At 63.1% G+C, this 230,686-nt stretch carries 194 protein-coding genes (1 of these 194 cut by a window edge); 71 read left to right on the forward strand and 123 right to left on the reverse strand.

From position 1 onward, the window contains the following. Positions 1-237 precede the first annotated feature (237 nt). From AWB76_RS05735 to AWB76_RS05755, 5 genes are all read left to right on the forward strand, one after another. The gene (locus tag AWB76_RS05735; protein ID WP_061159162.1) at positions 238-489 is read left to right on the forward strand and encodes an acyl carrier protein; all 252 of its coding nucleotides are present in this window, start codon (positions 238-240) and stop codon (positions 487-489) included. Continuing rightward, positions 486-1,739: an acyl-CoA dehydrogenase family protein gene (locus AWB76_RS05740; RefSeq protein ID WP_061159163.1), complete on the forward strand. Its 1,254-nt coding sequence runs from the start codon at positions 486-488 to the stop codon at positions 1,737-1,739. The genes AWB76_RS05735 and AWB76_RS05740 overlap by 4 nt, the downstream gene beginning before the upstream one ends. 3 nt (positions 1,740-1,742) lie before the next feature. Beyond that, positions 1,743-2,810 (forward strand): amino acid--[acyl-carrier-protein] ligase, encoded by a 1,068-nt coding sequence (locus AWB76_RS05745; RefSeq protein ID WP_061159164.1) that lies wholly within the window; start codon positions 1,743-1,745, stop codon positions 2,808-2,810. Next, positions 2,807-3,811, forward strand: coding sequence for a DUF1839 family protein (locus AWB76_RS05750; protein ID WP_061159165.1), 1,005 nt, complete (start codon positions 2,807-2,809; stop codon positions 3,809-3,811). Before AWB76_RS05745 ends, AWB76_RS05750 begins: the two co-directional genes overlap by 4 nt. 69 nt (positions 3,812-3,880) lie before the next feature. Then, positions 3,881-6,346 carry a glycosyl hydrolase 2 galactose-binding domain-containing protein gene (locus tag AWB76_RS05755; protein WP_061159166.1) on the forward strand — a complete coding sequence of 822 codons (2,466 nt, stop codon included), beginning with the start codon at positions 3,881-3,883 and terminating at the stop codon, positions 6,344-6,346. 12 nt (positions 6,347-6,358) lie between these two features. Here AWB76_RS05755 and AWB76_RS05760 read toward each other — a convergent pair whose 3' ends face one another. The 4 genes from AWB76_RS05760 to AWB76_RS05775 are packed head-to-tail and all read right to left on the reverse strand — an operon-like array spanning position 6,359 to position 11,417. Beyond that, positions 6,359-7,297, reverse strand: a complete 939-nt coding sequence (locus AWB76_RS05760) for a Gfo/Idh/MocA family protein (RefSeq protein WP_061159167.1) — start codon at positions 7,295-7,297, stop codon at positions 6,359-6,361. Between the two features lie 48 nt (positions 7,298-7,345). After that, on the reverse strand, positions 7,346-8,275 hold the full coding sequence (locus AWB76_RS05765; RefSeq protein ID WP_061159168.1) for a dihydrodipicolinate synthase family protein: 930 nt from the start codon (positions 8,273-8,275) through the stop codon (positions 7,346-7,348). Between the two features lie 39 nt (positions 8,276-8,314). Further along, positions 8,315-9,661, reverse strand: coding sequence for an MFS transporter (locus AWB76_RS05770; protein WP_061159169.1), 1,347 nt, complete (start codon positions 9,659-9,661; stop codon positions 8,315-8,317). A gap of 22 nt (positions 9,662-9,683) precedes the next feature. Then, on the reverse strand, positions 9,684-11,417 hold the full coding sequence (locus AWB76_RS05775; protein ID WP_061159418.1) for an IlvD/Edd family dehydratase: 1,734 nt from the start codon (positions 11,415-11,417) through the stop codon (positions 9,684-9,686). Between the two features lie 117 nt (positions 11,418-11,534). Between AWB76_RS05775 and AWB76_RS05780 the strand changes: the two genes are divergently transcribed. After that, positions 11,535-12,512: a LysR substrate-binding domain-containing protein gene (locus AWB76_RS05780; protein ID WP_061159170.1), complete on the forward strand. Its 978-nt coding sequence runs from the start codon at positions 11,535-11,537 to the stop codon at positions 12,510-12,512. Here the strand turns inward: AWB76_RS05780 and AWB76_RS05785 are convergent. After that, positions 12,476-16,012 carry an indolepyruvate ferredoxin oxidoreductase family protein gene (locus tag AWB76_RS05785; RefSeq protein ID WP_061159171.1) on the reverse strand — a complete coding sequence of 1,179 codons (3,537 nt, stop codon included), beginning with the start codon at positions 16,010-16,012 and terminating at the stop codon, positions 12,476-12,478. The two genes, AWB76_RS05780 and AWB76_RS05785, sit on opposite strands and share 37 nt — an antisense overlap. Positions 16,013-16,117: 105 nt before the next feature. Here AWB76_RS05785 and AWB76_RS05790 point away from each other — a divergent pair, with 105 nt between their 5' ends. Then, positions 16,118-17,023, forward strand: coding sequence for a LysR family transcriptional regulator (locus AWB76_RS05790; protein ID WP_061159172.1), 906 nt, complete (start codon positions 16,118-16,120; stop codon positions 17,021-17,023). Between the two features lie 4 nt (positions 17,024-17,027). Here the strand turns inward: AWB76_RS05790 and AWB76_RS05795 are convergent, their stop codons facing one another. From AWB76_RS05795 to ampC, 4 genes are all read right to left on the reverse strand, one after another. Then, positions 17,028-18,470 (reverse strand): MFS transporter, encoded by a 1,443-nt coding sequence (locus tag AWB76_RS05795; protein ID WP_061159173.1) that lies wholly within the window; start codon positions 18,468-18,470, stop codon positions 17,028-17,030. 54 nt (positions 18,471-18,524) lie between these two features. After that, on the reverse strand, positions 18,525-20,486 hold the full coding sequence (locus AWB76_RS05800; RefSeq protein ID WP_061159174.1) for an aconitase family protein: 1,962 nt from the start codon (positions 20,484-20,486) through the stop codon (positions 18,525-18,527). A gap of 93 nt (positions 20,487-20,579) precedes the next feature. Beyond that, positions 20,580-21,470, reverse strand: coding sequence for a LysR family transcriptional regulator (locus tag AWB76_RS05805; protein ID WP_061159175.1), 891 nt, complete (start codon positions 21,468-21,470; stop codon positions 20,580-20,582). 11 nt (positions 21,471-21,481) lie between these two features. Continuing rightward, the gene (gene ampC / locus AWB76_RS05810) at positions 21,482-22,645 is read right to left on the reverse strand and encodes a class C beta-lactamase (RefSeq protein ID WP_061159176.1); all 1,164 of its coding nucleotides are present in this window, start codon (positions 22,643-22,645) and stop codon (positions 21,482-21,484) included. 108 nt (positions 22,646-22,753) lie between these two features. On the opposite strand from ampC, the gene AWB76_RS05815 reads away from it, so the two are divergent. Then, the gene (locus AWB76_RS05815) at positions 22,754-23,644 is read left to right on the forward strand and encodes a LysR substrate-binding domain-containing protein (protein ID WP_061159177.1); all 891 of its coding nucleotides are present in this window, start codon (positions 22,754-22,756) and stop codon (positions 23,642-23,644) included. On the opposite strand, the gene AWB76_RS05820 is transcribed toward AWB76_RS05815, so the two are convergent. Further along, the gene (locus tag AWB76_RS05820) at positions 23,641-24,402 is read right to left on the reverse strand and encodes a YoaK family protein (protein ID WP_061159419.1); all 762 of its coding nucleotides are present in this window, start codon (positions 24,400-24,402) and stop codon (positions 23,641-23,643) included. The two genes, AWB76_RS05815 and AWB76_RS05820, sit on opposite strands and share 4 nt — an antisense overlap. Before the next feature lie 141 nt (positions 24,403-24,543). Here AWB76_RS05820 and AWB76_RS05825 point away from each other — a divergent pair, with 141 nt between their 5' ends. The 6 genes from AWB76_RS05825 (at position 24,544) to AWB76_RS05850 (ending at position 30,656) form a co-directional block, all read left to right on the forward strand. Then, positions 24,544-25,056, forward strand: coding sequence for a MarR family winged helix-turn-helix transcriptional regulator (locus AWB76_RS05825; RefSeq protein WP_061159178.1), 513 nt, complete (start codon positions 24,544-24,546; stop codon positions 25,054-25,056). 4 nt (positions 25,057-25,060) lie between these two features. Continuing rightward, entirely contained in the window at positions 25,061-27,163 is a 2,103-nt protein-coding gene (locus AWB76_RS05830) for an FUSC family protein (protein ID WP_061159179.1), read from the forward strand. Positions 27,164-27,197: 34 nt separating this feature from the next. Beyond that, the gene (locus AWB76_RS05835; RefSeq protein ID WP_061159180.1) at positions 27,198-27,407 is read left to right on the forward strand and encodes a DUF1656 domain-containing protein; all 210 of its coding nucleotides are present in this window, start codon (positions 27,198-27,200) and stop codon (positions 27,405-27,407) included. After that, positions 27,404-28,369 carry an efflux RND transporter periplasmic adaptor subunit gene (locus tag AWB76_RS05840; protein WP_061159181.1) on the forward strand — a complete coding sequence of 322 codons (966 nt, stop codon included), beginning with the start codon at positions 27,404-27,406 and terminating at the stop codon, positions 28,367-28,369. Before AWB76_RS05835 ends, AWB76_RS05840 begins: the two co-directional genes overlap by 4 nt. Positions 28,370-28,383: 14 nt before the next feature. Next, positions 28,384-29,829: an efflux transporter outer membrane subunit gene (locus AWB76_RS05845; RefSeq protein WP_374729910.1), complete on the forward strand. Its 1,446-nt coding sequence runs from the start codon at positions 28,384-28,386 to the stop codon at positions 29,827-29,829. A gap of 224 nt (positions 29,830-30,053) precedes the next feature. After that, positions 30,054-30,656: a phosphatase PAP2 family protein gene (locus AWB76_RS05850; RefSeq protein ID WP_061159183.1), complete on the forward strand. Its 603-nt coding sequence runs from the start codon at positions 30,054-30,056 to the stop codon at positions 30,654-30,656. 18 nt (positions 30,657-30,674) lie between these two features. Here AWB76_RS05850 and AWB76_RS05855 read toward each other — a convergent pair whose 3' ends face one another. Continuing rightward, on the reverse strand, positions 30,675-31,496 hold the full coding sequence (locus AWB76_RS05855) for an alpha/beta fold hydrolase (RefSeq protein ID WP_061159420.1): 822 nt from the start codon (positions 31,494-31,496) through the stop codon (positions 30,675-30,677). Positions 31,497-31,761: 265 nt separating this feature from the next. Here AWB76_RS05855 and AWB76_RS05860 point away from each other — a divergent pair, with 265 nt between their 5' ends. Then, positions 31,762-32,478: a PP2C family protein-serine/threonine phosphatase gene (locus tag AWB76_RS05860; protein ID WP_061159184.1), complete on the forward strand. Its 717-nt coding sequence runs from the start codon at positions 31,762-31,764 to the stop codon at positions 32,476-32,478. Here the strand turns inward: AWB76_RS05860 and AWB76_RS05865 are convergent. Next, the gene (locus AWB76_RS05865) at positions 32,471-32,665 is read right to left on the reverse strand and encodes an EAL domain-containing protein (protein ID WP_061159185.1); all 195 of its coding nucleotides are present in this window, start codon (positions 32,663-32,665) and stop codon (positions 32,471-32,473) included. The genes AWB76_RS05860 and AWB76_RS05865 overlap by 8 nt on opposite strands. A gap of 300 nt (positions 32,666-32,965) precedes the next feature. Here AWB76_RS05865 and AWB76_RS05870 point away from each other — a divergent pair, with 300 nt between their 5' ends. After that, positions 32,966-33,736: a hypothetical protein gene (locus tag AWB76_RS05870; protein ID WP_061159186.1), complete on the forward strand. Its 771-nt coding sequence runs from the start codon at positions 32,966-32,968 to the stop codon at positions 33,734-33,736. A 4-nt stretch (positions 33,737-33,740) separates the two neighbouring features. On the opposite strand, the gene AWB76_RS05875 is transcribed toward AWB76_RS05870, so the two are convergent. The 4 genes from AWB76_RS05875 to AWB76_RS05890 form a co-directional block, all read right to left on the reverse strand. Then, positions 33,741-35,855 carry a S8/S53 family peptidase gene (locus tag AWB76_RS05875; protein WP_061159187.1) on the reverse strand — a complete coding sequence of 705 codons (2,115 nt, stop codon included), beginning with the start codon at positions 35,853-35,855 and terminating at the stop codon, positions 33,741-33,743. Between the two features lie 9 nt (positions 35,856-35,864). Beyond that, positions 35,865-37,139, reverse strand: coding sequence for a phosphatase PAP2 family protein (locus AWB76_RS05880; protein WP_074171292.1), 1,275 nt, complete (start codon positions 37,137-37,139; stop codon positions 35,865-35,867). Between the two features lie 58 nt (positions 37,140-37,197). Further along, the gene (locus tag AWB76_RS05885) at positions 37,198-38,997 is read right to left on the reverse strand and encodes an adenylate/guanylate cyclase domain-containing protein (protein ID WP_061159189.1); all 1,800 of its coding nucleotides are present in this window, start codon (positions 38,995-38,997) and stop codon (positions 37,198-37,200) included. Between the two features lie 262 nt (positions 38,998-39,259). After that, positions 39,260-40,270, reverse strand: a complete 1,011-nt coding sequence (locus AWB76_RS05890; RefSeq protein WP_061159421.1) for a LuxR C-terminal-related transcriptional regulator — start codon at positions 40,268-40,270, stop codon at positions 39,260-39,262. Positions 40,271-40,433: 163 nt separating this feature from the next. Here AWB76_RS05890 and AWB76_RS05895 point away from each other — a divergent pair, with 163 nt between their 5' ends. After that, positions 40,434-42,077 (forward strand): ABC transporter substrate-binding protein, encoded by a 1,644-nt coding sequence (locus AWB76_RS05895; protein WP_061159190.1) that lies wholly within the window; start codon positions 40,434-40,436, stop codon positions 42,075-42,077. Position 42,078: 1 nt separating this feature from the next. Here the strand turns inward: AWB76_RS05895 and AWB76_RS05900 are convergent, their stop codons facing one another. Together AWB76_RS05900 and AWB76_RS05905 are read right to left on the reverse strand one after the other, a co-directional pair. Then, entirely contained in the window at positions 42,079-42,456 is a 378-nt protein-coding gene (locus tag AWB76_RS05900) for a DUF3331 domain-containing protein (protein WP_061159191.1), read from the reverse strand. 10 nt (positions 42,457-42,466) lie between these two features. Beyond that, complete coding sequence (locus AWB76_RS05905; protein ID WP_061159192.1) at positions 42,467-43,381, reverse strand: helix-turn-helix domain-containing protein; 915 nt, start codon at positions 43,379-43,381, stop codon at positions 42,467-42,469. Between the two features lie 420 nt (positions 43,382-43,801). Here AWB76_RS05905 and AWB76_RS05910 point away from each other — a divergent pair, with 420 nt between their 5' ends. The 3 genes from AWB76_RS05910 (at position 43,802) to AWB76_RS05920 (ending at position 46,526) form a co-directional block, all read left to right on the forward strand. Beyond that, entirely contained in the window at positions 43,802-44,149 is a 348-nt protein-coding gene (locus AWB76_RS05910; protein WP_061159193.1) for a DUF4148 domain-containing protein, read from the forward strand. Positions 44,150-44,178: 29 nt separating this feature from the next. Continuing rightward, entirely contained in the window at positions 44,179-44,964 is a 786-nt protein-coding gene (locus AWB76_RS05915; RefSeq protein WP_061159194.1) for an alpha/beta fold hydrolase, read from the forward strand. 149 nt (positions 44,965-45,113) lie between these two features. Further along, positions 45,114-46,526, forward strand: a complete 1,413-nt coding sequence (locus AWB76_RS05920) for an HdeD family acid-resistance protein (RefSeq protein ID WP_061159195.1) — start codon at positions 45,114-45,116, stop codon at positions 46,524-46,526. 21 nt (positions 46,527-46,547) lie between these two features. Here the strand turns inward: AWB76_RS05920 and AWB76_RS05925 are convergent, their stop codons facing one another. From AWB76_RS05925 to AWB76_RS05950, 6 genes are all read right to left on the reverse strand, one after another. Further along, positions 46,548-47,804: an NYN domain-containing protein gene (locus tag AWB76_RS05925; RefSeq protein WP_074171293.1), complete on the reverse strand. Its 1,257-nt coding sequence runs from the start codon at positions 47,802-47,804 to the stop codon at positions 46,548-46,550. Positions 47,805-47,883: 79 nt separating this feature from the next. Beyond that, positions 47,884-48,279 (reverse strand): hypothetical protein, encoded by a 396-nt coding sequence (locus AWB76_RS05930; RefSeq protein WP_061159197.1) that lies wholly within the window; start codon positions 48,277-48,279, stop codon positions 47,884-47,886. 13 nt (positions 48,280-48,292) lie between these two features. Then, positions 48,293-49,993, reverse strand: a complete 1,701-nt coding sequence (locus AWB76_RS05935; protein ID WP_061159422.1) for a DNA-binding protein — start codon at positions 49,991-49,993, stop codon at positions 48,293-48,295. A gap of 271 nt (positions 49,994-50,264) precedes the next feature. Beyond that, complete coding sequence (locus tag AWB76_RS05940; protein WP_061159198.1) at positions 50,265-50,573, reverse strand: DUF4148 domain-containing protein; 309 nt, start codon at positions 50,571-50,573, stop codon at positions 50,265-50,267. A 254-nt stretch (positions 50,574-50,827) separates the two neighbouring features. Continuing rightward, the gene (locus tag AWB76_RS05945) at positions 50,828-52,105 is read right to left on the reverse strand and encodes an MFS transporter (protein WP_061159199.1); all 1,278 of its coding nucleotides are present in this window, start codon (positions 52,103-52,105) and stop codon (positions 50,828-50,830) included. 32 nt (positions 52,106-52,137) lie between these two features. Further along, on the reverse strand, positions 52,138-53,556 hold the full coding sequence (locus AWB76_RS05950; RefSeq protein WP_061159200.1) for a M20 family metallopeptidase: 1,419 nt from the start codon (positions 53,554-53,556) through the stop codon (positions 52,138-52,140). Positions 53,557-53,673: 117 nt separating this feature from the next. Here AWB76_RS05950 and AWB76_RS05955 point away from each other — a divergent pair, with 117 nt between their 5' ends. After that, a complete protein-coding gene (locus tag AWB76_RS05955) occupies positions 53,674-54,609 on the forward strand; it encodes a LysR family transcriptional regulator (protein WP_061159201.1) in 936 nt (311 codons plus the stop codon). Positions 54,610-54,613: 4 nt separating this feature from the next. Here the strand turns inward: AWB76_RS05955 and AWB76_RS05960 are convergent, their stop codons facing one another. From AWB76_RS05960 to AWB76_RS05975, 4 genes are read right to left on the reverse strand one after another with little or no spacing between them, the layout of a single operon-like run. Next, a complete protein-coding gene (locus AWB76_RS05960) occupies positions 54,614-54,994 on the reverse strand; it encodes a VOC family protein (protein ID WP_061159202.1) in 381 nt (126 codons plus the stop codon). A gap of 59 nt (positions 54,995-55,053) precedes the next feature. After that, complete coding sequence (locus AWB76_RS05965) at positions 55,054-56,310, reverse strand: DUF3734 domain-containing protein (RefSeq protein WP_061159203.1); 1,257 nt, start codon at positions 56,308-56,310, stop codon at positions 55,054-55,056. A 15-nt stretch (positions 56,311-56,325) separates the two neighbouring features. Continuing rightward, complete coding sequence (locus tag AWB76_RS05970) at positions 56,326-57,108, reverse strand: 3-hydroxybutyrate dehydrogenase (protein WP_061159204.1); 783 nt, start codon at positions 57,106-57,108, stop codon at positions 56,326-56,328. 21 nt (positions 57,109-57,129) lie between these two features. Continuing rightward, positions 57,130-57,909, reverse strand: a complete 780-nt coding sequence (locus tag AWB76_RS05975) for an acetoacetate decarboxylase (RefSeq protein ID WP_074171294.1) — start codon at positions 57,907-57,909, stop codon at positions 57,130-57,132. Positions 57,910-58,212: 303 nt separating this feature from the next. Here AWB76_RS05975 and AWB76_RS05980 point away from each other — a divergent pair, with 303 nt between their 5' ends. Continuing rightward, positions 58,213-58,392, forward strand: coding sequence for a hypothetical protein (locus AWB76_RS05980; RefSeq protein ID WP_061159205.1), 180 nt, complete (start codon positions 58,213-58,215; stop codon positions 58,390-58,392). Between the two features lie 60 nt (positions 58,393-58,452). On the opposite strand, the gene AWB76_RS05985 is transcribed toward AWB76_RS05980, so the two are convergent. The 5 genes from AWB76_RS05985 to AWB76_RS06005 all read right to left on the reverse strand — a co-directional run bounded on the left by AWB76_RS05985 (position 58,453) and on the right by AWB76_RS06005 (position 63,239). Beyond that, positions 58,453-60,585: a hybrid sensor histidine kinase/response regulator gene (locus AWB76_RS05985; protein ID WP_061159206.1), complete on the reverse strand. Its 2,133-nt coding sequence runs from the start codon at positions 60,583-60,585 to the stop codon at positions 58,453-58,455. 212 nt (positions 60,586-60,797) lie between these two features. Further along, a complete protein-coding gene (locus tag AWB76_RS05990) occupies positions 60,798-61,361 on the reverse strand; it encodes a hypothetical protein (protein ID WP_061159207.1) in 564 nt (187 codons plus the stop codon). A 2-nt stretch (positions 61,362-61,363) separates the two neighbouring features. Beyond that, a complete protein-coding gene (locus tag AWB76_RS05995; RefSeq protein ID WP_061159208.1) occupies positions 61,364-62,224 on the reverse strand; it encodes an oxidoreductase in 861 nt (286 codons plus the stop codon). A 92-nt stretch (positions 62,225-62,316) separates the two neighbouring features. Then, positions 62,317-62,556, reverse strand: coding sequence for a hypothetical protein (locus AWB76_RS06000; protein ID WP_244173237.1), 240 nt, complete (start codon positions 62,554-62,556; stop codon positions 62,317-62,319). 65 nt (positions 62,557-62,621) lie between these two features. After that, positions 62,622-63,239, reverse strand: coding sequence for a hypothetical protein (locus AWB76_RS06005; protein ID WP_061159210.1), 618 nt, complete (start codon positions 63,237-63,239; stop codon positions 62,622-62,624). A 482-nt stretch (positions 63,240-63,721) separates the two neighbouring features. On the opposite strand from AWB76_RS06005, the gene AWB76_RS06010 reads away from it, so the two are divergent. Then, the gene (locus AWB76_RS06010; RefSeq protein ID WP_061159211.1) at positions 63,722-64,876 is read left to right on the forward strand and encodes a porin; all 1,155 of its coding nucleotides are present in this window, start codon (positions 63,722-63,724) and stop codon (positions 64,874-64,876) included. Positions 64,877-65,014: 138 nt separating this feature from the next. Here AWB76_RS06010 and AWB76_RS06015 read toward each other — a convergent pair whose 3' ends face one another. The 3 genes from AWB76_RS06015 to AWB76_RS06025 form a co-directional block, all read right to left on the reverse strand. After that, the gene (locus tag AWB76_RS06015; RefSeq protein WP_061159212.1) at positions 65,015-65,521 is read right to left on the reverse strand and encodes a ProQ/FinO family protein; all 507 of its coding nucleotides are present in this window, start codon (positions 65,519-65,521) and stop codon (positions 65,015-65,017) included. A gap of 125 nt (positions 65,522-65,646) precedes the next feature. Further along, positions 65,647-65,913 carry a hypothetical protein gene (locus AWB76_RS06020; RefSeq protein WP_157696067.1) on the reverse strand — a complete coding sequence of 89 codons (267 nt, stop codon included), beginning with the start codon at positions 65,911-65,913 and terminating at the stop codon, positions 65,647-65,649. 153 nt (positions 65,914-66,066) lie between these two features. Next, a complete protein-coding gene (locus AWB76_RS06025) occupies positions 66,067-66,681 on the reverse strand; it encodes a TetR/AcrR family transcriptional regulator (RefSeq protein ID WP_061159214.1) in 615 nt (204 codons plus the stop codon). Between the two features lie 122 nt (positions 66,682-66,803). On the opposite strand from AWB76_RS06025, the gene AWB76_RS06030 reads away from it, so the two are divergent. Continuing rightward, positions 66,804-67,922: an MBL fold metallo-hydrolase gene (locus AWB76_RS06030; RefSeq protein ID WP_061159215.1), complete on the forward strand. Its 1,119-nt coding sequence runs from the start codon at positions 66,804-66,806 to the stop codon at positions 67,920-67,922. Between the two features lie 32 nt (positions 67,923-67,954). On the opposite strand, the gene AWB76_RS06035 is transcribed toward AWB76_RS06030, so the two are convergent. Together AWB76_RS06035 and AWB76_RS06040 are read right to left on the reverse strand one after the other, a co-directional pair. Beyond that, entirely contained in the window at positions 67,955-68,821 is an 867-nt protein-coding gene (locus tag AWB76_RS06035) for an NmrA family NAD(P)-binding protein (RefSeq protein WP_061159216.1), read from the reverse strand. 127 nt (positions 68,822-68,948) lie between these two features. Then, positions 68,949-69,308 (reverse strand): hypothetical protein, encoded by a 360-nt coding sequence (locus AWB76_RS06040; protein ID WP_061159217.1) that lies wholly within the window; start codon positions 69,306-69,308, stop codon positions 68,949-68,951. 156 nt (positions 69,309-69,464) lie between these two features. Between AWB76_RS06040 and AWB76_RS06045 the strand changes: the two genes are divergently transcribed. Then, complete coding sequence (locus AWB76_RS06045; RefSeq protein ID WP_061159218.1) at positions 69,465-72,206, forward strand: MGH1-like glycoside hydrolase domain-containing protein; 2,742 nt, start codon at positions 69,465-69,467, stop codon at positions 72,204-72,206. Between the two features lie 63 nt (positions 72,207-72,269). On the opposite strand, the gene AWB76_RS06050 is transcribed toward AWB76_RS06045, so the two are convergent. From AWB76_RS06050 to AWB76_RS06085, 8 genes are all read right to left on the reverse strand, one after another. Further along, entirely contained in the window at positions 72,270-73,727 is a 1,458-nt protein-coding gene (locus AWB76_RS06050; RefSeq protein WP_061159219.1) for an NAD-dependent succinate-semialdehyde dehydrogenase, read from the reverse strand. Positions 73,728-73,842: 115 nt separating this feature from the next. Beyond that, positions 73,843-75,504 (reverse strand): cation acetate symporter, encoded by a 1,662-nt coding sequence (locus AWB76_RS06055; protein WP_061159220.1) that lies wholly within the window; start codon positions 75,502-75,504, stop codon positions 73,843-73,845. Next, a complete protein-coding gene (locus AWB76_RS06060) occupies positions 75,501-75,806 on the reverse strand; it encodes a DUF485 domain-containing protein (protein ID WP_061159424.1) in 306 nt (101 codons plus the stop codon). Before AWB76_RS06060 ends, AWB76_RS06055 begins: the two co-directional genes overlap by 4 nt. Positions 75,807-76,059: 253 nt before the next feature. Beyond that, positions 76,060-76,824 (reverse strand): ethanolamine ammonia-lyase subunit EutC, encoded by a 765-nt coding sequence (gene eutC / locus AWB76_RS06065; RefSeq protein WP_061159221.1) that lies wholly within the window; start codon positions 76,822-76,824, stop codon positions 76,060-76,062. Beyond that, the gene (locus tag AWB76_RS06070; protein WP_061159222.1) at positions 76,824-78,203 is read right to left on the reverse strand and encodes an ethanolamine ammonia-lyase subunit EutB; all 1,380 of its coding nucleotides are present in this window, start codon (positions 78,201-78,203) and stop codon (positions 76,824-76,826) included. Before AWB76_RS06070 ends, eutC begins: the two co-directional genes overlap by 1 nt. Continuing rightward, the gene (locus AWB76_RS06075; protein WP_061159425.1) at positions 78,200-79,351 is read right to left on the reverse strand and encodes a branched-chain amino acid ABC transporter substrate-binding protein; all 1,152 of its coding nucleotides are present in this window, start codon (positions 79,349-79,351) and stop codon (positions 78,200-78,202) included. The genes AWB76_RS06070 and AWB76_RS06075 overlap by 4 nt, the downstream gene beginning before the upstream one ends. 94 nt (positions 79,352-79,445) lie before the next feature. Beyond that, positions 79,446-80,678 carry an NAD(P)/FAD-dependent oxidoreductase gene (locus AWB76_RS06080; RefSeq protein WP_061159223.1) on the reverse strand — a complete coding sequence of 411 codons (1,233 nt, stop codon included), beginning with the start codon at positions 80,676-80,678 and terminating at the stop codon, positions 79,446-79,448. Then, a complete protein-coding gene (locus AWB76_RS06085) occupies positions 80,678-82,105 on the reverse strand; it encodes an amino acid permease (protein ID WP_061159224.1) in 1,428 nt (475 codons plus the stop codon). The genes AWB76_RS06080 and AWB76_RS06085 overlap by 1 nt, the downstream gene beginning before the upstream one ends. Before the next feature lie 299 nt (positions 82,106-82,404). Here AWB76_RS06085 and AWB76_RS06090 point away from each other — a divergent pair, with 299 nt between their 5' ends. The 7 genes from AWB76_RS06090 (at position 82,405) to AWB76_RS06120 (ending at position 93,863) form a co-directional block, all read left to right on the forward strand. Continuing rightward, positions 82,405-83,814 (forward strand): aminotransferase-like domain-containing protein, encoded by a 1,410-nt coding sequence (locus AWB76_RS06090; RefSeq protein ID WP_061159225.1) that lies wholly within the window; start codon positions 82,405-82,407, stop codon positions 83,812-83,814. Between the two features lie 567 nt (positions 83,815-84,381). Beyond that, the gene (locus AWB76_RS06095; RefSeq protein ID WP_061159226.1) at positions 84,382-85,644 is read left to right on the forward strand and encodes an efflux RND transporter periplasmic adaptor subunit; all 1,263 of its coding nucleotides are present in this window, start codon (positions 84,382-84,384) and stop codon (positions 85,642-85,644) included. Between the two features lie 49 nt (positions 85,645-85,693). After that, positions 85,694-88,906: an efflux RND transporter permease subunit gene (locus AWB76_RS06100; protein WP_061159227.1), complete on the forward strand. Its 3,213-nt coding sequence runs from the start codon at positions 85,694-85,696 to the stop codon at positions 88,904-88,906. A gap of 1 nt (position 88,907) precedes the next feature. Then, positions 88,908-90,398, forward strand: coding sequence for an efflux transporter outer membrane subunit (locus AWB76_RS06105; RefSeq protein ID WP_061159228.1), 1,491 nt, complete (start codon positions 88,908-88,910; stop codon positions 90,396-90,398). Further along, the gene (locus AWB76_RS06110; RefSeq protein ID WP_061159229.1) at positions 90,395-91,681 is read left to right on the forward strand and encodes a paraquat-inducible protein A; all 1,287 of its coding nucleotides are present in this window, start codon (positions 90,395-90,397) and stop codon (positions 91,679-91,681) included. The genes AWB76_RS06105 and AWB76_RS06110 overlap by 4 nt, the downstream gene beginning before the upstream one ends. After that, positions 91,678-93,279: a PqiB family protein gene (locus AWB76_RS06115; protein ID WP_061159230.1), complete on the forward strand. Its 1,602-nt coding sequence runs from the start codon at positions 91,678-91,680 to the stop codon at positions 93,277-93,279. Before AWB76_RS06110 ends, AWB76_RS06115 begins: the two co-directional genes overlap by 4 nt. Then, complete coding sequence (locus AWB76_RS06120) at positions 93,279-93,863, forward strand: PqiC family protein (protein ID WP_061159231.1); 585 nt, start codon at positions 93,279-93,281, stop codon at positions 93,861-93,863. The genes AWB76_RS06115 and AWB76_RS06120 overlap by 1 nt, the downstream gene beginning before the upstream one ends. 9 nt (positions 93,864-93,872) lie before the next feature. On the opposite strand, the gene AWB76_RS06125 is transcribed toward AWB76_RS06120, so the two are convergent. The 9 genes from AWB76_RS06125 to AWB76_RS06165 all read right to left on the reverse strand — a co-directional run bounded on the left by AWB76_RS06125 (position 93,873) and on the right by AWB76_RS06165 (position 103,464). Further along, positions 93,873-94,874 carry a hypothetical protein gene (locus tag AWB76_RS06125; RefSeq protein WP_061159232.1) on the reverse strand — a complete coding sequence of 334 codons (1,002 nt, stop codon included), beginning with the start codon at positions 94,872-94,874 and terminating at the stop codon, positions 93,873-93,875. Positions 94,875-94,879: 5 nt separating this feature from the next. Beyond that, positions 94,880-95,662, reverse strand: a complete 783-nt coding sequence (gene fabI / locus AWB76_RS06130) for an enoyl-ACP reductase FabI (protein WP_061159233.1) — start codon at positions 95,660-95,662, stop codon at positions 94,880-94,882. Beyond that, the gene (locus AWB76_RS06135) at positions 95,659-96,861 is read right to left on the reverse strand and encodes an acetate/propionate family kinase (protein WP_061159234.1); all 1,203 of its coding nucleotides are present in this window, start codon (positions 96,859-96,861) and stop codon (positions 95,659-95,661) included. The genes fabI and AWB76_RS06135 overlap by 4 nt, the downstream gene beginning before the upstream one ends. A 4-nt stretch (positions 96,862-96,865) precedes the next feature. Beyond that, positions 96,866-97,804 carry a phosphate acetyltransferase gene (locus tag AWB76_RS06140; RefSeq protein ID WP_061159235.1) on the reverse strand — a complete coding sequence of 313 codons (939 nt, stop codon included), beginning with the start codon at positions 97,802-97,804 and terminating at the stop codon, positions 96,866-96,868. Positions 97,805-97,843: 39 nt separating this feature from the next. Beyond that, positions 97,844-100,168, reverse strand: a complete 2,325-nt coding sequence (locus AWB76_RS06145; RefSeq protein WP_061159236.1) for a DUF3141 domain-containing protein — start codon at positions 100,166-100,168, stop codon at positions 97,844-97,846. Between the two features lie 147 nt (positions 100,169-100,315). Then, positions 100,316-102,010: a SulP family inorganic anion transporter gene (locus tag AWB76_RS06150; RefSeq protein ID WP_061159237.1), complete on the reverse strand. Its 1,695-nt coding sequence runs from the start codon at positions 102,008-102,010 to the stop codon at positions 100,316-100,318. 27 nt (positions 102,011-102,037) lie between these two features. Then, on the reverse strand, positions 102,038-102,871 hold the full coding sequence (gene ppk2 / locus AWB76_RS06155; protein WP_061159238.1) for a polyphosphate kinase 2: 834 nt from the start codon (positions 102,869-102,871) through the stop codon (positions 102,038-102,040). A gap of 64 nt (positions 102,872-102,935) precedes the next feature. Beyond that, the gene (locus AWB76_RS06160) at positions 102,936-103,193 is read right to left on the reverse strand and encodes an RNA recognition motif domain-containing protein (RefSeq protein ID WP_061159239.1); all 258 of its coding nucleotides are present in this window, start codon (positions 103,191-103,193) and stop codon (positions 102,936-102,938) included. A 58-nt stretch (positions 103,194-103,251) separates the two neighbouring features. Next, positions 103,252-103,464 carry a DUF2964 family protein gene (locus AWB76_RS06165; protein ID WP_061159426.1) on the reverse strand — a complete coding sequence of 71 codons (213 nt, stop codon included), beginning with the start codon at positions 103,462-103,464 and terminating at the stop codon, positions 103,252-103,254. A 283-nt stretch (positions 103,465-103,747) separates the two neighbouring features. Here AWB76_RS06165 and AWB76_RS06170 point away from each other — a divergent pair, with 283 nt between their 5' ends. Continuing rightward, on the forward strand, positions 103,748-104,674 hold the full coding sequence (locus AWB76_RS06170) for a hypothetical protein (protein WP_244173250.1): 927 nt from the start codon (positions 103,748-103,750) through the stop codon (positions 104,672-104,674). 9 nt (positions 104,675-104,683) lie between these two features. Here AWB76_RS06170 and AWB76_RS06175 read toward each other — a convergent pair whose 3' ends face one another. The 10 genes from AWB76_RS06175 to glgX form a co-directional block, all read right to left on the reverse strand. Beyond that, positions 104,684-105,067: an RT0821/Lpp0805 family surface protein gene (locus tag AWB76_RS06175; protein ID WP_061159241.1), complete on the reverse strand. Its 384-nt coding sequence runs from the start codon at positions 105,065-105,067 to the stop codon at positions 104,684-104,686. Between the two features lie 12 nt (positions 105,068-105,079). Beyond that, positions 105,080-105,592: a hypothetical protein gene (locus tag AWB76_RS06180; protein ID WP_061159242.1), complete on the reverse strand. Its 513-nt coding sequence runs from the start codon at positions 105,590-105,592 to the stop codon at positions 105,080-105,082. A 37-nt stretch (positions 105,593-105,629) separates the two neighbouring features. Next, entirely contained in the window at positions 105,630-106,217 is a 588-nt protein-coding gene (locus AWB76_RS06185) for a hypothetical protein (RefSeq protein ID WP_061159243.1), read from the reverse strand. Between the two features lie 35 nt (positions 106,218-106,252). Beyond that, positions 106,253-106,726: a glycine zipper family protein gene (locus AWB76_RS06190; RefSeq protein WP_061159244.1), complete on the reverse strand. Its 474-nt coding sequence runs from the start codon at positions 106,724-106,726 to the stop codon at positions 106,253-106,255. 54 nt (positions 106,727-106,780) lie between these two features. Next, positions 106,781-107,695: a DUF2950 domain-containing protein gene (locus AWB76_RS06195; RefSeq protein WP_061159427.1), complete on the reverse strand. Its 915-nt coding sequence runs from the start codon at positions 107,693-107,695 to the stop codon at positions 106,781-106,783. A gap of 10 nt (positions 107,696-107,705) precedes the next feature. Then, entirely contained in the window at positions 107,706-108,887 is a 1,182-nt protein-coding gene (locus AWB76_RS06200) for a DUF3300 domain-containing protein (RefSeq protein ID WP_061159245.1), read from the reverse strand. Between the two features lie 229 nt (positions 108,888-109,116). Continuing rightward, positions 109,117-109,788: a VIT1/CCC1 transporter family protein gene (locus AWB76_RS06205; RefSeq protein WP_061159246.1), complete on the reverse strand. Its 672-nt coding sequence runs from the start codon at positions 109,786-109,788 to the stop codon at positions 109,117-109,119. Between the two features lie 10 nt (positions 109,789-109,798). Further along, positions 109,799-110,797: a 2-hydroxyacid dehydrogenase gene (locus AWB76_RS06210; protein ID WP_061159247.1), complete on the reverse strand. Its 999-nt coding sequence runs from the start codon at positions 110,795-110,797 to the stop codon at positions 109,799-109,801. A gap of 41 nt (positions 110,798-110,838) precedes the next feature. Continuing rightward, the gene (locus tag AWB76_RS06215; protein WP_061159248.1) at positions 110,839-112,428 is read right to left on the reverse strand and encodes an aspartate:alanine exchanger family transporter; all 1,590 of its coding nucleotides are present in this window, start codon (positions 112,426-112,428) and stop codon (positions 110,839-110,841) included. 89 nt (positions 112,429-112,517) lie between these two features. Then, positions 112,518-114,614 (reverse strand): glycogen debranching protein GlgX, encoded by a 2,097-nt coding sequence (glgX, locus tag AWB76_RS06220; protein ID WP_061159428.1) that lies wholly within the window; start codon positions 114,612-114,614, stop codon positions 112,518-112,520. 335 nt (positions 114,615-114,949) lie between these two features. On the opposite strand from glgX, the gene AWB76_RS06225 reads away from it, so the two are divergent. From AWB76_RS06225 to AWB76_RS06235, 3 genes are all read left to right on the forward strand, one after another. Further along, positions 114,950-115,960 (forward strand): amino acid ABC transporter substrate-binding protein, encoded by a 1,011-nt coding sequence (locus AWB76_RS06225; protein WP_244173238.1) that lies wholly within the window; start codon positions 114,950-114,952, stop codon positions 115,958-115,960. 16 nt (positions 115,961-115,976) lie between these two features. Next, positions 115,977-117,317: an ArsB/NhaD family transporter gene (locus AWB76_RS06230; RefSeq protein ID WP_061159250.1), complete on the forward strand. Its 1,341-nt coding sequence runs from the start codon at positions 115,977-115,979 to the stop codon at positions 117,315-117,317. A gap of 94 nt (positions 117,318-117,411) precedes the next feature. Continuing rightward, entirely contained in the window at positions 117,412-119,067 is a 1,656-nt protein-coding gene (locus AWB76_RS06235; protein WP_374729913.1) for a SulP family inorganic anion transporter, read from the forward strand. Here AWB76_RS06235 and AWB76_RS06240 read toward each other — a convergent pair. The 3 genes from AWB76_RS06240 to AWB76_RS06250 all read right to left on the reverse strand — a co-directional run bounded on the left by AWB76_RS06240 (position 119,049) and on the right by AWB76_RS06250 (position 124,699). Next, positions 119,049-120,725 carry a fatty acid--CoA ligase gene (locus AWB76_RS06240; protein ID WP_061159252.1) on the reverse strand — a complete coding sequence of 559 codons (1,677 nt, stop codon included), beginning with the start codon at positions 120,723-120,725 and terminating at the stop codon, positions 119,049-119,051. The genes AWB76_RS06235 and AWB76_RS06240 overlap by 19 nt on opposite strands. Positions 120,726-120,738: 13 nt before the next feature. Then, entirely contained in the window at positions 120,739-121,863 is a 1,125-nt protein-coding gene (locus AWB76_RS06245; RefSeq protein ID WP_061159253.1) for a porin, read from the reverse strand. A gap of 160 nt (positions 121,864-122,023) precedes the next feature. Then, the gene (locus AWB76_RS06250; protein ID WP_061159254.1) at positions 122,024-124,699 is read right to left on the reverse strand and encodes a winged helix-turn-helix domain-containing protein; all 2,676 of its coding nucleotides are present in this window, start codon (positions 124,697-124,699) and stop codon (positions 122,024-122,026) included. A gap of 135 nt (positions 124,700-124,834) precedes the next feature. On the opposite strand from AWB76_RS06250, the gene AWB76_RS06255 reads away from it, so the two are divergent. The 6 genes from AWB76_RS06255 (at position 124,835) to AWB76_RS06280 (ending at position 130,542) form a co-directional block, all read left to right on the forward strand. Next, entirely contained in the window at positions 124,835-125,593 is a 759-nt protein-coding gene (locus AWB76_RS06255; RefSeq protein ID WP_061159255.1) for a universal stress protein, read from the forward strand. 30 nt (positions 125,594-125,623) lie between these two features. After that, positions 125,624-126,604: a quinone oxidoreductase family protein gene (locus AWB76_RS06260; RefSeq protein ID WP_061159256.1), complete on the forward strand. Its 981-nt coding sequence runs from the start codon at positions 125,624-125,626 to the stop codon at positions 126,602-126,604. A gap of 9 nt (positions 126,605-126,613) precedes the next feature. Continuing rightward, positions 126,614-127,462, forward strand: coding sequence for a TauD/TfdA dioxygenase family protein (locus AWB76_RS06265; protein ID WP_061159257.1), 849 nt, complete (start codon positions 126,614-126,616; stop codon positions 127,460-127,462). A gap of 67 nt (positions 127,463-127,529) precedes the next feature. Continuing rightward, entirely contained in the window at positions 127,530-128,585 is a 1,056-nt protein-coding gene (locus AWB76_RS06270; RefSeq protein ID WP_061159258.1) for a beta-keto acid cleavage family enzyme, read from the forward strand. 63 nt (positions 128,586-128,648) lie between these two features. Beyond that, positions 128,649-129,953: an MFS transporter gene (locus AWB76_RS06275; RefSeq protein WP_244173251.1), complete on the forward strand. Its 1,305-nt coding sequence runs from the start codon at positions 128,649-128,651 to the stop codon at positions 129,951-129,953. A 19-nt stretch (positions 129,954-129,972) separates the two neighbouring features. Continuing rightward, positions 129,973-130,542 carry an RBBP9/YdeN family alpha/beta hydrolase gene (locus tag AWB76_RS06280; protein ID WP_061159260.1) on the forward strand — a complete coding sequence of 190 codons (570 nt, stop codon included), beginning with the start codon at positions 129,973-129,975 and terminating at the stop codon, positions 130,540-130,542. On the opposite strand, the gene AWB76_RS06285 is transcribed toward AWB76_RS06280, so the two are convergent. Then, on the reverse strand, positions 130,539-131,771 hold the full coding sequence (locus tag AWB76_RS06285) for a Zn-dependent hydrolase (protein WP_061159261.1): 1,233 nt from the start codon (positions 131,769-131,771) through the stop codon (positions 130,539-130,541). The two genes, AWB76_RS06280 and AWB76_RS06285, sit on opposite strands and share 4 nt — an antisense overlap. A 34-nt stretch (positions 131,772-131,805) precedes the next feature. Then, positions 131,806-132,753 (reverse strand): GlxA family transcriptional regulator, encoded by a 948-nt coding sequence (locus AWB76_RS06290; protein ID WP_061159429.1) that lies wholly within the window; start codon positions 132,751-132,753, stop codon positions 131,806-131,808. Between the two features lie 120 nt (positions 132,754-132,873). Between AWB76_RS06290 and AWB76_RS06295 the strand changes: the two genes are divergently transcribed. After that, positions 132,874-133,668, forward strand: coding sequence for an SDR family NAD(P)-dependent oxidoreductase (locus AWB76_RS06295; RefSeq protein WP_061159262.1), 795 nt, complete (start codon positions 132,874-132,876; stop codon positions 133,666-133,668). Positions 133,669-133,740: 72 nt separating this feature from the next. Here the strand turns inward: AWB76_RS06295 and garD are convergent, their stop codons facing one another. Beyond that, a complete protein-coding gene (gene garD, locus AWB76_RS06300) occupies positions 133,741-135,333 on the reverse strand; it encodes a galactarate dehydratase (protein WP_061159263.1) in 1,593 nt (530 codons plus the stop codon). 201 nt (positions 135,334-135,534) lie between these two features. On the opposite strand from garD, the gene kdgD reads away from it, so the two are divergent. Then, positions 135,535-136,452 carry a 5-dehydro-4-deoxyglucarate dehydratase gene (gene kdgD, locus AWB76_RS06305; protein ID WP_061159430.1) on the forward strand — a complete coding sequence of 306 codons (918 nt, stop codon included), beginning with the start codon at positions 135,535-135,537 and terminating at the stop codon, positions 136,450-136,452. Between the two features lie 142 nt (positions 136,453-136,594). Next, positions 136,595-137,947: an MFS transporter gene (locus AWB76_RS06310; protein ID WP_061159264.1), complete on the forward strand. Its 1,353-nt coding sequence runs from the start codon at positions 136,595-136,597 to the stop codon at positions 137,945-137,947. Positions 137,948-138,008: 61 nt separating this feature from the next. Here AWB76_RS06310 and AWB76_RS06315 read toward each other — a convergent pair whose 3' ends face one another. Continuing rightward, on the reverse strand, positions 138,009-138,341 hold the full coding sequence (locus AWB76_RS06315) for a DUF2322 family protein (protein ID WP_061159431.1): 333 nt from the start codon (positions 138,339-138,341) through the stop codon (positions 138,009-138,011). Between the two features lie 70 nt (positions 138,342-138,411). Further along, on the reverse strand, positions 138,412-138,858 hold the full coding sequence (locus tag AWB76_RS06320; RefSeq protein ID WP_061159265.1) for an SRPBCC family protein: 447 nt from the start codon (positions 138,856-138,858) through the stop codon (positions 138,412-138,414). Between the two features lie 121 nt (positions 138,859-138,979). Between AWB76_RS06320 and AWB76_RS40715 the strand changes: the two genes are divergently transcribed. Further along, positions 138,980-139,147: a hypothetical protein gene (locus tag AWB76_RS40715; protein ID WP_157696068.1), complete on the forward strand. Its 168-nt coding sequence runs from the start codon at positions 138,980-138,982 to the stop codon at positions 139,145-139,147. Positions 139,148-139,156: 9 nt separating this feature from the next. Here AWB76_RS40715 and AWB76_RS06325 read toward each other — a convergent pair whose 3' ends face one another. Continuing rightward, positions 139,157-140,986, reverse strand: a complete 1,830-nt coding sequence (locus AWB76_RS06325; RefSeq protein ID WP_208606538.1) for an MEDS domain-containing protein — start codon at positions 140,984-140,986, stop codon at positions 139,157-139,159. Positions 140,987-141,143: 157 nt separating this feature from the next. Between AWB76_RS06325 and AWB76_RS06330 the strand changes: the two genes are divergently transcribed. The 5 genes from AWB76_RS06330 to AWB76_RS06350 all read left to right on the forward strand — a co-directional run bounded on the left by AWB76_RS06330 (position 141,144) and on the right by AWB76_RS06350 (position 145,938). After that, complete coding sequence (locus AWB76_RS06330; RefSeq protein ID WP_061159433.1) at positions 141,144-141,761, forward strand: VC0807 family protein; 618 nt, start codon at positions 141,144-141,146, stop codon at positions 141,759-141,761. Positions 141,762-141,926: 165 nt separating this feature from the next. Next, positions 141,927-142,802 carry a glycine betaine ABC transporter substrate-binding protein gene (locus tag AWB76_RS06335; RefSeq protein WP_061159266.1) on the forward strand — a complete coding sequence of 292 codons (876 nt, stop codon included), beginning with the start codon at positions 141,927-141,929 and terminating at the stop codon, positions 142,800-142,802. Between the two features lie 131 nt (positions 142,803-142,933). After that, positions 142,934-144,295 (forward strand): MFS transporter, encoded by a 1,362-nt coding sequence (locus tag AWB76_RS06340; RefSeq protein ID WP_061159267.1) that lies wholly within the window; start codon positions 142,934-142,936, stop codon positions 144,293-144,295. Positions 144,296-144,308: 13 nt separating this feature from the next. Then, complete coding sequence (locus tag AWB76_RS06345) at positions 144,309-145,295, forward strand: dipeptidase (protein ID WP_061159268.1); 987 nt, start codon at positions 144,309-144,311, stop codon at positions 145,293-145,295. A 79-nt stretch (positions 145,296-145,374) separates the two neighbouring features. Then, entirely contained in the window at positions 145,375-145,938 is a 564-nt protein-coding gene (locus tag AWB76_RS06350) for a PAS and helix-turn-helix domain-containing protein (RefSeq protein WP_061159269.1), read from the forward strand. A 13-nt stretch (positions 145,939-145,951) separates the two neighbouring features. Here AWB76_RS06350 and AWB76_RS06355 read toward each other — a convergent pair whose 3' ends face one another. Next, positions 145,952-147,061, reverse strand: coding sequence for a porin (locus AWB76_RS06355; protein ID WP_061159270.1), 1,110 nt, complete (start codon positions 147,059-147,061; stop codon positions 145,952-145,954). A gap of 202 nt (positions 147,062-147,263) precedes the next feature. Between AWB76_RS06355 and AWB76_RS06360 the strand changes: the two genes are divergently transcribed. Together AWB76_RS06360 and AWB76_RS06365 are read left to right on the forward strand one after the other, a co-directional pair. Continuing rightward, positions 147,264-149,243 (forward strand): glycoside hydrolase family 28 protein, encoded by a 1,980-nt coding sequence (locus tag AWB76_RS06360; protein ID WP_061159271.1) that lies wholly within the window; start codon positions 147,264-147,266, stop codon positions 149,241-149,243. 187 nt (positions 149,244-149,430) lie between these two features. Further along, the gene (locus tag AWB76_RS06365) at positions 149,431-149,634 is read left to right on the forward strand and encodes a hypothetical protein (RefSeq protein ID WP_061159272.1); all 204 of its coding nucleotides are present in this window, start codon (positions 149,431-149,433) and stop codon (positions 149,632-149,634) included. Between the two features lie 224 nt (positions 149,635-149,858). Here AWB76_RS06365 and AWB76_RS06370 read toward each other — a convergent pair whose 3' ends face one another. The 4 genes from AWB76_RS06370 to AWB76_RS06385 form a co-directional block, all read right to left on the reverse strand. Further along, positions 149,859-151,838 (reverse strand): PhoX family protein, encoded by a 1,980-nt coding sequence (locus tag AWB76_RS06370; protein WP_061159273.1) that lies wholly within the window; start codon positions 151,836-151,838, stop codon positions 149,859-149,861. Positions 151,839-152,053: 215 nt separating this feature from the next. After that, a complete protein-coding gene (locus AWB76_RS06375; RefSeq protein WP_061159274.1) occupies positions 152,054-153,085 on the reverse strand; it encodes an alpha/beta fold hydrolase in 1,032 nt (343 codons plus the stop codon). 47 nt (positions 153,086-153,132) lie between these two features. Beyond that, on the reverse strand, positions 153,133-154,638 hold the full coding sequence (locus tag AWB76_RS06380) for a M81 family metallopeptidase (protein ID WP_061159275.1): 1,506 nt from the start codon (positions 154,636-154,638) through the stop codon (positions 153,133-153,135). Positions 154,639-154,669: 31 nt separating this feature from the next. Beyond that, entirely contained in the window at positions 154,670-155,983 is a 1,314-nt protein-coding gene (locus tag AWB76_RS06385; RefSeq protein ID WP_061159276.1) for an MFS transporter, read from the reverse strand. Positions 155,984-156,117: 134 nt separating this feature from the next. Here AWB76_RS06385 and AWB76_RS06390 point away from each other — a divergent pair, with 134 nt between their 5' ends. Then, entirely contained in the window at positions 156,118-157,074 is a 957-nt protein-coding gene (locus AWB76_RS06390; protein ID WP_061159277.1) for a LysR family transcriptional regulator, read from the forward strand. 1 nt (position 157,075) lies between these two features. On the opposite strand, the gene AWB76_RS06395 is transcribed toward AWB76_RS06390, so the two are convergent. From AWB76_RS06395 to AWB76_RS06415, 5 genes are all read right to left on the reverse strand, one after another. Further along, the gene (locus AWB76_RS06395) at positions 157,076-157,744 is read right to left on the reverse strand and encodes a hypothetical protein (protein ID WP_061159278.1); all 669 of its coding nucleotides are present in this window, start codon (positions 157,742-157,744) and stop codon (positions 157,076-157,078) included. Positions 157,745-157,823: 79 nt separating this feature from the next. Further along, entirely contained in the window at positions 157,824-160,100 is a 2,277-nt protein-coding gene (locus tag AWB76_RS06400; RefSeq protein ID WP_061159279.1) for a putative bifunctional diguanylate cyclase/phosphodiesterase, read from the reverse strand. 77 nt (positions 160,101-160,177) lie between these two features. After that, entirely contained in the window at positions 160,178-162,298 is a 2,121-nt protein-coding gene (locus AWB76_RS06405; protein WP_208606539.1) for a hybrid sensor histidine kinase/response regulator, read from the reverse strand. A gap of 131 nt (positions 162,299-162,429) precedes the next feature. Next, complete coding sequence (locus AWB76_RS06410; protein ID WP_061159280.1) at positions 162,430-163,068, reverse strand: Vgb family protein; 639 nt, start codon at positions 163,066-163,068, stop codon at positions 162,430-162,432. A gap of 34 nt (positions 163,069-163,102) precedes the next feature. Next, positions 163,103-164,323 carry a hypothetical protein gene (locus AWB76_RS06415; RefSeq protein WP_061159281.1) on the reverse strand — a complete coding sequence of 407 codons (1,221 nt, stop codon included), beginning with the start codon at positions 164,321-164,323 and terminating at the stop codon, positions 163,103-163,105. A gap of 92 nt (positions 164,324-164,415) precedes the next feature. Here AWB76_RS06415 and AWB76_RS06420 point away from each other — a divergent pair, with 92 nt between their 5' ends. After that, entirely contained in the window at positions 164,416-165,162 is a 747-nt protein-coding gene (locus AWB76_RS06420) for a DUF2182 domain-containing protein (protein ID WP_082864360.1), read from the forward strand. A gap of 3 nt (positions 165,163-165,165) precedes the next feature. Here AWB76_RS06420 and AWB76_RS06425 read toward each other — a convergent pair whose 3' ends face one another. Further along, entirely contained in the window at positions 165,166-166,164 is a 999-nt protein-coding gene (locus tag AWB76_RS06425) for an FUSC family protein (RefSeq protein ID WP_061159282.1), read from the reverse strand. Between the two features lie 156 nt (positions 166,165-166,320). Here AWB76_RS06425 and AWB76_RS06430 point away from each other — a divergent pair, with 156 nt between their 5' ends. From AWB76_RS06430 to AWB76_RS06445, 4 genes are all read left to right on the forward strand, one after another. Further along, complete coding sequence (locus tag AWB76_RS06430) at positions 166,321-167,085, forward strand: COG4705 family protein (protein ID WP_061159436.1); 765 nt, start codon at positions 166,321-166,323, stop codon at positions 167,083-167,085. 19 nt (positions 167,086-167,104) lie between these two features. Continuing rightward, positions 167,105-167,509 (forward strand): hypothetical protein, encoded by a 405-nt coding sequence (locus tag AWB76_RS06435; RefSeq protein ID WP_061159283.1) that lies wholly within the window; start codon positions 167,105-167,107, stop codon positions 167,507-167,509. A gap of 197 nt (positions 167,510-167,706) precedes the next feature. Further along, positions 167,707-169,263: a methyl-accepting chemotaxis protein gene (locus AWB76_RS06440; protein ID WP_061159284.1), complete on the forward strand. Its 1,557-nt coding sequence runs from the start codon at positions 167,707-167,709 to the stop codon at positions 169,261-169,263. Positions 169,264-169,492: 229 nt separating this feature from the next. After that, positions 169,493-170,809, forward strand: coding sequence for an MFS transporter (locus tag AWB76_RS06445; protein WP_061159285.1), 1,317 nt, complete (start codon positions 169,493-169,495; stop codon positions 170,807-170,809). A 669-nt stretch (positions 170,810-171,478) separates the two neighbouring features. Here AWB76_RS06445 and AWB76_RS06450 read toward each other — a convergent pair. After that, positions 171,479-172,402 carry a LysR family transcriptional regulator gene (locus AWB76_RS06450; protein WP_061159286.1) on the reverse strand — a complete coding sequence of 308 codons (924 nt, stop codon included), beginning with the start codon at positions 172,400-172,402 and terminating at the stop codon, positions 171,479-171,481. A 153-nt stretch (positions 172,403-172,555) separates the two neighbouring features. On the opposite strand from AWB76_RS06450, the gene AWB76_RS06455 reads away from it, so the two are divergent. The 5 genes from AWB76_RS06455 to AWB76_RS06475 are packed head-to-tail and all read left to right on the forward strand — an operon-like array spanning position 172,556 to position 178,009. Continuing rightward, positions 172,556-173,731, forward strand: a complete 1,176-nt coding sequence (locus AWB76_RS06455) for an L-rhamnonate dehydratase (protein WP_061159287.1) — start codon at positions 172,556-172,558, stop codon at positions 173,729-173,731. A 46-nt stretch (positions 173,732-173,777) separates the two neighbouring features. Next, the gene (locus AWB76_RS06460) at positions 173,778-175,076 is read left to right on the forward strand and encodes an MFS transporter (RefSeq protein ID WP_061159288.1); all 1,299 of its coding nucleotides are present in this window, start codon (positions 173,778-173,780) and stop codon (positions 175,074-175,076) included. Positions 175,077-175,101: 25 nt separating this feature from the next. Further along, entirely contained in the window at positions 175,102-176,103 is a 1,002-nt protein-coding gene (locus AWB76_RS06465) for a 4-hydroxythreonine-4-phosphate dehydrogenase PdxA (protein WP_061159289.1), read from the forward strand. A gap of 4 nt (positions 176,104-176,107) precedes the next feature. Continuing rightward, a complete protein-coding gene (locus tag AWB76_RS06470; protein WP_061159290.1) occupies positions 176,108-177,064 on the forward strand; it encodes an amidohydrolase family protein in 957 nt (318 codons plus the stop codon). A 24-nt stretch (positions 177,065-177,088) separates the two neighbouring features. Then, on the forward strand, positions 177,089-178,009 hold the full coding sequence (locus tag AWB76_RS06475) for a dihydrodipicolinate synthase family protein (protein WP_061159291.1): 921 nt from the start codon (positions 177,089-177,091) through the stop codon (positions 178,007-178,009). Here the strand turns inward: AWB76_RS06475 and AWB76_RS06480 are convergent, their stop codons facing one another. Further along, the gene (locus tag AWB76_RS06480) at positions 178,010-178,921 is read right to left on the reverse strand and encodes a LysR family transcriptional regulator (RefSeq protein WP_061159292.1); all 912 of its coding nucleotides are present in this window, start codon (positions 178,919-178,921) and stop codon (positions 178,010-178,012) included. It lies immediately after the preceding gene. A 94-nt stretch (positions 178,922-179,015) separates the two neighbouring features. Here AWB76_RS06480 and AWB76_RS06485 point away from each other — a divergent pair, with 94 nt between their 5' ends. After that, positions 179,016-180,116 (forward strand): NADH:flavin oxidoreductase/NADH oxidase, encoded by a 1,101-nt coding sequence (locus AWB76_RS06485; protein ID WP_061159293.1) that lies wholly within the window; start codon positions 179,016-179,018, stop codon positions 180,114-180,116. A 43-nt stretch (positions 180,117-180,159) separates the two neighbouring features. Here the strand turns inward: AWB76_RS06485 and AWB76_RS06490 are convergent, their stop codons facing one another. The 21 genes from AWB76_RS06490 to AWB76_RS06590 all read right to left on the reverse strand — a co-directional run bounded on the left by AWB76_RS06490 (position 180,160) and on the right by AWB76_RS06590 (position 209,286). Next, complete coding sequence (locus AWB76_RS06490; protein ID WP_208606540.1) at positions 180,160-180,846, reverse strand: substrate-binding domain-containing protein; 687 nt, start codon at positions 180,844-180,846, stop codon at positions 180,160-180,162. Positions 180,847-180,851: 5 nt separating this feature from the next. Further along, on the reverse strand, positions 180,852-181,535 hold the full coding sequence (gene ligK / locus AWB76_RS06495) for a 4-carboxy-4-hydroxy-2-oxoadipate aldolase/oxaloacetate decarboxylase (protein WP_061159294.1): 684 nt from the start codon (positions 181,533-181,535) through the stop codon (positions 180,852-180,854). 1 nt (position 181,536) lies between these two features. Continuing rightward, on the reverse strand, positions 181,537-182,562 hold the full coding sequence (locus tag AWB76_RS06500) for an amidohydrolase family protein (protein WP_061159295.1): 1,026 nt from the start codon (positions 182,560-182,562) through the stop codon (positions 181,537-181,539). Between the two features lie 15 nt (positions 182,563-182,577). After that, a complete protein-coding gene (locus tag AWB76_RS06505) occupies positions 182,578-183,927 on the reverse strand; it encodes an MFS transporter (RefSeq protein ID WP_061159296.1) in 1,350 nt (449 codons plus the stop codon). Between the two features lie 24 nt (positions 183,928-183,951). Further along, on the reverse strand, positions 183,952-185,253 hold the full coding sequence (locus tag AWB76_RS06510; protein ID WP_061159297.1) for a gallate dioxygenase: 1,302 nt from the start codon (positions 185,251-185,253) through the stop codon (positions 183,952-183,954). Positions 185,254-185,502: 249 nt separating this feature from the next. Beyond that, positions 185,503-186,816, reverse strand: a complete 1,314-nt coding sequence (locus AWB76_RS06515) for an exopolysaccharide biosynthesis polyprenyl glycosylphosphotransferase (RefSeq protein ID WP_061159298.1) — start codon at positions 186,814-186,816, stop codon at positions 185,503-185,505. 24 nt (positions 186,817-186,840) lie between these two features. Next, positions 186,841-188,331, reverse strand: a complete 1,491-nt coding sequence (locus AWB76_RS06520; protein WP_061159299.1) for a mannose-1-phosphate guanylyltransferase/mannose-6-phosphate isomerase — start codon at positions 188,329-188,331, stop codon at positions 186,841-186,843. A 50-nt stretch (positions 188,332-188,381) separates the two neighbouring features. Then, on the reverse strand, positions 188,382-188,795 hold the full coding sequence (locus tag AWB76_RS06525; RefSeq protein ID WP_157696069.1) for a hypothetical protein: 414 nt from the start codon (positions 188,793-188,795) through the stop codon (positions 188,382-188,384). 128 nt (positions 188,796-188,923) lie between these two features. Further along, positions 188,924-190,597, reverse strand: a complete 1,674-nt coding sequence (locus tag AWB76_RS06530; protein ID WP_061159301.1) for a right-handed parallel beta-helix repeat-containing protein — start codon at positions 190,595-190,597, stop codon at positions 188,924-188,926. 30 nt (positions 190,598-190,627) lie between these two features. Next, complete coding sequence (locus AWB76_RS06535; RefSeq protein WP_061159302.1) at positions 190,628-192,082, reverse strand: oligosaccharide flippase family protein; 1,455 nt, start codon at positions 192,080-192,082, stop codon at positions 190,628-190,630. Between the two features lie 105 nt (positions 192,083-192,187). After that, positions 192,188-193,201 (reverse strand): glycosyltransferase family 4 protein, encoded by a 1,014-nt coding sequence (locus tag AWB76_RS06540; RefSeq protein ID WP_061159303.1) that lies wholly within the window; start codon positions 193,199-193,201, stop codon positions 192,188-192,190. Between the two features lie 50 nt (positions 193,202-193,251). Then, on the reverse strand, positions 193,252-194,466 hold the full coding sequence (locus AWB76_RS06545) for a glycosyltransferase family 4 protein (protein ID WP_061159304.1): 1,215 nt from the start codon (positions 194,464-194,466) through the stop codon (positions 193,252-193,254). A gap of 51 nt (positions 194,467-194,517) precedes the next feature. Beyond that, positions 194,518-196,746, reverse strand: a complete 2,229-nt coding sequence (locus AWB76_RS06550) for a GNVR domain-containing protein (protein WP_061159305.1) — start codon at positions 196,744-196,746, stop codon at positions 194,518-194,520. A 114-nt stretch (positions 196,747-196,860) separates the two neighbouring features. Next, entirely contained in the window at positions 196,861-198,123 is a 1,263-nt protein-coding gene (locus AWB76_RS06555; RefSeq protein WP_061159306.1) for a glycosyltransferase family 4 protein, read from the reverse strand. Positions 198,124-198,161: 38 nt separating this feature from the next. Further along, complete coding sequence (locus AWB76_RS06560; RefSeq protein ID WP_061159307.1) at positions 198,162-199,025, reverse strand: sugar transferase; 864 nt, start codon at positions 199,023-199,025, stop codon at positions 198,162-198,164. A 1,216-nt stretch (positions 199,026-200,241) separates the two neighbouring features. Further along, entirely contained in the window at positions 200,242-201,123 is an 882-nt protein-coding gene (locus tag AWB76_RS06565; RefSeq protein ID WP_061159308.1) for a polysaccharide deacetylase family protein, read from the reverse strand. 30 nt (positions 201,124-201,153) lie between these two features. Further along, positions 201,154-201,756 carry a helix-turn-helix domain-containing protein gene (locus tag AWB76_RS42010; protein ID WP_244173240.1) on the reverse strand — a complete coding sequence of 201 codons (603 nt, stop codon included), beginning with the start codon at positions 201,754-201,756 and terminating at the stop codon, positions 201,154-201,156. 1,014 nt (positions 201,757-202,770) lie between these two features. Beyond that, positions 202,771-203,718 (reverse strand): GlxA family transcriptional regulator, encoded by a 948-nt coding sequence (locus AWB76_RS06575; protein ID WP_061159309.1) that lies wholly within the window; start codon positions 203,716-203,718, stop codon positions 202,771-202,773. 259 nt (positions 203,719-203,977) lie between these two features. Next, the gene (locus AWB76_RS06580; protein WP_082864362.1) at positions 203,978-205,795 is read right to left on the reverse strand and encodes a right-handed parallel beta-helix repeat-containing protein; all 1,818 of its coding nucleotides are present in this window, start codon (positions 205,793-205,795) and stop codon (positions 203,978-203,980) included. 20 nt (positions 205,796-205,815) lie between these two features. Further along, positions 205,816-207,006, reverse strand: coding sequence for a hypothetical protein (locus tag AWB76_RS06585; protein WP_157696070.1), 1,191 nt, complete (start codon positions 207,004-207,006; stop codon positions 205,816-205,818). A 51-nt stretch (positions 207,007-207,057) separates the two neighbouring features. Then, entirely contained in the window at positions 207,058-209,286 is a 2,229-nt protein-coding gene (locus tag AWB76_RS06590) for a GNVR domain-containing protein (RefSeq protein WP_061159312.1), read from the reverse strand. 524 nt (positions 209,287-209,810) lie between these two features. Here AWB76_RS06590 and AWB76_RS06595 point away from each other — a divergent pair. Continuing rightward, positions 209,811-211,364 (forward strand): hypothetical protein, encoded by a 1,554-nt coding sequence (locus AWB76_RS06595; RefSeq protein WP_061159313.1) that lies wholly within the window; start codon positions 209,811-209,813, stop codon positions 211,362-211,364. A 41-nt stretch (positions 211,365-211,405) separates the two neighbouring features. Here AWB76_RS06595 and AWB76_RS06600 read toward each other — a convergent pair whose 3' ends face one another. From AWB76_RS06600 to AWB76_RS06635, 8 genes are all read right to left on the reverse strand, one after another. Next, positions 211,406-212,176 (reverse strand): ABC transporter ATP-binding protein, encoded by a 771-nt coding sequence (locus AWB76_RS06600; protein ID WP_061159314.1) that lies wholly within the window; start codon positions 212,174-212,176, stop codon positions 211,406-211,408. A gap of 14 nt (positions 212,177-212,190) precedes the next feature. Beyond that, positions 212,191-212,973 carry an ABC transporter permease gene (locus tag AWB76_RS06605; RefSeq protein ID WP_061159315.1) on the reverse strand — a complete coding sequence of 261 codons (783 nt, stop codon included), beginning with the start codon at positions 212,971-212,973 and terminating at the stop codon, positions 212,191-212,193. Positions 212,974-212,983: 10 nt separating this feature from the next. Next, a complete protein-coding gene (locus tag AWB76_RS06610; RefSeq protein ID WP_061159316.1) occupies positions 212,984-213,808 on the reverse strand; it encodes an ABC transporter permease in 825 nt (274 codons plus the stop codon). Then, positions 213,809-214,894, reverse strand: a complete 1,086-nt coding sequence (locus AWB76_RS06615) for an ABC transporter substrate-binding protein (RefSeq protein WP_061159317.1) — start codon at positions 214,892-214,894, stop codon at positions 213,809-213,811. A 66-nt stretch (positions 214,895-214,960) separates the two neighbouring features. Further along, positions 214,961-215,899, reverse strand: coding sequence for a TauD/TfdA dioxygenase family protein (locus AWB76_RS06620; RefSeq protein WP_061159318.1), 939 nt, complete (start codon positions 215,897-215,899; stop codon positions 214,961-214,963). 102 nt (positions 215,900-216,001) lie between these two features. After that, complete coding sequence (locus AWB76_RS06625) at positions 216,002-217,087, reverse strand: NAD(P)H-dependent flavin oxidoreductase (RefSeq protein WP_061159319.1); 1,086 nt, start codon at positions 217,085-217,087, stop codon at positions 216,002-216,004. A gap of 29 nt (positions 217,088-217,116) precedes the next feature. Next, the gene (locus AWB76_RS06630; protein ID WP_061159320.1) at positions 217,117-218,031 is read right to left on the reverse strand and encodes a LysR family transcriptional regulator; all 915 of its coding nucleotides are present in this window, start codon (positions 218,029-218,031) and stop codon (positions 217,117-217,119) included. Between the two features lie 196 nt (positions 218,032-218,227). Beyond that, on the reverse strand, positions 218,228-219,739 hold the full coding sequence (locus tag AWB76_RS06635) for a CoA-acylating methylmalonate-semialdehyde dehydrogenase (RefSeq protein ID WP_061159321.1): 1,512 nt from the start codon (positions 219,737-219,739) through the stop codon (positions 218,228-218,230). Positions 219,740-219,851: 112 nt separating this feature from the next. Between AWB76_RS06635 and AWB76_RS06640 the strand changes: the two genes are divergently transcribed. Continuing rightward, the gene (locus AWB76_RS06640; RefSeq protein WP_061159322.1) at positions 219,852-220,796 is read left to right on the forward strand and encodes a LysR family transcriptional regulator; all 945 of its coding nucleotides are present in this window, start codon (positions 219,852-219,854) and stop codon (positions 220,794-220,796) included. Between the two features lie 57 nt (positions 220,797-220,853). Here AWB76_RS06640 and AWB76_RS06645 read toward each other — a convergent pair whose 3' ends face one another. Beyond that, on the reverse strand, positions 220,854-221,156 hold the full coding sequence (locus AWB76_RS06645; RefSeq protein WP_061159323.1) for a DUF4148 domain-containing protein: 303 nt from the start codon (positions 221,154-221,156) through the stop codon (positions 220,854-220,856). Between the two features lie 257 nt (positions 221,157-221,413). Here AWB76_RS06645 and AWB76_RS06650 point away from each other — a divergent pair, with 257 nt between their 5' ends. Beyond that, a complete protein-coding gene (locus AWB76_RS06650) occupies positions 221,414-222,649 on the forward strand; it encodes an NAD(P)/FAD-dependent oxidoreductase (RefSeq protein ID WP_208606541.1) in 1,236 nt (411 codons plus the stop codon). 7 nt (positions 222,650-222,656) lie between these two features. On the opposite strand, the gene AWB76_RS06655 is transcribed toward AWB76_RS06650, so the two are convergent. Continuing rightward, entirely contained in the window at positions 222,657-223,553 is an 897-nt protein-coding gene (locus AWB76_RS06655; protein WP_061159439.1) for a fructose bisphosphate aldolase, read from the reverse strand. Positions 223,554-223,727: 174 nt separating this feature from the next. Further along, complete coding sequence (locus tag AWB76_RS06660; protein ID WP_061159325.1) at positions 223,728-224,132, reverse strand: hypothetical protein; 405 nt, start codon at positions 224,130-224,132, stop codon at positions 223,728-223,730. Between the two features lie 305 nt (positions 224,133-224,437). Here AWB76_RS06660 and dacB point away from each other — a divergent pair, with 305 nt between their 5' ends. Next, complete coding sequence (gene dacB, locus AWB76_RS06665) at positions 224,438-226,090, forward strand: D-alanyl-D-alanine carboxypeptidase/D-alanyl-D-alanine endopeptidase (protein WP_061159440.1); 1,653 nt, start codon at positions 224,438-224,440, stop codon at positions 226,088-226,090. A gap of 12 nt (positions 226,091-226,102) precedes the next feature. Here dacB and AWB76_RS06670 read toward each other — a convergent pair whose 3' ends face one another. Further along, positions 226,103-226,972 (reverse strand): alpha/beta fold hydrolase, encoded by an 870-nt coding sequence (locus AWB76_RS06670; protein ID WP_061159326.1) that lies wholly within the window; start codon positions 226,970-226,972, stop codon positions 226,103-226,105. A gap of 104 nt (positions 226,973-227,076) precedes the next feature. Here AWB76_RS06670 and AWB76_RS06675 point away from each other — a divergent pair, with 104 nt between their 5' ends. Further along, positions 227,077-227,925, forward strand: a complete 849-nt coding sequence (locus AWB76_RS06675) for a LysR substrate-binding domain-containing protein (RefSeq protein WP_061159327.1) — start codon at positions 227,077-227,079, stop codon at positions 227,923-227,925. Here AWB76_RS06675 and AWB76_RS06680 read toward each other — a convergent pair. From AWB76_RS06680 to AWB76_RS06690, 3 genes are all read right to left on the reverse strand, one after another. Next, positions 227,903-228,964: a phytoene/squalene synthase family protein gene (locus AWB76_RS06680; RefSeq protein ID WP_061159328.1), complete on the reverse strand. Its 1,062-nt coding sequence runs from the start codon at positions 228,962-228,964 to the stop codon at positions 227,903-227,905. The genes AWB76_RS06675 and AWB76_RS06680 overlap by 23 nt on opposite strands. A 76-nt stretch (positions 228,965-229,040) precedes the next feature. Beyond that, the gene (locus AWB76_RS06685; protein ID WP_061159329.1) at positions 229,041-229,757 is read right to left on the reverse strand and encodes a DUF899 family protein; all 717 of its coding nucleotides are present in this window, start codon (positions 229,755-229,757) and stop codon (positions 229,041-229,043) included. 30 nt (positions 229,758-229,787) lie between these two features. Continuing rightward, complete coding sequence (locus AWB76_RS06690) at positions 229,788-230,447, reverse strand: glutathione S-transferase family protein (protein WP_061159330.1); 660 nt, start codon at positions 230,445-230,447, stop codon at positions 229,788-229,790. Between the two features lie 202 nt (positions 230,448-230,649). Between AWB76_RS06690 and AWB76_RS06695 the strand changes: the two genes are divergently transcribed. Then, on the forward strand, positions 230,650-230,686 hold the start of the coding sequence (locus tag AWB76_RS06695; protein WP_061159331.1) for a response regulator. 476 nt of this gene lie beyond the right edge of the window; 37 of the gene's 513 nt are visible here — the first part of the coding sequence; it begins with the start codon at positions 230,650-230,652; its stop codon lies beyond the right edge, outside the window.

A 230,686-nucleotide genomic window follows, 5' to 3' on the forward strand; every position in this document is an offset into this window, starting at 1 on the left:
CATCATCGAAGCTCTCCGTGCGCCATCGCACGGACGCACAGGGCCGCAAATTCGTTAAATACGATCAAACAAAAGCTATAAGAAACAGTGCGTGCGAGGGCTCTCGTGGAACGTCTTCACGGGACAACAACAACACCACTGCCGATTCGCACCGGGGTTAGCGACATTCGATAAGAACTCATCGTCGCAATCCGGATTAGTTGCACCAATGGCCGGGTACAAGGGAAAACACAGACAATGAAAACTGAATTGCGCCGCATCCTCGCCGAGTCCGCTCGTCTCGACGTGCCCATCGACACGCTCGCCGACGGCGACGATCTCTACGCCGCCGGTCTTTCCTCGCTTGCCACGGTTCACGTGATGCTGGCGATCGAAGACGAATTCGGCATCGAGATTCCCGATCACATGCTCACGCGCCGGCTCTTTTCGAGCGTCGATTCGCTCGCCTCGGCCGTCGACGAACTGCGTCGCACGCAGGCGGCAGCATGAACGCGCCCGCTCAAGAGCTCGAGATGGCCGAGCTCGCGCAGAGCGCGAGCCCGCGCAGCGAAAGCGAGCTGATCGAAGCCGCCAGACGCGTGGCCGCGGTCGCAGCAAAGCACGCCGATGCGGTTGACCGCGAAGCGCGCTTTCCGGCCGAAGCCATCGCCGCGATGCGCGAAGAGCGTCTTTTCTCCGCGATGATCCCGACGATCTACGGCGGCGACGGCCTGACGCTCACCGGCGTCGCGCGCTTGTGCGAAGCAATGGCGCAAGGCTGTGCGTCCTCCGCGATGATCTATGCGATGCACCAGAGCCAGGTCGTGTGCATCGTCGATCATGGCGTCAATGTGCCTTGGCAGCGCGACTTTCTCGCGCGCATGGTCAACGAACAGTTGCTGCTCGCATCGGCGACGTCGGAAGAGAACATCGGCGGCAACATGCGCACGAGCGCATGCGCGGTCGATCTTGTCGACAACGCGTTTCGCATCGAGAAGCTCGCGCCGACCATTTCGTACGGCAAGTATTCCGACTGCATTCTCGTGACCGCACGCCGTCATCCGGATGCGCCGCCCTCGGATCAGGTGCTGATCGTCGCGCCGCGCGACACGTTCACGCTCGAGCAGCGCGGCACGTGGGACACGCTCGGCATGCGCGGCACGTGCAGCGAAGGACATCGCCTGGTTGCAAGCGGCACCGCCGAGCAGATTCTGCCGACGCCCTTCTCGAAGATCGCCGACGAAAGCATGCTGCCCGTATCGCATACCTTGTGGTCGTCGGTATGGTGCGGCATCGCGAGCGACGCCGCGAACCGCGCGCATCAGTTCTTCCGCAATCAGGCGCGCGGCAAGCCTGCGTTGCCGCCTTCGGCTGCGCGTCTTTCGCAAGTGCTGACGCTCATCAAAATGATGCAGGCACGTCTGCGCGAATCGCTCGCGAATGTCGAAGCGGCGCAAGCCGAACGCGCGGTGCGCAAAGCGAGCCAGAGCAACGACGACGACGCTCCGCTCGCAGCTTCGATCGGCATCAACGCCGATCTGAACATGCTCAAGCTGGCGGTTTCGCAGTCGGCCGTGCATGTCGTGCAGGAAACGCTGATGATCTGCGGCATGGCGGGCTACAAGAACGACACGCCGTTCAGCGTGGGGCGCCATCTGCGTGATCTGCATTCGGCGCCGCTCATGATCAGCAACGATCGCATCGAATTGAACACGGCGAATCTGCTGCTTGCGCAGCGCGCCGCAACGGGGACTCTTTGAAACATGAACATGCCGACGGAACAGGCCGCCATGATGCAGGCCGAAGCACAAGCACAATCACAAGAGACTAAGGCACCGTACGACAAATCGGACCTGACCTTGCGCGATCGCCTGATCGAAGCCGGGATTCTGCTCGATACGGGTGAAGACGGTCTCTATGGCCGCAGCGAAGTTTTCGAAGATGTCGTCGAGCGGCTCAATCAGGCCATCACGATGCTCGGCGCGGATCAGAACGCGGAAGTGCTGCGCTTTCCGCCCGCGATGCGCCGCCGCGATTTCGAGGACAGCGAGTATCTGAAGAGCTTCCCGAATCTCGCCGGCACGATCCATTCGTTCCAGGGGAACGACCGCGGGCATCATCGCCTGCTCGAAGCGCTCGACAAGATCGTGCATATCGGCGAAGAGGAAGAGCGCTCCGATGAATGGATGGATCAGCAAAAGCCGACGCGCCTCGTGCTCACGCCGGCTGCCTGCTATCCGATCTATCCGCTCGTCGCGAAGCGCGGCAATCTCGCTGAAGACGGCGCGACCTTCGATGCCTTCTCGTATTGCTTCCGCCACGAGCCGTCCATCGATCCGGGCCGCATGCAGATGTTCCGGATGCGCGAATACATTCGCGTCGGCAGCCCCGAGCAAGTCATGGCGTTCCGTCAGAAGTGGATCGAGCGCGGCTCGCTGCTCGTGAATCTGCTCGAACTGCCCTTCGAGATCGATCTCGCCAACGATCCGTTCTTCGGTCGCGGCGGCATGATCGTCGCGGACAGCCAGCGCGCGCAGCAACTGAAGTTCGAACTGCTCGTGCCGGTCGCAACGCCGGATCGTCCGACCGCTTGCCTGTCGTTCAACTATCACCAGGATCACTTCGGTGAGCTGTGGCATATCCGTCAGGCCGACGATCAGGTCGCGCATACCGCATGTGTGGGTTTCGGCATGGAGCGCACGACGCTCGCGCTCTTCCGTCATCACGGTCTCGATGTCAACGCGTGGCCCGCGAAAGTGCGTCAGTTGCTGTGGGGCGACAAGGCGCCGCTCATCGAAGAAGGCCTCGCGAACATGGGAAGCCAGGCATGAACGCACGCTCGCCGGCAGACGTCGTGACCGACACGCCCTTGCCCGCGGACACCGCTCACAGCCAGCACGCGCTGCATCGTGAAGAGCGCGTCTGGCTGGAGACGAACTGCTACGTCGATTTGTGGATCGAGCTGCTGCATCACTATGGCTGCGATCCGCATGCGGCGCTCGGTTTCACGGTGACGCAGGCATTCGAGGGCGATCAGTTCACGTTCCCGAAGTTCTCGCTCGACGACATCGCGCGGCTCTACGGCCTGCAGGCACAAGAGCTCGCGATCTACGACACGCTGGAGGCGCACGTGCGCGAGCAGACGCGTCGCGGGCAGATGGTGGTGGTCGAGATGGACTCGTACTATCTGCCCGATACGCGTGCAACCGCGTACCGGCAGACGCATACGAAGACGACCATCGCGATCGATGCCATCGACACGGACGCGAAGCGCATCACGTACTTCCATAACGCGGGCTATTTCGCGTTGTCGGGCGAGGACTACGATGGCGTATTCCGTCTGATGCCCGGTCTCGCAAGCGACGTGCACGCGCTCTTTCCGTACGTCGAATTCGTGAAGCGTGCGCGCGCGCCGCTCGCAGGCGAAGCGATGGTGCAACGCTCGGTCGAGTTGCTCAAGTTGCGCCTCGAAGATCGTCCAGCGGCGAACCCGGTCGCGCAATGGCGTGCGGCGTTTCCCGAGCATTTGCGCGCGATGCTCGAACGCGATCCCGCGTACTATCACCTCTACACGTTCAACGTGATGCGTCAGCTCGGCTCGAACTTCGAGTTGTTGTCGAAGTATCTCGGCTGGCTGAACCGGCATGGCGTGGACGTGTCGAGCGAGATCCAGACGAGCGCGCAGGCGATCGCAAGCGAAGCGATGGTCATGCAGTTCCGTCTCGCGCGTGCCCGCATGCGCTCACGCACGGACTTGTGCGAAGACTGCCTCGATTCGATGCAGGCATCGTATGACAAGGTCATCGAGCCGCTTGCCGCGCGCTTTCTCTGAACGCCAAAGCCGTGCGTCACGCGCGCGGCTTTGGCGTCGTTCTTCGAATCCCATCGATGAGGTCGGTTCATGCACGTCTTGTCCGCGCAGGCGGCGCGGCTTCTATCCGAAGGCTGGCAGTGCGTGAGCACGCCGGCGGGTGCGTGCGCGACGCCCGCATCGCTCGATACCTTCACGCAGTGGATCGACGCGCCCGTGCCCGGCACGATCGCTTCCGCCTTGCGTGCACAAGGCGTGAGTGATGAAGCGCTCGCGCAGCCGTTCGCGCATTCGGATCACTGGTATCGCGTGACGCTCGCGGGCGATGGCAAGCGGCGCTTGCGGTTCAATGGCCTCGCGACTATCGCCGAAGTATGGCTCGACGATCGCAAGCTGCTCGAAACGGATTCGATGTTCGTCGCACATGATCTCGATGTCGATCTGAACGGCGAGCACACGCTTCATCTGTGCTTTCGTTCGATCGCGCCCGCGCTCGCCGCAAAACGCGGACGCGCGCGCTGGCGTCCCAAGCTCGCGCAGCCGGCCACGTTGCGCAACGTGCGCACGACGCTGCTCGGCCATATGTCCGGATGGTGTCCGGCGATTCAACCGGCAGGCCCCTGGCGCGCGATCGAATTGATCGGCGAAACGCGTGCGTGCATCGACGACATCGATTTGCGCACGAGCGTCGATGGCAGCGATGGCGTTATCGATGTCACGGTGCGCTACTTTCATGCACAGGAGCAGATGCCGATCCGCATCGCGTGCGGCGATACGCACGCCACGATGCAATGGCAGGACGCACGCACGCTCACAGGCCGCGTCCGTGTGCCCAAGGTACGTCTGTGGTATCCGCATACGCACGGCGAGCCGTCGCGTTATGCCGTGAAGCTCGGCGATATCGAACTTGGCGAAGTCGGCTTCCGCACGATCGAGGTCGATCGCGGCGCGGACCACAAGGGCTTTCGGCTCGTCGTCAATGGCGTGCCCGTGTTCGCGCGCGGCGCGTGCTGGACATCGGCGGATATCGTCGCGCTCGATGCGCCGCGCGACAAGCTCGACAACATCTTCAAGTTGATCCGCGACGCCGGCCTGAACATCATTCGCGTGAGCGGCATCACGCTCTACGAATCCGACACGTTCTACGAACTCGCCGACAAACACGGCGTGCTCGTGTGGCAGGACTTCGCGTTCGCCAACTTCGATTATCCCGACGACGAAGCCTTTCGCGCGAGCGTGCAACGCGAAGCCGATCAGTTCCTCGCACGCACGCGCCGATTCGCATCGCTTGCCGTGCTGTGTGGCGGAAGCGAAGTGCATCAGCAAGCGGCGATGCTCGGCCTGTCCTTCGATGCGTATCAGCAACGCCTCTTCACCGAACTCTTGCCGAATGCGATCGCAGCGCAACGGCCCGATGTCGCGTATGTCGTGAATTCGCCGAGCGCCGCGCCCGGCGACACGGAATCGATGCCCTTCGGCACGCGCGGCGGCATCACGCATTACTACGGCGTGCCTGCGTATCAACGTTCGTTCGATGATGTGCGTCGCGCGCAAGTGCGTTTCGCTTCCGAGTGCCTCGCGTTCGCCAATGTCCCTGATGATGTGGCGTTACGGTCCATACCGAATCCGCGCGCGCACGAACCGCGCTGGAAAACAGGCGTGCCGCGCGATCCCGGCTCCGCATGGGACTTCGACGATGTGCGCGAGCACTACATGCAATCGCTTTATCGCCTGGACGTGCCGCGTTTGCGTTATGAAAATCCCGAGCGTTATCTGGAACTCTCACGCGCGGTTGTCGCGGACGTGATCGGCGCGGTGTTCTCCGAATGGCGTCGCGAAGGATCGACTTGCGCGGGCGGCATCGTGTGGAATCTGCTCGATGTGCGTCCGGGCGCGGGCTGGGGCGTCATCGACGTGCTCGGTGCGCCGAAGAGCGCGCTGCATGGACTCGCGCGCGTGTCGCAGCCGGTGCAGGCACTGATCCTCGACGAAGGTCTCGACGGTCTCGACGTGCATCTCGTCAACGATACTGCGCGCGTGATTCAAGCGCGCGTCGAACTGACGTGTCTGCGCGAAGGCTCGGTGAAGGTCGCAGGCGGCTCACGCAATGTCATATTGCAGCCGCGCAGCGTGCAGCGTGTGTCGTCGAATGCGTTGATCGGCGCGTTCTTCGATATCGCTTATGCATACCGCTTCGGCCCGCGCGCGCATGATGCGACGCATGTCGTGTTGCGCGATGCGGACTCGGGCGAAGTGTTGTCGGAAGCGTTCCACTTCCCCGATCCGTCGATCGGCGAGCGTCGCGATATCGGCTTGAATGTCAGCGTCGAGAAAGACGATGAAGGCTGGAGTCTCGTCATCGAAACGGCGCAGCTTGCGCGCTGGGTGCATATCGTCGATCCGAACTACTTCGCGCGCATCGACTGGTTTCATCTCGCGCCGGGAAGCGCGCGTCGTATTCCGCTCGTCGCGCGGCACGCGAAGGTAAGCGCCGCGCCCGAGGGCGATGTGTCCGCGATCAATGCGATTCGAAGCGCGACGTATCGCGCTTCGTGACACGATCGAAGATCAGCGGCCGAATGCTTCCGTTTCGACGCGCCGTCCTGTGAGAAACGCATCGGCGACGAGACGCAAGGGACGCACGTCGACATCGCTCGCTTTCGTTTCGATAAGCGCGTGAAAGTGCTCGTATAGCGCGGGATATTCACGCTCCGCGCCGAGTTCGACTTCCTTGCCGGCGATCGACAGGCGCTTGCCGCCTTCGCGCATCGAAAGACGGCCCGCGTCTGTTTCGATATCGATATCCCATTCCTCGACGGGACCGTGACGCCAGTCGAACGCTGCACGCACCGGCGCGCCGTTCGTCGCGATGCAATCGAGATCGGCGGCGATCGGCGTGGACGTATCGCTCGGGACGGTGAGCGTGGCCGCGCGCAACGCGATTTCGTGCGGCAGTATGCGCGTGACGATGGATAGCGCGTTGATGCCCGGATCGAACACACCGAGACCGCCTGGCTCCCAGATCCATTGCTGTCCGGGATGCCAGTGTCGCACGTCTTCCTTCCAGCGCACTTCGACGGAACGGATCGCGCCGGCATCCTTCGATGCGAGCCACGCACGCGCCGGTTCGACCGCGCTCGCCGCGCGCGAATGCCACGACGCGAAGAGCGTGCAGCCGCGTGCACGCGCGATGTCGTGCAACGCTTCGACTTCGCTGACGCTCGCGCCCGGCGGCTTTTCCAGCATGACGTGCTTGCCTGCGTCGAGTGCGGCGAGCGCCTGCGCGTAGCGCACTTGCGGCGGCGCACAGAGCGACACGGCATCGATGGACGGCTCGGCGGCGAGCAGCGCACCAATATCCTGATAGTTGCGCACGCCATCGACGCTTGCGTTGCGGCTCGCGCACGCGACGAGTTCGAATCCGGGCTGCGCCGCGATCGCGGGCAAGTGCTGATCCCGCGCGATCTTGCCGATGCCGACGACGGCGAGCTTATATGCGGCTTTCATGGGATGTCTCCTTATGCGTCCGGGTCTGTCTCAGTGCGTAACGATACCCTATCGCCCCCAGCGCAACACCGTCGCATCCAGTCGCCGCGCAATCGCGATCAACTCATCGCGCGTTTCCTGCCCCATCGCCGGCAACGGATGGCGCGGCGCCTCGCACGCGATCACACCGCCCTCCTTCATCAACGCCTTCGCCGCGAGCAAGCCCGCCTGCCGGTTCTCGTGATTGATGAGCGGCAGCCAGCGCTGATACAGCTCGAATGCTTCGTCCACGCGTCCATTGCGATGCGCCTCGATGATCGGACGGATGCCATCGGGGAAGCCGCCGCCCGTCATCGAGCCGGTCGCGCCCGCGTTCAGATCGGCGAGCAGCGTGATCGCTTCTTCGCCGTCCCACGGACCTTCGATCGCCTCGCCGCCGAGCCTGATCAGCTCGCGCAGCTTGTTCGCCGCGCCCGGCGTTTCGATCTTGAAGTACGACACCTGCTCGATCTCGCGAGCCATGCGCGCGAGGAAAGCCGCCGACAAAGGCGTGCCCGCGGCGGGCGCGTCCTGAATCATGATGGGGATCGTCAACGCATCGGAAAGGCGCGCGTAGAACTCATAGATCGATCCCTCGGGCACGCGAAACGTCGCGCCGTGATACGGCGGCATCGCCATGATCATCGCGGCACCGAGGTCCTGCGCGCGGCGGCTGCGTTCGATGCATACGCGCGTGCCGTAATGCGATGTCGTCACGATCACCGGCACGCGGCCCGCGACGTGTTCGAGGATCGTGCGCGTGAGCGTGTCGCGTTCATCGTCGGCGAGCGAGAACTGCTCGGAGAAATTCGCGAGAATCGCGAGGCCGTCGGAGCCCGCGTCGATCATGAAATCGACCGCGCGTTTCTGACTGTCGAGATCGAGTTCGCCCGATTCGGTGAAGGTCGTCGGCACAACCGGGAAGATGCCGCGATAACGTGGATTGGCGAGACTGGTCATGCTGTCGTCCGATATGAAATGAAATGAGAGCGCATGCGTTCAGCGCGCGCGCGGCCTGTCGAGCACGGCGCGCACGACGAAGGTGGTGAGCACCGCGATCAGCAGCGTCGCCGCGAGAAAGTACAGGCCGGCGGCCAGACTGCCCGTGCGATCCTTGATGACGCCGACGCCCGTCGGCCCGAAATAACCGCCGAGATTGCCGATGGAATTGATCGTCGCGATGCCGACCGCCGCGCTCGCGCCCGTCAGGAACTGACCCGGCAACGCCCAGACAACCGGCTGGATCGAATAGAGCGAGAATGCCGCGAGGCAGATGAACGCGAACTGCCACTGAACGCTGCCCGCCCAGGCGCTCGCGGCCAGCATCACCGCGCCGAAGCTCGTCACCGCGACGATATGCCAGTAACGCTCGCGCTTGCTGTCCGAATGACGCGGCACGATGCACAGGCCGAGCACCGCGAAAAGATACGGGACGGCGGACAGCAGGCCCGTCATCGAATCGGTGACGCCGAAGCCCTTGATGATCGTCGGCAGCCACAGCGACAGGCCGTAGATCGCAAGCGGAAACGGCAGGAACAGCAACGCGAGCAGCAGCACGCGCTTGTCCTTCAGCGCGGCCAGCGGATTGCCGTGCGATTTCAGCGCGAACGTCGCGCGATCCCGCGCAAGCTCGCGTTCGATCCACGCGCGATCGGCCGGTGCGAGCCAGCGCGCCTGCGCGGGCGATTCGGGCAGGATTCGCAATGTAGGCAGCGCGAGCAGTACGGCAGGCAGGCCGCTCACGATGAACAAGGTCTGCCAGTTCGACATGCCGAAGACGCCGTGTGTCGAAAGAATCCAGCCCGCAAGCGGTCCTGTGACGATGCCGGAGACAGGCTGCGCGAGCACCAGCAAACCGATGATGCGCGCCCGCTGACGCAGGGGAAACCACTTCGTCAGGAAGTACAGAATGCCGGGATACAGGCCCGCTTCCGCCGCGCCCAGCAGAAAGCGCAGCGCGTAGAAGCTCATCGGGCCGCGCGTGAGCGCCATCGCCATCGTGATGACGCCCCACGTCGCGAGAATGCGCGCGAACCATACGCGCGCGCCAAAGCGTTCCAGCGCGAGATTGCTCGGCACTTCGCACAGGAAATAGCCGATGAAAAAGAGTCCCGCGCCGAGTCCATAAGCCGCATCGCTCAGGCCGACCGCGGCGTTCATGTGCAGCTTCGCAAAGCCGACGACAGTACGGTCGATATAGGCGACCACATAGATCAGCGCGAGGAACGGCATCAGCTTGCGGATCAGCATACCGACGATGCGCCGCTCCGTGCCGCCGTCCTGTGCCGCCATACCATCTGTCGCGGGCGCGGCGCGATCGAGCGCTGCCGCGGTGTCGTATTTCATACGGTCTCCTGTGTATTTTATTTCAGTGCGAATGTCTCGGCACGGCCGCGCCTCGTTTGCCGACGAGAAAATCGAGGTCGCAACCTTCATCGGCCTGCAGCACGTGATCGACATACAGGCGTTGATAACCGCCTTCGCCATGCTTGCTCGACGGCTCGCGATCGCTCATGCGCCGCGCGAGTTCTTCATCGCTGATGTCGAGATGCAGCGTGCCCGCATCGCAATCGAGTTCGATCCAGTCGCCATCGCGCACGGCCGCAAGCGGCCCGCCCGCCGCCGCTTCGGGCGCGACGTGCAGCACGACCGTGCCGTATGCGGTGCCACTCATGCGCGCATCCGAGATGCGCACCATGTCCTTGACGCCCGCGCGCAGGAGTTTGGGCGGCAAGCCCATATTGCCCACTTCGGCCATGCCCGGATAACCCTTCGGCCCGCAGTTCTTCAACACGAGCACGGAGTTTTTGTCGACATCGAGCGACTCATCGACGATGCGTTCCTTGTAATGCTCCAGGTTTTCGAATACGACCGCGCGGCCGCGATGCTTCAGCAGTTCGGGACTCGCCGCCGATGGCTTGAGAACCGCGCCGCGCGGCGCGAGATTGCCGCGCAGAATGCGAATGCCGCCATCGTCGATCAATGGATTGCTCAGCTTGCGAATCACTTCGTCGTCGGTGATGGGCGCGCTCTTCACGTTCTCCCACAGCGATTTGCCATTCACCGTCAACGCATCGGGATGCGGAATCAGGTTCGCTTCGCCCAGACGCCGCAACACGGCAGGCAAGCCGCCCGCGTAATAGAACTCCTCCATCAGGAAGCGGCCCGACGGCATCAGATCGACGATGGTCGGCGTATCGCGGCCGACGCGCGTCCAGTCCTCCAGTTCGAGCGGCACGCCGATGCGCCCCGCGATCGCCTTCAGGTGAATCACCGCATTGGTCGAGCCGCCGATCGCCGCATTCGTGCGGATCGCGTTTTCGAAAGCTTCGCGCGTGAGAATCTTCGAGAGCGTCAGCCCTTCGAGCGCCATCTCCACGATGCGGATGCCCGACATATGCGCGAGCACGTAGCGGCGCGAATCGACGGCGGGAATCGCGGCGTTGTGCGGCAACGACGTGCCGAGCGCTTCGGCCATGCAGGCCATCGTCGATGCCGTGCCCATCGTGTTGCAGGTGCCCGCCGAACGCGACATGCCCGCTTCCGCCAACAGAAACTGATGCAGATCGATCTCGCCCGCCTTCAGCGACTCATGCAGTTGCCACACGGCCGTGCCCGAGCCGATGTTCTTGCCATCGAGCTTGCCGTTCAACATCGGCCCGCCGGTCACGACTATCGCGGGAACATCGCAGCTTGCCGCGCCCATCAGCAGCGCGGGCGTGGTCTTGTCGCAGCCGGTCAGCAGCACGACCGCGTCGATGGGATTGCCGCGAATCGCTTCCTCGACGTCCATCGCGGCAAGATTGCGCGTGAGCATCGCGGTGGGCCGCAGGTTCGATTCGCCGTTGGAGAACACCGGAAACTCGACGGGAAAGCCGCCCGCCTCGTACACGCCGCGCTTCACGTGCTCCGCGATCTTGCGAAAGTGCGCATTGCACGGCGTGAGTTCCGACCACGTATTGCAGATGCCGATGATCGGCCTGCCGTCGAACTCGTGATCCGGAATGCCCTGATTCTTCATCCAGCTTCGATACATGAAGCCGTTCTTGTCGTTGGTGCCGAACCATTGCGTGGAGCGCAGCTTGGGCTTCGATGCGGACATCCGTTCCATCCCTTTCAATAATCGATATTTGGCGAAGTCTAAAAGTCCACGCGATAATCGACTAATGAAAAGTTGGACGTTATCGATATTCAAATCTGCATTCGTAAAAACCCTTAGATGCTGAATCCAAGTCCCTGGTACGTGCGCAATCGCCTGAAAACACGGCAACTCATGCTCGTCGTGGCGCTCGCGGAAGAAGGCAACGTGCATCGCGCGGCGGCTGTGCTGAACATGACGCAACCCGCTGCGTCGAAACTTTTGCGCGAACTGGAAGAAACGCTCGGTGTCGCGCTGTTTGATCGCGAGCCGCGCGGCGTGCGCCCCACGCTATACGGCGACGCCATCATTCGTCATGCGCGCGCCGTGCTCGGCAGTCTCGATCAGGCACAGGAAGAACTCGTCGCGCTCGCGTCGGGGCGGCTCGGGCATGTGGCGATCGGCGCGATCACGTCGCCGGGCGTGCGGCTCTTGCCTGCCGCCGTCGCCGCCGTGAAGCGCGCGCATGCGGATATCCGCATTTCCGTCGAGATCGATACGAGCAACGTGCTGCTGGAAAAGCTCGCGCAGGAAAAGCTCGATATCGTGATCGGCCGTCTTTCAGCCGAGCACGACAAGGTGCAATTGCGTTATGAGGCGCTTGCCGGCGAGCCGGTGCGCGCCGTCGTGCGGGCGGGGCATCCGTTGTTGAAGGAGAAGGCGCTGTCGTTGAGCGATGTGCGCGATGCCGCGTGGCTCGTGCCGCCTGCGGGCAGCGCGCTGCGGCATCGATTCGACCTGATGTTTCAGCGCGCGAGCCTCGCGCTGCCTGCGAACGTCGTCGAGACCGCGGCGATTCTCTTCGTCACGCAACTGCTGGAACAGAGCGACATGATCGCAGTGCTCGCCGAAGATGTCGCGCTTTACTACGCGCGTCACGGCATCGTCGCGATGCTGCCGTTGCCGATGGATTGCCGCATGGACGACTTCGGCATCGTCACGCGGGCGGACCGGCTGCTCTCGCCCGCGACCGAAGTCATGGCCGATGCGTTGCGCACGATCGCCCGCGATGTGTACGGCGATCAGGCCGTCGCAGCCATCTCCACCGGCGCACGATAAGCCTCGATCAGACGCTCGCGCTTCTTCGCGACAGCCGTCATGTTGCGCTCCTTCACGTGGCCGAAGCCGCGGATTTCGTCGGGCAGCTTCGCGAGCTTCAGCGCGGCGTCGAAGCGGTCCGCATCGAGCGTCGCGACGAATTCATCGACGAGCGCGAGGTAGTCCGCAATCATCCGGCGCTCCGTGCGGCGCTCTTCCGTCTTGCCGAAGATATCGAGCGATGTGCCTCGCAGGCGCTTCATCTTCGCGAGCATCCGAAACGCCGGCAGCATCCACGCGCCGAAGCGCTGCTTCACGAGATGGCCGTGTTCATCGCGCCTGGCGAAAAGCGGCGGCGCGAGATGGAACATCAGCTTGTAATCGCGGCCCGGTTCGCCTTCGAACTGTTCGCGCAGCTTGTCGAGATACGCGGGATCGGCATAAAGACGCGCGACCTCGTATTCATCCTTGTAGGCCATGAGCTTCGCGAGATTCACCGCGACGGCGCGCGTGAGCGGCAGCTTCGCGTTCAGCAGCTTTTCCTTGTCGCGCATGCGCTCGACCACGCTGCGATACGAGCGCGCATACGCTTCGCTCTGATACGCCGTGAGCAAAGCTTCGCGCGTCGCGATCACGTTTTCCAGCGACTCGGGCATCTTCACGATGACCGCGTGCTGCGTGGACTTGAGCAGATCGCCCGCGCCGTTCTGCGCGACGAAACGCCCCCAGTTGAACGCGAGCACGTTCTTCTCGACGGCCACGCCGTTCAGTTCGATCGCGCGCGTGAGGCTCGCGAGCTCGAGCGGCAACCAGCCCTTCTGCCATGCGAAGCCCAATAGCAGCGGATTCGAATAGATCGTGTCGCCGAGCAGTTTCAATGCGAGTGCGTTGGCATCGATGAATTCACAGCCCGCGCCGATGCTCTCGTTGAGCGCCTGCTCCGTTTGCGTTGCCGGAAAGGTCCATTGCGCATGGGTGACGAACTCGGCGGTCGGCGTCGCGCCGCTGTTGATCGCCGCCTGCGTGATGCCGTGACGCGTGCGCGACAGCACGTCGTTCGATGCCGACACGATCGCATCGCAACCGATGACGAGCCGCGCTTCGCCCGTCGCGATACGTGTCGCGTGCAACGCCTGCGGCTGCGGCGCGATCTGCACGTGGCTCAGCACCGCGCCGCCCTTCTGCGCGAGACCGGCCATGTCGAGCACGGTCACGCCCTTGCGTTCGATATGCGCCGCCATGCCGATCAATCCGCCGATCGTCACGACGCCCGTGCCGCCGACGCCCGTCACGAGAATGCCGTAAGGCTTCGACAACGCGGGCAACGAAGGCATGGGCAGCTTATCGAAATCGGGCTTCACGCCGCCGGCCGCTTTGGGCTTGCGAACCTGCGCGCCTTCGGCCGTGACGAAACTCGGGCAAAAGCCCTTCACGCACGAGAAATCCTTGTTGCACGACGACTGATTGATCTTGCGCTTGGTGCCGAGCGGCGTGTCCATCGGCTCGACGGACAGGCAGTTCGATTGCACCGAGCAATCGCCGCAACCTTCGCAAACCGCATCGTTGATGAACGCGCGACGCGCCGGATCGGGATACGTGCCGCGCTTGCGGCGGCGGCGCTTTTCCGTCGCGCAGGTCTGATCGTAGATGAGGATGGTCGTGCCTTGCGTATCGCGCAGCTCGCGCTGAATGCGGTCGAGCTCATCGCGATGATGCACGTTCACGCCCTGCGGCAACGCAACGTTCGCATCGTATTTCTGCGGCTCGTCCGTCACGATGACGATGCGCTTCGCCCCTTCCGCGGACACCTGATGCGCGATCTGCGGCACGGTCAGCACGCCGTCGACGGGCTGACCGCCGGTCATCGCGACGGCATCGTTGTAGAGGATCTTGTACGTGATGTTCGCGTTCGCCGCGATCGCCGCGCGCACCGCAAGCAGGCCCGAATGGAAATACGTGCCGTCGCCGAGATTGACGAACACATGCTTGTCGCCCGAGAAGTGCATCTGGCCGATCCACGCGACGCCCTCGCCGCCCATCTGGCTGAAGGTCTCGGTCTTGCGGTCCATCCACATCGACATGTAATGGCAGCCGATACCCGCGAGCGCGCGCGAACCTTCGGGCACGCGTGTCGACGTGTTGTGCGGACAGCCCGAGCAGAACCACGGCTTGCGCTCGACATCGACGCGCGGCTTGATCGCCTCGCGCTCTTTCGCTTCGATCGTTTCGACGCGCGACAGCATGCGCGCACGCACGTCTTCGGGAAGATCGGCGCGTGCGAGACGACGCGCGATAGCCTTCGCGATCAGTGCAGGCGACAGCTCGTAATGCGCGGGCAGCAGCCAGTCGCCGCGCGGCACGGACCATTCGCCGCCTTCGTTGTCGCGCTCATCGAACTTGCCGTAGATGCGCGGGCGCACGTCCTCGCGCCAGTTGTACAGCTCTTCCTTCAGCGCGTATTCGAGAATCTGCCGCTTCTCTTCGACGACGAGAATCTCTTCGAGACCCGTCGCAAACGCGCGTGCGTCCTGCGCATCGAGCGGCCAAACGCAGCCCACTTTCAGCACGCGCAGGCCGATCTGCGCGCAGGTTTCATCGTCGAGACCGAGATCGACGAGCGCCTGGCGCACATCGAGATAAGCCTTGCCCGCCGTGATGATGCCGAAGCGCGGCTTGTCCGAATCGATCACGACGCGGTTCAGCTTGTTCGCGCGCACATAGGCCAAGGCCGCGTACCACTTCTCGTCGAGCAGACGCGCTTCCTGCGCGAGCGGCGAATCGGGCCAGCGAATATTGAGGCCGCCTTCGGGCATCGCGTAATCGGTTGGCGTGACGATCTCCACGCGGTCCGGATCGAGATCGATCGATGCAGTGGATTCCACCACATCGGTCACGCATTTCATCGCGACCCATAGACCGGAATAGCGGCTCATCGCCCATCCGTGCAGGCCGTAGTCGAGATATTCCTGCACGTTCGACGGATACAGCACCGGAATGCCCGCCGCGATGAACGCATGATCCGACTGATGCGCGACCGACGACGATTTCGCCGCGTGATCGTCGCCCGCGAGCACGAGCACGCCGCCGTGCTTGTCGCTGCCGGCGGAATTCGCGTGCTTGAAGACATCGCCCGTGCGATCGACGCCCGGACCCTTGCCGTACCACATGCCGAACACGCCATCGCGCGTCGCGCCCGGCCACAGATTGATCTGCTGCGTGCCCCAGATCGACGTCGCCGCGAGATCCTCGTTCACCCCCGGCTGAAAGACGATGTCGTTGTCCTTCAGATGCGCCTTCGCCTTCCACAGCGACTGATCGAGCGCGCCGAGCGGCGAGCCGCGATAGCCCGAGATAAAGCCTGCCGTGTTCAGGCCCGCCTTGCGGTCGCGGGCCTTTTGCAGCATCGGCAGACGCACGAGCGCCTGCGTGCCGCTGATATAGACGCGGCCTTTCTCCAGCGTGTATTTATCGTCGAGGGTAACGGTTGCGGCGGCTAGCGCGGCGCGGTCGGGTGCATTCATGTGGGGCGCGTCTCCAGATTCGGGAATTTTGTTTTTTGCCGAGTATAGAAAGCCAATTTGCGATCGTAAAATCACGAATAAACAACTCTGGTATCTGAAAATCAGATGGCCTTCGATCTCACGCTCAGGCAGTTGCGCTACTTCGTCGCCGCCGCGCAAACCGGCCAGTTCTCGATGGCGGCGGCCAACGAGCACGTCTCGCAATCGGCGATCACGAATGCCGTGCTGGCGCTCGAAAGCGCGCTCGGCACGAAGCTGTTCGAGCGATTGCCGCAAGGCGTCGCGCTCACGCCCGATGGCCAGGATTTTCATAATCACGCGCGCCGCGTGCTCGACGCTGCGCGCGACGCGATGCACATGCCGCCGTTTCGCGCGCACGACATGCGCGGCGTCGCGCGAATCGCAGCGTCGTATACGGTGCTCGGGTATTTTTTGCCGGAACTGCTCGCGCGCTTTCGTGCGACGTATCCATTCATCGATTTCGATTTGCGCGACATGGAGCGGCCGCAAATCGAAGAAGCGGTCGCGAACGGCGATGTCGATATCGGCGTCGTGCTGCTATCGAATCTGCAGCGGGCGAATCGCTTCGACAGTCAGGTGCTGATGCGTTCGCGCCGTCAGTTGTGGGTCGCGCCGTCGCATCCGCTTGCGCGGCAGCAATCGGTCGCGCTGAAGGATATCGCCGCGCATCCGTATATTCTGATTACCGTCGATGAAGGCGAACAATCGACGATGCGCTACTGGCACAAGAAGCGCCTCGAACCGAACATCGCGTTTCGCACGAGTTCGATGGAGGCGCTGCGCGGTCTCGTGGCGCACGGCTTCGGCGTCACGGTGCTATCGGATATGGTGTTTCGGCCGTGGTCGCTGGAAGGCAAGCGCATCGAAGCACGGCCCGTCGACGACACCATTCCTCATATGGAAGCGGGGATGATCTGGCGCAAGGGCGCTACGCTGAGCGCCCCGTCGACAGCCGTGCAGCAGTTCCTGATTCACGCGTGCGGCGCTTGAGCCTTCAGTGCGAGATGCTTTCGAGCGAGCGCCCGAGCGTGCGCGGTCCCATCAGGCCGATGGACAGCATCACGAGCAGCATCGCGCCCGCGATGAAGCCGAACACGCCGGTCACACCCGCCTCTTTCAGCACGAACGCGATCACGAACGAACTGAATACCGCCGATAGCCGGCTCCACGAATACACGAAGCCCACTGCACGGGCGCGGATCGCCGTCGGGTAAAGCTCCTGCTGATACGTGTGATACGTGAACGAGATGATGTTGCCCGCGAGCGTCAGCAACACGCCGAGCGCGACGATCATCACCGCCGCCGACGCCTGGCTGAACAGCAAGCCCGCGACGATGTTCACGCCCGCCATGAACACGATCACATGCTTGCGCTCGAAACGATCGGCGATCCAGTAGCCGAGCAACGGTCCGATGGGCGCGGCGAGGCCGATGACGGTCGTATACAGCAGGCTCGACGTGACCGTCACGCCCTGTTTGACGAGCAGAGTCGGCACCCAGTTCGCGAAGCCATAGAAGCCGACCGTCTGGAAGATATGAAAGACGATCAGCATCAGCGTGCGCTTGCGATATGGCGGCTTCCACATGTCGCCGAAGCCGGCCTTTCTCGCGATCGGATCGGACGGACCAGGCGCGGGCAGCGGCTTGCCGTATTGAAGCGCGACCTGGTCTTCGAGACGGCGCAGCACTTCATCGGCCTCGTCGATGCGGCCTTTGCTCGCGAGCCAGCGCGGGCTTTCCGGCAAATTGCGCCGGAAATACCACACGAAAAGCGCGCTCACGCCGCCCGCCAATGCGACCCAGCGCCAGCCATCGAAGCCGAACGGCGCACGCGGCACGAGCAGATACGACAGGAACGCGACCACCGGCACGGCGGAGAAGCCGATCGCCTGGCACACGGCGAACGCCCTGCCGCGCAGATGTTTCGGCGCGAGTTCGGACATGTATGTGCCGATGGTCACAAGCTCCACCCCGATGCCGAGGCCGGAAACGAAGCGCCAAAAGTTGAGCCAGTGCGCCGTGTCCTGAAACGCCATCACGGTATTCGCCGCGACGTACCAGAGCAGCGAATACGTGAAGATCGCGCGACGTCCATAGCGGTCGGCGAGAAAGCCGCACGCGATCGTGCCGATGAACAGCCCGCAGAACAACGCGGCGATGAAGCTCGCAACGCCCGTCGTGCCGAAGAGGCCCGCCGTCGTCGACGTGAGCATGCCGCTCTTCACGAGACCCGGCGCGATATAGCCGGTGAAGAGCAGATCGTAGAGCTCGAAGAAGAAGCCGAGGCTCAAAAGAAAGACCAGCTTCCACACCGCGCGCGTCGCGGGAAGGCGGTCGAGGCGCGCTGAAATGCCCGCCGTATCCGCGATGGCGGGCGCGTCCGTCAACGCGCGGCCGGCGGCGTCGTGCAGACGCGAAGTGCCCTGCATGATGGCCATTGCTTGTCTCCTGTATGTATTTTGATGCCGGATCGATGGCGGCTGAAATGCTGCTTACTTCATGAAGCGCTGCTGCAACTCCGCGAACGATGCGATGCGTCCGGCGAGCGCGCTCGCGGCAACCGTCGGCGGACTGGCGAGCCATACCTTGCCCGGACCCGAACGGCCCGGAAAATTGCGGTTGATCGCGCTGATGGTGACCTGTTGCGCTTGCGTCGATGAACCCGGCCCGCAGTTCGCACACGCACCGCACGATGGCTGCAGCAAGATGGCGCCGACGCGCTCGAACGCATCGACGTAACCTTGCGCGATGCAATAGTCGCGCACGTCCTGCGTGCCGAATTGCAGATAGAGCTTCACGTTGTCCGGCACGCGCAGGCCGCGCGCGGCCGCCCACGAAAGCACGTCGTGATAGTGATCGAAGTCCTCGCGCTTGCCGGCCGTGCACGAACCGCCGTATGCGATATCGATGCCCGGCCTTTCATCGAGCGTCTGAAGCGCGATGCCGTTGCCGGGATCGCCGGGCGCGGCGAGCATCGGCGAGAGGCGCGTGCAATCAATCGCGATGACATCGGCATAACGCGCGCCTGCATCACTTCGCATCCACGGTTCGAGCGTGAAGTCGATGCCGCGCCGTTCCTTCAGGAAGCGCACGGTTTCATCGTCGGGCGCGACAATGCCAGTGAAGCCGCCCAGCTCGGCGGTCATGTTGGTGAGCGTCGTGCGCTCGTCGGTCGAAAGGCTCGCGATGGCCGCGCCCGCGAACTCGAACACCTTGCCGACGCCCGCGCCCGCGCGGATGCGCGCATCCGCGAGCAGATGAAGCACGATGTCCTTCGCGGTGACGCCCGCCGGAATCGGCCCCGACAATTCGATGCGCAACGATTGCGGCACCGTCATGCGCACCGCGCCGGTCACGAATGCATTCGCCATGTCCGTCGTGCCGACGCCGAACGCGACGCAGCCGAGCGCGCCGCTATGCGGCGTATGCGAATCCGTCCCGACGACGACCTGACCCGGCAACGCGTAACGTTCGGCCATCATCGCGTGCGAGATGCCTTCGGAGCCTTCGTCGCGTTCGCTGTTCGCTTCGCTCAGATAGCCGTGATTGCGCACGTCGTAGTCATGCGCGAACGCGCGATGCGCATCCGACAGCTCGCGCACGTTCGGCAGCAAGCCATTCCTGATATGCAACTCGCTGCGATGCGAGTACGACAGATGATCCTCGAACGCGAGCATGCTGCGCGCATCGTGCAGCGTCAGCGGACGGCCGAACGTCGCGTGCAGCATGTGCGCGGCCATGCCGGTGTAGTACTCGTGGATGAAGCGCCAGTCCGCGCGCACGAGGATGCCGTTGCCCGGTTCGAGCGATGCGTTCGTCACATCGGTCGTCAAAGCGTGGCGCGCGAGAATCTTTTCGACGAGCGTGCGCGGCGCATCATCGTGCGATGTTTCGCCGATGCTCACGCGCTGCATATGCAACTGCCCGTAGCGCAGCAGGCCGCCGCTCTTCAGGATCGCCGCCGCGAGCGGATCGCGATCCGCGACGAGTTCGTCGATATCGATCGCCTCGCCACGCCGGATGCGCGCGATCAGGCCGAAGTTTGTCGACGTGAAAAGCCCGAGATTGTCCGCGTTCTGCCGATAAATCCGCTCGAAGCTGCGCGCAATCACGAGCCGGATGCCCGCGTGATATTCGGCGAGCGGGCTATGTTCCCGCGATGAACCTTTGCCGTAGCGATTGCCCGCGACCGTCACCTGAAAGCGGCCCGCGTGCACGGCGCCGTGACCGATCGGACTGCGCCCGCCCGCATGAAAACCGACATACGGACATTGCCCGAGACGCTCGTCGAAACGCGTGAGCACGCTGATCGGCGTGATTTCGTCGGTGGAAACATCGTCGCGCAGTGCGCCCGCTTCATCGAGCGTCAGGTTCTCGCCGGCGAGCTGCCGCTCGACTATCGCGGGGTCGGCGGCGAGAAGCAGGATTCGCCCGCTTACATCCAGATTGGCCATCGCATTCTCCTTCGATGTCAATCTAGACGCAGCCGCGCGCGTGTATGAAGTGTTCGTTCGGCACAGGGGGCATCGCGAGATGCGATGTCCGTGTTAACCCTCGCCGATAAGCGTATCGATCAGCGCCTGCACCGCCTTCAGACGCGACGACTTGCGCGGCGCATGCACGTACAGGCGACGGCCGACGCCCCATGTCTCGCGCAAGGGCACCCGCACGAAATTGCGCGATCCCGCGAATGCCGACGCGGCGCTCGTCGGCACGATACCGATGCCCAAGCCCGCTTCAACCATGCGGCATTGCGCGTCGAAACTGTTGACGGTGACCGTCACGTTGAGCGGCACACGCGCGGCATCGGCGTGTTCCTTCAAGGTCTGATCGAGCGAGCCGCCCGCCTGCAACGCGACGAGCGGAAAGCGCGCCACTTCGGCGAAACTCAGCGCGTCCGCTTGCGCGAGTTCGTGACCGGGCGGCAGCACGACCATCAGCGGATCGTCGACGAAACGCCATGTATCGAGACCCGCGTGCGCCTTCGTGCTCGCCGATATGCCGATATCCGCGCGATCGTCGAGGCACGCGCGAATCACTTCATCGCTGATCTGTTCCGTCAGCGCGATCTCGACGAGCGGATACTGCGTCTTGTACAGCGTCAGACGTTCCGGCAAAAAGCCCACGATCGCCGATGCATTCGCAAAGAGACGCACGACGCCCGCGATCTGGCCGCTCATCGACTGGACTTCGCGCGCCATGCTTTCCAGCTGGCCATGAATGGAGCGCGCGCTGGAATAGGCGTGCTGACCCGCCTCGGTCAGTTGCACGCCCGCAGGTGAGCGAATGAGCAGCGCGACGCCGATAGCCGCTTCGAGATCCGCGATGCGTCTGCTCAACGCCGATGCCGCGATATGGTTGCGATTCGCGGCACGCGCGATCGATCCTTCCTCGACGACCGAGATGAAGAGTTCGAGACTGTAGGGATCGATGCGCATCGCTTCGGTCGTTATCGTCCGCTGGTCAAGGACGTGATGATTGCATAAGCGGCCTTCACGCGCTCTTCGTTCGGGATGTTCCTGTTCGCCAGCATCACGATGCCCACGCGCGCCTTTGGCACGAACGCGATATACGCGCCGAAGCCGTTGGTCGAGCCGGTCTTGTTGATCCACACGTCGTCGCGCGGGCCTTGCGGCGGATCGATGCGCGTGACGGGCGTCGCGTTCAGGATCATCGACGACGCGTTTCCATCGAGCAAAGGCTGCATTGCGGATGGATACGGATACTGTTCCCAGATGAGGTCCTGCGTCATCGGCCCCGCCTGGAAATAGCCCGTGTGCGTGGCGTCGACGGCGCGCTGATACGCCGGATCGATGCGCACCATGTTCATGTTGATCTGCAGAAAGCGCGCCATGTCCGCCGCCGTCGTTCTCACGCCATACGCTTCCGATGCAAGCACGCCGCCTTTCATGCGGATCGGCGTGTCGTCCTTCGTATAGCCTTGCGCGTAATCGCGCTGCTTCGAAGCGGGCACGTCGATATAACTATGTTTCAGGCCCAGCGCCGGGAAGAGGCGCGTTTGCATCAGCGCGTCGAAGTCCTGTTTCATGCTCTTCGCCGTGATGAGGCCGAGCGTGCCGATGCCCGGATTCGCATACGTGCGGATCGTGCCGGGCGGCCCCGCGGGACGCCACGTGCTGAAGTACTGGATGAGTTGCTCGTTGTCGTGAACTTCATCGGGCACTTGCAGCGGCAGGCCGCCCGGCGTGTGCGTGCCGAGATTCAACAGCGTCACCTTGCCGAAGTCGGTGCCGTCGAGTGAAGGCAGATATTTGCTGACGGGGTCGCTCAGGGAAAGATCGCCCTCGATCTGCGCATAGGACGCGAGCGTCGCGGTGAACGTCTTGCTGATCGAGCCGAGTTCGAAAAGCGTGTCGCGCGTGACGGGCTGCTTCGTCGCTTTCGATGCCACGCCGTAGTCGAACACATAAGGCTTGCCGTCCACGACCACGCCGACTGCCATGCCGTGAATGCCGTGCAGCGCCATCAGGGGCTTGATGGTCTTATCGACCGTCGCCTTGACGCTCGCTGCATCGCTTGCCCGCGCGACGCCAGGCATCGCGCCAAAAGAAAAAATGGCAGTCGCCAAAAGACTCAGCGCACGAAACTTCATCGTCTTGATCCTTCGTTCTGGTTTGCATGATTGGAACGAAGCGAAATATCCGCTCTTTTTCGCGTTTCGACAATCGATGATAATTTGCCGCAGGCAATAGAAAATCTTATGCGAGCCATGCGACCTCATCTTCCCCTGAATGCGTTGCGCGCGTTCGAAGCGTCGGCGCGACATTTGAGTTTCACGCGCGCCGCGCTGGAACTGAACGTCACGCAGGCGGCCGTCAGCCAGCAAGTGCGCGCGCTCGAAGCGCGGCTCGGCACGCCGCTCTTCCGGCGCCTGCCGCGCGGCCTGAGCGTCACCGACGAAGGGCGCGCGCTCCTGCCCGTACTGAGCGATGCATTTGGCCGCATCGAAGCGGTACTCAAGCAGTTCGAAGGCGGGCACTTTCATGAAGTGCTGACGGTGGGCGTCGTCGGCACGTTCGCGGTCGGCTGGCTGATGCCGCGGCTCAAGGCATTTCGCGAGACGCATCCGTTCGTCGAATTGCGGCTTTTCACGCACAACAATCTCGTCGATCCGGCCTCGGAAGGGCTCGACTTCGCGATCCGCTTCGGCGCGGGCGTCTGGCCCGCCACGCACAACGCGCTGCTGCTCGATGCGCCGCTCGCCGTGCTGTGCGCGCCCGATATCGCCCGGCGTCTCGAGAAGCCATCCGATCTCGCCAGCGAAGTGCTGCTGCGTTCGTATCGCGCGGACGACTGGACCGAATGGTTCGACGCCGCCGGCATCGACGCATGGACGATGAACGGCCCCGTCTTCGATTCGTCGCGTCTGATGGTGGAAGCCGCCGTGCAGGGCGCGGGCGTCGCCCTCGCGCCGTCGCGCATGTTCGTGCGCGAATTGCAGGCCGGATTGCTGGTACGCCCGTTCGATATCGAAGTGAAAACCGGCAGCTACTGGCTGACGTGGCTCAAATCGCGACGGCTTTCGCACGGCATGACGCTGTTTCGCGACTGGATCGTCGCGCAGGCCGCGAAAGCCGCCGAAGCCGGTTAGCGGCGCGGACGGCGTCTGCCCGCCGCGAAATCGTCCGCGAGCGGCACGGACGAGAACAGCAGCAGCAACGCGGCGAGCGGCACCGTCGTCGCGAAACCGAGATGCGCGAAACCGATCGCGCCCGCAAAACCGCCGAGCATGAACATCGCGAAGAGCGAACTCAAGAGCACGAGACGCGCATGATTCGCGCGCACATAAGCGGCATCGCTGCGCGCGATGCCACGGTTCCAGTACAGACTCTTGCCGATTTCAATGCCGATATCGGTCACGAGCCCCGTCACGTGCGTCGTGCGGATTTCGGCCTTCGAGATTTTCGTGATCATTGCGTTTTGCAGACCCATCACGAAGCAGAGCAGCGCGACGGTCAACGGCACATCCCACACGCGATGCGTTTCCAGATTCGCGCCGAGCATGCCGAATACGAGCAGCAGCGCGGCTTCGAGCAGGAGCGGCGTGGCGAACACGCTATGCGCGCGCCGCTGCCGTCCCCAGTTGATGAGCACCGCGGACGTCGCCGCGCCGCCGACGAACGCGCCGACCGCGCCGATCGCGGAGAACACGAGCGCGATCTGGCCGAGCACGAGGTTATCGGCGATCGACGAAACCAGCCCCGACATATGCGACGTGTATTGTCCGACGGCGAGAAAACCGCCCGCGTTCGCCGCGCCCGCGACGAAGGCGAGCGCGCAGCCGAGGCGCCGGTTGGCGGTATCGGTGCGGCTGGGCGAAGTGAGGCCACGGAGATAGGCAATCGGCATGGCGGCGCGGTCCGGATGATCGAGCCGAAAAGATAGCACGCCAATTTGCGCTTCCAGCCATGCATTGCGTACGCAAACTGAAAGAAAAATCATAAGTCGATAGCATGCTAACGAATAAAGTTCTCGTTATAATCCCGCCGCATGACTCAACTCGATTTTCTGCGCCGCTCCGTGAGCAGCACGCTCGTGCTTGCCGCGCGACGCTGGCGCCGCACGAGCCACGGCGTGCTCGCCTCGTATGGCGTGTCGGAAGCCTGCGCCGTGCCGCTTCTCACGGCCAACCGGCTCGGCGAGGCGGTGCGTCAGGTGACGCTTGCGGAGCATGTGGGCATCGAAGGGCCATCGCTCGTGCGTCTGCTCGATCAGCTTTGCGCGGCCGGCCTCGTGCGGCGTGACGAAGACCCGGAAGACAAGCGCGCCAAAACCATCACGCTCACCGATGAAGGCCGCGCCGTCACCGCGCGCATGGAAGAACGTCTCGTCACGCTGCGCGCGCGCCTGCTGAAAGGCGTGAGCCGCGAAGACCTCGAAACGACGCTGCGCGTACTCAATGCGTTCAGCGCGTCGCCGGACGCGAAGCTGCTCGCCGCGCTCGAAGCCGTCGATGCGTCCGCCGGCAAGGCGTCGCGCTCATCCGGAAAGCGCGGAGCCTAGCATCATGCCCTTTCCTTCCGCGCGCGAGTGGCTCTTCTCCGCCAAGACCTTCGCCGCCGCGATGATCGCGCTCTATATCGGACTGAGGCTCGAATTGCCGCGTCCTTATTGGGCGATGGCCACCGTCTACATCGTGTCGAATCCGTTCGTCGGCGCGACCCGCTCGAAAGCGCTGTATCGCGCGCTCGGCACGATGATCGGCGCGGCGGGCGCGGTGCTGATCGTGCCGCCTTTCGTCGAGTCGCCGATTCTGTTCAGCGTGATCGTCGCATTGTGGACGGGCACCCTGCTCTATCTGTCGATGTTCGATCGCACCGCGCGCAGCTACGTCTTCCTGCTCGCGGGCTACACGCTGCCGCTGATCGCGCTGCCCACCGTGACGAATCCGGCCACCGTGTTCGATCTCGCGATCACACGCACGGAAGAGATTCTGGTCGGCATCATCGTGGCGAGCGTCGTCGGCAGTGTCGTGTTTCCGAGCCGCCTCGCCCCCACGCTGATCGCACGAACGGACGCATGGTTTCGCGACGCCGCCTTCTACGCGAGCGAGACGCTCTCGGGGCATATCGCGGGCGCATCGATCTCGGCGGCGCGGCAACGGCTTGCCTCCACCGTGAACGGCCTCGAACTGCTGTTGAGCCAGTTGACTTACGATCACACGCGGCCCGACATCATCCGCCGCGCGCGGGCATTGCAGGGGCGCATGCAGATCTTCCTGCCGCTGATCTCGTCGATGGCCGATCCTTTGATCGAACTCGTCGCCAAGCACGGACGCCATCCGGAAGGACTCGACGCGTTGCTGAAGGATGTCGCCGCCTGGGTCGGCTCGCCCACGCCGCGCTCGGAGAAGGATGTCGAAAACGAACGCGAGCCCGATGCGCTGCGTGAGCGCATCGCCGCGATGCGCCCTTCCGTCGAAGCGCTGGCGAGCGCGGATGGCGCGCTTCTGTCGAATGCGCTCTGGCGTCTTGGGCAAGTCATCGACGTATGGCAGGACATTCGCGCCCTGCGCGCGGCCATTCTCAACGAGACGAGCGAATGGCGTCCGCACTTTCGCCATTGGCGTCTGGGCGGCACGGCGCGCTTCTTCGATCGCGGCATGATGCTTTTTTCGACGGGCGTCGCGGTGAGCGCGATCATCGTCGCGTCGGCGTTGTGGATCGAATCGGGATGGAACGACGGCGCGTCCGCCGTGGCGCTCGCCGCCGTGTCGTGCTGCTTCTTCGCCGCGCTCGACGAACCCGCGCCGCAGCTATTCAAGTTCTTTCTCGCGACCTGCATCAGCGTGGTGCTCGCCGGGCTCTATGTGTTCGTCGTGCTGCCGAACGTGCATGACTTCGCGATGCTCGTCGTGATCTTTTCGGTGCCGTTCCTCATCATCGGCACGCTGACGCCGAACCCGCGCTTCAGTCTCGTCACCATGCTGGTCGCCGTGAACACGGCCACTTTCATCAGCATTCAGAGCGCGTACGAAGCGAACTTCTTCGTGTTTCTCAACAGCAACCTCGCGGGCGTCGCGGGCCTGTTGTTCGCCTTCCTCTGGACGCTCGTCACGCGTCCGTTCGGCGCGGAGCTGGCAGCCGCACGACTCACGCGCTCGGCGTGGGCCGATATCGTGTTGAGCGCGTCGCAGGCGGAAGTGATCGAAGATCAGCGCAATCTCTATGCGCGCATGCTCGACCGCTTGATGCAGCTCCTGCCGCGTCATGCGGCGACGGACTCGCATCGTCATCCGTCGATCGAAAGCTTCCGCGATTTTCGCGTCGCGCTCAATGCGCTCGATCTGCGCCGCACGCGCCGCAAGCTGCCCGCCGAACTGCAAAGCTCCGTCGACGACGTGCTCGATGCCTTGCGCCGCTACTTCGAGCTGTGCATTGCACGCAACGCACGCCAGCCGGTGCCGGCCGAACTGCTTCGCGGCATCGATGCGACCAGCACGCAGGTCAGCGCGCGCGCCATTGCGCAAGCTCAGGATGCCGTCGCGGAGAAGTGGTTGCGCGACACGCTGCATGCGCTCGTCGGCATGCGTCTGTCGCTGCATCCGCCCGCAACGCAAGAGCAGCCCAAGCCTGCGAACGGCGTGCCGCCGCGCGAGGAGCCGGCATGATCTTCATCCATCGTTTTTCATCGGAACGCCACACATGATCGGCGAAATCGACATTCTCGGCGTCTTCGTGCCCGCCGTGCTCGTGCTGATGTTCATCGCCTATCTCGTGAATCTGGCGATCCGCACCGTGCTTGCGCGCGTCGGCTTTTATCGCTTCGTGTGGCACCGTTCCATTTTCGATCTCGGCATCTACGTTCTGGTGCTGGGAGTTGTCGTCATCGTTTCGCAGCGGCTCATCTCGTGAAAAAAACCTGGTTCTCTCTCGGGCAGATTCTGCTTACGCTCATCGTCGTCGCGATTGCGTGCGTCGTGTTGTGGAAGCTCGTCGACTACTACATGTTCGCGCCGTGGACGCGCGACGGCCACGTACGCGCCGATGTGATCCAGGTCGCGCCCGACGTGTCCGGTCTCATCACCGATGTGAAGGTCGTCGACAACCAGCAAGTCAAGAAAGGCGATGTGCTCTTCGTGATCGATCAGGCGCGTTACGCGCTCGCGCTTCGCAATGCACAGGCCACCGCGCAGCAGCGCCGCGCCACGCTCGATCAGGCGCGCCGTGAAGACGCGCGCAATCGCTCGCTCGGCAATCTCGTCGCGCGTGAAGTGGTCGAGGAAACGCATTCGCGCGTCGAACAGGCGACGGCCGCGCTCGCCGACGCCGAAGTCGCGATCGACACCGCGCGTCTGAATCTGCAGCGCACGGAGATCGTGAGTCCCGTCGATGGCTATCTCAACGATCGCGCGCCGCGTGCCGGCGAATACGTGGCGGCGGGACGCGCGGTGCTTTCGGTCGTCGACATGCATTCGTTCCGCGTCGATGGCTACTTCGAGGAAACGAAGCTCGGCGGCATCGATATCGGCCAGCCCGTCGACATCAAGGTGATGGGCGAGACCAACATTTTGCGCGGCCACGTGCAGAGCATCGTCGCGGCAATCGAGGATCGCGACCGTCAGCAAAGCCCGAGTCTCTTGCCGAACGTGAATCCCGCGTTCAGCTGGGTGCGTCTCGCACAGCGCATTCCCGTGCGCGTGACGCTCGATGAAATTCCCGCCGATTTCCGCATGATCGCGGGCCGCACGGCGACCGTTTCCGTGCGCGGCATCGGGCCGAAGATCGGCAAGCGCGCCGCATCCGAAACGTCGCCGGCATCGGCGCCCGCGCCGACGTCGAGCGTGTCGGCGCCTGCAACGGGCGCATCGCAATGAACGGCGTGCGCATCATGAAAGCGATGGCCATGGCGGCTTCGTCAGCCTTCGCGCTCTTCGGCTGCACGACGCTCGGACCGAACTACACCGTGCCGGATAACGCCGCCGTCAACGCGCCCTATGCGAACGGCGCGATCGACGGCGCGGATCGCGCGCCCGTCACGCAAGGCGAAGTGCCCGCCAAATGGTGGCGTCTGTATGACGATCCGGTTGTCGATCAACTCGTCACGCAGGCGCTGGCATCGAATACGGATTTGCGCGTTGCGGCCGCGAATCTCGCGCGTTCGCGCGCGGAAGTCGAGTTCGCGAATCGGCAAGGCGGATTCTCCGGCAAGACATCGGCGGCGTTTCAGCGCGCGCAGGAATCGGCGGAGCAATATCTGTTGACGGAGAAGCTTCCCGTCGTCAACGAAGGCGCGCTCGATCTCTCCATTTCCTACGAGATCGATCTCTTCGGCAAGCTGAAGCGTGGCGTCGAAGCGGCGAATGCGGACGATGAAGCCGTCGAAGCCGCGCAGGATCTCGCGCGCATCACGGTGGTCGCGGATGTCGTGCGCGCGTATGTCGAATCGTGCTCGGCGGCCGAAGAACTGGACATCGCGCAGAAGTCGCTCAATCTGCAAAAGGAGCGCGTGAAGCTCACGCAACGTCTGCGCGATGCGGGCCGTGGCAATCAGTCGGAAGTCACGCGCGGACAGACGCAGGCCGATACGCTCGCCGCCGACATTCCGCGTTTCGTCGCGCGCAGACGTGTCGCGCAGTATCGGCTCGCGATGTTGCTCGCGCGTGCGGCTTCCGACTTGCCCAAATCCGCGCTCGCCTGCAAGAAGCTGCCGAAGCTGCGCGCGCCGATTCCCGTCGGCGATGGCGCCGCGTTGCTCAAGCGCCGCCCCGATGTGCGTCAGGCCGAGCGGCAGCTTGCGTCATCGACGGCGCGCATCGGTGTCGCGACGGCGGCGCTGTATCCGTCGGTGAGTCTCGGTGCATCGGTGGGATCGGTCGGCATCGCGGAAGATCTGTTCGGCGCGAATACGAACCGCTGGGCGTTCGGGCCGCTCATCAGCTGGAGCTTTCCGATCAACGGGCAACGCGCGCGCGTGCATCAGGCGGAAGCATCGACGAGCGGCGCGCTCGCGCATTTCGACGGCGTCGTGCTGAAGGCGTTGCAGGAAACGCAAAGCAGCCTCGCGACCTATGCATCCGATACCACGCGCGCCGACGCATTGCGCACTGCGTATAAATCCGCGATCGAATCCGCCGATGAAACGAATCGACTGTATCGCGCGGGACGCGAGTCCTTCCTCAACGATCTCGACGCAACGCGCACGCTCACCGGCGTCGCCGCGCAGGTTGCGGCTGCCGAAGGTCAGGTCGCAATCGATCAGGTCAACCTCTTTCGTGCGCTCGGCGGTGGCTGGGAAACCGGCGAAGCCATCGCGCAGAATTCGAAGGGCAAGTAACGCGGGGCCTTCGCGTTTCAGGCTTTTACGGATTTGAAGAATAGCCCTCCTCCGACTACCGAGAGACTTGAAATTTGGGGCAGTGAGGTAGACCCGCAACCGCAATGATTTGCGATAGCGCCACCCCAAGTGATTCAAACGCAAGAATCTTCGCCGCTTCTAAGTCTCGCATAAGGTTCGCCCGCTACGATCGGCCGCATCATCGTAGCCTGCGAACCTGCCGCATGAATTCACTCGAAGCACTCAACCGCGCGTGGTTTCTCTCGATCAACGCGACGCCCGCCACACCGCCGTGGCAAATCGATATCGCGGTCGCCATCGCCAATGAGCTGCTCTATCTGATTCCCGCGCTGCTCGCGTTGCTGTGGCTCTTCGGCGGCCGCCATCGACGCAGCGCGGCCGTGCGCGCGTGCTGTGTCGCGTTTCTCGCGCTCGGCTTGAATCAGTTGATCGGCATGGTCTGGATGCATCCGAGGCCGTTCATGATCGGCCTCGGGCATACCTTCATCGAGCATGCGCCGGATTCGTCGTTCCCGAGCGATCACGCGACCTTGTTCGCCAGCGTCGCGTTGACGTTTCTGCTCGCGCGGATGTGGCGATGCGGCCTTCTCGTCGCCTTTGCGGGCATCGTGATCGCGTGGGCGCGCGTGCGCATCGGCGTGCACTTTCCGCTCGATATGGCGGGCGCAGTCGCCGTGGCCTGCGTGGCGTATGCACTCATCGCGCCGCTCTGGCAACATGCAGGCGACGCGTTGATGCACATTCTGATCGCGCTTTATCGCAGGCTGGCATCGTGGCCGATCCGGCGCGGCTGGCTCGCGCCGTGAGCGTCCCTGTGCATTGCTCTACTTGCGGATGAACGCGAGCAGGCTCTCGTTGACCTCGCCGGCATGCGTCGTGCACATGCCGTGCGGCGCGCCTGGGATGATCGTGAGCGTGCCATCGGGAACGATCTTCGCGGAGAGTTTGCCGGAATCATCGATCGGCACGATCTGATCGGCATCGCCTTGCAGCACGAGCGTCGGCACGGTCATCTTCTTCAGGTCGCCGGTGAAGTCCGTCTCCGAGAACGCCTCGATGCAGTCATACGCGCTCTTGATCGAGCATTGCATGCCCGCGAGCCAGAACCCGTCGATGGTCCCTTGCGACACCTTCGCGCCTTCGCGATTGAAGCCGAAGAACGGCGTCGCGAGATCCCGGAAGAACTGCGAGCGATTGCCGATCACACCACGGCGGATATCGTCGAATACGGAGCGCGGCAGGCCGCCGGGATTCGCTTCGGTCTTGAGCATCAGCGGCGGCACGGCCGAGATCAGCACGGCCTTCTTCACGCGCGTCGTGCCATGACGGCCGATATAGCGCGCCACTTCGCCGCCGCCCGTCGAATGGCCAACGAACACGGCGTCCTTCACGTCGAGATGATCGACGAGTTCCGCGAGATCGTCGGCGTAGCGGCTCATGTCGTTGCCGTCCCACGGCTGGTCCGAACGCCCGTGGCCGCGCCGGTCGTGCGCGATCACGCGATAACCGCGTTCGGCGAGATACATCATTTGCGCATCCCACGCGTCCGCATTGAGCGGCCAGCCGTGAGAGAAAACGACGGGCTGGCCCGAGCCCCAGTCCTTGTAGAACAGCACGGTTCCGTCTTTCAGCGTGAATGTGGCCATGAATACGACTCCTTCGAGAGGCTGGATCAGGCCGCGTCGCTCATGCAGCGCGGCATCTAACGCGGCGAATGTGCCGCGTATGGAAGGAGTATTCATCGCGATCGAAGCTCGTTCTTTTCGATGCGACCGGTGTTTTCGCATAGGCACGGCCGGTTTCAAAAACGCGGACGTCCGTTCGTCTTGATCGCGTGGCCCGCGCAGAACGTGCTGCGCATCGCTCATCAGCCGATGTTCGCCAACCATGACAAGCCTCGAAGGTAGCCCCATGCGATTCGATCTCGCCAGCTTCACCGATCCCGGCGGACGCGGCAGCAACGAAGAACGCGTCGTGCTGATCGACCATCGAACGCTGATTGCGGGAATCGTCGCCGATGGCGCGGGCGAACACGGCGGCGGCGATATCGCGGCGCAACTCGTCGTCGATACCGTGAGCGATGTGCTGCGCGATTGCGCCACGCGCGGCACGAGCGTCGAGACCGAGCAACTGGCCGATGCGATGCTCGCCGCGAATCGCGCGATCGTCGATGCGCAATGCTCAGGCGGCGCACGCTCACGCATGCGCTCGACGATCGCGATCCTGACCATCGATCCGCTCACGAAGCTCGCGAACTGGGCGCACTGCGGCGACACGCGCATCTACTGTTTCCGCGAAGGTCGCATCGCGTTGCAGACGTCCGATCACCGCGCGGCGCCGCATTCCATCGAGGCAAACCGGCGCGCCGCGCTCGGCACGGAAGGCGCGCTCGAAGTCGAAGCCGCCCGCGCGCCGTTTCCGATCGAAGAAGGCGACGTGTTTCTCGCGTGCTGTCACGGCTTTTGCGCGCGGCTGGACGAAGCATCGTTGATCGACACCATCGGCGAAGCCCGCGATGCCGCAAGCTGGCTCGCGGCGCTGGCCGCCCACGCGCGCCGCGCCGTGTCCGCCGACGCCGAGCCTCTCAGCGCGATCGCGGTGTGGGCGGGATCGCCGCGCGCTATGTGACAGGCGCATCGCGCACGCGCCCGGCCGCGATGACCCGCCCCGCCATGCCGTCGATAAACGCCGGAAGCTCCGACGCCTGCATCGGCCGGCTCAACGGGAAGCCCTGCATCTGATCGCAGTCGAGTTCGCCGAGCGTGCGGAACTGCGACTGCGTTTCGACGTCTTCCGCGACGACCACGATCTGCAACGCGCGAGCATCACGACCGCAGCAAGCAACGCGCTGCCGCCCGAAAAACTGGATGGCCGCCCGCGACCGGTCCCGCCCGTCTACGACTTTCGATGTAGACCATCTAGCCGATTTTGCGCGACCCCCGTCCTTACTAATTTGAAAGCGCCGGCTCTCGCGATCGGTGCACATCCGAAGCATCCGGAGCCACGCGCCTGGCAGCGCAGCGGATTCGTCGGAGGGGCCAATGTTCACGCAAGCCGGATTCACAGGAATGCATGCGGCGCGCCGTGCGCCGGGGAATCGCGAAGGAGCATCGTCATGGACGCGCTGACCGACCACAACGCCGTCGGCTTCGGGCTGGAAGCCGCCACGCTCGCCGATCTCTGGCATCGCCGCGCGAGTCTTTCGGAGATCGAGATCGGCCAGATCTACAAGATGGTGCGCACGGCACTGCGCTGCTATTACCCGTCGGAACTGCGCGGACTGCCCGAGGACAAGGAGGAGCTGATCTCGCAGTTCTTCTTCTCGCGCGTGCTGCGGCTCGACTTCGAGCAGCGTCCGTCGCACGCATCGCCGGAAAGCGCGCCGTCCACCGCGCATGCGCTCTGCGCGTACTTTCGACGCTTTCTGATCGACTGCCTGCGCAGCGCGAGCCTGCAGCGCAATCTGTCGATCGAGATCGACGGCGTGCAGGCCGAAGTCGATGCGCGTCCGCACGGCCCCGACGATCCCATCGAGGCGGCGCTCAGCGAATTCGGGCTGAACGAGGCACGCGTGCGGGTGCTGGCGCGCGCGTTCGTCGCGGCGCTCGACGAGCCGGATCGCATCGTCCTCGCGGGCGGTCTGGGGGTCTGCGGCGAGCGCAAAGGCGGGCTGAAAGGCGTCGCCAGCGAACACGACGTGCCGTCGTATCACTATCGCGCGCGCAAGCTCGGCGTGACGATGAAAAAGGACGCGACGCCAGCGAGTTTCGCCACGACGCGGATCGGCCGCTGGATGGAGGAAACGCTCGGCATCGAGGTCGCGCCGGAGAATCGCGACGCGATCCTGATCGTGCTGAATCTGCTGGCGCTCGAAGCGCACGAATGAACGGCTAGCCGTCTTCGATGGCGTTCCGCTGCGGCGGCACGTTGCCCGCGCCGACGTTTCCCTGCGATTTGCGGCGCTTCTGCTCGTCGGGGTCGAGCGGGCGGCCAGCGGTGTCGATGCCGCCGGGAAACGTCTGCGCAGCCGCCTTCTGACGCACGTGCTGGCGAATCGGCTGCGGCGGCCCGAGGGTGTTCTGCTTGGCCGCGAGCGCGGTCATGCGCAGCATTTGCGGCGCCGCCGCGCTGGTGCCTTCGAACGGCACGGCCGAGCCGCTGCGCGTTCCCGCTGCCATCACGCCCTTGCGCACGATCGAGCGATCCGCGACAGCGACGACGTCCGGCCCCGCGCGATAAGGCGGCGTGCCGTTCTGGTCGAAGCCCGTCGACGAATACGGCGCGGTCGCCTCGTCCTCCCGGCGATAACCGCCGACGACGCACGTCTCGAAGCCGGTCGCGATCGAACTGAGCGTGCCCTCGCGACGAATCCAGCTCGGCGGCGACGTGTTGTCGTCGTAGTCCTGAAACGCCGTGTAGCGGTCGAAGCGCACGTAGTTGTCATCGTCGAAACGTGACTGGCGGCCGCGCGGCGGAAAACCAATGGGCGTTTCGTTGCGCTGCACCCAGGCCTGCACTTCGATATCCGCATTGCCGCCGTTCGTCAGTTTGATCGTCCAGTTGCCGTTGGGCGCGGGAACGCGGGCCGGATCGCGCGTCATCGTGGGCGCGATCGCGACGAGAATCATCGGCGCGTGGCCGCGCGCGCCCCGGCCGCGATGCACGACCGTGCACAGGCGCTCGTTGTTCTGCGTCCACGTGCCGACCTTGCCGGGCCCGATCGGCATGCTCGCGTTCGGGTTTGCGTTCGTGTTTCCGTCGTCGAAAGGCGGCTCGATCACCACTTGAATGTTCAGATCATCGCTATCGGGTAGCCAGATTTCGACGAAGCTCGGCGTCAGGCACTCGGGAAGCACACGCCAGCGCAGTGCTTCCGTCGTATTTTTCGCGATCTTCAGCTTGCCGTGACAGCGGTCGAGATTGCTGTTGCCGGCCGGGAGCGTGATCGAGCAGGTGCCCGTCTTCGACAGCTCGTCGAGCGCGCATTCGAGCATCGAACTGCCGTCGTGCGGGCCGGCGAAATAACCGTAACTCATGTTGATATACGCGCGGCAACTCGCCCCGGCGATATTCTGCGTGCGCGTGATGATGTAGCGGAACGCATCGAGCGCCTGCGCGTCGAGCCAGAGGCCGGAGGTGTCGCGCACGGTGCGGCCGGGCTGGCGGAATTGCACGGCGATGAGCGCAGGCACCAAAGCCGGATGCGCCGCGCCCGGCAAGGGGGGATCGAGCCGTTGCTGATCCGCGCCCGCTGCGAGATCCAGCGTCGCGGTGCCGTGCGTCCAGCCGCGCGCGAGCGCCGTGATGCCCGCATCGCGATACAGCGCCTCTTCGTCGATGACCCCGCCGCGCCGCGCCGCGCTCATGCGCTTGACGATGTCCGTCTGGAGAAACTCGCGCCCGTAACCGAGTCCCGGCGCGGAGTTGGACGGATCGTCCTGATTCCAGAAGCAGCGCACGCGCGATACGGCGCCTGCCTTGTCGGCGTAGAAATGCTCGTGCGCGAACGCGATGGCGTCGTCGCACACGCCGACCACCGCGGGGCCGAACGTGCCGTTGGCCGGCAACGTGTTGGCAAGCCCGCCATAGTCCGTGGTCGCCACGGCATCGGTGCGCCGCGGCTCGCCGGCCAGCACCGGCATCGCCAGCGTGAAGCGCTCGATCATGCCGGCGAGCGACGTGTTCAACTCATCGAGGAAGCCGGCCGTCACGAACGCGGTGCAAAAGCGCGTATTGGCGAGCGCGGCGGGCGGCTGACGATACAGCGCCGACATCCACATCCACGGCTTGCGGTAAATCTTGATCGCGAGATCCCGGGCTGTGGTGCCGACCTTCGTTTCGATGGCGATCGGCACGAAACCCTGCGGCCCGTCGCCGAGATCGACGAAATGCGTCGCCGCCGCCCACACGATGTACGGATCGAGACGCTGCACGGCCAGCACCTTGTCCTTCGACTCGGGCAGCAGCCACGCCGCGGTTTCATCGCTCAACCAGACCGGGGCCATGCCGCCTCCTCAAACGCGATTCGCAATCAGGCTCTTGTCGTTCCACTCGCTTTTCGCCTCGTTCCAGAGCCAGGCAAGAATCTTCGAGCCTTCATGGGTCGTTGTCGGCTGGGCCAGCTCGATATGCGGATAAGCAGGCGACACGTTTTTCGGCGCGATCGTCTGCGGCGTGCCGGCCGGGACGGCATTCCACGTAAGCGGTTCTTGATCGTCGAAGTCGTTCGTGCCGATGAAAGCGTCGCCTCTGAATGTGCGCGGCACGAAGTTGCCCCGGTTGTTCTGGTATTTGCAGCGATGCACGAAATACTCCGCGAGCGTCGTGCCGAGCAGATGCCCGGCGGCCGTATCGACCGGAAAATGCACCCCCGCGATCGTCCGGTTGACCGCCACGCGCCGCGCCTGCGCGTACAACTGCGTGCGCAGCACCGCCGACGGCGCCGTGCCAGCCGCGACGGGCAGCGCGGTGTTGCGCAGCTCGGTGAAGAAATCGAGCATCACGCCCGCGATGATGTACGCCTGCGTCGAATGGCCGCTCGGCAGCGAGCCGTGGCCGGGCGTCGGGATTATCGGCTGAACCTGCGGCGAGTAGTCGATCGCGCGGCTGCATGCGAGCGCGTGCTTGAAGCGCATCTCCACGGCGATTGCGAAGCGCACCGCCGTGCCCAGCAATTCGAGCGTTTTCGGCGTGCGCTGCGGACTGAGATAGAGAATCGTGCTCCAGAACGCCACCTGCGGCCCCATCTGCAGCAGGGTTTCGTTTGCCCGCTCGGCGCGCAGGTCGGAGTAGCGATCCATGAAGGTGAGCTGCTCCCGGAATATCTTCTTCGTCGGCCGATACATTTCGACGATGCGCTGCGGCGCATCGAAAGCGGGCAGGCCATTGCTGGTCGCGTTCCTGAAACCGCGATCCCATAGCGTGACGCCAACGGGCGGGTTGCTGGGCGATAAGGTAAAAGCGAGATTCGACACCAGCTCGAAGTCGAACACGCTCGCGCGCACCCAGTCGTCCCAGCGCCACAACTGGCCGTTGTCGTCGATATGGCCGGCATCCTCGTCGGGCCATATCTCGAACTGCGGCCCCTGCCACGGCCCGCAGATGCCATCGCGATGACTGATGAGGCCCATCGTCTGCGATTCGGCATCGCCGAGCGTGTCGCCGCCGCCAACACCGCCAACACCGCCGACTCCGCCCACGCCGCCCACGCCGCCCACGCCGCCCACGCCGCCGACGCCACCCACACCACCTACGCCACCTACGCCACCTACGCCGCCGAGAGTCGTCATTCGTTCACCTCTTTGCCTTCAACGTGATGTCGCCGCGCCGCGCATGCGCCGGCGCGCGCTACTGCAACGGCAGGCCCGCGCGCCGCAGCGCGTCGGACCAGATGCGTCCCGTCTCGAACGCCGCGCTCGGCGAACGCTCGAGAAAGCTGCGTACGGTGAGATGCGGCTCGATCGCGAGCACCTTGCCGATCGTGAGACGCGCATCGTCGACGAGACCGAGTTCCGCCTGTGCGATCGCGAGCGCGCGCAACGTCGACGTATTGTTCGGTCCATTGCGCAACGAGTGCTCCGCAAGCTCGATGACCCGCGCGTACTGGCGCGCCGACAGCGCCGCCGTCGCGCACAGCGATTCGTAGAAGCTTCGTAGCGGATCGAGCGGCGAGAGCGCGAGCGCGTGCCCCGTCGATGCGACCGCCTCCTCGCCCTCGCCCTTGAATGCATGAAGCGTTCCCTTGAGCAGCCATGCGAGCGAATCGTTCGGATTGGCCTCAAGCGCGCGTTCGTAGCAGTCCTCGCCGGCATCGATCTGCTTGAGCAGATTCGTGCGCACGAAGCCTTCGACCGCGAGCGCCATCGACGAACGCGAATCGGCGTCGAGCGCACGGCGCGCACAGGCGAGCGCGGAATGCGCTTCGCCCACGCGGTCGCTCGTCCAGCCGCGGTTGAAGCGCAGCACGTGCCACTTCGCGAGCCATGCATAGGGCGTCGCCTGGCTGCGCGCGCGTTCCGCGAGCACGTCGAGCATCTGGCCGGCGCGTTCGAATTCGTCGCGCACGCCGCGATGCATCAGCGCGATCGAACTCAGCAAGAGCGTCGAGCTTTCGAGCGTCGGCAGCGAATGGCTGCGCGTGCGTTCGAGTTCATGCGTGATGATCCGCGTGCCGACCGACGTATGGATGTGCGCGACGAGCGTGCTTTCCCCCGCGACCACGGCATCGATGCTGTCGGTGAGCGTCTCGCCCCAGACCACGCATTCGAGCTTCGTGTCGGCCAGTTCGACCGTGAGCACGATCTTCCCGCCGTGCGTGCGATACGCGCCCGAGAGCACGTAGCGCGCATCGAGCAGCGCGCCCGCCTGCGCCGCGCTCGCGCCGCGTTCGCGCAACATGGCCGTCGACAGCCGCGAAATCACGCGGAGTTCGTCGCTGCCCGAAAGACCGGTGATGATGTCGTCGGCGAGGATGTCGCCGAGCACGTCGTGATTCGCTTCGAGACAGCGCGACGCGAATGGAATCACCGCGATCGACGGCCGCAGCACCATCGCGCCCGGCGCGTTCGGCGGGATGACCGGACGCGGTCCCGGACCGCCCAGGCGATACGCATGCACGGGCTGCGCGAGATGCCGCAGATGACACTCGCCAAGATCCTCCTCGCATGCGTCGAACACGCCCGCGAGCCGCGCATGCACGCAATCCGACATCACGATTTCGCCGGGACCGGCAAGGTTGTAGAGACGCGCGGCGAGATTCACCCCGCGTCCGTAGACATCGCGCTCGTCCGCGAAAAGCTCGGTTTCGTGCAGACTCTGGCGGAGCATGAGCGGCTCGGCGGCGGCTTCGGCCTCGCCGCGCGCGCCCGCGTTCGACCGGCACGCCGCCTGAATGTCGAGCGCGCAGCGCGCCGCCGGCAATGCGTGTTCGAACAGCATCATGAGGCCGTCGCCCTCGGTGCGAATCAGCCGCCCGTTATGCCTGGGCACGATGCAGTTTTCGATGACCGCGCGCAGATTGCGCCAGCGCGCAGCCGTGCCCGCTTCGTCGGCTTCGGCCAGTCTGCACGATTCGACGAGGTCGGCGAACAGAATGGTGCGCACGACGCGTTGCAATACATTGGCCGTACCGGCGAGTTCCGAATCCATATTCTCAAGACCCGGCCGATGGGCACGCGCGCATCGAAGACGAAACGCTCGATGTCCGGACAGGGATCGAAATAATCGCAACGAAATGGCAGTCGCGGGTCTCGCGCGGCGATTGATGATGATTGGAATGGGCCGCGGCGCCCGGCATCTTTTACTTTTTCCCGATGTTTCGGGTCACGAAATGTCTGCCGCACACATTAACGTAGTCATTGCGTCGGCGAATAGCAAGGCGTCTTTGCGGCGCTGCGTGCGCGATCGAAACCTATGCGTTTCGTTCTTTATCGGCCTGCAGGCGGCTCGCAATCAGCCGCACCAGATAGAGCGCGAATTCGGGATCCTGATAGTAGAGACGAATGGCATCGGCGGCGGAGACCGTGCGCATGTCGCAGTCCGTCTTGCATATGACGGTCGATGTACGCCGGTGCTCCGGCGAAAAAAGCCCGATTTCACCGAGCACCGTGCCCGCGCCCAGCTCGATGCCGAGTTCCGACAGCCGCACCGTGCCCTTCTCGACGTAAAACATCTGGCCGCTCGGCTCGCCTTTGCGAAAGAGGATTTCGCCCGGCCTGAAATGCTGGCTGTCCATCCTCGCGAGCAGGCGCGCGACCGGAAGCTGCCCGTTGATCGCATGATCGACCTGCGTGTCGCGGATCTTCGCCATGCGCGCCGCCACCGCGCTCGCTTCGCCGCGGCTCGATACGTTTAGCGCCTTGAAGATCGTCGTCAGATGCGTCTTGACCGTGGCCTCGGCGACATCGAGTTCGCGCGCGATCATCTTGTTGGAGCGTCCGCGGGCGAGCAATGCGAGCACTTCGATCTGACGCGGCGTCAGATGCAGATCCGGCTCCGGCTCGACGCTTTCGAGCCGCGCGGGCGAAGCGCTCCGCTCCGGCGAAAGCAGCGAGCGCGGCAACGACACGCCGCCCGCGAGCACCAGTCCCACAGCACCAAAAAGAAGCTCCGCCGACGCGGATTTCTCGACGCATCCCGCGACGCCCGCCGCGATGAGTTCATCGACATGCTCGCGCTTCACCATGCTCAACAGAACGATGACGGGTGTGGCCGGGACATGATCGCGAATGGCATCGAGTTCTTCGCGCATGTCGCGCAAGCGGTCGCCGTCCACCACGATGCAATCGGGCTTGCTTTCGTCCTCCGGGCGATCAGCGATCCGGTCGAGCGTCTGCACCTCGGCACCGTGCGCGAAACCGCGCAAGAGCGCCGCGACGCCCTCGCGAAACAGTCCCGCCGGCCCGGTCAGCAGTATCTTCATGCGATGCATGCTATACCGACTTGCGCGCCGGTGCGTAATTGTCGAACGTTCGTCATGCGAAGCGCTCGCATCGCGCGGCGCGGCACTTGAACGCGCGAATTGTAAGAGCCTGCTTCGGTGCCTATACTGCTTTCGCCATCCGGAACGCGACGAGGCTACACAGATGACAGGCAAGAACACGCACGCACGACGCGCGCTGCATTGTCATGCCGGACGCCATGCGCTCGCGTGCGCGGCTTGCCTGATCATACAAACGGCCGCTGCGCAGCAGGCCGTGCTGGACAAGAGTCTCGTGTACTGCTCCGAGGCCAGCCCCGCCGGCTTCGACGAAGCCCAGTTCACGTCGTCCGTCGAAGCGAGCGCGGCGGGCTATACCGTGTACAACCGTCTGCTGGAATTCAATCGGGAAAATGGCGATATCGAAGCCGGCCTCGCGCAATCGTGGGAACGCTCGGCGGATGGCCTGCAGTACACGTTTCATCTGCGCCGTGGCGTGAAGTTCCACACGACAGGCTACTTCACGCCGACGCGCGATTTCAACGCCGACGACGTCGTGTTCACCTTCGAGCGCATGCGCGATCCTCAGCATCCGTTTCGTCGCGCGTATCCCGTGTCTTTTCCGTATTTCCGCGATCTCGGTCTCGCTGCGAACATCGAACGCATCGAGGCACCCGATCCGTACACGGTGCGCTTTTCGCTCGCAAAAATCGACGCACCGTTCCTGCAGAAAATGGCCATGCCGTTCGCGTCGATCCTCTCGCGCGAATATGCCGACAAACTGCTCGCGTCGGGCCGCGCGGGCGACATCAATTGGCTTCCGGTCGGCACCGGTCCTTTCGTGTTCGTCGAGTACATGAAAGACGCGACGATCCGCTTCGCGGGCAATGCGGATTACTGGAAGCCGGGAATCGTCAGACTGAAGTCGCTGACCTTCGACATCACCACCGATCCAATGGTGCGCCTGCAAAAACTCAGGCGGGGCGAATGTCAGGTGATGAGTTATCCGCGTCCCGCCGATGTCGCGTCGATAACGAAAGACCCGCGCCTGCACGCCGTGAATCAGCCCGGCTTCAATCTGGGCTACCTCGCCTACAACACGTCTAAAGCGCCGCTCGACGACGTGACGGTGCGCCGCGCGCTCGATATGTCGATCGACAAACATGCGATCCTGAACGCCGTCTATCAAGGCACCGCGCGCGCCGCGACCAATCCGATGCCGCCGATGCAATGGGGCTACGACTTCGCGATCAAGGACGCGCCCTACGACCCGGCGCGCGCGAAAGCGCTGCTCGCGCAAGCGGGTCATGCGAACGGGCTGAAGCTCAGGCTATGGGCGATGCCCGTGCAGCGGCCGTACAACCCCAACGCGCGCCTCATGGCCGAAATGATTCAGGCGGACTGGGCCAGGATTGGCGTACAGGCCGAGATCGTCACCTATGAAATGGGCGAGTATGTGCGCCGCGCGCGCGCCGGCGAGCACGATGCGCTGCTGATCGGCTGGAGCGGCGATTACGGCGATCCGGACGACTGGCTCGGCGTGCTGCTCGGCTGCGACGCCGTGAAAGGCAGCAACTTCGCGAAGTGGTGCTACAAGCCTTTCGACGATCTCATCAAGGAAGCGCGCGCGACGCTGGATATCGATGCACGCACCGCGCGTTATGAAGAAGCGCAGCGGATCTTCAAGGAACAAGTTCCATTTACGCCGATCGCGCATGCGACCGTTTATCAGCCCGTCGCGCGCAATGTGACGGGCTTCCGGATCGATCGCTTCGGCATGACGCGCTTCTGGGGTGTCGGGATCGAATGACTCAACACGGCGTCGCCTGATCGAGCACGGACGCCAGAATCATCGCGCCCGCGTTGCCCGGAACCGGCCGCGGATTCGGCGCATAGACGCGATCGCCGGGATGGATCTGACCGCCGCTCATCGCACACACGCCAGCGGTGCGCGCACGCATCGCGCGCCACACCTGATCGCCGTAGCAACAGCGCGTCGAGTCGCGCCATTCGATCGTCGCAGTCGTCGTCGACGGACGCTCGATCAGCTTCACGGCGACGCGGCGATCATCGATCTTCGTGACCGGACGCATCGGAGACGGCGGTTCGAAGCCCACGCCTCTGCTCAACGACTTCAATTGAACGACGGTTTGCGTCCACGGATCGAGGGCGATTGCTGCTTGTGCCATGTTGGGCTCCTTAGCGAAGAGTGGCGTGGTCGAGCGAAATCGTCTGCCAGCGCTTCGGCGTCGCACCGACGAGGCGCTTGAAAACGGTCGTGAAATGCGCCTGCGAACGAAAGCCGCAGCACAGCGCGACGTCGAGCATGCTGTGCGTCGACGTGCGCAACAGCGCCTGCGCGCGTTCGATGCGCTTCTGAAGCAGAAATTCATGCGGTCGCATGCCGGTCGCACGGCGGAATTGCGCCGCAAAATGCATGCGAGTGAGGCCGGTGCTCGACGCGATATCCGCGAGACTGATGTTCTGCGCGAGATGTGCATCGACGAATTCGGCGACGCGATCGATGCGCCATTGCGGCAAGGCCGACGGTTCGCGTTCACGGGCAGCGGGCAGCGCGAAATGACGCGCGACGAGCCGCGACACGATCGCGAGACTCACGCTCTCGATGAACATGTTGCCGAGCGCCGCGCCTTCGGTCCTGCACACGGCGAGCGCCTGCCCGAGCCGTTCGAGCGCGGGATCGCGGATCAGCCTCGGGTCGTCGAGAACGATATCGCCCGCATGCGGACGATGAAACCGGTCTTCGTAACACTCCGCCAATGCCCGTTGCGGGACGAACAGATGCAGCACGTCCATCGCTGATTCGAATACGGCGCTCACGCGTGTTGCGGGCGCTGTGATTTGCGCGACGCCTGCGGGCACGCGTCCATGCAGCAGCCTGCGGCCCGCGTGACGAAAGATCAGCGACGTGCACTTCAGATTCAGGCCGATGCAATGAAACGCGCCGTTGCCTTCGTTCGACACCTCCAGCGGCGATTCGCCCGGATGCAGCCAGCGCGACATCGATATCCGATGCGCGTGCAGATCGGACACCGGACTGCGCCATTGGTCTTCCAGATCGATCGGTGGGCGTGTTGGCAGATTGAGCGTCATGACGAGTCCGTGGGTTTAACTGCGTTGACTCGAAGTTAATCAAACGGAACCCGCGCGCCTAGCCGTACATAGGATTGCGTCAACCTATAACAAGGTTTGATACGCACATCGCGAGCCGGTAACACCTTCGTATGAGCACGTAAGACGCAAGCATGAGCCAGCTCATCCGCGTGTTGCATGTGACGCAGCCGAACGGTTCGTTCGACGGCCTGCGCGCCATGCGAACGTTTAGCCGATGCACCGATGGTTGCTGCGGTCTCGCCCCTTCGTAGGTGTAGCCGGGGCGCGCACCCGCCGATACAGTGTCGTCAAGGTCGCGACACGAACACGGACCAACGGCCTTGGAAAGGGAAGCCGAAAAAAGGATTTTATTTCGGATACCAGATTAATTAATTAGTTCAGTTCACTCTGGAGTCGATCATGAAAAAGCACCTCGTCAGCCTCACCCTCGTTGCCGCCACGCTCGCAGCGCCCGCTCTCGCCTTCGCGCAATCGAACGGTCCCGTGACGCGTGCACAGGTCCGCGCCGATCTCGTCGCCGTGGAGCACGCTGGCTATAACCCCGCGCTCGCGAACGATCCGTACTATCCGGCGGACATTCAGGCGGCTGAAGCCAAGATAGCCGCACCGCATGCCGACGCAACGCCATCCTATGGCGGCGTGCGGACTGGCAGCAGCGCGTCGGCATCGGGTGCATCGAAGCATGTCGCGATGAAGAGCGCGTGCGTCGGACCGGTCGACTTCTGCCAGCCGTTCTTCGGCAGCTGATCCATCATTCGCACTAGCGGAGTCTTTCAATGAAGCGAATCTTGCAAGCAGCGCCGATGCTGGCGTTGTCGGCCGGTCTGTTCGTATCGGCGGGCGCAATGGCTCAGGACGCTCACGCGCCTGTCAGAAACATCGTGCTCGTTCATGGCGCGTGGGTCGACGGCTCGGGTTGGAAGCCGGTCTACGACATCCTGAGCCGCGACGGCTACCACGTCACGATGGTGCAGGAACCCCTGACCTCGCTCGAAGCGGACGTCGCGGCGACCAAGCGCGTGCTCGATCTGCAGGACGGGCCGGCGATTCTGGTCGGCCATAGTTACGGCGGCTCGGTCATCACGGAAGCGGGCGTTCATCCGAACGTCGCCGGGCTGGTTTATGTCGCGGCGCATGCGCCGAACGTGGGCGAGGACGAAGGCGCGCTCGGCAAGAAAACGCCCAGCTTCCTCGCGAAGCAGACGGACGCCGTGAAAAAGACAGCGGATGGCTACACGTATCTGAATCCCGCCGTCTTCCCGAAAGACTTCGCCGCGGATTTGCCGCTCAGGCAGGCGGTGTTCGAATCGCGCTCGCAGATCCTGACGGCGGCGCAGGTCTTCACGACGCCGCTCACCGCCGCGGCATGGACGACGAAACCGAGCTGGGGCATCGTCGCGGGCGGCGACAAGATCATCAATCCCGATCTCGAACGCTGGTATTACGCGCGTGCCCACAGTCACACGACAGTCATTCCGGGCGCGAGCCATTCCGTGTACGAATCGAAGCCGCAACAGGTCGCGGCCGTAATCGAAGATGCCGCGAAACATGCGGTGCAGTGAGTAAAACGCGCGGCGCCGGGCAAGCAAGCCTGACGTCGCGCGCATTCTTCTGCGTTTTCGGCACTTGCCGTCGTCCCCGTCAATGCTTTAAATAGTGTGTGGCCGCGCGTGTCCCGCACGAAGCATCGAATGACCAGACGGAGGAAGCGATGGTTCGGCTCGTGATGATCCTTCTCGGCGTCGACTATCTGCGCACGCGCTGGCGCGCGGTGATGACGCTCGGATTGCTCAGTATCGCGCTCGGCGGCGTCATCTTCACCGACGCGCTCGACGGCTCGCTCTACTTTCCCATCGTGCCCTTCGTGCTGATGATGTTGCTCGAAGGCCTCGCCACGCTGGCCGTCGCATGGACCGGCATGGGCGGTCAACGCAAGCTGCGCTATGTGAAAGGCGCGACTTTCAGCCTGTCGGCGCTGCTCGTGCTGTTCGGCGGCGAGCACGGCAATTTCGTGCTGTCGCTGATCTTCGGCACGCTCTTTCTCGTCGATGGCGCCTTGCAGATCATCTCGGCGCGCGTGGTGCGCTTTCGCAAATGGCGGATCGCGATGGCGGGCGGCGTGCTCGAAATCGCCATCGCCATCTTTTTCTATCAGCCTTATCCCGATCACTATGCGGGCACCGTCGCGTACTGCGTTGCGTTCGGACTCTTTTTCGGCGGCTGGAACATGATCCTGCTCGCGGCGCGCGTGCGGCGCATGGCGGCGAATCCCGCCGTGGATGGCCCGAACGATACGGCCACGCAGGACGACACGGCTCCGGCCGCGCCTTCGTTCGCGGGCGCGGTCTGGGACGGGCCGCCCGCGCCCGACGAAGCCGCGTTGACGGTGCATGTGTGGACGCCCGTCGGCAGCGCGAAATCGCAGCCGAGAAGACAGTTGATCGTCGATCGCTATATCGCCGCCGTCGACAGAAACGGCACCATCTCGACCGGCCACGCCGCGCTGGAGTCGCCCGAGGGCGTGTACATCAGCCTGTATCCGGCGGTCGAGATCGACCGTTCGCCGAACGAATTTTCACGCACCTTGCGCGCGACGCGCGAAAACGACGTGCCCGGCCTCTTTCAGCCGGACTACGAAACGGAGTCGAAAGCCTGGTGCGCGTCGACGCACCGGGTGCGCATCCGCAACTACGATCCGGTGCGGCTTGCGCGCTTCTGGCAGGAGTATCGGCGCGACACGACGTACAACCTCACCTACCGCAACTGTTCGAGCTCGGTGGCGCGGGCGCTGGAAGCGGCGATCGAAGGCGCGTCGGCGCGCGTGTGGGGCAAGGGTGGCGGATGGAAACCGCTCGTGCGCATCATGACGACGCCCGAGTTATGGGTCGCCGCGCAAGTACGCAAGCGCGCCGCGACGATGGCCTGGACGCCGGGCCTCACGCTCGACTATGCGCGCGCGCTCAGCATGCTGGCGGACCCGCGTCACTCGGGCTGGGTGAAGATGGCGCGCATCGCGGTCGCGACGATGTATCGCTCGCGGCAGCGCTGGCGCGCCGAAGAGCACGCGGCGGCACGCGCTCAGGAGGAAGCCGCTTCGGCGACGGCTGAGCAGCGCACCGGCTGAAGCGGGCTCGATTCGATCGGCTTACTGATCGCCTGTCTTTTCGGCGGACTTGCGCGCCCGGCTTCCCCGCGATGACGTCTTGCGCGATGGCTTCCCGGCCTTCGCATCGGCAACGGGTTCGGCTGCGATCGGAGCGCTGTCCTGCGGCACGTCGGCAACGCTCTGCTTCGCCGCAGTCTTGCGCGCGCGACGCGGCGTGGCCGGCTTTTTCGGTGCGGGTGTCGGTGCCGCCGCGATTTCCGCCACAGGTTCGACAAACGGCTCGGGCGCGTGCGCTTCGACCGGCGCGGGCGCGAACGTTTCTTCCACGGCCATCACAGGTTCGGGCGCAGCGGCGCGTGCAGGCTTTCTCCCGCCGCGCTTCTCCTTGCGCCGGCCGTTTGCCGCGCCTTCGTGTTCTTTCGCCGGAGCCGGAGCGGAAGCCTGCGACTCGACCGGCCTCACATCCATCGGCGCGACCTGCACGGTTTGAGCGGAGCGAAACACGAACGCGCCGGATTTATCGTCGCGGCCGACTTCCAGCAAGCCGCGCGATTGCGCCTCGTCGAGCAGATTGCCGAACGCGCGAAAGCCGTATTGCGTTTCGCTGAAGCCCGGCTTGCGGCGCTTGATCGCGCTCTTCAGCACCGATGCCCAGATCTTGCCGCTTTCGCCGCGCTCCGATGCGAGCGCCTCGAACGTCTCGACGGTAATCGCGATCGCCTGCGACTTGCGCGACTCCATCTCATGCTTCGGCTGCCGCTCTTCCTCGGGCGCGCGCTTCGTTTCGCGCTGCTCGCGCTTGGCGATGGCGCGTTGCTGCTCGCGCACGAGGTCGTCGTAGAAAATGAATTCGTCGCAATTCGCGACGAGCAGATCGGACGTGGATTGCTTCACGCCCACGCCGATCACCTTCTTCGCGTTCTCGCGCAGCTTCGACACGAGCGGCGAGAAGTCGGAATCTCCGCTGATGATGACGAACGTATCGACATGCGATTTCGTGTAGCAGAGATCGAGCGCATCGACGACGAGGCGGATATCGGCGGAATTCTTGCCCGACTGGCGCACGTGCGGAATTTCGATCATCTCGAAGCTGGCTTCGTGCATCGCCGACTTGAAGCCCTTATAGCGATCCCAGTCGCAATAAGCTTTCTTGACGACGATGCTTCCCTTCAGCAGCAGGCGTTCGAGCACGGGTCTGATGTCGAATTTCTCGTACTTCGCGTCGCGAACGCCGAGCGCGACGTTCTCGAAGTCGCAGAACAACGCCATGCTGACGCTTTCCTGAGGTCCAGCCATATGATTCTCCCGCCCGTGCGGCATGTTTGGAATGCGCACATGATAGCGTGTCGACGCTGACGGGATGAGCGACGCCGGATCAGGCCTTGCCGTAACGCGCGGCGAGCGCGGCGAGATCGCGGCGGACCCAGTCGGCATCGGCGGCGAATGTGCCGTCGGACATGCCGGGTTGACGGAACAGCGTGAGCGCCACTTCAGCGCCCGCGCCGTTCTGATAGACGCGCAACGGAACGTAGACCTCGGCGCCGTCCGGCAGATACACGCGATGATCCATGATCCCGAACGCATTGTGTCCGGTGAAGCGGATCGTCACGTCGCCCTCCGGACCGCGTGCGCGCCAGTGATCGCCCATGTCTTCGAGCGTCGACTGCGTGAGCCCCGACGCCCACGCCGGAAAGACTTCCGGACGCCAGATCGCGTCGTAGAGCTCGCGCCAGTCGCGATCGATCGTCACGGTGAGGGTCTGCGTCTGCATCGTCACGCGAGGATTACGTTTCGATCTTCGACATCACCGCCGTGGCCGGATCGTAGCGATAACCCTTCTGCGCGAGCTGCTGCGCCATCTTGTCGCCGATCAGCTTCTGCTGCGCCTCCCGGAGAACGAGCTCGTGATCGGGCTTCAGACGCTCCAGTTCGACCGCGAGCCGGCGCATGAGCGCGACTTCGCCGGTGCTGCGGGCATCGATGAAAAGAATCTTCTCGTTGGCCACGTCGAGGCGCTGGCGCAAATCCTTCGCGTAGGTGACCCATTGCTCGGCGTTGGCGCGCAGGTCGTCGTACGCTTTGGAATGCGCCTTCGCCTGCGCCGCCACCTGACGCTGCAGCGATGCGAGTTCCGACTCGTCGCCCTGCTCCTTTTCGACGAGACGCTTCGCGAGATCGGTCGCGTTCTTCTCGGCGGTCTCGGCGCGCTCGCGCAACGCGTTGATGTCGTTCGAAGCGCGCGCGAGTTCCGCGCCCTGCTCGGCCTTCTGCTCCATCAGCGCGCTGATCTGCTTGCGGGCTTCTTCCAGCTCGCCGCCGACACGGCCGGCGTGATCGCGTTGCGTCGCAAGCTCCGCGTCGCGCGCAGCCGCGCTTTCACGCTCCGCTGCGAGCGCGGCGCGAGCCTCGTTCAGTTCTGCTTCCAGTGCGGCCACCCGCGCGAGATGTTCGCCCGCCTGCGCCTCGGCAGCCTGCGAACGCGCATGTGCCGCGCTCGCGAGCTTCGACCAGCGCTCGGCTTCCTCCGAATTCTCCTGCGATGCGAGGCTCAGCGCTTCGTGCTGCTGACGCGCCTGATCGCGCTCGCCGGCGACGCGCGCCAGTTCCTCGTCCTTGTCGGCGAGCGATGCGTTCAATTGCTCGTGCCGCTGATGCGCCTCGTCGCGCTCCCCGGCGATGCGCGCCAGTTCCTGATCCTTGTCCGCGAGCGATGCGGTCAACTGCTCGTGCTTCTGACGCGCCTCGTCGCGCTCCCCGGCGATGCGCGCGAGTTCCTCGTCCTTGTCCGCGAGCGATGCGTGCAGTGTTCCGTGTTGCTGACGCGCCTCGTCGCGCTCCTGCGCAATACGGGCGATGTCCTCGTCCCTGGCCGAGAGCGCCGCGTTGAGCGCTTCTTTCGCGCGACGCTCTTCTTCGAGCGACGCGTTCACGGCTTCCAGCTGAGCGTGTTCCGCCGATGCGCGCTGCGCCGCTTCCGCGACGCGCGTCTCGGCGGCCTGCGCGCGCGCCGTGGCCGCGTCGAACTCTTCGCGCAGACGCGCGGCGGATTCCTCCGAGGCCCGCAATGCGCTCATCGTTTCCGCCATCTGCTGACGGCTCTTCGCAGCCTCGTCGCCGGTCTTCTGGAATTCGGCGAGCGCTTCGTCGCGTTCCGTGATCGCGGTCGAAAGCCGCTGGTTCACGGCGGACAGGCGCTGACCGGACATGCGTTCGCTTTCGTCGCGCGAGACGGTCCAAAGCCGCCGCGCGACGTTCACGAGGGTTTCGGCAAGGTCGTCGGGAAGTCCGGTCTGCGCCTGCTGCTGCGGCGCGTCCGGAGAACGCGCCTCGCGCCAGCGCTGCAGGCCGGCGGCAATGGCGACTATGGAGCCGCGTCCGGCTTCGGTCCAAACGGTGACGGGGGAAACCTTACGGCCTTCTTCGGTCAGGCGATCGGCGATCGACGCAATCTGTTCGTCGGTGATGTTGTCTACGTCTGTGGGCATAAGCGCCTCGAAAATCAATGGCGTCGCACTCAAAAAACTGCGATACGTTGTTACATTCGGCTGAATCCGCGCGGGGCGGAAATGGATGATACCCATTTTCGGGCTTCACCATTCCGCAGCAGGCTACATGCCGTCGAAATTGGGATTTTTTCAGCGTGAGTGTATCGCCTGAATGGCCTTGATATTGAGACGTAACGGGTTATTTCCCAAAATGCATCGAGCCCGAACGCGTAATCGGTCCGGGCTGCCGAAAATCGGTGAATCGGCGGGATTACGGCTTCGCGAAAACCGGGCCGAGGCCGATGACGTCCGTATCCGCCGGACGCGCGCCCGACGCGGCACCGCCGCTCGCCGGCGCGCCGTATGCCGTCAGGCCTTTCGCGGCGTCCACGCGCGCCTGAGCGGCCTGAATGTTTTGCGGATATTGCGTCTGGTCGCTGGCGGGGTCGTAGCCGGCCTGTTCCAGTTCGACGAGTTGCGCGCGCACTTCGGCGCGCGTGAGCGGCTGGCTCGATTGAGCGAACGAAAGAGCGGGAAGCGCGACAGCAGCGGCGACGATGAGCGATTGAACGAGTTTCATGACTTACCTCCAGAGTATGTAAATGGAAGGCCGTCTTGGCGATTCGCCGTGTGTTGCGAATCGTTCGGCTTGGAGGTATTTGAACGCGCGGACGTATCTGGCTTGTTTCGCGAGACGCGGATTATGAAACGTCGTGTGTCGGCATTCGGTGCGGATACAGTGCGATACAAAACCGGCTTATCGGTATCGGAAAAAGAAACGATCTGAATCGCGCGCGGGGCGCCCGGCGGCACGCCCCTCGCGCCAGACGGCCGTCAAGCCGCGAAACGCTCCTCGCGCGGATACGCCTTGCCGCGGCTCACCGCCGCGAGCGCCGCGAGGCTGATCACCGCCGTGAACATCATGTAGAAGCTCGGCGCGGCCTTGCTGCCCGTCGCACTCAGCAGCCAGATGATGATCGCGGGCGTGAAGCCGCCGAACACCGTCACGCCGATGTTGTAGCCGATCGACATGCCCGTCGCGCGCGTCGACACCGGAAAGATCTCCGACATCAGCGCCGGCAGCGCGCCAAAATAGATCGCCTTCAGCAGCGCGAGCCACGCGACGAGCGCAAAGAGCGCCGCCACCGACACATGCGACACGACATACGCAAACGCCGGATAACCCGTCACGAAGAGCAGGAGCGCGGCCGTCGACATCTGCTTCACCCGGCCGATCTTGTCCGAAAGATGGCCCGCGAACGGCGTCACCAGCGTCAGCATCAGACCCGCGACGGTGCTCGCGGCGAATCCCGTCGATGCATCCAGATGCAGCTCGCGGATCGCGAACGTCGGCACGTATTGCAATAGATAGTTCACCGCCGTCGATACCGTCAGCGCGCCGATCGAGATCAGCAGCAACGACTTCTGCTGCGTGAAGACATCGCGCACGGGCGTGGACGTGTGCGCCGCCTCGGTGAAATCGGCCGCGTCCTGCAGATAGCGGCGCAGGAACAGACCCGCCGGCCCGATCAGCAAGCCGAAGAAGAACGGAATGCGCCAGCCCCACGCGGCGAGTTCGGCGGCGGGCATCAGCTTGGCGAGCGCGAAACCGAAGATCGACGCGAGCAGCGTCGCGAGCCCTTGCGTCGCGAATTGCCAGCTCGCGAGCAGGCCGCGGCGGTTCGGCGCGTGCTCGATCAGCATCGCCGTGGACGGACCGAACTCGCCGCCCGCCGAAAAGCCCTGAATCAGCCGCGCGATGAACACGCCCGCGGGCGCGATCAGGCCGATCGACGCATACGGCGGAATCACCGCGATGATCGCCGTGCCGATCATCATCAGACCGACCGACATCATCAGCGCGGCCTTGCGCCCGCGCTTGTCCGCGTATGCGCCGAGCACCATGCCGCCGATCGGCCGCACGAAATACGACGCGCCGAACGAGCCGAACGTGAGCAGCATCGACGCCGTCTCGTTCGCGGCCGGGAAGAAGTTCTTCGCGATATACACCGCGAAAAACGCGTAGATCGCGATATCGAACCATTCGAGCGCGTTGCCGACCGAAGTGGCAAGCACGATCTGCGTCAGGCTCAGGGGCTTTTTGTTCATCATGTCAGCGTGTCGTCAATGACGTTCGGTCGATATCAATGCGCGCGGCGCGTGGCGACGATCGCCGCGCCCATCTCGCCCAAGTCCCACCAGAGGCCCGCCATCACGCCGAGCGATTCGCGCATGACGGAACCCAGCACGTGTTCGTTCGGCGCGTGCTGGTTGCAGGCGGGATACGAATGCGGCACCCAGAGCGTCGGCAGGCCGAGCGTCTTCGCGAAGACATCGTTGGGCACGGTGCCGCCCAGGTTCGGCAGCAGCGCGGGCTTCTTGCCGGTCGTCGCGCGCATCGAATCGAGCGCCCAGTGCACCCACGGATCGTCGAGATCGAGGCGCGTGGCCGGCGTGCCGCGCGTCGCCTTGACCGTCACTTCGGCGAAGCCGTGCGCCGCGAAGTGGCGTTCCAGATGCGTCTGCAGATTCTCCCAATCCGTGCCGACGACGAAGCGCAACTGGCACACCGCTTTCGCGAACGGCGGAATGGCGTTGACGGGCGCATCGGCGTTGCCGGATTTCATCGCGAGCACTTCGAGCGCGTTCCAGCCGATCACGCGTTCGGTCGGCGTGAGGCCCGGCTCGCCCCATGTCGGATCGATCTCGGGCGAGCTTTCGTCGCGGCCCAGTTCGATATCGGCGAGGGCTTCGCGCACCGCATCGGAAATCGGCGGCGGCCGCAATCCTTCGACGACGATCGCGCCGTTACGATCGACGAGGCTCGCGATCGCATGCGACAGCACGACGGCCGGATTGCGCAGCACGCCGCCCCAGTTGCCCGAGTGATGACCGCCTTCGCGCAGATTCACCGTCAGTTCGAACGGCACGCCGCCGCGCGAGCCGAGAAAGAGCGTGGGACGTTCCGCCGATACGCGCGGCCCGTCCGACGCGATGAACACATCCGCCGCGAGCGCCTGCTTGTGCGCGGCGCAGACTTCGTCGAGACCCGGCGAGCCGATTTCCTCGCCCGTCTCGAAAATCACCTTCACGTTGTAACCAAGCTTGCCGTCGCGCGCCTCCAGCACCGCCGCGAGCGCCGCGAAATTGACCGAGTGCTGGCCCTTGTTGTCCGCGGTGCCGCGACCGTACCAGCGGTCTTCATCGACGACGATTTCCCACGGCTTCAGGCCCGCGCGCCATTGCTCGTCGTAGCCGCGCACGACGTCGCCGTGACCGTAGGTCAGCACGGTCGGCAAATCACCGGACTCGTGGCGCTCGGCGATCAGGAACGGCGGGCCGCCCGCGACCGGGTTCCCGATGACGCGCGCCGTGAAACCGAGACGCGCGAGCGTGTCGCTGACTTCATCGGTCAGATAGGCGTTCAGCGCGGGGTTCTCGCCGTTCTGGCTCTCGGTGCAAAACGCGACGCGGCGCGTCAGATCGGCGAAAAACGCGCCGGAATCGAATGTCTTGCACGCAATGGCGATGGCGGTTTCGCGAGTGTTTTGCGGTTCTTTCACGACGTCTCCGGAAGTGGTGTCTACCCATACCGGCCAAGTCTAGAAACGTCAAAAATTCGCGACAATTTCAAAATTTGCGACTAGCATTGCCAAAAAGGCAACGCTCGGGGAAGCATCGTGCTGCATGGCATCGCACTCAAGTACTTCGTGGAAGTCGCGCGCTCGGGTTCCCTCGCGGCGGCGTCGGAGACGCTGCACGTCGCGGTATCGGCGATCAGCCGGCAGATCGCAAAGCTGGAGGAACAGGCGGGCACGCCGCTATTCGAGCGCATGCCGCGCGGCATGGTCCTGACCGAAGCGGGCGAACTGCTCGTGCAGCACGCGCGCCGCGCGCTCATGGATGGCGACGCGGTGCTCGCGGAGATATCGGAGCGGCATGCGCTCGGGCTCGGGATCGTGCGCATCGGCTGCACGGAAGGCTTCACGCGCTGCTTTTTGCCGAGCGTGATGGCGTCGCGTTATCGCGAGCATCCGCGCACGCGTTTCGTGATGCGTTCGGGCACGCCGGGGCAAGTCGAGCATTGGGTGGCGAGCGGCGAAGTCGATGTGGGACTCGCGTTTTCGACGTCGACATCGACGGCATTGAGCGTCGAATACAGCGTGAAGGCGCCGGTTTGCGCGCTGCTGCCGCCGACGCATCCGCTGGCCAGCAAGACCAGCATCACGCTCGACGATGTTCTTCAATATCCGACCGCCGTGCTCGATCGCGGGACCACGGTGCGCCAGTTGATCGACTGGTGCTGCTCGGCGCGCGGCGTGTATCTGGAGCCGGTCCTCACGAGCAACAACTCGAGCGCGATGCATCATTTCGCCGCGCTCACCGGCGCGATCACGCTCGGCAGCGCGGTGGCGCTCGAAGGCGATCCGGGTCCGCCGACGCTCGTCGCGACGCCCATCGACGAGCCCTTGCTCAACGAGCGTCTGCTGCAAGTCACCGTGATGCGCGAGCGGCGTCTGCCGCCTGCCGTCGATCAGTTTCTGAAGACGCTGACCGCCGCGTTGCGCGAGAGTCTGGGTGCGCCGGCCGCGCGCGCGACGAGAAAAAAGCGTTAGCGAGTCACTGCGTCGCGATCCACCACGTCGTGCCGGCGCTGTCGCGAAAGCCGCCGCGGAAGTCGTCGTCGGCACGTTTGCGCTCGGGCGCCTGCACGCTCTGCGCGCCGTTTTGAATCGCGCGGTCGTAGATGGCTTGCGCGTCGCGCACGTACACGTGGATGTGCGGACCCTGCGATTGCTGATCGGTCGCGCCGCCGCCGATCATCACGACGCTGTCATCGATGCGCACTTCGGCGTGCATCAGCGAGCCATCGGGACGATCGAAGCGGCGCAGCAGTTCGGCTTCAAATACGCGTTCGAGAAACGCGATGATCTCGTCCGCGTTCGCGCAGACGAGATAAGGACTGACGGAGGGATAAGTCGCGGGTTTCCAGTCGGGCATGACATGCCTCGCAGGCGTGGTGACAAGGCTAGTCAGAGTAGATGAAACCCGCGAGGACTTCAAACGCCTTCGACCACGTCGTCCAGCTTCTGCACCGCCGCCTTCGGCATCTCCGCCGTCGCCTGCGGTGCGGGCTCAAACCGATGCACATCGTGCGTCACGAAGCCCAGATCGTGACTCGGCACCTCGAACCATTCCGGATGCCCGAACGAGCGGCGAATATCTTCCAGCCCGCTCGCCCAGTGCTCGCCCATCGTGTCGTTGCTGAACTCGTAATCCTTGTAGTGCCCTTCGAAGAACTTGTTCTTGTAGATGAGATGCACGACGTTCACCGCGCCGCCATCCGCGACTTTCTGCGCCTCGCGCAACAGCGGATGCGAGCGGCGCACCTTCTCCGGAACATGCTCCAGCAGTTCCTTGATGAGCCGCGCATGCTTCTGGTTGTGCGAAACGAAGTCGGTGATCGCGCGCGTCCGGCTCGAATACTGAATGTCCTTCGTGCGCTCGCTGATATCGAGAAAATCGCCCGGCAACGTGCCGCGCGCGCTCCACAGGTCCACCTGGAACACGAGCGTGTCCTTGTGCTGGCTTTCGCGGAAAATCTCCGTCAACGGCGTATTCGATACGAGCCCGCCGTCCCAGTAGAACTCGCCGTCGATCTCGACAGCCGGAAAGCCCGGCGGCAACGCGCCGGACGCCATGAAGTGCTCGGGCGCGAGGCGCATCTTCGTATTGTCGAAGTACACGAGATTGCCCGTGCGCACATTCACCGCACCCACCGAGACACGCATCGCGCCATCGTTGATGCGATCGAAATCCGCGTACTGCAGCAGCGTCGCGCGCAATGCAGACGTATCGTAAAAGCTGACGTCGCTCGGACGCCTGCTCTTCGTATGCGTCAGCGGCAACTGCACGCGCGGCGAGAAAAAGCCCTTCTGCCCTTCCGTGAGCGCGCGCGCCGCCGCCCACATGCTCGAAAACTTGCGGCCGATATTCGCAAAGCCGAACGCCGCGGGCATGAACGCGCCCACGTGCCCGACGAGATCCGCGGGCTGGCAGATCGTGTTCCAGAAGCCGCGCAGCGCGGCCACGCGGTCTTCGGGCGCATTGCCGGCGATGATCGCCGTATTCAGTGCGCCGATGGAAATGCCCGACGTCCATGTCGGATCGATTCCGACTTCGGCGAGCCCTTCGAACACGCCGGCCTGATACGAACCCAGCGCGCCGCCGCCTTGCAGCACGAGGCAAACGTCATCGTAGTCCGGCAGCGCGACGTGGTTCGCCTGCGTGAGTGTGTTGCGTCGACTGCGGCGCATGGATTCTCCTTATCGTTATTGCATGAACCAGCCGTGACTCACGACGACCGATTGCCCCGTCAGCGCATTCGATTCGAAGCCCGCGAGGAACGCGACCGTATTCGCGACATCGGCGACGGTGGTGAATTCGCCATCGACCGTTTCCTTCAGCATCACGTTCTTCACGACTTCGTCTTCGGAGATGCCGAGCGCCTTCGCCTGCTCGGGAATCTGCTTCTCGACGAGCGGCGTGCGCACGAAACCGGGGCACACGACGTTGGCGCGCACGCCACGCGATCCGCCTTCCTTCGCGACGACGCGCGCGAGCCCGAGCAAGCCATGCTTCGCCGTTACATAGGCCGACTTCAGCTTCGATGCCTCGTGCGAATGCACCGATCCCATATAGATGATCGAGCCGCCCTTGCCCGACGCATACATGTGCTTGATCGCGGCTTTGGTCGTGAGGAACGCGCCGTCGAGATGGATCGCGAGCATCTTCTTCCAGTCGGCGTACGCATACTCTTCGATGGGCGCGACGATCTGAATGCCCGCGTTCGACACCAGCACGTCGATGCCGCCCAGTTTCGCCACCGTCTCTTCGATGCCCGCGTTCACGGCGTCTTCGCTCGTCACGTCCATCGACACGGCGATCGCCTTGCCGCCCGCCGCGACGATGCTGTCCGCGACCTGCTGCGCGTTCGCCAGATTCAGATCGGCGATGACGACCGCCGCGCCATCCGATGCGAGCTTTCTCGCCGTCTGTTCGCCGATGCCGCTCGCTGCGCCCGTCACGAGCGCGACTTTTCCTTGCAGTGCCATTCGATGACTCCTTTGCCGTTGTTATTGATTGACCGCGAGCTTGAGCTCGTCGTGCGGCGCGAGATAGTCATACGCGACTTCGCCGATATCGAGCGTGAGATTCGCGATGACATGCCGCGCGCCGACGACCTTGCGCACCGGCAGCGCCGAGACCGGCGCGAGCGCATGCGCGTGCAGTTCGAGCGCGGCCGGGCCTTCCCATGCGCCGATCACGCTCACGTCGCGCAGAAAGAAGCGCACGAGCTCGCACACGCGCGCGGTGCCGTCGACATGCGGCAGCACTTTCAGCAGATAGTTCGGGGTATCGGCGAGCTTCTTGCGCTCGGCTTCGAGATCGAGCGGACGATACTTGTAGCCCATGGTGCCCGTCGCGATGCGTTGCGTGCCGTAATCGAGCGTGCCGAGCAAGGTGTCCTTGCCATCGACGGAAAGACGCGGCGACGCGAGCTTCTTCGGAAAGCCCCAGATCTCGCGGCCGCCCGCGATCGGACCTTCGTCGTCGAGATACATCGCGTGCGTATAGCTGCCCTTCCTGCCGTCCGGATCGATCACGGAGATCACCTGGCCGCTTTCGGTGTAATCGCCGAAACCGGATGAATCCGGCATGCGGATGAATTCGTAATGCACGAGACCGTTGTCGACTTCGAGCGGCTCCGGAACCACGGCGCGCAGCGCGTCGAGATCGGTTTCGTAGGAGATGATGAAGTACTCGCGATTGAGGAAGCGGAACGGCGGACGCGGGTAGGCGGGATTGTGCACAGGCATGGCGAACGCATTCCTGCGGATGTCGTCTTCTTTCACTGGATCGTTCCTGAGTTGAAAACAGGCACGATAGTAGAGGCAGTTGATGACATTTGTCGCTGACGGCAGGCAGCGGTCGCGCCTCTATCGAAGCAGTGCGAAACGACAAAAAACCCGCTGCGTCAAAGCCTTATGTACGCGCACTGACGAATTGCATTTTTTTGTGCAATATACTGTTGCTTCAGCAGCGCAGACACGGCAGGAACCGAACCGATGCCGCGCGGCTCTCAAACGCGTGAGCGCGATCGAGGCCCACGCATTGCGTTGTCCCTTTTGAAGCCATCTCCTTCAAGCGAGCCTCCGATGAAAACGTCCTTGAAAAAATCTCTCGTGCTTCTGGTGCTGGCGGCATTCGCGGCGCCGACGCTGTCGTTCGCGGCCGCGGATTATCCCGACAACAAGCCGCGGCCCGCTTATCACAAGAAAGGCCAGAAGCATCATCACAAGAAGTCGAGCACGCCGCCCGCCTCGCAGACGCAATAACGCGGCACTGCCCATAGAGGCACGGGCGTCCGTGCCTTTTTCATCGCGCGCCGTGCGATATCAGGCGGCTTCGATCCGTCGCGCCGCGAGGCTCAACATGCCTTCGAGCACTTCGATATCGACCGGCTTCACGAGGTGATCGTCGAAGCCGGCTTCCTTCGTGCGCAGCCGGTCCTCGGCCTGACCCCAGCCCGTCACGGCGACGAGCATGACATCGCGATGACGATGACACGCGCGAATCTGGCGAGCGACCGCATAGCCGTCCATCTCCGGCATGCCGATATCGAGCAGCACGAGCGAAGGCGCGACACGGTCGATGGCCTGCAACGCCTGCGCGCCGCCGTAGAACACCGACGCCTCGCAGCCCAGCAGATTCAGCACCGAACCGAGGCTCTCGGCGGCATCGCGATTGTCGTCGATCACTATGACCTTGAGGCCGCCGTAGCCGCGTGCGTCGGCGTGCTTGCCGTTCTGCGCGATCGCCTCGCCGCTCGCCAGCAGCGGGAGCGAAACGGCAAAGGCGCTGCCCGATCCGGCGCCTTCGCTCTTCACGGAAATCGCACCGCCGTGCAATTCGACGAGATGCCTCGCAAGCGCAAGCCCGACGCCCAGTCCATCGCCTATGGCAGCCGATGGCCGCAGCCGCCCGAAGAGCGTGAAAAGCCGTGCCTGATCGCCCGGCGCGATGCCGATGCCATGATCGACGACGCGCACGACCGCCGCATCGTCTTCGCGGGCGAGCGAGACCTGGATGAGATCCGGCGTCGGTGAATACTTCGCCGCGTTGTTGATGAGATTCGAGAACACTTGCGCGAGCCGCACGCCGTCGCCATCGACGATCATGCGTTCCGGCGCGAAGCACACTTGCAGCGTATGCCCGCCCGCTTCGACCGCGGGACGGCTCAGTTCGAGCGCCGATTTCAGCGCATCGGCGACATCGATGCGATCGCGTTGAAGCTCGAGCGCGCCGCTCGTGACGCGCGCCACTTCCATCAGATCGTCGACGAGACGCACCATGTGATCGACCTGGCGATCGAGCATCGAAAGCACATTGCCGGCCTGATCGGCGTTCTTGCTCACGCGCAGAATCTGCAAACCGTTGCGGATCGGCGCGAGCGGATTGCGCAGCTCGTGCGCAAGCGTTGCGAGGAAGCGGTCCTTCATGCGATCCGCTTCCATGAGGCGCGCCTCGCTTTCGCGCAGCGCGCGCTCGGCGTCCTTGCGCGCGGTGACATCGGTCGCGGCGCCGAACCATTCGGTGACGTGTCCGTTGTTATCGAAGATCGGCACGGCGCGCGACAAGGTCCAGCCGAACGTGCCGTCCGCGCGCAACACGCGATGCTCGAGCTCGAACAAGTTGCGCGATGCCATCGCCGCTTCTATCGCACGCAAAATGACGGGCTGATCGTCGGGATGAATGTACGTGTTGAGCCATTCTTCGCTGTCGGACAAGGTGTCCGCGAGAAAGCCGCGGCCGTCGAGCGCGCGCATGCTGCTCCAGTCCGCGCTCATGCGATACACGGAATACGACGCCGATGTCACCAGCGCCCTGAAGCGCGATTCGCTCATGCGCAGCGCCTCTTCCTGTATCGCGCGTTCGACGAGATCCGCCGCCTGCCGCGCGAGCACATCGAGGAGACGCAATTGCTTCACGTCCGGCTCGCGCACGTCGCGCCAATGCGTGGAGATCATGCCGAGCAGCACGCCGGTGCGCGAATGCAGCGGCGTGGTCTGCACCGCGCGAATCCCGGTCTCGCGAAAGATCAGATAGTCGGTCGTGCCGCGCACCAGTTCGGACGCTTCGATATCGGGAATGATGACGCGATCGCTCGCCGCCCATGCGGCGCCGCAACTCGTTGTCGAATCGGCGTCCACTTCGCGCCAGCGCTCGCAGGCGAGCGGCGTGAAGCCGTGCTGCGCGATCAGTTGCAGCACTTCGCCGCCGTCCTCGCGCCGGCTCAGCAACTGAATGCTCGCGAAGTCCGAGCGCAGCAGTTCCTTTGCCGCGTCGACGGTGCGTTGATAAAAACTGGAGGCGTCCCGATTCACGAGCAGATGCAGACAGAGTTCGTGCAGGATACGGCGCTCGCTCAGATCTGCCTGAAGAAGATCGATGACGTCCTGCTGCGATTCGTCTGGCAGCGGGCGACGCACGATGGCGAGCGACGCCGAATCGGTATTGGGCGGCTTCATGCTGATCGACGACGCAAGCGGTAGGAAGGCAGGCATTTTATAGCGAATATCGCCGCCCCAATTCGCTACGTGCGCCTTAAACACCGGGCGATAGACCGCTCGGCAAAATCAACCGGATGACGCGTCGCGTGATCGGCGTAGAGTACCGCCTGTACGTACTTTTTCGTTCAGAAACAGGCAGTATTTTCCGCAGCGCTCGATGCGTGCGGCAATTATTGCGAAGTCGGTGCGAGTCGCGCGCGCATGGCATCGAGACGCGCGGCGTCGATATGTCCGCGCGTCGCCATTGCTTCGAGCGCCGCCAGCGCCGATGCAGGCCCGCACAGCAATGCGGCTTTCGCGTCGGCATCCAGTTCAAATGCGGCCGCGCGTTTTGCGTCGCGCGCGCGCCGGAGTCTCGCGCACGCGAAGAATGCCAGCACGAAGCCGAAGCCGGGAACGCTGACGCGCCACACGTCTTCATCGGACGATGTCGCGAAGACGATGCAGGGTAGCGACAGCAGCGCCATGACCGATAGCATCGTCCACGCGAAATCGAGGAGCATTCTCTTGCGTTGCGTCGCGTGACCGACTTCATGCGCCACGACGATTTGCAGCAACGGCTCCGGCAGCGCCAGCGTGGCGCGATCGAGTTCGATGCAGTTGAACAAGGCTTCGTAGCACGGCCCGCTCGACGTCGTCACGAAGCGCACGCGCGGCGGCGCGACATGCAGTTGCGCGGCGTCGTCGGCGACGAGCGAGAGGATGCGCTGTTCTTGCGCGCCGAGCCGCTTCATGGTCACTGTCCGGGGTGATCGGTCCACTCGCTGCGCGCCTGCCATGCTTCGATATCCGCGTTGAGCTTCGCGAGTTTGGTGCGCACCAGTTCGAGTCCGGGGCCGCCAAGCACGAGATGTCCCGGCGGCTCGGGCGATGTGACCGCTTCGATGATGACCTGCGCCGCGCGCGCCGGATCGCCCGGCTGCTTGCCGCTGCGCTCCGCGATGGCCGCGCGCCGCGTGCCCGAGGTCTGCGCGTAATCGTCGATCGGATTGCGCGTCTGCTTCAGCGACCGCCCCGCCCAGTCCGTGCGGAACGGGCCCGGTTCGACCGCCGTGACCTTGATGCCGAGCCCTTCGGTTTCGCGCGCGAGCGCTTCGCCCAGCCCTTCGAGCGCAAACTTGGTCGCCGCGTAATAGCCGCTTCCCGGATTGCCGACGAGCCCGCCCACCGACGTGATATTGACGACATGCCCCGAGCGACGCTCACGCATGCGGGGCAGCACGGCCCGGATCATCGCGGCGGCGCCGAAGAAATTCGCTTCGAACATCGCGCGCACTTCGCCGTCTTCGCCCTCTTCCACGGCTGAGAGATAACCGAAGCCGGCGTTGTTCACGAGCACATCGATGTGGCCAAACGCGGCATGGGCAGCGTCGATGGCGGATTTGATTTCATCGGCGCGCGTGACGTCTAGACGCACCGCGATCGCGCGGCCTTGGCTACGTTCGACGATATCGCTCACGCTATCCGGATTGCGCGCCGCCACGACCGCGCGCCAGCCCTTGTCGATGACGGCGGACGCCAGTTCGCGGCCGAAGCCGGTCGAGCATCCGGTAATGAACCAGACTGGCGTAGCGTAATTGCCGTTGGAAGCGGACATTTGCGTTTTTCCATGTAGTGGGGACCTCACTCCATGTTGAAGCAAATTCGACGCGCCTGCTCGAGCGACACTTTGAAAGGACGGCGCGTGATTTATCGCAGCGCCGGCATGCGTATCGCGCGATGATTCCGCGGCTCGAGCAGCACCGCCTGCTCGATGCGCGCCGCGATCTTCTTCCATCCGGCGAGTTCTTCGTCGAGCACAGCAAGCGTCAGAAGAATACGTTCGCGATCGTGTTTGGTAGGCGCAAGCGTCGCGCTTTCACGCATGGACATGAGCGCCGCCTCGCGCTGTGCGATCTGCTTCGCGATTCTTTCCCTCAGGCGTTTCATCGATTCGTCCATTTGCGTAAGCCGGTAAGTTGTCGCCGATGTATGCGCAAACTTCGCGCCCGGCGTCATCCGGCATCGCCCGCACTGATCACGGATTGCATGCTCTTCAAAAGCTTCGCGAGATAGCGAAGCAAGCCGACCGTATCGCCGAATTCGATGAAACCCGGCTTCACGCCATCGCTGAAGAGCAGCGTGCCGTCCAGCGAATGATCGACGATCAGTCCCGCATAGGCGGCGTGCGGCATGTAGTCGTCGCCGGCGAGACTGAACGTATTGCCGTTCACCGCCGCATCGCGCAGACGCATGAGAAATTGCACTTCGGGCGCACGTGATGCCGACAGCCGATGACTATCGAAATACTCGGCGACAGCGAGAATCGCATTCGTGCACGGAACGATCAGCGCAAACGCGATGCGTTTATCGGCCGTATCGAGCGATCGCCACGAGAGCGCGTCTTCTGGCGGAGGATGCTTGGTTGGCGTGCCGTCCTCGCTGTGCGTGTGCGCCTCGGGATTCGAACGTCTTCGCGCCAGCAGCAGCCGCGCCTTTGCGAAGTCGGGCGGCGGCGCGCCGCGCTCGATCCAGTCGGACAGCAGGCTAGCGTACGCATGAAGCGTCGTGACTTGCGCTTCGATGAACGCGACGCCCACTCGGCATGCGTCGGGGTGTTTGTGCTCGCTCATGGCGTCTCCCGTTATTTTTTGAGTTCGGCCCAAAGGCCGATCTGGCTTGCTTGCATGTTGCCGCGCTCTGCGTTGCAATGCGCGCGCCTGCTTGCCGAGACGAAATGGGATAGACCGTTAGTTGCGGCGGCTAGGTGAACGATCAACGACCCGTATGTGACGCTTCTGTGGAAGAAATACTACAACGAGCGTTACGCAAATTTACCAATGCCTGACGAAGCGCTATATTCCTGTCGCTATAGCGTCAGTCACCGCTCGGGTCGTCGAGGCAACGCTACTCGCCTGCTTTCTAGGCAGCGGGACATCTCCCGCTTCTTTCGACGAAATGCCCTGCACATCACGAAGCACTCGACCTTCGCGCGATTTTTCACGCGAAGCCGGGATGGCCGCGCTCGCGCTCAATGCATGCGCTGCGGCATTCCTCAATCGGGCCGCGTCGAGCGGCATCCGCAATCACGCGGACGACACCAAGGAAAAGAAAAATGAAGAAGCACATCGTAGCGGCCGCCGTCATCGGCATGTTCGGCATCGCAGCGCACGCGCAAAGCAGCGTCACGCTGTACGGGATCATCGATGCCGGCATCACGTATGCGAACAAGGTCGCGACCTCGACCGGCCACGACGGCGTCGTGAAATATGGCGACGGCGTCGCGCAAGGCAGCCGCTGGGGCCTGCGTGGCACGGAAGATCTGGGCGGCGGCCTCAAGGCGATCTTCGTGCTCGAAAGCGGCTTCAACAGCGGCGACGGCACGCTCGGCCAAGGCGGCGCATTGTTCGGCCGTCAGGCGTATGTCGGGCTGGCGAAGAAGGAATACGGTTCGCTGACCTTCGGCCGTCAATACTCGTTCTCGACGGACTATCTCGGCGGCAGCTACACGATGGGCAGCCAGACGCCCGCCGGCAACTACGCGTACCACATCAACGATCTGGATCAACTGACCTCGAGCCGCATCAACAACTCGGTCAAGTTCAGCAGCGCGAATTTCTACGGCGTGACGTTCGGCGCGATGTACGGCTTCTCGAACTCGACGAACTTCGCCGGCTCGCCCACGACGGCCACCGGCGCGACGGCAGTGCAAGGGTCATCGAGCGCGTACAGCTTCGGTTTGAACTATGCGCAAGGTCCGTTCGGCATCGGCGCGGCATACACCAACATCCGCTTCCCGAATGGCGCAACGCCGCCCTTCAGCGTGAGCATCGCGAACGTGAACACCGGCGGTTTGCGTGATCTCGAGACGTACGGCATCGGCGCGCGCTACATGATCGCCGCCGCGACGATCTGGGCGAACTGGACGCATACAAAGTTCGAGCCGATCACGGCTGCATCGTCGAACCTGAACAACTATGAAATCGGCGGCAAGTACGCTTTCACGCCGGCTCTGAGCGCCGGCCTCGGCTACACGTTCTCGGACCTCGGCGGCAACTTCGATGGCAAGTGGCATCAGGTCAACGCCGTGGTCGATTACGCGCTGTCGAAGCGCACCGATGTCTACGCAAGCGGCGCGTACCAGAAGGCCTCGGGCAGCAACAACGGCACGCCGGTGCAGGCGGAGATCGGCTCATCGTCGTCGTTCATCGGCAATGCGGGCGCGAACACGCAGTTCGTGACGCGCATCGGTCTGCGTCACAAGTTCTGACCGACGTTTGATTCAGACGAAGCGCGATGCCGGAGCAATCTGGCATCGCGTTTTTTTTGCGTTATTACTTTGGATAGCTAATTATTTCCGCTCGAAAAAAATGTCGCGCGCGGATCAGACTGCGCGCGACGTGTCGCGTTACTTCGTGGATTCGGCAGGCTTCGGCGCGGATGCCGACCGCGCCAGACGATTCGTTTCCAGATACACGGCGCGTTCCGCGTCCGCCGGCGATACTTCGCCCGCTGCGGCACCCGCGAGGTCGATGCGCGGCGCGCCCTGCACGAGGCTGGTCCAGTAGCGGTTGCCACGGCACCAGACCTTGATCGCGCCGCGCAGTTCTTTCTCGTTGAGGCCGAGCTCTTCCGCGTGCTTCATCAGATCCTCGAAAATGCCGACCTTCAGCGGAACCTTAGGCGCGGGATTCTTCGGAAACGCCAAGGGAAAACGCTTTTGCAGCTTTCCGATGGTATGCACAACGGGGTCCACCGGCTTCGATGGCGCCGCGGCGGGTCTGGACGGAGCCGCCGCCTTCGACGCGCCCGCCGGCGCGGGACGCCGCACGCGCGGCGCCTTCTTTTTCGCTGCGTTGCTGGCAGCCTGTTTTGCGAGTTGCTCTTTCAGTCCGGCGAGTTGTTCGAAACCCATCACATCGTGCCCGTAGAAAACGTACCGGGATTTTAACAGCCTCCGGTGACGGCCTCATTGCGCGCGGTGCAGTCGGCCGTTTCGAATGAGCATGGGATCCGAAAAGACCGGCTCTCGGGTTGCACTTATTGTCCGCCTGAATAGACGTTGCAGAAGGGTTGCGGACTGCAATTGTTGGGCGTGCCTGCGGTCCGCTTCGATGCTCCGCCGCTCGCGCTCTGCCCCATCGCGGCGCCGCCGTAGGCTGCATCGGCGGATGGTTCGGCACTCTGCGCGTTCTGTTGGCTGGAAGCGGGAATGGACTGCAAGGTATCGGACGGCTCTTGAGCCTGAGTGAGGTTCACGAGTGAAAACGCGGCCACGAGCGTGGTCGTAACGAGGACGGTCTTCATGACTTTCTCCTTCAACGAAGGCTTACCACTGCCTGACGATAGAGCCGTCAGGTGAATCAGGTGCGCAACAATACGCGCACTCCTACAACATATACCCGCGCGCTTACGAACACTTGAATTTGGCATGAACGTTCGGCTGTTCAGACAGCCTTTCTATGCACGTTCATAGCGCGCGAGGAACATATCGGCGGCCGCTTCCGCCACCTTCTTTTGCTCCTTCTTCGAAAGCGGCGGCTGGCCCATCGTCACTTGCGGCCAGAACGCGAAACCCTTCACGATTCCATGCAGTTGCTGCCCGGCGAAGACCGGGTCCTTGACTGCGAGCCGGTGATCGGCGGCGGCCTGTCTGATCCACGCCGTCACGTCTTCCTCGCGCTCGCCGATGCGCGCCACCATGTCGCGCGCACGCTCCGGCGAATGTATTCCGGCGGCGATCGCCACGCGTGCGAGCGATAGAAACGCCTCGTCGTTCATGAGCCGCAGCTTGCGCGCGAGCAAGGCGAGCAATTGCGCGCGCAGCGGTTCATCGGCGCGATAGACGGGTGCATCGCCCGTTTCGCTTGCATCCCACAGCCGATGCAGGATTGCCGCGAAAAGCGCCTCCTTGCTCTCGAAGTGGTTATAGACCGTGCGCTTGGAAACGCCCGCGCGCGCGGCGATGCGGTCCATGCTGGTCGCCTCGTAGCCCGCCGCGATGAACTCCTCCACGGCCGCGTTCACGATAGCGGCGCGCTTGCGGTCGGTCAGGCGTTGGGGAATGTCGTTCATGTCAGTCGAATGCCGGTTGAATCCATCCCCATATTTTACACCGCGCGGTTTACTTTTTTCTCGGATTTAAACTACACTGTGCAGTCTACTTTCCGCTTCGGGCTCACGCTCGCTCATGCCTCATGACTTCGTTCGCCGATCGCATCAGCCGTGCCCTGGGTCTTGCCGCAGCCAAACGCGGCCGCGCATTGTCGAGCGCGTCGCCGCAACATGACGGCGAGCGTTTTCGCAATGTGAAGCCGCGTCCTGCCGAAGGTCTCGGCAAGACCTTGCGCATCATGTGGAACATCTTGCTCAACAAGCCGCGTAATACGGTGCCGACGCAGACGCCCATCGTCGATACGCTCACGCGCGCGCAACTCGCCGCCGCGCCGGATCGAAGTCTGTTTCGCCTCGGTCACTCGACCCTCCTCTTCAAACTGTGCGGCGAATACTGGCTGACCGATCCCGTGTTCGGCGAACGCGCGTCGCCGTTCAAGCGCGTGGGGCCGAAGCGCTTTCATGCGCCGCCCGTTGCGCTGGACGATCTGCCGCCGTTGCGCGGGGTGATCCTGTCGCACGATCACTACGATCATCTCGATCGCGACACCGTGCTCGCGCTCGCCGCGTCGACGGAGGTTTTCCTCACGCCGTTGGGTGTCGGCGACCGTCTGATCGAATGGGGCATCGATGCATCGAAAGTTCGCCAGCTCGACTGGTGGCAGAGCGCGCAGATCGGCGATCTCGCTTTCACTGCGACACCCGCGCAGCATTTCTCCGGCCGCAGCCTCTTCGATAACAACAGCACGCTGTGGGCGTCGTGGGTCATCGTCGACGATGACATGCGCGTGTTTTTCAGCGGGGACACGGGCTATTTCGACGGTTTCAGGACGATCGGCGAGCGCCTCGGCCCGTTCGACGTGACGCTGATCGAAACGGGCGCATACGATGCGCAATGGCCGTACGTTCATATGCAGCCCGAGGAAACAGTGCAGGCGCATATTGATGTGCGCGGACGCTGGCTCGTGCCGATTCACAACGGCACGTTCGATCTCGCGATGCACGCGTGGCAGGAGCCTTTCGAGCGCGTGACGGGTGTCGCCCTCGCGCGCGGCGTCGCGGTGGCGACGCCGCGCATGGGCGAGCGGCTCGATCTCGAAGCGCCGCATCGTGGCGAGCGCTGGTGGCGCGAAGCGGCCGATTCGCCGAAGCCGGTGTCATCGTGGCGCATGTGCGCTTCGCGGGCCGGCGAAGCGGAGTAATCGCCGCTCATCGCGAAGAGAGCGGCGCCTGATCACGACTGACGCGCGACGAGTTTGCGAATCACATCGACGAGCGGCGTCTTGCCCTTGACGATATCGTCGTGACGCCCTTCGAAGTCGATCCAGCCTTCGTTGAAGCCGTCGAGCATCTGAATGCGCGGCATCGGATGCTGCATGCCCTGACTCACGAACAGCGCTTCCCATGTGTCGCGCGGCACGGCCTGCGCGCGCACCGGCTTGCCGAGCACGACGGCGAATGCTGCGGCGATATCGTTTGGACTCGTGCGCTGCGGCCCTTCCAGCTCGACGATACGTACGCCCGTCCATTCTTGTTGCATGAGCTTCGCCGCGAGTTCGCCGATGTCATCGGTGGCGATCATCGGAATCGCGCGATCGAGCGGATGCAGAAACGATTGCACGACGCCCGTATTGCGCGCCGAATCGACGTCCCACGCGCAGTTCTCCATGAACCAGCCCGGACGCAGAAACGTGACGGGGACCGCTTGCTTGCGCAGCGCGTCTTCGAGCAGCGTGCGTTGGGTCAGAAGATTGGTGTGTATGGACTGCGCGCCGATCGTCGACAGGCACACGATTCTGCGAGGCTTCGCACGCGCGATGCCCGCGATGATCGCATCGATGACTTCACGCGCTTCGGGAAAGCCCGGCGCAGGATCGAATTCCGGCGGCGGAAGAATGAACACGGCTTGCGCGTCTTCGAAGGCGCGGGCGAGCGCATCGGCATCGCTCATGGTGGCGAGTGCGACTTCACAGCCCCGCGCCGACCAAACCGCACCTTTGTTCTCATTTCGCACGACGGCGCGCACGGGCTTTCCCGCTTTCAACAGCGCCTCGGCGAGCGCGCTGCCGACTTGCCCGGTAATTCCAGTGACGACATACATGGTCCGACTCCTTTGCGATTCGTTTGACTTCGACGGATCGCATGTTATGGCTCGAACCTGCGGAAAAAAATGACTCGACGGTTATGGGATTGATGACGCCACGTCATCGGATAGATTGCACTGATGCTCAATGCCCCGGCCCGCTCTGCTCGATGCAACTCAGCACGAGCGTGCTGTTCGCGCCCGCTTCCGGACTCAGCATCGCGGTGTGCATTTCGGTGTCGGTGCAACGCCAGTCGGCCTGGAGATCCTTCTTGCAGGATTGCGTTGCGTCGCTGATGTGCTGCCGGTTCGGCACGTATTCGCAGGTGTCGCGGCCGTCGCACTGACGCGTAAGATCGCGCGTCGCGTTGCCGCTCGCGGCGCCACAGTTCGCGCCGTATGTTCCAGAAATGACCTTGATCGTTCTTGCGTCGACGTTCGACATGCCCGCCAGCATGAGCATTCCCGCTATCGACGCAAGCATCACCGCACGCCGATCGTTCATGGCGCCCTCCTTCACCGGCTATCCTCGATACTACGCGCGCGACGATCCCATCGCATCCTGCACCATCGAATTCGAATACGCCGCTGCGCGATGACGCTTATCATCGGAAAACCGCGCATCGAACGTATCTGAATAAGCAACCGGATCGGAGGTCGCATGCCACCGTTACGCGCAATCCATCTGCTGCAAACGAAGGAAGGCTCGCGTCTGCACGGCGCCGATCTGAGCGAGTGGCGCCGGTGGGGACCCTATCTGAGCGAACGCCAATGGGGCACGGTCCGCGAAGACTACAGCGAATACGGCACCGCATGGGACTACTTTCCGCACGACCATGCGCGCAGCCGTATGTATCGTTGGGGAGAAGACGGCATCGGCGGATTCGGCGACGACCCGCTCGACTGGTGCGTATCGCTCGCGCTGTGGAACGGGCGCGATCCGATCATCAAGGAGCGGCTCTTCGGCCTCACGAACGAGCAAGGCAATCACGGCGAGGATGTGAAGGAGCTGTACTTCTACATTGACGGCACGCCGACGCACTCGTACATGAAGATGTTGTACAAGTATCCGCACGATGCGTATCCGTATCAGCAACTCGTCGACGAGAACAGGCGGCGCGGTCCCGATCAGCCGGAATACGAAGTGCTCGACACCGGCGTCTTCGATGATGACCGCTACTTCGACGTCTGCATCGAATATGCGAAGCACGCGCCGGATGACATCGTGATGCGCGTGTCGATCGAGAATCGCGCGAACGAAGCTGCAACGCTTCACGTGCTGCCGCAGTTCTGGGCCCGCAACCGATGGACGTGGTCGAGCAAATGGGGCAAGCCATCGTTGAAGCTCGAACACGATGCGCGAGAAGGCGCGCGCGTCGTCGCGCACAATCCTTCGCATGGGACGATGTTCGTCACGGCCTCGGCGCAAGCGCCCGTCGAATGGCTCTTCTGTGAAAACGAAACGAACGTTCGTCGCATCTTTGGCATGGAAGGCGCAGGACCATTCAAGGATGGCTTCAACGACTATCTCGTCGAAGGCGACGAACAGGCGATCCGGCGCGATCATGGCACGCGCAGCGCCGCGCATGTGTGTCTGCAACTCGGACCGCACGAACAGTCCGTGATTTATCTGCGCTGGCGCCCTGCATCGGTTTCGAACGATCCGCCGCTCGATCTGGCGCAACTCTTCGCGCGCCGCGAAGCGGAAGCCGACGAGTTCTATGCGACGCTGCAGCACGATATCGACGATGCCGACGCGCGTCTCGTGCAACGTCAGGCGCTCGCCGGCATGCTCTGGACGAAGCAGTATTACCAGTTCGATGTCACGCGCTGGCACGACGGCGATCCGGGCCAGCCGACGCCGCCAAGAGAACGCCGGCATGGCCGCAATGCGGACTGGCGGCATATGTGCAATGGCGACATCGTGTCGATGCCGGACAAATGGGAGTATCCGTGGTACGCGTCGTGGGATCTCGCGTTTCATGCGGTCGCGTTCGCGACCATCGATCCCGACTTCGCGAAGAAGCAGTTATTGCTGCTCGTGAAAGAGCGCTACATGCATCCGAACGGGCAACTGCCCGCGTATGAATGGGCATTCGGCGATGCGAATCCGCCCGTTCACGCATGGGCGACGTGGCGCGTGTACGAGCTCGATCGCGAGATGACGGGCATCGGCGATCACGCGTTTCTCGAAGTGATGTTCCACAAGCTCCTGCTCAACTTCGCATGGTGGGTGAACCGCAAGGACGCCGACGACCGCAACATCTTTCAGGGCGGCTTTCTCGGGCTCGACAACATCGGCATATTCGACCGCTCGCAGCCGCTGCCGACGGGCGGGCGCATCGATCAGGCGGATGGCACCGCATGGATGGCATCGTATGCGCTCGATCTCATGCAGATCGGCCTCGAACTCGCGATGACGAACGACTCGTATGTCGAGATCGCGGTGAAGTTCTTCGAGCACTTTCTGTATATCGCTGAAGCCGTGAGTTGCGGCGAAGTCTGCAACACCGGCCTATGGGATGGCAGCGACGAATTCTTCTACGATGTATTGCATTTGCCGAACGGCGCGCGCGTGCCGATGCGCATTCGATCGATCGTCGGATTGATTCCGCTCTTCGCCGTGCATGTGCTCGAAGAAAGCGTGTACGGCGACCTGCCGGGCCTTCGTGAACGCCTCGTCTGGTTTCTCGATCACAGGCCGAATCTCGCGAAGCTCGTATCGCGCTGGACCGAACCGGGCAAAGGCAACACCACGTTGCTATCGCTGTTGCGCGGGCATCGCATGAAAGCGCTCTTGCGCCGCACACTGGATGAAGCCGAATTCCTGTCCGCGTATGGCGTGCGCGCGCTGTCCCGGGTGCATTGCGACAAGCCCTATATCTTCGATCACGATGGCGTGAATGTCTGCATCCGATATCTGCCCGCGGAATCGGACTCGCGCGTCTTCGGCGGCAATTCGAACTGGCGCGGACCGATCTGGATGCCGGTCAACTATTTGCTGATCGAATCGCTTTACGAGTTTCATCGCTATTACGGCGATGAGTTTCGCGTCGAGCATCCGACGGGCTCGGGCAAGATGCATTCGTTGAGCGAAATCGCCGATGATCTGTCACGACGCATCAGCATGCTCTTTATGAAAGACGCCGAGGGCAAGCGCCCGGTGATGGCCGCCTATCCGAAGCTGCAAGCCGATCCGCGCTCGCAGGATCTCATTCTCTTTCACGAGTACTTTCATGGCGACAATGGGCGCGGTGTCGGCGCTTCGCATCAGACGGGATGGAGCGGGCTCGTCGCATTGCTGCTGCAACCGCGTCTGATGAAGTTATCGCATACGGGGCCGGAAGCGCCTGTGATGACCGTGCGTCTGCATGAGGAGGCCAGCGCCGAGTTGGGACGATGACGCGTCAACGCAAGAATGCGACGCTCACCGGCAGGCGACAGGAAAATCCCGGTGAGCGGAGAATCACCGCTCCAGATTCCCAAAACAAACATACTTCGCCTCCAGATACTCCTCCACGCCCGACGACGCCCCTTCGCGCCCCATCCCCGATTCCTTGATGCCGCCGAACGGCGCGACTTCGTTGAACACAAGGCTATCGTTCACGCCCACGACGCCGCATTCCAGCGCCTCCATCACGCGGAACGCGCGGCTGATATCCGCCGTGTAGAAGTAAGCCGCGAGGCCCGTGCGCGTGTCGTTCGCGAGCGTGATGACGTCGTCCTCGTCCCTGAATGGCAGCACGCTCGCAATCGGCCCGAGCACTTCGTCGCCGCACACGCCCATCGACGGATCGACGCCCGTCAGCACCGTCGGCCGGAAAAAATTCGATCCCGGCGCCACACGCGAGCCGCCCGCCGCGACCGTCGCGCCGAGCTTCACCGCTTCATCGACGAGACTTTCGACGCGCGTCACCGCCGCCTCGCCGATGAGCGGACCGATCTGCGCGCCCTCGTCCAGCCCGTCGCTCACCTTGAGCAACGCGACCTTCGACACGAGCTTCGAGACGAAAGTCTCGTACACGTCCTCATGCACGAAGAAGCGATTCGCGCACATCGCGGCCTGGCCCGAATGACGGAAACGCGCATCGAGCGCGCCTTTCACGGCGAGGTCGATATCGGCATCTTCGAACACGATGAACGGACAGTTCGCGCCCAGTTCCAGCGACATTTTTTTCACCGTGGGCGCGCACAAGGTCATCAATCGCTTGCCTTCCTCGATGGAACCGGTGAACGAAACCTTGCGCACATCGGCGCTCGCCAGCAGCGTGCTTCTGATCGGCTCGCCCTCGCCCGTCAACACGGACAGCACACCGCGCGGCAAGCCCGCATTCTCGCCGAGCACGCACAATGCGAGCGCGGAGAAAGGCGTCTGCGGATCGGGATGATGAATGACCGTGCAGCCCGCCGCGAGCGCAGCGCCGACGCGTCGCGCGACCATCGAAGAGGGAAAGGTCCACGACGTGATCGCGCCGCACACGCCGATCGGCTGATGCAGCACGCGAATACGCTGATTGCGCCGGGGTGCGGGAATGTTGTCGCCGTAGATGCGGCGCGCTTCCTCCGCGAACCAGTCGAGATAGTTCGCGGCCTGCGTGATCTCGGAGCGCGCTTCGTGCAGCGGCTTGCCTTGCTCGCTGCACAGAATGATGGCGAGATCGTCGCGATGATGTTCGACGAGCCGCCCCCACTCGCGCAGCACCGATGCCCGTTCGCGACTGCTCCAGCCACGCCAGTCCTGCAATGCCGCATTCGCGCACTCGATGGCCTCGGCCACCTGTTCCGCCGTGACCTGCGGCACCGAGCCGATGATTTCGCCTGACGAAGGATTGGTGACGGGCACACGCGGCAGCGAAGTATTGTCGACCCACGCGCCGCCGATATACGCCGATTGCTCGAAAAGACTGGGGCACTGCAGTTCCATGGCTCGCTCCAATGCGTTTGGCGCTTCGAGCTTAACGCATTTTTTACTCGCCATTCGGACGCGCGCGGCATCTCCGGTATATGAATACCGCGCGCGTTACAGCACGAACATCACATCAATGGCTCGCGCCCTCCACCGCGCCGATGCCCGTCTCGGAGCGCACGGCCTGCGCTTCGAAGCCGGCCTTGTCCACACGCGCCCGCGCCGACTTGTCCGTCACCGAGAAGAGCCAGATGCCGATGAAGCCGATCGCCATCGAGAACAACGCGGGCGACGCATACGGGAACGGCGCACTCGCGTAGTGGAACACATCGACCCACACGGCTTTCGAGAGGATCGTCATCACGACCGCGGAAAGCAGGCCGAGAAAGCCGCCGACCGCCGCGCCGCGCGTCGTGCAGCCGCGCCACAAGACCGACATGAAGAGCACCGGAAAGTTGGCCGATGCCGCCACCGCGAACGCGAGCGACACCATGAACGCGATGTTCTGCTTCTCGAACACGATGCCGAGCACGACCGCGACGATGCCGAGCACGATCGTGGTCATACGCGACACACGCAGTTCGCTCGCGCTCGATGCTTTGCCCTTCTTGAACACGGTCGCATAGAGATCATGCGACACCGCCGATGCGCCCGCGAGCGTCAAACCCGCGACCACCGCGAGAATCGTCGCGAAGGCAACCGCCGAGATGAAGCCGAGGAACACATTGCCGCCGACCGCACTCGCCAGATGCACCGCCGCCATGTTCGTGCCGCCGAGCAGCTTGCCGCCGGCATCCTTGAACATCGGATTGGTGCTCACCAGCACGATCGCGCCGAAGCCGATGATGAACGTGAGAATGTAGAAGTAACCGATCCACGTCGTCGCCCAGAACACCGACTTGCGCGCTTCCTTCGCGTTCGGCACGGTGAAGAAGCGCATCAGGATATGCGGCAGGCCCGCCGTGCCGAACATCAGCGCGATGCCGAACGAGATCGCCGAAATCGGGTCTTTGATGAAGTTGCCCGGACCCATGATCGATGCCTTCTTCTCGTGCACGTCGACGGCCTTCGCGAACAGCGCCTCGGGGCTGAAGTGGAATTGCCACAGCACCATGAACGCCATGAACGAAGCGCCCGCAAGCAGCAGACAGGCCTTGATAATCTGCACCCAGGTCGTCGCCGTCATGCCGCCGAAGAGCACGTACACCATCATCAGCGCGCCGACGATCACGACTGCGATCCAGTATTCGAGGCCGAACAGCAGCTTGATGAGCTGTCCCGCGCCGACCATCTGCGCGATCAGATAGAACGCGACGACAACGAGCGTGCCCGACGCCGCGAACGCGCGAATCGGCGTCTGCTTGAAGCGATACGCGGCGACATCGGCGAACGTGAAGCGGCCGAGATTGCGCAGACGCTCCGCCATCAGGAACGTGATGATCGGCCAGCCGACGAGAAAGCCGATCGAATAGATCAGACCGTCGTAGCCGTTGCTGTACACCGCCGCCGATATGCCGAGAAACGAGGCCGCCGACATGAAATCGCCCGCGATCGCGAGACCGTTCTGAAAGCCGGTGATGCCGCCGCCCGCCGTGTAGAACTCCGCAGCCGAGCGCGTTTTCTTCGCGGCCCATTTGGTGATGAAGAGCGTCGCGATCACGAACGCGATGAACATGCAGATCGCGGTCCAGTTGGTCGGCTGCTTGACGGCCTGACCGAGATCGCCGCCCGCTGCAAAAGCGCTGGCGGATGCGGCGAAGAGCGCCCCCGCGGCGAAAATTCGTTGCGAGTTCATGCGGCCTCCCGCTTGATCTTGTCGGTGAGTTCGTCGTACGTGCTGTTGGCGTGGCGCACGTAGAGTCCCGTGATGACGACCGTGAAGACGATCACGAACAGGCCGATCGGCATGCCCCACGTCATCACGCCCGCGCCCATCTTCGCGGCGAGCAGATCCTTGTTGAACGCGATGAGCAGCACATAGCCGTAGTAGACGATCAGCACGAGCGCCGTCAACGTCCAGCCGAGCTTCGAGCGCTTGCTCACGAGTTCGCCGTAGGCGGCGCTCGACTTGATTTTTTCCACGATCCTGAGATCCATTTCCGTCTCCTGCATGAGTGTCTCTTCTCCGCGTGCGAGGGCGCCCGCGTTCGGGCCTGCGCGCGAACGATCAGCGATGCGTATAAATGGGGAATCCCCGGACGGGGACGTCATGCGATATTTCCGCGCACCGCTTTCGAGTCGAATTGAGATTCCGATGCGCTGGAGACTAAGGTAAAAGCATCCGCTTACCCGTTTCTTACGCGAGACGTTTTCTTTCGGCGGGGTTTACGCGAAGCATCGAGCGCGTCTATCAGCGCGATAGGCGATCGATCGTTCGCTCGGGCAGCGCCGTTGCGCTGTCGTCCTTCAGGCCGACGCCCGTCAGCTTGCGGGCGCGCGCTTCGTTCAGGAGATAGGCGAGCTTGAACGCGGCCGCGTCGTAAGCAAGTCCTTCAGGACGCACGTTCGATATGCAGTTGCGCTCGGCATCGCTGCGGCCCTGAACGGGATCGTAGGTCACGTAAACACCGAGACTCGCGGGCGAACTCAGCCCGGGCCTTTCGCCGATCAACACGGCGACGATGCGCGCCTTCAATATCGACCCGATGCCGTCACCCAGCGCCACGCGCGCCTGCGTCGCGACGACGACCGGGCCGATGCGCCATCCGTCGAGCCGCGCCATCGTCTTTTCGATGAGCGGTATCGCATGCATCGACGCCGCGTTCGACGACAATCCATCGGCGATGACGAAGACGAGGTCCGCATCTTTCTCATGCGTGTCGAGGCGTGCGGCGCTCTCGTCGCTCAACATGCGGCCGAGATCGGGCCGACGGAGATAGACGTCGCGCGACGCGGCCGCGCTGCACACCGACGCACACGCGAATCGCTTCGAGTCCAACTCGTGCAGCAACGACGCGACATCGAGCGGCCGATGCACGGCGTCGCGCGCCTGCGCATGCGCGAGATTGAACGCGAGCAGGGGCGCGGTCGGCACGCTGCTGCCCGCGCGTCCCAACGCGATGCGCGCATCGGTGAAACGGCGCAATGCTTCCCAGGGGTTCGCGCTGACGCTCATCACGCCCTCATCCAGTCGTTCAATGCGGGCCACTCCGTGCGCGTCTGAAGCATGCCACGCGCATTCGTGATCTGGATCGCGCGCAGCCACTCTTCGAATTCCGGTGCGCGCTTCAGGCCGAGCACGTCGCGCACATAGAGCGCGTCATGAAACGACGTGCTCTGATAATTCAGCATGACATCGTCGGCGCCGGGCACGCCCATGATGAAGTTCACGTTGGCCGCGCCGAGCAGCGTGAGCAGCGTGTCCATGTCGTCCTGATCGGCTTCCGCGTGATTCGTGTAGCACACGTCGCAACCCATCGGCACGCCGAGCAGCTTCGCGCAGAAATGATCTTCGAGTCCCGCGCGAATGATCTGCTTGCCGTCATAGAGATATTCCGGACCGATGAAGCCCACCACGGTATTCACGAGAAACGGCTCGAACTTGCGCGCAACGGCATAGGCGCGCGCTTCGCACGTCTGCTGATCGACGCCATGATGCGCATTCGCCGACAACGCGCTGCCTTGGCCCGTCTCGAAGTACATCAGGTTTTCGCCGACTGTCCCGCGTTGCAGCGACAAGCCCGCTTCATACGCTTCCTGCAACAACGCGAGCGAGATGCCGAACGATTGATTCGCCTTCTGCGTGCCCGCGATCGACTGAAACACCAGATCGACAGGCGCGCCATTTTCGATCGCCGCGAGCGTGTTGGTCACGTGCGTGAGCACGCAGGTTTGCGTCGGCACGTCGTAGCGTTCGCGGAATGCGTCCATCATCGCGAGCAGCTTGCCGATAGCTTGCGGCGAATCGGACGCGGGATTGATGCCGATCATCGCGTCGCCGCAGCCGTACATGAGGCCGTCGATCATCGAAGCGGCGATGCCCTGCACATCGTCCGTCGGATGATTCGGTTGCAGCCGCACCGACATGTGTCCCGGCAATCCCACGGTGTTCCGAAAGCGCGTGACGACCGGCCGCTTCTTCGCCGCGAGAATGAGATCCTGATTGCGCATCAGCTTCGATACGGCAGCGACCATCTCCGGCGTCAGTCCTTGCGACACCGCGACGAGCGCAGCCGTATCGGTGGAATCGGCGAGCAGCCATTCTCGGAACTCGCCGACCGTGAGATGCGACACGGCGGCGAACGCCTCTTGCGAATGCTCGTCGATGATGAGGCGCGTGACTTCATCGTCTTCATACGGAATCAGTGCATCTTCGATGAACGCGCGCAACGGCACCGCCGACAACGCCAGCTTCGCCGCCGCGCGCTCTTCTTCCGTCGCGGCGGCGATGCCCGCGAGTTCGTCGCCGGAACGTCGCGGACTCGCTTTCGCCAGAAGCGTCCTCAGATCGTCGAAACGATACGTGCGAACGCCTACGGTTTCGCTGAAACTCATACGCCGTTCCCGCCGACCGTCTTAAGGCTCTTCCATTGCCCCTGCTCCACTTCGAAGAGCGTATAGGGCGGCTTGATCAGATCGCCGTACGGATCGAACGAAATCTTGCCCGTCACGCCTTCCACATTGACCTTGGCGAGCGCATCGACGACCTTGGCGCGATCCAGCGAGTTCGCGTCGTGGACGGCCTTGATCATCGCGAGCGCGGCGTCGTAAGCGAACGGCGCATATAGTTCGACATCCTGATTGAATCGCGCTTTGTAGCGTTTGCCGAATGCCTGCGCGGAGGGCAATTTGTCGAGCGCGGGGCCGGGTTCGAGATCCTGCGTGCCGTTGCCCGACGTGCCCGCGATCTGCAGGAACGCGTTGCTCTTCAACGCGCCCGCGCCGAAAAGCTGCGTCGTCATGCCGAGCGAGCGCATCTGTTTGACGAGCATCGCGCCTTGTTCGTCGAGACCGCCGAAGAAAAGCAGATCGACGTTCTGGCTCTTCATCGTCGTGAGAATCGCGCGGAAGTCCACGGCCTTGTCGTTCGTGTATTCACGCGCGACGACCTTGCCGTTGGCATCCTTCACGCCTTTCTCGAAGGCATCGGCGAGACCTTGCCCGAACGCGGTGCGATCGTCGATGATGCCGATGCGCTTCGGCTTCATCTGTTCCACGACGAAGCGCCCCGCCACCACGCCGCCCACGCCGTCGTGGCCCATCGTGCGGAATACGTTCTTGAAGCCTTGTTTCGTGAGTTGCGGATTCGTCGATCCGGGCGTGATCATCGCGACATTCGCCTGATGATAGACAGCCGAAGCCGGAATGCTGCATCCCGAGTTGTAATGCCCGATCATGCCGACGATGCCGCTATCCACCGCTTTCTGCGCGACCTGAATCGCGACGCGCGGATCGGCCTGATCGTCATACACTTCCAGTTCGAACTTCACGGGCTTGCCGCCCACGGTCGGATGCTTGGCGTTCTCTTCATCGATCGCGAGTTGCGCGCCGTACTGCAAGTCCTTGCCGACGCGTGCGACCGGTCCCGTCAAAGGCCCGGCGAATCCGATCTTGACGACCTCGGGATCGGCGGCCCACGACATCGGCATATACGCGGCAAGCACGCCGGCGGCAAGGCTCGAAAGCATAAAGCGGCGGGTCATGTTCGTGCTCCACATGGTTGATGTCGCGCCAGTCATGTACGGCCCGCTCGCGGCGCGACACCGCCGGCGGGCCTGATCCGAATGCGCGTCGTGCTCAGTGAAAACGCGACGCGCGATAGCTCGCGAGATCGAGCGGTGGCGCGCGCCGCGCGATCAGATCGGCGACGATGCGTCCGCTCACACCCGCGAGCGTCAAACCCAGATGCTGATGCCCGAACGCATACACGACGCGCTCGCTCGCCTTCGATGCGCCGATGACCGGCACGCCATCGGGCAGCGTCGGGCGAAAGCCGAGCCATTCGCGATCGGGCGCGCCGAGCGCGGGCAACGCGCGCTTCGACGACACGGTGACGAGATCGAGCAGCGCGCGATTGCGTTCCTCGGTGAAGCCCGCGAGCTCGACCGTGCCCGCGACGCGAATGCCATCGCTCATCGGCGTCATGTAGAAGCCGCGTTCGGCCCAGCCGCACGGCCGCGATATCAGGGCCGATGCCGATGCATACCGCACGTGATAACCGCGTTCGGTATCGAGCGGCACGCGATCGCCGCATTGATGCGCGAACTCGCGCGAACGCGCGCCCGTCGCGATGACGACATGATCGAAGCGGTGCGCGCCGCCGTTCATGCGCAGCGCGACGCCTTGCGCGCCCGGCTCGATCGCATCGACTTTCATGCGTTCGAGCCGCGCGCCGCGTGCCGCGAGCCGCTCATAAAAAGCCTGCAGAAAACCGGCGGGATCGCTGAAATGCCAGCTATCGCGAAACAGCACGCCGCGCGCGAAGATCGGCGCGAGCTGTGGTTCGAGCTCGCGGATCGCGCCGCTGTCGAGCACGTCGAAGCCGACGCCGAGTCTTTCGCGCAGTGCGAGCGAATCGCGCGACGCATCGAATGAAGCCGCGCTCGAATAGAGATACAGGCACTCGCGCGGCTTGACGAAGCGCTTCAGGTCGTCATCGTCGAGCAAGGGCGCATAACCTTCCTGCGCACGCGATAACAACGCGGCCAACGCCGTCGCACTCGTTTCGAAATTCGCGCGACGCGAGCTCATCAGAAAGCGCGCGAGCCACGGCGCGAGTTGCGGCAGATAACTCCAGCGCAATCTGAACGGGCTGTCGTTCGACAGCAGAAAGCGCGGGATATCGCGGAACACGGACGGATTGTTCACCGGCACGCATCCGTACGGCGCGAACGTGCCCGCGTTGCCGAACGACGCGCCCTGCGCCACGCCCGACGGATCGAACAGCGTGACGCTGTGACCGTCGCGCGTGAGCCAGGCCGCGCTCGCCATGCCGATGAACCCCGCGCCGATGATCGCTACATTCGACATCAGTCCTGCCCCTTCCATGCGAGCTGATTGTCTTGCGACAGGAAGCCCGTCGCCGCTTCGCTTGCTTCATGACGATGATGACGCTTCGCCGCGACGAAGTACGCCGCCGACGCCACCGCGAGGCTCGCGAGACTCGCCATCAACTGCGGACGCAGTTCGTGGTCCGCGCCCATCGCCGCGAGCACGCCGACGATCGCGAACACGACCGCATACGACAGCCACGGGAAAAGCCACATCTTCAGCGTGAGACGCTCGGGCGCTTCGCGCTGAATGCGGCGGCGGATGCGGATTTGCGCGAGCGCCGTCGCGAGATAGACGAACAGCATCACCGCGCCCGATGCGTTCACGAGGAACAGGAACACGCCCTGCGGCGACACGATCGCCGCGATGATCGCCACATAGCCCACGATGCTCGACAGCACCACCGCGAGACGCGGCACCTTGTTCGGCGTGAGCTTGAGCAGCGACTTCGGCGCATCGCCGCGTTCGGCGAGACGGAACAGAATGCGCGACGACACATACAAGCCCGAGTTCAGCGCGGACAGCACGGCGACGAGCACGATCGCGTTCATGATGTCGGCGGCGTAGGGAATGCGCATCGTCTCCAGTGCGGCGACGAACGGCGAGTGTCCCGTCACGATGCTGCCCCACGGCACGATGCACGCGATCAGGAACAGCGAGCCCACGTAGAACGTGATGACGCGCAGGATGACCGAGCGCGTCATCGCGGCCACGCTTTTCGCGGGATCATCGGATTCCGCCGCGGCGATGGTCGCGATTTCCGCGCCGCCCACCGCGAAGATGACGGTCGGCACGGCGGCGAACACGGACATCGCGCCGAACGGCAGGAAGCCGCGATTGCCGGTGAGATGCGTTACGGCGCTGCCCGTGTGCCCGAAGCCGAGCAGATAGCCCGCGCCAATCGCGATGAACGCGATGATTGCCGCGACCTTGATCGACGCGAACCAGAACTCGAATTCGCCGTACGACTTTACCGAGAGGAGGTTGATAACGGTCATCACGGACAGCAGCACGAGGCCGATGACCCACACCGGCGCGGGTATCCAGCGCTGCAATATCGCGGCGCCGGCGACCGCTTCGACGGCGACGACGATCACCCAGAAATACCAGTAGAGCCAGCCGCTCGTGAAGCCCGCCCAGTTGCCGAGGCCGATGCGCGCGTATTCGGTGAACGAGCCGACGCCCGGCACGGCGAGCGCCATTTCGCCGAGCATGCGCATCACCATCAGCACGACGATGCCGGCGACGAGGTACGACACGCACGCCGCCGGACCGACGGTCGCGAGCGTCGCGCTGCTGCCGACGAACAGCCCCGCGCCGATGATGCCGCCGAGCGCGATCATCGTGACGTGCCGCTGACGCAGCGCCGAGCCTAGCGTGGGTTGAGAGGTTTGAGGCAAGGACATCGATAAATCTCCCGCGGACAAAGATCGGATGATTCGGAAGCGCGGATGACGCAAAACCGTACCGCGCACCAGACAAACTCTGATCTTAGAATCACACAAGATTTTTTTGTGTGCAATTAAAAACGCTATTGTGTGGTGCCGGGATTTTCCCTAAGTGGAGATTGGAGCGTGTCTTGCAGTGCGGCCCGAAGCCGCTGAAAGCCTTATCCAGGCGTTGCGTCGGGCGTAGTCTGGGTTAGAATCGGCAGACTTCCGCACAAATCGCGGACAAAGCAAAGTTTGTATGGAGACAGAGAGTCATGGCTTCCGACAAGGATCAGACGCTGACCGCAAACGGCGAAGCCGACGGCACGACTAAGCGCTCGACCTATATCGAGGTGTCCAGCTCCATCGAAAAGGAAATCCGCAGCGGCATCTATCCGCCGGGCAGCCGTCTGCCGCCGCAGCGGCAACTGGCGAGCGAACTGGGCATCAATGTGTCGACGGTATCGCGCGCGTACAAGGAATTGCAGTTGCGCGGCCTCGTGATCGGCAGCAAGCGGCGCGGCTCGCTCGTGACCGGCGGCGCGATGCCGAGCGTCGAGATGCCGCCTGCGAGCGCGGGCAGCTCGGTCATCGATCTGACGGTCAACCGGCCCGCGACCGGCGAATTCCTCGCGTGCCTCGCGCGCACGATGGGCGAGCTGCCGCGCGATCCGCGCTTCGTGCAGTTGCAGGAATATCAGCCGCCGCAGGGTCCGTCATGGGCGCGCGCGGCCGGCGCGCGCTGGATGAGCGCGCCGGGATTCACGCCGGGCGCGGATCAGGTCGTCGTCACGAGCGGCGCGCAGCACGGCCTGTATGCGGTGCTCAACAGTCTCATCGGCACGGATGGCGTGATCCTCGCGGATCAGCTCACGTATTACGGGCTGAAGGCGCTCGCGCCGGTGTTCCAGTTCGAGATCGTGGGCATTCCGAGCGACCGCGACGGCTTGCTTATCGACGAGGTCGAGCGCGTGTGCAAGCGCGTGCCCGTGAAGGCCATTTTCACGGTGCCGAATCTGCAGAATCCCACCGTCACGACGATGAGCCTGGAACGGCGCATGGCGCTCGTCGATGTGGCGCGGCGGCATGGCGTCGCGATCATCGAGGACGATGTCTACGGCCCGCTCGTCGCGCAACGCCTGCCGACCATCGCGAGTCTGTGCCCGGAGCTGACGTATCACATTTCGGCGACGTCGAAGATCCTCGCGCCCGGCTTGCGGCTCGGCTATCTGCTGAGTCCGCAGGACAATGCGGCGCTTTGTGCGGAGGCCGTGCGGACGACAGCGTGGATGCCCGCGCCGATGTCGATGCTGATCGCGACCGTCTGGATGGAAGACGGCACCGCGCAGCACATCATGAACGCGCAGCTCGCGGAGATTCGCGCGCGGCACGATCTCGCGCGGGAGCTGCTGCCGCAGGAGTTTCTGCAATCCGATCCGGCGTGCATGTTTGTGTGGCTCAAGCTGCCGCTGCCGTGGCGCGCGGACGATTTCGCCGCGAATGCGAAGGCGCGCGGCGTGGTGGTGATGCCGTCGTCGGCGTTCGCGGTGGACCGCTCGGAGATCGAACACGGCGTGCGCATCAATCTCGCCTGCGCGGAAAGCCGGGATCAGCTCGTCAGCGGATTGCGGATGCTCGCCGGGACGCTGAGGGACCGGCCGCGGGCGTTGTTCGGACATTTGTGACCCGCGGGCGCCCGGCAGTCCGGGCGCCTTTACGCGGCGCGAAATCGTCCAACGCAAGACATCGACAGTTGTCTTGATCATTTCAAAATCCGGCACGATCAACCGGCGGATGGTCAAACCATCGCGCGCGCCGTTGCGCTGACGGCCATTCGCGGGCGGCAAGCCGCACCCGCCAAAATTTCAGTAATCGCTACGTATTCCGATCGACTGCGTTCAGTCGAAATGGCATTAAACGCTATGGCGTTTTCATCCGTATTCAGCTATTAGTAGACTCGTCACGCACGTCACACGCTACACGGTGGCGAACCATGAGCATCTCTGGCTATAACTCGACCGCAAAACCGGAGGCAGCTACGACACATCAAAAGCACCAGGCTCGCGCTCGCTGACGTCGCCATCAAGTCCTGTCCCGCGCGATTTCATCGCATGGCGGAGGCACTCCCGGGGAAGCGCACGCTCTCCAGGTACGCATTCGTCGAGACGCACACCGCGAGCATTGTCGCGGCGAGGCGCCCTCTCAGGCGCGCTCGCTCATCAACGATCGGCCATCCCAACGGGGAGGCGCTTATGGCGTTCGTGTCGGAACAGATGCTGGATCGCTGCTCGTTCGCTCAACCGTCGCGCTCCATGCGCGCGCTGCGGCTCGTCGCAGCCGCCACGATCGCGTCGCTCTCGCTGGTCGCTTGCAAGAAGCCGGCTCCGCAAGCACAAAAGCCCGCCGTCGAAGTCACCGCTGTGACCGTCGCCGCGCAATCGACGCCCGTCCAATTCGAATTCACCGCGCAGACGCAAAGCTCGCGCGAAGTCGAAATACGCGCGCGCGTCGACGGCTTCCTCGAAAAGCGGATGTACACCGAAGGCTCGCTCGTCTCGGCCAATCAGGTCATGTTCATCATGGACAAGCGCCCCTTCGAGGCCGCGCTGCAGACCGCCAAGGGTTCGCTCGCGCAACAGCAGGCGCGTCTGCTCGTCACGCAACAGAATCTCGCGCGCGTGAAGCCGCTCGCCGCGATGAACGCGTTGAGCAAGAAGGATCTCGACGACGCCATCGGCAACGAGAAGAGCGCCGAAGCGGCCGTCATCGCCGCGAAAGGCGAAGTGCAGACCGCCGAGCTGAACCTGAGCTACACGACGATCCGCTCGCCGCTCAAGGGCCTCTCCAGCTTCGCGCGCGTGCAGGAAGGCAGCTACGTGACGCCGACGCAGGGCGGCCTGCTCACCTACGTCTACCAGCTCGATCCGATGTGGGTGAACTTCAGCATCTCGGAAAACGAATTGCTGACGTATCGCGAGCAGATCAAGAAAGGCCAGTTGGTGTTTCCGCCCGACAACAAGTTCGATGTAACCGTCATCCAGGCCGATGGCTCCGTCTTTCCGCAGACCGGCCGTATCGATTTCACGAATCCGGCGTTCAGCACGGAGACGGGCACGTTCCTCGTGCGCGCGGTGTTCTCGAATCCGCAGGGCACGCTGCGCCCCGGCCAGTTCGTGAAGGCGCGCGTCGCGGGCGCAGTGCGGCCCAACGCGATTCTCGTGCCGCAGCGCGCCGTGTTGCAGGGCGCGAAAAGCCACTACGTGTGGGTGCTCGACGAGCAGTCGAAGCCGCATCAGCGTGTCGTCGAAGTCGGCGAATGGCACGGCGACGACTGGTTCATCACGAGCGGCCTGAAAGCGGGCGAGCGCGTGATCGTCGACGGCGCGATACGCGTCAGCGCCGATTCGCAGATTCGCGTCGTCTCCGCGCCCGCCGCGGGCGGCGCGCCGGCCTCGGGCGCGCAGGAAGCGTCGCTCGGGGAAGCGAAGAACGCAAGCGGCGGGACTGAAAAGTGAAGTGATTTGATCTGACGACTATCGCCAGCATGTCGCGCGGAAAAGGCCAATGAACATTTCACACTTTTGCATTGACCGCCCGATTTTCGCGTCGGTCATATCGATCGTCATCACGCTGGGCGGCGCGCTGACGATGCTCGCGCTGCCCACCGCGCAATATCCCGACATCACGCCGCCGCAGATCACCGTCTCCGCGACCTATCCGGGCGCGAGCGCCGATGTCGTCGCGAACAACGTCGCCGCGCCGATCGAGCAGCAGGTCAACGGCGCGGACAACATGATCTACATGAGCTCGTCCAGCTCATCGACGGGCAACCTGACGATCAACGCCTACTTCCAGATCGGCACGAACCCGGAGCTCGCTCAGGTCGACGTGCAGAACCGCGTGAACCTCGCGCTGCCGCAACTGCCGCAATCGGTGACGAATCAGGGCGTGCAGGTGCAGAAGAAGTCGCAGGCGTTCATGATGGTGATCGCCATCTATTCGCCCGACGAGCGCTATGACGCGACGTATATTGCGAACTACGCGAACGTCTATGTCCTCGACGCGTTGAAGCGCATTCCCGGCGCGAACCAGTCCGCGATCTTCGGCACGCCCGACTACGCGATGCGCATCTGGCTCAAACCCGACCGCATGGCGCAGCTCGGCATCACCGCCGCCGACGTGCAGCGCGCCGTCGCCAATCAGAACCAGCAGTTCGCGGTCGGCCGCCTCGGGCAATCGCCGACGGGCGCGCCGGTCGAACAATCGTTCGCGGTGACGACGACAGGCCGTCTCACCGAGCCGGCCGAGTTCGAGAACATCATCATTCGCGCGCAATCGGGCGGCGCGGCGATCGTGCGCCTGAAGGACGTCGGGCGCGCCGAACTCGGGCAAAAGGACTATTCGATCCGCAGCCGGTTCCAGGGCAAATCGGCGACGGTGATCGCTGTCTATCAGCAGCCGGGCGCAAACGCGCTCGACGTGTCGAAGCAGGTGCGCGCGACGCTCGCGGAGATGAAAAAGACCTTCCCGCAGGGCATCGACTACCAGATCGCGATGGACACGACAGAGTTCACGCGCGCGTCCATCTCCGACGTCGTGCATACGTTCTTCGAAGCGGTCGTGCTGGTGGTGATCGTCGTGTTCGTGTTCCTGCAGAGCCTGCGCGCCACGCTGATTCCGGTGCTCGCGGTGCCGGTGTCGATCGTCGGCACGTTCATGGGCATGGAGGCGCTCGGCTTCTCCATCAACATGCTGACGCTGTTCGGCATGGTGCTCGCAATCGGGATTGTCGTGGACGACGCGATCGTCGTGATCGAGAACGTCGAGCGCAACATGACCGTGCACAAGCTCGATCCGAAAACCGCCGCCAAGAAAGCGATGGACGAAGTGGCCGGGCCGGTCGTCGCGATCGTGCTCGTGCTGTGCGCGGTGTTCGTGCCGGTCGCGTTCCTCTCCGGCATCACGGGGCAGATGTACAAGCAGTTCGCCATCACCATCGCGATATCGGTGGTGATCTCGGGTATCGTCGCGCTGACCTTGTCGCCGGCCCTCGCCTCCTTGCTGCTGAAACCCGGACATCACGAGAAAAAGGGCTTTTTCCGCTGGTTCGACAACCAATTCGCGCGCATGACGCGGGGCTACACGAGCCTCGTGCGGCTCGTCATCAAGCGCTTCGCGATCGCGCTGCTGCTTTTCGCCGGCATGATCGCGCTCGCGGTCGTGATGATGAAGGACATTCCGACCGCGTTCCTGCCACCCGAGGATCAGGGCTATCTGCTCGGCGCGGTGATCATGCCCGATGCCGCGTCGCTCGACCGCACCGGCGCCGTGTCCGATCGCGTCACCGAATACTTCATGAAGCAGCCGGCGGTCGGCAGCATCACGACGGTCGATGGCTTCTCCATTCTCGACAGCCAGAACAAGAACAATTCGTCCACGTTCTTCGTCGGCTTCAAGAGTTTCGAGGATCGCTATACATCGGCGAATATCCGCACGCAGAACGCGCGCGCCGTGCTCGTCGATGCTTACAAGAATCTGTCGCAGATCAGGCAGGGCATCGTCGTGCCGCTGAATCCGCCATCGATTCCGGGTCTCGGCACCACGGGCGGCACCGAAATGTGGATTCAGAGCAAGGGCGATGCGACCATCGCGCAGTTCGCCGCGGTCGTCGACGATTTCGTCGCGAAGGCGAAAGCGCGGCCCGAGCTGACGGGCGTGACGAACACGTTCAACGCGTCGTCGCAGCAACTGCTCGCCAACGTCGACCGCGACAAGGCCGAAACGCTCGGCGTGCCTGTCGAGGACGTCTACAGCGCCATGCAGACGATGTTCGGCTCGCTCTATGTCTCGCAGTTCAATCGTTCGAGCCGCCTGTGGCAGGTGATCCTGCAAGCGGAGCCGCAGTATCGGCTGAAGCCGGACGACCTCACGCAGATCTTCGTGAAGAGCAAGACCGGCGAGATGGTGCCGCTCAAGGCCGTGGTCAATACGAAGTACGTCACCGGTCCCGATCTCATCACGCGCTTCAACAATTTCCCGGCGGTGAAGATCACGGCGAACGCCGCGCCGGGTTATGCGTCGGGGCAAGTGATCGCGGCGCTGGAAGACATCGCTAAGGATTTGCCGACCGATTACGGCATCGGGTGGAGCGGCGAGGCTTACGAGGCGAAACAGTCGGGCAGCTCGTCGGCGCTCGTGTTCATATTCGGTCTCGTGATGGTCTTCCTGATCCTCGCCGCGCAGTACGAGAAGTGGAGCCTGCCGTTCGGCGTGCTGATGGCGGTGCCGTTCGCGATTTTCGGCGCGCTGCTCGCCATCCTGTTGCGCGGCCTGAACAACGACGTGTACTTCCAGATCGGTCTCACGATGCTCGTCGCGCTCGCGGCGAAGAACGCGATTCTCATCTTCGAGTTCGCCGTGCTGAATCGCGAGTCGGGCGAGTCCATCTACGACGCCGCCATGACCGCCGCCGAAGAACGGTTGCGGCCGATCGTGATGACCTCGCTCGCGTTCATTCTCGGCTGCGTGCCGCTCGCGATCGCGACGGGCGCGTCGGCGAACAGCCGCCATTCGATCGGCACGGGCGTGATCGGCGGGATGCTCGGCGCGACGGTCATCGCCGTGTTCTTCATCCCGATGTTCTTCTGGGGACTGGAAACGATGTCCTCGCGCTCGAAGAAACAGAAAGGCGCCGAAGCAAACGCGGCCGATGCGAAGCAGACGCAAGGCGGCAGTGGCCCGAACGCTTCGCCGTCCGCTCCGGACAAGGGGGAATGACATGAGGCGCGCCAGGCTCATTCTTTCCCTGTCGGGCATCGCCGCGGCGCTGTCCCTCTCCGGCTGCCTGCTCGGCCCGAACTATTCGCGCCAGCCGGTCGATACCCCGGCGACGTATCGCTTCGCCGCGAGCGAAGTGTCCGACACCGCGAACACCGAATGGTGGCAGCAGTTTCAGGACCCGGTGCTCAACGAGCTGATCACGACGGCGCTCGCGAACAACAAGGACGTGAAGATCGCGGCGGCGCGCGTCGATCAGTTCCTGGGCCAGTTCGTCACGACGCGCGCGGCGCTGTTCCCGCAGATATCGGCGGGCGCGACGGCATCGCGGCAACGCGCGTCGGCGGCGGGCCCGCAGCCGCTCAACGGCTTCGGGCCGACTTACAACGACTTCCAGTTGTCGGTTGCCGCGTCGTGGGAACTCGATCTCTTCGGCCGCAACCGGCGGCTGACCGAAGCCGCGCGCGCGCAACTGCTGTCGAGCGAGGAAGGACGGCGCGCGACGATTCTCTCGCTGGTGGCGTCGGTGGCGTCGTCGTATCTGAATCTGCGCAGCCTCGACAAGCAGCTCGAAATCGCCAAGGCGACGACGCAAAGCCGCGCCGAATCGGTGCACGTGTTCACCTTGCGCTTCGAAGGCGGCGAAGTCTCGCAGATGGAACTCGCGCAAAGCCAGTCCGAATACGAAGCCTCGCTCTCGACGATTCCGCAGCTCGAAACGCAGATCGCGCAGCAGGAAGACGCGCTCTCGGTCCTGCTCGGCGCGAATCCCGGGCCGATCGTGCGCGGACGGACGCTCGGCGAGCTGTCGACGCCCGTCATCCCTGCCGGCCTGCCTTCCGACCTGCTGGAGCGTCGTCCCGATCTGCTCCAGGCGGAACAGGATCTGGTCGCGGCGAACGCGCTCATCGGCGCGGCGCGGGCGCTCTACTTCCCGCAGATTTCGCTGACGGGTCTGCTCGGCACCGCGAGCGGCCAGTTCTCGTCGCTTTTCACGGGACCATCGCGCATCTGGTCGTTCGCGGGACAGGTCACGCAGCCCATCTTCACGGCGGGCAATATCTCGGGTCAGGTGCAGTCGGCCGAAGCGCAGCAGCAGGCGGCGCTGCTCACCTACCAGAAGGCGATCCAGGTCGCGTTCCAGGAAGTCGACGACGCGCTCATCGCCTCGCAGAAACTGCATGAGCAGCTCGAAGTGCAGGTTCGCCAGGTCACGGCGCTCGCCACCTATTCGCGTCTCGCGCGGGCGCGCTATGAAGGCGGCTATACGAGTTATATCGAAGTGCTCGACGCCGAGCGCAGCCTGTTCAACGCGCAGCTTTCGGAGACGCAGACACAGGCCGCGGCGCTCGTGTCCTTCGTCACGCTCTACAAGGTGATGGGCGGCGGCTGGGTCATCGCAGCCGACAAGATGACGACGCAGCAACAGTCGGCGACGCCATCCGCCGATTCGGCCAAACCGGGCCAGCCCGCTTCGCAGACAGTGCAATGAACACGGCCACGTCCGATGATCGCGACACGCGCCCGCTGATCGCCTGCCACGAGTGCGATCTGATACAGCGCGAGCGCGACGTGCCGCCCGGCGGCATGCTGCGCTGCTGCCGCTGCCGCGCCGTGCTGTACCGGCGCCGGGCGCGCGGCTTCGATCGCGCGCTCGCGTATGCGCTCGCCGCCTGCGTGCTGTGGCTGATTTCGAACGCATTTCCGATCGTCGGGCTCGCGGTGAACGGCGATCTCGTCGAGACGACGCTGATCGGCGCGGTGCGCGTGCTGTATCGCGACGGCATGTGGCCGCTCGCCGCGCTCATCTTCATCACGACCGTCCTGATGCCCGCGCTGCAGGCGCTCGGCATGGTGTGGCTGCTGCTGCCGCTCTATCTGGACCGCAGTCCGTGGCACGCCGACACCGTGTTTCGCCTGCTGCGCGTCGCGCGCAACTGGGGCATGACCGAAGTGCTGATGCTCGGCCTTCTTGTCGCGGTCGTGAAGCTCGCGCATATCGCGTCGGTGGTGACGGGACCGGCGCTGTGGTCGCTCGCGGCGCTGATGCTGCTGCTCGTCGCGGCGGCATCGTCGTTCGATGAACGCGCGATGTGGCAACGCATCGAAGGCGCGCCGCCCGGCATGCCAGCCGACACGCACCTTCTGGGACGCACGGCGGCGGAAAGCGGCATCTGCGTGTGTCACGATTGCGGCCTTTCCACGCGCGGCATCCTGCATGGCGATCATCTGTGCTGCCCACGCTGCGGCGCGCATCTGCATCTGCGCAAACCGGCGAGCCTCTCGCGCACGTGGGCGTATCTGATTTCGGCGGCGATTCTCTACGTTCCAGCCAATCTGTTGCCGGTGATGAACACGAGCTCGCTCTTCGGCGCGCAGAAGGACACGATCATGAGCGGCGTCGCGTATCTGTGGCAGTCCGGTTCGTGGCCGCTCGCGATCATCGTGTTCATTGCGAGCATCGCCGTGCCGATGCTCAAGATCCTCGCGATCGGCTATCTCGCCACGAGCGCGAATCTGCGCATGACGCAGCAGAATGCGCAACGCGCGCGCATCTATCGCGTCGTCGAACTGGTGGGCCGCTGGTCGATGCTCGATATCTACGTGATCGCCGTGCTCGTCGCGCTCGTGCAGTTCAGCGCGATGGCGACGATCGAGGCCGGCCCGGCGGCGATCGCGTTCGGCGCGGTCGTCGTGCTGACGATGTTCGCGGCGATGTCCTTCGATCCGCGCCTCATCTGGGACTTTGCGCCGCCTCGGCAGGGATCGCGATGAGCACGCCCGACAACACGCCCGACGCCGAAGTCGTGCCGAAAAAGCGCTGGCGCATTCCGTGGGTGTGGGTCGTGCCCGCGATCGCGGTGATCGTCGGCATCTGGCTCGCGGCGCAGGCCGTGCTGGAGAAAGGGCCGACCGTCACGATCAGCTTCAAGACCGGCGAAGGGCTCGAAGCGGGCAAGACGAAGATCAAGTTCAAGGACGTGGACATCGGCCTCGTGAAGACGGTCGCGCTGTCGAAGGACTACACGAGCGTGATCGCCACCGCCGAACTGACGCGCGACGCGAGCAACATGCTCGTCACCGACACGCGTTTCTGGGTCGTGCGTCCGCGCGTGGCGGGCGGCTCGGTGTCGGGCATCAGCACGCTGCTGTCGGGCGCGTATATCGGCATGGATATCGGCCGTTCAAAGGACAGCCGGCGCGACTACACCGGCCTCGAAACGCCGCCGGTCTTCGCGAGCGACGTGCCGGGGCGGCAGTTCGTGCTGAAGGCGGCGGATCTCGGCTCGGTCGATGTCGGCACGCCGGTCTATTTCCGCCGTCTGCAAGTGGGTCAGGTGACCGCGTTCGAGCTGGACAAGGACGGCAGCGGCGTCACGCTGCACGTGTTCGTCAACGCGCCCTACGACCGGTACGTGAATGCCGATTCGCGTTTCTGGCAGGCGGGCGGCATCGACGTGGCGCTCGGCACCGACGGTCTCAAGGTGAACACGCAATCGCTCGTCTCGATTCTGATCGGCGGGCTCGCGTTCGAGACGCCCGCCGTGTCGCTCAGTTGGGCGGAGGCGCCGCGCGATACTACGTTCACGCTGCACGCGACACGCGCCGAGGCGCTGCGCCAGCGGGAAAGCATCGTCGACAAATACGTCTTTCCCTTCGATGGCTCCGTGCGCGGCCTCGCCGTGGGCGCGCCGGTGGAATTCCGCGGCATTCAGATCGGCGAGGTCACGGCCATCTATACGCGCTTCGATCCGGTCACGAAGCGCATCAGCATACCGGTTGAGGTCAATCTTTATCCCGAGCGCTTCACGTCGCGCTTCGAGAGCCTGCCGAAGGGCGGACGGCTCACGACCGACCGCCGCGAACTCGCGGACCAGCTCGTCGCGCACGGGATGCGCGCGCAGTTGCGCACGGGCAGTCTGCTGACGGGCCAGCTGTATGTGTCGATCGACTTCTTCCCCAACGCGAAGAAGGCGACCATCGACTGGAGCCGCACGCCGCCCGAGATGCCGACGACGCCGAGCGGTCTCGACTCGCTGCAGGACTCGATCAACCGGATCATGACGCGCATCGACAAGCTGCCGATCGAGGAGCTGACGGCGAGCGCGCGGCAGACGCTCGACAGCACGACCCGGCTGATGCAGGGCCTCAACACGGAAGTCGTGCCGCAGGCCGCGACAACGCTGGCCGCCGCGCGCGCCGCGCTCGATGCCGCGCATTCCACGCTCATGCCGGATTCCGGCTTGCAGCAGGACACGGCCGAAGCCATCCGCGAGCTGACGCGCACCGCCGCGTCGTTCCGCAGTCTCGCGGATTATTTGCAGCAGCATCCGGAAGCGTTGCTGCGCGGCAAGCCGGAGGACAAGAAGTGATGCGTCCCGTACTCGTCTCTTTCGTTCTCTCGATCGCGATGCTCGCCGGATGCAGCTCGCCCAGCGCGAGCTTCTACCGCTTGAGCGCCGATCCGACGCTCGCCGCGACGAGCACGCGCGCGAGCACGCGGCCGGTGATCGTCGGGCCGGTGACGGTGCCCGATCTCGTCGACCGGCCGCAGATCGTCACGCGCGACACGAACAACGAAGTCTCGCTCAATGAATATGCGCGCTGGGGCGAGCCGCTCAGGAGCAGCATCGCGGATGCGGTCGCGGGCGATCTCGCGTTGCTGCTTGCGTCGGACAAGGTTGCGCCCGCGTCGCGCGCGATCGCCGAGACGAACGCGTGGCGCGTGCGCCTCGATATTCAACAGTTCGAATCCGTTCCTGGCGATGCCGTCGCGATCGATGCACGCTGGACCGTGCGACGTTTCGGCGACGACCATGCGCTCACCGGCAGGTCGCTCGTGCGCGAGCCGGTGAATGGCGGCGATTGGGATGCGTTAGTGGCCGCGCACAGCCGCGCGCTCGCGAGCGTGAGCCGGGATATTGCGGCGGCGATCGTTGGGAGCGGGCTCAACTAGCGTCGGTTGTCACAACACCAGCCGCGCCGCCTCCTCAAACGCGACACCCCCAGGCGGTACATCCCGCCGCGCGATGCGCACGATCTCGACCGCGCGCGTCTGCGGCGGCTGTGTCGGCAGATGCGCGAGCTGAATCGCGATGTCCGCATGCGGTTCATCGCACCGCTCGTCCATCAGCAGGTTCATCTGATTCAGGCACAGCTCGCGACGCGTGACGGAGATAAGCGCCGCCGGCTCCGCGAGCAAATCGACGATCGTCTGCAACTGCGTCTCGATGGAATCGGCGAGCGAGCCGAGCGCGGCAAGCGCGGCTTCGTTCTCCTCGAAGTCGCGCTGAAGCCGCGTGGAATCTCCCGCGAGATCCGTCGATGCGATCAGGCTGCTCATGCCCGCCCCGCGCCGGCCGAGTATCTGCATGCGCGCCGTCAGCAACGCGCGATGTTCCTGCAACGCATCCCGCCGCGCTTCGTTCTGCGCGACGCGCGACATCGCTTCGAGCACGAACTGCTCGACGATCCGCTGCTCCAGTTCCTGCCTGAGCGCTTCGTCCGTGCCGCAGCAAAAACGCATGCGCTTGTCGTCGAAGCCGACCGACGTGCGCGCGACATCCGAGCGCATCGCGCCGCCTTCGACCGCCGACACGAGCACGCGTCGCTCGACAAGCGTCGCGCCCAGCACGGCGAACGCGTGATCGGCGGCGATGTTGTCGTCGAACCAGCCGCGTACCTCGTTCGATTCGCCGATCACGCGCGTGACGTCGTCGGGCGTCGCGAACTTCGCGCGCAGATACGGATCGTCGGCCCATGCCGATGGCGTCGCGTCGCGCGGCGCGGGCAGCGCGCCGACCAGTTCCCGCGCATGATCGAGCGTTTTCCCGACGACGGGCGCGAGCCGCGTTTCATAGCGGTTCGCGAGACGCACCTGAGGCGCGATCCCGACGATACGGCCGAGCGCCTCCTTCACGTCCTCGCGCGAGCTTTCCTTGTCGCGCCCGAAAAGCCAGTTGAACATGCTGCCTATCCCATGATGTGCACGCCGCCATCGACGTAAAGCGTCTCGCCCGACAAGCGCCGCGCGAAAGGCGTCGCGAGAAACGCGCACGTGAAACCGACGTCCATGATGTCGACCAGCTCGCCGAGCGGCGCACGTTGCGCGGCTTCCGTGAGCAGAAGGTCGAAGTCCTTGAGCCCCGATGCCGCGCGCGTCTTGAGCGGCCCCGGCGATATCGCATGCACACGCACGCCCTGCGGACCGAGTTCATACGCGAGATAGCGCGCGCACGCTTCGAGCGCGGCCTTGACCGGGCCCATCACGTTGTAGTTGGGCACCACCTTGTTCGCGCCGTGATAGCTCATCGTGAACATCGTGCCGCCGTCCTTCATCAGCGGCGCCGCGAGCCGCGCCATGCGCACGAACGAGTGGCAGGAGATGTCCATCGCCTTCGCGAAGCCATCGGCCGAGCAGTTCAACAGGCCGCCTTGCAGATCGTCCTTCGGCGCCCATGCGATCGAATGCACGAGAATGTCGAGCGTGCCCCACTCGCTCGCGATGCGCTCGAACACCGCATCGAGCTCATCCTGGCTCGACGCGTTGAGCGGCATGAAGATCGGCGCGTCGAGGTCTTTGGCGAGCGGCTCGACATACGGGCGCGCTTTCTCGTCGGCGTACGTGATGGCGAGATCGGCGCCCAGTTCGCGGAACGCCTTCGCACAACCATAGGCGATCGAATGCTCGTTGGCGATGCCCGTGACGAGCGCCTTCGCGCCCTTCAGAACCGGTTGCGGTACGTTGAGCGTCATGCGGATGCTCCTTCGCGTTTGTCACCGATCAGCGCCAGCGCATGGCGCGCGATCATCAGTTCCTCGTTGGTCGGAATCACCCACGCGCTCACCTTGCTCGACGCCGTGCTGATGCGCGGGCCGCCGCTTCCGTTGGCTTTGGCATCCAGCTCGATGCCCCACCACGCGACCTGCTCGCACACACGCTGACGTATCTCTTTCGAATGCTCGCCGATGCCCGCCGTGAACACGATGGCATCGAGCCCTTGCAGCGCGGCGCTCATCGACCCGAGTTCGCGCGCGATGCGATACACATAGAGATCGATGGCGAAGCGCGCGCGTTCGTCGCTGCTCGCGAGCAACGCGCGCATGTCGCCCGATACGCCGGATACGCCGAGCAACCCCGACTTGCGATACAGCAGGTCTTCGATATCGCGCGCGTTCATGCCGAGTTCGTCGAGCAGATAGAGGATCACGCCCGGATCGAGGTTGCCGCAGCGCGTGCCCATCATGAGACCGTCGACGGCGGTGAAGCCCATCGTGCTCGCGACGCTCTTGCCCGCGTGCATCGCGCACAGGCTCGCGCCGTTGCCCAGATGCGCGACGACCGTGCGTCCGCGCGCGGCATCGGGCGCGATACCCGGCAGCGCACTCGCGATGTATTCATACGAGAGGCCATGAAAGCCATAACGACGCACGCCGTTCTTCGTGATCGATTCGGGCAGCGCGAACGCCTGCGCGAGCGGGTCTTGCGTCGCGTGAAAAGCCGTGTCGAAGCACGCGACTTGCGGCAGGTCCGGATTGCGCTCGGCGATGATGCGTATCGGCTTGAGATTGTGCGGCTGATGCAACGGTGCAAGCGGCGTGAGCTTGTCGAGTTCGTCGACGACTTCAGGAGTGGTCAGCACGGGCTTCGTGAAGCGCGCTCCGCCATGCACGACACGATGCCCCACGCCGATCAGATGATGCCCCGCGCCATGTCCGCGCAGAAACGCGCCGAGATGCGCGATCGCATCGGAATGCTCGAGCTTCACGCCTTCGCCCCACGAATGCTCGCCGATCTTCTCGCCCTTCGCATTGAGCGCGACGAAATGCGGCGAACTGAACAAGCCTTCGACTTGCCCGTGCGTGACGAGCTCGAGCTGTTCGTCTTCGATATCGAACGCGCTGTACTTGATGCTCGACGAACCCGCGTTCAGAACCAGAATGACATCGGCCATGTGTTCACCCTATCACTTGCGCTTCTTCGCGGCGCTTCGACGCCACGAGCACTGCAATCGCGCAAGAAGCGAGCCGCGAATGCAGCGAATCGGCGCGGCTCGTCAGAATGATCGGCACGCGCGCGCCGAGCACGATGCCCGCCGCATCCGCATTCGCGAGAAAGGACAGACTCTTCGCGAGCATGTTGCCCGCTTCGAGATCCGGCACGATCAGCACGTTCGCGCGTCCCGCGACGGGCGAATCGATCTTCTTCGTCTTCGCCGCCTGGAGATCGATCGCGTTGTCGAGCGCAAGCGGACCATCGACGAGCGCACCCGTGATCTGATGACGGTCCACCATCTTGCAGAGCGCGGCCGCTTCCAGCGTGGACGGTACTTTCGGGTTCACCGTTTCCATCGCCGAGAGAATCGCGACGCGCACCTGTTCGAAACGCAGCGCGTGACCGAGGTCGATCGCGTTTTGCAGGATGTCGACTTTATCGGCGAGCGTCGGCGCGATGTTGATCGCGGCGTCGCTGATGATGAGCACGTTCTCGTGATTCGGCACGTTCATGATGAAGCAATGCGATACGCGCCGTTGCGTGCGCAGGCCGCCTTCACGCTTCACGACCGCGGCCATCACTTCGTCGGTATGCAGGCTGCCTTTCATCAGCGCCTCGGCTTTCGCTTCGCGCACGAGTTCCACCGCCGCTTCCGCGGCCGCGTGGCTATGCGGCACATCGATCACCGGAAAGCCCGCGATGTTGAGCTCGCACTCCTCCGCGACTTCGCGAATGCGCTCGCGCGGTCCGACAAGCAGCGGCGAGATCAGGCCCATCTCGTGCGCCTTCACCGCGCCTTCGAGCGATGTCTGGTCGCAAGGATGCACGACGGCCACCGCGAGCGGCGGCAACTCGCGGCAAACCGCGATGAGCCGTTCGTACTTTTCGTTCCGGTTATCCATATCGCCTCCGGTGTGAACCTGAACTGAGCCGCCGGCGCCTCAATGCGCGGGCGCGGAACGTCTTGCCGTGCGCGCCGCCTTCACAGGCAACGCTGCGCGGATGCGCGCGAGCATCTCCTGCTGCACGGGCGTCGGCTCGAAGCCTTGCATGCGGCTATCGGCGTGCAGCTTGTCGATGAGCGTGAGCAGCTTCTTGCGATCGTCGCTGTTTTCGAGCAGATCGGGCAACGCCGCCAGCGCTTCCTCCGGCTCGTAGCGCACGATGATCTCCTGCTCGCCGCGAATGCGCCGCCATTCGTCGCGCGGCATTTGCGGAAAATACTCCGCGTAATCCGCCGCGAGTTCCTGACGCAGCATCATGCGCGCGAGCGGCAACGGCTCGTCGTGACGCATCAACAGACACGCGACGCGCGCAACGGCTTCCGCATAACCGCCATGAGTGACGGACGCGAGCGCTTCCTGAACGAAAGGCAGATCGCGCGGATCGGTCGGATGGTCGTGCGCCTCATGTTCTTGTGCGCGACGCGCCGGCAGCATGTTGCCGTAGACGGAGAAGAACATCGCTTCCGTGGCTGCATCGCGCATCGCGCGATAGAAGTCGAGGCTCGCGCTGATCATGTCGGAGCCGCAATGCTCCGCTCGGCGCAACACGTCGCGTTCGGTGCCGGGTTTGCGCGCGGCTTTCACTGCATCCGCCGCCGGGCCGAGCCATGCGAGCCACGGATTGAGATCGGAGAACATCCAGCGTTGCGCGCGCAAGGGATGAAACGCGCGCAGCATCTTCGCGGTCTCGTCGTTGGCCATCGCCTGCACGAACGGCTGCGCGAACAGTTCATACGCGCGCTGATTGAAATCCGATACCTGTTTCACCGCTTCGAATGGCCGCTCGTCCAGACGCTCGAAGCGGTTGAAGCGCGCGGTCACGTCTTCGAGACGGCGCTCGTGGAAGTTCACGTCGTATTCGGTCTTGCCGTTCTCGCCCGTGCGCTCGGTGATCTCCATTCCGTAAAGCCCCGGCGGAAACGATTCGATCGCTTCCAGCACCGATGCGATCTGCGTGTATTCCTTCTTCGCGACTTTGCCGCTCACGAAGATGCCGAGATGCCCGATGCTCTTGTGCATCAGACCGACGATCACCTGGCCGCGCGCCTTGATTTCGTCGGTGCTGCCGTAGATATCCGCGACCCAGTTGAAGGCCTGTTGCGGCGGCGTGATGTTGTCGCCCATCGACGCGAAGAGAATGATCGGCGACTTGATCGCGCGCAGATCGAACGACGCGCCCGACACGCCGCGCGTTTCGCCCGACCACAGCGTGTTGCCGACGAAAAGATTGCGCGTGATCCATTCGATCTCTTCGCGGTTCATCAGGTAATAGCCGCCCCACCAGCGTTCGAAATCGAGAAAGCGCGGCGGTTCGGTGTCGATCTTGTCGAACAGCGTGTAGTACTTGTCCCAGAAGCTGTTCGCGGGATTGAGGTTCTCGAAGTTCTCGACGAGATACGCGCCGTCGAACTTGCCGTTGCCGAGATCCGCCGTCAGCGACGCGAGCCACGTGCCGCCCAGCATGCCGCCCGAATAGCGCATCGGGTTGTCGCCCTCGCCTTCGCTCCACGCGCCGCTCCAGTACGACATCGGCGCGCCGTTGATGACGAGCGGACCGGTGTCGTCGGGCTGCGAGCTGGCGAGCATCATCGCGGCCCAGCCGCCCTGACAATTGCCGACGATCGCGGGCTTCGGGCTCTCGGGATGCAGCTCGCGCACGTGCTTCACGAACTGCTGCTCGGCCGCGCAGACATCGAGCAGCGTCTGGCCGGGCTGCGGGTCGCGGAAGAACGTGACGAAGTACACCGGATGCCCCGCGCGCAACGCGACGCCCACTTGCGAATCGTCCTTGAATCCGCCGATGCCGGGACCATGTCCCGCACGCGGATCGATGATGAGATAGGGCCGCTTCAACGGATCGATCATCACGCCTTCGGGCGGGACGATACGCAACAGCGCATAGTTCACCGGGCGCGCAAAGGTGCGTCCATCGACCAGCATTTCATGCGCGAAATGCAGCACCGGTTCGAGACCACGCTTCGTCTGCTCGATGAAATTGTTGCCGCGCTGGCGCAGCGTGTCCCAGAAGAGAATCGAGCGCTGCATGAGATCGACCGCGTACGCGTAGCCGTCGAACTGGCCCGTTGCATGCGCGGCCGCATCGCCGGAATGATCCGTGTCGCCGTTGCTGAAAAGACGCGTGCCCGCATCGCGTGCGCGCTCGCTGAATTCCCGCTGCGCGAGCTCCGCGCGCTTCTGAAACACGCGTGTGACCTTGTCCGCGATTTTCTGGCTGCGCGCCAGTTGATCCGCATACGTCATGGCATGACCTCCGCGATGGGAACGTGCAAGGAATACCGCCAGAAGCAGATGTATCGGCCGGTGAGACGATCGCATGCGCCGATGAATTGAATACCATCTTCAGAATTTAAGCGCAATGTGCGACAAGCAAGTGGCAGGACGCCCCAATCAACGATGCGCGGCATCGTCGCCATTGCGCGAAACGATCTCTTCATACTTCATCAGGACATGTTCGAGGTTATAGAACATGCGTGTTTCGCCGAGCACGTCCCCGAGCGGCGAACGCCGCACCGCCGCGAGCACGCCCGGATTCAGACCCGCGAGCCACAACGTGGTTCCGCCCGCGGCGAGGCGCGCTTCGGCTTCGATCATCATCTTGAGCGCGGTGTATTCGAGATCGAAAACGCGGCTCAGATCGAGCACGACGATCTTCGCATCGGAATCGCGCACGAGCGGCCGGATTTTTTCGGCGACACGTTGCGCATTCGCGAAGAAGATCCGGCCTTCGGGACGCAGCAATAACAAGCCGGGAAACGCTTCATCGTCGGGATGACGCGACGAAGCACGCCGGAAGACGTTCGTGCCCGGTATCCGCTTCAAAGCGTACACGGGCGGATTCGACACCTGATGCGCGAGCGCAAAGAGCGACACGACGATCGCGACGACGATGCCCTCCAGCGTGCCCAGCAGCACGACGCCCGCGCACGCGGTCAGCGCCCAGAAAAACTCGGTGCGGCGAATCTTCAGGATCGCGCGGAATTCGGCGGGACTGAACAGCCCGATGGAATAGAACACGACGACGGCGGCGAGCGTCGCGTGCGGCATCATCGCCATGAGGGGCGCGAACAGCAGCATGACCGCCAGCGCGACGAGGGCCGTCACGAGTCCCGCAAGCTGCGTGCGCGCGCCCGCCTGCCGGTTGACGGCCGTCTGGCTCGTTCCGCCCCCCGATACCATCGCGCCGAACAACGCGCCGCCCGCGTTCGCGAGGCCGGTCGCGAGCAGTTCGCGATTCGCATCGGGCGCGGGCTCGTCGTTGCGCGCGAATGCACGCGCGGCCGCGATGCTTTCGGTGAAGCTCATCAACGCGATGCCCATCGCGTCAGGCCAGAGTTTCAACGCGAGCGCGAAATCCGGCTTTGTCCACGACGGCAATCCCGCCGGCACCGCGCCGACCGTTTCCACGCCGTGCGCGCGCAGATTGAACGCTGCCACCGCGGCGATCGCCGCAGCCACGACGAGCAACGGCGCCGGCGCGCGCGGCGTGAAGCGTTCGAACGCGACGAGCGCGGCGAGCGTCAACACGGCGAGCGCGAGCGTGCTGGACGACAGATGCGGCAAACCCGCGACAAACGCACCGACATTGTGAAAGAACGATCCTTTCGGATAGTGCAGGCCGAACAGCTTCGGCAACTGGTCCACGACAATGACGATCGCCACGCCCGCCTTGAAACCGACGAGCACCGGCTCGGAAATGAAGTTCGCGACGAAGCCGAGGCGCAGGATCGCCGCCGCGACCAGCATGATGCCGACGAGCATCGTGAGCGTCGCGTTGGCGACGGCGAGCGCCTGCGGATCGCCGTTCGCGACGGTCACGCCGAGCGCGTTCGCGGCGAGAATCGCGAGCGTGGTCGTCGTGCTGACGGAGAGCGCGCGTGACGAGCCGATGAACGCGTAGACGATCATCGGCAGGCACGCCGTATAGAGGCCGACCTGGACCGGCAGACCCGCGATGGTCGCGTACGCGAGCGCCTTCGGTATGACGACGGCGGCGGCCGTCAGTCCCGCGACGACATCGGCGCGCGCCCACTGCTTCTCGTAATGCAGCAGCCATTCGGGAGCGATGGACGCGCGATTCGACATGGCGATGCCGTGCGCGGACAGTTGCGCTCAGAAGCGCTCGGGCACGTAGCGCAGCGGCCGCTCGCTCTCGCGATACCCTTCCGGCTTCTGGCGCTTGGGCAGCTTCACCTTCTCTCTCGGCACGGCCTTGTACGGGATATTCGCGAGCAGATGGCTGATGAGATTCAGGCGCGCGCGGCGCTTGTCGTCGGAACGCACGACATACCACGGCGCGTTGTCCGTGTCGGTCGCCTCGAACATGTCGTCGCGGGCGCGCGAGTAGTCGTACCAGCGGCTGTACGAACGCAGATCCATCGGCGAAAGCTTCCATATCTTGCGTTCGTCGTGGATGCGCTCTTCGAGACGCCGCGTCTGCTCCTGCTGACCGACTTCGAGCCAGTATTTGAGCAGGATCACGCCCGAATCGATGATCGCACGCTCCACGAGCGGCACGCCTTTCAGGAAGGTTTTCGCCTGTTCCTCGGTGCAGAAGCCCATCACGCGCTCGACGCCCGCGCGGTTGTACCAGCTTCGGTCGAAGAGCATGATCTCGCCGGCGGCGGGAAGATGCGGCAAATAGCGCTGCACGTACATCTGCGTTTTCTCGCGCTCGGTCGGCGCGGGCAGCGCGACCACGCGAAAGATGCGCGGACTCACCCGCTCGGTGATTGCCTTGATCGTGCCGCCCTTGCCGGCGCCGTCGCGTCCCTCGAACAGGATGCAGACTTTGGCGCCCGTGTAGACGGCCCATTCCTGCAGTTTCACGAGTTCGACATGCAGGCGCGCCAGCTCCTTCTCGTACTGCTTGCGGCTCAGGCGCTCATTGACGCTCGCGCCTTCGCGCGCGCTTCTCGGTTCGCTGACAGCCTTCTCTTCTTTCATCGCGGTCTCCCCATGTTGTTCGATGCAACCCGCGCCGACACGTCGAAAGCGCCGAACGGCGCCGTCATTCTTCGCTGCGCTCGGGCATGACCTGCACGACGAGCGTGCGGTCCTTCCAGAACATGTTGTGGATGCGCGGCTGAAACGTGCGCAGCACGTGCGGCTCGATCGAATCGAAGGTGACGACCGCGGCCGGATGCTCGCCGGTGCCTGTCACGCGCTGGATCGAATCGTAGGGTGGAAAGCCGTAGCGGCAGAGAAAATCCCTGATTTCGTCGTCGGTGGTGGACTCTTCCACATTGCCTATCCAGAGATCGCCCATTGCAATTTTCTCCGATGAGTTCTGCGACGTTTCTTCGACTAATACACCAATGGAAGGCTCAGGTCGACCCGTCGCGTTTTCCCGATTTGCGTTGCGCGAGCGGATTCAATGCGACGACGAAAATCACGATGCCAATGCCGAGCGCCCACATGCCGTAGCGGAATTCGGGCTTGAAGTCGTACAGGAGACCGTGGATCGTGAAGTAAAGCCCGGCGAGCCAGATGAACACGCCAATCGAGGCAACCACCATGCGCGGCTCGTTCAGTCTCATCGAAGTCTCCGGATGCATTGCGCGAGATAGCTTCAGTTTAGGAAATCCCGAAGCGCCTTGTGAACACACTCGCACGCAACGCGCTTGGCGAGCGTCCAACGTTAAGCTACATTTTCTGCGTATGACCGTGGGATCGGACAACGGCTCCGCAATGCGATAACCAGCAGCGGAGCAGCCGAATGCAACGTACGACCATTCAGCCGTTCAACGTTCTGGCGCTGCGCACATGCGAAAGCCGATCCTTTCTTCGAGCCGTCTGCGGGTCCGTTTGCGGGTTCTTGCGATGCTCGTCACGCTGGCCGCCGCGCCCGCTGCCGCGCTGGCGCAGGCGTCGCCCGATCGCGCGGTCGTCGGCGCGAACGTGAAGAACTACGCGAACGCCGTGCTCGCGATCATGTCCTACACCGCCGTTCCCGACGTCACGACGAGCTCGCTTTCCATCAACAGCGGCACGAGCGGCAATCCGGGCTTCGGCCAGACGCAGCTCGGCGGCGGTTTCACCATCAGCAGATCGTTTCCGCTCTATCTGGAAGGCACGATTGCATACAGCCGCTACGATCCCACGTTCATCGCGACCGACGGCAACCAGGAGCGTCCCGTGCCCGCGAAATGGAACACGGCCAGCACGACGATCGGCATCGGCTGGGACTTTCCGATCACGGACGAATTGCGTTTGCGGCCGATACTCAACGGCATGATCGGCCGCGTGGCGAGCGATTTGCGCGTCGCGCAGACGGTGTTCAATCACGTCGCGAACACGAACCTCGAGTTCCTCCAGGACGGCGCGCTCAATGCATACGGTGTCGGCGGCTCGCTGATGCTCGATCTGGAACATTATCGCGAGCACTACGAAGTCGATGTCGAACTCCGTGCAACCGATATCTATTTACGCAGCTTCGGCAGTTCGTCCGATGCCGTGCAGGGTTCGGCCGCCGCGCAGCAGTTCAGCCTGTGGGCGCGCTGGCGTGCGCCCACAGGCCTCTCCGCGCTCGACAGGCCCGTTCGCTACGTGCTGGAAACCGCGTACTCGCATTACTTCGGCGACAGCGCGGGCGTGCTCGGCTTCAACGATCTGACATCGCTGGGCGTGGGGCTCGAACTGGACAGCAGCCGGTATCCCGTCGTGATCACACGCACGCGCGCGATGGTGCGCTACGTGTTCGGCCACAACGTGCACGGTGTCTCGTTCGGCTTCGCGGTCAGCTTCTAGCGCTCGACGTCACTGCTTTTTAATTTGCCACGGGCCGTCGCCTTTCTTGCAGGCGGTCGGCGTCCAGGTCTGCGTCTGTCCCTTCGCGATCGCCGTGAGCGTGACCTTGCGGCACGTGCCGCTACCGCTCTTTTCGGTGTCGCGCGGCGTCACGGTGCCTTCGATGTGCACCGGATTTCCGGTGCCTTCGTTGCTCCATCGCACGGATTCGCCATCCTGCTTCGTGTCGAGCGCGTTTTGCGCGGCGCGATTGAGCGCCTGCCGATCAGGCGGCTTCATGTAGCTGATGGGCGTGTCGTTGAGAAAGTTCAGGTTCGCGGCATGCACGCACGCGCCCGACAGCGCGAGCGCGCCGAGCACCCCCCATGCGATTGCGCCCGCTTTTGCGCGCATGATCGTCTCCGTTCAAAGCACGTTGCGCTGGCTCGGATCGTATCTCGGGTCCGGCTGCTTTTGCGTCTGCCTGAGCACGCCCTGCGCATCGAAATAGAAATGGAACAGCATGTGATCGATGTTGTTCTCCATGTATCGATACGTCCACACCTCGCGATCCATGCGCTTGAAGTACGCGGTCTCGAACGGACGGCCGAATGCGACCATCACGTCGTTGCGCGTCCACTTGTTGACCTCGGCTTTATAGAACTCGTTTTCCTGAAGCACTTGCCGAACACTGACCGTGTTGCCCGACGCATCGAGATCGACGGCGGTCGTCGTCGAACCCATCGGCTGCGTGGGCCACATCAGGCGCTTGCCGCCGTTGGGCAAGTCGTAGGTCTCCTTCGGCGGCCCGAGCTTCGCGACGATCGCCTGCTGATCCATGCCCGGCTGCACGCGCTGTTCCGGCTGCGCGCAACCGGCGAGCACGAACGCGGCGACGCACGCGCCGTGCGTCAACGCGAATGCGATGCGTTTTTTCATTGGTCTCTCCCGCGTTTCTCCACGCTTCGCGTGGCGCTTATTTCGTCATGGCGGGTTCCACGGATATGGCGAACGCTTCCGTATAGACCGCTTTCACCTGATCGCCCTTTTTCACGCGCTTCAGGCGTTCGGGGTCCTGCACATGAAGGTCGACCGTCTCGCCACGCGGCCCGCGCAAGGTGACGATTTTTTTGTGAGGATCGACCGCGATCACATCGGCGATGATCGTCACTTCGCGGCCCATCTCGCCACCCGGCTTCGCACCGGCCGGCGCGCGCTCCGACGTGTCGCTCTCGGAGCGTGACGGCTGCGTCTTCTTGTCGAGCAGACTCAGCGTCAGCGATTCTCGATACTGCGCGTTGACGACATCGCCGATGGCGAGCTGATCGAAGTTGCGTGCTTCGTTCGTGACTTCCAGTTCCATCACCTTACCCGCGCGCGTTTTCAGCGTCACGGTGCGGGTCGCCGGATCGATGCCGACGATCGTCGCCGTCACCTTCGCGACGCCCTGCACCGTGGCGCCGTCCGGATTGCGCACGATGCTCACGTCGGTTTCGGGATCGGCTGAATAGGCGCTCGCGGATATCGCAAGGCACGACAAGACAACGAGGCTGACGCGTTTCATGTTCGCGCTCCTTTTTTATCGATATCGCAACCGCGTTACTGGATCGTGTAACCGCGTCCCTGCATGCAGGCCGACCACGCGCGATAGTACGTCTGCATTGCGCCCTGGCTCTGCGCCTGCGCGTTGGCTTCCTGCGTGCGCTTGTTCTGCCGCGCGCGCATGCCGCCCGCCATCGTGCCCGTCGCCGCGCCGATGGCCGCGCCCTTGCCCGCATCGCCCGCAATCGCGCCGATCACCGCGCCGCCCGCCGCACCGCGCGCCGCGCCGCCCACGCGCTCGCCGCCGCCGACGGCCGGTCCGCCTTGCGGTGGCGGCGCCGCCGACGCGGTGGCCGGGTCGATGCCCGTATTGCTCTTCGCCCAGCTATAGCACGCGCCGTCGTCGCTTTGCTGTTTCTGCGCGCTTTGTCCTTTGGCCGGATAAGCGATGGGTTTGCTCTGCGCGATGGCATCGAGCGCGATCACGGCGATCGCGATGGCGCAGCCCGCACGCAATCTCTTTGCATTCATGGCGACTCCTTGCCTGAGTTCAGGCGATTCGATGAGATCCGCGCGCGTTCTGCTTCACGGCTCCTGCACACGGGTCCAGGATGCGTCGGGATCGAATTCCGTCAGCGGCGGTGCGGACGCACCACGGTTCTTTTGATACACGACACCGTTGTTATTGACAATGAAAGTCATCACACCGCTCGCGCCGTATTGCGCGGGATACGCTGCCATCGCGAAGCCTGCCAGCATGCGCCCGTGGATGATATAGCTGAAAGCACCACCCGCCGCATGCTTTCCCTGCTTCGTGAGGATGCGAAAGTAATATCCGTGATAAGCGTCGCCTGGGTTTCGATCCTTGAAATAATTCGCGCTCGCGGCGATCAGCGGGCCGAAGGGACTCAGCTCTTCGCCTTTGGATTCGTCGGCGGGCCAGTAGAGTCCGTCGCGCATTCCCGGCGAGCTGCCGAGCTTGCGCGCGTATTGCAGCACGCCGTCGCCCATGCGGTCCTGCGTCGCGTACTCGCGCTGCGCATCGAGATAGGCGCGCAGCACCTTGATCGCCTCGCGCTCGTTCGCGCCGATGCGCCGGTCCAGCACTTCCCGCTCGCCCTCTTCGGTTGCGAAGCGCCATACGCCGTGTTCGCGCACGAGGGGAATCGGCATCGGCCACGCTTCATCGCCGATGCGCAGAATGCGGCGATCCGCCGACGTCTCTTCCAGCATGTGAAATGCTTCGAATTCCGCGAGCGCATTGGCGCGCAGTTCGCGATTCTCGGCTTCGTCGGGCGTGACGACGAGCCGCTTGTGCGCGCTGCCGAAGATCGCGATCAGCGCGGCGTCGTCGTTCGATTTCAGCGCCTGCTCCAGCGCGCTCACGGCTTCGTCGGGCGTCGCGAACGTCTGCTGCTGTTCCGCCGATGCGACACCTAACGGTGCGAGCAGCATCGCGATGGTTGCAAGCGCTATCAACAAGCGAGTCGGGATGTTCATGTCGCGGCTCCTATCGACGTCCACCGCCACGGCCGCCGCCGCCGCCGAATCCGCGGCCGCCTCCGCCGGAGAAGCCTCCGCCGCCCTGGAAGTTGCGGCCGCCGTGTCCGCCCGACATCGACTGACGGCTCGCCGCTCCGCGCGCGCTGTCCGCCCGCGCGCCCTGCGCGGAGCCGTAGCCGCTGAAGGCATCGCCGCCGCGTCCCTGGAAATTGCCGGTGTTCTGCGCGCGCGGCGTATTCTGCCCGGCCGACCGCGTGCGCGCGCCTGCGCCGGCACCGCCCGCGCCCGCCCGCGATGGCGCATCGCCGACGCGTTGCGTCGACGCCCGCGCGCCCGTGCCCGACACTTGCCCCGGCTTTTTCTCCGATCGCCACGTGCTCGATTGCGAGCCTGTCGTGCCGCGATTCGCCGCGCGATTGCTCAACTCGTTCTTCACCTCGGCGCGATTGACGTTGCCCTCGCGATTGATGTTGATCGTGTTGTTGCCGCCGTTGTAGTTCGTCTCGTAGTGCCCGCCGTGCCACGCGGCGGTGATCGCCGCGCCCCAGATGAGCCCTGTCGCGAACGCCGCGCCGGGCGCATACGGATAGTAGTAAACGGGATAAGGCGCGGGCGCATAGGTATAGACAGGCACCGGACTGCTCACCACGACCGTCGACGGGTTGTATTGCGGCACGTAGATGACTTCCGGATTCGACGGCACGATCTTGATGACTTCCTTCTCCACGACGACCGTCTGCTTGTCGTCGGTCTTGAGATTGCCCACTGATTGCGTCTGCCGGCGAAAGCGCTGCACCGCCTGCAACACCGCGCTCTGATCCGCGACGACCGCTTCACCGAGCGCGACGGTCCAGTCGAGATCGGCGCTCATCTTCTTGACGACTTCCGGGTAATTGAGAAGCGCTTTCACGGGGTCTTGCCACGCTTCGTTCACGGGCAGATTCTTATCCGCCTTTCTGCGTTCGAGAAATCGGTCGGCCTGCACGATCTCGATCGGATAGGTCGATGCCGGCAGAATAATGGCGATGAGGTCGTCGGGATATAACGCTATCGGGCCGACGAGTTTGTCGAGATCGGCCGGATTCATCGACACGTTCGCAACGCCGCTTGCCGCCGGCGCCTGAGCGAAAGCATTCGCACCGCAAGCGAGCGCGGACACGACAAGGAGCAGGCTTATGAATTTACGCATCGTCTCGTACCTGCATCGGGCCGCGAGGCGGCCGATACCGCGCCGCGATAGCCGGCTAGACAGACCACTTCAGAATCAGGAATCGAATGCCGGCTTTAGCCCGATGCGCGCAGGACTCGAAGCCGCGCGATAGAGATTGTCATTCGAAGATATGCGAACCCTTTAGCGATTTCAAGAATCCCGGCATAGGTGTTTATTCGCTGATTTATCGAGCGATTTAGGCTCTTACTTACCCGCCCAAAGCGATGATCGCCATCGTCAGGATGACGCCTAGCGCCGTCATCGAAAGACCTGCTTTCCAGCCGCTCCAGCCCGCATAACCGCCCAATGCGAAGCCGCAGCAGAAGAGCATCGCGAGCGTCAGTACGCGCGAGATGAGCAATGCTGTCGGCACATGTTTGACGAGGACAAAAGGCGCGGCGACAGGAAACGTCGACAACACGATGATGATGAAAATGCCCAGCGCCGCGAGAAAGTCGTCGCGCACGAAGCGCGCGTGCTCGGGCAGCCTGTCGCTCGCGGCGACGCGCTTGCGTATGGATTCGAGATCGGCGTCGGAGATGAAGGGATCGAGCGTCGAGGAGACTCGTTCGCGCAATGCGCGCACGCCCGCCGCCGCGTCGCGCTCGCGTTGAATGGCGAGCGCGAGCGCATGTCTGCGGCCACGATCCGCGATGGTGCGCACGAGATACATGACGGCATCCGCGAGGCCCCAGGCGAGATTGCAGCCGAGCGCCGTATAGAGCATCTTGTGCCCCGCCGCGTCGCCGCCCGTCGCCGCCGATACCGTGCCGACGAAGGTCAGCGCCATGAAGAGGCCAAAGCACATCTCCGACACGCGATCGACGGTATCGAGCACCGGCTCGCGCGCGCGCTTTCCTGACGCAGTCTCGTCGTGCATGAGCGCGCGCTTAGGCGACCTTCACCTCGTTTTCCAACGGCTGATTCTTCTCGAACGCCGTGATGCTCTGAAGCGTGGTCTCGCAGATCGTCGTCAATGCTTCGCGCGTCAGATACGCCTGATGCCCTGTCACGATCACATTGGGAAACGAGACGAGCCGCTGGAAGATATCGTCGGTGATGATTTCGCTGGAGAGATCGCGGAAGAAGAGATCGGCCTCCTGCTCATAGACGTCGATGGCAAGGCCGCCGAGCTGGCCGGTCTTCAGCGCTTCAATCACGGCTTCCGTGTCGATCAGGCCGCCGCGGCTCGTATTGACGAGCAACGCGCCGGGCTTTGCGCGCTTGAGCGTCTCGGAGTTGATGATGTGATACGTCTGCGGCGTCAGCGGACAGAACAGCGCGACGATATCCGCGCGTTCGCCGATCTCGCCCGCGGCGGTCGCATACTTCAGTCCCAGCGCTTCGAACTGCTTCGACGGATACGGATCGTAGCCGAATACATGACAGCCGAAGCCCTGCATGATCTTCGCGAACACGCAGCCGATCTTGCCCGTTCCCACGACCGCGACCGTCTTGCCATACAGATCGAAACCGATGAGTCCGTCGAGCGAGAAGTTCGAATCGCGCGTGCGGTTGTAGGCGCGATGCACCTTGCGATTGATCGCGAGCAGCAGCGCCACCGCGTGCTCCGCCACCGAGTTCGGCGAATAATTGACGACGCGCACGACCTTGATGCCGAGCTTCGCGGCGGCGGCGAGATCGACATTGTTGAAGCCCGTGCAGCGCAGCGCGACGAGCCGCGTGCCGCCCTTGTGCAGCGCTTCGAGCACTTCGGCGTCCGCCTTGTCATTGACAAAGATGCAGACCGCGCCGTAGCCCGCGGCGAGTTCGACCGTGTCCATGTCGAGCGACATGTCGTGATACCTGAGCTTGTGATTTTCCGCCTTGTTGGCCTCGTCGAGATACTGGCGCTCGTAAGGCGTCGAGCTGTAGATCGCCACTTCCATGATGAGCTCCTTGTAACTGTGATGGCATCGTGGGGCAAAGCCTAACCCGCAGCAAGCGATATGGCGATCTGCACGAATAACACCTTGACGATGGTCATCGACGGAAAAATCATCGCGTACATGATGTCGGGCTGATCCGTCGGCGCGATGCGATTGGCGAACGCGAGAATCGCCGGGTTGCCGGTCGCGCCGCAGATCACGCCGATCGACGTATCGAAGGGCAGCTTGAAAATCCACAGGCAGAACACCGCCGTGACGGCCACGAGCACGAGCAGCGTGATCACGCCGTAGATGAGCAGAATCGGCCCGGCGCTGCCCACCGTCGCGACGAACTTCGGCCCGCATGAAATGCCCACTTGCGCGAGGAAAATCGTCAGGCCGAGATTGCGCAGCACGAGATTCGCCGAGAGCGGCATCACCCAGACGAATGGCCCGTTGCGCCGCGCCTTGCCCAGACACAGCGCGACCAGCAGCAGCGCCGCGAGGCCGAGACTGAACGCGCCGAGGCCCGGCATCGGCAATGGAATCGCGCCGACGAGCAAGCCGACCGCCGCACCGATGCCGAGGCAGATGAAGCTCAAATCCGCCGTGCCCTTGATCGAGTCGCCGAAGAACGCGCGCATGGTCGTCTGATGCGCGCGATTCACGAGCAGACCGACGCGATCGCCCGCTTCGAGGATGAGATCGGGCGTCGAGACCATGTCCGCGTCGCCGCGCCGCACGTGGGCGATCGCGCAGTTCACGCCATCGGGAAAACGCAGGTCGCCGAGCGCCATGCCGACGACCGAACGATTCGACGCGAACACGCGTATGTAGTCGAGGTCTTCGCGATGGCTCGCGATGCGTCCCGGCTGCAGCTCGCCGCATAGCGCAGTGGTTTCGTCGAGCAGACGCCGCTCGGTGGCGGTGGCGAGCAGCACGTCATCGGCGCGCAGCGTGAAGTCGGCCGTCGGCAACTGATTGTGATGCGCGCGCCGCACCGCCGCGATCACGACGCCCGAAGGAATGCGGCTCGACAGCTCGGATAGTTTCAGCCCGAAGAAGCTCGCGTTTCTCAGCGCGATTTCCGCCGTCTGGAGCAGCTTCGCGGGCGGCTTTTGAATCTTTACCTTCAGCGCAACGTTCAGCATGTAGATGAACAGGATCGGACCGGCCACGCCGAACGGATACGAAATGCTGTAGGCCACGGCGGCATCGTTGTTTTTCATCGATGCAATCGCGACCTGAAGGCTCGCCGTGCTCGTGCCGCTGCCCGCGAACATGCCGAGCGCATCGGCGAGCTTGATGCCGAAGTGAATGAAGCCGCACGACACGAGACCCGAGACGATCACGCCGACGCACGCCGCGATGTTCGCCTTCACGCCCTCGCGGCTCGTCAGTCCGTGAAAGAACTGCGCGCCGTATTGAATGCCGATGCCATACAGAAACAGCAGCAGCCCGAGCGTGCCGAGCAACGGCGGCGGTGCGGACTTCGGCGCGAACGCACCGATCGCGAGCCCGACGAACAGCACCGCGCCGGAGCCGAGCGCCACGCCCTTGATGTTGATCTCGCCGATCAGATATCCCAGCGCGATGGTCAGAAAGAGCGCGAACAGCGACTGATTCTCGAGGAAGGTCCTGACTGCATCCATGCCGCCTCCTTTGGGTGGACAGAGCAACTCCGCAGTACACGAACATTAAAGGCGGTTTGCGCCGCGCCGTCCAGAACCACCGTGCGCATTCACCGCGATTCGAGCACGACGACGCTGCGCGCCTCGACATGGCACGCACCGCGCTCGATCGCTGCTGTTTCGATATCGGGAACAATGTCGTTCGGCGATTCATCGGATGTATCGACGATGCGCCGCCAGTTTCGATGCTCGAAAAAGGGAAGCTCGACGTCACGCGCGTTGTCGCTCATATTGAGGACGATGTGCAGGAACGGCGCGTCCGCCGCGTGTCCCGCGAGCGTGAACGCGACGAGGCGCGCGCCGGGATCGTGCCACGCGGGCGCATGGAGTCGTTCGCCGTGCCATGCGACATCCGGATGCGTTTGCCCGTTCCCGGGCCGCCCCGTCAGAAAGCGCCGCCGGCGCAGGCTCGCATGGCGCTTGCGCAGCGCGATCATCTCGCGCACGAAGCGCAGCATGGCGAGCGCGTCGCCGGAAGGACGCCAGTCCATCCACGAAAGCGCGTCGTCCTGGCAGAACGCGTTATTGTTGCCGCGCTGGCTGCGCAGGATTTCATCGCCGGCGAGCAGCATCGGCACGCCCTGGCTCAGCAGCAGAATGGCGATGCAGTTGCGCGCCTGCCGAAGACGCATTCCGATGATCGCGGGATCATCCGTCTCGCCTTCCGCGCCGCAGTTCCACGAGAGGTTGTCGTTGCTGCCGTCGCGATTGTCCTCGCCGTTCGCCTCGTTGTGCTTTGCGTGATAGCTGACGAGATCGTTCAGCGTGAAGCCGTCGTGACACGTCACGAAGTTGATGCTGTTCGCGGGCAGCCGGCCGTCGTCCTGATAGATATCCGCGCTGCCCGCGATGCACGTGGCCACTTCGCCGATGAGTCCCGGATCGCCGCGCACGAAGCGGCGGATCGCATCGCGGTAACGTCCGTTCCACTCGGCCCACGCCATGCCCGGAAACGCGCCAACATGATAGAGGCCGCCCGCATCCCAGGCCTCGGCGATCAACGGCACGCGCGCAAGTATCGGCGATGCCTCCATCGCCCAGGGCAAGGGCGGCGTGCGCAGCAGCTCGCCGTTTTCGCCACGCGCGAAGACGCTCGCGAGATCGAAGCGAAAGCCGTCGACGCCGAGATCGCGCACCCAGTACTCGAGACACCGCAGGATGAACGCCGACACCAGCGGATGATTGCAATTGACCGTGTTGCCGCAGCCCGTGTAGTCGCGGTAATGCCGGGCATCGTTCACATCGATCTGATAGAAGGCGTCGTTGGCGAAGATCTTGAAGTGGATGACGGGTCCGTCCTTGCCCGCCTCCGATGTGTGATTGAACACGACGTCGAGCAGCACGCGAATGCCCGCATCGTGCAATGCGTCGACGAAATCGCGGAACTCCTGAGGCGCACGCGCGGGCTCCACGCAATAGCGCGGATGCGGGCTGTAAAAGCTATGCGTGCTGTAGCCCCAGTAGTTGCGCAGCCCGCGCTCGGCGGCGCTGGCGGGAATGTCCTGTTCGTCGAAGGCCATCACGGGCAAGAGTTCGACGTGCGTGATGCCAAGTGCCTTCAAATAAGGGATTTTCTCGATGAGACCCGCGAACGTGCCCGGATGACGCACGCCGCTCGACGCATGCCGCGTGAATCCGCCCACGTGCAGTTCGTAGATGATGGCGTCGTCGAGCGTGCGCACGGCGATGTCGTCGACGGGCCGTTCGAGCGGCTCCGTGACGATGCCCCGAAGCGACGCATATTCCGTGACGCGCGCATCCGCGGACTGCCGGCGATCGTAGAAGCGGTCGCTCACCGCGCGGGCCTGCGGATCGAGCAGTTCCTTGCGGCTCGCGGCTTCGTCGTCCATCTGCGGCACGCCGAGCGGACCAAATGCGCACCACGTATAGCAGCAGCCCAGCGGAAGACCTTCGACAAACACATGCCAGAAGCGATACGTGCGGTTCGCTTCGCTCGTCAGCGCGATGATCTGAAACGGCTCGACGCTTTCTTCCGATGCATACAGCAGCAGTTCGACGCGTGTCGCGCGCCGGCAGAACGTGCAGAAGTTGACGCCGCCCGGCACGACCGCCGCGCCGAGCGGAAAGCGCGAGCCGGGCCGCGTGCGATAGCTTCGCTGAACGTTCGCTTCAGGGTCGGGCAAGATCGATCCTTGCGTCGCGCGTCGTCCGATGGCGCACGCGGCGGCTTCTCGCGTTCGCGGCCGGATCGATTGCAGGAACATCGCTCATGGTCGTATCCGTTTCCAAGGATATGTGAGGCACCGGCGATTGCAAGCGTCGCGATCGGCATTTTCGTCGCGGACATCGCGCCCGGTGGCCGCGGTCCTGCAAAGACGGCTTGAACTGGACCCAGTTTCAGCTACAACTAACTTACCGATGGAGCACGTGAGCGCATGCGACAAGCGCGCCGCATAACGGGATGCGGCGCAACCGAATCGCCGGGCAGAGAACAATGAAGAGGCCAAAACGAAGCTGCATCGTGCTCGCAGGCGCCGCGATGTCGGCGCTGCTGATGATATCGGCTAGCGTGTCCCGCGCCGAATCGACGACGCTCGCGCAGGTCAAGGCACGAGGCGTTCTGCGATGCGGCGTCAGCGACGGCATCGCCGGCTTCTCGCGGCAGGACGCGAGCGGCCGCTGGTCGGGCATCGACGCGGATTTCTGCCGCGCCGTGGCCGCGGCCACGCTGGGCGATCCGGAGAAGGTCGATTTCATTGCGCTCAGGACATCCGCGCGCTTTCCGGCGCTCAGGACCGGCCGGATCGACCTGCTCGCGCGCAGCACCACGTGGACGCTCCTGCGTGAAGGCACGCTCGGGATCCAGTTCGCAGGCGTGCTCTTTTACGACGCGCAGTCCTTCATGGTTTGGACGAAGAACGGCGCGCGCGCGGCGTCGGCGCTCAAGGGCGCGACCGTCTGCGTGCAGCGGGAGACGTCCAGCGAAGCCAATCTCGCCGGTTATTCGCACGCGAACTCGCTCGATCTGAAACCGCTGGCCGTGGGTTCCGTCGCGGAACTGGAGCAGACGTTCCTGTCCGGCCGATGCAGCGCCCTGACAGCGGACGCTTCGCTGCTCGCCGCGCTGCGCAACCGCGCGCCCGACGGCCCCGGCGCCATGACGATCCTGCCGGAACGCATCTCGAAGCAGCCGCACGCGCCGGCCGTGCGCGCGGGCGATGACACCTGGCTCGTCATCGTGCGATGGGTGCTCTTCACGCTGATCGCCGCGGAGGAACTGGACGTGACCCGTCAGAACGCAAGCGGACGCCTGCGCGATCCGCTCATCGCCCGCGCGCTGATTCCGGACGCGAGCGTCACCGCGGCGCTCGGCATCGAGCCCGGCTGGACCATGCGCGCATTGACGAGCGCCGGCAACTACGGAGAACTGTTCGATCGCAATCTCGGCGCCGCAAGCCCGCTCGGGATCGAACGCGGACTCAACAACCTCTACACGCACGGCGGCCTGATGTATGCCCCGCCGATGCAATAGCGCGCGCCGAAACATCATGAGCGAATGGCAGATCTATCTCGTCGTCGGCGTGTTCGCGGCAGTGATCCTCGTGATCGCGTTCGATCTGATCGACATGGCCGTTGCCGCGCTCGTCGGCGCGAGCGTGCTGATCGCGCTTCGCATCATCGACGAGCAGGATCTGATCGCCACCGCACGGACCTCGGCGGGACCGATCAGCCTTCTGTTCGGCGGCATGATCGTCGCGCGCATTCTGTCGACGACCGGCCTGTTCGATCTCGTCGGCGAGCACTATCTGCGGGCCACGGCGGGCAGCGGCAAGCGCTTCCTGCTTCTGCTGATCGTGATCGTCGCGCCGTTGTGCGCGCTCCTTCCCAACGCGACGACCGTGGTCCTGCTCGCGCCGATCATCATTCGCGTGGCGCGCGCGCTCGACTTCGATATCGTGCCGCCGATGATCCTCACCGCGATCCTGAGCAACGCCGCCGGGCTTCTGACGCTCGTGGGCGATCCGGCGACGTTCCTCGTGGGCAGTTCGGTCGGCATGAGTTTCGGGGAATATCTGCGCCGCGCGAGTCTCGGCGGCCTGCTCGCGATCGCCGTGGTGATTCCGCTGCTTCCTGTGCTGATGCGCGACATCTGGCGGAGCACGCGGCCCCTGCCGCCGCGCGCTACGCAGGCAAAACTGCAACGTCCGGTCTACGCCGCGCTGGCGCTCGCCGTGCTCGCCCTCATGATGGTGCTGTTCGTGCTCGGCGAGGAACTGCCGACGCGCATCGTGCCGCCCGTGGTCGCGGTGATCGCCAGCGCGCTCGCGCTGCTCGTCGCCTATGCATTCAGGATCGAACCGACCGACAGAGTGCTGCGCGACGTCGACTGGAAAACGCTCCTGTTCCTCGCCTGCATCTTCTGTCTCGTGCAGGGCATGGCCAAGACGGGACTGCTGCAGGTCATGTCGCTCAAGCTCTATGAAGTGTTCGGCACGCGGCTCACGCTCGTCGCGCTGGCGATGATCTGCGGAATCGGCCTGCTTTCGTCCGTGCTCGCGAACGTGCCGGTCGCGGCCGCGTCCATCGTGATGGTGAAAGGGTATCTGGTCACGGCCGAGCTCGTTCCGGAGGCCGCGCTGTCCGACCAGTTCACGCAATGGCCCGCCGCGGTCATTCCCGTCTTCGTCGGCATGATGTACGGGGCGACGCTCGGCGGCAACGCGACGCTCGTCGGATCGGCGGCGAACATCGTGGCCGCCGGCATCTGCGCCCAGGAAGGCGCGCCGGTCAGCTTCGGCCGGTTCCTGCGCTATGGTCTGCCGCTTACGCTATGCCAGCTCGCGGTCACGGCCATTTACGTGATCGTTCTTGCCAACCTTCTGCGCTGAACGTCTGTTCATGTCATCCGGTCATTCACCTGTTCAACACGAGCGCGCTGGCCGCGTCACGCAAGGCTGGACGCGCCATGTGCCGGGCATCGCGATGCTCAAAAGCTATCGCGCGGGCTGGCTGAGGAACGACATCATCGCGGGACTCGTTTTGACGACGATGCTCGTGCCGGTCGGCGTCGCCTATGCGCAGGCGTCCGGCGTTCCCGGCGTATGCGGGCTGTACGCGACGATCGTTCCGCTCATCGCGTATGCGATCTTCGGCCCGAGCCGCATTCTCGTGCTCGGCCCCGATTCGGCGCTCGCCGCGCCCGTGCTTGCGGTCGTCGCGTTGAGCGCATCGGGCGATCCGGCGCGCGCCATCGCCGTCGCGGGCATGATGGCGATCGTCTCCGGCATCGTATGTATCGTCTTCGGCTTGCTGAAGCTCGGCTTCGTCACCGAGTTGCTGTCCAAGCCGATCCGCTACGGCTATATGAACGGCATCGCGTTCACGGTGCTGATCAGCCAGTTGCCGAAGCTCTTCGCGATATCGATCGACGATCACGGACCGTTGCGCGATATCGTGAATCTCGCGAAAGGCATCGCCGATGGACAAGCCAACTGGTATAGCTTCGCCGTCGGCGCGGCGAGCCTCGCGCTCATTCTTCTGCTCAAGCGCTTCGAGAAAGTGCCGGGCATTCTCATCGCCGTCGTGCTTGCGACGCTATGCGTGAGCGTGTTTCAGCTCGACCGGTTGGGCGTGAAAGTGCTCGGGACGATTCCGCAAGGACTGCCCGCATTCGCCTTGCCGTGGTCGAGCGATGCCGACTTCATGCGCATCGTGCTCGGCGGATGCGCGGTCGCGCTCATCTCGTTCGCCGACACGAGCGTGCTGTCACGCACTTTCGCGGCGCGCGCGAACATGCGTGTCGATCCGAATCAGGAAATGATCGGGCTTGGCGTCGCCAATCTCGCAGCCGGGCTCTTTCAGGGCTTTCCGATCAGCAGCAGTTCATCGCGCACGCCGGTCGCCGAAGCGGCGGGCGCGCGAACGCAAGTGACGGGCATCGTCGGCGCGCTCGCGGTCGCAGCGGTGCTGCTCGCGGGGCCGAATCTGCTGCGTCATCTGCCGAGCAGCGCGCTCGCGGCGGTCGTAATCGCGGCGGCCATCGGCTTGTTCGAATTCAGGGATCTGAAGCGCATTTATCGCATTCAGCAATGGGAATTCTGGCTGTCGATATCCTGCTTCGTCGGCGTCGCGGTATTCGGCGCGATTCCCGGCATCTGCATCGCCGTGGTGATCGCGGTCATCGAATTTCTGTGGGACGGATGGCGGCCGCATTACGCCGTGCTCGGCCGCGTGGAAGGCTTGCGCGGATATCACGACATGAAGCGTTATCCGCACGCCGAACAGATTCCGGGCTTGCTGCTATTTCGCTGGGACGCGCCGCTCTTCTTCGCGAACGCGGAGCTGTTTCAGCAGCGCGTGCTCGAAGCGGTGGCGCAGGCGCCGACGCCCGTGAAGCGCGTCGTCATGACGTCCGAGCCGGTTACGAGCGTCGATGTCACGTCCGCCGACATGCTGCGCGAACTGCATCGCGTGTTGAGCGAACGCGGCATCGCGCTGCATTTTGCCGAGATGAAAGACCCGGTGCGCGACAAGCTCAGGCGCTTCGAACTGACGCCGATCTTCCCCGACACCTGCTTTCATCCGACGATAGGCAGCGCCGTCGATGACTATCTCGCCGCTCAGACGCCCGCTGACTGAACATCGGCGAAGCGCGCCCTGAGCGTCTTCTTGTCGATCTTGCCGACGCTCGTCTTGCTGATCGCATCGACGAAGCGCACGTCGCGCGGCACCGCATAGCGCGAGATGCGTCCCGTTTCCGCGATGTCGCGCAGATAGCGCGAGATCGATTCTTCGGTGACGAGCGTCGTGCCGTCGGCTCGCCGTACGACGAGCGCAAGCGGCCGCTCGCCCCACTTCGCATCGGGCACGCCGATCACCGCGACCTCGGCCACGCCCGGCAACTGCGAGATGAGGCTTTCGACTTCGAGCGACGACACCCATTCGCCGCCCGACTTGATGACGTCCTTCATGCGATCGGTGATGCGCAGATAGCCCGCCGCATCGACATGGCCGATGTCCTGCGTATGCAGCGCGCCGCCGTGCCACAACTGCGCGGAGGCCTCGCGATTCTTCAGATAGCCTTGCGTGAGCCACGGCGCGCGCGCGACGATCTCGCCGCACGTGCGGCCATCGCGCGGCGCTTCGTGCATCGTATCGTCGACGATGCGCAGATCCACCAGCGGAATCGCGCGGCCGGTCGTGCAGCGCAGGCGCACTTGCTCGTCGGCGTCGAGCGTGTCCGCGTGCGGCGGCAGTTGCGCGAGACTCAGCAGAGGCCCGCTCTCCGACATGCCATACCCCGAGAACACATCGATGCCGCGTGCGAGCGCCGCGCGCGCGAGCCCTTCGGTCAGCGCGCCGCCGCCGATCACGACTTTCCATCGACGCAGATCGACGGCTTCGGCATCCGGACACGACAGCAGCATATGCAAAATCGTGCCGACGCAATGCGAGAACGTCACGCCCTCTTCCTCGATCAGACGCATGATGTTCTGCGGCAGATAGCGGCCAGGATAGACCTGCTTCACACCGAGCATCGTCGCGATATAGGGCATGCCCCATGCGTGCACGTGGAACATCGGCGTGAGCGGCATATAGACATCGCCACGATGAAAGCGCTGGCCGCTCGCGGGACTCGCGAGCGCGGCCATGCCTGCGATCGTATGCAGCACGAGCTGGCGATGCGAGAAGTACACGCCCTTCGGCTTGCCGGTCGTGCCGGTCGTATAGAAGGTCGTGGCGCGGGTGTTTTCGTCGAAGTCGTGGAACTCGCGCACGGGTTCGGCCGCCGCGAGCATCGCTTCGTATTCTTGCGCGAACGTGATGCCGTGATCCGGAATCGTCGCGCCCTGATCGTCGATCCAGATGAAGGTGCGCACGGTTTCGAGGCGCGTTCTGATCGCATCGATGACCGGCAGAAAGTCCGTATGCACGATGAGAATCTCCGCGCCCGCATGATTGAGCGTGTAGAGAATCTCGTCCTGCGATAGCCGCACGTTCACCGATTGCAGCACCGCGCCCATCATCGGCACCGCGAAATAGCATTCGAGGTAGCGATGGCTGTCCCAGTCCATCATCGCGACGGTGCTGCCGTGTTTCGCGCCGAGCGCATCGAGCCCGTTCGCGAGACGCGCGACGCGCTCCGCGAGCGTGCGATACGAGAGCCGCACTTCGCCGCGGTACACGATCTCCTGATCCGGCGTGTTCGCGAGCGGCGTGTGCAGCAACTGCTTGATGAGCAGCGGGTACGCATACGCGTCGGGTGCGGCGTGCGCGTCAAAGTGCGGGTGGTGCATCCTTCTCTCCAGCTCAGAAGTTGTGGCGCAGGCCAAGCATGGCCGCGGTCGTCGACTTGCCCGGCGCGGTCGGCTGGCCGTAGACGATCATCTGGTTCATCGTGCCGTTGTTGTTCACGTGGCCGACTTCCGCATACGCGAGCGTGCGCTTGGACAGGTTGTATTCCGCGCCGATCGCGACTTCCAGCGAATGATTCGACGAGTCGTTCTTGTCCTTGATGTAGTAGACGCCGGTCGTCACGTTCAGATCGGGCGCGAAGCGATAGCCGAGGCCGCCCGAGTACATGTCGTAGTTGGCGTGATCCGAATTCGCCGGATTTTTGCCGTTCGCGTACGACAGCGAGAACGAGAAGCCGTGCGTCGTGTACAGGCCGCCGAAGTACATCATGCGGTTGTTGTTGAGACCCGTCGGCACCGAGCCGGGCGCGGGATTCGCGTCGTGGCCGTTGTAGTAGACAGCCGTGAGCGTCAGGCCGAAGTTCGAATACTTCAGCACCGCCGATTCACGCGTGCCGCCCTGAAACTGTCCCGCGACGCCGCCCGGCGCATATTCGAGCGACGCCGACAAACCCGCCCACGTGGGCGACACATAGACGAGCGCGTTGCTGTCATAGAGCGCGCCGATCGAGCCGTTGGTGCTCGTGCCGGGCCATCCCGCCGCCGTGTTCATGCCGAGCCAGGCGGTCAGCACGCTGCCGAAGTATTGCGCGCGGCGCACGTCGGTGTCGTACATGGCCCAGATCATCGGCACGATCTGACGGCCCGCGTTGAAGGTGCCGAACGGGCCGGACACGCCGACCGTCGCGTATTGATTGAACATCGCGGTGGCGCCCGGCGTATCGCTCAGGCCGGACTTGCCGGTGCCCGAATCGAACGAGCCTTGCAGCTTCACGTTGACGAAATAACCGCCGCCGAGATCCTCGGTTGCCTTCAGGCCCCAGATGCTCGAATAGATGCCGCCGTCCTTGAAGCGATACACCTTCCCCGTGTCCGGCGCGTTGTGCGCGAAAGTCGCGGCGGACGTGCTCTGATACAGCAGGCCGGCGTCGAGCACGCCGTAGAGCGTCACGCTGGATTGGGCATGGGCGCCGCCGGCGGCCAGCACGAGCCCTGCGGCAGTGGCAAATCTGAGCTTCATCGAGTCTCCCGAGCTTGTTTTTGAGCGCGCCGCGTACCGTATTGCCGCGACGTCGAGGCAAGAATACGCATCGGGAATGCACGAAACCCCTCTCGCGTGGAGAGGGGTAGGGATTGCGAGAGAGGCGGGAAAACCCTGCTGAAAGCCCTTGAAAAAGGCGCTATTGCACGCCTTCGAGAAGGCCGAGCGCGATGGCGCGGCGCACCGCGTGCTTGCGCGAACTGGCGTCGAGCTTGCCGAAGAGATTCTTGAGATGCCACTTGACGGTGCCCTCGCCGACCGCCGCCGCAAGCGCGATTTCCTTGTTGCTCAGATTGCGCGCGAGCAGTTCGAGAATCTCGCATTCCTTCGGCGTGAGGATCACGCTCGGCAGCGCGCGCGGCCCGCCTTCGCCGGAGCGCGGCGGCACGCGCACCACATGCGGCGGCACGACGGGACGCTCGCCCGGGTCCACCTCGCCGGCTTCGCTCACGCGCCGCGCCCAGTCGGCGAGCGCGGGATGCGCGTCGATCAGCACGCGCCCGAGGTGATACGCGCGCGCGAGGTTCAGCGCTTCGAGAAACGGCGCATGGCCGTCGCCCGTTGCGCGTTCCTGCGCGAACGCCCGCAAGGCCATCAGTTCGATGCGCTGGCGTCCGCGCTTCATCGTCGCGGCGATCTGCTCCGCGCGCGCGAGCGGGTCGATCGCGGCCTGCCAGTCCTGCCGCGCGAGCGCCGCGCTGCCGTGCGCCATCGACTGGAGCAGCTGTACGGATTGCCGCCAGATCGGTCCGCGCGTGGCGATATGTTCATCGACGATTTCGTCGATGCGCGCGATGAGCGCATCGCAGGTTTGCGCGCGATAGCGCCCCGCGTGCGCGCTCACCTGTTCCGCGAGGCTCGTCACGCAAAGACGCGGCAGATTGCGCGCGACGCCCATCGCGTAGAGCATTTCGAGCAGATCGAGCGCGCGATGCTCGTCGCCGCGCAAGGCCGCGATGCGCGCCGCCGTGCGATACGCGAGCACGACCGTCTCCGGCATCGCGGCGCGTTCGAGCACGTCGAGCCGATTCGCGAGCAGCGCACCCGCCTCGTCAATGCGATCGTCCTCGTACGCGATCGATGCGCACGTCGCCGCGAACATGCACGTCAGCGGATGACGCCGCCCGAGGTCCTCTTCGGCGCTCGCGAGCGCGGGCAGCAGCACGCTTTCGGCGAGCTTCACCTGCCCTTCCTGCAGCCACGTGAGGCCGACCATGTGATCGCCCCAGCGCACCACATAGCCGAGTCCCTTGCCGGTCTGCGCCCGGGTCAGCGCCTGCTGCAGACGCCGGGCCTGCGCCGGCTCGCCGAGCAGCATCGCGCGGGCGGCGAGGCGGTTCGCGTGCGCTTGCGCGAGCCACGATTCCCTGGGCGGCGGCGTCTGCGCCCACGGCTCGAAGAGCGCCAGGAAGCGGTCCGGATCGTCGGCGTACCACGCGGCCGCGCTCAGGATCAGCGCGCATTCATAGCGCAGGGCGTCGTCGGCGCCGGGCGATGCCAGCACGCGCTCCACCTGACGCTGCGCCTCGCGATGACGTTCGCCGAGCGCCAGCGCCCACGCGACGGCGAGGCACAGGCGCGGGCGCTGTTCGAGTTCGGCTTCCGGCAGACGTTCCAGCCAGTCCAGCACCGTGCCGAGCTGGCCCTGTTTCACGGCATCGTGCAGCGATTGTTCCGCCAGTTCGTACGCATGTTCGCGATCGCCCGCCGCATGCGCGTGACGTGCCGCCTGTTCGAGCATGCCGCGCGCGCCGAGCCAGTGCGCCGCGCTCCGATGCAGCGCCGCGCGTTCATCGTCGGCGAGTGCGCCGAAGCGCGTCTGCAGCACGTCGCGCACGAGCGGATGCAGACGGCACCAGTCGCTTTCCTCGGCCGTGACGAAGACGGGCGTATCGCGGGTGAGGCGGGCCAGGCGCTGCGGCGCGTCGGCGTTGCCGGTGAGCGCGGCGCACAGGTCCGGATGCAGCACGTCCGCCACGCTGATATCGACGAGAAAGCGCTCATCATCGGACGAAAGCTCGCTCAGCAGCGCCGCGACGAGCGGCTCGCGCAGGCCGCGCGGGCCCGCCGCGAGATTGTCGAGCGCCGCGCGCGGGTCCTGCGCACGCGCCATTGCGGTGAGCGCGAGTTGCAGGCCGAGCGGCCAGCCGCCGGTGATTTCGAAGAGTCGCGCGCAGGCGTCGGCATCCACGCGCGCGCCGAAACGCTGCGTGACGAGCGCGATGGTCTCGTCGACGCGAAAACGCAGCGCCTCCGGCGCGACCAGTTCCGCCTGCCCGTAGGCGAGCAGCTCCGCCGCCGGCTTGTCCAGCCCCTGCCGCCCCGCCGCGACGATGCGCAGATTCTGCGGCGCGTTGTGCATCACGTAGTCGAGCAGTTGCGCGCCGGCTTCCGGCAGACGATCGGCTTCATCGACGATCAGCACGACATCGAGCGAAAGCTGCGCGAGTTCCGCGAGCCAGGCGGTGGCGAGATCGAATGCCCCGGCGGGTGCGCCCGGCGTGTCCGCGATCAGACGCCCGAACGCCGGGCGCGCGCAGGCCGTGCGGATCGCGTAGACGAGCGCGCGGGGAAAGCGCTCGGCGTCGTCGCGATCGTCGGCGAGCAGCCACGCGACCGCCGCGCCGCGCGCCAGAAACTCGCGCCGCCATTGCGCGAGCAGCGACGTCTTGCCGTAGCCCGCGCCCGCCTGCACGAGCACGATCTGGCTGCGGGCGGTGTCGGCGTTCAGGCGCGCGCGCGCGAGCAGGCCGGACGGCGCGCGGGGCGCCATCGTCTTCAAAACGAGTTCGGTGGAGGGGGAATCGCTGGGCATCGGGAATTTTTTAGTTTTTCTAGGATGGTTCGGATTGCGCGCGCGCGTCAAGCCCCTCCCGACGCGAGAGGGGCGCGCGCCCCTCTCGCGCACTACGATGCAATCAACCGTGCAATCGCAAACCGAAGGATCATCATGTACCGACATCTGCTCGTGCCCGTCGAGCGCAGCGACGCCAGCGTCGAGGCGATTGGCCATGCGGCCGAGCTCGCGCGATCGCTCGGCGCGCGCATCACCTTCGTCTGCCGTCATGCGGGCAAAGGCGACGATGCAGCGCAGCATCGGCAAGCGCACGCGCTGCTGGCCCGCGCCGAGGCCGCGGCGCGCGCGCAGGGCGTGCCGGCGACCGTGGTCGCGGGCAACGGCGACGCGTCGTTCGACAGCATCAACCCGCAGGCCGCGCGTGATTACGACCTCGTGTGCATCGCGCAAGGCGGCGCGGTGCCGCCCGTGCCCGGCGTCGCGGTGCTCGTCGCCCCGCGCGACGCCCGTCCGATGGTCACGAAGGCGGTCGCCGCGCTGCTCGCCGTGCATCGCATGCGCTCGGACGCTTACGACGACGCGCTGCGCACGGATCGGCCCGACGCGCGAACGATCGAACGTCTTCGCGAAGCACACCGTGAAGAAACCGCACTGACGATGGCACTGCGCGAGCGCACATCGACGCTCGACGCCGAACTCGACGAACTCGCGCGCCTCGCCGAACGCGAAGCGGCGTCGCTTGAGCGGGTGGCGCAAGCGCTCGCGAGCGGCGCGGTCATCGACGACACCTTGCTTGCGTGCGCACGTTTCGCGTGCGAGCGCATGGGACGCATCGAAGGCGTCGTGCTGCCGGCCGCGCGCCGCTATCTGCGCGATACCGACTGGAACACGCTCGCCGGCAACGTCCGCTGAACGCAACGAACGAAACAGGAGATGAAATCAATGGCACATGCAATCCGCTTTCATGAAACAGGCGGCCCCGAAGTGTTGCGCTGGGAAGAAGTCGAAGTCGGCGAACCCGGCCCGTTCGAAGTCCGGCTGCGTCACGAAGCCGTCGGCCTCAATTTCGCGGACACGTATTTCCGCTCCGGCCTCTATCCGGTGCCGCTGCCTTCGGGCATGGGCGTCGAGGCGGCGGGCGTCGTCGAAAAAGCCGGCGCGAACGTTACGCATCTGAAGGAAGGCGATCGCGTCACCTACACTGGTTTCATCAACACGCTCGGCGCGTACAGCACGGAGCGCATCATCGCCGCCGCGCCGCTCATCAAGCTGCCCGATGCGATCGATTGCACGCGCGCCGCCGCGATGACGATGCGCGGCCTCACCGCCGCGTATCTGATGACGCGCATCCGCCCGTTTCAGCGCGGCGACACGCTGCTGCTGCATGCGGCGGCGGGCGGCGTCGGGCTGATCGTGTCGCAATGGGCGAAGCTGCTCGGCGTCACGGTGATCGGCACGGTATCGAGCGAGGAAAAGGCGCATGTGGCGCGCGAGCATGGCACGACGCACACGATCGACTACAGCCGCGAAGACGTGGCCGCGCGCGTGCGCGAACTGACCGATGGCAAAGGCGTGAACGCGGTATTCGACAGCGTCGGCAAGACGACCTTCAACGCCTCGCTCGATTCGCTCGCGCGGCGCGGTCTGATGGTGTGCGTCGGCACGGCATCCGGCCCGATTCCGCCGTTCGATCCGCAATTGCTCGCGATGAAAGGCTCGCTCTATCTGACGCGCCCGGCGCTCGCGGATTACATCGCCGATCCCGCCGAGAAGAACGCGCTCGCCGCGGAACTGTTCGATCATGTCGCGAACGGGCGCATTCGCATCGAGATCAATCAGCGCTACGCACTGCAAGATGCCCAGGACGCTCATCGCGATCTGGAAGCGCGCAAGACCACGGGTTCGTCCGTGTTCGTCGTCTGAGGAGACATCATGCGTATTCAGCCACTCACTTGCGCGATCGGCGCCGAACTCACGAACGTGAATCTCGCCGATGCCATTCACGACGACGCCCTCTTCGCCGAGATCCGCGCCGCGCTGCTCGCGCATCGCGTGCTCTTTCTGCGCGATCAGGAGATCACGCGCGCCGAGCATGTCGCGTTCGCGCGGCGCTTCGGCGAACTGGAAGATCATCCGGTCGCGGGAAGCGATCCGGAACATCCGGGACTCGTGCGTATCTACAAGTCGCCGGATCAGCCCAATGATCGCTACGAAAACGCGTGGCACACGGATGCGACATGGCGCGTCGCGCCGCCCTTCGGTTGCGTGCTGCGCTGCGTCGAAACGCCGCCCGTCGGTGGCGACACGATGTGGGCGAACATGGTCCTCGCGTATGAGAACCTGCCCGCGCACGTGAAGGAGCAGATCGCGGATCTGCGCGCGCGGCACAGCATCGAGGCGAGCTTCGGCGCGGCCATGCCGATCGAAAAGCGCCTCGCGCTCAAGGCGCAGTTTCCCGATGCCGAACATCCGGTCGTGCGCACGCATCCGGAAACCGGCGAGAAGGTGCTGTTCGTCAACGCGTTCACGACGCACTTCACGAACTATCACACGCCCGAGCGCGTGCGCTTCGGCCAGGACGCGAATCCCGGCGCGGGACAGTTGCTCGCGTATTTGCTGAGCCAGGCCTATATCCCCGAATACCAGGTGCGCTGGCGCTGGTCGAAAAACAGCATGGCGATCTGGGACAACCGCAGCACGCAGCATTACGCGGTGATGGATTACCCGCCGTGCCATCGCAAGATGGAGCGCGCGGGGATCATCGGCGACGTGCCTTTCTGACTTTCGATGCCGGTTCCTTTCCGGCATGACCATTACCTTTAATTCGGATACCTAAACGGAGTTCACCATGCAATTCTTCGATGATTCGCTGCATCCCGAGAATCAGGACAAGGTCGTCATCACCGTCGCGCCGTACGGGCCGGAGTGGATGCCCGCCGACTTCCCCGAAGACATCCCCGTGACGATGGACGAGCACGTGCAAAAGGCCGTCGATTGCTACAACGCGGGCGCAACGGTGCTGCATCTGCATGTGCGCGAAGAAGATGGCAAAGGCAGCAAGCGCCTCTCGAAGTTCAACGAACTGCTCGGCCGTCTGCGCGAAGCCGTGCCCGACATGATCCTGCAAGTGGGCGGCTCGATCTCCTTCGCACCCGAAGACGACGGCGCCGCCGCGAAATGGCTGTCCGACGACACGCGTCACATGCTCGCCGATCTCACGCCGGCGCCGGATCAGGTGACCGTCGCGATCAACACGGTGCAGATGAACATCACCGAACTCATGAACCGCGACGACATCGCCGGGACGTCGCTTGCCGAGCCCGCTTACTGGGAAGCGTATCGCGAGATGACGGTGCCCGCCGGTCCGGGCTGGGTCGACGAGCATCTGCGCCGTCTTCAGAACGCGGGCATCCAGCCGCACTTCCAGCTCACCGGCATGCACTCGCTGGAGACGCTCGAACGCATCATCCGGCGCGGCGCGTATCGCGGGCCGCTGAACGTGACGTGGGTCGGCATCGGCGGCGGCTTCGACGGTCCCAATCCGTACAACTTCATGGAGTTCGTGCGACGCTGCCCGGACGGCTCGTGCATCACGCTCGAATCGCTGATGAAGAACGTGCTGCCGATCAACACGATGGCGATGGCGATGGGCCTGCACCCGCGCTGCGGCATCGAGGACACGATCATCGATCAGCGCGGCAACCGCATGACCTCCGTGCAGCAGATCGAGCAATGCGTGCGTATCGCGCGTGAGCTCGGCCGCGATATCGCGAGCGGCAAGGAAGCGCGCGAGATCTACAAGATCGGCGTGCAGTACGACAGCATCGACGAAACGCTCGCGAGCCTCGGCATGAGCCCGAACCGCCGCGCCGGCCAGTTGAACGTGCCGCTGCGCGCAGCATAAGAATCCGTGCAATAGAACATATCGGCGCACAGCCGAAGGAACACGGAGGAGACGATTTTGGAACTGCATTGCGCAAACCCCGCTGTATCCGATGCCGCCGCGTCCACGATCCCGCGCCGCTATGCGTGGGTCGTGTTCGCGCTGACCTTCGGCTTGCTGCTGTCCGACTACATGTCGCGTCAGGTGCTCAACGCAGTCTTTCCGCTGCTGAAGGCCGCATGGGGCCTGTCCGACACGCAGCTCGGCTCGCTGAGCAGCGTCGTCGCGTTGATGGTGGGACTGCTCACCTTGCCGCTTTCGGTGCTCGCGGATCGCTGGGGACGCGTCAAAAGCCTCGTGCTGATGGCGTTGCTCTGGAGCTTCGCGACGCTGGGCTGTGCGCTCGCGACGCACTACGGCGAAATGCTGGCGGCGCGCGCGATCGTCGGTCTCGGCGAAGCGGCGTATGGAAGCGTGGGCATCGCGCTCATTCTCAGCATCTTTCCGGCGCATCTGCGCTCGACGCTCACCGGCGCGTTCATGGCCGGCGGCGCGTTCGGCTCGGTGCTGGGCATGGCGCTCGGCGGCTATGTCGCCGTGCGCTTCGGCTGGCGCTGGTCGTTCGGCGTGATGGCGCTCTTCGGCATGGTGCTCGTCGCCGTGTACTGGATGACGGTCACGGAAAAGCGCATCGCCTCGAATCAGGCGCGCGAAGTGCGCACGGACGGCACGCGCATCGGGCTTCGCGGGCTCGTCAGTGCGCTCTTTTCATCGGTATCGGTGATTTGCGCGTATATCGGCAGCGGCTTGCAGCTTTTCATCATGGCGGCCGTGCTCGCGTGGATGCCGAGCTATCTGAACCGCTACTACGGCCTCGCGCCCGACAAGGCCGGCGCTGGCGCGGCGGTGTTCGTGCTGATCGGCGGCATCGGCATGGTGGTGTGCGGCATCGCGACGGATCGCCTGAGCCGCGGCGTGCCCGCGCGCAAATGGCTCACCGCGATCGCGTATTGCGCCGTCTCCTTCGTGTTGATCGGGCTGGCGTTCCGTCTGCCTGCGGGACCGCTTCAGCTCGTGCTGCTCGGCGCGGGTTTGCTTGTCGTCGCGGGGACATCGGGGCCGGCCGGTGCGATGGTCGCGAATCTCACGCCATCCGCGATTCACGCGTCGGCATTCGCCACGCTCACGCTCGCGAACAATCTGCTCGGCATGGCGCCGGGGCCGCTCGTGACGGGCTTTCTCGCGGACCGCATCGGCCTGCTGGGCGCGTTGCAGACGATTCCGCTCGTGAGCCTCGGCGCGATGCTCGCCTTCACGCTCGGACGGCTGCGCTACACGCGCGATCTGCGCCGTCTCGATTCGCTGCGCCCACACGCGGCCGCTCAATGATCGATTAGGAATACATAGCATGAACGCATCACCGAATGCCCCGACGATTCTCATGGTTCCGGGTCTGCGCGATCACGTCGAGGATCACTGGCAGACGCACTTCGCCAACGCGCATCCGAATGTGCGCACCGTGCCGCCGCTGCAACGCGACAAGCTCGATCGCAGCGCGCGTGTCGCCGCGCTCGATGCGGCGTTGTCGCAGATCTCGGGGCCGGTCGTGCTCGTCGCGCACAGCGCCGGCGTGATGATCACCGTGCATTGGGCACAGCGTCGGCGTCGCGAGATTCAGGGTGCGCTGCTCGTCACGCCGCCGGATTTCGATTCACCCTTGCCCGAGGGTTACCCGACGCTCGAAGAACTCAGGCTGCACGGATGGCTGCCTACGCCGCGCGAGCGTCTGCCGTTTCCGTGCACGGTCGCGGCGAGCCATGACGATCCGCTCGCGCGGTTCGAACGCGTGGTCGGCATGGCGAACGACTGGGGTGCGCGTCTCGTCGATCTCGGTAAAGTGGGCCACATGAATCCGGCGTCGGGCTTCGGCGTATGGCGCGACGCGGAGCATTACATCGCGGAGATCGTCGAGCGTTAAGCCGACATGCCTTCGAGTATGTTCACCGACGCCTGCGCCGCGACTTCGCAGCCCAGGACGATATGCGCCTCGGCGGTATCCTCGATGAAATCGTGACTGACGCCGCCGATGCTCGGCACGAACAGCATGCACGCCGGCACATGATGCGCGATGACCTGCGCATCGTGCGACGCGCCGCTCGGCATGCGTTCCCACTGACCGGGCGCGAGCGCTTCGGCGGCATCCGCGATATGCGCCTGCAACGCCGCATCCATCACGACGGGCTCTTCAGGCGGCTCGCTGTCCGTCATCGCGACGCGGGTCTTGCCTTCGGCGTTGACGTCGCGGATGAGCGCGGCGAGCGCGGCTTCCATCGCGCGCAAACGCCCGGCGCTGGCGTCGCGGAATTGCAGATACATGTCGGCAGCGCCCGGCACCACGCTGAACGAACCCGGGTCCAGCTCGATGCGCCCGACCGTCCATACGGTGTCGGCATCGGCGATCCGGCGAAACGCTTCGTCCATGCGCGCGATGAACGCGACGAGCGCCGCGCCCGCGTCGCGCCGGATCGACATCGGCGTCGTGCCTGCGTGATTGCGCTGCCCGGTGAAGCGCAGCTTCAGCTCGCGGATGCCGACGATCGTCGTCACCACGCCGATCGACTTGCCGTGCGCCTCCAGCCGCCCGCCCTGCTCGATATGCGGCTCCAGATACGCCTTGTGCCGCGTCTTGTCGATGCGCACGCGCGGCGTGCCGATGAGTCCCGCGTGCTTCAGCGCATCGCCGAGCAGCACGCCTTCGCGATTGCGCGCGCCGCGCACGGCTTCGTCGACGTTTTCTCCGACGAAACTGCGGCTGCCGAGAAATCCTGAGAACGTGCCTTCCTCGTCGATCCACGATGCAACGTCCACCGCGTAGTGACGCGTTTTTTCGCATTCGGCCAGTGCGCGCGCGATTTCCAGGCCGAAAATGACGCCGAGCGCGCCGTCGAGCCAGCCGCCGGTCGGTTGCGTGTCGGTGTGCGAGCCGATCAGCAGCGCCGGACCCGCGTTGCGCGAGCGGCCGAACACGGTGCCGACGCCATCGATCGCCGCATCCAGTCCCGCTTCGTTCATGCGTGCGGCGAGCCAGCGGCGCGCGTCCATATCGACCGATGAAAGCGACAGGCGCACGACGCCCGGCCCCGTTGCGCCGAACGTGCGCAGATGACGGAGGTCGTCGAGCAGGCGGGCGGGATTGATTTTCAGCACGGCTTGTCCTTGTCGTAGTGGTTCATGTCTGAGTTCACACCGATGTCCGCGCCTCGCGCCGCACTTCCTGCGGCGGCACGCCGAAGCCGCGCATGAAGGCCTCGCGCATATGCCGCCGGTCACGGAAACCGGTCTCCTGCGCGATGGTTTCGAGCGAATGGCGGCTCTTCTCGATCATCAGACGCGCCGCTTCGAGCCGCAATCCTTCGATGGCTTTCGCCGGCGACTGGCCTGTTTCGAGCGCGAACACGCGGCTGAATTGCCGCGGGCTCAGATGCGCCTCGCCCGCGAGTTCCTCGACTGTCAACGGCCGGTTCAGATGCTTGCGCGCATAGTTCAGCGCGTTCTGAATGCGATCGGACTTCGGCGCGAGATCGAGCATCTCCGAATGCTGCGACTGCCCGCCCGCGCGACGCTGATGCATCACGAGCTTGTGCGCGACCGAACGCGCGATATCCGCGCCCAGATCCTTCTCGACCATTGCGAGCGCGAGATCGAGGCCGGCCGTCATGCCCGCCGATGTCCAGATCGGACCATCGACGATATAAATGCGGTCCTCCTCGACGCGCACATCAGGAAAACGCTGCTGCATGTCGCGCGCGTAGGCCCAGTGTGTGGTCGCGCGGCGATTCGCGAGCAGGCCCGCCTCGGCCAGCACGAAGCCACCCGTGCAGATGCCCGCGATGCGCCGCGTGCGCGATGCCGCGCGGCGCAGGAACGCGAGCACGTCGGCGGGCGGCGCAATCGTGAGCGGCGTGGTGACGCCCGCGGCGATCCATGTGTCCATCGCGGTGCGCGCGGTGAGCTTGCGCGTGCCGACGCTCATGCCGAGCGACGAGCGCACTTCGCCGCCGCTCGTCGAGAAGTTCTCGACGCTGTAGAACGGCTCGCCGGAGACGTCGTTCGCCATTTCGAAAACCGTCTGCGAGGCGAGCGCCATGATCTGAAAGCCGTCGCTCAATAAATAGCCGATGCGGTGCATGCCGTTTTCCTGTCGTGCGATGTCACGAATCACAACCATATACGTCATTTGCGCCACGGTCAAATTCGCCGAGAATTTCACTCACGCAATCAATCCCTTGTTTTCGGACGGAGTGAAATCATGACGCAGACTTACCTTGGCACCGCGCTCGTCACGGGCGCATCTTCGGGCATCGGCGCGGTTTATGCGGAGCGCCTCGCGCGGCGCGGCTACGACCTCATTCTCGTCGCGCGCAATCGCGACCGGCTCACGGCGCTGGCCGAGCGCATCACGAACGAGACGCATCGCAGCGTCGAAATTCTCGATGCCGATCTGAACGACCGACACGCGCTCGCCGCCATCGAAGCGAAGCTGAAGCAGGACGCGAGCATCACGCTGCTCGTGAACAACGCGGGCATCGGCACGCATACGCCTCTGCTGGACAGCGACGTCGATGCGATGACGCGCATGATCGATCTCAACGTGACCGCGCTCACGCGTCTGACTTACGCGGCAGTGCCGGGGTTCGTCGCGCGCGGCAAGGGTGCGGTCATCAATATCGCGTCGATCGTGAGCATCGCGCCGGAGATCCTCAACGGCGTGTATGGCGGCACCAAGGCGTTCGTGCTCGCGTTCAGTCAGTCGTTGCATCGCGAACTGGCCGGCAAGGGCGTGCGCGTGCAGGCCGTGCTGCCCGGCGCGACGGCCACCGACTTCTGGGAGACAGGCGGTTTGCCTATCGAGAATCTCGATCAGGCGATCGTGATGTCGGCCGGCGATATGGTCGATGCAGCGCTCGTCGGCTTCGATCGCGATGAGCTCGTGACGATTCCTTCGCTGCACGACGGCGCGAAATGGGATGCGTATGAAGCCGCAAGGCAGGCGATGGCGCCCGAGTTGTCGACGAACACGCCGGCTGCGCGGTACGTCGCATAAAGCATGTGACGCGCCAAAAACAACGCCCCGCTCGAAGCGGGGCGTGATGTCTTTCAAATGCCGTCGTTCGACTCAGGTCACCGGCGCCGGATTGAACAGCACGAGCGCGTTATGCAGCTTCAACGCCTCCGCCTTCGTCTGCTTCTTCCCGCTTGCGACATCGAGCATCAGGCGGAACAGTTCCCAGCCCACATCGGCGATCGTCGCCTCGCCCGTCGCGATGGTGCCCGCGTTCACGTCCATCAGATCGTGCCAGCGGCGCGCGAGATCGGAACGCGTCGCGACCTTCAGCACCGGCACTTCGGCGAGGCTGTACGGCGTGCCGCGCCCCGTCGTGAACACGTGCAGGTTGATGCCTGCCGCGAGCTGCAGCGTGCCGCAGATGAAATCGCTCGCGGGCGTCGCCGCGTAGATCAAACCCTTCTGCTTCACCTTCTCGCCCGGCGACAGCACGCCGGAAATCGTCGAGCTGCCCGACTTGACGATGGAACCCATCGCCTTCTCGACGATGTTCGACAGCCCGCCCTTCTTGTTGCCCGGCGTCGTGTTCGCGCTGCGGTCCGCGCCGCCGCGCTTCAGGTAATCGTCGTACCACTGCATTTCGCGGATGATCGCCTGCGCCACTTCGCCGTTCGCCGCGCGCGCCGTCAGCTGCGCGACGCCGTCACGCACTTCCGTCACTTCCGAGAACATCACGGTCGCGCCCGCGCGCACCAGCAGATCGGTCGCGAAGCCGACCGCCGGATTCGCCGTCAGACCGGAAAACGCGTCGCTGCCGCCGCACTGCACGCCGACGACGAGATCCGCCGCCGAACACGTCTCGCGACGGCGATTATTGAGGCGCTTCAGATGCGTCTCGGCCATGCGCATGATCGACTCGATCATCGAGCCGAAACCGACGTGCGCCTCGTCCTGCAAGACGACCGTGCCGCCGTTGTCGTCGTGTGTGTTGTCGCCGATATCGGCCACGTCTTCCGTTTCCGCCGACGCCGACGCGATCGGAATCGTGCCCGGCGGCATCAGGCGTTCCGGCTGCAGCTTCTCGCAGCCGAGCGACACCATCATCACTTCCCCGCCGAAGTTCGGATTCAGCGCGATGTTGCGCACCGTGCGGATCGGCACCATCGCGTCGGGGGCGTCGATCGCCACGCCGCAGCCGTAGGTGTGGCCGAGACTCACGACATCGTCGACATTCGGATACTGCGGCAGCAATTCGGCCTTGATGCGCGTGACCGCGTGCTGCACGACGTCCGCGACGCATTGCACCGTGGTCGTGATCGCAAGGATGTTGCGCGTGCCGACCGAACCGTCCGCGTTGCGATAACCCTCGAACGTGAAGCCTTCGAGCGGCGATTCGTCCGGCGCCTTGATCGTCGCGATGGGCAGATCGTGCAGCTCGGGCGGCGTCGGCATGCGTGTGACGTGCTCGTTGATCCAGCTTCCCTTCGGCAGCGCCTTCGTCGCATAGCCGATCACCACGTTGTAACGGATGACCGCATCGCCTTCCGCGAGATCCTTCAGCGCGACCTTGTGGCCTTGCGGCACGCGCTCGCGCAGCACGAGGCCGTCGGCGAACGTGGCGCCTTCGCCGAGGCCGCCGTCGTTCACGACGATCGCGACGTTGTCGTCCGGGTGGACGCGAATATAGAGAGGGGATTGATTCATTCTGACGAATCCTTGAGCGAACGCGCCGCGCGGCTGCGGCTTGGAGTTATGTCATCCTACAACATAGACCGTCACAATTGCTGAGTATTTACCCGTATCCATTGATTTAATGACCTAAATCGGTTGTCCGACATCAAACCATGTTGTACGATGACCTATAAGCTCGGCAACCGCCGGTCGCTGACCAACGAGACCCACATCATGACGACACCGCAAGAACTGAAGCAAATCGTTTCCGAAGGCCTGCTCTCCTTCCCCGTAACGGACTTCGACCAACAAGGCAATTTCCGCGCGGACACGTACGCGGAACGCCTCGAATGGCTGGCTCCGTACGGTGCTTCGGCTCTGTTCGTCGCGGGCGGCACGGGCGAGTTCTTCTCGCTGACGCAACCCGAATATTCGCAGATCGTGAAGACGGCCACCGAAGTGTGCCGCGGCAAGGTGCCCATCCTCGCCGGCGCGGGCGGCCCGACCCGCACGGCCATCGCGTTCGCGCAGGAAGCCGAGAAGCAAGGCGCGCAAGGCATTCTGCTGATGCCGCACTATCTGACGGAAGCGTCGCAGGAAGGCATCCGCGCGCACGCCGAGGAAGTCTGCCGCGCCGTGCCGAACATGGGCGTCATCATCTACAACCGCGCGAACTCGAAGCTCAACGCCGACATGCTGGAGCAACTCGCGGACAGCTGCCCGAACCTGATCGGCTTCAAGGACGGCGTCGGCGAAATCGAGAACATGGTGACGATCCGCCGCCGCCTGGGCGAGCGCTTCTCGTACCTCGGCGGCCTGCCGACGGCTGAAGTCTACGCAGCGGCCTACAAGGCGCTGGGCGTGCCGGTGTACTCGTCGGCGGTGTTCAACTTCATCCCGAAGACGGCGATGGACTTCTACCGCGCCATCGCCGCCGACGACCACGCGACGGTCGGCAAGCTGATCGACGAATTCTTCCTGCCGTACCTGAAGATCCGCAACCGCCGTGCGGGTTACGCGGTGTCGATCGTCAAGGCGGGCGCGAAGCTCGTCGGCCACGACGCGGGTCCGGTGCGCGCGCCGCTGACCGATCTGACCGAGGAAGAGCTGGAGCAGCTCGACGTGCTGATCAAGAAGCTCGGCGCGCAGTAAGGACACAGGCAGGAGGCAGGAGACAGGCGAAGCGGGGAAGCGCACGGCGTCGAGGGAACGCCGCCGTGCGTCGCTGCGCCGATGAGGGCCGCGCGAGCGGCCCTCCGTGCATCTCGCACGTTCGATACGAAAGGGGAAGTCCATGTCGATGAGCCGCACCGCGAATCCCGCGGACGTCATGAAGCGCACCAAGGTGCGCTATCTCATTCTGTTGCTGATCTTCGTGATCACGACGTTCAACTATGCGGACCGCGCGACCTTGTCGGTGACGGGTTCCGCGATGCGCGCCGAATTCGGTTTCGACGCCATCCGCATGGGCTACATCTTTTCGGCATTCAGCTGGGCGTACGTGCTCTCGCAACTGCCCGCGGGCTGGCTGCTCGACCGCTTCGGCGCGCGTCGCGTGTACGCGGCGAGCATTTTCCTGTGGTCGCTCTTCACGCTGCTGCAAAGCTCGATCGGTCTGCTCGGCAGCGCGGCAACGGCGGTGACCGCCCTCTTCGTGCTGCGCTTCGCGATGGGCGCGGCGGAAGCGCCCGCGTTCCCGGCCAATGCGAAAGTCGTCGCGAGCTGGTTCCCGACGAAGGAGCGCGGCACGGCATCGGCGATCTTCAACTCGGCGCAGTATTTCGCGGCTGTGGTGTTCACGCCGCTGATGGCGTGGCTCACGCATGCGTTCGGCTGGCATCACGTGTATATCGTGATGGGCATCGCGGGTCTGCTGCTCGCGCTCACGTGGCTCTCCGTGATGAAGAATCCGGCGGACCATTCGCGCGTGAACCGGCAGGAACTGGAGTACATCGAGGAAGGCGGCGGGCTCGTGCATGGTCATCAGCGCGCGGGCGGCGCGGTGGGCGCGAAGTCGAACGGCGTGGGCTGGCCGGTCGTGAAGCAGTTGCTGACGAACCGGATGCTGCTAGGCGTCTATCTCGCGCAATACTGCATCAACGTGCTCACATACTTCTTCCTGACGTGGTTCCCGATCTATCTCGTGCAGGCGCGTCACATGACGATTCTGCAGGCGGGCTTCGTCGCGTCGCTGCCGGCGATCTGCGGCTTCACGGGCGGCGTGCTCGGCGGCGTGATCTCCGATGGCCTCATCCGTCGCGGCAAATCGCTGACCGTGGCTCGCAAGGTGCCGATCGTCGGCGGCATGCTGCTGTCGTCGTGTATCATCGGGTGCAACTATGTCGATACCGACTGGATCGTCGTCGCGCTGATGTCGCTCGCGTTCTTCGGCAAGGGCATCGGCGCACTGGGCTGGGCCGTGGTCGCGGATACGTCGCCGAAGGAAGCCATCGGGCTGTCCGGCTCGATCTTCAACATGTTCGGCAATATCGCCGGCATCGTGACGCCGATCGTGATCGGCTATCTCGTCGCGCAGTCGGGCTCGTTCAACGGCGCGCTGGCGTTCGTGGGGATCAACGCACTGATCACGGTCTTCAGCTATCTCGTGATCGTCAAGGACATCAAGCGCGTCGATTTGAAGCTCTGATTCGCTGCAATCGATCAATCGAAAAAGCCCGTTCCGCCATGAGCGAAACGGGCTTTTTACTTTATTGCGCCTGAATCACGTCGATGCGCAGCGCTTCGCCGCCATCGACGATCGCGAGCAGGCGATCCACATTCGGATGCGCGCCCGGGCGATTGCGCGCATCGGCGGTATGTTCGGCGAACACGGCAAGACCATGCTCGGCAGCGTTCGCGTCGAGCGCGCCGAAGGCCTGCTTCAGATAGTTGTACACGGCGAGCGAGCCCTGCTTGCCCGGCTTGTTCTCGATGCTCGCGACCACGCCGCCTTTGCCGTCGACGAGATCGATACGCTCGATGCCGTCGATGGCGGGCAATTGGGCGAGGTTATCCTTGAATACGCTGCTCGGCTGGATCACGAAAAGCACTCCACGTTATGAATTGATATGCGGGGCGCCAATCTTATCCGATCACTTGGCCGATCAGTCGTCAGTCGGGAATCTGCGGTTCCACGAGCCGCGCCAGTTGCTCGAGCGATTCCTGCCAGCCGAGATAGCACATCTCCACCGGAATGACTTCCGGCACGCCTTCCTGAACGATGCTCAACTCGGTGCCGCAGACGACCTGTTTCAGCGTCACGGTGACCTGCATTTCGCCGGGCAGATTCGGATCGTCGAAGCGGTCCGTGTAGCGGATCTTCTCGTGAGGCACGAGTTCGACGTACTCGCCGCCGAACGAGTGGCCATTGCCCGTGCCGAAGTTGCGAAACGACATCTTGTGCGTTCCGCCCGGACGCGCATCCATGTGGTGGACCTGACACGTGAAGCCGTAGGGCGGAAGCCATTTCGCTATCGCATCCGGTTCGAGGAACGCACGATAGAGACGCTCGGGCGTCGTGCGCAATACGCGGTGAAGTCGGATGGTTCCGGTAGCCATACTGTGCTCTCCTTTCGCTTAGAGAAATTGGACACATCTCTACGACGATGCATCGAAGCTTGAATCGACATGCAAAGGGATCGGGAAAACCCTCGGTCTCCTTTATTCCGCGCAATGATACTTGCTCGCCGATTCGAACTTGTGCCATTTCAAGGAATCCGAGACGTTCTCGGATCTCGCGAAACGCATCCTCACGCCCGAACAAACGCACGCGCTGATCGACAAGTGCTGGCACGTGGAGCAAATGGACAGCGCCAGCGAAATCGCAAGATCGGCGCTGCCGCGTTGAGGCTCGCGGCTATCGATCGATCGCGAGCGGCATGCGGAAGGTGAAGGTCGTCGCGTGGTCGGTGGACGTCAGATCGATCGAGCCGCCGTGCGCCCGCGCGATCTCCGCGACGATGAAAAGCCCGAGCCCGAGTCCCGGATGGTCGTCGGGCCCCGCGCCGCGCGTGAACGGCGAGAACACGCCGGCCTTCAGACTGTCGGCGATGGGCGGGCCCGCATTGCTGACCGACAAAACGAAATCGTCGTCCGCCGATATCGTCACGCTGACCGGTTCCGTTTGCGAGCCGTAAATCAGGGCGTTCTTGAGAAGATTCGACAGCAGCCGCGCGACATACACCGGGTCGGCCTCGACCGGATGCGCGAGCGAAATCGCGGTCTCGATCCGGCGACGCGGATAAGCAAGCCGCATTTCCTCGACGGCATGTTGCAGCGCGGGCTCCAGTCCCTCGCGCGTCCGCCGCAGCGTGATGCCGCTGCCGAGCCGCACACGGGTCAGATCAGAGATATCGTCGATGAGCGCGGTCATATGCGTCGCGCTGCGCGAGATCGCATCGGAGATGGCGCGCTCGCGCTCGCCCAGTCCGCTCATGCGCAGGAGCGTCGCGCCGGCGGAAATGGCGGCCATTGGATTGCGCAGATCGTGGCCCAGCACCGCGATGAACTGCTCGCGCAGGCCATTCACGAGGCGCGCGTCGGAGAGATCGGCCTGCGCCTTGGCCAGATGCTTTTCTGCTTCGATGTGATACGCGATGAGATCCGAAAACATGCGGAACATGCCGATCACCGCGGGATCGGTCACCTTCGCGGGTTTCGGATCGATTGCGCAGAGCGTGCCGTAGAAGCTGCCGTCGCGCAGAAAGACCGGCATCGAGATATAGCTCTGGAAGCCGTAGCGCGCGGGCGTGTGGTGATGGCGGTATCGCGCATCCTCGGCGACATGGTCTATCGCCACGACATCGCGCGCCTGGCGCACTTCGTGGCACAGCGTGGTCGCCACGCTCAGTTCGCCGCCGGGCTTGAGGCCGAAACCGATTTCGTCGTGCACGGCAAGGCACACCCAGCGCTGCGGCGTCACACGCGCGATTGCAGCGAAGCCCATGCCCGTCGTGCGGCAGATGACCTGCAAAATCGTGGGCACGGCGGCGATCGCCTGAATGGCATCCACGTCTTCCTGGAAGTCGCCAATCGGCTCGCCGATGCGCGTTTCCTGAGGCAGGCGTGCGATGCCCGGCGCGTTCGCATCGCATAGGGCCGTGCGCGGCTGTGAGCTTCGTGTGTTGCGCAGCACGAGATGATGGCGGTCGAGGACGTCCCGCGTTTCATCGCCGTCGATCGCATCATGACGATAACTGCACATGCAGATCAGACGCCGGCCGCGCACCGCGTCCTGCACTTGCGATTCATAGTCGAGAAACGCGTTCCAGTGCGTCTGGCCCACCCACGCGCAGTTGCCGTTGGTGCGCAGGCCGCGATAGCCCGCCGACACCGCGTCGCGCTCGCGCTGCACGAGTCCCGCGACGAGCGCCGCCGGGCGAAACGGCTCACCGTTTTTGTAGAACGCCGCGCTATCCTGGATCTCGATCTGGCCGCACGCCTCGCGCGATTCGAGATCGGGAACGACCGCGCGCAAGGCCGCGCGCGCTTCGTCGGCGCTAAAGGGCGCGTCCGTCACCCACAGGCAGCGCTCGTTGTTCTCCAGCCCCGCGCGAAAGTAAGGCACGAGCGTATCGTGCAGGTCCGCGCCCGAGCCGAAGAGCTGGCCGATGTGACTTCCCCACGTGATGGAAGGCAGCGCAGGGATGCCGGAAGGGGCATGACTTTGCTCGTCGAGTGCTCGCATGGCATCTGGATGACGTGATCGCGCGCCGGAATCGGGCGGGGAATCGAAAGCGCGGCGCAGTTTCGGTGCGTCACGATTGACTGACGCATTATCCTTCAATGGCATGCCGCATGCACGCGAATCGCTCCTTTTCCCGCGACGCCGCCCGGAGATTGCGATGAAGATCCCCTCCGCACGTTATGGACTCGCGTTCGTCGTCAACGTGGCGCTGCCCGCGCTCGCGTATCGAATCACGCTCGGCCAGTTCGGCGTGGTGGACGCGCTCATCGCTTCGGCTGTTCCGCTCGTCGCGTGGATGGTCTTCGACGTGGTGCGCTTCAGGCACTTCGACGCGTTGAGCGCGATCGTGCTGGCGGGCATCGCCATGTCGCTGATGGTCCTGCTGTCGGGCGCGGCGCGCTGGATGGGCGAAGCGCGCGAGCCTGCGGTGAGCGGCATCATCGGCGTGCTGTTTCTGCTCTCGCTCTTTCTCGAGCGGCCGCTGGTGTACTACCTTGCGCGCTCGACGATGTCGCGCGAAGCGCAAGGCCGCGAAACGGAATTCGACGCACGATGGCAATCGAATCCGGCGCTCGCGAGATCCATCCGGCTGATGACCGTCGTCTGGGGCATCGGTCTCGTCGGCGAAAATCTCGCGCGTCTCTGGATCGCGCTTGCGCTGATCGAACCGGACGCCGGCCGGTTCTCGACGTGGCTCCGATACGCGGTTTATGGCGGACTCACGCTCTGGACCATGCTCTATCGACGCCTGTACATCAAGCGGCAGCAGCCATGAACAAAAAGGTAACGAACGTTGACGGCACTTCAATACGCCCGAATACTGCGCTTGCAGACATCGGCTGGCGCCGCTGCATTCGCGTTCGCCGATAACTGCGCTCATAGATCAGGAGAATCGATCGCGCCCGGTCGTCATCGGAACAACCGATACAAGGAACCTCGAATGAAGAATGCCTTGTCCGTAAGCTTTGTCATGAAGACTGCCGTCGCAGTCTCCGCTGTCTCGATCGCGCTGAGCGCCAACGCCGTCGAGCCGATCAAGATCACGCTAGCCAACTGGGCCGATACGCAAGCGGTCGTCTACACCGCGAAATACGTGCTGGAAACGAAGCTGCAACAGCCCGTCACGCTGACGACCGCGGACCTCGGCATTCAGTTTCAGGGCATCGCGCGCGGCGACGTGGATCTGATGCTCGGCGCCTGGCTTCCAGTCACGCACGCGGCCTATTACGCGCGCTTCAAGAACGATATGGAAGATCTCGGCGTCATCTATTCGGGCGCGAAGATCGGCTGGGCGGTGCCGGATTACGTGCCGGAAAGCGAAGTGGCGGCGATCGGCGATCTGAACAAGCCCGATGTCAAGACCAAGATGAACAGCACGATTCAGGGCATCGAACCGGGTGCGGGAGAGATGGTCGCGTCGGAAAAGGCGATGAAGGAATACGACCTCGCCGGCTATAACCTGATTCGCGCGAGCGAGGCCGGCATGCTGACCGCCGTGTCGCGCGCGTATCAGTCGAAGAGCTGGATCGTCGCGACCGTCTGGAGCCCGCACTGGCTCTGGCAGAAGTACAAGATGCGCTATCTGAAGGACCCGAAAGGCGTGCTGGGCGGCGACGAGCAGATTCATGGCTTCGCCTCCAAGCAGTTCGCGGGGAAATTTCCGCGCGCGAACGTCTTCATCCGCCACTTCAAGCTGACGCTCGCCGATGTCGAATCGATCGAACTCGACGGCAACGCGTCGAACGACTGGAGCGCGGCAGCGAAGAAATTCGTCGACAGCCATCCGGAGAAGGTGCAGGCCTGGCTTCAGCAATAAATGCTGGGCGCTTGGCGGCCGCGCCGGCCGCCAATTACCTAGGTAATTGACACGTATGGACCTAAGTAATTTGAGCACTTACGCTCCTTTCAATTCGGACGCAAACCGACACGCGAAAGGGGTAAAGGACCATGCCAAACCAAGCAGCGCAGGAAGTCGATACCAGGACGCTCAGACGTGTCATCGCCGCGGCATCCATCGGAAATTTCGTCGAATGGTTTGATTTCGCGGCCTATGGCTTTCTCGCGACCATTCTGACTCGCGAGTTCTTCCCGAGCGGCGATCCGACCGTCGGGCTCCTGAAGACGTTCGCGGTTTTCGCGGTGGCTTTCGCATTTCGCCCGCTCGGCGGCCTCTTCTTCGGTGTCAGCGGAGATCGCATCGGCCGCAAACGCACGCTCGCTTTCACCATCCTGATGATGGCCGGCGCCACGACGCTGATCGGGCTGCTGCCGACTTATGCGAGCATCGGTTATTGGGCGCCGCTGCTTCTCACGATCATCCGCTGCGTGCAGGGCTTTTCCGCTGGCGGCGAGTATGCGGGCGCATGCGCCTATGTGATGGAGCATGCGCCGCGCCGCCGTCGCGCGTTCTTCGGCAGCTTCGTTCCGGTGTCCACGTTCTCATCGTTCGCGTGCGCGGCAGTCGTCGCCTATGCGCTCGAATCGTCGTTGTCTTCCATGGCGATGGTCGACTGGGGCTGGCGCGTGCCGTTCCTGATCGCGGCGCCGGTCGGTCTCATCGGCGTCTATCTGCGCGTGAATCTGCATGAGACGCCGGCGTTCAAGGCGCTCGAAGGAAAGAAGGAAGTCGCGCATGCGCCGCTGATGGAAACCTTGCATTCGCAGTCCGGCAACATCCTGAAGCTCGGCGCATTCGTCTCCGTCACGGCGCTATCCTTCTACACGTTCACGACGTACTTCGCGACTTACATGCAGGTCGCCGGACACTTGTCTCGCGGCACTTCGCTGCTCGTGACCGTGCTCGCGCTCTTCTTCGCCGCTGCGCTGTGCCCGCTCGCCGGCTTCTTCTCCGACCTCGTGGGCCGCCGCACGACCATCGCGACGACCTGCATCTTCATCATCGCGTCGGTGTATCCGGCTTTCGCGCTCGGCGGATCGGGCGATCTGTCTCACTCGTTGATCGGCGTTGCGCTTCTCGCCGTGGGCGCCGTGCTGTCGGGCGTCGTGACGGCGCCGCTGCTGTCGGAAGTCTTCGCGACGAAGACGCGATACACCGCATCCGCTATCACCTACAACCTCGCGTACACGATCTTCGGCGGCACGGCGCCGCTCGTCGCGACCTGGCTGATCTCGGAGACGGGCTCGAATCTGTCGCCGGCGTATTACCTGATCGCAGTATCGATCTTCGCGATGATCGGCGGGCTCTCGCTGCGCGAAACGTCGAAGACCGCGCTGGAGGAAGCAGGCTCGGCACACGCGAATGCAGGCAATGGCGCGGCCGTCGAGCGCGCCATCAAACGAACCATCTGAACGGAAATAAGCGATGAGCAGCCTTCACGATTCGAGCATCATCATCGATGGATTGAACATTTCGAAGTTCGAGCGCTCCGTATTCGAGGACATGCGCAAAGGCGGCGTCACCGCCGTGAATTGCACCGTCTCGGTGTGGGAAGACTTTCAGAAAACCATCGATAACATCGCGGAAATGAAGCAGCAGATCCGCGAATACAGCGAGATCCTCACGCTCGTGCGTACGACCGACGACATCCTGCGCGCGAAGAAGGAAAACAAGACCGGCATCATCTTCGGCTTTCAGAACTCGTACGCGTTCGAGGACAACCTCGGGTATATCGAAGTGTTCAAGGAACTGGGCGTGAACGTGGTCCAGCTTTGCTACAACACGCAGAACCTGGTCGGGACGGGTTGCTATGAACCGGACGGCGGTCTGTCGGGTTATGGCAAGGAAGTGATTCACGAGATGAACCGCGTCGGCATCATGGTCGATCTGTCGCACGTCGGCGCGAAGACGTCTTCCGATGCCATCGCCTGCTCGAAGAAGCCGGTGACGTATTCGCACTGCTGCCCGTCGGGTCTCAAGGATCATCCGCGCAACAAGAGCGACGATCAACTGCGCGAGATCGTCGATGCGGGCGGCTTCGTGGGCGTCACGATGTTCTCGCCGTTCCTCAAGAAGGGTCCGGATGCGACCGTCGACGATTACCTCGAAGCAATCGAATACACGATCGATGTGATCGGCGAAGACAACGTCGGTATCGGCACGGACTTCACGCAAGGCTACAGCACCGAGTTCTTCGATTGGATCACGCATGACAAGGGACGTTATCGCCGTCTCACCGACTTCGGCAAGGTCGTGAATCCGGAAGGCATTCGCACGATCGGCGAATTCCCGAATCTCACCGGCGCGATGGAAAAGGCCGGCTGGAGCGAATCGCGCATCAGGAAAGTGATGGGCGAAAACTGGATGCGTTTCTTCGACGAAGTCTGGAACGTGTCCGATTCAAAGTCTTGAGCGAATTGCGCTGTCTGTGCGAAAGTTGCGAATCCCCGGTGCTACCGCAATTTTCGCCAGACGCGACAATCCAGCCAACATGACCGATTCGACGTCCAATCTCGACTACGAAGATCTGTTCAGGCATTTGCCCGTCGCGGTCATCGTTGCGCGCGAGCGGATCATGATGGACTGCAATACGCGAGCGCTGGAACTCTTCCGGGCGAGGCGCAGCGATATCATCGATCAATCGTTTTCCAAGCTCTATCCGGAGCAGAAGGACTTCACCACCACCGGTCACCGTCTCGCTCCGCTGCTCGCCAAACACGCCGTATTCAGCGATGACCGCATCATGCGGCGCATCGACGGCAGCTATTTCTGGGTCACGGTCTGCGGTTTCGGCTATAACCCGAAGCGGCCTTTCGAACTCGCGATCTGGACGTTCACGGATTTGTCGCAGAGTACGAAGCAATCAGACAACGCGAGCATGCTGACCGAACGCGAGCGCGACGTCGCCGCTCTGCTCGTGCATGGCATGACGAGCAAGGAGATCGGCAAGGAACTGAACATCAGCCCGCGCACGGTCGATATTCATCGCGCTAGCCTGCTGCGCAAATACGGCGCGAGGGCGACACAGGATCTCATCGCGCGGCTATTGGCCTGAGCGCGATGCACGATCAGAATACGTGCATCATCCCGATGTATGCGCCCGTCTGCGATTCGCCCGCCATCGGGCTCGTGCTGGGTTCGGCATCGCGCGGCGTCGCGAAGACCGAAAACGTGCCGTTCGCACTGTTGCGCACATAGGCGACGGTGCCATACAGGAAGGTGCGCTTGCTGAAGTTGTACGTCGTGCCGAGTGCGTAGAGCATCGCGTGGCTCGCGGGATCGTGGGCTGCATCGCCCGAACCTTCGCCTACGCGGATATAGAAGCCCGCCGCGGTGAGGGCCCACGCAGGCGTCATCTGATAGGTCGCGCCGAGCCAGTAGTGATCGGCCGTATCGGCGACGCCCACGGGTGAATCCGGCGCGGCGTAGTGCGTGTACGCGGCCTGCACTTTCCATTTGTCGATCTTCAGATTCGCGCCGACAAAATACTCGCGCGACGCCTGAAAGATGTTGTCCAGCTTGCCGTCCTGACTGCGCAGTTCGTCGTAGATGCCGCGCACGTCGAGCATGGGCGAGTGATACGTCAGCATGATGCCGTCGGAGCGGCCGAATTCGCCTTGCGCACCCGAATTGAACGCGCCCGGCTGATTGCCGAACGCATATTGCCCTTGCACGTCGAAGCCATGAAACACGGGGCTGTGATATTCGACGTTATTGCTCGTCTGCTGCCAGTTGCGTCCGCGCACGAGCGACGCCGACGACACCGCCTGCTGCACGAAGGGATCGAATTCCCAGACGCCGTCGCTGTCGATAAAAAGATTACGGCCCGCCTGCAACTGGCCCCACGTCTTCGAGTTCACGCCGACATACGCGCGACGCGACCAAAGGCGTCCGCCGCCGGTGGTGCCGTTCATGATCTGAATCGCGGTTTCCAGGTCGAAGACCGCGCTCAGGCCGCCGCCGAGATCTTCGTTGCCTTTGAGGCCCCACATGCTGGTGCCCCAGTCGCCGCCTTCGGCGCTCCATCGCGAGGAACTGCCGCCCGTGCCGTTCGCGATGTGATTCAGATATTCGATGCCGCCATCGAGACGCCCATACATCGTGACGCTCGTTTGCGCCGCCGCGCCCGATGAAACGAGCGCGAGACACGCTGCCGCTTTCCAGAGACGAGATTTCATGGTCGACTGAACTCCATGCTGTATCCGGTTGAGGAGAAACGTTTGGCTGCACATTAGCATCATCTTGCGAACTCGGCACGGATCGATCGTCGATATGGCTTAAGGGCGAACACCAAGTATCGCTTCATTCATTCGGATGCCTAATATATGAACGATGTCGTACGACGTCCTTGATCGGACATATCTATAAGAGGCTGTAAGAATGAATAAGAACTCTGCCCATTTTGCGCTGGCGCGCACCGGCGTCGCCTGGTTTGCGGCTGTATCGCTCGCGTTGACGCTCAGCGCTTGCGGCGGCTCGGATGCATCGCCGTCCGCGGCGCAGAAGTCAGACGCATCCGCGCCTGTCGAGAACACGACAGCCGTCACGCCGGATACGCCGGCCGCGCCGGCAACATCGGACACGCCGACGACGCCTGATACGCCAGCAACACCGGCAGCGCCGACGACGCCTGACGCACCCACAACGCCGGCAACGCCCGACCAACCCGCATCGGACGCGACGCCCACGGGCTTCCAGGTCGGCACGACAACGTACGACCCCGCGCTGCCGCCCGAGCCGACGCTCCCGCTCGCGCCGCAGATTTGCGCGACGCTGCCCGCCACGCTGACCGCGCAAGCAAACGGCCTTCTCCCCGATAGCGCCGACGCCACCGATACCGCGCCCGATTCCGCGCGCATTCAGGCAGCGCTCGACGCGTGCAAGAACCCATCGAGCACGGGTCTCGCGACGAACAAGGCCGTGCGCCTCGTGCCGGGCGCGAACGGCGCGAACGCGTTCATCGCCGGCGCGCTGACGCTGTCGAGCGGCGTCACGCTCTGGATCGACAAGGGCGTCACGCTGTATGCATCGCGCGATCCGCGTCAGTACGACAAGACCAAGGGCACCGCGAGCTGCGGCATGATCACCGCGAGCGACAACGGCTGTCTCGCGCTCATCAACGCGAGCAAGATTGCGAACGGCGCGGTCGTGGGCGATGGCGTCATCGACGGACGCGGCGGCAGCCCGCTCATCAGCAGCGTGCCGAACGATCCGAACCTGATGAAGCGCCCGGACGGCAGCGGCACGATGAGCTGGTGGGATATCGGCTGGATGGCGAACAAGGTGCTGAATCAGGCGCAGAACAATCCGCGCCTCATCCAGATCAGCAATGGCCGCAATTTCACGCTGTATCGCGTGACGCTGCAGAATGCGCCCAAGTTTCACGTCGTGCCGAGCGGTATCGACGGCTTCACCGCGTGGGGCGTGAAGATCTATACGCCGACGGCCGCCTATGAAGCGATGAAGAACTATCTCGGCATGCCCTACAGCCCGGACACCGCGAAGAACACCGACGGCATCGATCCCGGCAGCTCCGGCCCGATCACGAGCAATGCCGGCAATCCGGGGAAGCTGCTGGGCGACGCAAGCAACATGCTGATCGCATACACGCACATCCGCACCGGCGACGACAACATGGCGATCAAAGGCGGAACCGGCACGGTCAACGGGCGCACGTACAACATCACCGTCGCGCATAGCCACTTCTACACGGGTCACGGCATGTCGATCGGCAGCGAGTCGGCGGGCACGGACAACGGCGCGGCGAACCCGGACGTCACGCCGGTAAACGGCGTGCTGCCGAGCGTGAGCAACGTCAAGGTCTACGACCTCGTCATCGACGGCGCCGACAACGGCCTGCGCATCAAATCCGACTGGAGCCGCAGCGGTCTCATCGCCGGTATCAGCTATTCGAACGTGTGCATCCGCACGCCGGATGCGTCGCCGGACGGCAAGCCGCAAGCGCTGATCTTCTCGCCGTACTACAGCCCGACGAAGAACAACGGCCTCTATCCGAACTTCCAGAACATCGCGCTCGATGGCGTGCGCATCGTGAATGCGTCGAGCTATACGTTCCTGGGCTTCAATTCGGCGAGTCCGATTCTGCAAGGCTCGGGCTGGTCGGGCGGCCCGAGTTCACCGATCGTCAATCCTCTGACGATTTCGCTGAACAACGTCGTTGCGGATATCGCGCCTTCGAGCTTCACGGTCGCGAATGCGCTCGTCAGCATCGGCGAAGGCGGCACGACGCTGCCGTTCGCGACGGGCGGCACCGTGAACGTTACGCGCGCCGCCGCGAATGCTGCCAGCGCCGCGCCGGTCGATTGCAGCAAGGCATTCACGCCGTTTCCGGCGCAATAAACCGGCGCAAGGGCTTCGAATGCCTCTTCGAAGCCCGTTTGAACGCGCCCCGTAAAGAAACGTTTACCGATGCCGATAACCTGAATCAGAAGGAGCCGGACTATCGATCGTTCGGGCCTTTTCAACATCCAAGACGAGAGTCCCGCGCCTAAGTCGCGCGGGCCGACAACATCCGACAGAGAAAGAAATGGTCTTCAGCTACAGGGACATGATGGTTACGCCCGCAGCCGTCCGTCAGGGCAACGCGTTCGCCGCGACGGCGCGCATCCAGGATCTGAACGGCAAGGAGCGTTCCGTGCGCCTGCCGGGCGAATTTCCGAATGTGGAAGAAGCGATCCGCTACGCGATTGCGGCGGGCTTCGAATATATCGATTGCGAAGGACGCTGCTGAACTCCGGCCCGGCGCGCGCCGCCGCGCTTCGATCGGGTAAAACGCCGACGCCGCGACCTTCGTTCGCGGCGTTTCTTTTTTTCAGGGTCCGTCAAGACACCTGTGTAACGCTCCGCGACGCTCCTTAGTCACTTTCCATCTGACCGACAGGGGTTCGCGGGCCTATGGCACGTCGCACTTCGAACCTGCGCGTTGAGGGAAGCGGCAGGCTTCCCCCTGCCTCGTCAGCTCAGCTTGATCGAAGTCGGATCGGCGGTCAGATAGCCCACCGCCGCGCCGTATCGATCCTTGTAATTCGCGCGGATGAGCGGATCGAGCGTGGCCTGCACCTTCGAGTGCAGCGGCGTTTCCCAGTCGCCTGCGTGCTGGAAGTTGCTCATGATGTAGGTCCAGCCGTTGATCTCGTCGACCGCGTGCAGGCCCGTCGATTCCGCGCCCGACGGCGCCGACAGAACGCGCGACAGCGTCTTCGTGTCGACGTTGTAGGCCCATAGGAAGTTGTTGACGTGCCGGCCGCTGTCCTCGCCGATGAACAGCGTGCGCAGCTTCTCCGAGAACTTGAGGTTATCCGGATTCGCGATGCGCTCCGGGTTCCCGATGTTGCCGAGCGCATCGGCGGAAATATCCTCGCCGACGAGCGCGGCGGGCGCGCCCATGTCGACCGGCACCCATTCGCTGTCGATCGCCGCGCCGGTCAGATCGCGCTGGCCGCCCTTCAGGTTGAACGCGTACACGGCGCCCGAATTGATGGTCTTGTCGACCGCGAATTCGGCTGCGTGCGCGTCGCCCTTGACCATCGACTTGACGATCTGCGACATCGCCGAGTAGACGGTCTTGTCCTTTGCGTTGACCGTCGTGCCTTCGAGCTTCGTAAAGCACATGCTCGCGCCGCGCAACGCGGCGTAGCGATGCGTCTCCAGGAACGCGGCGGCCTTCTCCATGCCCGGCTTGATGCGAACCCAGTTGAAGGCGCCGTTGTAGTTGATGCGCGTGTAGCTCGCATCGAGCGTCGGGCCGACGGCCGTGTCGCTGACGACATCCATGATGTCCGCGAGCGTCAGCGTGTTGGCGAGGTCCTCGATTTCATCGCTCGTCGCGTGGCCCAGGTTCATCCACGTGAGATTGGCGGCGCCCGCACCCGCCGATGACGTCATCGCGGACTTCGCGACGTAGAGTGTGCCCGCCGACAAATCCGCTTCCTTGTCGGCGACGAACATGAAGACGCCGCCGTTGGTGGCGTCGTCGCCCATCATCACGGTGCGCTTGTCGGGCATCACCTGGATCAGCTCGTGCGAGATGCGGCCGAGGCAGTAATGCTTCTTGATGGTGCCGGTGCCGTCCTGATTCACGGTGACTTCGGGCACGTGGCCGTAGTGGTACGGACGCGCTTTGGTCTGGTCGCCGTAGAGGTTCTTGCTGTAGGCGAGGAATTGCGCGTCCTTCGAGCCGAGCGCCGCATCCGGCTCGTACTCTTCGCTCGACAGATGCGTGTTCCACGGAGACAGGCTCGCGCCGCAGGTGATCCACAGACCGTTGGCCTTCGATGTATCGACGTTCGCGTAGCTCACGAGCGAGAGCTTGCCGGTGGCCGGGTCCTGGTCGAGCGTGAGCACGGCGATCGGCGACGGCAGGCGGCCGTACATGCTCGCGGCGTTCTGGTCGCGCGTCGTGTACTCGAACTGCACGACGGCGAACACGGCGTTGCCTTTCACGCCCTTGACGGTCGTCTTGTCGAGCTTGATGAGCGACGTGCCGTCCGGGCAGTCCGAGAAGAACTGGCGCTCCTTGCCCGCCACCGAACGGTCGATGATCGGCTTGTTGTCGATATCGAAGTACCCGCCCGCGACGATGGTGCCGCCGGTCGTGTTCGGCACGACATCGCCCGTCACGAAGAACGGCTGATACGCGAGCTTGTACGCGCGGTTGCTGCCGTCGCTGAAGTTCACGGTCATCGTCGAGGCGACGGACGTTTTGGCCATCGCGGCGGGATCGGCGAGCGTCGGCGCGGCCATGCTGCTGAACGTGGCGGTGGTGAAAGCGGCCGTCGACGCAGGCGCGGACGCGGACGGTGCCGCGTTGCTGTCGCTGCCGCCGCATGCGGTGGCGAGCAGCGAAGCGGCGGCCGCGCCGCCGAGCGGCAGCATCGGGGCGCCGGCGAGAATCTTGAGGGCTTTGCGGCGGGAGAGGTCGAGGGGCAGCGCCATGTGTGGTTTCAAGTCCTTGATTGTGGGTTGTGTACCGGCGAGACGAATCCCTCTTTTCAGGCCGTTGCAGCCTGAAGGGCCGGTTGACGCGCTACTTTAGGAAATGAATGTGAAATGCGTTTGACAGGCGCGTGTAATTGTTTCGTGTTTGGGCTGAAAGGGGAATAGTGAGAACGGCGGCGGCGCGCCGAAGCACGCCGACAGCAAAATGGCGATTACATCCGCCCCGCGTCAACCACCGCTTCCGCAAACGCTTTCGGCGCTTCCTGCGGCAAGTTATGTCCGATGCCCCCCTCCACATTCCGATGCTGATACTTCCCCGTGAACTTCTTCGCATACGCCGCGGGGTCTGGATGCGGCGCGCCGTTGGCGTCGCCTTCCATCGTGATGGTGGGCACGCCGATCGCCGGTGCACTTGCAAGCCTCTGCTCAAGCGAATCGTATTGCGCCTCGCCCTGCGTCAACCCGAGCCGCCAGCGATAGTTGTGAATCACCACGGCAACATGATCCGGATTCTCGAACGACTTCGCGGAGCGGTCATACGTCGCGTCATCGAAGTTCCATTTCGGCGATGCGAGTTGCCAGATCAGCTTATTGAAATCGTGACGATTCGCTTCGTAACCCGCCTGGCCGCGCTCGGTCGCGAAATAGAACTGATACCACCACGCGAACTCGGCTTTCGGCGGCAGCGGCGCACGATTCGCCTGCTGACTGCCGATCAGATAGCCGCTCACCGAGACCATCGCCTTCACGCGCTCGGGCCACAGCGCCGCGATGATGTTCGCCGTGCGCGCGCCCCAGTCGAACGCGCCGAGCGTGGCCTTCTCAATCTTCAACGCATCCATCAGCGCGATGATGTCCACCGCGACCACCGCCTGCTGTCCGTTGCGCGGCGTATCGGCGGAGAGAAACCGCGTGGAGCCGTAGCCGCGCAAATACGGCACGATCACGCGATAACCCTGCGCAACGAGCATCGGCGTGACATCGGCGAACGCGTAGATGTCGTACGGCCAGCCATGCAGCAGGATCACCACCGGACCATTCGCCGGACCGGCTTCCGCATAGCCGATGCTGAGGACGCCCGCATCGACCTGGCGAATCTGAGCAAAGCCCGCATTCGACGATGACGCACGCGGCGCGGTCTGCGCCTGCACGAAGTCGCTCAGGCCGAGTTGCATCGCGCCGACACTCGCGATCGCTGTGCCGAGAAAACGTCGGCGCCATGCGTTGACTTGTTCATCCGGCATGTCGTGATTCTCCTTTTGATAAATTCGATGTACTCGACGAACCACACTCACGCAGCCGATGCGCGCAGTTCGGCAAGCGTCGGTCCGAGCGGACGCACGCGCATGCGCGCATCGAGATTGCGCCACGGCAGATCGGCGGGATCGGCGGCCATCGGGCCGGGCGCTTTCGCGACGAGTATGCGGTGCGCGATCGGCTCGAAATCGGCGCGAAAATGCACCGAGCTTTTGTTGACCAGAATCTTCATGCGCTCCGGCTCGATGCCCGCGACACGAAAGAGATTGCGGTCGAACACCTGCATCTTGATGCTGCTCACCGCGATGCGCACACCGCCGATGCGCAGGCACGCGGTCAGCCCCAGCTCGCCCGACATGCCGTTGAGCATCGGGCCGTCGAAACGAAAGCGGCCATCCGACAGATACTCGACTTCGTACTCGCCTTCAAGCGGCGAATCGCCGGGCACATTCGAGCCGCCGCCAAGCGCGAGCCTGATACGCGCGCCCACACCCGCACGATGCGCCGCGTGCGCCGCCTTCTCGTCCCAGATGACGCCCACGGCCGCATCGCGCGCGTCGTGGCGCAGGAGCGCGCGGACCATGCCCATCGTGTTCGAATCGCCACCGACGCCCGGGTTATCCTGCGTATCCGCGATGATCACGGGCTTCGTCGCATCGCCGCTCGCGTCGATCGCTTCGCGGGCGGCTTCATCGGGCGTGAGGAAGGGCACGTCCCAGCGCGCTTCGTCGTTCACGAGCGTGCTCCAGAGTGCATCGACGGCCTTGTCCGCTGCGTCCTGATCGAGCGCGTAGCCCCAGACCGCCGGACCGCATTCATCGAAATCCGATGCCGGAAATCCCGGCGCGAACGACAGCGACACGACATCCTTCTCCAGCCTTTCGAGCATGCCGTACGTGCCGCGCGCCGGTTCCACGAGCGTGCACATACCATTCACCGGAATCAGAAACGGAATGCGGCGCATCGCGCGTTCGAACGGCTTTCCGTGTTCGATTCGCTGCGCCAGCAGATGCGCCGCGCGCAAGCCCGTCTCGGCCATATCGACATGCGGATACGTGCGATACGCGACGAGCGCATCCGCGAGTTCGACCATGCGCGCCGTGACGTTCGCATGCAGATCGAGCGACACGACGAGCGGCATCTCATTGCCGACGATCTTTCGCACACGCGCCAGCAGTTCGCCCTCGCCATCGTCGAGATGTTCGGCGACCATCGCGCCGTGCAGGTCGAGATAGATCGCGTCGAAGCCGCCCGCCTTCACACGATCGACGATCGCGCCCGCGATCCACTCGTACGCATCTTCCGTCACATGCGCCGATGCACTCGCACCCGCCCAGATCACCGGAATCAGTTCGTGATCCTTATCTTTGGCCCATTGAATAAAGCCGCCGATCGGCACGTTCACATCGCGCAGCTTGAGCACATCGTCGGCATGCGCCAGCGGCGGGAAGCCTTCGCCCTGGATGAAGCTTTGATAGCTCGCCTTCGTCGGCGCAAAGGTGTTCGTTTCGTGCTGGAATCCTGCGATCAGAATCTTCATGACTGTCGTCCTTTTCGGTGTCGATCGATGTTCAGGCCGTGCGCGTGCTCGCCGCCGCAGCCTTGCGTTTGTTCGCGAGAACCAGCACGCACGAGAGCGCCGCCATGCACGCCATCACGACGAGGCCGCCGTTCGTGCTGCCGGTGGCGGACTTGACCCAGCCGATCGTCGCCGGGCCCCAGAATCCGCCCGACAAGCCGATCGTGTTGATGAGCGCGATGCCGCCCGCAGCCGCCGGGCCGGAAATCGTTTCGGCGGGAATCGCCCAGAAGACCGTGTAGGCCATCCACATGCAGGCCGTGGCGAGCGTGAGCAGCGTGATCGTCGCGATGAGATTGCCGTTCGCATACGGCGTCATCACGAGCAGCGCGGCGGCGGCGAGCGCGGGCAGCGCGCTGTGATAGCGGCGCTCGCCGAGCGCATCGGAGCGGCGCGCCGCAACGTACATCGCGACAGCGGCAGCGACGTAGGGAATCGCGACATACCAGCCGAGGCGGATCGTGTCGTTCACGCCTTGCTCCTTGATGAGCGTCGGGAGCCAGAAGCTGATGGCGTAGATCGGGAAGATGATGCAGAAATACGCGAGCGCCAGCAGATAGATGCGCGGATTCTTCGCGACTTCCCTGAATGAGTCGATGCGATGCGACGCGCCGCTGTGACTGCCGACTTCCGCCTCGACGAGACGCCGTTCATCGTGCGTGAGCCAGCGTGCATCGGCAGGGCGATTGGCAAGCACACGCCACACAAGCGCACCGAGCGCAATGCACGGCAAGCCTTCGACGAGGAACATCCACTGCCAGCCGGCCAATCCGCCGACGCCCGCCAGCGACGCAATCAGCCACGCCGACAACGGACCGCCCACGACACCGCCGAGCGGCCCCGCGACGAACACGAGCGCGATCGCGCGCGCCATGCGCTTCGGCCCGTACCAGCACGAGAGGTAATAGATCATGCCCGGCGCGAAACCCGCTTCGAAAACGCCGAGCAGGAAGCGCATCGCGTAGAACGCGGGCACGTTGCGCACGAAGAGCATGCATGCCGACGTAATGCCCCACAGCACGAGAATGCGGCTGAACGTAAGACGCGCGCCGATTTTCGGCAGCATCAGATTGCTCGGGATTTCAAACAGCACATAACCGATGAAAAAGATCCCGGCGCCGACGCCGTAGGCCGCATCGGAGAAGCCGAGATCGCTTTGCATCTGAAGTTTCGCGAAACCCACGTTCACGCGATCCAGATACGCGAACATGTAGCAGGCGATGAGCAGCGGCAGCAGCCGCCAGTTGATTCTGCTGTAGAGCGCCGAAACGGCATCGCCGCTGCGCCAGGTCTGAATCGTCGACATCCGCGTCTCCTTGTCTCGTCTTCCCTGATCGGGTAAGCCGATGTTGAGCGCGTGCGACCGTGCTGGCAAGAGCAACTAAGTTCACGTATCGTTGCCCTGGTAGCAACACCATTCATTCGACACGGACGGCGGCCATGCGTGAAATCAATCAGCAGCGTCTGCGCTATTTCCACGAAGTCCTCGCGCACGGCACGATTCGCGGCGCGGCGGATCATCTGAACACGTCGCCGTCTGTGATTACGCGGCAGATCAAGCTGCTGGAAAACGAGCTCGACACGACCTTATTCGAGCGCGAGGCGCGCGGCGTGAAGCCGACCGAAGCAGCGTTTCATCTGCTCGAATTCTGGCGCGGCTATCGTTCGCAGCAGGAAAAGCTCGAAGATCAACTGCATGCGCTGAAGGGCTTGCAGCAAGGACAGATTCGCCTCGCGGTGAGCGAGGGCTATGTCGATACGCTCGTCGACGATGTGCTCGCGCCGTTCTGCGCGCGCTATCCGCGACTCGAAATCGACGTGCAGATGCTCGCCGTCGACGATTTGCTGGAAGAAGTCGCGCAGAGTCGCGCGCATATCGGGCTCGCGTATAACCCGCCGCCGCACGAGCGCATCGCGATTCGCGCGAGTTCGCCGCAGCCGGTCGTGCTGCTCGCGCGGCGCGATCATCCGCTGGCCCTGCGCGGCGGCGCCGCGAAGATTCGCGATCTGCTCGACTATCCGCTCGCGCTGATGCCACCGACGTTCGGCATCGGCCATGTCGTGAAGATGCTCGAAACCACCGACGATTTCGCCATCCGCCCGACGCTCACGACGAATTCGCTGAGTGCGCTGAAGCGCTTCGTGGCTGCGGAAAATTTCATGACGCTGATCGGCGAGTTCGCCGCGTATCGCGAACTCGCGAGCGGCGAGCTGACGACGATCCCGGTCGCGCATCCGCTCTTCGAAAGCGCGCAGGCGAAGCTGCTCGTGAAAGCCGGTCGTCCGCTCGCGGCGGGGCCGCAGGAATTGCTCGACTGGATACTGAGCCGTATGCCGATGTTCGCGCGCGTGCCCGCCGCGCACGTCAAACGAGCGCGCCCCAAAACGCGCCGCTGAGTTACGGCCCGCCGCCCTCGAGCTTGGACTTTTCGGCGGCGATCTGATCCGCGATCTTCGCGGCGAGATCGTCGAGCGAGGACATCGATTCCGCCGTATTGATGACGAAGCGCGCCGCCGCGCCGTAGGGCTTCGGCGCGGCCGCCGATTTCTGCCCTTTCAGCTCGCTGCTCGTGTCGATCTGCGTGAGCGCGGCATCCGGGCTTGCGGCGAGATTGGCGAGCTGCACGGTGACGTGCGTGTTGGGTTTCTTGTCCGACGAACCCGTCGACGGCAACGCCGCGCCGAATCCGCTCGACAGCGTTTCATCGAATTCGCCGCTCACGAGCCAGCCCGATGCCGGCGGCGGCGAATCCGCCGTCACGTGACACGCGGCGATGCCCTTCGCGTTCAGCGCCCCGACGATATCGTCCGCCAGCACCGATGCGTTCACATCGACCTTCATCGAATTGCGCGCCGAACGCAGCCGCGAGCCGAGCAGACGCGAAGAGCCGGCTTCATGGCTCACCGGCGTAAAGTCGCGAACCTGAACGAGCTTGCTCGCGTTCGCATCGCTCGCGGTCGTGGGCGGACACGTCGACGCAGACTGCGCGAATGCAGGCATGCCGAGCGCGCAACCCAGCGCAAAGCCGAGCGCGGCCAGCGAACCGCGCAAGCATGAAGTCTTCATCGGTTCTCTCCGTCGGGAAGCATCGCCGTCACACGATGCAGAGATGATAACGCCGGCCCGCGCGCGAGAAAACGCGCTTTCAGGGCAGCGCGACCGGCTCCGCGACGGTGAGCACGAGCAGATTCGCGAGCGGAACGGGGCGGCTGAGAAGATAGCCCTGCACCTTGTCGCACTGCATGTCGCGCAGCGTATCGAGCTGCTCCTGCGTCTCGACGCCTTCCGCGACCACCGTCACGCCGAGCTTGTGCGCCAGATCGATCACGCCTTCGACGACCGTGCGCACCATCGCGTCGGTCGCGATGTTATCGACGAAGGACTTGTCGAGCTTCAGCACGTCCGGCCGGAAACGCGCGAGATAGCTGAGACTCGAATAGCCCGTGCCGAAATCGTCGATGGCGATACGCACGCCCATCGCGCGAACGTTCGACAGCACGCCCTGCGCATCGTCGACGTTTTCGATCAGCGCGGACTCGGTGATCTCGAGTGTGATGCGGTCCGAATCGATGCAGCCGCGCTTGATCGCGTGCCGCAGCACGGACACGAGGCGCGGATCGCGGAACTGTTTCGGCGACACGTTGAGCGCCACCGAGCATCCCTCCGGCAACGCGAGCGCCAGTTGCGACGCCGCCTGCACAGCCTCGCGAATGACCCAGTGCCCCGCTTCGACGATCAGCGCGCTCTCTTCCAGCACCGGCACGAACGCGCCGGGCGCGAGCAGCCCGAGCTGCGGATGATTCCAGCGCAGCAGCGCCTCGACGCCGACGAGCGCGCCCGAATCGACGCGATACTGCGGCTGGTAATGCAGCACGAACTGATTCTCCTGGATCGCGCCGTGTAGTTCCGCTTCAAGATGCGCGCGCGCGAGATCGTCCTTCTCGCGATCGCCGAACACGCGGAACGTGTTGCGGCCCGCGCGTTTCGCGGCGTACATCGCCATGTCGGCGCTGATGAAGAGCGCTTCGGGCGTGCGTCCGTGCTCGGGATAGAGCGCGACGCCGATCGAGCAGGTCATCGTCATGCTCTTGCATTCGATCTTGATCGGACGATGACACGCGAGCGAGAGCTTGCGGCATGCGCGCGCGATGCTCTCCTGCTCGAAGGTGCCGGGCAGAATCACGGTGAACTCGTCGCCGCCCGGACGCGCGGCCACGGCGCCTTCGGGCAGCGTTTCCTGAATGCGCTTCGCGATCGTGCGCAGGACGGCATCGCCGGCAATATGGCCCGCCGTGTCGTTGATGGACTTGAAGCGGTCGATGTCGATGAACAGATACGCAAAAGGCGCGCCCGCTTCGCAGCGCTTCACGAGCACGTCCATCATCGCGTTGCGGTTGGCGAGACCGGTGAGGCTGTCGGTGTTCGCGAGCCGATGCAGTTCCTGAAGACGCTGGCGCTCGTCGGTGGCATCGACGCACACGCTCACGACGCGCGACACCGCGCCGTCCTCGGTGACCGGATAGATATCCGCGCGCACCCAGCGCGTGCGATCGTGCGGCAGACACAGACGAAAATAGCTTTGCCTCGCGGCGCCCGTATTCACCGCCGTGCGCATCTCGTCGCGCAGCGCGGGCAGATCCTCGGGGTGCACGCTTTGCGACCACGCGGTCTGATCGGCTTCGAGCACGGACATCGGCATTTCCCACATGCGCTCGAACGCGGAACTCACGTGCAGCAGTTCGCGGAAATCGTGCGTCGCGGTCCAGAACACGGCGTCGACGTGATCTTCCATGTCTTTCTGCACGCGCGCGTTGCCGCGCAGTTCTTCGATGAGATTCACTTCCGCCGTGATATCGCGCGACTTGCACAGCACCGCCGTGATCTCGCCGTGCTCGCCGATGACCGGCGCGAACGTCGATGTCCACCACTTCAGCTTGCCGGCCATCGTGCGGCAGGTGCCGGAAAACGACGTCGATTCGCCCGCTTTCGCGCGCTCGAAGGCACGCCGCGCGTCGGGGCCGTCCCAGAGATCGAGCCAGTCGATACCGATGAGATCATCAGCGCACTCCGCTTCGATGAGACGCATGCCGACTTCGGAGATGCACATGATGCGGCCTTCGAGCGAAAGCAGCTTGAGGCAGTCCTCCGCGATGGAAAGCAGGCCGTGCGCGACCTGCCGCGCGACGAATATCTTCCGATTCGCTTCCTGCAGGCGATGCACGACGACCGCCACGCCAAAGACGAGCGCGGCGAGCAGCACGTTCCACGGAAGCGGCACGAAGAAGGTTCCGCACGCGGCGACGAGCACGCCGAGCGGAGCGAGACCCAGCCCATCGAAACGGCGTGCGCATTCGATGTACGGCAGGTTTCTGGCGACGTTTTCGCCAATAGTCCCGAGGAAATCGTTGGCGCCTCTCTGCACCGTTCTGGCCCTGTTCTATTGATAGGTTCGATCGGTGTTTATCGGCTCATAGGGGGAAGTCTTTAGAACAGGGCCGGCTACACCGCGCCCTTCAACGCCCCGGCGATTTCCTTCGCCAGCGCCTCCGCGCGATACGGTTTGCCGAGCAAAGTCACGTTCGGGCGCAGCACGCCGTCGCGCGAAATGAAGTCGCGCGTGTAGCCGGAGACGTAAATCACCGGCACCGGCTGCAACTGCGAAAATGCCCATTCCGCCAGGTCCGCGCACTTCACTTTGCCCGGCATGACGACGTCGGTGAGGATCAGATCGACGTTCACGCCACTTTCGAGCACGCTCATCGCGGCATCGCCATTCGCGGCGCGCAGCACGATGTAATGCATGGCTTCGAGAATCGCGACCGTCGACATGAGCACCGCGGGATCGTCGTCGACGACGAGCACCGTCGCGCCGCCGGTTTGCGCCGTCAGCCTGCCGGCTCGCGGCAGCGTGGTTTCATCGTCGAAGCTGCGCGGGAAGAACATTTCGACGGTCGTGCCTACATCGACGGAACTCGACACCGCGATATGCCCGCCCGACTGCTTGACGAAGCCGAAGACCATCGAGAGGCCGAGTCCCGTGCCGTGGCCTTCGGGCTTCGTCGTGAAGAACGGCTCGAACGCGCGCTCGAGCACGTCGGGCGCCATGCCCGCGCCGGTATCCGATGCCGAGAGCTTCACGTATTCGCCCGGAGGCAGATCCTTGCCTTCGCAAGCGGCCGCATCGAGCATTTCGTTCGAGCATGCGAGCGTGAGCTTGCCGTCGCCGCGCATCGCATCGCGTGCGTTGATCGCGAGATTGAGCAGCGCGTTCTCCAGCTGATTGCGGTCGACGCAGAAATTCCATGCATGCTCGGCAAGCAGCGTGTTGATCGACACCGACGGTCCCACCGCATGCTGCAACAGTTCCCGCATCTCGTCGAACAGGCGCTGCGGATTGATGACGACCGGCGACTGCGGCTGCCGCCGCGCGAACGACAGCAATTGCGAAGCGAGCTTCGCGCCGCGCTGCACGGCTTCCAGCGCGGCGTGCACGCGCTCGGGCACGCGGCTGTCCGTGGGCGGCAAATATTGCAGCAATTGCAGGTTGCCGCTGATCGCCTGCAGCGTGTTGTTGAAGTCGTGCGCGACGCCGCCCGTCATCGCGCCGAGCGCTTCCATCTTCAGGCTCTGACGTAATTGCGCTTCCACCGCGATGCGCGCGGCCACGGCCTCGGAAATCTTGTCTTCGAGACTGCGCGTCAGTTCGCGGAGACTCTCTTCGGCGATCTTGCGATCATGAATGTCGATGATGACGCCCGGAAAGCGCGTCGCCGTGCCGTGCTCGTCGAAGTCGCACCGGCCCGTGGCGAGAATCCACGTCCAGCCCGAATCGCCCGAGCGAATGCGGTATTCGGCGCGAAACAGTTCGCCGTCGCGTACCGTTCGCGTAATGAGCGCGCGCACGCGTTCCACATCGTCGGGATGAATCTTCGCGAAGGCGGCCTGGATCGGCATGCCGCGCGCGACTTCGTCGAACGAAAACAGAAATGTGCGCGCGAAGCGTTCATCGCCTTTCACGCGATCGACCTGAATCTCCCACACGAACGTGCCGAGCACCGCGCCTGAATTGAGCGCGAGTTGCAGGCGCTCGTTGGCTTCGCGAAACGCGCCTTCCGCTTCGGCGCGCGTGCGTTCGAGCAACACGCGTTCGCTCGTGTCGACGACGATCGCGAGCACGCCGACCGGCACGCCTTCGTTCGACGCGACCGGGCTGTAGTGCAGATCGAGCCAGACTTGCGCGTCGCGTCCGTCGCGCGGCAGCGTGAAGGAGATATCGTGATACGAAAGCGACTCGCCGCGCAGGCCCGTGTCCACGACGTTGCGATTGAACTCGGCGGCCTCGGGCCACGCGTCTTCTATCGGCATGCCGAGAATGCGCGGATGGCGTCCGCCCGAGAACTTCGCGTAGGCGTCGTTGTAGAGCAGCGTGCCTTCTTCGCCCCACAGCACGGCCATCGGCAATGCGTTGCGCAGCATGACCTGCACGACGGCGCGCAGCACGTGCGGCCATGTATCGATGGAACCCAGCGGCGTCGCGCTCCAGTCAAAGTCGCGAATGGCGCGCGCTGTTTCGCCGATCCATGAATCGAGCTGACGATGATCGGAGATATTCGAAGTCAAAACCTGCCTTTCTTGTCTGAAGAATCGCGTCCCGACGCGTTCCTGTCGCGCTTATTCCGCGAATCCGACAGCATAAAGGCTAATCGTTTTGTCCTGAAAGCATCGTGTGGATGCGTTGCGCGCGCGCGTCTTTAGCCGCGCTTAGGCTTGCGCACCGCCCGCACCTTGCCCGTGCGCCCGCCGCCGCAAAAGAAGCGGTCGCGCCCGTCCGATTCGAGCCCCGACACGCCCACGCCTTCCGGCATGTCGAGCCGCTCGATGACCTCGCCCGATTGCGGATCGATGTGCCGCAACTCGCTTTCGTCGCCTTCCCATGTGGCGTGCCACAGTTCGCCGTCGATCCACGTCACGCCCGTCACGAAGCGATTCGACTCGATGGTGCGCAAAATCGCGCCGTTATCCGGATCGACCTGATGAATCTTGCGCTCGTTGTATTGCCCGACCCACAGCGTGCCTTCGGCCCATGCGAGACCGGAGTCGGCGCCGCCGCCGGGCGCGGGAATCGTCGACAGCACGCGGCCCGTCTTCGGATCGATCTTCTGGATGCGGTCCTCGGCGATCTGAAACAGATGCTCGCCGTCGAAGGCCGTGCCCGCATGCGCCGCGACGTTCAGCGAGCGCGCTTTCTCGCCGCTCTCGGGATCGAACGCGTTGAGCGTGTCGCCGGCCGCGAACCACACATGCTCGCCGTCATAGGTGACGCCGTGCACGCCGTCGATATCCGGAAAAGGCCCGTATTCGCGGATGATTTCCGCTTTCGCGCGTTTCATGTCGCCGCCCTCTTCATGATGTGATGCCCCTATGCTAATCACTCGCGAGCTCGACGGGGAGTAACAAGGTCGTCGTGAATCCGGGCATCGGCGGCGTGGTCCAGCGGCGCGCGCGCCCGCGTCCGAACGATTGCACCTTGCCGTTCGCGGCGAGCGCATCGAGCGCGCGCTGCACCGTGCGCTGGCTCGCGCCGAGCGCGATCGCGAGCGCGGAGCTGGACCACGATTCGCCATCGGCCAGAAAGGCGAGCAGCGGTGCGTATTCGTCTTCCACGGGCAGCGCGAGCACCGCGACATCGCGCGCGTGACGCGGCTTCAGCACGAAGCCGCGCGGTGTCGCGTCGATGCTCGCGTGCGCGCGCAGCATCGTGCGCAGCCGTCCCATCTCGACGCGCAACCGCGCCCGATGCGTCTCGTCCGCTTCCCGGATGCGAAACGCGCGCAGGATCAGCGCATCGCGCGGCACGTCGCCGGGCCACGCCTGCGCGAGCATGCGCCCGAGCGTGAAGAGCACGGGGCGCGTCGCGAGCGATATCGACGTGCCGTTCTCGCGCACGCAAAGCCGGCACGCATCGACGACGAACGCAGTCGATGCGAACAGTGCCTCCACTTCGTCGAGCCGCAGCAGACGCGCTTCTCCTTGCGCGATGAGCCGCGCCGCCGGTGCATCGAGGATGCGCCATGCGCTGTCGATTTCGGCGGCGAGCGCGGGAATCGCGGCCTCGCGCGCGGCGAGCGTCGCGCGTTCGAGCGCTGCGCGCGCCGCGTTCGTACGGAGACGACGCATCGCGATGCCCGCGTCGATGAGTTCATGCGCGGCCCGCGATGCAGCCGGAAGCGTCGCGTGATCCAGTGCCGCGAGCATGCGTTCGGCATCGTCGATCCGTCCGATGAGCAGCGCGCGGCGCACTTCGAGATAGCGCGCGTGGGCGGCGTTCACGTGATCGCCGTGCGCGTCGAGCGTCGCGCGCGCGTGATCGAGCGCCTTCGCGGGCCATGTGAGATCGCGCGATGCCAGCGCGATTTCCGCCTCCGCGACGATGCAACGCGAACGCGCCAGCGCCTCTTTCGCGCCGAACGCGCGCGCAGCGCCTTTGACGAGCGCACGCGCCCGCGCGAAGTCGCCGAGTTGCGCCATCGCGATGCCGCGCAACGCCAGCGCACTCGCGTCGTCGCGCAGCGCGATGCGATTCAGCGCGCCGAGCGGATCACCCGCCGCGAGCGCGCGCGCCGCCGCCGTGATCAGCGAATCCATGCGAATCCCGACACACTTGTCACTCCTTTGCCGTGCATGCCCGCGACTAATCTAACACCGTACCTGGACGCGCACTGTTAAAGGACGACATCATGGAAGCGCTGGCCGTCATCATCGAAAGCGAGATTGCGCATGGTTCGCGCCGTCGCTTCATCGCGATCGTTGCGCTCGTGTTCATCGCGAGCGTGATCGCGACTTATGCGATGCATGTGTCGATGTCATCGATGACCGAACTCCCGATGCCCGGCGGCTGGATGCTCTCGCCCGTCTTCACGCCGATGTGCGGACGCACATGGCTGCGCGCGGCGGCGGGGTTCATCGGCATGTGGATCGCGATGATGACCGCGATGATGCTGCCATCGTTCGCGCCGGTTCTCTCGCGTGATCGTGGAAGCGTGCGTGCTTCGTGGAGCACGGCGGCGGGCTACGCTTTCGTATGGACGATGACGGGTCTCGCGGCGTTCACGTTCGGCGCGATCCTCACCGCGATCATGATGCGTGCGCCGTCGATTGCGCGTTGCGTGCCGTTCGCGAGCGGCGTGGTCGTACTGATGGCGGGCGCGTTGCAGTGTTCGGCATGGCACGCGCGGATGCTGTCGTGCTGCCGCCATGCGTCGCATCGCGGATGGCGCGGCGGCGTGCGTCACGGCCTGCATTGCGTCGCGTGCTGCGCGGGCCTGACGGCGACGCTCTTCGTGTTCGGCGTGATGGACCTTCGCGCGATGACACTCGTCACGCTGGCGATCAGCGCTGAACGGCTGATGCCATCGTTCGAACGGGTATCGCAAATCACCGGCGTGATGTTGCTGCTGCTCGGCGCGATGCTCATCGTCCGATGACGTTCAACGCGCAAGCCGACGCGACACCGCATGCGCGCCCAGCACGCACACGATGCCGATCACGCCGCCCGCGAGCACGTGCGTGAGCCGCTCGAGGGCATCGGCGGCGGATTGATTCGCCAGCATGATGGCGAGCGCCACGAAGAGGCATCGGAAGAAATACCCGACGACGTAACGCTGAAACGCGACGAGCGTGAGGAAGGTGGCGAGCGTCGCGAGCGTGACGGCGATACCCGAATGCGGCACGACGAATTGCCCGAGCAGAATGCCGATCGGCACGCCCGCGATCACGCCGAGCGCGCGATCCTTCAGCTTCGCGCGCGCCGTATCGACCGATCCCGTCACGATGCTGGCCGCGCCCCAGATCACCCATTGCGCGCGCTCCATGTGGCCGTACACGACCATCAGCGCCGCGATGCCGACGCTCGCGAGCATCGCCGCGAGATCTTCGCCGAAGGGCGCGCGCATGCCGAAGTCATCGAGATTCGACCAGCGTGCCGCGGGCTTGCCGCGCGAGCGGATATACGCCGCCAGAACGGCGGGCGCAAGCGCGATGAACAGATAAGGCAGCGCGGCGGGCGCGGCGCGCAATAGCGCATCGACGGTGCGCCCGCCATGCAGTTCGTTCGCGAGGATGAGCACGGGAATGAAGGTCCAGTTGCCGAGCGCACGCAGTTCTTTTCCACGCGATACAAGCAGGATCACGCGCGCGGCGAGCAGCATGCACGCGACGACGAAAAACGCCGGCACCAATTCGGCCAGCAGCAGCAGATAAGTCCCGCCGATGATCGCAAGCCCGTGCGCGGCGACGCCGGCTGGCCTTAGATCGAGTCTGTCTTGCGCGATCACGGTGGCGATCGCGAGCAATGAAGCCTTCATCCACAGCGCGTTGCCGGTGACGAGTGCGAGCGCGACGAAGGGCAGCAGCGCGGTCGTTGCGCGCAGGAGCGGCCAGAACTTGATCTCGCTGGCGATACGAAGATGCGGTGCGTCGGCGGACATGCGCGTCAGTCGCTTCGTGAGTTCGGATGAAGTGTAGTCGGGTTTTCGCGGCGACGTTACCTAAGCGCCCACTAAGTATCCACGCACAGAGTTCGCGATGACGGCGCGCGATCTTCGCGCGCTCCCGCCGATACGAGGAGGCCTCACATGGCCGCGATGCGCAACAAGGTTCCCGAAGTCACGCTTGCATTCTGGATCATCAAGATCATGTCGACGACGGTCGGCGAAACCGGCGCGGATTTTCTCGCGGTCAACGCGGGACTCGGCGTCGCCGTCACCGATGCGATCACTGCCGCCCTGCTCGCCACGGCACTCGTCATGCAGATGCGCACGCGCCGCCTCGTTCCGTGGCTCTACTGGCTCACCGTGGTGCTCGTCAGCATCGCGGGCACGCAGATCACCGATGCGCTGACCGACAACGCGGGTGTGAGTCTCTACGCGAGCACATCGTGCTTTGCAGTGCTGCTCGCGATCATCTTCGCGATCTGGCACCGCACGGAGCATTCGCTTTCCATACGTTCGATCGACACGCATCGACGCGAACTCTTCTACTGGTGCGCGATTCTCTGCACGTTCGCGCTCGGCACCGCGGCAGGCGATCTCGCCACCGAAGCACTCGGTCTCGGCTTTCCGCTCGGCGTGCTGATCTTCGCGGCGCTCATCGCGGTCACGGGCGCGGCCGCGTTCCTCGGGATGAACCGCGTCGCCGCATTCTGGATCGCGTACATCCTGACACGCCCGCTCGGTGCGTCGCTGGGCGACCTCATGTCGCAGCCGCGCGTCTATGGCGGCATGGGCCTCGGCACCATCTACACCAGCGTCATCTTTCTCGCGATCATCGTCGCGCTCGTCGCTTACGTGACCTATCTCGATCATACGAGCAGGACACAACGTCGACGCGGCGGCTCGCGTCCTGCCTGACCTCATCACGGAGAAAACCATGAAACCTCGTCATATCGCCGGCATGGCGCTTTGCGCGGCCGCTGCCGTCACTGCCTTCACGGGCTCGATTACGCCGGCCGGGTTCGAAGCGATCGGCGCGGCGCATGCCGCATCGAAGATCGGCGACCTTGCGCCGTTTCGCGCGATCGCGACGGATACCGCCGCGCTCGTCGACAAGAACGACCTCGCCGGTGCGAAAGCGCGCATCAAGGATCTCGAAGTGTCGTGGGACGAAGCCGAGCCTTCGCTAAAGCCGCGCGCCGCGAGCGACTGGCATGTCGTCGACAAAGCGATCGATCGTGCGCTCGAAGCATTACGCGCGAAATCTCCCGTTCAAGCTGTTTGTAAGCAATCGCTCGCCGATCTGCTGACAACCATCGACCGAGTCAACGGCAAACCCTGACCCACAACGGAAAAGCCCTGCATACGGGGCTTTTCCCGCATCAGCGACTTGAAATGCCTTTTTAAAAGTTTCCTAAAGGACCTAGGCTCGATGTCGTTATATAGACCAGCCGATGGGTTTCATCGGCTGCGCGGCAGGCGATGCATCGCCGTCCGCCCGCGTACGCGCCCAAGCGATGCAGCCACCTTGAGAGAGCTATGTTTTCGACAATCAAAGGCCGACTGGCCTTGGCCATGACGCTTCTGAGCGTGCTGCTGATCGCAGTCGGCATGGTCGGACTGACCGGGATGAGCCGGTCCAACGCAGAAACGCATGACCTCTTCACGAATGAAATGCCGAGCGCGGTGTCGGTCGGCAACGCGGAAATGTTCATGGCGCGCGAGCGTCTCTCGTTCGACCGCGCCGCATTGAACGTCGGCACGCCCGCCGCCGAAGATGCAATCGGTCGCGGCGCGCTGATGCGCAAGATTTCCGACGACGCCTGGACGACTTACTCCGGCCTGCCCCAAGGCGCCGAAGAAAAAGCGCTCGCCGACAAGTTCAACACGCAGCGTCTCGCGCTGCAGAAACTGATCGACCAAGGTTATGCCGATGTCCGCGCCAAGGATCAGGCGAAGGTCATCGACGACGCGAGCGCGATGCAGGCATCGTTCAACGACTTCGCGAAGACGGGCGTCGCGCTGCGCAAACTGCAGTTCGATCAGGCGAAGGGCTCGTATGACGAAGGCCAGCAGATCTTCGGCATGTTCCGCATGGCCTCGATCATCGCAATTCTGGTTGGCGTCGCCGCCGCGTTCTATACGTGGACGTCGTTGCGCCGTCGCATTTCGCGTCCGCTCGACGCGGCGCTCGCACAGTTCGATGCCATCGCGGCCGGCGACTTGCGCAGTCATGTGAAGGTGACCTCGAACGACGAAATGGGCCAGTTGCTGCGCGGTCTCGCGACCATGCAATCGAGCCTCGTCGATACGGTGCGCACGGTGCGCGGCGGCAGCGAATCGATTGCATCGGCGACCAAGCAGATCGCGGCGGGCAACGTCGATCTTTCTTCGCGCACCGAGGAACAAGCGTCGGCGTTGCAGGAAACGGCGTCGAGCATGGACGAGCTGACCGGCACGGTGAAGCAGAACGCCGACAACGCGCGTCAGGCGAGTCTGCTGGCGGCGAATGCATCGGAGATCGCGGGCAAGGGCAGCCATGTCGTGTCGCAGGTCGTGACGACGATGGGCGAGATCAACCACAGCTCGTCGAAGATCGCGGACATCATCACGATCATCGAAGGCATCGCGTTCCAGACGAACATTCTCGCGTTGAACGCGGCCGTCGAAGCGGCGCGTGCGGGCGAAGAAGGTCGCGGCTTCGCGGTCGTGGCCGGCGAAGTGCGCTCGCTCGCGCAGCGTTCATCGGCGGCGGCGAAGGAGATCAAGGAACTGATCGACAACTCGGTGGAGCGCGTGCAATCGGGCACGGCGCTCGTCGACGAAGCGGGCCGCACGATGACGGAAATCAGCACGGCGGTGCAGCGCGTGACCGACATCATGGGCGAGATCGCGGCGGCATCTGAAGAGCAGAGCAGCGGCATCGAGCAAGTGGCGCGCGCCGTTACGCAGATGGATGAAGTGACGCAGCAGAACGCGGCGCTCGTCGAGGAAGCGGCGGCGGCGGCGCAATCGCTGGAAGATCAGGCGGGCGCGTTGCGCACGGCGGTGGAGACGTTCCGTCTTCACGATGAAGGCATGCGCGCGACGGCCTGAAGGCTTTTGTCGTTCGATGATGCGCGGCTCGCGATCCTTCGGGACGCGAGCCGTTTCTTTTTGCCGAGCCATAACCGCCGGTAATCACCTCATGAGGCGAATTCAATAGACGGCTATCGCTCTTTTCGCGAGACTGCGGGGCGTCGGACCGATATATGGTCCGTCCTCGAAAAAGAGCACGCGCAATGAGTCAGACAGCGCGCAACAAGCCTCGGAGGAGACATAGAAGATGCTGCGTCGACCCAGAGTCACCCGTTCCGTACTCGCGCTGATGTGCGCGATGTCGTTCATCATGTATCTCGATCGCGTGAACCTGTCCGCAGCGGCGGGCCTGATACGCGATGATCTGCATCTCACCAATACCGATATCGGCCTCGTGTTCGGCGCGTTTGCTTATACGTATGCGATCTGCCAGGTGATCGGCGGATGGTTCAGCGACCGTTTCGGCGCGAAGACGACGCTTGTGCTGTGCGCATCGATCTGGATCGTCGCGACCATTGCGACGGGTTTCGCGGGCGGCGTCGTGTCGCTCTTCTGCGCGCGCATGTTGCTCGGCGTCGGCGAAGGCGCGGCGCTGCCGGCGCAGGCGCGCGCGCTCGTCAACTGGTATCCGGCGAGCAAGCGCGGCTTCGTGCAAGGTCTTACGCATTCGTTCTCGCGTCTGGGCAATGCGCTTACGCCGCCTTTGATTGCGTTGCTGGTCGCGTTTGCTTCGTGGCGTGCTTCGTTCGTGCTGGTCGGCGCGCTGACGGCCGTCTGGGTCATCGTGTATGCGTGGTACTTCGCGGATAATCCGCGCAAGCATCGGCATATGACGGCCGAGGAAGAAGCGGAATTGCCGCCGGAGAACAAGGTCGCTGTCGACAAAACGCGCGAGCCGACGCCGTGGGCACGTCTTCTCAAACGCATCTCGCCGACGATGCTCGTCTACTTCTGTTATGGCTGGACCGGCTGGCTCTTTTTCACGTGGCTGCCGACGTTTTTCATGCACGGTCGTGGGCTGGATCTCAAGAGTTCGGCGCTTTTTTCGGCGGGCGTTTTTCTTTCTGGCGTGGTCGGGAATACGGCGGGCGGTGTCATCTCCGATCGCATTCTGAAACGCACCGGCAATGTGGTCGCGGCGCGGCGCAATATGATCATCGTCGCGTTTCTGGGTGCGCTCGTGTTTCTCGCGCCTGTGATGTTTGTTAAATCGCTGCCGGTTATGGCGGCTTCTATGAGTCTCTCGTTCTTCTTTCTGGAAATGACTATCGGGCCGATCTGGGCCGTGCCGATGGACATTACGCCGAAGCATGTCGGGATTGCTAGCGGGCTTGTTAACGCCGGATCGGCTATTGCGGGGATTTTTTCGCCGATCGTGTTTGGGTTTATCGTCGATCGGACTGGGAGTTGGACTTTGCCGTTTGCTGGGTCGCTTGGGTTGCTTGCTGTTGGGATCGTGATGACGTTTTTCATGCGGCCGGATATTGCTTTGGATCAGAGCGATGATTTCGCTTCGGTTTCTGAAGGGGAGTTGGAGCTTGCCGAGCAAAGGGTCTCGCGGTGATTTTTCTTTTTTTTGTTCTTTGCCTTCGCCGGATCCCGTTTTGTTGTTGGTCTATTTGCACTGCCCCTGTGCGGGGCGGCAGTCACTTTCTTTGCTGCTGCAAAGAAAGTAACCAAAGAAAGCAGCTTCTCAGGCCCACGGTCACACGTAGTTTGGGTAGTTCTCTCGTTGAAAGTGGCACTCGCCTAAAGAGTGCCCTCGAAGGACTGACCGGGCTTGGATCGCACACGGTCTGACACGCTAGCCGTTTTAGGGCGCTGGTTCAGCTCGAAAGAGTTCCGGCACAGCGCTACGCGCTGCCGCCGGGTCTGCAAGGGAAACCAACGTGCGGCAGCCGCGGCGAGATGGAAACGTTAGTAGAGAAGCTCACGCAGTCCTGATTGACCGGTCGGCCGCGAAGCGGGCTGGAGCTATTTGGTGCTGAACCAGTTTGTTGTGTGGCGAGTGATGGCAGACCGTGCGCGAGCCAAGCCGGGTAATTGTGATGAGGGCACTCTTTAGGCGAGTGCCACCGAGGACGAGAGAACTACCCAAACTACGTGTGACCGCGGGCCTGAACGAGCTGCTTTCTTTGGTTACTTTCTTTGCAGCAGCAAAGAAAGTGACTGCCGCCCCGCACAGGGGCAGCGCTAATAGACCAACACGAATACGGGATCCGGCAAAAAAGAATCAAGCCCGTCGAATTGCGTCGATGACCAATTGCGTAGCAGGACTAATCCGTCGATTCTTCCTGAGAATCAACCCATAGGGCGCGAGCCGCCCGCGCAACGGCGTGGCCAACGAAGCGATGGTATCGAGCGCAGCATAGTAGTCGGCAACAGAGCTAGGTAAAACCGCGAGCATGTCCGAATCCCGCAACAACGACAACGTAGTAAGAATCGAAGAAGTCTCAACGGTACTCACCGGCGGCGCCACCCGTGACTCCCGAAATGTCTGATCGATGATCTGCCGCATAGGACTCGGATGCGGCTGCACAATCCACGGATACTTCGCCAGATCGGCAAGCTTCGGCTTTCCCACCATCCCCACAGCCGGATGATCCGGCCGCGCAACGATCGCCAGCGCCTCCTCCGACAAAGTCTCAAACGTCAGATCCAGCGCCGAAAAACCATAAGGAATGCGCCCCACCACGATATCAAGCTGATCCTGCTGCAAAGCCTGCACGAGCACATCGCTGGTATCGATCTGCACGCTGATCTGCAAGCGCGGATGCGCTTCCTTCAACCCGACGATCACCTTCGTCAGCAAATCCGGCGCCGGCGCCATCACCGCGCCAATCCGCACCTTGCCGATATCCCCCGCTTCGATCGCCGCCAGTTCCTCGCGCAACTCATCGAGGTCCTCGAACACGACGCGCGCATAGCGCATCACCGCCTCGCCGTAGATCGTCGGCTCCATGCCGCGCGCATGGCGCACGAACAACGACGCGCCGATCGTGTCCTCCAGTTCCTTCAGCGCCTTCGTCGCAGCGGGCTGCGTCATCGCGAGCTCGTCGGCGGCGCTTCTCAGCGATTCGGTTTCGGAGAGCGCCATCATCAGTTGCAGATGACGCAGGCGCAGGCGTTTGCGGATGGTCGTTGCGGGCGCGATCATGCGAGCGATAACTCCAGGAAATAGCCTGATGCAAATAATTCAATAGTCAGTTATCGCGGAGTTTCGCACACTAGCGCTACCCGAAACAGCCGCGCAAACCCTCGCATCGGGCAATACGCGCGGCATCAGTCGAATCACACGGAGACACCGACGATGAAGATCAAGCATGTCCGCGCACGCGTTTTCGAATGGAAAGGCAAGGTCGTCCCGCCGCAAGCGCATTTCTGCACGAACGCCGTCGATATCCTCTACGAACGCGGCGATGCAATGGGCTCGTTCCGCTTCCACGGCTGGCTCGTCGTCGAGATCGAATGCGACGACGGCACCGTCGGCATCGGTAATTGCGCGCTCGCACCGCGCGTCGCGAAGCAGATCGTCGATGAATATCTCGCGCCCATCGCCATCGGCGAAGATCCATTCGATCACGAATACATCTGGCAGAAAATGTATCGGCGCACGCACGCATGGGGCCGCAAGGGCATCGGCATGGCGGCGATCTCGGCGATGGACATCGCGCTGTGGGACATCATGGGCAAGGCCGTGAAGAAGCCCGTGTTCAAACTGCTGGGCGGCCGCACGAAAGAAGAGATCTGGTGCTATGCATCGAAGCTCTATAACAACGACGATCGCGACGCCTTCCTCGCCGAAGCGCAAGGTTATCTCGACCAGGGCTTCACCGCGATGAAGATGCGCTTCGGCTATGGCCCGAAAGACGGTCCAAAAGGCATGGCAAAGAATCTCGAACAGGTACGGCTGTTGCGCGAGCTCGTCGGCGATGAAGTCGACATCATGCTCGAATGCTATATGGGCTGGACGCTCGAATATGCGCGCCGCATGCTGCCGCGTCTCGCCGAATTCAATCCGCGCTGGCTCGAAGAACCCGTGATCGGCGACGACGTCGAGGGCTATCAGGAACTGAAGAAGATGAACATCGTGCCCATCTCCGGCGGCGAGCACGAGTTCACGAGTTATGGCTTCAAGGATCTGCTGGAACGCCGCGCCGTCGACGTCATTCAGTACGACACGAATCGCGTGGGCGGCATCACGGCCGCGCGCAAGATCAATGCAATGGCCGAAGCGTGGTCGGTTCCCGTGATTCCGCACGCGGGTCAGATGCACAACTATCACCTGACGATGTCGAGCACCGCGAGCCCGATGTCCGAGTTCTTCCCGGTGTTCGATGTCGAAGTGGGCAACGAGCTGTTCTATTACATCTTCGAGGGCGAACCGCAGCCGGAAAACGGCTATCTGCAACTCTCCGATGAAACCCCGGGCCTCGGCATCACGCTGTCCGACAAGCATCTGAGCGACTTCAATATCATCGAATGACGATGCGACCGCGGGCCGATGCAGCCCCAGGCGAACGGAGACGAACATGGAAAGCAGAATCGAAGCTCACACGGCGCACGACGCCGCCTCGTCCACACACGCAACGAGCGTGCGCTGGCGCATCTTCGGCGTCGTGTTTCTCATCACGCTGATCAACCTCGTGGACCGCATCTCGCTTTCCATCGCGATGCCCGCCATCGCGAAAGAGTTCGCCCTCTCGCCTACGATGCAAGGGCTCGTGCTGTCGAGCTTCTTCTGGTCGTATGCGCTGCTGCAGATTCCGGGCGGCTGGCTCATCGACAAACTCGGGCCGCGCAAGGTCGTTGCGGGCGCAACCGTCTTATGGGGTCTCTTTCAGACCTTGATGGGCGCGGCCACCGGCGGCGTGTCGATGCTATTTCTGCGCGTGGGTCTCGGCGGTGCGGAAGCGCCGCTCTTTCCCGCGGGCAGCAAGCTCAACGCGCTGTGGCTGTCTCGCAAGGAACGCGCGCGCGGCGCGGTGCTGATGGATGCAGGCTCGCCGCTCGGCGCCGCGATCGGCGGTCTCGCGATCTCGAACCTCATTCTCATGTTCGGCTCGTGGCGCACCGCGTTCGTCGTCGCGGGGCTTGCGACCATCGCATGTGGATGGCTCGCATGGCGCTATCTGCGCGACGATCCCGCGAAGCATCCCGGCGTGAATGGCGCGGAACTCGCGCATATCCACGACGGCGCGCCGCCCGTAGCGGGCACAGCGAGCATGAGCCACGACGATGCACCGCTGCCGCTGCGTTCGACCATCGCCATGTGCGTCGGGCGCATGAGCTGGGCGATGATCTTCTTCGGCCTGCTTACGTGGGGCCCGAGTTATCTGACGCAGGCACGCGGTTTGAGCCTCTCGCAGATCGGCGCGGCGACCTTCTTCATCTTCCTTGCGGGCGCGCTCGGTTCGCTTTCAGGCGGCTTCCTGTGCGATGCCTTGTGCGCGATGAACCTGTCGCGCGGTAAAGTCGTGAAGACGATGATCGCGGTCTCCGGCATCGCAACGCTCGCCGTGTTCGCCACGCTGCCGACGATCACATCGCCTGTCGTCGCTGTTGCGGTGCTGTGCGGCGCGTCGTTCCTGCTGATGTGGGGCAGCCTCTACTGGAGCCTGCCTTCGTTGCTCGCGAGTCCCGGCCGCGTCGGACTGCTCGGTGCGTGCATGAATTGCGCGGGCAGCATCGGCGGCATTTCGATTCCGCTCATCACGGGCTTCATTCTTCAGCGCACCGGCTCCTTCGATGCGGTGCTGCACTTTTACGGCGCGTGCGCGCTCGTGTATATCTTCGGTTCGATCGCCATCGACCTGCGCCGCACGCGCTAATAACCGACCAACGGACCCTACGAACATGAAACCTCGCATCGCAGTGCTTCTCGGCGATCCCGCCGGCATCGGTCCCGAACTCATCGCGCGTCTCATCGCGAAGCCGGAGAATCGCGCGCGCGCCGATCTGCTCATTATCGGCGACAAGCGCGAACTCGATGAAGGCATGAAGATCGCGCAGCAACGCTTCGAGTATCGTGTGATCGAGAACGAAGCCGATGCCGCGCGCGATACCGACGTGCCCTCGCTCATCGATTTCCGTCTCTCCGACGACGCTGCATACGATCGCGCCGTATCGACGGAACGCGGTGGCCGCTACAGTCTCGAAGCCTTCAGACAGGCACTCGCGATGACCCGCGCGAACCGCACGCAAGCCATGCTCTTCGCGCCCGTCAACAAGACGTCGCTGCACATGGCCGGCATGGAGACGAATGACGAGATGGAATGGTTCGCGCGCCAGCTCGACTACAGCGGCGCTTTCTGCGAGTTCAACGTGCTCGATGAACTATGGACCTCGCGCGTGACCTCGCATATCGCGTTGAAGGACGTGAGCGCGAGGCTCACGCCGGAGCGCATCGTCGGCGCGGTGCAATTGATTCATGATGGTCTGAAACGCGCGGGTGTGGAGAAGCCGCGCATCGCGGTGTGCGGCTTCAATCCGCACAACGGCGATAACGGCGCATTCGGACGCGAGGAAATCGATGTGATTGCACCAGCGGTCGTTGCGGCGCAGGAACAAGGTTACGACGCGCAAGGCCCCTTCCCCGCCGACACGATCTTCGTGCGCGCACGCGATCAGAAAGTCTTCGACGGCGTTGTCACGATGTATCACGATCAAGGACAGATCGCGATGAAACTCATGGGTTTCTGGCGCGGCGTCACAGTGCACGGCGGCCTGCCCGTGCCGATCACGACGCCCGCACACGGCACCGCATTCGATATCCACGGCCAGGGCCGGGCGGATGTCGGCGCCACGCAGAAAGCGTTCGATATCGCCGTGCGCATGGCGCAAGATCGCGTGAGCTGACGCCATGATGCAAGAACGCATCGAAGCCTTGCGCGAACGCTTTCTGGAAAGCGGCGACGACGCCGATCTGCCCATCGTCGACGCACATCATCACTTCTGGGACGTGTCGCGCAACTATCATCCGTGGCTGCGCGATCTGCCGCGCATCGCCTTCCGGTATGGCGATTACGCGTCAATCTGCAAGAACTTCCTGCCCGACGATTACTTCGCGCAGGCGGGCAATCATCGCATCGTGAAGACGGTGATGATGGAAGGCGAATGGGACCCGCGCGACGTGCTCGGCGAAGCGCGCTGGGCCACGGCGCTGCACGAACGCACCGGCTTGCCGAATGCGATGGCCGCGCAAATCTGGCTCGATCGCGACGATATCGCCGATGTCATCGACGCATATCGCGAGATGCCGCTCGTGCGCAGCGTGCGCCACAAACCGAAGAGCGTGCCGCGCGCGGAGCATCGCGCGGACTTCGCTGCACCCGGTTCGATGCGTTGCGAGCGCTGGCGGCGCGCCTATGCATTGCTCGCGCAAAGCGGACTGATGTTCGAATTGCAGGCACCGTGGTGGCACTTCGACGAAGCCGCCGAACTCGCGCGCGATTTTCCGCAGATGCAGATCATCGTGAATCATGCGGGTTTGCCTTCGGATCGCAGCGACGAAGCGCTCGCCGCATGGCGCGCCGCGCTCGATGCGCTCGCGCAATGGCCAAACGTATGGCTCAAGATATCGGGTATCGGCGAAGCGGGCGTAAGCTGGAGCGTGGCGCGCAACGGCCGCGTCGTGCGCGATGCGATCGCAAGCTTCGGCGTCGAACGATGTCTGTTCGCGAGCAACTTTCCGGTCGATAGCCTCGTCGTCACGCTCGACGAGCTTTTCACGGGCTTCAAGACGATCGTCGCGGAACGCACGCGCGAAGAACGCCTCGCGCTCTTCTTCGACAATGCGAGCGCGCTGTACCGGATTTAGACCCATTACAGGAGACACATTCAAATGGCTTCACCTGTTTATCGCGGCGTATTTCCCGTCGCTCCGACCATCTTCGACGATCAGGGCCGACTCGATCTCGACGGCCAGAAACGTGCAATCGACTTCATGATCGATGCCGGTTCGCACGGCGTTTGCATACTCGCTAACTTTTCCGAGCAGTTCGCGCTCTCCGATGCGGAGCGCGACACCGTTCAGCGCACGGTGCTCGAACATGTAGCGGACCGCGTGCCGGTGATCGTCACGACCACGCATTTCAGCTCGCGCATTTGCGCCGAGCGCAGCCGCGCCGCGCAGGATGCGGGCGCCGCGATGGTCATGATCATGCCGCCGTATCACGGCGCGACGATTCGCGTGGGCGAGCGCGGCATTCACGAGTTCTATCGCGAGGTATCGGATGCGATCGACATTCCGATCATGATTCAGGACGCGCCCGTCGCGGGCACGCCGCTGTCCGCATCGTTTCTCGCGAAGCTCGCGCGCGATGTCGAGCATGTGTCGTACTTCAAGATCGAAACGGCGCAGGCTGCGTCGAAGCTGCGCGAGCTGATCGAACTCGGCGGCGATGCGATCGTCGGTCCGTGGGATGGCGAAGAAGCGATCACGCTGATGCCCGACTTCGATGCGGGCGCGACCGGCGCGATGACGGGCGGCGGTTATCCCGACGGCATTCGCAAGATTGTCGACGCGTACTTTGCGGGCGATACCGACAAAGCTGCCGAGTTGTATCAGCAATGGCTTCCGCTCATCAACTATGAGAACCGCCAATGCGGTCTCGCGGCATGCAAGACCTTGATGAAGGAAGGCGGCGTGATTCGCTCGGACGCAGTGCGTCATCCGCTCGCGCCGATGCATCCCGCCGTGCGCGAAGGTCTCATGAAAGTCGCGCGCAAGCTCGATCCGCTCGTGCTGCGCTGGGGACATTGATCAGCGCCGGCGCTTCTTCTTCGATTCGGCCTTGATTGCGGGAACGCCGACACGTTCCCGCAAATACTCCACAGTCCGCGCGCAACGTGCGGGCAGCGGCCATTCCGCGCGCCGGATGAGCCACAGCGTATCGACCACGGGCGCGCCGCATTCCACGACGCCGATCGCTTCCGGCTGCCCGAACGCGATGCGCGCATAACGCGGTATCACCGTGAAGCCGAGACCGCGCGCGACGAATTCCAGTATGAGGCTGATCTGATTGCTGAAGCCTTGCCGGCGCAGACTGCCGACGCCCGGATTGCCCGGAAAACGCCGGCTCAACAGGCGGCTCGCCGTCATATGCGCTTCCGGATAGTCGATGAAGCCCAAGCGTTCGAGATCGCTCCACTCGTGCACGTCTTCGTTCGCAGGCACGATGAGTTCAAGCGGCTCCTCGATGAACTTGCTTGCCGCAAGACGCGGATCGTCGGGCTTCAACGCGACGATGCCGAGATCGTAGCGGCTCTCCAGCACGGCTTCGAGCACTTCGGAATCCGGCGCGAAGCGATGACGCATCTTCCATTCAGGACGCTGCTGCTGCAAATCCAGCAGCAGCGGAAACAGCACGAGCCCGATACTGCCCGGCGTGATGAGACCGATCTCGCCGGCTTCGTCCTCGCTATCCGACAGGCGCGACGCGAGACGCTTGCGGGCCAGCTCCATCTCTTCGCAGTAGTCGATCAGCGCCCTGCCCGCCGGCGTGAGTTCGATGCCGCGCGGACGGCGAATCACGAGCAGCCCGAGTTCGTCTTCGAGATGACGGAGGTGCTGGCTCACGGCCGCCTGTGTCAGATCGAGCCGCTCGGCGGCGCGCGTAAAGTTGCCGAGATCGACGAGCGCGAGAAAGGTGCGTAGCCATTGCGGATTGAGCATCACAAAATTTTATCGAATCGATAATCTGCAGATAGTTTTCATTATGACACTGAACGGGTAATCTGAACGCCTTCATCGATTCAGAGAACCCCAGATGTCAGCACTCTTTACTCCGTTCAAACTGAAAGACGTCACGCTGCGCAACCGCATCGCCATTCCGCCGATGTGCCAGTACAGCGCCATCGACGGCTTCGTCAATGACTGGCACTTGAGCCATTACGCAAGTCTCGCGCGCGGCGGCGCGGGCCTCGTGATCGTCGAGGCGACCGGTGTCTCGCCGGAAGGCCGCATCACGCCGGGCTGCACGGGCCTCTGGGACGACGCGCATATCGAAGGCATGAAGAAGATCGCGGAAGCGATCAAGGCGGCGGGCGCGGTGCCCGGCATCCAGATCGCGCATGCGGGCCGCAAGGCGAGCGCGAATCGTCCGTGGGAAGGCGACGATCACATTTCCTCCGACGATGCACGCGGCTGGGACACGCTTGCGCCATCGGCGGTTGCGTTCGGCGGCGGGCTGCCGAAGGTGCCCAAGGCCATGACGCTCGACGACATCGCGCGCGTGAAGGCGGACTTCGCGGCAGCGGCGCGTCGTGCGCGCGAGGCGGGCTTTGAATATCTCGAACTGCACTTCGCGCACGGTTATCTCGCGCAAAGCTTCTTCTCCGTCGATGCGAACCAGCGCGACGATCAATACGGCGGCGATCTCGCCGGACGCAGCCGTTTCCTCGTCGAGACATTCGATGCTGTGCGTGAAGTGTGGCCGCAGAACTTGCCGTTGACGGCGCGTTTCGGCGTCATCGAATACGATGGCCGCGATGAAGCCACGCTGAAGGAGTCCATTGAACTGACGAAGACGCTGCGTCGCAAGGGACTCGATCTGATGAGCGTGAGCGTCGGCTTTTCCACGCCCGATGCGCGCATTCCCTGGGGTCCGGCGTTCCTCGGTCCGATCGCGGAACGTGTGCGTCGTGAAGCGGAGATTCCGGTTGCATCGGCGTGGGGTTTCGATTCGCCGCCGAACGCAGAACACGCTGTCGAGTCGGGTCAACTCGATCTCGTGATGATCGGCCGCGCGCACCTTTCGAATCCGCATTGGCCCTATCAGGCGGCGAAGCAGTTGAAGGTCGAGAAGCCGTCGTGGGCCTTGCCTGCGCCGTATGCGCATTGGCTCGAACGCTACGCCGTTGCGGAATGACGTCGTGAAAAATAAAAAAGCGCGCGACGGTTGCGCGCTTTTTTTATTTGACCGGCTGCATGCCGTGTTTGATTTTCGTGGCGTCCGTATCGCTTGAATCGAGAAATTCAAGGAATGCGCGAGCCTCTTGCGGTGCGGCGGCGTTGACGCCGATCGCACCTTCGAAAACCGTCAGCGTTTGAATATCCGACGGTAACATGCCAAGCACGTCGATGCCTTCGAGACCGATCATCTCGCTCAGTTGCTGAAAGCCCAACTCCACTTCACCCCGCGCGATAAGCGTGCCCACCGCGACACCCGGCGGCGCCTGCACGATGCGCGCTGCGATGCGCTCTGCGACGCCCCAGCGCTCGAACAGACGCGTCAGATAAACACCGCTCGGCCCCGTTGAATACCCGATACTGCGCGCCGCGAGCACGGCTTCACGCACGGCGGCTTCATCGGCGATGAAAGGATGCGGCGCGCCCGACTTCACCGCGATCGCGATGCCCGAACGCGCGATGCGCACGCGGCTCGTTGCATCGACATATCCCGACGCCGCAAGACGATCGATCGCCTCCGATGCGAGCACGATGATGTCGAATGCCTCTCCATCCTCGACACGCTTGAACGCCGCGACGCCGCCCACCGATTCGATCGCGACACGCTGGCCCGACTGCGCTTCGAATATCGCAGCGAGCGCATCGAGCACGTTGCGCGTCGCCATCGAAGAAATACCGGTGATGCTCATGCGCATCAGTCGATATAGCGCAGACCCGCTTTTTCCAGCGGTTCGCGCATTTTGTACATGTCGAGGCCGAGCACGCCGCTTGCGAGCTTCGCGCGCTTCTCTTCTTCGAGCGCCTCGCGCGCCGTGGCGTTATCGAACACCTGTTGCGCCGATGCGGACGGCACGACCACGACGCCATCGTCGTCCGCGACGATCACATCGCCCGGCGTCACCGAGGCGCCCGCGCACACGACCGGAATGTTCACCGAACCGAGCGTCGCCTTCACCGTGCCTTTCGAAGAGATCGCGCGGCTCCATACGGGGAAGTTCATCGCCGTCAGCACGCGCACGTCGCGCACGCCGCCGTCGATGATGAGCGCACGCGCGCCGCGCGCCTTGAAGCTCGTCGCGAGAAGATCGCCGAAGAAGCCGTCGGTATTGTCCGTCGTGCACGCGGCCACGACGATATCGCCCGGCCTGATCTGCTCGGCGGCGACGTGCATCATCCAGTTGTCGCCCGGTTGCAGCAGTACGGTCACAGCGGTGCCGCTCACCTGTGCGCCGGCGAAGATCGGCCGCATGTAGGTCTTCATCAGGCCGACACGGCCCATTGCTTCGTGCACGGTCGCGGAGCCGAGCGCGCCGAGCTTGTCCGCTGCATCCGTATTCGCGCGATCGATGTTGCGATACACCACACCCAGTTCGTACATATCAACGTCCCTTTGCTTTGAGCGCCGCATCGAGGCGCGGATACACGCGGCGTGCGTTGCCTTCGTAAATCTTGTAGCGCGCTTCCGGCTCGATCTGCGCGGCTTCGACATAGCGCTTCGTATCGTCGAAATAATTTCCCGTTTCAGGATCGATGCCGCGCACCGCGCCGATCATTTCACTGGCAAACAAAATATTGTCGACCGGAATCACGCGGGTCAAAAGATCGATGCCCGGCTGATGATAGACGCAGGTATCGAAGAAGACGTTGTCGAGCAAATGCTCCTTCAGCAAAGGCTTTTTCAGCTCATGCGCGAGTCCGCGGAAACGTCCCCAGTGATACGGCACAGCGCCGCCGCCATGCGGAATCACGAACTTGAGCGCCGGGAAATCGCGGAACAGGTCGGACGTGAGGCACTGCATGAACGCGGTCGTGTCGGCGTTCAGGTAATGCGCGCCCGTCGTGTGAAAGCACGCGTTGCAGCTCGTGCTCACGTGAATCATCGCGGGGATGTCGTACTCGACCATCTTCTCGTAGATCGGATACCACGAGCGATCCGAGAGCGGCGGGCCCGTCCAGTGTCCGCCCGATGGATCGGGATTCAGGTTGATCGCGACATTGCCGTATTGCTCGACGCACTTCACGAGCTCGGGAATGCATGTCGAGATATCGACGCCCGGGCTTTGCGGCAACATCGCCGCCGGAACGAAGCTATCCGGAAACAGTTCGCTCACGCGATAGCACAGCTCGTTGCAGATCGCGGCCCACGTGCTGGACACTTCGAAGTCGCCGATATGATGCGCCATGAAACTCGCGCGCGGGCTGAACACGGTGAGATCGAGGCCGCGTTCGCGCATCAGACGCAGTTGATTGCTTTCGATCGATTCGCGCAGTTCGTCGTCGCTGATATGCAACTCCGATACAGCCGGAATCTCCGAAGGATTCTTGATGCCGGCAATCTGCCGGTTGCGCCACGCTTCGAGCGCTTTTGGCGCGGTCGTGTAGTGGCCGTGAATGTCGATGATCATCCGTTACTCCAGGTACTAGTGTGCTGCGGTCGTTTGTGCGTGTGCTTCGTCGGCGCGCGTGCGCTGCGCGACGAGAATCGAAATGGCCGCGAGCGTCGCGGGCACGGCGAGCATCGCGAGGATCGCGCCGAACTCCCAGCCGAGGCCGAGCAGCGCGCCGCCGAATGCCGAACCGAAGATGCTGCCGAAGCGCCCCATGCCGAGCATCCAGCTCACACCGGTTGCACGCGCAACGGTCGGGTAACGTCCCGGTGAGAACGCGTTCAGACCCGTCTGCGCGCCGCTCATGCAAAAGCCCGCTGCGAACACGAGCACCGCGAGCGACGACGACAGTGCGCCGATCCACGCCAGTCCGAGCACGCACACCGCGCCGCCGAGATACGCCGCGCTGATGACAGGCGCCGGACGCGCACGGTCCATGATCCATCCGACGATGATCGCGCCGATCGTGCCGCCGATCTGGAACATCGCTGTGACGTTCGCGGCCGCCGAGACAGTGAGGCCCGCGTCCTTCATGAGCGTCGGCAGCCAGCCGGTCAGCAGATAGATCACGAGCAGGCCCATGAAATACGTGACCCACAGCGCCGCCGTCATCAGGCCATAGCCATGCGAGAACAATACGCCGATGGGCCGCTTCGTCGGCAGCGGCGGCTCGTTCGATACGAACGTCTCGCTACCGTCGAACCGTGCGCCGCATACGCGGCCGAGCACCTTGCCGATGCGTTGCGACGTCGCGCCACGCACCGCGAGCAGACGCGCGGATTCAGGCAGCAGCCAGATTTGCAGCGGAATCAGCACGAGCGGCAACGCGCCGCCGAAGATCAGCACCGAGCGCCAGCCGTGCGCCGGAATGAGCCCGCCCGCGACGAAGCCGATCAGCGCGGAGCCGAGATTGAAGCCCGTGAACATGATCGTGATGAGCAGCGCGCGCTTGCGCTGCGGCGCGTACTCGGAGAGCAGCGTCGTCGTGTTGGGCATCGCGGCGCCGAGGCCGATGCCCGTCAGCACGCGCAAAAACGCCATGCCGGAAGGCGAATTCGTGAATGCGGTCGCGATAGTGAACACGCCGAAGAGAAACACCGAGGTGATCAGCACCCACTTGCGCCCGAGACGATCCGATGCCGGTCCCGCCGCCAATGCGCCGATCACGAGACCGATCGGCGCCGCGCTCATCACGAGACCGAACGCGGGCCGCGAGATATGCCAGTCCGCGATGATCGAAGGCGCAACGAATCCCATGATCGCCACGTCCATGCCGTCCGCCATCACGATAAGAAAGCACAGCACGACCAGCAGCCACTGGTAGGCGGAAATCGGACGTTCGTCGATGAAGCCCTTGATGTCGATCGTTTTGCCGCTTGTCATGGTCGTCTCCTGTCCCCTTCGTATTTAGTTTTTCGCCTTTTCCGCTTTATCCCAGTCGAGCTTGCCCGCGCCTTTGCCCGCGACGGAATACAACGCGCCGGGCGCATTGCGGGTCTTTTGAAACGCTTCGAGCGTTTCGCCGCGCATCGCGGCATAGATATGCAGATTCGACACACCCGTCACCGCGCCGAGCTTTTCGAGCATGAAGAAGATCACGCCGTAGTGAAGCAATCCGCGCCAGTCGCGCCGGCGAATGAGATCGCGCTCCTGTTCGCTGAGTCCCGCTGCTTCGAAACTCGCTTCTTCATTCGCCTTGAATGCCTCGCGATGCGCGGGCTCGACCATGCGATGCAGGTAATCGTTGATGCGATAAGCACGCACCGCCGTCTCGATGGAGAACGGGTACGTGCCTTCGAGCTTCTCGACATCGGTGAGTTGAACGGCCATCTTCTGACGATGACGCTCGACGATCGCGGGCCTCGTCTCGCTGCCCTCGCCTTCGTAGATTGCCGTGGCGATGCCCGCCATCGACGGCAGGTAATAGCTGCGATGCTTGCACACGACGTTCGACGACAACGCGCCGCGCATCGTCAGCCACATGATCACTTCGGCGCCTTCGTAGCCGCCGAGCGCCGCATATTCGGCGATGGTCATGTCCGCGAGTTGCTCGGGATCGCGCTCGAAGAGATCGAGAAAGCGCGCATCCCATTCCGTGTTGTTGAAGCCCGAACGCTCGCCATGCACCTGATGCGAAAGACCGCCCGTCGCGAGAATCGCGACCTTGATGTCTTCCGGATAACTTTCGATCGCGCGGCGCAGCGCTTGCCCGAGCTTGTAGAAGCGCCGCGCGCTCGGCACCGGCAATTGCAGCACGCCCATTTGCAGCGGCACGAGCTTGACCGGCCATTCGGGCTTGTGCGGGCAGAGCATCGAAAGCGGCGAGAAGCAGCCGTGATCGAGCGCCTTGTTCTGGAAGAACGACATGTCGAATTCATCGCTCATCAGCGATGTGCCGATATGCGCGGCGAGCGCCGGATGACCTTTGATCGGCGGAAGATCGCGCGCGCCGCCGCCTTCGTCCGCGACGCGCCATTCCGGTCCGACGCCCAGCGCGAAGGCCGAATAGTGGTCAAAAAAGAACGACGTGACGTGATCGTTGTAGATGGTGACGACGACATCGGGCTGCTTTTCCGCGAGCCAGTTCGCGAGCGGCGCGAAGTTCTCGAAGATCGGCGCCCAGACGGGATCGTCGCGCTTGTTCTTGTCGAACGCGAAACCGATGGTCGGTGTGTGCGAGGCGGCGATGCCTCCGATGATCCGTGCCATGTGCGCTACTCCTTCAGAATGCGTGGCCGAGCGGGCTTGCTTTAGGGAAACCGAAGCCGCAGGGTAGCGAGGAAGCGCACGTGACGGGTATTACGTGTTAACCAGTATTTTCCCTTTCTGAATAGGGTTTCCGCGAGCCGGAAGGCTGCTGTGGCGCGGCGTGCGAGACACCGCACAGAGGTTGCTCCGTCGATATACCGATAAACAAAACTGATGGCTCGTGAAGCAGGACGCAAGATTGGCCGCCGTTCAGCAATTGTTCGCGCTGCGCAAGCCGTTGAGAAAGGTCACGGCGATGATTCGCATGTCGAGTCCGAACGACCAGTTCGCCAGATAGTACAGATCGTGCGCCACGCGCGCTTCCATCTTCTCGATCCGGTCCGCTTCCTCGCGCAATCCGTTGACCTGAGCCCAGCCCGTGATGCCCGGTTTGATGCGGTAATGATGAACATGGCCTGACGCAGCTTGCTGATAAAGCTCGTCGTGCTCGGGCGCGTGCGGTCGCGGGCCGACCAACGACATGTCGCCGCGCAGTACGTTGAAGAATTGCGGCAACTCGTCGAGGCCCGTGCGGCGCAGCAGCGCGCCCACGCGCGTCGGCTGATCGAGGTGCATCGAACGAAACTTGTAGAGGGTGAAGACGCGCCCGTCCGCGCCTTTGCGTCTCTGCTTGAAAAGAACGGGGCCGCGCGAACCGAGTTTCAGCACGATTGCGATGCCAACCAGCAGCGGTGCGATGGCGATGAGCGCGAATAGCGCGAAGACGCGATCGAAAATATCTTTCCGCAGCAGCGCGCCATGCGAAAACGGCGACGCCACGAGATCGATCGCGGGCACGCCGAGGACTTCACTCACGCCGCTTTCGAAAAGCGCGAGGTTGCGCATGTCGGGAATGAAGCGCACGTTGACGAGATCATCGCGAAACGCGTTCACGAAGCGCAGGATGACGTGATCCTGCGACATCGGCAATGCGAGCCACACTTCATTGGCATACTGCTCGCGGACTTCGTTCACGAACGCATCGACGTCGTCGAAGACCGGTACGTGCGATGCAATCGGCGAGTCGGGCACTGCATTGAACAGCGCGATCGCGCGAATGCCCGAATGACTCGCGCGCTCGATTCGCATCATGACGGCTTCGCAGTGCCGGCCGCAACCGACGATCGCCACGCGATGAACGTTCATGCCGGGGCCGCGCATACGGAAGAGACGTCCCGCAATGAGCGCCGCGCCAGAGATCATCGTCCAGTGCGTGATCCACAGGCGCGACACGTCATCGAGCCGATAAAGCAGGAACATCAGCACGAGCACGCAGGCCTGCACGGCGAGCCATGCGAGCGTCACGCGGCTCGCCAGCAAGAACCTGCCGCGCCCGTGCCGTGACGCGTACACGCCGAAGCCCGGAAAGAGCAGGAGCGAGAACACGGCAGCGAACGCGGCGAACGGCAGACAGGAGCCTGCTTCAGCGATGTGTCCGAGCGTGATCCGCGATGCGGCGGCCGCGCCCGATACCACCACGGCGACATCGAAAAGCCGCGCCGGCAGTCCTTCTCCATCGCGCATGTCGTGACCCTGCCTTGAATGGCGTCAACTGCGGCCGTAGCAATCGTCGAGGCGCACGATATCGTCCTCGCCGAGATACGCGCCTGATTGAACCTCGATGATCTCGAGCTGCACCTTGCCCGGATTTTCCAGCCGATGCCGCACGCCGAGCGGAATAAACGTGGATTCGTTCTCGGAGAGCAGGAACTGATCGTCGCCTCGCGTCACGAGCGCCGTGCCGCGCACGACGACCCAATGCTCCGCGCGATGATGATGCAACTGCAACGACAACCGTCCGCCCGGCTCGACGACGATACGCTTCACCTGATAGCGCGCGCCGTGCTCGATCGAATCGAAGTAACCCCACGGCCGCCGCACCTTCCGATGCGTCTCGGCTTCCGGCGCATGCTCCTCGCGGATGCGTGCGACCAGCCGCTTGATGTCCTGCGCGTGCGAACGGTCGGCGACGAGAACGGCATCATCCGTATCGATGACGACGATATTGGCCGTGCCGACACAGGCAACGAGCCGCCCTCCTTCGGACCGCGCGTAGCTCGACGTTGCGCCTTCGAACACGACGCGTCCGCTCGCCACGTTGCCGAGCGTGTCCTTTTCCATCGCTTCCCACACGGCATCCCATGAACCGAGGTCCGACCATCCGGCCGCAAGCTGCACGACAACGCCCTTGCACGGAGCGTCAGCGCCGCCGATGTGCTCCATCACCGTGTAGTCGATGGAGTCCGACGGCACCCGCGCAAACTGATTCGGGCATGGACGAATGAGGTGCCCGTCCGACTTGCCCTCTTTGAGTGCCGCAGTGCAGGCGGCGTGCATCTCGCCGTTCAACTGGCGCAGCGCGTCGAGCCACACGCTCGCACGCACGATGAAGATTCCGCTGTTCCACCAATATCGTTGCGCGGCGACGTATTGCGCGGCGAGTTCGGCTGCGGGCTTCTCGACGAAGCGCTCGATCATATGCGCACCGTGATCGAGCGCCTCGCCGATGCGGATATAACCGAAGCCCGTATCCGGCCGCGTCGGTGCAACACCGAGCGTGACAATCATGCCGCGTTGCGCATAGCCGGCAGCGATGGCGATCGCGTCGTGCAGCGCGTGCACATCCGCAATGGAATGATCGGAGGGCATCGCCACCATGATCGCGTCGTCGTCATCGGCGATGATGGCCAGCGCGGCAAGCGTGAGCGCGGGCGCCGTGTCCCGGCGCGCAGGCTCGACGATGATCGTTGCCCCGACGCCACACAGCCGCACCTGCTGCTCCGTCGTGAAACGATGCTCCTCGCCGCACACGATGATCGGCTGGGCGTCGATATCGAAATCGCCCTTGAATCCGCTCATTCGAGCAACCGTCGCCTGGAGCAACGAATCATGTCCGATCACGCCGATCAACTGCTTCGGAAACTGCTCGCGCGACATCGGCCATAGCCGCGTGCCCGATCCGCCCGCGAGAATCACCGGGACGATCCGACGGCAAGACGAGATAGCAATTGCGTCTTCAGAACTCGCTGCGTATTCCATGACTGTGCTCCTTGGTTCTCGCATTTGTTTCATGCAAGCGGAGAATCGTTTCAGTTGATGCTTTCCTCGGCTGAACCGCCGCAATCCTCGCAAATGATCGCCAGATACTCCGTCTGGAGCGTGTCCCAGGTGACGTCATCGAGCGGTTCGGAAAGCGTCGCCAGATAAGCATGATGAAAAGCGGTCCTGTCCACAGGCGTCTGGCAGACGGAACATTTCGCGATCCGGTTCGGTCCGGGACGAGTGACCGGTATCTTTTCGCGGGCCATGACCCAGTCGACGCGGGATTCGAGGCATGCGCGCGAGCAATAACATTCGAGGCCGCGCAGGTTGAGGCTTTCCACGTAAGGCACCCGTTCTTCGAAGTGCAAGCGACATCGCTCATGGACGATCTCGTACACGCCCCCGTAGAAAACCCTGCGGCAATGAAAACATTCGAATTGATCTGACGGCACGGTTTCCACGGCGAATCCCATTTTATTAGTTAACCTTATTGCATTGCTGCACCGGAAAAGGCTGCCGGGCCGGACGTCAACCGGCAGAATGTCGGCAACCGCCGCACGCCGCGTCGACGCGGCACCGCACTTCACGTCTAGTTCGAAATGCCTTGATTGCTCTGCAGGACAGTGACGCTGATCTTGGCGCCGTGATCTTCTTTCTTGTAGACGCCGCTTCCGAACGTATTTCCCTGAATCGTGAAATAGCTCGTCCTTTCCGGATTCGCGCTCCAGTTGTCCGTCACGAGATCGACCGGAAAACCGGCCGTCCGATTCTCGACAGCCTGAAACTGCGAGTCCGAATTCGGATCGTCCGACCAGAGATAGAGGGCGGCCGAATCCGGCGGTTGAGTGACTTTCGATTCGATGACGTTCCTCGCCGCAAGTCCGAGTCCATTGTCATAGATTGATCCGATCTCGAGCGCGTTCATGGTGTCGGTTGCGGCACGCGTGAAGGTCAGTTGATTGTCCGTGACGGTCACATATCGAAGCGTGTTATCGCTGAACTCGACTCGGGTATCCGTGAGCTGGTTATTCAGGAATTCGAGTGTTTGCACGCCGCCGTAAGCCGTGTCGATGACACCGATCGCCTGGTCCGTGACGAACGTATTCCCGTTTATCGTCATGGAGCGATTGCTCGTTCCTTGCGAATCGTTGTACACGCGCACGTGCGGATAGTCCGCACGATTCTGATGCGATGTATTCCCGACGAAAGACACGTTATCGTTCCACCAAAAGCACGCGAAATTTCCGTTGGTGCAATTGCGCACACTGTTCTGACTCGCGCTGCTGTTGGTGCAGCCTTCGAAATCGATGCCGACGTCCGAAGCCGTGTCGACATGACAGCCGACGATCTTCACGTTGGTCCCCATCGATCCCCACACGCCCGCAACGCAGTTCGAAACCTGGACATTGGTGACCGTTCCATCCGCGCACTTGCGAGCGTTGACCAGCGCGCCATCCGCATTGGGACTCGAATCGCCGCCCCACCACTGCACGCCGTATGGCGCATTCGAGAATTTGCAGTCCGTCACTGACCATCCGACGCAATACTGAAACAGCACCGCCGCTCGCGGATCAGCGCTATTGGCGATATTCGTCGCGGTGCAGCCCGTGACGTGAACGTCGGAACTGACGTTGAAAGCCGCATTCGACAAGTCGCCCGACACGCTTTCGTAGGTCTGGCCGTCCGACGCGAAGAACATGGCGATAGCCATTCGATCCGCGCTGATCTGCTCGAGATTGACATTGACCACGCGCGTGCCGGCAAAGACGTAACCGCCCATCGAACCGCTGGCGTCGACGACAGAAAACCCTTGCAAACGAATGGCGCTGGAATACTGAGCGGCAAACATGGCGAAGCGCTCCGCGGAATTCTGCCGTGTCCAGGTCAGGATCGTGCCCGCTCCGGCGCCTTGCAGTTCAGTGTTGCTTCGCACGGTCAGTGCATCCGAGATCCGGAAACGGCCCACCGGCAGACGGACTTTCGTACTCGCGTTAAGCGCGGCCTGGATCGCGCAACCGTCGATCTCCTGATCGAGCGCCGTCACGAACGGATAGACCGAGCGCGCCTGATCGAGCGTCGTGTAGCGCGTGGAGAGCGGATGCGATGCCCCGTCCGCGATCGCGCCGAGTTGTGTGGGATCGACCCAGCCGTCCGCGGTGCTCACCTGTGCGCCCGCGCGCTGCGAAGCCGGCACGGCAGCCATGACGGCTGCGGCACCGGACTTGGCCAGGGTGAACAACGTTTCGCGCTTGCGCCTGTCCATGCTGCTCCCGCATCGAACTCGATTGGAACATCAGAAATATAGTCGTAACAACAAGGATCGTCCCATGTTCCGCAACGCGGGGGACATGGCCAACGACCATGCCATGTCCGCGAGGATCAAGACTGCGCCAGCGACGTAGGTCATCAGCGTGATGTCGAAAGCGCTGATCAGCCACAGGCAAACAAGCAACAAGACGACGTGTGCGAACATGCTCCGCAGCGCCAGCCGGAATGATGTGCGCGATAACTTCAAGAGAATCACGTAATCGAGCGAGACTCTGAAGACGTTCGCAACGGCCGCGCCCATCAACCCGAACTGTTGAATGGCGATCCAGAGCACGGCCACATAGACAGGGAGTTGCAGCATGCTGGTCCGAGCCGCCTTTCCCACGCTGACATGCGACTGGACCAGAATGCGCACGACGTCTGCCTGTCCGGCGATCCACATCGTGATGATGAGTATGCGCGCGAAAGGCGTCGCCACCGACGCGACTTCGTTTCCTACCCAGACATGCAGAAACGGCCCGACGGCGAGCATGGCGGCGAGCACGATCGGCGTGAGCACTGAGGCGAGAAACTGACTCGACTCCTGCATGAGCGTGGCGGCCGATGCGGAGTCGACCGCCGACAACCGCGGAAACAGCACCCGCTCGACCGCAAAGGCCAGGATGTTGAGGCGCGTGACGAGATTCTTCGGCACCGAATACAGCGCAACGAGCCGCGCGCCGAGCGTGGATGCGATCAGCACACGATCGATCGATTCCGAGACCATCGATGTGACCGTGCCGACGAACATCCATCCTCCGAAGTCGAACAGGCTCTTCACGACCTCGCGCCGCGGACCCATCACGCGCGAGACGCCCAGCATACGCGACGACTGCCACGCGAGTCGGGCAGCCGTCAGCAGCCGCATGAGAATAGCGGCGGCCAGCACGTTCTGGAACGTCGGGCCGATGACGAATGCGACACCGAGGGGAACGAGCTGAAACAGGACCGTGCCGAGCGTCTGCGTCGTGTTGAATACGCCGAATCGCTCGACGCCGGTTAGCGCTGCACCGAAGGCGCACGTGACATTCGCGACCGGGACCGCGAGCGCGAGCCAGGGCAATCCCATCGTCACTTCGTGTCGCAAGCCGCTTTCGATGCTCATGCAGCAGGATACGTAGAACAGCCCGCTCGCATAGACTGCGGCGCCCACCAATACGCCGATCATCAGGTTCGCCCAGACCACGCTCCAGAGCACCTCCACGGAGGCACGCGAATCGCCTGCCGAATGCGCCTTGCTGATGCGGTTCTGCGCCGCCACGCTCATCGTGAAACCGAGAATGCCGAAGTAGTCGATAAGAATCCATACGAGCGCCACGACGCCATAACGTTCGAGCCCGAGCGCATGGATATAAGCGGGCACCGTAGCGAGAGAGACGAACGCCGGTATGATGAGACCGGCGAAATTGATGACGATGTTCTTGACGAAGACTTTGTCCATTGGCGTGAGTTCGGCTATCGGTTATCGCTTGTCGTTACTCCGCCGCTTTCGAATGCATGCCGCGCGCATTCGCCATGTTCATGAGTCTCGCGAAGGATGGCACGGCTATCTTCCGGCCTCTGCACGATCATTCAATTCCGTGAGCACGGCCTCGATCTTCCGCGCGACATCTTCCCATTTGAAGTCTCGCGCGCGATCGATGCCCTTTTCGCCCATCACCCGGCGCAATTCGTCGTCGCCCGAAATGCGCCGGATAGCCTGCGCAATTTGCGGCGACGACAACGGATCGACCATGATCGCGACATCTCGCGCGATCTCCGGCATAGCCGTGCAATTCGATGTGATGACAGGCGTTCCACACGCCATGCTCTCTACGATGGGTAATCCAAATCCCTCATAAAGCGAGGGAAATATCAGAGCCTGTGCGCCCCGATACAGCGCCGCGAGTTCTTCCTCCGACAGGCGTCCCATGAATCTGACTCGATCCTTCGCCTTGAGCTCGTCGATATACGCAAGGATATCGGCGGAGGGAGAGCCCACGAAAAGCAGTTTGACGCGCTCTCCAAGGTTCGCTTCGACAAAGCCTTGAATCGTTTTTCTGTTGTTCTTGTGCCCCTTTCCGTTGGAAATGCCGAGGAAGTATGCGTCGCCGCCTTCAGCCTCGAAACGCGGACCGTCCTTTTGGAAAGCGTCCGACACGCCATTGCCCACGACTCTGATCTTCGTCGCGTTGATTCCCGTGAATTCCGCGAGCCGCTTCTTCGAGAATTCGGAGACGGTCAGTACCGCGCTGGCGCGACGGCAAACCGTCTTCAGAATCACCTCGCAATAGAGCTTCTTCAAAAACCAGAAGGAACACGGCACATCCACGTGAATCAGGTCATGCACGACCAGAACGCCTCGTCCCCGGTAAAACAAAGGATAGCTATACCCCGGCGAAAAAAAGATGGTCTTCGTTCGCGGGGAGAGCTTCATGCTGAGATATAGCCAGTCGAACGGAGAAGCGGGATTGCCGCGCAGCTCGGCTTGCGTGAGCCGCAGACAGTTCGACACCTCCGTAGCAAACCGGCCGATTCCGTGCATGCCCTTCCATCGGCCGTCAAAGATCACACCTTCCATGGCTGCTCCTCGCTTTCATCGCATCGGCCCGTACCGTTCGCTTGCAGGCGTCAATCGCCTCGTGAGGCGATGAGCTCCGAATTCAGACGGATGTATTTGTCGACCCATCCTCCGACGTTCAGATAGTCGTTCGCGGACTCCTTCACCGCGCGCCGCATGCCATCGAGATCTTCCTCGCCTTGCAGGAAGCGCGTCATGATCGCGCTGAGTTCACCCCGATTACCCGGTTCGAAGAGACGACCATTGCGCCCATCCGTGATCATCTCCGGGATACCGCCTCGTCTCGCGCCAATCACGGGCAAACCGAAGGCAAACGCCTCCGGCACGACAGTCGGGAGCGTGTCCTGACATACGCTCGGCACGACCAGAGCATCGATGCCGGGAAAGAAATCTGCTTGCTTTTGATAGCCGAGAAATCGAACGCGCGGATTCGCGAAGCGACGCTTGAGTTCTTCCTCATATTCCGCCTGGCCTCGTCCGGCAATCCATAGCTCCGCGTTCGTGTCGCTCAATGACAGAAACTCTTCGATCAAGATCGCCACACCCTTCACACGGTTGACACTTCCTATGTAACCGAACACGAACTTCCGCTGCTCGCCTGTCCCTCTTGGGAAAGGCTCGATATCCGCCACGTTCAGGTTTCGCGCGTTGTGAATCGCCAGGCGGCGCTTCGCCTGAGTGAAGTAGCCCGCCGATAGATGTCGATCCAGTACGAACTGGCTGACGCCCACCACGGCATCCGCATTGTTTGATATCGACCTGTGCGCGACACGAAGCACTCTGCAGCTGATGCACTGCGTCACGCAGTTGCGTTCGTTGCGGCACATGTTCGAGTTCGGGCAGATGAAATTCGCGCTGTGCAGCACCTGCACCGTCGGAATGCCGAGCGACTTCCCGACCGCGAGCACGCCCGCCGACCACCCCTCGGTTACGTGAACGTTCATTGCATCGGGACGTTCCTCTTTCAATATTCCTCTTGCAATCGCCAACATGCGCAGGTTCACGGAATCCATGGCATGCCAGATCATCTTCTTCCATAATTTCCGGGGGCTTTTGCTCCCGTGCCAATAGATGTTCCTGATCGGGACACGAATGACGGAGACGCCGTTCAACACATCGCGCTCGATACATCCGCCCTCTTTCGTGGTCAGCACCAGCACGTCATGGCCCCGGTCTCGGACGCCTTCGGCCAACTCTTGCAAGACGATCTCCGCACCACCGACGATTGCCGGCGGATAAAGCCCGCTAACGAACGCTATCTTCATGTTGGCCGCCTATGGATGTATCGTGTTGATCTCGAGAGACGGCGCCGGCGCTCAGGCCTTTCTGGTGATATTCAGTTCGTAACTCTCCGCGGAGTAACGATATCTTCCATAGCCGTAGCTGCGGCGTCCCGATCTGAGCTTCATACCGTTCACGACGACACCGTGCACGGACAGGCCAATCCGTTCGAGCCTGCGAATCGACTCTCGCAATTCACCGACACCCGTCACGCCCTGTTGTGCCACGAGGAAGGTCGTGGCCGCGAGACTAGCCAGTTGCAACGCGGCGTCGGTCGGGAGAATAGGGGCGGCATCGAGCAGCACGACGTCGTATCCGGCGCCCAGGCGCTCGATGATCGAATGCGCTTGCGGGCGCGCAAACAAGTCGCTCGGACTAGGGAACTGCGTGCCGGAGGAAACGAAGTCGACACCGGCGCACGCGTCACGGTGAATCACGTTTTCCGGCGTGCAAGCGCCGTACAGCAAATCGGACAAACCCAGGCCAGCGGGCAGCGCGAAATGACGGTGCAGGTCGCCTCGGTGCAGATCGGCGTCGACCAGCAGAACGCGCTTTCCTGCGGCGCCCAGGATCGCGGCGAGATTCACCGTGATGAACGATTTTCCAATGCCCGGCGTAGGCCCGGTGATGAGCACCACGTGATTCCGCGCGTCGGTCAAGGTGTGATCGAGCGCTGTCCGGAATCCGCGAATGCTTTCGATAGCGGGATCGATCACTGAAGACGTCGCCAGCAGGCCGCCTTTCGACTTCGGCGCGCGAATCGCCTTCGTCAGACGAGCTTCGTAGGGGCTATAGGGCACCGTTGCATAAACGGGCAGCCCGACATTCTCTTCAATCTCGGACGGCTCGTTGACTGCATCGAAAAGCTGCTTGCGCGTCAATGCAATGATGACGCCGGAGATCAGCCCGAAGAACAACGCGATGCCCATCAAAAGCATCGGCTTCGGCCAGAAGGGTTGATCCGGGACCACCGCGGAATCCACGAGCCTTGCATTACCCAGCTTTCCGGCCTTGACCACGCGAAGCTGTTCATAGGTATTCAGCAGCGAGGTATAGAGCGTGCTATTGACCTGAACATCGCGCTGCAACCGCAACATGTCCTGCTCCATGGGCGGCAGCATGCGCGATTGAGTGCTCAGCGAGTCCAGTTCCTTCTGCGCTACCCGCAACTGCGAATCGACCCCACGCACGGCCGGATGATCGCTTCGGTACAGCGCGAGCAGGTCGTTGCGTTTTTGTTCGAGTTCGACGCGCGTTTTTTGAAGTTCGACGGTGCGCTTCAGCAGGCTCGCCGCTTCGTCGCCGAGATTCACCGTTCCGTGTGCCGCGCGGAATTCATTGAAGCGCGCCTCGGCCACTTCGACTCTCTGCTTAAGATCCGGAAGCTGCGTTTCGAGGAAACGGATCGAGCGTGCCGCCTCACCCGACTTGCGTTCGATTTCCTGCTCGACATACGCATTCGCAACGGCATTGAGGATAGCTGCGGCCCGGATAGGATCGACATCGTCGAGCGACGCCTTGATGATGTTCGAATCCTTTCCTTTGTCGCTGATGGATAGCTTCTTGCGCAATGCCTCGATCGCCGCCACGGGCGAATCTCGCGTGAGATCGAATGTCGCTCCGGGATTTCCGTCCATCGCATCGACGCGCAATACGATCGGTCCGAGCGGCGTCGTGGCTTCCGTGGTTTGCCCTATCACGCCCTGAAAGCGGAAATCGCGATAGGACGCCTCGTATCGCCTGGCATCGAGTTTTTTCAGCCTGAACTTGCGGCCATAGAACTGCGGCGGCGTCTCGAATGCGCCGATATCGATGCGCTCCGTGCCCCATACATAGCCGCGCGGACCAGGCGTCGACAGCGTATCGCTCCAGCTCGCGATCTGCCGCCCGATGACCGGGAAATAACGGGGCGTCGCCACGACACCCAGATTGAGCTTGTCCACGGCCTGTGCAACGACGAGGCGCGAGCCGAGCACTTCCATCTCGCCCGGAGAATCCGGCTTGCTGTCGAACATCGATGAAACGTCGCTGAGTATGTTCTTCGGGCCGTTCGCGCTATCCGTCTTCTGAAATTGAATGAGGATATCGGCACGATAAACCGGCGTAGCCAGCAGCAGATATGCGGAAGCTATCAGCAGCGCCGATCCCGTCGCGGCGGCGATCAGCTTCTTGCTGTCATATAACCCATCGAGATGCAGCCCGATATGCGAAGACTGTTTTCCGCCTCCGCCGGCCAGACCGATAACGTCGATTGCCTTTTTCATGCTTTCCCCATCGCGCGCAACATTTGTCTGGTAACCGGCGGCGAAAACCTGGAATGTCAGGCTTCTGATCCATCCAGGCAGTATCGAATTCTTATGACGTGCAATTTCGATCGTTCAACCGCGAAAGCCGCGCATGCCGTCGGCAGCATCTTCCAACGTCATCTCGACCACGCACTCGTCCGATCGACCATGAATGATCCCTGCGGCTCGCGTGCCCGCGACACCTCCAGCATTTCTCGACGCGTTGAACTGCGCCCAACACGCATCGACGTACGAGCGAAACTCGTCTTTGAACCTTGTCGTGGAGAACTTTTCGGCATGGGCACGGCACACGGCCGGCGATATGCCATTCGGCAACTGCTCGAAACGATTGACAGCATCGACGACCGATTCCACCGTCTGATGGTCGAACCAGATACCCGTCCGCCGCCGCTCATCGCCGCTATGCACGACGGTCTCACGAGATCCGCCCTTGCCATACGCAATCACCGGCGTTCCACACGCCTGCGCTTCGACCGGCGTGATTCCGAAGTCCTCTTCGGCTGCGAAAACGAATGCGCGCGCGGACTGCATGTAGCGCTTAAGTTCCGGCAGCGGTTGATATCCGAGAATCTTGACGTTCGGCCCGGCCAACCTTTTTACTTTGTTCATCTCCGGGCCGTCGCCGATCACGATCAGTTGTTTGTCCGGCATGGACGAGAACGCTTCGACGACAAGATCGACCCGTTTATACGGAACCAATCGCGACGCAATGAGATAGAAATCTTTCTTTTCCGCGCACAGTTCGAATGTGTGAACATCGACCGGTGGATAGATAACAACGGACTCCCGGCCATAGACTTTCTTGATACGTCTGCCGATAAAGCCCGAGTTCGCGACGAAATGATCCACGCCCGCCGCCGTGCGATAGTCCCAGATGCGCAACTTATGCAGCATCCATCTTGCGATCAGGCTTTTCAGTCCCTTCGTGAGACCTGACTCCCGAAGGTATTGGTGTTGAAGATCCCATGCATAACGCATAGGCGAGTGCACATAGCTGATATGCAGTTGATCGGGGCCGGTCAGCACGCCCTTGCTCACGGCGTGCGCACTCGAAATGACGATGTCATAGCCGGAGAAGTCCCATTGCTCGACTGCCATTGGCATCAAGGGCAGATAGCGCTGATAGGAACGCAGCGCTCCCGGCAATTTCTGAATGAACGATGTGGTGATCTTCTTGCCGCGAAGAAACGCCGCACGTTCGACCGTTTCCGGATTCGCGACGACGAAGAACACGTCGGCATGCGGAAAGACCTCGAGCATCTGTTCGACGACTTGCTCCGAGCCGGCCACAGTGGAGAACCACTCGTGAACGATCGCTATCTTTCTGTTGTTCATAGAATCGACCCGGTTCAGGAACAATTTTCGACCAACGTTCAGTACGCCCCATCCTTCTCGAAGACCACTTTGAAAGTTCGCAGGAGAATGGTGACGTCGAGCAAAAGCGAACGATCCTTTACATAGGAAACATCGAGCGAGACCCTCGTCGCGTAGTCGATGTTATTTCGTCCGCTGACCTGCCATAGTCCTGTCATCCCTGGCTTGACCATCAAATAGAAGCGCGCGTCGGCACCATACCGAAGCAACTCCTTTTGAACGATGGGCCGCGGCCCGACCAGACTCATGTCACCGCGAAGTACATTCCAAAGTTGCGGAAGTTCATCGAGACTGGTTCGACGCAGAATCCGGCCAACAGGCGTGATACGGATATCGTCCTTAAGCTTGAAGTCGCGGTTCCATTCCTCTCTGGCCCGAGGATCCTTGGCGAGGAGTTCTGAAAGCACCGCGTCCGCATCCTTGACCATCGAACGAAACTTGAGGCACTTGAACGTTCGGCCGCCGCGCCCAATACGCTCGTGCGAAAAGATAGCGACACCGCCGTCCTTCGATACGATCCCGGCGAGCGCGATCAGGACCGGAAGCAGAACGACCAGCAAGGTCAACGATGCGCTGATGTCGATGGCTCGCTTTGTGAAGTCGCCGAACATGGAGCTCCGGTTCATGGAATCGACATCGCTGTCGTCGAAGGCTATGACGTGAGATCCCGCAGCCTGGCGGGAGACATCCGGAGCAAGGTAATCGTTATCGCCTGCGTACCCGGCCAGATCGCTCACGCCAGAACCCGACGAGCGCCGAACCGACGAATCCGAAGCGTTCACGCCGGTACGACTCTCGTGGGACGCTTCGAGCGGATTCGGTTGCTTTGACACTGATTGCCATACCTTGTCGACTAAGGCCATCGCTGTCCCCGGTTCGAAGTCACATGACGATTACATCAGCGTTCCGTGCTCAAGTTCATGAATGAAGCGCATGTTGCGCGCTTTTGATGTCAGCAGAGCGTGCCTTCGCCGCGCATTTCCCTAGCCCATGATGCGCGCACGGACTACGGTCCGATCAATACAGGCTATATGTATTCCTAACGTTCAGATGCAAATAGAATTGCCAACTGTTATCCCGGTATCGCTCGACGTCCCGGCATGACTTGAACGGAACCCGACGTCAGACGGTGAATGCGCGATTCGCCGCCAGTGCACGGCCGATACCGGCCAAGTGAAGGAGGCAACTTTGAAATGCGATCGATCGCACTAATGTGTACGCGTGGGAATCAGACTATTCGCGCTCATGCGCCCAGCACCGGCAGTTTCTTCAGTGCACCGTTGCCCTAGCATACTTTATGGACGAAAATTTTCCTGCCAACTCCTTGTTCAATCCTGCCAACCATCTCGACTCCGATCGTATGGAAGGATGGCGCGGAAGGGCTTCAGCAAAGCAGCGGCGGGGTCGAATTTTCGCATATCGATCTTCGTACCTATATCGCGTGTCATCGCACCGTTTTCTATTTGTTCTCTGGTAGCAATTGCACCTCGTTGGCGTATGTTCTATTTATCGTCTTGGTCTCTGGGCGTCCTTGATCGCGCGACGCATAATGCACAAACAAATACGCCTAGCAACACGCCGAAAATAAAGCATAAGACATGGGTAAAGATGCTCATCATTAATGATCTCTCTGCTCGATGAAATGTCAGAATATTTCATCGTAATTCTAGGGCGGCACCATCGCCCTCACCGGTCAATTGTCAGGACGCAGCGGCCGTGGCGCTTCAGGGAGGCGCTGCTGAAAGCGCAAGACTCCGCTCGCCTGATCCGGCGAAGCAACAGTTGAGCGATTCTCCGGGTGCTGTACGTTAGCGCGAATGCTGCGCCGCCGTTACCCCAACGAAGGAGGTACCCGCCAGTGCGTTGCCGTTTGGAGTCGACGCTTAATTTGGCGCGCCGTAGATTATAAGGCTTGAGTCTTACGGCTCGAGGGCTGACCGGCAGGGCGAAGGACATGAACCGCGCCGCGACAGGGGTTCACGGTTCGGCAGAGACACGCGAAGTTGGCGTTCCTCACAACATCGTTGGAACGAATGCGCGCGCGTCGTCGGGCGCGCATTGTGGCTACAGGGCATTCATTTAAAACTGCGGCGAGTATCCGGAAAGATTTCGAGCGTGCCGCAAGTATCGCAGGAAAACCGGAATGCCCGTCAATTGTGCGGCGAACCATGAAAGCGAAGCGTCATCGTCTATTACGATGGTTTTGAGGCGATACGGATCGCTGCGGCCATCGTTCCATCCAAGATCGCACGTACGGGCTGTCTTATAGCCCGCGTCTTTGACGAATCGGACCTCACGATCGGTGTAATTGCCATTCGGATAGGCAAAATGCTCGCAGCTTATGCCGAGCATGCTTTCGATTTCCGACTTGCAGACGGAAATTTCCTGCTCGCACTCGCTATCGTCACAACGCGTCAGGATCGGATGAAAGCGGGTATGCGCCTGGAAATCCACGAACGGTCGCATTTGTTCGAGTTGTACTGCTGTCAGGCCCGTCGCGTCCTCCGCAATGCACTCGGCTGAGCCATATTTTTCGAGCTCGGCCAGGCGCTCGCGATTGCTCAAGCGCTTGAGTCGCTCGATGCCGGCCTGTTTCGCAGCGGGCAGCAGCCACCAGTGCACAGCAGGCCGACCGACCAATTGGCTGCAGAGAAAGATGGTCGGACGTACGTTGTGTTTGATGAAGACAGGCAGGAGATCCGCGTTCCCCGCAGCGCCGTCATCGAATGTAATGGCGGCCCGAGGGCGTCCATTTCCCTGCGAGGCGACCTGACTCAGCGGGATAACATCGCACAGCGTCTTCACGTACGTCAGATGCTTATCCAGTGTCTCCGGTTTCGGATCGTGATAGAGGAGAACGGCAACGCGATCGCGCCATAGAAGGCGACGCGATGCAACGTCGAACCCAAAAGTCTTGATGCCGCGCGCCAATACTTCTTGCAGGACTATTCTGGAATTCATGTCCGTCCTCTCATCCCTCGAAAAATGTCGCTAGCCTATGCTTTCTTCTCGTTTGCGGGCACGGTATTCGGCAGGTGACATGGAGAACTGCTTCCTGAATAACTTCGATAACCTCTCTCCACTGCTCAGGCCGGTTCGGCGGGCTATCTTGTCAATGGGTAGTTCGCTGTTCGTCAGCAATTCGCAGCTAAGTTTAATGCGCGCGTTCAATAAATATTGTGACGGCGTGAGCCCCATTTGACGCTTGAAATGACGAGAGAAGTTTCTTCCGCTCATTGCGGCGGTCTGGGCCGCGTCAATGACAGAGACGGGCCTTTCGCAATTCCTTTCCAGCCAGCGCGCAGATTCCTGTGCCTTCTCGGCGGCGCTCGGCGTCGCAATCTCGCTCAACATGATCGACATGTGCTGGTTGTCGAGTAGGCGTTCTGCGGCCAACGATGCAACGTCGTAACCGAGATCCCGTTTCAGCAGGCCCAGCGCATACATCAATGCATGGCTGCGCTCTTCGCGAGGCCGGACGGGATAGTCATGCGTGAACAGATCGCGCCCTTGCGACGCGCATGTATTGCATGACAGGCCGGCCGCTGTCAAAAGCGCATGTCCGCTACCCAGCGCGCTGATGACAGCACTCATGGATGGCGCGGTCCTCAACAACTCGATGAGTCCGTCGTCCGCCAGCGCGTCTGCTACCCCGGCTCCGCCAGCGACGTATAGCGCGTCGCACGCGCGGGATCGCCGCCCGTCTAGGCGCTCGGTACATACACAGATGGACGACGAGCAAGCGACTATCCCTCCACGAGCCGACAGAAGAACAATGCTATAGGTCAAGGGCAATCCTTCGATCGACGCCTGCAATTCGTTCGCGATGTGCAGCGTTTCTATCAGTGTGCCCGCTCCTACGAGAGAGAATCCGTCATATAAGACAATGCCGATTTGTTTGATGACTGGCTGATCGAAGGTTCGGGATCTGCTGCTCCCGTTTTCGTCGGAATGGGGCATCGTGCGTGACATAGCCATTGGTTCCTCTCAAGTTCGTTGTGGTACCAGCTGCGTCCATCGCATTCTGTGGCCTTTTTTTCTTTTCGCACATTGAAGAGCGAAAACTCGTCCGAGGGTTTGTCTGATACTGCCTGCTCAAATTGCGGGAGACCGTGGGCAAACGCACATTCCAGCGGGCGTGAATTCCGCAGACGAGCAACGTTGCATCGGACTCGCAGATGTGACTATTCTGTATGACGTATGAACGTACGTTCACGGCCTCAGCGCGCGGAACCGATCATCCCATCGAGCGGATTTGTGGTTCTGAACCACCAGGGCAATGAAGCGGGTCGTCTACCGGCGATCGTTACTGCATCGGATGCCGTACACGATTTGATCATCAAGAACAGTAGACACGCCGTGACATTTAATTCGGCACGCTAATAACTTGAAATAAAGATGAAAGTTAGGGGCTTTCACGTAGGAAAGCCTAGGTCGAAACCACGACATTTGCCAGATCAAGAGGAGAGAATGTGGCGTAGCGCACGGTTCTTTCTACCGCACATTCATGCTATTTGGAGAAGACTTCCAGAAAGGTTATCTCCGAAACGATAACCTCTTTCATTTAGGCTCAAAGAATCGCATGCGCGTACGGGTTGTCTTGAGACGTCATTCCCTGTTGCGACTCTGTGCGCGAAACTCAGATGGCGACATCGAAAGTTCTTTGCGAAACAGCTTCGACAGCCGCTCTCCGTTGCTGAGACCCGCGCGGCGAGCAATCTTGTCGACCGGAAGATCAGTGCTTTTCAACAGCTTGCACGTGAGGTCTAGCCGCGCGCGCAGAAGATACTGCAAAGGGGTGATGCCAATTTCCCGCTTGAAGAGACGCAGAAAGTTACGCTCGCTCATCGAAGACATTCGCGCGGCATCGACGATAGATATCGGCTTCGCACAGTTCTGCGTGATCCAGCGGGCCGAAGCACATACCTTCTCTCTCAACGTCGCGGTATGCATTTCTTCGAGATCGCTCTCCAGCGAGATATCTGCGCTCGAACCCAGACGATGCGCAACACGCGCTGCGATTTCCGATCCGAGGTCCTTCTTCAGAAGGGTGAGAGAACTCATCAAAGCTTGATCGCTATCATGCTTCAGAGATTGCGAGTCGCGTTGTTGCACGCCAGCGGCAGATAACAGAATGTGGCCATTCCCGATTGCAATGATGCTGTCACTCTTCGCGCTGAGCCTGCGAAGCAATTCGACGAAGGCGTCATCGGCCAATGCACGCGCAACGCCGCTTCCGCCCGCGACGAAAAGCGTATCGAGGCTATCGACGTCGTCTCCGTCCCACGGCTGCGTCCAGACGGACATCGCTGACGAACAGGAAACCGTACCGCCGCTCGCCGATATGAGATTCACCCGATACGTGAACGCATGCTTCGAATCTTCTGATTGCAATTCGTTCGCGGTGTGAAGTGCCTCAGCCAGAATGCCGGCCGCCAGCAATGAAAAACCATCGTACAAAACGATTCCGATACGCTTGATCGCCCTGGAAGGCTGCGAACGAACGTCGTCGCCAGATAGCGCTGCACTTTCGCGGACGGGACGTGAGGTCGACATCACGTGTCCTCCAGTTTGATTCTTGAATCTTCGTATGGAACGCGTGTATTGGCCATCAAGCTTATGAACGCATGCGTCGAGTTGATCTCACTTTCAGAATACAGGCAAGAAAAAATTTCGTCGACAGCTGATCAAATAGTCATCCATATGAAAAAACTCCCGATCTATTTTATTCTCCTGACTTGTTGATCCCTCGGGGGTGGTCGAAAGTCGATAACTTTTAGGATTGGATTCGTGCAGTGACCGGCGACCGCATCCCTCATCGGGACGAAGTCAGATCGAGCGTCAGATAACCTGTCACCGACTGCGCGGCGATGCCAGTGAGCCTGATTGTCGTGCCCGAAAACGTGGCGTGGCAGCTCGCGTTCGCGCCGACGCCAGAGCCCATACCCGAGCCATCGTTCGAGGTGATTGCCGCGCCCGCGGGACGGGCCAGCTTGTAGGTGCTTCCTTGCGCGCCGGCCGACCAGACCTGCAACGTAATGTTCGCGTGAGTCGACGAGCCACCCAAGGCCGTCAATGTCGACAGGTCCAGGCTCGCAGTGTGGACGCCAGAAAACGAGACCCGCAAGCGCTGACCGCGATATAGCGGATAGCCATTTGCAGTCACATGAACGCCCCCGTTCGGCTGCCATGCGTCAGAGAACGCATTGTCATGGACGATCGCTGGTACGCCGGAATTGTAGGGGTCGTGCTCGAATGCATATGCGCCGCAATTGTGGCAGGCATTGCCTGCAATGATCGGACTCGTGGCGATCGGCGAATCCGTGTAGTAGCGCAACGCATAGCCCTTGGTTTTTGTCACGTCGTATTCAAACGAGTTGTTCACGAATGCGCCGCCATCGGGATTCTTCCACTCGCCTTCGTGAATCTCCGCTCCCGGCAGTCCGTGCAGGTGATTCTCTTTGATGACTGCACCCTGCGCACGATTGAATGTAAACATCGTCTCGTCGCTGGTGAAGTCGTTGTGAACGATCTCGAATCCTGTCCGCACTCCTGCGCCCTGATCGTTCGCCCACAACGCCGCACGTCCCGTTGCATGAATCGTGTTGTTGCTGAACACGATTCCTTTTTGTCCGTCGGTCGAGCTGGACAGCATGATTGCGCCCGCCTCCGTGCTTGTTGGTGAAACTGCCTTTGCAGCACCCGATAGGTAAGCAGGCGTGCGATAGGCCGTATTGTTGACGAAGACCACGTTGCGCGGAATACGCCCCGATCCGGTTCCGTTCCGGAAGTAACTTAGCTCTCCGAAGTTCGCGTTACGTACGGTGTTTCCGATAAGGATCACATCCACTCCGCCTTCCGCGTCGAGTCCCACATCACCGCAATTCGATATCGTATTTCCGTTGACGATCAGATCTTCGCTATCGGCCTCGAAGAAGCCGCCGTCTGAAGCCGTATCGATCACGTTGTCCGAATACTGGCCGTGAGTGACCTGCCATATTTCCATGCCATGCATCGTGTCAACAATGCGATTGTTATAGACATACTGATGGCTCGATCCCGTCTGCAAGATCCCTTGCGCACTGCTTCCGCAATTCCAGATGTCATTGCCGCCGATAAAGTTATTCGCAGAGTGCCAGACGCCGATGCCGCAGCCGTTGAAGCCGCCCGCATCGATTTGCAGATTGAATACCCCGGCGTTGTCTCCATTGATCAGCACAATCTGACGTTGATCGGCGCTGCCCCAAGGTTCATAGAGTGGAACATTGGCGGTCAATTGAATGATCGTGCTTTCCGGTCCGTCGCCGGTGACGAACGTATTGGCCGGCACGAGAAGATAAGACGAAACCCTATAAATTCCGGCCTTCAGGCGGACGTTGCCGCCTGCGGCAAAGCATCGGTTGAGAGCTTTCGTCGCATCGGTCGCGCCGGTATTATCCGCCGCGAATCGTGCATGGCAATCGACGCTCGAATCGAATTTCTTCGCGACCTTCCTTGCGATCGCATGTGCCGAAGCCGATAGATAAGCGGCCGTGCCGTCGACAGTCGATTTTCGAACGGCACCTTCCTGCGCAACGGTGAGATTGCTGCACATGAGGGCCGCAATCGGGAACCAGTGCCATAGTCGTTTCATGGCCGCGTCGACCCCGACCGTCAGCGGGACGCCTCGTCTTCCTGCACCTTTTTGAGCATGAAGAGACAAAGGAGCAACATGAAGATGAAATTTATCGGGAACACGGTCGGAAACGGCAGATTTGCCGAGGCGACCACGAAGTAGATCGAAAACAATAGTGCAGCGAAGAGCACGCGTTTCGACCTCTGACTATTCGTCTCGCGAAGCGCATTGTAGAGACGCCACATGAAGGCTGAAAACATGGCCAGCAGCGCCGCCGTCCAGATCAATCCGTAGTTATTCAATGAGGTAACCCACCAGGATTCTGAAATCGAGTAGCCATCCGCGCCCAGAATCCAGACGGAGAAGTCGGCGAGATTGGCCACTTTGAACGAAGCGAAATGGGCGTCAGAGCTCGCCTCTTTCGACGTGAGGACCACATCCAGCAACTCACTTCCGTCGGGTCTGAAGTCGCCGAACAGAACGGGCATTAGCAACGGGAGACAAGCGATCATGAGAATAAGCACAGTTGCCTTGAAATGATTCATCAATCCCCATAGCAGGATCAGAAATACAAGAAAGGCAATTGCAGTCAAGGACTGCGAGAAGACGATCGATAAGATTACACCCAGGATGCACAACCGATTTACCAATGTTCTCGGCGAGCAGAACGCGTAGCCCAGAAGGAGAAACAACAAGGCTCCGAAACCGTTCGGATCATCGAGGAAACTGCCGAAACGGACAGACAAGGTATCTTCGTACGCAAGAGCCGGAAGCCGGCCAATCGAGTAGAACAGGATAATCTGAATGAGGTTGACTAGCAGAGAGAGATACAGCGTGAACTTCATGAAAGCGTCGATCGAACTCATGGTCACGGCGCGCACCGATAAAGAAACAAAAAAAGCGACGGCTGCAACGAAGGCGAACGCGAGATGCTTTGGTTCTCCATCAAAGGTAAGGTGAATGAAGGGGCACACCAGCAACGCAAGATACAGGGCTATGAAACCCAATTTCCTTCGCGGAATGTACAGCCCGCCGGCCGCGACCGCGATGACGGCGCAGGCGGCTGCCAGAAGCAGATATTTCGCCGCCTGCAGGAACGGCGGCGTGTCGGAGTAGGTCGGGCTCGTCTGAGCGGAGTTGATCTGCAACGGATAGCGATACGACGAATACAGGAGGGCAATCAACACGGTTGCCCAGAAAATGGAGTTCACTATTTTCGATCTGGCCATGGCTGAATTCATTACTTTGAGATTTTCGCGCAAGTGATCGGATAGAATTTCTTATCGCACTACTTCTGTCTCGTGCCCTTTATAGGTGTAGTTCGAATAGCGGTAACGTCCGTAGTCGTAGCTGTATCGGCCAGGCCGCAGGCGCTGTCCATTGACGATGACGCCACGAACCGTCACTCCGAGCTTCGCAAATCGCCGTATTGATTCGCGCAGTTCGCCGAGTCCGGTCATGCCTTGCCGCGCGACGAGCAATGTGGTGCCCGACAGCGACGCCAATTGCGAAGCGTCCGGCACGGAAAGCACTGGCGGCGCATCCAGAAGTACAACGTCATACGCCGCAGACAGTTGGCTCGCCAGCGCTTGCAGGTTGTGAGTCGAGAGCACATCGCTCGGATTCGACACGACGCTTCCAACGGGGAGAAAATCGACGCCCGCCAGCGCAGTCGATCGAATCAAATCGTCGGCGCATGACGCGCCTTGTATGAGATCGGAGAGGCCCGGTCCTCGTTCACCGCCCACATGACGATGCAAAAGACCCCGTCGCATATCAGCGTCGACGAGCAGCACGCGCTTTCCCGCGGCACCCATGATTGCGGCAAGGTTCAGCGCGATGAACGACATGCCGACACCCGGCGTCGGACCGCTGATGAGCACCATGCGGTTACGCGCGTTGAGCATCGCGAACTCCAGAGTCGCTCGCAGGCCGCGCAGGCTTTCTATCGCGTGGTCCGCTTTCGATTCCTGCGCGAGAATCACACTTTCCGTTCCAGCGCGGCGGCGGCGCGCGAGCTTCTCCTCGAGTCGACTGTATGGGACGCTCGCGTAGACCGGAAGCCCGGTGCGTAGCTCGACCTCGTGGGGGTCGTCGATCGCGTCGAACATGAGCAGGCGCGCCAGCGACGTCATGATGCCGACAAACAGGCCAAGCACTAACGATGCCGCGATGATACGCAACGGTCTGGGGCGAACGCGGTCCTCGGGCACGGCGGGGCTATCGATGAGACGGACATTGCCCGCCTTTCCTGCCTTGACGAGCTTGAGTTCTTCGAGCGTACTCGACAACGTGGCGTAGAGCCCGGCGCCCACGGTCACGTCGCGCTGAAGTCGAAGGACATCTTGCTCCAGCGGGGGCAGCAGGCGTGTCGCGCGGCCGACGTCGTCCGCCTCGCGCTGCGCGACCTGTATCTGCGCATCGACCGAACGTACCGCCGGATGGTCTTCGGTGAAGCGGGAAAGCAATTCCTGGCGCTTCTTTTCGAGGTCCGTGAGCTTGGTCTGAGCCGAGATCGAGCGCTGAAGCAAGCTCGTCGCCTCCTCACCGAGATTCACCGTGCCGTGCGCCGCACGATAAGTGTTCAAGCGCGTTTCCGAAGCGTCCAGACGCTCCTTCAGATCCGGCAATTGCAGTTGAAGAAATTGGAGCGAACGTTCGGCTTCCGCCGATTTACGCCGCATATTCTGGCTGACGTACTCCGCCCCGATAGCCCCGAGGATCGCGCTGATCTTTTGTGGATCGGTGCCCGTCAACGACACGCTGATGACGTTCGAACCTTTGTCCGTCTCCTCGATCGTCAATTCCTTGCGCAGCTTCTCCGTGGTGATGACAGGCGACAAGCGCCTCAACACGAACGTCGCGCCAGTCTCCGCGTCGATACTGTCGACAAGCAGTTTGACCGGACCGTGGATAGTCGTTGCCTGCAATACGTCGCCAATCGCGCCGCTTAGTTTGATGTCGCGATAACTTAAGTCGAAGGCTCGACCCGGACATTTCGTCAGCACGAATGTTCGCCCGTATAACTCTCGCGGTACATCGAACTGCGAGACTTCGATTCGTTCCTTGCTCCACGCATAGCCGAACGGACCCGGTGTCGACATTGCATCCGAATGCTCCGCGATCCAGCGTCCGATCACGGGGACATAGCGCGGCGATGCTTCGATATACAGATGCATCTTGTCTACGACCTGGCTCACCACCGAGCGCGAGCCGATCACCTGAGTCTCGCTCAAGGCGGCGGTCTTGACGTCGAACATCGACGACACATCGCCCAATGCATTCCTTGATGTCGCCGTATCGGCGCTTTGTTCGACCTGCACGAGCATGTCCGTGCTATAGACAGGCTGGGCCAGAAACGCATACGCAACACCGAAGGCGAGCACGATCGCGGTAATCACTCCGATCAGCTTCCGGTTGTCGTAGATGGTGTCGAGATAACTTGCGAATCTCGCTGGCGGGTCTTCGTCGGGATAGCTTTTTTCGAACGACGTGCTGTCTCGGTTCATGTTCGTTCTCCGATGATCCCTGAAGTCGAAAGTCCCGACCCAATACTTCGTAACGCTTATTTCGGATCATTCGAAGCCGATCCGGGCAGCGCGACCATAAGCTTTTTTCTGTCCTGTGTCGCGTAACGAGGCACCGAAATCTGAAGAGCCCCCGCGTTCCAGCGCACTTCCCGCTCTGGCCGGTTTCGGGGTTTGACGTCGAAGAATTTCATCTGATTGTTAGCATGCTTCGCTATGGACAACATGCAGGCGGTCGCGCCGCGGAGTGCAGATTAACAGTGCACTTTATCTTCGTGTAGCAAATTTTTCGACGGCGTGTGTGCGAGGACGCATACTCCGGAAAGCATGCGGGCCGCATTCGCGGATGGGCGAAAATGACCAATATGTTGTCCAGCGTCGCAAAGTGACGCGGTCTATGATCGGTTCGCCAGCTTGCGCCAATTTCGTGTTCGACGTGGCTTCGCGGCCATCCGGACCTTGCCTCATACCATGATCCTGCGAGCTGGCATCGCACAGGGACCATCATGGATATCACTTACCGGCAAACTGCTCCGGCTACGCTCACGCTAGCGCTGTGCATCGCGGTGATGCTGCCGCTTTTCTGGCTGGCGTATCTATATGCGGTCCCGACTGAGGATGCCGTCATCCTCTTCGAATATGCAAGGAATCTTGCGCAAACCGGAGTGATCAGCTATGGCCACTCGGGAATTCCCGTAGAAGGGGCCACCGACTTTCTTTGGATGCTGGTCATCGCCGGCCTGAAAAAAGCCGGGGTTCCAGAATTCCTTTCTGCTCTCGCGCTGAACTTCGCGGGCGCATTGATCATCTTGTCGCAATTGAAAGACAGTGCGCGGCGGATCATTGCATTGATCGGCCTGCTATTCACGCCATATTTATATGCGGCCCTTCAGGGATTCAGCCCGCTGCTCTTCTGCGCAGTCTATGTTCTTTGCATCGTGACGAGCCTGCGCCCCTATGCATCCTTTTACGCGCTGGTTTTGCTGCTGTGTCTGATTCGCCCCGATGGCGTGGTATGGGGTGCCGGACTTGTGCTCCTGCGTTTCGTGGAAGGACGCGGCCGCCATGAACTCGGCAAGGAGCTTCGCAACTTCCTGCTCTATTTGTGTTTGCCCGGGTTGATCTACTTCGCCTGGCGCGCGTGGTATTTCTCAGAGTTGCTGCCTCTGCCCTTTCTCGTCAAATCAGCAGGCGACCGCAATCTGATTCTCTTCTATGGCTATTCAGGGTTGTATGTTCTGTCGGCATTCGCACCGATTATCCCGGCCTGCCTGATGAGCGAGGACCGAGTGCGTCTGCTGCGGCGTCTCGCGTGGTACTTCTTCTTGCCCTGCGTGTTTTATAGCTGGATGAGACTCGAGCAGAACGCCGGCAACCGCTTCCTCGCTCCGATGTTCTTCGGCACGCTGTTCATGCTGAGCCGCGAAACGAAGCTCCGTCCAATGGTCGTATTCACGATCCTGTCGGTGCTGTGCGGAATCAAGATCACCGTGCAGACGGCGGAGACCGTCGCGGAATCGCGGTCGGAAGCGTACTACTACGTCTCGCAGGACCTCGCCCGGCTCAATGGCAAGATGCTCGTGACCGAAGCGGGGCGCCTTGCTTATCACACCAACTGGATCACGCACGATGCGTGGGGACTCAACACGCCGCAGTATGCCCACAAGCTTATCGACTATGCGCAAATCGACGCCGGTTCCTATGATCTAATCGACGCGCACTGCAAATTTTCATTCCTCACCAATCCCATTCCGTTAGCGGCCAATCCGCCGCGCTCCTGGGATAATCTTTGCCATGCGATGATCGACTATGTGACGGACAAGCAATACAAAGTCTTTCTGGTCCCTCTTCTGACGAACGGAATCGCCTGTTCGAACTCTCGCTTATGCGCGTTTTCGTCCGATGCATCGACGAGGCGTCCCGGTTGTCAGCGCTTCGATATCTTCGCTTTATCGCCTTCTTATGCGCACTTCGAGGAAGTGTCCCGCTTGCTGAAGAACCGTGGAGCGATCGACTATTCACCCACGCTGAAGTTTGAAGGCGACGAGATATGTAGTTGACGCTCGTGCCATTCGAGAGCGGCCGTCATCGAAGCCCAGCCTCAGGCCGCTTCTGTAAAGAACCCTTCGACGATATCGTCGCGCAGTCTGGCCACTTTGCGATCACCGACCTTGCGCGGCCTCGGCAGCGCGACGTCCACCACTTCGCCGATACGCCCCGGCCGCGCCTGCATCACGACGATCCGGTCCGATAAAAGGACCGCTTCTTCAACGTCGTGCGTGACGAGCACCATCGTGATCCGTTCATGCTCCCAAATCCGCTGCAATTCGAGTTGCAATCGGCTGCGCGTCAGCGCATCGAGCGCGCCGAACGGCTCGTCGAGCAGCAGGAGACGCGGACGGTTCACGAGCCCGCGCGCAATCGCCACACGCTGCGCCATGCCGCCCGATAACTGATGCGGATAATGCCCCTCGTATCCCTTCAATCCCACAAGCTCGACATGCTCCGACACCGCCCGCGCCTTCTCCGCCTTCGATAGCGGCGCATTACGCAACGCCACCGCGACGTTCTGTTCGACATCGAGCCACGGAAAGAGCCGATGATCCTGAAACACGATGCCGCGCGACAGATCGGTCGTCACGACACGCTCGCCGCCGAAGTCGATCTCGCCGTCGTAATCGCCATCGAGACCCGCGATGAGCCGCAGCAATGTCGACTTGCCGCATCCGCTCGCCCCGACAATGCTAACGAACTCGCCGCTCGCAATCGACAGATCGATGCGATCGAGCACCGGCGGCGCTGCATCGCCATTGAAGCGCTTCGTCACATGCCGCAGCGTCAGACCGCTGTCCTGTTCTACGTATGTCGTCATTTTCTGGTTTCTCCTCAAGCCGTGCGCGACGCACCGAACCAGCGCCGCTGCACGCCGCGCGCAAACGCATTCAGCGCCCACCCCGTCAAACCAACCACGATCACGCCGAACACGACGAGATCCATGCGAAACTGCTCGCTGCCATCGACGAGCGTATTGCCGATGCCGCTGCCCGCGACGAGCAGATACTCCGCGCCGAGCGTCGCGAGCCACGAATAGATGAGCGCGAGATAGACGCCCGTGAAAATCGACGGCAATGCCGCAGGCAACACGACATACGCCAGCGTCTGCAACCTGCCATAGCGATACGCACGCGCCACGTCGAGCCAGTTCGCGGGCACGGCGCGAATGCCGTCGCTCGTATGCATGACCACGGGCACGAGCGCGGCAAGCGACAGGAACACGACCTTGGCGACATCGCCAAGACCGAACCATACGGATATCAACGGTATCCACGCGAATAGCGATACTTGCTTGAACGTGTTGAAGCTCGGTGCAATCGCACGATTCGCGAGCTTCGATACGCCGAGCAACGCGCCGAGCGCGAGACCGAGACTCGTGCCGATCGCGAAGCCCGTCAATTCGCGCGCAAGCGATGCCGACAACGCCCGCGCGAGCGCCCCGCTTCTAACCTGCTCGATGGCCGTATCCCATACCTGCGCGGGCGAAACCATCACGCCGTGCCCCACTTGCGCATCGCGCGACGCGAACCACCAGAGCGCGAGCGCGCCTATCGGCAGCACGATGCCGCGCCACGATCCTTTGACCGTTCCCGCTTCCCAATCCACAGTCGACATACGTTGATCCTCAGTTGGCCCGGCCGCGTTGCAGCTTGCGCTCGAACGCGTTGAGCAAGCGATCCGCCGCATACCCGATTGCGCCAACGATCAGCACCGCCGCGAGCACGAGATCGAGCTGAAAGAGCTGACGTCCGTAGACGATCAGATAGCCCAGCCCTTCCGACGATGCGACCAGCTCCACGACGACAAGCGTCAGCCACGCCTTCGTGAACGCGAGCCGCACGCCCGTGCCGATGACGGGAATCGCGGCTGGCAACGTCACACGCGTAATGACTTGCCAGCGCGAATAGCGATACACCGACGCGACTTCCTGCAACGCGCGCGGCGTGTTGCGAAAGCCTTGCAACGTGGAGAGCGTGACGGGAACGAGCGCCGCATGCCCAATCAACAGATACTTTAAAGGCTCGCCGATACCGACGACGATCATCAGAAACGGCAGCCAGCCGAGCACGGGCACTTGCACGATCGCGTTGAAGCTCGGCAGCACGTAGGCTTCCAACGTACGGGACAACCCGAGCAACCCGCCGAGCGCGATGCCGAGCACCACGCCGCCGCCGAACCCGACCGCCGCGCGCGTCACGCTCGCCGACAGATGCGTCCACAATTCGCCGCTCTTCACGAGCGCGGCGAGCGTTTCGAACACAAGCGATGGCGGCGGCAATACTTGCGCAGAAATCCATCCATAGTGCGAACCAAGCAACCACAGCAACGTGCACACGATGGGCACGATCCACGGCAACGCGGTCCAGCCGATCGTGCGCAACGTGTCCTTCGACGAAGGCCCGCGCGCACGATTCGCAGGCAGAAATACGCGAGTCAGCGCATTGGCCATTTATCGATTCTCCGCAAGACGTTCACCGGTCGGCTTGCCGGACGCATCGAGCCGCGGCCAGTACGCTTCGAGCTTCAGCGACTTCAACGCCTGGTCGAGATACTTCGGTTCGAACCATCCGTTCACGCTGACGGGCTGGCGAATCAGGTTCAGACGCAGCGCGTCGTCGGCGACGGCCTGATAGCGCGCAACCAGAAACGGATCGATGAGCGGAGACATGCGGTCCTTCATCGGCTGATTGGCATACTCGGAAGACCACGATTCGACCGGCACGCCGCTCTTCGCCCACAGCGCAAAGAGCGCATTGCGATTGGCTTCATCGGACGACCATTGCGCCGCCTGAACCACTGCCGTCACGACCTTCTGCACCGTGTCGGGATGCGCGCGCTCGAAGTCTTCGAGCACGAGCAGATGCGCCTGACGCGTGAGCTGCACGCCGTCGTCGCGCGATGCATAGACGATCTTCGCGAGCCCCTGACGTTGCAGCTTGAAGAGCGAGTAGTCGAGGAACACGGCATCGACGCCCTTCGAGGCCAGCGCGGCTTGCGAGGCGGCCGTATCGAGATTGATCACGCGCAGATCGCGTTCGGTGAGGCCGTTTTGCTTCAGCACGTTATCGGCGACGAGCTGCAGATTCGTGCCGCGAAATAGGCCGACGCGCTTGCCCTTCAGATCCTTGACGCTCTTGATATCGGAATCGGGCGGCACGGCGAGATAGACGCCCGTACGCACGTTCGACGCCAACAGCAGATGCGTCTTCAATCCATTCGCGCGGCCGAGCACGGACGGCAGATCGCCCTGATACGCAAAGTCGAGCTGCTTGTTCGCGAGTGCTTCGTTGACAGCCGGGCCCGCGCCCTTGAAGAATATCCAGTCGACCTTGATGTGGTCGGGCTGCAACGCATCCTCGACACGATGCTGCAATAACGCGGTGGCCGCAGGAGAACCGCCGAATACCGGCGGATCGCCGGTGCCCTGCTGCGCGACGCCGATACGCACCACGGCCGGATCGGCGGCATGCGCGGGACCGATAAGCGCGGCGAGCAGCGTCGCCGCGCCGGCGAAGAGCTTGAGTCGTAGTGTCATCGTGCAATGAGAGAGAGTGGATCGCCGGCGATGTCATCGCCGGTGCATGCAGCATTGGAAAGCGCGTCAGACGGTGCGCGTTTCCTGTTTGACGATGCGGCTCCTGCGCCCGTCGATGCCCACGGGGACATCGCCATGCACGGTCGCGCGGCGCACGACGCGATGCGCATCGCTGTAATCGGCCACTGCATAGTGCTGGGTCGCGCGGTTATCCCAGATCGCGACATCGCCTTGTGTCCAGCGCCAGCGCACGGTGTTTTCCAGCCGCGTGACGTGATCGTGGAAGAGTTCGATGAGCCGATCCGAATCGCGCTGCGACAGACCGATGAAGCGTTGCACGAAGTGCCCTAAAACAAGCGTCCGCTCGCCCGTTTCGGGATGCACGCGCACGACCGGATGCTCCGTCTCATAGAGCGTCGACGTGAACTGCTTGCGATACTCGCGCTCGGATTCCGTATCGGGCACGTTGCGTGTCGCGGCATAGTCGTAGGTGTTCGAATGCAGCGCCCAGAGCTTGTCGGCGAGATCGCGCAGCGCTTCCGGCAGATTCGCATACGCGGCGGCCGTATTGGCCCACACCGTGTCGCCGCCGGCGGGCGGAATCACCACGCCGCGCAGAATCGAAATCTTCGGATAGGCATCGACGAAGGTCACGTCCGTATGCCATGAGTTCGCGCGCGTGCCGTGCTTCGAATCGAGTTCGAGCAGGCGGCTGCCGGTCGAAAGCGAAGGCACCGTCGGATGCGCGACGGTCTCGCCGAAGCGCGCGGCGAAGGCTTCCTGCGCGGCGTCGTCGAGATGCGACTGTCCGCGGAAGAACAGCACCTTGTGTTGCAGCAATGCCTGATTGATCGCGCCGATGGACTTGTCGTCGAGATCGGCGGAAAGCGTCACGCCGCGCACTTCCGCACCGATGCGCCCGCCGATGGGGCGCACCTGAAACGGTTCATTCGACGTGGCGGGTTCGAGCGTGGATTCGGCGGCGAGCGTGGGGAGTGCGGACATCGAAAATCTCCGTGGGTTATGCGTCTGTCGGATGCTGGCCGCATTGAATGCGACGGAAACATTGAAGCATCGACAGGACGCTTAACCAACGAAGCGTTTCGACTATGCATATCGCTGCAGGGCCGCGATGCTTTCCCGCAGTTCCGCCTGCAATCGCGCCATCAGTTCGGCAGCGGGCAATTCACGCGCGAGCGCGGCGGCCTGTCCCGCCCATTGCGCGCCATAACCGAATTCGTTCTTTGCTTTTGCCGCCGCGTGCAATGCCTTGCCTGCATCGTAGGTGACGGGATAGGCCGGAATCGCAGGCGCTTCGTCGTCTCGCCCCAGTTCGGTGAACTTGTTCACGAGGCTGCGCGCCTGGCGTCCCGAGATCGCCGATGTGAACGTCGTATGTTCGGCTGCATCGCTCAGAATTGCGCGCCGATATCCCGCATCGATCGATGTCTCCGTGCACGGCACGAACGCGGTGCCGAGCTGCGCCGCCTGCGCGCCGAGCGCGAGCGCCGCCGCAATGCCCGCGCCGTCCATGATGCCGCCCGCCGCGATCACGGGCACATCGAACTTGCTCGCGATAAGACGCGTGAGTGCAAACGTGCCGAGGTTATCGTCGTCGGATTGAGGATCGAAGATGCCGCGATGCCCGCCCGCCTCGATGCCCTGCGCGACGATCGCATCCATGCCCGCCGCCGCCACTTGGTCCGCTTCGCGCAGATTGGTTGCGGACGCGATCAGCGTGATGCCGGCCTTGCGCAACGCATCGATATAGTCCTTCGACGGCAAGCCGAAGTGAAAACTCACGATCGCCGGCTTCTCTTCGACGAACACCGCGAGCATCGCTTCATCGACGACAAAGCTCGTATAGATCTCGCTCAACTTCGCGGGCGGCGTCGCGCCGTATTGCGCGAACACGGGCGCGAGCCAGTCGGTCCATGCTTGCTCGACGGCGGCATCGGCGCGCGCGGGCGCATGACAGAACACATTGATGTTGAACGGCTTGCTCGTGAGTTCACGCGTCTCGCGAATCACCTTGCGCGCGCCTTCCGCGTTCATTGCGCCGACGCCGAGCGAGCCGAGTCCGCCCGCGTTCGATACCGCCGCCGCGAGCGCGGGCGTGCTCACGCCTGCCATCGGCGCCTGAATGATCGGCGTGTCGATGCCGAGTCGCGAAGTCAATGCGTTCTTGCTCATGAATGTGCATCCTCTAAACGTTGCATGATTCAGCGCGTGCCGAGCTTCTCGACGACGAAGTCCACGAAAGCCCGCACGCGCGACGACAAGTGTCTGCCATGCGGATACAGCAGGATGAACGGCCTGCTGCATCCGCCGTAATCGCGCAGCACTTCGGTCAGCGTGCCCGCGCGCAATTCTTCCTCGACGGTGAAGCGGTAGATCTGGAAAAGGCCCGCGCCGTGACACGCGAGCGGAATGCCGGCGAGCGCATCGCCCGACGTGCCATAGCCGCCTTGCGTCGTGATTTCCAGCGGTTCGCCGTTCTGCATGAAGAGCCACGGCACAGGCCGTCCGGTGCTCGGCATCTCGAACTGGATGCATTCGTGCGCGAGCAGATCCTCGATGGTTTTCGGCACGCCCGCGCGCTTCAGATAAGCGGGCGACGCCACCACGACGAGTTCCGCGTCTTCGAGCTTGCGCGCGATCAGACCGGAATCGCGCGGTGCGCGGCCGCGTATCGCGAGATCGAAGCCTTCATCCGCGAAGTCGATGTTGCGGTTGCTCAGATGCGCTTCGACGGTGACATCGGGATAACGCTTTCTGAATTCGGCGAGCAACGGCAGCATGCGATAGTGACCGTAAGGCGTCGGCATGCTGATGCGCAGCACGCCTTTGGGCGTCGTCTGCTGACCGGTGGCTTCGCGTTCCGCTTCGGCAAGACGATTGAGTGCATCGCGACATTGCTCGAAGTAGCGACGGCCTGCATCGGTCAGTCGAATCTGGCGCGTGGTGCGCACGAAAAGCCGCACGTCCAGGCGTTTTTCGAGCCGCGCGACGGAACGGCTCACGGCGGCGGGCGTGACGCTCGCAGCGGTGGCCGCGAGCGTGAAGCTGCCGAGTTCGGCCGCAAGACAGAAGAGTTCGATGCTGCCGAGAAGAAGGTCGTCGAATTGCCGCTGCATTGTCGATGGACTTCGCGTCGTTGTCGGTGCATCTTCGCCGCTTGCCGCCGCAGGGTCAACCGACACCGCTTCAATTGAGTTGTGACGCGCGGGAACAGATCGGCGATGCAAGCCCGCAAAACAATCGCCCGCTTCTTCCGTGCAGGAAAAAGCGGGCGATATTCATGCGCTCGATGCACAGATGACGATCGATGCCTTACTTCGCGGTCGGCATCGCAAACTCGGCGCCCTTCTCCGTGCTTTCGGGCCAGCGCTGCATGATCGACTTCTGCTTCGTGTAGAAGCGCACGCCTTCTTCGCCATACGCGTGCATGTCGCCGAAGAGGCTGCGTTTCCAGCCGCCGAAACCGTGCCATGCCATCGGCACCGGAATCGGCACGTTGATGCCGACCATGCCCACTTCGATGCGCCGGCCAAATTCGCGCGCAATATGGCCATCGCTCGTATAGCATGCGACGCCGTTGCCGAACTCATGTTCGTTGACGAGATCGACCGCTTCGCTGAAGTCCTTCACGCGCACGCAGGCGAGCACCGGACCGAAGATTTCTTCCTTGTAGATGCGCATCTCCGGCGTGACGTGATCGAACAGCGTGCCGCCCGTGAAGAAGCCGTCTTCGTGGCCCGGCACCTTGAGGCCGCGGCCATCGACGACGAGTTTCGCGCCTTCTTCCACGCCCAGCGCGATATAGCCTTCGATGCGCTCCAGCGCCTGACGCGTGACGATCGGGCCCATTTCGGCATCGGCTTCCATGCCGTTCCTGATCTTGAGTTCCTGCGCGCGCTGCGCGAGACGCGGCACGATCTTGTCGGCGACATCGCCCACGAGCACGGCCACCGAGATCGCCATGCAGCGCTCGCCCGCGGAGCCGTAGCCCGCGCCGATCAGCGCATCGACAGCCTGATCGATATCCGCGTCGGGCATCACGACCATGTGATTTTTCGCGCCGCCCAGCGCCTGCACGCGCTTGCCGTGCTTCGCGCCGGTTTCGTAGATGTAGTTCGCGATCGGCGTCGAGCCGACGAAGCTGATCGCCTTCACTTGCGGATGCGTGAGCAGCGCATCGACGACGACCTTGTCGCCCTGCACGACGTTGAAGATGCCATCGGGCAGACCGGCTTGCTTGAGCAGATCGGCCATGAACAGCGACGCCGACGGATCGCGCTCGCTCGGCTTCAGGATGAACGCGTTGCCCGCCGCGATCGCGACCGGGAACATCCAGCACGGCACCATGCACGGAAAGTTGAACGGCGTAATGCCCGCGACGACGCCGAGCGGCTGGCGCGTCGTCCAGTTGTCCATGCCGGTCGAAACCTGCTCGGTGTAATCGCCCTTCAGCAGTTGCGGAATGCCGCATGCAAATTCGATCACGTCGATGCCGCGCGACACTTCGCCCTGCGCATCCGAGAACACCTTGCCGTGCTCGGCAGTGATGATCGCGGCGAGTTCGTCGCGATGCTTGTTCATCAGTTCGAGGAATTTCAGCATGACGCGCGCGCGGCGGATCGGCGGCGTGTCGCGCCAGGCCGGGAACGCGGCTTTCGCGCTCGCGACGGCGGCATCGACATCGGCGGCTTCGCCCAGCACGAGCTTGCGCGGGCGCTCGCCCGTCGCGGGATTGAACACCGGCTGCGTGCGCGTGGCCGAGCCATGCGTGCGCTCGCCGTGAATGTAATGGACCACGTCGGCGGTATCGTTGAACGCTTGCATGCTGTCTCCTCTCACGGACTGGTTTGGCGATTGACACAGTGTAGGAAGGGATGCGTCCCGTGCAAAGACGTTATGATTGAACTCATTGTTTATATCGGCAAACAATCGGCTGATGGACGAGCAAAAGATCGAAGGTCTCTGGACCCATTTGCACTGGCTCACCGTGCTCGCGGAGCAAGGCAGCTACACGGCGGCGGCCGCGCGCCTGAACGTGTCGAAAGCGGCGATGAGCCAGCGCATCGCCGAACTGGAGCGCGCGGCGGGCGTGCCGCTCGTCACGCGCACGACGCGCAGCGTGCGTTTCACCGAAGCGGGCCGCAGGCTCGTCGACGACACGCGCGGACAGTACGAACGCATCGCATCGAGTTTTCTTTCCGTGAAGGAATCGGCGGGCGTCGCGCGCGGATTGATCCGCGTGACCGCGCCGATGGCGTTTTCGCGGCAGCAGCTCGTGCCGCGCATGTCGGGATTTCTGCATGCGCATCCTGACGTGCGCGTGCAACTGGAGGCATCGGACCGATTAAGCTCGATCGCGACCGAAGGCTTCGATCTTGCGGTGCGACACAGCGCGCAAGTGCCGGATACGCACGTCGCGTGGAAGCTGTGCGACACGCATTCGGTGATCGTCGCGACGCGCGCCTATCTGAAGCGGCGCGGCACGCCCCTGACGCCCAACGATCTCGTTACGCACGATTGCCTCGTCTATCCGCGTCCGCAGGCATCGAGCATCTGGTCGTTTCAACGAAAAGGCGGGCGCAAAAGCAGCTCGACCGGCCCTTATACGCTCGCCGTCAACGGGCCTTTTGCCGCGAACAACAGCGAAGTGCTGCGCGATGCAGCGCTCGACGATCTCGGCATCGCGCTGCTGCCGGATTTCACCGCGCAGGCTGCGGTGCAGGCCGGAAAGCTCGTCGTCTTGTTGCCGGAGTGGCGTCCGGTCGGCGCTTTCGCCGATCAGCTTTTCGTCGTGCGGCCTTACGCGCCGCATGTGCCGCGCGCGGTCGCGCTATTCATCGGATATTTACGCGAGACGTTCGCGGGCGGCTTTCCGCTTTAGAACGGCAAAACGCGCCCGGTGAAACACGCGGGCGCGTTGTGCACGACTACTTCCTGCTTAGTGATGCGCGAATGTCGGGAACACGTCGGCTTGAGTCGCATTCACGCGAGCGCCCGATTGCGCCGAACCGTCCGCCACGCCGCCGTATCCGTTTTGCGCGGAGACGCGTGCTTCAGCGGCTTGAATGTCGGCGGGATACTTCGAGTCGCTGACGACGCCCGGGTTATAGCCGGCCTTTTCCAGTTGCACGATTTGTTCGCGGACTTCGGCGCGCGTCAAAGGCTGATTCGATTGCGCGAACGATGCGACAGGAGCGGCAAAGGCCAAGGCAACCGCTGCGATACCGATGAACTTGTTCATGATGCTTTCCTCCGTACAGAAGTTTTCGAGTGGCCGCTCACGCTGCGGTATTTGCTCGTTCGCGACCGTTGAACATAGTTTAGGTATCGCAGGCCCTAGGGTAAATACTTAAACGGCGAAATCACTTTTGGCGAAAAGCCGACTAATTCGGCCGCGCGCAACGGGAACCAATGCCCTTCGAATCGCCTATAACCAATGACAGGCGGCTGCCGCGTGCGGCTCATAGCACGAACGATCGTTTATTAAGGGGAATGACCTTGACACGAATCCTGGTGATCGGCGCAGGTTTCGCCGGTCTGTGGAGCGCGCTGTCGGCAGCGCGCAAGCTGAACGAACTCGGTCGCGCCGATGAAGCCGAAGTCGCCATCGTCAATCCGGTGCCCTTTCATAGCGTGCGGGTGCGCAATTACGAGCAACCGCTCGATCCGACGCTCGTGCAGCTCGACACCGTGCTCGGCCCGGCGGGCGTGCGGCTCATTCAGGCGAAGGCGACCGCGCTCGACAGCGCGAATCGCCGCGTGACGATCGAGCAGGACGGCGCATCCGAAACGCTCGACTACGAACGGATGATTCTCGCGGCGGGCAGCGTGCTCGTGCGTCCGCCGATTCCCGGCCTCGAACACTTTTCATTCGATGTCGATACCTACGCGGGCGCGTGCAAGCTGCAGGCGCATCTGCTGACGCTGCCCGCGCTCCCCGACACGCCTGCCCGCTATACGGTGGTCGTGGTCGGCGCGGGGCTGACGGGGATCGAGCTGGCGGCGGAGTTGCCCGCGCGCTTGCGCGAGATCGTCGCGGAGGGTGATCGCGACAAGGTGCGCGTCGTGATCGCGGATCGCTCGCCGACGATCGCGCAATCGATGGGCGGCGCGCAGCACGTCATCGAAGGCGCGTTAAAAACGCTCAATGTCGAGATGCGCCCGAACGTCACGCTCGAATCGCTCGATAGCCAGAGCGTCACGCTCCACGACGGCCACCGCAGCGAGCGTATCGAAGCAGCGACGGTCGTCTGGTGCGGCGGCATGCACGCGAACGCGCTCGCGGCGCAATTGCCGGTCACGCTCGATCCGCTCGGACGCGTGCCCGTCGATACGTTCCTGCGCGCGGAAGGCGTGCCGGGCGTGTTCGCGGCGGGCGATTGCGCGCGGATATTGATCGACGGCACGCGGCCGTCGGTGATGTCGTGCCAGCATGGCCGGCCGATGGGACGTTACGCGGGCAACAACGCCGTCTGCGATCTCTTCGGGCTGGAGATGCTGCCGCTATCGATCGACTGGTACACGACCATCTGCGATCTCGGGCCGTGGGGCGCGGTGTACACCGAAGGATGGGACAGGAAGCTCGTCTCGGAAGGCGAGACGGCGAAGGCGACGAAGCGCACCATCAACGGCGAGCGCATCTATCCGCCAAGAAGCGGCACGCGCGAGGACATCTTCCGGGCGGCGGCGCCCGTCGTGCAAACGCCGCCGCCTACCGAACGCGCGGACAAGTGACGAAGGCTTAGGCCTTCTTCACGGAGGCTTCGTAGATCTCGTCGATCGACTGTTCGAGCGTCTTGTCGAACTCGCTGTCGCTCATGTCCTTCTTCAGCTCGTTGATGAGCGCGCGCGAGAAGCTTGCGATCATGCCGTGGTTGAGCGCGAGCTTCTTGCACGCGTCGCTACGCGTATAGCCGCCCGACAGCGCGACGACCCGCACGACACGCGGATGCTCGATCAGCGGACGATAGAAATCCGCTTCGTCGGGGATGGTCAGCTTGATCATCACGTTGCTCGATTCCGGCAGCGCGTCGAGGCCCTTCAGCAGTTCGTCGCGCAGAAGCTTTTCCGCGCCCTTCTTGTCCGGGCTCTTGATCGAGACTTCGGGTTCGAGAATCGGCACGAGACCGTGCTTGATGATCTGCGCGCCCACTTCGAACTGTTGCTTCGCAACAGCGGCAATGCCCTTCTCGTCGGCCTGATGAATCACCGAGCGCATCTTCGTGCCGAAGATGCCGAGCTTCGCGGCACGCGCCAGAAGATCGTCGAGACCGGGAATCGGCTTCATGATCTGCACGCCGTCGGCTTCGGCTTCGAGGCCTTTGTCGACCTTCAGGAACGGCACCACGCCACGGTCTTCCCACAGGAACGTGGGAACGGGCTTGCCTTCGGCTTCACCGTCCATCGTGCGCTCGAACAGGATCGCGCCGATCACCTTCTTGCCCGTGAACGACGGCGCCGTGATGATGCGCACGCGCATTTCATGCATCAGCTTGAACATTTCGGCGTCGCCGTTATAGGCGTCGTCCGCAATGCCGTATTGCCGCAGCGCGCCGGGCGTCGAGCCGCCGCTCTGATCCAGAGCAGCGATGAAACCATCCTTCTCAGCCATTTGCGCGAGCATTTTTTCGTTAGCCACGAACATTTCCTCCTCGAAGTTCAAACACCAGACTTGTGCGCGCACAGTCCGGGCTTATGGTTCAGCTTCTGCAAGTGTAAAGGTTTTGACGGGCGCTCAAGTCGTGCAAATCCGCCATTTGCGCGCAAATGGGGCGATGCCGTGCGCTGACGCACTACCCGCGACAAGAAAACTTCAGGAAGGGGCGGAGTTGAGGTCGCCCGCGTTGCCGGATCGCCAGACGATGCCGAGCGCGCGACGCAGAAGCGACGGCGCGCGTTCGAAGTCCGCGGCCTTCGGCAATTGCGCATGATCGTTCGATGTGTCCGGCGCAGCTTCGAGCACTTCGAGCACTTCGGGCGCTGGAATGGGCGCGGGTGGCGCGAGTTTCTCGCGCGCGTCGGCGCAACGTTGATTGAGCACGCGGCGCATGTCAGGGCCGTCGATCAGCGCTTGCGCGGTCGCCATGCCGCGCTCGAATTGCAGCGCATAGGCGATATCGGTGAAATCTTCGTAGCGGCCGCTGTCGGCCAGCTCGTGCGCCAGTTCGAGCGTGCGCTGGCGTTTCCATGCATCGAGATCGTCGTGGGCCGTGCTCAAGATGTCCTCTTCTTCGCGATGAGGTGCTGAAGATGTTAGCCCGCGCCAAACGTTTTTCCGTTGTCGCGTCACAACAAGCAGACGAAAAGCGTTCGTGAAATCACACAAAAAGCGCTTGCCTAAAGCATTCGAATCGCGATAGCTCACGCTTGACAAGGCGCGCGCAAGGTATTTAATTCACTCACCCGCCTCCATCGAAAGTGGTGCGCGGCCGCCGACATCTCCTGTCTGCGCAGTGAAGCAGTTTCGACGTATTGGATGTTCGCTCCATGTGGAGCGCGATGTGCCTTTATCGGAGCCGCGTCATGAACCCGCTTTCAGGAAGTCCGGCACGCGTTGCCGCGCTCGTCGTCCCTTGCGCGCTCGCCGCGTTCATCGCCGGTTGCGGCGGTTCGGATTCCAGCGATACGTCCGTCCCCGATTCCATCACGCAGGTCATGAAAAAGCCCATGTATCAGGGCGCGACGTGGGCGCTGCGCGTCGTCGACGTGAATTCGGGCGATCTCATCTACGACATGAATTCGAACGCGCAGGTGTATGTCGCGTCGGTGCGCAAAGTGTTCTCGCTCGGCGCGGCGCTCGATCAGTACGGCGCGCAGCATCAGTTTCAGACGCCGGTGTATCGCATGGGTACCGTCGATGCAACCGGCACGCTCAACGGCAATCTCGTGCTCGTCGCGAGCGGCGATCTCTCGATGGGCGGGCGCACCAATGCCGACGGCACGCTCGCCTGGACCAACTTCGACCACAACGAAGCGAACAATCTCGGCAATGCGCAGATCACCGCGCCCGATCCGCTCGCGGGCTACAACTCGCTCGCGGCGCAGGTCGCGGCGTCGGGCATCAGGAAGATCAACGGCGAAGTCGTGATCGACGACCGTCTTTTCGATCCCTTCGACTTTCGCGGCGAATTCCAGTTGCGCTCGATCTTCGTGAATGACGATGTGGTCGACACGATCATCTCGCAAGGCAGCGCAGGCTCGGCGACGCCGGTGGATTACCGGCCGAAGTCATCGGCGTTCACGGTGCAGTCCACGCTGATGACGGCGGCCGCCGGCACCGCCGCGAAGATCACGGTCACGCCGACCGACCCGACCTGCTTCGGCTCGCTCGCCTGCACCGGCACACTGAGCGGCTCGATTCCGGCTGATTACGTGCCGCCGATCGTGCCGAGCTTCCCGGTCATCCGCACGTTCCGCATCACCGCGCCGCAGAACTACGCGCGCACGGTGCTCATCGAGGCGCTCGCGCGCGCGGGCGTGACGGTCACGGCGTCCGCGGTCGCGAACAATCCGCAGCAGTTGCTGCCCGCGAAGAACGCGTATTCCGCCGATACCCGCGTCGCGCAGCTCACGTCGCAGCCGTACAGCGAATATTCGAAGTGGATTCTGAAGGTGAGCTACAACATCGGCGCGGACACGAGCCTCATGCTCTTCGCCGTCGCGAACAACGGTTCGACCACGCTCCAGTCCGCGCTCGCGGCGGAGAACGCAAAGCTTTCGAGCGCGCCGTTCAATGTGCCGATGACCCAGACGCATTTCATCGACGGCAGCGGCGGCGGCGAAACGACGGCGACGCCTGTCGCGGTCATCGCGATGTTGCGCGCGATGAACGGCCGTCCGGCTTTCCCGGCGTATCTGGATTCGCTGCCGTTCCTCGGCGTCGACGGCTCGCTCGCGAGCACGACCGACTTCGAAAGCGACGCGACGCTCGCGGGCGCGAAAGGCAAGGTCTACGCGAAGACGGGGACGTATGTGACGGGCACCGAGAACCCCGACGGCACCGCGACGACCACGCTGAAGGGACAGGCGCTGGCGGGTTACATCGACGCGAAGAGCGGCCGGCGGCTCGCGTTCGCGCTGGTCGTGAACAATGTGCCGATCACCGACGTGCCCGACATCATCAACGTCTTCAACGACCAGGGCACGATCGCGGCGAATATCTGGAAGCTGCAGTAAGCCGCTTTCGGCTTACCAGGCGCCGGCGAACGCCAGCACCGCGCGATTGAACGCGCCGGGGCTGGCGACGTTCATCCCGTGCGACGCACGCTCGATGGTCTGACGCTGCGCGAACTCGATCCACTCCTCGAGCTTCTCGACGTTGTTGCGGAACATGCGCGGGCTTTTCTCGCCGTCGATCAGCAACGTGCGGCACTTGATGTCGCGCGCCGCTTCGCGCGTGTACGCGGGCAACGGGTCGCGGAATTGCTTGGGCAGCGTGAGCGCGTTGTCGAGCGCCATGCGACGGAAATCGTCCGTGCTCTTCTTCCAGAAGCCCGGCATGCTGACCGAATCGACGAACATTTCGAGGCCGCGATCGAATTCGCCCTGTTCGATCAATTCGGCGACGCGCGTGCGCAGCGCATTGGTCGCGGGCGGCAGCGCGGCGGGCGCCGCTTGCGGCGCGGTTTGCAGCGGACCGCCCGGATCGGCGAGCGTCAGCGTCTTCACGTGACGCGGATACTCGCGCGCCAGATGAAACGCGACGCAGCCGCCGCGCGAATGCCCGACGAGATGCACCGGCGCGAGATCGAGCGATTCGATGAACTCCGCCATTTCCGCGACATGCGCTTCCCAGCCGAATTCGCCCTGCACGAAGGCATCGACGGCGGGCCAGTAATGCGACAGGCTCGGCACGATCACGCGAAAATGCTTCGCGAGCGGCAGGATTTGCGCGCTCCAGTAGCGGTAATCGCACAGCGAACCGTGCACGAGGACGAGCGGTTCGCCCTCGCCGCACTCGACATACGGCACGGAAATGCCCGATTTCGTCGTGGCGAACGACGGTTCAGGCAGGCCTTGCACAGCGGTGAGAACGGAGAGATCGGTTCGCGCGTTCATGAGTAAGCTCCTTGGATGCGACTATGCGCCGCGCCAAAGCAAAAGAAAAACGCATAATTTTGATAGAATCGTTCAGATTTTCTGATAGCAAACGGTCGTTCACCATGAAAGCGCTCGATCTGGACGTTCTCTCGATGATCATCGCCGTCGCGGACACCGGCAACATCAGCCGCGCGGCGGAGCTCGTGCATCGCTCGCAATCGGCGGTCAGCATGCAGATCAAGACGCTGGAAACCGCGCTGGGCAAGGCGCTGTTCGTCCGCAAGCCGCGCAGCGTGGTGCCGACGCAGGACGGCGAAGTGCTCCTCACCTACGCGCGCCGCATGATCGCGCTGCGCGACGAGGCGTGGGCGGCGGTCGTGCGGCCGGATGTGACCGGGCGCGTGGTGATCGGCGTGCCGGACGATTACGCGTCGTCGCTTTTTCCGCCGATTCTGAAGAAATTCTCGGCGACGTATCCGAAGGTCGAGATTCAGGTCGTCGGCCTGCCGAGCCTCGCGCTCGCGCCGATGGTGAAAGACGGCACGGTCGATCTCGTCTGCGCGACGCGCGTAAAAGGCCTCTCGGGCGAATTCCTGCGTCACGAGCCGATGGTCTGGGCCGCCGCGCCCGGCACCGAAATCTGGAAAGAGCGGCCCTTGCCGATCGCCGTGTTCCTGCCGGGCAGCGTCGCGCGCGAGAACGCGATCCGCAGCCTGGAGCGTGCGCGCATCGGCTATCGAACGTCGTACGAGAGTCCGAGCCTGCTCGGTTTGCTGACGATGGCGGAAGCCGGTCTCGCCGTGACGCCGCTCGCGAAGTGCGCGGTGCCGTCACATTTCACGCTGCTCGGGCCGGCGCAAGGTCTGCCCGATATCGGCACGCTGGAAGTGGTGCTGGCGCGCAGCGCGGCCTCGAAACGGCCGCCGTGCGACTTTCTCGCCGAACGCATCATGGCCGAGCTGCGGCGCTGATTGCGGCTTCTATCGCCCGCACGCGGCGCGAGGTCCACGCGCGCAGCATGCCGTTCGATGCCACCATCGGCAAGGACGCCGCCATGATCCGGTACACGTCGTTGCGGCGCACCTTCGAGACGTTCTGCGGATCGAGCCACGCGTCGTTGCGCGCGAGCAGCACGAGCGTATCGAGGCCGATCATGATCGGCCAGAGACAGGCGAGACGCAGACGGATCGCGCTCGATGGAATCGCGAGCGTGTAATCCACCGCGTCCTGAAACAGCGCGATCGACGTGCGCAGCAAGTCGAAGAGCACGGGCCGCGCGCGCGCCGACGTTTCCGGCCGCAGCAAGTCTTTCGGCGTCAGGCCGTGACGCGCGAGCATCGATTCGGGCAGATAGCATCGGCCGATGCGCAAATCCTTCGCGCAGTCGCGCAACACGTTGGTCATCTGCAGCGCCTTGCCGAAGCGCACGCCGAGCGCGAGCATCGTCTCGGGCGCGGCCTTCAGCGTGCCGGGCATGTGCGCGTACGTCATCTTCGTCCAGAATTCGCCGACGCAGCCCGCGACGAGATACGTGTACCGGTCCAGCTCGTCGAATTCCCGCAGCGCGACGATCTCGCCGGATGTCTCGTCGGGAAACGTGCGCAGATCGAACTCCATGCCGGTCGAGAGCGTCGTGACGATATCGCGCACGGCGGCCCGATCTTCCGCGCCGAGCTGCGGCAGGATCGCGAGCGCCGCACCGAGCGATTCGAGCAGCGCGCGTTCATCGGGCTGCGCCTGCTGGCCCGCGACTTCGCCCGCGATGCGCGCGAGCGCGCCGTCGTCGGGTGCGCCGTTGACTTGCGCGCGCAACGAAAGCAGCAGTTCCAGCCGGCGCTGCGGCGAGATCAGCGACGTATCCGCGATCGTATCGGCGGCGCGCGCGAGCAGGTACGCGAGCCCGACGGGATCGCGCATGCCCGTCGGCAAAATGCGCAGCGTGAGATAAAACGACCGCGACACGCTCTTGAGAAGCGGGCCCAGCAGGAAGGCCCGGGGCGAATTGTTCATGACTTGGATCGGATGACGTCGGCCGGAAGCGCGATGATCGCGCGCCGCGGCATTGTATCCGTCCGCGTCACGCCGTTCAGTCGCGCGGCCCGTAATCCAGCTTCGGGTACCAGTTCGTTCCGCGTCCCTCCGGCGTCATGTCGAGCACGGTCCAGAGCGGCATCAGGTCGGGCGCGCCGCGCGGGTCCTCGCCCGGATCGGCGGTCCCGAAATCCATTTCGCCGCTCCAGAAATGGCGGATCACGCCGTCGCGCCGCGTGAAGACGTTGAGCGCGGGATCGTCGCCGCCTTCCTTCGATATCGCGTGATAGTCGCGGCTGAAATTGCCGTTCGTATCGGAGAAAAGCCGCAGATCGCGCCAGCCGCGCTCCTTTTTGAACGCGACGAGTCTGGCGAGCGGCGAACGCGCGATGACCGCGAGCGCCACGCGCTGCTCGATATCGCGCGCCTCGCCCTCCCACGCCGACAGCAGCGACGTGCACATCGGACACGGCCGCTCGCGCTGCGGCCCGAACATGTAGCTGTACGTGACGAGCGTGTCCTTGTCGCCGAAGAGTCCGGCGAAATCCACCGCGCCGCGCTCGCCGTCGAATCGATAATCGCCCGTCACTTCGCCGCCCGGCGGCAACGCGCGACGCATCTGCGCGACGCGCTCGATATGCCGGCGCAGGTCGATTTCCTCGGCCAGCAACGCGGTGCGTGCTTCGCGGTATGCGGCGCTTTCGTTGGGGAATCGCATCGTGGCGCGCTGGGCAAGTTCAGCGGCGGGAACATAGGTCGTGGTCGTGCTCATTTCCGATCTCCTTGGATGACGGTAAGCGGCTCAATCGCGATCCGGCGCGCCGAGCGGAAACAGCGACCGATACGGCCGCGCTTCATCCACGGCGCGCGCGAACGACGGCCGCGCGAGCAGGCGCCTGCGATACGCCATCACGTTCGGATACGCGTCGCCAATGCGATGACACCAGTCGGCATAGAACAGGAACGGCGCCGCGCCGCAATCGGCGAGGCTGAACGCGTCGCCCGCCGCCCATTCGCGCGCGGCCATCTTGCGGTCGAGAAAGGCGTAGGACGTGTCGAGCATGGCGCGGGCATCGGCGACGCCGCGCGGATCGCGTTCGTTCGGATCGCGCATTGCGTCGAAGACGATTTTCTGCTGTGGAGTGGACACATAATTGTCGAAGAAGCGGTCCATCCAGCGCGTTTCGAGCGCGGCGCGCGGATTGTCGGGGACGAGACGCACTGGGCCGGGATGATAGAGCCCCAGATGTTCGATGATCACCGTCGATTCGATCACCGGCCTGCCGTCGTCGACGAGCACGGGAAAGCGTCTCATCGGCCAGATTTCGGTGAGTTCGGCCATCGATTGCGGCGTTTCGGGCGTGAGCGCGCGCCATTCGAAAGGCGTGCCGTTCTCGTAGAGCGCTACCAGAACTTTCTGGCAATAAGAAGAAAACGGGTGTGCGTAAAGTTGCAAGCTCATCTGACTGTCTCCTGGTCGTCGAGCGGTCTGAAACGCGACGCACAATCATCCGGATTTTTCAACGCCGCTCACCCATACGACGAACGGTCGTTGTGATGATCGACAGCGAATCGCGAAATTTTGTTGTGCACCGCAACGTAGAGGCGTCGATGCGTTAACGTGCGCGCCTGATCAAATCGCCAGTCAAGGTCAAGCGAAGAAAATGAAGCCCGAATGCAAAATCAGCATTGTCGTTGCGG

Source organism: Caballeronia temeraria, assembly GCF_001544795.2.
GTDB classification, from domain to species: domain Bacteria; phylum Pseudomonadota; class Gammaproteobacteria; order Burkholderiales; family Burkholderiaceae; genus Caballeronia; species Caballeronia temeraria.

Bases quoted from the DNA above. Each gene is read 5' to 3' on its own strand.
- AWB76_RS06385 (WP_061159276.1), bottom strand. From the start codon at position 155,983: ATGTCGACGATTCAGACCTGGCGCAGCGGCGATGCCGTTTCGGCGCTC.
- AWB76_RS06235 (WP_374729913.1), top strand. From the start codon at position 117,412: ATGCTCAAAAGCTATCGCGCGGGCTGGCTGAGGAACGACATCATCGCG.
- AWB76_RS06355 (WP_061159270.1), bottom strand. From the start codon at position 147,061: ATGAAATCTCGTCTCTGGAAAGCGGCAGCGTGTCTCGCGCTCGTTTCA.
- AWB76_RS06500 (WP_061159295.1), bottom strand. From the start codon at position 182,562: ATGATCATCGACATTCACGGCCACTACACGACCGCGCCAAAAGCGCTC.
- AWB76_RS06310 (WP_061159264.1), top strand. From the start codon at position 136,595: ATGTCGATGAGCCGCACCGCGAATCCCGCGGACGTCATGAAGCGCACC.
- AWB76_RS06150 (WP_061159237.1), bottom strand. From the start codon at position 102,010: ATGTCGAATCGCGCGTCCATCGCTCCCGAATGGCTGCTGCATTACGAG.
- kdgD (WP_061159430.1), top strand. From the start codon at position 135,535: ATGACGACACCGCAAGAACTGAAGCAAATCGTTTCCGAAGGCCTGCTC.
- AWB76_RS06340 (WP_061159267.1), top strand. From the start codon at position 142,934: ATGCCAAACCAAGCAGCGCAGGAAGTCGATACCAGGACGCTCAGACGT.
- AWB76_RS06350 (WP_061159269.1), top strand. From the start codon at position 145,375: ATGACCGATTCGACGTCCAATCTCGACTACGAAGATCTGTTCAGGCAT.
- AWB76_RS06395 (WP_061159278.1), bottom strand. From the start codon at position 157,744: ATGAAGACTTCATGCTTGCGCGGTTCGCTGGCCGCGCTCGGCTTTGCG.
- AWB76_RS05735 (WP_061159162.1), top strand. From the start codon at position 238: ATGAAAACTGAATTGCGCCGCATCCTCGCCGAGTCCGCTCGTCTCGAC.
- AWB76_RS06265 (WP_061159257.1), top strand. From the start codon at position 126,614: ATGCGTATTCAGCCACTCACTTGCGCGATCGGCGCCGAACTCACGAAC.
- AWB76_RS05830 (WP_061159179.1), top strand. From the start codon at position 25,061: ATGCCCTTTCCTTCCGCGCGCGAGTGGCTCTTCTCCGCCAAGACCTTC.
- AWB76_RS06540 (WP_061159303.1), bottom strand. From the start codon at position 193,201: ATGGAAGGTGTGATCTTTGACGGCCGATGGAAGGGCATGCACGGAATC.
- AWB76_RS06115 (WP_061159230.1), top strand. From the start codon at position 91,678: ATGAGCACGCCCGACAACACGCCCGACGCCGAAGTCGTGCCGAAAAAG.
- AWB76_RS06610 (WP_061159316.1), bottom strand. From the start codon at position 213,808: ATGGCCAATGCGCTGACTCGCGTATTTCTGCCTGCGAATCGTGCGCGC.
- AWB76_RS06685 (WP_061159329.1), bottom strand. From the start codon at position 229,757: ATGAGCACGACCACGACCTATGTTCCCGCCGCTGAACTTGCCCAGCGC.
- AWB76_RS05850 (WP_061159183.1), top strand. From the start codon at position 30,054: ATGAATTCACTCGAAGCACTCAACCGCGCGTGGTTTCTCTCGATCAAC.
- AWB76_RS05920 (WP_061159195.1), top strand. From the start codon at position 45,114: ATGGTTCGGCTCGTGATGATCCTTCTCGGCGTCGACTATCTGCGCACG.
- AWB76_RS05855 (WP_061159420.1), bottom strand. From the start codon at position 31,496: ATGGCCACATTCACGCTGAAAGACGGAACCGTGCTGTTCTACAAGGAC.
- AWB76_RS06590 (WP_061159312.1), bottom strand. From the start codon at position 209,286: ATGAACCGAGACAGCACGTCGTTCGAAAAAAGCTATCCCGACGAAGAC.
- AWB76_RS06535 (WP_061159302.1), bottom strand. From the start codon at position 192,082: ATGGACAAAGTCTTCGTCAAGAACATCGTCATCAATTTCGCCGGTCTC.
- AWB76_RS05910 (WP_061159193.1), top strand. From the start codon at position 43,802: ATGAAAAAGCACCTCGTCAGCCTCACCCTCGTTGCCGCCACGCTCGCA.
- AWB76_RS06120 (WP_061159231.1), top strand. From the start codon at position 93,279: ATGCGTCCCGTACTCGTCTCTTTCGTTCTCTCGATCGCGATGCTCGCC.
- AWB76_RS06135 (WP_061159234.1), bottom strand. From the start codon at position 96,861: ATGGCCGATGTCATTCTGGTTCTGAACGCGGGTTCGTCGAGCATCAAG.
- AWB76_RS06390 (WP_061159277.1), top strand. From the start codon at position 156,118: ATGCGTGAAATCAATCAGCAGCGTCTGCGCTATTTCCACGAAGTCCTC.
- AWB76_RS06625 (WP_061159319.1), bottom strand. From the start codon at position 217,087: ATGAGCAAGAACGCATTGACTTCGCGACTCGGCATCGACACGCCGATC.
- AWB76_RS06290 (WP_061159429.1), bottom strand. From the start codon at position 132,753: ATGCACCGCATCGGCTATTTATTGAGCGACGGCTTTCAGATCATGGCG.
- AWB76_RS06170 (WP_244173250.1), top strand. From the start codon at position 103,748: ATGCTCGTCACGCTGGCCGCCGCGCCCGCTGCCGCGCTGGCGCAGGCG.
- AWB76_RS06330 (WP_061159433.1), top strand. From the start codon at position 141,144: ATGAAGATCCCCTCCGCACGTTATGGACTCGCGTTCGTCGTCAACGTG.
- AWB76_RS06560 (WP_061159307.1), bottom strand. From the start codon at position 199,025: ATGGCCTTAGTCGACAAGGTATGGCAATCAGTGTCAAAGCAACCGAAT.
- AWB76_RS06140 (WP_061159235.1), bottom strand. From the start codon at position 97,804: ATGGATAACCGGAACGAAAAGTACGAACGGCTCATCGCGGTTTGCCGC.
- AWB76_RS06030 (WP_061159215.1), top strand. From the start codon at position 66,804: ATGACTTCGTTCGCCGATCGCATCAGCCGTGCCCTGGGTCTTGCCGCA.
- AWB76_RS05985 (WP_061159206.1), bottom strand. From the start codon at position 60,585: ATGAAGCCGCCCAATACCGATTCGGCGTCGCTCGCCATCGTGCGTCGC.
- AWB76_RS05805 (WP_061159175.1), bottom strand. From the start codon at position 21,470: ATGCGCATCGATCCCTACAGTCTCGAACTCTTCATCTCGGTCGTCGAG.
- AWB76_RS06185 (WP_061159243.1), bottom strand. From the start codon at position 106,217: ATGAAACGCGTCAGCCTCGTTGTCTTGTCGTGCCTTGCGATATCCGCG.
- AWB76_RS05925 (WP_074171293.1), bottom strand. From the start codon at position 47,804: ATGGCTGGACCTCAGGAAAGCGTCAGCATGGCGTTGTTCTGCGACTTC.
- AWB76_RS06620 (WP_061159318.1), bottom strand. From the start codon at position 215,899: ATGTCCGCACTCCCCACGCTCGCCGCCGAATCCACGCTCGAACCCGCC.
- ampC (WP_061159176.1), bottom strand. From the start codon at position 22,645: ATGAAGTTTCGTGCGCTGAGTCTTTTGGCGACTGCCATTTTTTCTTTT.
- AWB76_RS06040 (WP_061159217.1), bottom strand. From the start codon at position 69,308: ATGAACGATCGGCGTGCGGTGATGCTTGCGTCGATAGCGGGAATGCTC.
- AWB76_RS06175 (WP_061159241.1), bottom strand. From the start codon at position 105,067: ATGCGCGCAAAAGCGGGCGCAATCGCATGGGGGGTGCTCGGCGCGCTC.
- AWB76_RS06210 (WP_061159247.1), bottom strand. From the start codon at position 110,797: ATGGAAGTGGCGATCTACAGCTCGACGCCTTACGAGCGCCAGTATCTC.
- AWB76_RS06490 (WP_208606540.1), bottom strand. From the start codon at position 180,846: ATGAGCATCACCGGTATTTCTTCGATGGCGACGCGCAACGTGCTCGAT.
- AWB76_RS06670 (WP_061159326.1), bottom strand. From the start codon at position 226,972: ATGAACGCGCGAACCGATCTCTCCGTTCTCACCGCTGTGCAAGGCCTG.
- AWB76_RS05875 (WP_061159187.1), bottom strand. From the start codon at position 35,855: ATGGCCCCGGTCTGGTTGAGCGATGAAACCGCGGCGTGGCTGCTGCCC.
- AWB76_RS06205 (WP_061159246.1), bottom strand. From the start codon at position 109,788: ATGCACGACGAGACTGCGTCAGGAAAGCGCGCGCGCGAGCCGGTGCTC.
- AWB76_RS06645 (WP_061159323.1), bottom strand. From the start codon at position 221,156: ATGAACAAGTTCATCGGTATCGCAGCGGTTGCCTTGGCCTTTGCCGCT.
- AWB76_RS06270 (WP_061159258.1), top strand. From the start codon at position 127,530: ATGCAATTCTTCGATGATTCGCTGCATCCCGAGAATCAGGACAAGGTC.
- AWB76_RS06085 (WP_061159224.1), bottom strand. From the start codon at position 82,105: ATGTCCTTGCCTCAAACCTCTCAACCCACGCTAGGCTCGGCGCTGCGT.
- AWB76_RS05895 (WP_061159190.1), top strand. From the start codon at position 40,434: ATGACAGGCAAGAACACGCACGCACGACGCGCGCTGCATTGTCATGCC.
- AWB76_RS06050 (WP_061159219.1), bottom strand. From the start codon at position 73,727: ATGGAACTGCAGTGCCCCAGTCTTTTCGAGCAATCGGCGTATATCGGC.
- AWB76_RS06055 (WP_061159220.1), bottom strand. From the start codon at position 75,504: ATGAACTCGCAACGAATTTTCGCCGCGGGGGCGCTCTTCGCCGCATCC.
- AWB76_RS06545 (WP_061159304.1), bottom strand. From the start codon at position 194,466: ATGAAGATAGCGTTCGTTAGCGGGCTTTATCCGCCGGCAATCGTCGGT.
- AWB76_RS06190 (WP_061159244.1), bottom strand. From the start codon at position 106,726: ATGAATGCAAAGAGATTGCGTGCGGGCTGCGCCATCGCGATCGCCGTG.
- AWB76_RS05800 (WP_061159174.1), bottom strand. From the start codon at position 20,486: ATGGCCAATCTGGATGTAAGCGGGCGAATCCTGCTTCTCGCCGCCGAC.
- AWB76_RS06455 (WP_061159287.1), top strand. From the start codon at position 172,556: ATGAAGATCAAGCATGTCCGCGCACGCGTTTTCGAATGGAAAGGCAAG.
- AWB76_RS06255 (WP_061159255.1), top strand. From the start codon at position 124,835: ATGTACCGACATCTGCTCGTGCCCGTCGAGCGCAGCGACGCCAGCGTC.
- AWB76_RS05740 (WP_061159163.1), top strand. From the start codon at position 486: ATGAACGCGCCCGCTCAAGAGCTCGAGATGGCCGAGCTCGCGCAGAGC.
- AWB76_RS06415 (WP_061159281.1), bottom strand. From the start codon at position 164,323: ATGGATTCGCTGATCACGGCGGCGGCGCGCGCGCTCGCGGCGGGTGAT.
- AWB76_RS05915 (WP_061159194.1), top strand. From the start codon at position 44,179: ATGAAGCGAATCTTGCAAGCAGCGCCGATGCTGGCGTTGTCGGCCGGT.
- AWB76_RS05970 (WP_061159204.1), bottom strand. From the start codon at position 57,108: ATGGCACTGCAAGGAAAAGTCGCGCTCGTGACGGGCGCAGCGAGCGGC.
- AWB76_RS06435 (WP_061159283.1), top strand. From the start codon at position 167,105: ATGAAACCTCGTCATATCGCCGGCATGGCGCTTTGCGCGGCCGCTGCC.
- AWB76_RS06505 (WP_061159296.1), bottom strand. From the start codon at position 183,927: ATGACAAGCGGCAAAACGATCGACATCAAGGGCTTCATCGACGAACGT.
- AWB76_RS06555 (WP_061159306.1), bottom strand. From the start codon at position 198,123: ATGAACAACAGAAAGATAGCGATCGTTCACGAGTGGTTCTCCACTGTG.
- AWB76_RS06615 (WP_061159317.1), bottom strand. From the start codon at position 214,894: ATGACACTACGACTCAAGCTCTTCGCCGGCGCGGCGACGCTGCTCGCC.
- AWB76_RS06165 (WP_061159426.1), bottom strand. From the start codon at position 103,464: ATGAGACTGAACGAGCCGCGCATGGTGGTTGCCTCGATTGGCGTGTTC.
- AWB76_RS06280 (WP_061159260.1), top strand. From the start codon at position 129,973: ATGAACGCATCACCGAATGCCCCGACGATTCTCATGGTTCCGGGTCTG.
- AWB76_RS06515 (WP_061159298.1), bottom strand. From the start codon at position 186,816: ATGCGCGATGGAGAAGGACTGCCGGCGCGGCTTTTCGATGTCGCCGTG.
- AWB76_RS06195 (WP_061159427.1), bottom strand. From the start codon at position 107,695: ATGAACATCCCGACTCGCTTGTTGATAGCGCTTGCAACCATCGCGATG.
- AWB76_RS06605 (WP_061159315.1), bottom strand. From the start codon at position 212,973: ATGTCGACTGTGGATTGGGAAGCGGGAACGGTCAAAGGATCGTGGCGC.
- AWB76_RS06360 (WP_061159271.1), top strand. From the start codon at position 147,264: ATGAATAAGAACTCTGCCCATTTTGCGCTGGCGCGCACCGGCGTCGCC.
- AWB76_RS05760 (WP_061159167.1), bottom strand. From the start codon at position 7,297: ATGAAAGCCGCATATAAGCTCGCCGTCGTCGGCATCGGCAAGATCGCG.
- AWB76_RS06215 (WP_061159248.1), bottom strand. From the start codon at position 112,428: ATGGATGCAGTCAGGACCTTCCTCGAGAATCAGTCGCTGTTCGCGCTC.
- AWB76_RS06110 (WP_061159229.1), top strand. From the start codon at position 90,395: ATGAACACGGCCACGTCCGATGATCGCGACACGCGCCCGCTGATCGCC.
- dacB (WP_061159440.1), top strand. From the start codon at position 224,438: ATGAACCCGCTTTCAGGAAGTCCGGCACGCGTTGCCGCGCTCGTCGTC.
- AWB76_RS06450 (WP_061159286.1), bottom strand. From the start codon at position 172,402: ATGATCGCGCCCGCAACGACCATCCGCAAACGCCTGCGCCTGCGTCAT.
- AWB76_RS06425 (WP_061159282.1), bottom strand. From the start codon at position 166,164: ATGTCCGCCGACGCACCGCATCTTCGTATCGCCAGCGAGATCAAGTTC.
- AWB76_RS06575 (WP_061159309.1), bottom strand. From the start codon at position 203,718: ATGTCGACCTCACGTCCCGTCCGCGAAAGTGCAGCGCTATCTGGCGAC.
- AWB76_RS05880 (WP_074171292.1), bottom strand. From the start codon at position 37,139: ATGACGACTCTCGGCGGCGTAGGTGGCGTAGGTGGCGTAGGTGGTGTG.
- AWB76_RS06465 (WP_061159289.1), top strand. From the start codon at position 175,102: ATGAAACCTCGCATCGCAGTGCTTCTCGGCGATCCCGCCGGCATCGGT.
- AWB76_RS05995 (WP_061159208.1), bottom strand. From the start codon at position 62,224: ATGTCCGCTTCCAACGGCAATTACGCTACGCCAGTCTGGTTCATTACC.
- AWB76_RS06200 (WP_061159245.1), bottom strand. From the start codon at position 108,887: ATGCGTAAATTCATAAGCCTGCTCCTTGTCGTGTCCGCGCTCGCTTGC.
- AWB76_RS05845 (WP_374729910.1), top strand. From the start codon at position 28,384: ATGAAAGCGATGGCCATGGCGGCTTCGTCAGCCTTCGCGCTCTTCGGC.
- AWB76_RS06230 (WP_061159250.1), top strand. From the start codon at position 115,977: ATGAGCGAATGGCAGATCTATCTCGTCGTCGGCGTGTTCGCGGCAGTG.
- AWB76_RS05945 (WP_061159199.1), bottom strand. From the start codon at position 52,105: ATGATGAACAAAAAGCCCCTGAGCCTGACGCAGATCGTGCTTGCCACT.
- AWB76_RS06020 (WP_157696067.1), bottom strand. From the start codon at position 65,913: ATGAAGACCGTCCTCGTTACGACCACGCTCGTGGCCGCGTTTTCACTC.
- fabI (WP_061159233.1), bottom strand. From the start codon at position 95,662: ATGACGCTCAACGTACCGCAACCGGTTCTGAAGGGCGCGAAGGCGCTC.
- AWB76_RS06430 (WP_061159436.1), top strand. From the start codon at position 166,321: ATGCGCAACAAGGTTCCCGAAGTCACGCTTGCATTCTGGATCATCAAG.
- AWB76_RS06125 (WP_061159232.1), bottom strand. From the start codon at position 94,874: ATGTTCAACTGGCTTTTCGGGCGCGACAAGGAAAGCTCGCGCGAGGAC.
- AWB76_RS05980 (WP_061159205.1), top strand. From the start codon at position 58,213: ATGAAAACGTCCTTGAAAAAATCTCTCGTGCTTCTGGTGCTGGCGGCA.
- AWB76_RS06090 (WP_061159225.1), top strand. From the start codon at position 82,405: ATGGCTTCCGACAAGGATCAGACGCTGACCGCAAACGGCGAAGCCGAC.
- AWB76_RS06250 (WP_061159254.1), bottom strand. From the start codon at position 124,699: ATGCCCAGCGATTCCCCCTCCACCGAACTCGTTTTGAAGACGATGGCG.
- AWB76_RS06005 (WP_061159210.1), bottom strand. From the start codon at position 63,239: ATGAGCGAGCACAAACACCCCGACGCATGCCGAGTGGGCGTCGCGTTC.
- AWB76_RS06025 (WP_061159214.1), bottom strand. From the start codon at position 66,681: ATGAACGACATTCCCCAACGCCTGACCGACCGCAAGCGCGCCGCTATC.
- AWB76_RS05905 (WP_061159192.1), bottom strand. From the start codon at position 43,381: ATGACGCTCAATCTGCCAACACGCCCACCGATCGATCTGGAAGACCAA.
- AWB76_RS06075 (WP_061159425.1), bottom strand. From the start codon at position 79,351: ATGACCCGCCGCTTTATGCTTTCGAGCCTTGCCGCCGGCGTGCTTGCC.
- AWB76_RS06060 (WP_061159424.1), bottom strand. From the start codon at position 75,806: ATGGATCTCAGGATCGTGGAAAAAATCAAGTCGAGCGCCGCCTACGGC.
- AWB76_RS05755 (WP_061159166.1), top strand. From the start codon at position 3,881: ATGCACGTCTTGTCCGCGCAGGCGGCGCGGCTTCTATCCGAAGGCTGG.
- AWB76_RS06440 (WP_061159284.1), top strand. From the start codon at position 167,707: ATGTTTTCGACAATCAAAGGCCGACTGGCCTTGGCCATGACGCTTCTG.
- AWB76_RS06480 (WP_061159292.1), bottom strand. From the start codon at position 178,921: ATGCTCAATCCGCAATGGCTACGCACCTTTCTCGCGCTCGTCGATCTC.
- AWB76_RS05825 (WP_061159178.1), top strand. From the start codon at position 24,544: ATGACTCAACTCGATTTTCTGCGCCGCTCCGTGAGCAGCACGCTCGTG.
- AWB76_RS06245 (WP_061159253.1), bottom strand. From the start codon at position 121,863: ATGAAGCTCAGATTTGCCACTGCCGCAGGGCTCGTGCTGGCCGCCGGC.
- AWB76_RS06630 (WP_061159320.1), bottom strand. From the start codon at position 218,031: ATGCAGCGGCAATTCGACGACCTTCTTCTCGGCAGCATCGAACTCTTC.
- AWB76_RS05885 (WP_061159189.1), bottom strand. From the start codon at position 38,997: ATGGATTCGGAACTCGCCGGTACGGCCAATGTATTGCAACGCGTCGTG.
- AWB76_RS06105 (WP_061159228.1), top strand. From the start codon at position 88,908: ATGAGGCGCGCCAGGCTCATTCTTTCCCTGTCGGGCATCGCCGCGGCG.
- AWB76_RS06240 (WP_061159252.1), bottom strand. From the start codon at position 120,725: ATGCACCACCCGCACTTTGACGCGCACGCCGCACCCGACGCGTATGCG.
- AWB76_RS05770 (WP_061159169.1), bottom strand. From the start codon at position 9,661: ATGAAATACGACACCGCGGCAGCGCTCGATCGCGCCGCGCCCGCGACA.
- AWB76_RS06035 (WP_061159216.1), bottom strand. From the start codon at position 68,821: ATGTATGTCGTCACTGGAATTACCGGGCAAGTCGGCAGCGCGCTCGCC.
- AWB76_RS06680 (WP_061159328.1), bottom strand. From the start codon at position 228,964: ATGAACAATTCGCCCCGGGCCTTCCTGCTGGGCCCGCTTCTCAAGAGC.
- AWB76_RS05820 (WP_061159419.1), bottom strand. From the start codon at position 24,402: ATGCCGATTGCCTATCTCCGTGGCCTCACTTCGCCCAGCCGCACCGAT.
- AWB76_RS06325 (WP_208606538.1), bottom strand. From the start codon at position 140,986: ATGCGAGCACTCGACGAGCAAAGTCATGCCCCTTCCGGCATCCCTGCG.
- AWB76_RS06595 (WP_061159313.1), top strand. From the start codon at position 209,811: ATGGATATCACTTACCGGCAAACTGCTCCGGCTACGCTCACGCTAGCG.
- AWB76_RS06365 (WP_061159272.1), top strand. From the start codon at position 149,431: ATGGTCTTCAGCTACAGGGACATGATGGTTACGCCCGCAGCCGTCCGT.
- ppk2 (WP_061159238.1), bottom strand. From the start codon at position 102,871: ATGAAAGAAGAGAAGGCTGTCAGCGAACCGAGAAGCGCGCGCGAAGGC.
- AWB76_RS06510 (WP_061159297.1), bottom strand. From the start codon at position 185,253: ATGGCACGGATCATCGGAGGCATCGCCGCCTCGCACACACCGACCATC.
- AWB76_RS06410 (WP_061159280.1), bottom strand. From the start codon at position 163,068: ATGAAACGCGCGAAAGCGGAAATCATCCGCGAATACGGGCCTTTTCCG.
- AWB76_RS06520 (WP_061159299.1), bottom strand. From the start codon at position 188,331: ATGGAATACGCAGCGAGTTCTGAAGACGCAATTGCTATCTCGTCTTGC.
- ligK (WP_061159294.1), bottom strand. From the start codon at position 181,535: ATGTACGAACTGGGTGTGGTGTATCGCAACATCGATCGCGCGAATACG.
- AWB76_RS06160 (WP_061159239.1), bottom strand. From the start codon at position 103,193: ATGGGCGATCTCTGGATAGGCAATGTGGAAGAGTCCACCACCGACGAC.
- garD (WP_061159263.1), bottom strand. From the start codon at position 135,333: ATGAATCAATCCCCTCTCTATATTCGCGTCCACCCGGACGACAACGTC.
- AWB76_RS05815 (WP_061159177.1), top strand. From the start codon at position 22,754: ATGCGAGCCATGCGACCTCATCTTCCCCTGAATGCGTTGCGCGCGTTC.
- AWB76_RS06445 (WP_061159285.1), top strand. From the start codon at position 169,493: ATGCTGCGTCGACCCAGAGTCACCCGTTCCGTACTCGCGCTGATGTGC.
- AWB76_RS05940 (WP_061159198.1), bottom strand. From the start codon at position 50,573: ATGAAACTCGTTCAATCGCTCATCGTCGCCGCTGCTGTCGCGCTTCCC.
- AWB76_RS06475 (WP_061159291.1), top strand. From the start codon at position 177,089: ATGGCTTCACCTGTTTATCGCGGCGTATTTCCCGTCGCTCCGACCATC.
- AWB76_RS06295 (WP_061159262.1), top strand. From the start codon at position 132,874: ATGACGCAGACTTACCTTGGCACCGCGCTCGTCACGGGCGCATCTTCG.
- AWB76_RS05860 (WP_061159184.1), top strand. From the start codon at position 31,762: ATGCGATTCGATCTCGCCAGCTTCACCGATCCCGGCGGACGCGGCAGC.
- AWB76_RS05835 (WP_061159180.1), top strand. From the start codon at position 27,198: ATGATCGGCGAAATCGACATTCTCGGCGTCTTCGTGCCCGCCGTGCTC.
- AWB76_RS06600 (WP_061159314.1), bottom strand. From the start codon at position 212,176: ATGACGACATACGTAGAACAGGACAGCGGTCTGACGCTGCGGCATGTG.
- AWB76_RS05965 (WP_061159203.1), bottom strand. From the start codon at position 56,310: ATGCGCCGCAGTCGACGCAACACACTCACGCAGGCGAACCACGTCGCG.
- AWB76_RS06640 (WP_061159322.1), top strand. From the start codon at position 219,852: ATGGACGAGCAAAAGATCGAAGGTCTCTGGACCCATTTGCACTGGCTC.
- AWB76_RS06690 (WP_061159330.1), bottom strand. From the start codon at position 230,447: ATGAGCTTGCAACTTTACGCACACCCGTTTTCTTCTTATTGCCAGAAA.
- AWB76_RS06345 (WP_061159268.1), top strand. From the start codon at position 144,309: ATGAGCAGCCTTCACGATTCGAGCATCATCATCGATGGATTGAACATT.
- AWB76_RS05780 (WP_061159170.1), top strand. From the start codon at position 11,535: ATGCTGAATCCAAGTCCCTGGTACGTGCGCAATCGCCTGAAAACACGG.
- AWB76_RS05870 (WP_061159186.1), top strand. From the start codon at position 32,966: ATGGACGCGCTGACCGACCACAACGCCGTCGGCTTCGGGCTGGAAGCC.
- AWB76_RS05890 (WP_061159421.1), bottom strand. From the start codon at position 40,270: ATGAAGATACTGCTGACCGGGCCGGCGGGACTGTTTCGCGAGGGCGTC.
- AWB76_RS06095 (WP_061159226.1), top strand. From the start codon at position 84,382: ATGGCGTTCGTGTCGGAACAGATGCTGGATCGCTGCTCGTTCGCTCAA.
- AWB76_RS06380 (WP_061159275.1), bottom strand. From the start codon at position 154,638: ATGAAGATTCTGATCGCAGGATTCCAGCACGAAACGAACACCTTTGCG.
- AWB76_RS06070 (WP_061159222.1), bottom strand. From the start codon at position 78,203: ATGAGTTTCAGCGAAACCGTAGGCGTTCGCACGTATCGTTTCGACGAT.
- AWB76_RS05930 (WP_061159197.1), bottom strand. From the start codon at position 48,279: ATGCAGACGCAGACCCTCACCGTGACGATCGATCGCGACTGGCGCGAG.
- AWB76_RS06080 (WP_061159223.1), bottom strand. From the start codon at position 80,678: ATGTCGAATGTAGCGATCATCGGCGCGGGGTTCATCGGCATGGCGAGC.
- AWB76_RS06260 (WP_061159256.1), top strand. From the start codon at position 125,624: ATGGCACATGCAATCCGCTTTCATGAAACAGGCGGCCCCGAAGTGTTG.
- AWB76_RS06370 (WP_061159273.1), bottom strand. From the start codon at position 151,838: ATGGCGCTGCCCCTCGACCTCTCCCGCCGCAAAGCCCTCAAGATTCTC.
- AWB76_RS06565 (WP_061159308.1), bottom strand. From the start codon at position 201,123: ATGAATTCCAGAATAGTCCTGCAAGAAGTATTGGCGCGCGGCATCAAG.
- AWB76_RS06375 (WP_061159274.1), bottom strand. From the start codon at position 153,085: ATGCCGGATGAACAAGTCAACGCATGGCGCCGACGTTTTCTCGGCACA.
- AWB76_RS06635 (WP_061159321.1), bottom strand. From the start codon at position 219,739: ATGCAAGCGTTCAACGATACCGCCGACGTGGTCCATTACATTCACGGC.
- AWB76_RS05795 (WP_061159173.1), bottom strand. From the start codon at position 18,470: ATGGCCATCATGCAGGGCACTTCGCGTCTGCACGACGCCGCCGGCCGC.
- AWB76_RS06675 (WP_061159327.1), top strand. From the start codon at position 227,077: ATGAAAGCGCTCGATCTGGACGTTCTCTCGATGATCATCGCCGTCGCG.
- AWB76_RS06335 (WP_061159266.1), top strand. From the start codon at position 141,927: ATGAAGAATGCCTTGTCCGTAAGCTTTGTCATGAAGACTGCCGTCGCA.
- AWB76_RS42010 (WP_244173240.1), bottom strand. From the start codon at position 201,756: ATGAGTGCTGTCATCAGCGCGCTGGGTAGCGGACATGCGCTTTTGACA.
- AWB76_RS06015 (WP_061159212.1), bottom strand. From the start codon at position 65,521: ATGGGTTTCGAACAACTCGCCGGACTGAAAGAGCAACTCGCAAAACAG.
- AWB76_RS06585 (WP_157696070.1), bottom strand. From the start codon at position 207,006: ATGGCCAGATCGAAAATAGTGAACTCCATTTTCTGGGCAACCGTGTTG.
- AWB76_RS06145 (WP_061159236.1), bottom strand. From the start codon at position 100,168: ATGACGTATGCGGATCAACTGGCGCGCAGCCAGAAAATCGCGGACAAG.
- AWB76_RS06485 (WP_061159293.1), top strand. From the start codon at position 179,016: ATGTCAGCACTCTTTACTCCGTTCAAACTGAAAGACGTCACGCTGCGC.
- eutC (WP_061159221.1), bottom strand. From the start codon at position 76,824: ATGAGCGTCAGCGCGAACCCCTGGGAAGCATTGCGCCGTTTCACCGAT.
- AWB76_RS06550 (WP_061159305.1), bottom strand. From the start codon at position 196,746: ATGAAAAAGGCAATCGACGTTATCGGTCTGGCCGGCGGAGGCGGAAAA.
- AWB76_RS06010 (WP_061159211.1), top strand. From the start codon at position 63,722: ATGAAGAAGCACATCGTAGCGGCCGCCGTCATCGGCATGTTCGGCATC.
- AWB76_RS06180 (WP_061159242.1), bottom strand. From the start codon at position 105,592: ATGAAAAAACGCATCGCATTCGCGTTGACGCACGGCGCGTGCGTCGCC.
- AWB76_RS05765 (WP_061159168.1), bottom strand. From the start codon at position 8,275: ATGACCAGTCTCGCCAATCCACGTTATCGCGGCATCTTCCCGGTTGTG.
- AWB76_RS05900 (WP_061159191.1), bottom strand. From the start codon at position 42,456: ATGGCACAAGCAGCAATCGCCCTCGATCCGTGGACGCAAACCGTCGTT.
- AWB76_RS05750 (WP_061159165.1), top strand. From the start codon at position 2,807: ATGAACGCACGCTCGCCGGCAGACGTCGTGACCGACACGCCCTTGCCC.
- AWB76_RS05960 (WP_061159202.1), bottom strand. From the start codon at position 54,994: ATGCCCGACTGGAAACCCGCGACTTATCCCTCCGTCAGTCCTTATCTC.
- AWB76_RS05785 (WP_061159171.1), bottom strand. From the start codon at position 16,012: ATGAATGCACCCGACCGCGCCGCGCTAGCCGCCGCAACCGTTACCCTC.
- AWB76_RS06045 (WP_061159218.1), top strand. From the start codon at position 69,465: ATGCCACCGTTACGCGCAATCCATCTGCTGCAAACGAAGGAAGGCTCG.
- AWB76_RS05990 (WP_061159207.1), bottom strand. From the start codon at position 61,361: ATGAAGCGGCTCGGCGCGCAAGAACAGCGCATCCTCTCGCTCGTCGCC.
- AWB76_RS06580 (WP_082864362.1), bottom strand. From the start codon at position 205,795: ATGAAACGACTATGGCACTGGTTCCCGATTGCGGCCCTCATGTGCAGC.
- AWB76_RS05790 (WP_061159172.1), top strand. From the start codon at position 16,118: ATGGCCTTCGATCTCACGCTCAGGCAGTTGCGCTACTTCGTCGCCGCC.
- AWB76_RS05775 (WP_061159418.1), bottom strand. From the start codon at position 11,417: ATGTCCGCATCGAAGCCCAAGCTGCGCTCCACGCAATGGTTCGGCACC.
- AWB76_RS06470 (WP_061159290.1), top strand. From the start codon at position 176,108: ATGATGCAAGAACGCATCGAAGCCTTGCGCGAACGCTTTCTGGAAAGC.
- AWB76_RS05745 (WP_061159164.1), top strand. From the start codon at position 1,743: ATGAACATGCCGACGGAACAGGCCGCCATGATGCAGGCCGAAGCACAA.
- AWB76_RS06000 (WP_244173237.1), bottom strand. From the start codon at position 62,556: ATGAAACGCCTGAGGGAAAGAATCGCGAAGCAGATCGCACAGCGCGAG.
- AWB76_RS06530 (WP_061159301.1), bottom strand. From the start codon at position 190,597: ATGGACAGGCGCAAGCGCGAAACGTTGTTCACCCTGGCCAAGTCCGGT.
- AWB76_RS06100 (WP_061159227.1), top strand. From the start codon at position 85,694: ATGAACATTTCACACTTTTGCATTGACCGCCCGATTTTCGCGTCGGTC.
- AWB76_RS06420 (WP_082864360.1), top strand. From the start codon at position 164,416: ATGGAAGCGCTGGCCGTCATCATCGAAAGCGAGATTGCGCATGGTTCG.
- AWB76_RS06460 (WP_061159288.1), top strand. From the start codon at position 173,778: ATGGAAAGCAGAATCGAAGCTCACACGGCGCACGACGCCGCCTCGTCC.
- AWB76_RS05935 (WP_061159422.1), bottom strand. From the start codon at position 49,993: ATGCCCACAGACGTAGACAACATCACCGACGAACAGATTGCGTCGATC.
- AWB76_RS06320 (WP_061159265.1), bottom strand. From the start codon at position 138,858: ATGGCTACCGGAACCATCCGACTTCACCGCGTATTGCGCACGACGCCC.